Genomic DNA, 227,446 nt, shown 5'->3' with positions numbered 1-227,446 from the left:
CATCGTCGCGCGGGTGCTTGCCGGTCGCGGCGTCACCGCCGAGCAGACGGAGCGGTTTCTCGACCCGACGATCCGCGACCTGCTGCCGGACCCGGCGTCGCTGACCGACATGGACAAGGCTGCGGCCCGCATCGCCGCCGCGGTGATGGCCAGGGAAAAGGTGGCAATCTTCGGCGACTATGATGTCGATGGCGCTGCCTCGTCGGCCTTGCTGAAACGGTTCCTGGCGCATTTCTCGGTGCCGTCGGAGATTTACATCCCCGACCGTATTTTCGAGGGCTATGGTCCCAATCCGGATGCGATGCGCGAACTGGTTTCGCGTGGTGCGACGCTGATCGTCACCGTCGATTGCGGCACCAACAGCGCCGTTTCCATCGACGCCGCCAATGCAGCCGGCGCCGATGTCGTCGTGCTCGACCACCATCAGGTCGGCGGTGCCTTGCCGGCGGCAATCGCCGTCGTCAATCCCAACCGCGATGACGACCTTTCGGGGCAGGGCCATCTCTGCGCCGCCGGTGTGGTCTTCCTCGCCCTTGTGCAGACAGCCAAGATCCTGCGCGGGCGGATAGCCGATGCCACGCCGCCGGACCTGCTTTCCCTGCTCGATCTCGCCGCACTTGCCACCGTCTGTGACGTGGTGCCGCTGACCGGCGTCAACCGCGCTTTCGTGGTCAAGGGGCTGCAGATGGCGCGCCAGCAGAAGAACGAAGGGCTGGCTGCACTTGCACGGGTGTCGCGCATCGGCGAGCCGATCAGCACCTTCCATCTCGCCTATCTGATCGGCCCGCGCATCAATGCAGGCGGGCGCATCGGCGATGCCGCACTCGGCAGTCGCCTGCTTGCCACCGACGATCCGGTCGAGGCCCGCACCATTGCCGAGACGCTCGACCGGCTGAACCAGGAACGGCAGCTGATGGAGCAGGAGATGCTGGCGGCAGCCCGCGCCGAGGCCGACGCCGAGCTTGCCGGCGGCAACGGCCCTGCCATCGTCGTCACCGCCAGCAACAACTGGCACCCGGGCATTGTCGGCCTGCTCGCTTCACGGCTGAAGGACCATGCGCGCCGGCCGGCCTTCGCGATCGCCTTCAATGCCAGCGGCACAGGTACCGGCTCGGGCCGCTCCGTATCGGGCTTCGATCTCGGCCGGCTGGTGCGCGAGGCGGCCGATGCCGGGTTGATCATCAAGGGCGGCGGCCACGGCATGGCGGCCGGCATCACCGTGGAGCGGGCGAAGCTTGGCGAGCTCAGGGCGTTTTTCGAAGGGCGGGCGGCGGCCGATGTGTTCCGCCTGCAAGGCGAGGAAAGCCTGGCGATCGATGGTGCGCTTGCCGCCGAAGGCGCGACACTCGGCCTTCTCGACGCGCTGGAGAAAGCCGGTCCGTTCGGCGCCGGGCATGCGGCGCCGGTCTTCGTGCTGCCGCGTCACCGGCTGGCTGATGCGCGGCCGGTTGGCACCAACCACATCCGCGTCGAGCTGCAATCGGAAAGCGGCGGCCGCATCCAGGCAATCGCCTTTCGCGCCGTTGATACCGCACTTGGCGAATTCCTGTTCAAGAACCGGGGCAAGACGGTGCATGTCGCCGGCTCGCTGTCGGGCAACTACTGGAACGGCAACCGCACGGTGCAATTTCGCGTTGTCGATGCGGCGCGGGCGTAAGGTCACCGTGGGCGGCCTAGGATCGTATTTGCTTCCGAAATTCGCCTGGCACCATTCGCGTTGGTCTGCGCGTTTCAAGCGCCTGTTTCCGTGCCTTGGGAGACCTGCATCAGGCGAGAACGGACTGCAGCCGCGTCAGTTCGCCGATCTGCGCCATCGTTGCCTGATAGCCGAGGCTGATCGCCTCGTCGGCGCGATGGAATTCGGTCAGGCCGATATGGCTGAGCTTCGGCTGCAGCGACATGTCGGGCGGATCGCCGGCAAGCCTGGCGCGCGAGATGCGGTCCTGGATGATGTTGAAGGCCTCGACCATGACGCCGGTGATGCCGAGCCGCGTCTGATGCGACTGGTGCTCGGCATCGACCCGGCCGGGCCGCGGCGCATCGTTTTCGATGACCAGCTCGCCGGCGCTGTGCTTGATGACGGCGGCGCGTCCGAACAGGTCATAGTGAAGATTGACCGCCACCACGAGCGGCTGCTCATAGGCGCGGCAGACCGAAACCGGCACCGGGTTGACCAGCGCACCGTCGACCAAGACGCGGCCGTTGCAATTCACCGGCTCGAACACGCCGGGCAGCGCATAAGAGGCGCGCATTGCCGTAATCAATGAGCCGCTCGACAGCCAGATTTCGTGGCCGGTGCGGATTTCAGAGGTGACTGCGACGAACGGCTTGGCCAGGTCCTCGAAACGGATGCCGGCCATGTGCTCGCGCAGCCGGGCGTCGAGCTTCATGCCGCCGAACAGGCCGCTGCCGCGCAGGTTGAGATCGAGCAGGCCAAAAATGCGTCGCTTGGTCAGGCTGCGGGCGAATTCTTCAAGTTCGTTCAGTTTGCCTGAGAGATAGCAGCCGCCGACCAGCGCGCCGATCGACGTGCCGGCGATCATCGAGACTTCGATGCCTGCTTCGTCAAGCGCGCGCAGCACACCGATATGCGCCCAGCCTCTGGCGCAGCCGCCGCCCAGGGCGAGCGAAATACCGGTTTTCCTTGGTGGTTTTGTTTCGGATGCGCCGCCGGACGAGGACAGGCCATTGGCCTCCCTGACATCCGGTTTGTTACGCAATGACGCCCACTCGAGCATCATGATCTCCCTTGTCCCACGGCTAATATAAAGGCGGGCCGTATCGAAATGGTGAATCTATGTGACTTGGATCAGGCAGAAGGTTCAAGCTGACGGTTTTCGATACGTGGTTTCCGCATCGAACAGCGGCTTGCTGCCGTCGTCAACAAGCGTCCCCTTGCCGTCGACCAGCCCCACCGTCCGATAAAAGCATGAACGTCGGCCGGTGTGACAGGTTGCGTCGTGGCCCAACACTTTGACGCGCAGCCACAATGCATCCTGATCGCAATCGGTGCGCATCTCGACGACATGCTGAAAATTGCCTGACGTTTCGCCCTTTTTCCACAACGCGTTGCGCGAGCGCGACCAGTAGTGGGCGATGCCTGTCTCCAGCGTCAGCGCCAGTGCTTGCGCATTCATGTGCGCAACCATCAGCAGCATGCCGTCTTCGGCGTCGGTGACGACGACCGTGACGAGACCGCTCGCGTCGAAGCGCGGCGAAAGCACCGCGCCTTCCTCCAACGCTTTCTTGTCCGACGGAGCTTTCGGAAATTCCAGTGCCGACATCGCCGGTCCTTATCTAGCGATATTGGCTAAGGGTTTACGCCCCGCCGCCGCGCACCATCGTGACGAAACGAACCTGCTCTTCGGGCGTATCCTTGAAGACGCCGGTGAAGGTCGAGGTGAGGGTGGTTGAGCCCTGCTTGCGGATGCCGCGCATGGCCATGCACATGTGCTCGGCCTCGATCATGACGGCGACGCCGCGCGGATTGAGCACATCCTGGATGACGCCGGCGATCTGCGCCGTCAGCGCTTCCTGGGTCTGCAGGCGGTGGGCAAAGATATCGACCACGCGCGCGATCTTGGACAGCCCGACGACCTTGCCGTCCGGCAGGTAGCCGACATGCGCCTTGCCGATGATCGGCACCATGTGGTGTTCGCAATGCGAGTGGAACTGGATGTCCTTGACGATGACCAGGTCGTCATAGCCGGCGACCTCCTCGAAGGTACGACCGAGCTCTTCCGACGGGCACATGTCGTAGCCGCCGAACATTTCGCGGAAGGCCTTGGCTACCCGCTTCGGCGTGTCGACCAGCCCTTCGCGGTCCGGATTGTCGCCGGTCCAACGCAAAAGCGTGTGCACGGCGGCCTCGACTTCGGCTTCGCTCGGCCGATCGGTGACCGGCTTCTCCATATAGGCTGACTGGGGCATGAGTTTCTTGATGACGGCATCCATAAAGGCGTCTCCCGTAGTCCCTCTCGGCGGAGGAACGAGTTGAACGGACCACGACCTTTCGGTGTCGGAAACTTGCCCGGTTTCCAGCCCCGTAAGTGGCGTGAACTTCCCGGCAAGGACACTGGCTTTCGTTGTCTTGTCGATACCGGACTGCCAGCATTATATAAGGTCATGACGCGCGAAAGGAAGACACGACAGCGGCAATCGCTGTTCGCTTGGCGGCGACGGATTGGAAAATAATGATCAACGACGTCTACAATGCGAAAATTCTCGGTTTTGCCGGAAACATCGCCCGCATCGGCCGCCTCGACCATCCTGACGCGACCGCAAAGGCGCATTCCAAGCTGTGCGGCTCGACCGTCACCGTCGACCTCAAGATGGAGGACGGCGTTATCACCGACTTCGCCCACGACGTGAAGGCCTGCGCGCTCGGCCAGGCGTCATCCTCGATCATGGCGCAGCATGTCGTCGGCGCGAGTGCCGAGGAGTTGCGCGCGGTGCGCGACACCATGCTGAAGATGCTGAAGGAAAATGGCGCCCCGCCTGACGGCCGCTTCGCGGACCTGAAATATCTGGAACCGGTGCGCGACTACAAGGCGCGGCATGCCTCGACCATGCTGACCTTCGACGCCGTGGTCGACGCGATCGGCCAGATCGAGAAGAAGCGCGCCGAAGAGGCGGCGTAGACTTCGCTATCCCTCGGTCCCGCGGAGCTCGTCGACAAGCCAGTCCGCAAAAATCTCCGCCTGTCGGCTGAGGCGCTGGAAATCGGGCGCGACAAGCCAATACGCGCCATAAGGGATTTCCATCTCAAATGGACGAATCAAGAGACCGGCCCGAAGATCTGCGCCGTTCAGGATGCGGTCGCCCAAAGCGACGCCGTGCCCCAATTTCGCGGCCTGCATGGCAAGCGCTGCATCCGTATAAAGTGGTCCTCTCTGCTGGGCGAGATCTGAAAGGCCCAGAGCCTGAAACCATGTCGCCCAGCCGTCGCGATTGTAGTCATGGAGCAACGTATAGTGCCGCAGGTCGGCCGGCGATGTCAGAGGGACGCCCGACGAGAGCAATTCCTTTGCAAGGACCGGGGTGACCAGAACGTCGACCAGATGCCGCGCTTGAGTGCGCGGCCAAGACCGGGCATTCGCTCCGTATCGAATCGCGATTTCCGCTTCGTGTCCACGAAACTCTATGAGCCGAGAGTCCGCGTCGACTGAAATGTCGATCTCTGGGTGGCGCTGCTGAAACGAATTCAGTCGCTGTATCAGAAATTCGCCAGCAAAGGACGGTTCGACGCTGACCCGCAATGGGCTCTGGGCCGGCTTGCTGAGGACTTGTGATAGCCGGCGATCGATGTCGTCAAAGCTGGTGGTTAACTGAGTTAGGAGAGTTTGCCCTGTTTCCGTCAGTTCAACCCTGCGATGAAGCCGCTCGAACAGCGGCCTGCCGATCAGAACCTCTAGTTCTCGTATCTGCCGGCTGATCGCCGCCTGCGAGACGAAAAGCTCCTCGGCGGCCTTGCTGAAGCTTAGATGCCGGCCTGCTGCCTCGAAGCTCCTCAATGCCGTCAGCGGCAAGCGTCCCCGCTTCATTCGCATAACCTCAGATTATCCGAAGTGGAAATTATACTCGTTTGAAGGCGAAGGCCAGCGGCGGTCTAATCCGTGTCAAAGGAGACACGGTCATGATCCAGATCCTGAGCATCTTCGGCGATGTCATGCGGATCGTAACGTTCCAATGGCGTGACGGCAGACCGCATGCAAAGCACCTCGAAGAGCCGGTCAGTCCTGATCGGTGGGCGCCTTCGGCCGGCCGGCCGCCGTTTCGCCGTTCCCGACCCTGATGGCATGGCGAGTGGGCAGAAGGGATTGCGTTCTCCAGCCGAAGCCCACATCTATCGCGTGGGAAGCGCGATTTTATCTGGACAAACGGTTTCCGTTTGTCCGAGGAAACCGGTTCCCACTTTCGGGATCGTGCTCTGGAGCGGAGACTGCGGTGGGCCACCAGCATGGGCATATAGCCGGAGCGCCAAAGCGCGGCCGCAACTGGCCCGGCCCGTGGCGCAAGACACCCGGCCGGCTCCTGGGCACATCGCTTGTGCGCCTGTACCAGCTGACGCTGTCGGGCTTCGTCGGCAATTCCTGCCGGCACCTGCCGACCTGTTCCGAATATGCGCATGAGGCGATCGCCCGCCATGGCCTGTGGGCCGGCGGTTGGATGGGATTTTTCCGGGTGCTGCGCTGCGGGCCCTTCGGGACGCATGGCATCGACCTCGTGCCGGAGGTGCTGGCGGATCGCTACGTCTGGTTCGCACCGTGGCGGTATTGGCGGATCGGCAACAAGCGCGGCCAGCCGCAGGGCTGATCGAGCCTGACAAGCTTTCTGTTTACGATCCGGTAGGGTTAACGCGAAGCTGCACAAAGACTGCGCATTTGAGACAAAATCGAGACAAGAGACCTAGCTAAGCCGCTCGCGGACCCCCCTCTGGAGCGAGCATCAAATGCGAAATATCGACCGTCTTCCCTTCATCTTTGCCGCGATCCTGTTCCTGCTGGCGTGGCTGCTGGGATTTCCGCTGCGCGCGCAATCGGCGCCGCTTGGGGATGTGCAGTGCACGCTGATCCTCGACGCCGCGAACGGCAAGCCGCTTTACCGGGATGGTCTGTGCGATCGGAGGTTCAGCCCGGATTCGACGTTCAGGGACCTGCCGCCGATCGGCGCGCGCGAATGATATGGCCGCCGGAGTTGGTCGGCGCTCCCCTTGGTGCCCTGGCAAAACGGGTGGCGATATCCCCGCTTTCTAGATCTTCGATTTCATCGAATCCGAGACCGGAGAGTGATTTCGCCAGTTCGCCAGGGACGAAGAAGCTGATCCACGGCTCGCCGACAGACGCGACGCGCGCCGCGTAGAAAGCCAGGGCGGCCCGTCCGGCCGCGTCGCGATTCTCATACGGCTCGCTATAGTCGAACACCACCTCCGAACCCGGGGTGGTGGCGATGTAGGACAGCGTGTTGAAGATCGCGACTTTCGTCAGGTATGGCACGACCCCCAGCCAGATGAAGAAGCTCGGCTCGGTTGACTTCAAGCCAGCCGATGCCAGCTCTTCTGGCAGACGCTGCCGTTCGAAATTGACCGGCACGAATGTGGTGGTGGGCGGTTCGGCCAGGCCGGCGTCGGCGATACATTTGCGTTTCCAGGCTTGGGTTGCCGGATGATCGACCTCGAACACCAAGAGATCCGGGTAAGGGTTGCGCAGCGAAAACGTGTCGAGGCCGGCACCGAGCACGACGAGCTGGCGGATGCCACGACGCGCCGCCGCCGCCAGCCAATCCTCGGCAAGGCGGGCACGCGCCGCCACGAACAGGCGCATGCGCTGGCCGTGGGGGTCCTCTTGCGCAAGCTGTTGCTCGGCGGGAGCACCTTCACCGAGAATCGCAATTGCGTATGGGTCGCGAAACAGCGCCGCCTCGGGTGAAATCTGATGGAGAGCCCTCAAGCGCGCGACGCGCAGGGCGGTTCGACTGGGGGATGCGTCTTCCATGTCGGGGATTCCAGGCCATGCCGGCGATATTCGCAAGCCTTGACGACCGACCTGCGACATCTCTGGCGACATTTCCTGACGGCCAGGCCAATCAGCGCTCTTTACCTGTCGCGGCGCTGCCTCTAAAACCCGCCCGCCGCCGGACGCATCCGGCTTTACCCCCATGCATGTCGCCCAAAGCGTTGCTCACTCTGAACGACATGCAGTTGACCACCCGCGCTCGTTTGCGGGACTGGATAGGAGAACCACATGCTGAATTCCGTTTCCCTGACATTTCCCGATGGCTCCGTCCGCGAATACGACGCGGCGATGACCGGTGCCGGGCTTGCCGAGTCGATCTCGAAATCGCTGGCCAAGAAGGCGGTCGCCTACAGCATCGACGGCGTCGTGCGCGACCTCAGCGATCCGCTGGGCAAGTCCGGCAAGGTCGAGATCGTCACCCGCGACGACCCGCGCGCGCTGGAGCTTATCCGCCACGACACCGCACATGTGCTGGCGGAAGCCGTGCAGGAATTGTGGCCGGGGACGCAGGTGACCATCGGGCCGGTGATCGAGAACGGCTTCTATTATGATTTCGCCCGCAACGAGCCTTTCACGCCCGACGATTTCCCGGTGATCGAGAAGAAGATGCGCGAGATCATCGCGCGCAACAAGCCGTTCACCAAGGAAGTTTGGTCGCGCGACAAGGCGAAAAAAGTGTTTGCCGACAAGGGCGAGCGCTACAAGCTGGAACTGATCGACGCCATTCCCGAGGATCAGGACCTCAAGATCTATGCGCAAGGCGACTGGTTCGACCTTTGCCGTGGGCCGCACATGGCCTCGACCGGGCAGATCGGCAATGCCTTCAAGCTGATGAAGGTGGCCGGCGCCTATTGGCGCGGCGACAGCAACAACCCGATGCTGACGCGCATCTACGGCACCGCCTGGGCCGACCAGGCGCAGCTCGATGCCTACCAGACGATGCTGGAGGAGGCCGAGAAGCGCGACCACCGGAAACTCGGCCGCGAGATGGACCTGTTCCATTTCCAGGAAGAGGGGCCGGGCGTCGTCTTCTGGCACGCCAAGGGCTGGAAGATGTTCCAGAACCTGGTCAACTACATGCGCCGCCGGCTTGACGAGCAGGGCTATCAGGAGGTCAACGCGCCGCAGGTGCTCGACAAGAGCCTGTGGGAGACCTCGGGCCATTGGGGCTGGTACCGCGACGCCATGTTCAAGGTGACGGTCGCCGGTGACGATACGGACGACGACCGCGTCTTCGCACTGAAGCCGATGAACTGTCCGGGCCATGTGCAGATTTTCAAGCACGGGTTGAAGTCTTATCGCGATCTTCCCGTAAAGCTTGCAGAATTCGGCAATGTGCATCGCTACGAACCGTCGGGGGCGCTGCATGGGCTGATGCGCGTGCGCGGCTTCACGCAGGACGATGCGCATATCTTCTGCACCGAGGAGCAGCTGGCATCGGAATGTCTGCGCATCAACGATCTAATCCTGTCGACCTATGCCGATTTCGGTTTCGACGAAATCAGCGTCAAGCTGTCGACGCGGCCGGACAAGCGCGTCGGCACCGACGAGGCGTGGGACCACGCCGAGGCGATCATGGGCAGCGTGCTGGACACGATCAGGACGCGGTCGGGCAATCGCATCAAGACCTCGATCAACCCGGGCGAGGGCGCCTTCTACGGACCGAAATTCGAGTATGTGCTGAAGGATGCCATCGGCCGCGAATGGCAGTGCGGCACGACGCAGGTCGACTTCAACCTGCCGGAACGGTTTGGCGCCTTCTACATCGGCTCGGATTCGGAGAAGAAGCAGCCTGTCATGGTGCATCGCGCCATCTGCGGTTCGATGGAGCGTTTTCTCGGCATCCTGATCGAGAACTATTCCGGTCATTTCCCGCTGTGGTTCGCGCCGCTGCAGGTGGTGGTGGCGACGATCACGTCGGACGCCGACGATTATGCGACCGAGGTGGTGGCAAAGCTCAAGGCCGCCGGACTGTTGGCGGAGGCGGATCTGCGCAACGAGAAGATCAACTACAAGGTCCGCGAGCATTCGCTGGCCAAGGTTCCGGTGATCCTCGTCTGCGGCAAGCGCGAGGCGGAAGAGCAGACGGTCAACATGCGTCGGCTGGGCTCGCGCGACCAGGAATCGCTTGGCCTTGCCCAGGCAATCGCGCAATTGACCGAAGAAGCGGTCACGCCGGACCGCAGGCGCAAGCGCGCTGCCTGATCTGCATGGTCCCGACGACATGGCGGTGGAGCGATCCACCGCCATTTTCATATCCCTGTCACGCCAACCTTGTAACGAGCGCTTATGCTCAAGCTGAAATTGCGCGAACGGTCCTTTCCCGAGCTTTCCTATGCCAATCCGCGCCAGCCGGTGCTGACGCGCTGGTTCATTCATTCGATCGAGGGCCTGTCCGGCCGCGACCGTTACACCGCGCTTTATGATTTCTGGCGCCGCCAGGTGGTGCCGACCGGCGAGCGCGTGTTCAGCCGCATGCTCGACCTGATCGACGTCCGGGTGCGGACAGCGGATCAATGGCCGCCGGCGCAATTGCCGGATACACCGTTGGTGATCGTCGCCAACCATCCGTTCGGCATCGGCGACGGCATCGCCGTGCTGTCGCTGGCAGAGCAGTTGGGGCGTCCGTTCCGGGTGATGATCCACAAGGATCTGCTCAAGATCCGCGAGATGGAGCCGTATTCGCTGCCGATCGACTTTTCAGAGACCAAGGACGCGCTGAAGAACAACATGGCCGTACGCCACGAGGCGGTTCGGCTTTTGAAAGAGGGCGTCACCATCGTGGTGTTTCCGGCCGGCGGCGTCGCCACCGCGCCGAAGGGCTTTGGCCGGGCGCGCGACCTGCCGTGGAAGATGTTTCCGGCCCGTCTCGTCCAGGATGCCAAGGCGTCGGTCATTCCGTTGCATTTTTCCGGACAGAACGGCCGGCTGTTCCATCTGGTCAGCGGCCCGATGAACATGGCCGAGAGCGATGGCCGCCTGGCGAAATTCGTCGGCAAGGCGTCGCTGACGCTGCGCACGTCGCTGCTCATCCGCGAATTCGCGCGATTGTCCGGCAAGGCGATCGAGGTTCGCGTCGGCGATGTGTTGGGCTGGAGCGAACTGGAGCCACTGCGCGACCGCAAGGCATTGCTCGACCGCCTTTATCGCGGCGTCTTTGACCTGGCGCCAAACGTGGCGCGTCGCCGGCTTCCGTTCCTGCCGGCACGGAACAAGCTGGCGGCCTGAAGTCGGCAAGCCTGCGGCGGACGGTTAATCAGCACCTTCTTCAGGATCAATCGCCGCGGCCTCGGTGGCCAGAACCTCGATTTCCTGGTTCTGTCCAGCAACGACCGTAAAATCCTTCTGGTAGATGCGGTCGCGGTTCTTGGCGATGATGGTGTAGTCGCCCTCGGCGAGCACCATCGAGGCGAATGCGCCGACGGATTCCTTGATCGGATCGCCGGATTCGTTGAGCAGCGACCAGGACGTGTCGGCGATCGCCTCGCCACCGGTTTCGCGCACCAGCTTCATCGTGATCTCGGCAGCATGATGCTCGACGGTGGCTTCGGTCAGCTTGCCGGCCTCGACGCGGATGTCGGAGCGGATGACCGCGTTGACCGCGCCATAAGTCGAGACGACATGGTAGGTGCCGGCGTTGAGCCGCACGACACTGTTGGGTTCGACATCGGGAATGATCAGCGCGCGCTCGCCATTCGGCGCGGCGGTGCCTTCGTAGATCGAGAAGCGCAGGTTCTTCGGTGGAATGCGCACCCCACCGGACAGAACCGCGTCGAGCTTGAGGCCGCCGGCGTCGAGCACGAGGCTTTCGCGCTTGGCGTCCTTGCCGACGACGGTGATGCGTTTGGTGGCGCCGGCCCGGCCATAGGAGGCATGAACCAGATAACTGCCGGGTTCGAGCTGGAAGACGGCGGTGCCGCCATGCGAGGAGGCGACCATCGGCAATTTGCCGTTGACGGCCTCGGGCTTGAAGACGCGCCAGACGATGCCACGGGTGATGTCGGCGCCCTTGTCGGTCAATTGGGCGGACAGGGTAATGGCGCCGGCGCTGCCGAGCGCCAGCGACCTCTCGCTTTTCGGCGTCGCGTAGCTCGAAATTCCGGGAAGCTTGAGATTGCCAACGCCATCCGCGTTCTGTGCCATGGCGAGCGAAACCGGCGCCATGAACAGCAAGGCGACCAACCAGACCAGGAAAAGACGCAGTGTCCCCTCAAACATGCCTTGCGTTGAAGCCCATGGCGGTGGCAATTTCAAGGCTTAAGAGTCCAACTGATACGACTCTTCCGTCCGGCGCGCCCCGCGCTATTGCCCGAGCCGCCCGAATTCCCGATGGTGCGCTTCAGCTCAAAACAGAGTGTTTTAGGAGACTTGCGCCCATGGCGTCGCCGATCATCGATTTCCTGCTGACCCGAAACTCCGCACCAATCCCTGAATTGAAGGAGCCGGCGCCGAGCGATGCGGAGATCGCGACGATGATCACTGCTGCCTCGCGGGTGCCCGACCATGGCCGGCTCGAACCCTGGCGCTTCATCATCTATCGCGGCGACGCCCGCGTCGAGATCGGCAGACAATTGGCCGCGCTTGCCGAGCAACGGGAGGGGCCGTTGCCGGAAGGCCGCCGCAACCAGGAACTGGCGCGGTTCTCGCGTGCGCCGCTGGTGATCGGCGTGGTGTCGATTCCCAGGGAGAATCCAAAGATCCCGCAATGGGAGATGTTCCTGTCAGGCGGCATGGCGGCGATGAACCTGATGATATCAGCCAATGCTTTGGGCTATGGTACCAATATGATCAGCAACTGGTATTCGGATGTGCCGGAGGGTAGGGCGCTGCTGGGGCTGGCACCGCAGGAGCGCGTCATTGGCTTCGTCCATATCGGCTCCTACGCCGGCCCGGCGCCGGAGCGGCCCCGGCCCGATCCGGCGAAGCTCTATGCCGATTATTCGGGGCCATGGGCGGGCTGAAATGTTCTACGAACCTTCAAAGGGCCACGGGCTGCCGCACGATCCTTCCAAGGCGATTGTGGCGCCGCGTCCGATTGGCTGGATATCGACGCTGAACAGGGCCGGTGAGATCAATCTCGCGCCATACTCGTTCTTCAATGCCTTTTCGACGCGGCCCTTCATCGTCTGGTTTTCCTCCGAAGGCGAAAAGGACAGCGCCACCTACGCGCAGGAAACCGGCGAGTTTGTCGCCAATCTGGTCAGCCGCGATCTCGCCGAGAAAATGAACCGCACGTCGGTCGACGCGCCGCGCGGCGTCAATGAGTTCGACTATGCAGACCTTGCCATGGCGCCGTCACGCCTCGTCGCGCCACCGCGCGTGGCGGCAGCACCGGCCGCGCTCGAATGCCGGGTGACGGAAGTCTTTCGGCCAAAGGCGCTGGACGGATCGCCGACGAGCGCTGTCGTCGTCGCCGGCGAAGTGGTCGGCGTGCACATCGACGATGCCTTCCTGAAGGATGGCCTCTTCGACATCACCAAGGCCGGCAATGTCGCCCGTCTCGGCTACATGGACTATGCCAGCGTCACCGAGGTGTTTCCGATGCGTCGGCCGCGCTGGGAAAAGGACTAAACTGAAATCCCGGCCGCCTTGGCCCGCGCCAGAAGCCTTTCGGCCAGTCGCAGATGCGGGCGGTCGACCATCTTGCCGTCGATGCCGACGACGCCGGGATTTCCCGCAGCCGCGAAAGCCGCGACGATTGCCGCCGATTGCCTCAAGGCTTCGGCCGAAGGCGTGAAAGCTGCGTTGATGACGGGCACCTGATCGGGGTGGATCGCCATCTTGCCGGTGAAGCCGTCGCGTTCGGCCTCGGCGCATTCCGCTTCGAAGGCGGCCATGTCGCGAAAATTCGGGAAGACGGTGTCGATCGCCGCAACCTCCGCCGCACCCGCGGCAAGGATGGTGATGGTGCGGGCCAAGCGGAACACGTCGGTGTAGCCGCCGCGCTCGTCGCGGGCCGTGCGCGCGCCGATCGCCGCCGACAGATCCTCGGCGCCCCAGGTGAGACCGGCAAGCCGTGCGCTTGTCCCGGCATAGGTGGCTGCCGCCAGCACGCCTGCGGGGGTTTCAGTGATGATCGGAAGGATTTTGATCGCGCCGTCGGCGAGGCCACTTTCGGCCTCGTGAACCCTGAGCTTTGCCGAGAGATGCTGCACATCTAGGCCGCTGTTCGATTTTGGCAGCATGATGCCGTCGGGCCTGGCTGAAACAACAGCAGCCAGATCGTCATCCGTCATGCCGGTCGACAGATCGTTGACACGCACATAGATCACTGAGCCGGTTTGCGCCCTGCGTTCGGCGATAAAGCGCGCCGCGATTTCGCGCGCCAGCGCCTTGTTCTGCGGCGCCACGGAATCCTCAAGATCGACGATGACCACGTCGGCGCCGGCGCCAAAACCCTTTTCCAGTTTCCGCTCGGAATCACCGGGGACGAATAACAGCGAACGCATCAGGCGGCCTTCTTCAGCATCATCGCTTGCCTCGTGCATTTGGCGACGAGATCGCCGTTCTGATTGTAGGCGCGATGTTCGAATTCAACGATGCCGCGGTCGGGCTTCGACTTGGACTCACGCACCGAAATCACCGTCGTTTCGACACGGATGGTGTCGCCATGGAAGACCGGGTGCGGAAACACGGTTTCCTTCATGCCGAGATTGGCGACCGTGGTGCCGACGGTGATGTCGTTGACCGAAATACCGATCATGAGGCCGAGCGTGAACAGCGAGTTGACAAGCGGCTTGCCCCATTCGCTTTTGGCGGCAAAATCGAAGTCGATATGCAGAGGCTGTGGGTTCAGCGTCATCACCGAAAACAGCATGTTGTCGCTTTCCGTGACGGTCTTGCGCAGCGTGTGCTGGAAGACATGGCCGACGACGAACTCTTCCAAATAAAGCCCGGCCATATCCTGCTCCTCTACCGCCTGTGGGGTTGATAGGCGCTGCATTCAGGGCTCGCAAGCCAGTTAATGAACATGGTGAACCGTTCGTAAACCTTTTCTGCCTACCGTCTGCACGGGGCCAGGAGCATTCTGGCAAGGGGCGTAAGCAGGCGGTAATGGTTGTTTCGCATTTTTTGAAATGGATTTGCACCGCCAGGGTCTCGGAGCGCGCCGCCGCGGCCAATGCGCTGGCTCGAGCCTACGTCAATTCCGACCTGCCTTTCGAGGACCGCTGCGCCGCCGAGGCGGCGCTGACGCTACTGCTCGACGACGCCTCGTCGAAGGTGCGCCTGGCGATGGCCGAAGCGCTGTCGATGAGCCAGCACGCCCCGCTGCAGATCATCAGCGCGCTGGCCTCCGATCAGCCGGAAGTGGCCGGCGTGGTGCTGGCACGCTCGCCGCTACTCACCGATACCGATCTGATCAATCGCGTGGCCAGCAGTCCGAAGGTGACGCAAAAATTGATCGCCGACCGGCCGTTCGTCTCAATGGCGCTGTCGGCGGCCATCGCTGAGATCGGCGAGGCGGAAGCCTGCGCCGTGTTGCTCGCCAACAGCGGCGCCGACATCGCCTCGCTCAGCTTCCGCCGTATGGCCGAACGCCACGGCCATCTGCCCCTGGTGCGCGAGGCGCTGATATCAGATGCCCGCCTGCCTGCCGACTGCCGGCACATGCTGCTCGTCAAGCTCGGCGAGATGCTAAAAACTTCGCCCCTGGTCATGGCCTTGATGGGCGCGGCGCGAGCCGACCGCGTGACGCGCGACGCCTGTGTCAAGGCTTCGGTGACGCTGATCGAGGGCACGCGCCAGGAAGAACATGCGGCGCTGATCGAGCATCTCAGGCTGCGCGGTGATCTCACCGCGAGCTTCCTCATCCGCACCATCGCGCATGGCAAGGTCGATTTCTTCGGCTCGGCGCTGGTCGCGCTCAGTCAGCAATCCGAACAAAGGGTGAGGGCGCTGCTGGCCGGCGGGCACGATGTGGCCTTGCAGGCGCTGTTTCGCAGCGCCGGCCTCGCCGCCGTCACGCATGCCATCATCCTGCGCGCGCTGAAAATCTGGCGCGAGGTGGCCAACGGCAAACGTGTTGCCGGCGTTCAAGAAGTCAGCTGGCTGATGCTGAAGGAATTGGGCGGGCAGTCAGCGCAAAGCGATCTCGCCACACTGGTCAAGTCGATCCATCTCGATGCGCTGCGCGAGAATGCGCGGGGGCACGCGCTGGCGATCGCCGCGGCCTAGCCTTTATCCCTCGCGAAGAAATCGGGAAAATCTTCCATCGCGGCGGCAATGATGCGCAGCGATGCCGCGATCTGCAGCATCTCGCCGGTGGCGTTGCGCTGCGCTAAGCTCGTCGCATACTGCCGGGCGACGGCGACGGTCGACGTCTGCGGATCGCCGGGAGCGCGGAAGAGCAGTTCGCGCGCCAGCCCCCTCAGAAAATTGGCGATCGAAAGCGCGGTCTCGGATGGCATGGCATTGCCCTGGCTTGCGTCGCGCAGCCGCAGGATCTCCAAGCCGACGGTGACGGCGGCGACGCCTCCGCCCAGAACCGTGTCGCCCTTCCTGCCGGCATTCTGCACCAGCGGCATCAGCTGGTTGATGCGGTCATAGGCGAGGCTCTCGAAGGCTGAACGCCTCGGCACGCGCTCATGCAGGCAAAGCCGCGCCAGATCTTCGCGCATGGCGCGCACGATGCGGTTGGCCGCAAGCCATGGATCGGCGGGCAGCACGAGGATGAAGACACCGATCGCCAGCAGGATGCCGACCAGGATCGACGCCGAGCCGGCGAAGAACGGGCCAGGATTGTAGGTCATCGCCTGATGCGGACTGAGGAAGGCGAGGAAGTTGATGGCAAAGGCCGTCGCCACGCCGACATGGCGCGGATTGGCCATGGCGAGCGCAGTCGGCACCAGGATCGGCACGACAAACAGCATGAACCAGCCGAAGCCGGGCAAAGCGGGCAATGCGACCTGGCCGATGAGAAAGGCAAAGGGAAGCGCCAGCAGCGTTCCCTTGAAGAAGCCCCAGGACACTTGGACAGGGTCGGGGCGAGCGGCAAACAGGCTCGACACGACGGCAACGAGAATGACTGTGCCTGCCGCTTCCGACCATTTCGTCGTCAGCCAGAAGGCCGTGACCAGCAAGGTGGCAAGGGCAGCGCGCACGGCATTGCGCGATGCGCCGGCGTAGTCACGGTGCACCACCAGTGCGGGTTGCCTGCTGCCCCCGGCAGGGCGCGTGACAGGCGCGCGCAAGGCGTCGAGGCCGCGCAGCACCTGCTTGAGCGCCTCGGCGAAATCGGCGGCGATGGTGAGGCGGGTGATGGTGCCAACCCTGTCGTCGCCCGGATCGGCCGAGGCATCGGGCATTTGCCGGGCCTTGACCGAGATCGCGTCGAGCCGGGCCACCCAGGGGGCGGTGTCGTCCAGCGCGCCGGGTTTGGCGGCCAGTTCGCTGACCAGTGCCTGCAACTCAGAGCGCACCGGAATGAGTGCTGCGTTCTTCGGCGCAGCGTGCGAATGCAGCGCGCGTGCCGCCGACAGGGCGGAGAGCAGTTGTCCGATAGTGCGCCGGACCGGATGGGCGCGCGGCGCGAAGCTCGCCGTTTCGAGTCTGGCATAGGCGCGCATCTCGCCAAGCGTCTGGGTGTCGGCGACCAGCTTTCGGTGCAGGCCCGACAGGATCGCCGGATCGCCGCCGGAGAATGCGCCGCCGGCATAGGTGGCAAGATCGAGGATGCAGCGTTTCAACCGCGAGACGATGGCGTCGCTGGCCAGTTTGGGCAGGATCAGCCGGCTGGTCAGGCCGGCGCAGACAATGCCGAGCACGATTTCGGCACAGCGCGCGACCGCGAGGTCGACGATGAGGTGCGGCTGTCCGAAGGCAGGCAGGCCGATGATCATCGCGGTGTAACCGGCAAGGGCGGCACCATAGGCTTCGGGATTGCGTAGCAGCGACGAGACGAAGGTGCAGATGCCGATCCAGACGGCAAGCACCGTCACCAGCACCCAGGGGCTGGTGCCGAAGATCGTGGTGATGCCGATCGCCGCTATGCCGCCGGCAAGCGTGCCGAGCAGCCGGTAGAAGCCCTTCGCCAGCACCATGCCAGCGACGGGCTGGGCTACGATGAACACCGTCATCATGGCCCACTGCGGGTGGTCGAGCTCAAGGGCGTAGGCGACCAGAAGCGCGATCAGGCCGGCCGAAACGGTGCGCAGCGAGAAAATCCAGTCCGAACGCGTAGGTTGCGTCAGCCCGGCCAAACTGGTTTCGAAATAGCCTTTCAGCCGCGCCCAGGTCACATGCCGGTCTCCGCAAGTCGAGCCTGTTATGGACCGGCTGGCGGCTAGATATCCAGCACTTCCGTCTCGGCGAATTCGGCGCGTTCCTGGATGAAGCGGAAGCGGGCTTCAGGCTTGGTGCCCATCAGCGCGTCGACCGCGTCCTTGGTGGCGGCCTCGGCGTCGATGACATCGATGCGAAGCAGTGTGCGCTTCTTCGGATCCATGGTGGTTTCCTTGAGCTGCGCGGCCATCATCTCGCCCAGCCCCTTGAAGCGCCCAAGTTCGACCTTGCCGCGCCCGGTGAACTCGGTGCGCAGAAGCTCGTCCTTGTGTGCGTCGTCGCGGGCATAGGCGACCTTGCCGCCTTGCCGGATCGAGTATAGCGGCGGCACCGCCAGAAAGAGATGGCCGCCACGCACCAGCGCCGGCATCTCCTGGTAGAAGAAGGTGATCAGCAGCGAAGCGATGTGGGCGCCGTCGACGTCGGCGTCGGTCATGATGATGACGCGGTCGTAGCGCAAATCCTCGTCGCGGTATTTCGACCGCGTGCCGCAGCCGAGCGCCTGGATCAGGTCTGAAATCTGCTGGTTGCCGGCAAGCTTGTCATTGCCGGCGCTGGCGACGTTGAGGATTTTTCCGCGCAGCGGCAACACGGCCTGGCTAGCACGGTCGCGTGCCTGCTTGGCCGAGCCGCCGGCCGAGTCGCCTTCGACGATGAACAGTTCGGCGCCGGCCGCGGCATTCTGCGTGCAGTCGGCGAGCTTGCCCGGCAGCCGCAATTTGCGCACCGCACTCTTGCGTGACACCTCTTTTTCCTGGCGCCGGCGCACCCGCTCGTCGGCGCGCGCGATCACCCATTCGAGCAGCTTCGAGGCTTCCTGCGGATTGTCGGCCAGCCAATGGTCGAACGGATCGCGGATCGCGGTCTCGACAATGCGAATTGCCTCGATCGTCGCCAGCCTGTCCTTGGTCTGGCCAACGAATTCGGGCTCGCGGATGAACACCGACAGCATGCCCGCCGCCGAGATCATGACGTCTTCCGAGGTGACAATCGAGGCGCGCTTGTTGCCGACGAGATCGGCATAGGCGCGCAGGCCGCGCGTCAGCACGTTGCGGAAACCGGCCTCGTGGGTGCCGCCTTCGCCGGTCGGGATGGTGTTGCAGTAGGAATTGATGAAGCCGTCGCCGCCGAACCAGGTCACCGCCCATTCGAGCGAGCCATGGCCGCCTTGCCTGTCGCTCTTGCCGGCGAAGATTTCGCGCGTCACCTGGAACTCGTCGCCAAGCGATGCCTTGAGATAATCCTTCAAGCCGCCGGGAAAATGGAACTCGGCCTTGGCCGGCGTCTGGTCCTTTTCCTTGATCAGCGACGGGTCGCAGGTCCAGCGGATTTCGACGCCGCCGAACAGATAGGCTTTCGAGCGTGTCATGCGGTAGAGCCGCGCCGGCTCGAACGCAGCGCCCTTGCCGAAAATCTGCTCATCGGGGTGGAAGCGGATCTTTGTGCCGCGCCGGTTGTGAACCTCGCCCAGCTGTTCCAGGCCGGTTACCGGCACGCCGCGCGAAAAGTGCTGGCGATAAAGCTGGCGGCCCCGCGCGACCTCGACCTCGAGATGGTCCGACAGTGCGTTGACCACCGAGACGCCGACGCCATGCAGGCCGCCTGACGTCTCGTAGACCTTCGAGTCGAACTTGCCGCCCGAATGCAGCGTCGTCATGATCACTTCGAGCGCCGGCTTCTTGAATTTCGGATGCGGATCGACCGGGATGCCGCGGCCGTTGTCAGTGACGGCAAGATAGCCGTCGGCGGAGAGCTCGACATCGATGAAGGTGGCATGGCCGGCAACCGCCTCGTCCATCGAATTGTCGATGACCTCGGCGAACAGGTGGTGCATCGCCTTGTCGTCGGTGCCGCCGATGTACATGCCTGGCCGGCGCCGCACCGGCTCCAGCCCTTCCAGAACCTCGATGTCGGCGGCGCTATAGCCCTCGCTGCCATCCTTGGTCGCGGCGGGACGCCTGGTCGCCTGCACCAGCGGATCCGCCGGGCGCGCCGGTGTGCGGACCGGTTGCGGCTGCTTGTCCAGATTGCCGAAAAGATCGTTGTTGTCGTCCATGCCTGCCATAGAGTCCAATGCTGCGAATCACCTCGCGATACTGGCACGCTTTTCAGCGCCAAGCGACCGAGGTTCCTGTTCCGTTCGGGGAATTGCCCGTCCTAGCGCAGAACCATTCGATAACCAATCCGGCGGAAATAGGTCAAATGCCACCGCGTTGGATTCCTGATTCTTTAACAATGCCGCCTAGCATGAACCCAACAAAACAAGAAACTGCGGGCATCAGGGGTTTCGGGCGTGAGGGGCAAGGCCATATCGATGATCGGCATCGCCGCCGTTTTTGGCGCGATATCGATCTTTGCCGCGGATTTCTGGGTCAAGAGCCAGGCCAGGGCAGATAGCGAAGCGAAGACGGCGTCGATCCCCGCGCCAGTTGCACCCAAGATCGAGTTCAAGACCATCGTGGTGGCCAATGCTCCGTTGCGCTATGGCATGGAGCTCGACCGCACGAAGCTCAGCGAAATTCCCTGGCCGCAGGATTCCCTGCCGCAGGGCGCCTTCCCGACCATCGATGGGTTGCTTGGCGACGGCAATCGCGTCGTGCTGACGCCGATCGAGGTCAACGAGCCTGTGCTGCTCACCAAGCTGTCGGGGCCAAATGGCCGCGCGACGCTCTCCAACATGCTGACGCCCGGAATGCGGGCGGTGACCATCCGCACCGACGAGATTGCCGGTGTCGGCGGCTTCGTCACGCCGGGCGACCGGGTCGATGTCGTGCTGACACGCGATGCGGGCGAAATCCAGGAGGTGGCCAAGAACGCGCAAGGTGCCGCCGGTTCGACCATCACCTCCGAAATCGTCGTCTCCGATGCCAAGGTGCTGAGCGTCGGGCAGGGCGCCGACGAGCGCCAGACAACGCCGCAGATTGCCAATTCCGTGACCATCGAGGTGACCACCGAAGGCGCGAAGAAAGTGGCACTTGCCCGCACCGTCGGCTCGCTGTCGCTGTCGCTCCGCTCCGCCAGCGAAGGCGATGACGGCAAGAACGGCGTCACCACCATCTCTTCGTTTGGCGGATCGGTCGCCTCCAACGTGCAGGCCGCGGCCAGTTCGTTGTTCAATGCCGTGGCGAAAGAGCCGGAGAAACCGAAATTCAAGACGGTCATCGTGACGCGCGGGACGAAGGCAGAGGAATACCAGGTTCCTTCGCCGGACCAGCAATAGAAACCAGTGGGGACTGGGTGAGGGACGGGACAATGTTCGGGCTGATTACATATCGGGTCATGGGACGGTTGCGCGTGTTGCGCACCGTGGCTGTGGCGGCTTCACTGGCTGCCGCAGGGATGCTGGCCTTCGGCGCCTCGGCAAGGGCCGACAACGACATCGTCTATGTGTCGACGACCAAGAATGCGTCGATCAAGGTGGCCAAGGGCAAGCCGAAGACGATCATGACCAGCGCCGCCTTCTACCAGATCGTCATCGGCGATCCGGAGATCGCCAACGTCAATCCTCTGACCGACAAATCCTTCTACGTGCTCGGCAACAACCTCGGCACCACCGGCATCGCGCTGTTCGATGAGAAGAAGCAGCTTGTCGGCACCGTCGACATCGAGGTGACGCTCGACACCGACCAACTGGCCAGCACCATCCGCGCCAGCGTGCCGGACGCCAGGATCAAGGTCGGCTCGGCCAATGGCCGTGTCGTGCTGTCGGGCGAGGCCGATGACGCAGTCGCCGCCGAAAAGGCAAACAAGATCGCGACGCGTTTTTCCGGCGCCGAGGAGGTGATCAACTCGGTCAACATCTCGTCGTCGCAGCAAGTCCAGCTCAACGTCCGCTTTGTCGAGATCAACCGCCAGGCGGGTCAGGATCTCGGCGCCAAATACAGCGCCAATTTCGCCTACGGCCTCGGCGGGCGCGACGTCACGATCGATCCGGGTACCCTGCCGGGGGCCGGGACCGGCGAGATCATCGGCCGGTTGCTGTCGAACGGTGTGTCGATCGATATCGCCATCAAGGCGCTGGAAGAACGCGGCCTGGCTCGTCGGTTGGCCGAACCGAACCTGATCGCCCGTTCCGGCCAGACGGCAAGCTTTCTCGCCGGCGGCGAATTTCCGATCCCGGTCTCCGAGGACAACGGCAAGATTTCGGTCAGCTACAAGAAATACGGCGTCAGCCTGGATTTCACGCCGACGGTGCTGAAGGACGGGTTGGTCAGCCTGGACATCGCGCCGGAAGTCTCTTCGATCGACGCGTCGGCCTCCTACAATATCGGCAGCATTTCGGTGCCCGGCTTCATCGTGCGCCGCGCCAGGACGTCGGTCGACCTGAAGAATGGCCAGAGCTTCATGATTGCCGGATTGCTGCAGTCGCAAAACGACATCACCACGTCGCGCATCCCCGGTCTTGGCAAAATGCCGGTTCTCGGGGCGCTGTTTTCGTCGAAATCCTATCAGCGGCGCGAGACCGACCTGGTCATGATCGTCACGCCCTATCTGGTCAAGCCGGTCGATCCGTCGAAGAAACTCATCGTGCCGACCGACGGTACGCAGGCGGCCAGCAACGCCGACTATTTTCTCAACAACACCGACGAAGTGAAGACATCCGATACCAATCGCGCCTTGGCAATGGCCGGCGGCACAGTCGCCCAACCGGCTGCCGTTACCACGGTCGGGCATTTCCTCGACCTGCCGAAGGACTGAAACCATGCGTCTGGTCTTGATATCGAGCATCGCCTTGCTGCTGGCCGGCTTCGCCGCCGGCTGCACCAGCGACGACTATGTGCGCACCGAAGGGGTGACGCCGGCCGCTGGCAATGCGCAAGCCGCCGACACCGTCATGCAGATGGTCGATCCCTGGAAATACGGTGTCCAGAACACAAAACTTCTCGTCCCAGCCCAGCGCGGCGACGCGGTGGCCATCACTCCCGATCAGGCGGCCGGCGTGAAGGCGTCGCAATCCACGACAGGCAACTGATCCAACAGGCGGCGACCGGACAGGCAGACAGAATGGCAAACGGCATCAAGACCAGGAAGATCCTGCTCGTATCGACCGACAGGACCTTTGTGCAGGACACGCGGACCGCATTCGCCGCCTCCGAGGTCATCCAGTTGTCGACAGTGGAAAAGAATGTCACGGAGCTGCGCGGCGAGATCCAGGAGGCCGACTTCGGCGCCATCATCGTCGACATGGATGCGGCAAGGCTGGAGGAGGTCGAGTCGCTGCAGCGCATCATGCGCCGGCTGGAGGACAAGGTGCCGGTCGTCGTCGTCACCCAGGAGTTCAATGCCGCTGCGGTGCGCATCCTGGTGCAGCTCAAGGTCGCGGATTTCCTGGTCAAGCCGATCACCACCGCCGACCTGGTGCGCTCCGTGGTGCGGGCGCTGCAAGGGCCCGGGCGCGAGGAAAACACCGAGTCGCAGATCTACACCTTCATGCCAGCCGCGGGCGGCGTCGGCACCACGACGCTGGCACTGCAGACCGCCTTCCAGCTGCATCACTCGGTGACGCGCGGCGCGTCGACTTGCGTGGTCGACCTCAATTTCCAGCAGGGCGCCTGTGCCGAATATCTCGACCTCGAGCCGCGTTTCGACATCACCGAAATCGAGAACCAGCCCGAACGCCTCGACCGGCAACTGCTCGACGTGATGCTGTCGAAGCATGCCAGCGGGCTTTGCGTACTGGCGGCGCCGACGCATCCGGCGGAAATGCGCTCGTTCAAGACCGATGTCGTGGTGCGGATGCTGGACCTCGTTTCGGCCTATTTCGACAATGTCGTCATCGACATGCCGCGCACCTGGTTTCCGTGGACGGAAACGGTGCTGCTCGGTTCCAACAAACTCTACATCGTCGCCGAAATGACGGTGCCGTGCCTGCGCCACACGCAGCGCCTGATCCAGGCGGTCTACGAGACCGCCGGCAAGGAAGTGAAGCCCAACGTCATCGTCAACCGTTTCGAGCAAAAGATGTTCGACAACGGCATCAAGCAGGCGGACGTCCAGGAAATCCTCGGCGAGCATTTCGTCGGCGGCATTGCCAACAACTACCGGCTGGTGCGCGAGGCGGTCGATCGGGGCGTGCCGCTGCACGAGATCGACCCGAACGCCAATGTCGTCAACGATCTGAAGAAGATCATCCTGCCGGAGGAAGCAGTCCAACCCCGGGCGAAATCGCGCTCGCTGTTTGGCATGGGCCGGGGATTGCTGAAGAGGAAGGCCGGATGACCAGCCGCTTTTCCACCCTGCAGAACCGCGATGCGCGTCCGCAGCGCGCTGCCGAGCCGATGCCGGTCGCGCATCATGCCGTCGTCATTCCGACGAACCGAAAGGCTTTGACGGCAAAGCCGGAAGCCGCACCGGCAAAGAATGCCAACAAGGTGCTCGATGCGCGCGTGCGTATCCACCGGCTGCTGCTCGAGGAGATCAACCTTGTCGCGCTCGAGCGTTTGCCCAAGGATGAGATGCGCCGGCAAGTATTTGATTTCGTGTCGGAAAAGACCAAGCAGGAGCGGATGGCGATCAACACCGTCGAGCTTGACGCGCTGGTCGACGACATCGTCGACGAGATGGTCGGCCTCGGTCCGCTGGAGCCGTTGCTCAAGGATCCCGACATCAATGACATCCTGATCAACGGCCACCAGAACTGCTTTGTCGAAAAGAAGGGCAAGCTGCAGCCCGTCCATATTCCGTTCAAGGACGAGGCGCATCTGCTGCGCATCGTCAACAAGATCGTCGCCGCAGTCGGCCGCCGTGTCGACGAATCGCAGCCGATGGTCGACGCGCGCATGCTGGACGGCTCGCGTTTCAACGCGGCCATCCGCCCGGTTGCGGTCGACGGGCCGCTGGTGTCGATCCGCAAATTCTCCAAGAACAAGCTCGGCCTGCACAAGCTGGTCGAATTCGGCGCCATCACCCAGAACATGGCCGAAGTGCTGGCGGCGGCCGTGCATGCCCGCAAGACGACGATCATTTCAGGCGGCACTGGCACCGGCAAGACGACCATGCTCAACGCGCTGTCGGCATTCATCCCGGAAGATGAGCGGCTGATCACCATCGAGGACGCGGCGGAACTCCAGCTGCAGCAGCCGCATGTGGCGCGTATGGAGACGCGTCCCGCCAACATCGAGGGCCATGGCGAACTGAAGCAGCGCGATCTGGTCAAGAACGCGCTGCGCATGCGCCCCGATCGCGTCATCCTCGGCGAGTGCCGCGGCGAGGAAGCCTTCGATATGCTGCAGGCGATGAACACCGGTCACGAAGGATCGATGGCGACCATCCATGCCAACACGCCGCGCGACGCCATTTCGCGCCTGGAGCAGATGCTTGGCATGACCGGCATGCCGATGACGGTGCAGTCGATCCGCAGCCAGATCGCCAGCGCGCTCGACCTCATCGTGCAGCTGACGCGCCTGTCCGACGGCAAGCGCAAGGTGACCAGCGTCGCCGAGGTGACCGGCATGGAAGGCGATGTCATCCAGATGCAGGAGATCTTCCGCTTCGTGCGCACCGGCATGGACGCCGACGGCAAGATCCTCGGCCACTACGAGGCGACCGGCATCCGGCCGCGTTTTCTCGAGGATTTACGCGCCATGGGCATCGAGTTCCCCGGACGATATTTCGAACCCGGCCGGCCGCAGGAGTAGCCAGTGTTCGACGGGCTCAGCGCGATCTATGTCGTCTATGCCGCGGCAGCACTTACCGGCATCCTGATCGCCGAGGCCTGCTACCTGCTTTACGCCGGCCGCAGCGACAAGCGCACCGCCATCAACCGGCGCATGAAACTGCAGGAAAACACGATCAGCCAGGAGCAGGTGCTCGTGCAACTGCGCAAAGAGCGCGGCCTTGACGCGGGTACGTCGCTGTTCTCGCCGGAACGGTTCCGCGCCTTGCGAACCCAGTCTGGCATGGTCATGCCGCTGCCGAAATTCCTGATGACCACCTGCGGCGCGGCATTCGCCGCGGCGCTGGCCGCCATGTGGTACGGCTTGCCGCCGCTGCTCGGGCTCGTCCTGTTTGTCATGCTTGTGCCGATACTGCCGGTGATGACGCTGCGCTTCAAACGCGGCCGCCGGCTGAAGCGGTTCGGCGCGCAACTGCCGGAGGCCCTGGAACTGATCACACGCGGCCTGAAGGCCGGCCATCCGGTGCCGGTGGCGATCGCCATGGTGGCGCGCGAGATGCCCGACCCGATCGGTAGCGAATTCGGCGTCATTGCCGACGAGGTGACCTATGGATCGGACCTGGTTTCGGCCTTGAACTCACTGTTCGACCGGGTCGGCCATGAGGACCTGCCGCTGTTCGTCACCGCCGTCTCGATCCAGAGCAGTTCGGGCGGCAATCTGCGCGAGATCCTCGACGGCCTGGCGTTGACGATCCGCGAGCGTGGCAAGCTGCGCCGCAAGGTGCGCGCCATTTCGACCGAAGGCCGCATGTCGGCCTACATCCTGACGGCGATACCGGCGCTGTTGTTTGCCGCCATCATGGCGCTGATGCCAGCCTTCTACCGCAACGTCTGGGGTGAGCCGCTGACCTGGTACCTGATTGGCGGCTCGGTCGCATGGCTGATGCTGGGCAATCTGATGATGTTCAAGATGTCGAATTTCAGGTTCTGACATGCAAGCCTTCATCGAATTCCTCGCCTCGCTTGCGCCGACCTCGTTGATGCCGGTAGCCATCCTGTTGCTGGCCGTGGGCGCCGTCGCGGTGGCCTGGCCGATGGTGGCGGCGAAGGGCGACCGTAACGACGTCATGCGCCGGCTCAAGGTGGATCACGGTCCGGTGGCCGCGAAGCCCGAGCCGGTGCAGAAGAAGAATACCAGCATCGTGCGCGAGAAGGCGGTGAAGAGGGCGCAGGAATTCTATGCCAAGAGCGATCCGGAGAATGTCGCCCGGCTGCGCATGACGCTCATCCAGGCTGGCTACATGGAGCCGCGCGCCGTCGGCATGTTTTTCCTCGTCCGGTTCATCGCGATGATCGGCACGGCCATCGGTGTCTTTGTGCTCAACCAGTGGATGGCCAGTCCAGACGCGACGATGGCCAGCCGCTGGACGTTCGTCATCCTGTCGGGAGCGGCCGGCTACTTCCTGCCTGGTCTGGTGCTGAGCCAGAAGGTGCGGGAAAAGCGGCGCGAATACCGCAACGGCTTTCCCGATTTCATGGACCTGATGATCGTCTGCTCGGATGCCGGCATGAGCATGGAGGCCGGCATCGAGCGCGTTTCCAAGGAACTCGCCAAGACCTATCCCGCGCTCAGCCAGAACCTGCAGCTTGTGTCGCTGGAACTGAGGGCAGGGCGCAGCCTCGACGATGCGCTGAAGGCGCTTGCCGACCGCCTCAGCCTGGACGAGGTGCGTTCCTTCGCCACGCTGCTGCAGCAGTCGAAGGAGCTCGGCACCAGCCTGTCTGGAGCGCTGCGCGTCTTTTCCGATGAAATGCGCCACAAGCGCATGTCGCTGGCCGAGGAAAAGGCGCACGCCCTGCCGGCCAAGATGTCTGTGCCGGTGACGGTGTGCATCCTGCCGGTGGTGCTGATGATCGCCGTCATCCCGATCATCGTCAAAATGATGACGGACCGCTAAGAAGCGGCTCCACGAAAGTCGGTCCAAGTCGTGTCTTGCACACGGCCTGGTCAAGGTCCTTTGGTCTGCGCCTCGTGGTTAATGGCTGGTGTGCCCAAAGCTTAATTTTGAGCGTGTTTGGGCACCGAAGTTTAATCGCCTTTCCTGTAATGTGTTTCCTGAAGAACGACCCGGCAAATCGGGCGATGAGGCAGGGGCATGCGTCACAGTAATTTCACGGCAATGGCCGCGATGGCGGCCGTCTTAATGATGTCTGGTTGTACGACGAGTGGCGTCGACACCACCAAGACCACCGCCATCCAACCGGTGGCAAAGGACATCGACACTTCCGAACTGGCGCAAGGCAAGGCGCAATTTCGCGACGCCAATTATGGCCTCGCCGAACAGCACTTCCGCAAAGCCGTCGAGTTGAAGGCCGACAATGCGGAAGCCTGGATGGGGCTCGCCGCTTCCTATGACGAACTTGGCCGCTTCGACTTCGCCGACCGAGCCTACGACCAGCTTTTGAAAGTCGCCGGCCGCAAGCCGCAGATCGTCAACAACATGGGCTATTCGCAACTGTTGCGTGGCAATCGCAAGAAGGCCAAGGCGCTGCTGCTCGAAGCGAGGGCCGGCATGGCCGATCCGACGGTCGTCAACGCCAATCTCGCGCTCTTGAACAAGGGTTGATCTGGTCATCGCGTCTTAGAGCCGGACGATTTCAGGTCGAATCGACCTGAAATCTGAATCCGCTTCCAAATCAAAGAGATAGAGCATGATGTCGCCCGAAAACCGCTCACACTTTTCGGCACCATGCTCCAGGGTGCTGTTTCGGGACACAGGGCATGGACGCTTTGTAAACCCTATCCGCAGGTTGCGTCGGAAGACCGGCTGAAACCCGTATCCGAGGGCTGCCGCTGACCTAGAATGCAGTGCAACCGCCGACGCTCGAGAGGCCCTCGCCCAACATGTTGGACTTCAGTTCGCTCCTGCTCGCGGCCGCGCTGTCGGGCACATGCCTCTCCGTTACCATGTTTGCGATCTGGTTCACCGCGCCCAAGGCACGCTTTGTGCTGACTGTGGCGTGCGGCATCCTGGTGCTCGTTGCGCATGTGATCCTGTTCTGGCGATACACCAAGGACCCCGATCCGGTGCTCTGCCAGATCGTGCTTGCGCTGCTCAGCCTGGGGTTCCTGATCCTCTGCCTGTCGGCCATGCAGTATCTCGGAGTGCCCAGCCACAGACGTGCCGTTGCACCGACGCTGGCCGCCATGACTATTTGCGCGGCCGTGACCTCCATCGGCCTCGACGGTGTCGGCTTCATCATCACCTACGCAACGGTGACAGCGCTGCTCTCGGCGATCGGCGCCATGTTCTGGATCAACGGCAGCCATGATCGCCGGATCCTGCTGGTGGTTTCGTTTCTGAGCGGCACCTGTGCGGTGTCGTTTGCGCTCTGTGGCATGGTTCTGCTGGGCAAGGGGCAGTGGGCGCTCGCGGTCGCGCCCGACAATTGGGCCGAACGGCTGAACTCCGTCGTGGCGGTGGCCTGCATGACCGGGCTCGGCGCCTTGACGCTCTCCCTCCATCATCTCCAGGCGCAGATCGAACTGAAGGCCGAGACCATGACCGACCCGCTGACGGGGTTGATGAACCGCCGGGGATTGATGTCGCTCTATGGCGAGCGGAGTTTCGGTCCATTCATGTTCGTCGTCATGTTCGACCTCGACCACTTCAAGCGGACGAACGATGTCTACGGTCACCCGGTCGGCGACCAGGTCCTGTGCCGCTTCGCCGCGGTCATCAAGAGATATGCCCGGACCGGCGTCGACGCCTTTCGCCTGGGCGGCGAGGAATTTGCCGTCGTCATGTCGCGGATGACGGAGGAAAGGGCCTACGACCTCGCCAGCAAGATCGGCGTTGCCTTCGGCACCGAAATCGTTGCCACCCAGCTCGGCCCGTTGCGCAGCACGGTCAGCGGCGGCATCGGCTTTGGCGAGGCCGACGGCCGCAGCCTCGACGAGGTGCTGGCCGAGGCGGACATAGCGCTCTATGCCGCCAAGCGCGCCGGGCGAAATTGCGTCATCAGCCGCAAAGGAATGAGCAAGGCCGAACCGGTCAAGCCGGCCTTGCGCTCAGCGTAATTATTCGGCCGCACCCAGATAGTCCGACAGAGGCGGGCAGGAGCAGACCAGGTTACGGTCGCCTGCAACATTGTCGATACGCGACACCGGCGGCCAGTATTTTGCTGCCGTGTCGGCGTCACCCGCGGGATAGGCCGCCTCCAGGCGCGAATAGGGATGGGTCCACTGGCCGGCCAGCGCCTCTGCGGCGGTGTGCGGTGCGTTGACCAGCGGATTGTCGGCCAAAGGCCATTCGCCCTTGGCGACTTTCGCTGCCTCACCGGCGATGGCGATCATCGCCTCGCAGAAGCGGTCGAGTTCACGCTTGGGCTCGGACTCGGTCGGCTCGACCATCAGCGTGCCAGCGACCGGGAACGACATGGTCGGCGCATGGAAACCATAGTCGATCAGGCGCTTGGCGACATCGTCGACACTGATGCCGGCGCTCTCCTTGAGCACGCGCGTGTCCAGGATGCACTCGTGGGCAATGCGATCGTGCCTGCCCTTGTAGAGGAGCGGGAAGTGCGGTGCGAGCCGGGTCGCCACGTAGTTTGCCGAAACGATCGCCGTCTCGGTCGCCTGCTTCAGGCCGGAACCGCCCATCATGCGGATGTACATCCAGGTGATTGGCAGGATGGAAGCACTGCCGAAGGGTGCGGCCGACACGGCATGCGCCGAACCTTCGGTTACATGACCCGGCAGATAGGGTTTTAGGTGCGCCCTTGCACCGATCGGGCCGACGCCTGGGCCGCCGCCGCCATGCGGAATGCAGAAGGTCTTGTGCAGGTTCATGTGGCAGACATCTGCGCCGATATCGCCGGGGCGCGCGAGGCCGACCAGGGCGTTGAGGTTGGCGCCGTCGAAATAGACCTGTCCACCATGCTCATGGATGAGGGCGCAGAGATGGCGCGCGCCTTCCTCATACACGCCATGCGTCGAGGGATAGGTGAACATCAGCGCCGCGAGGTTCTTGGAATGCTCATTGGCCTTGGCCCTCATATCGTCCATGTCGATATTGCCATCCTCCAGGCAGCGCACGACGACGACGCTCATGCCGGCCATCGCCGCGCTCGCCGGATTGGTGCCATGTGCGGAAGATGGGATAAGGCAGATGGTGCGATGGCCTTCGCCGCGCGAGCGGTGATAGGCGCGGATGGCAAGCAATCCGGCATACTCGCCCTGGCTGCCGGCATTGGGCTGCAGGCTGACCGCGTCGAAACCGGTGATCTCCGACAGCCAGCCTTCCAGTTCGCCGGCCATGGCGCGGTAGCCGGCCGAATGACTGGCCGGCGCGAACGGATGCAGGTTGGCGACGCTTGGCCAACTCACCGGCATCATCTCGGCGGCGGCGTTGAGCTTCATGGTGCAGGATCCCAGCGGAATCATGGCACGGTCGAGCGCCAGATCCTTGTCGGCCAGCCGGCGCAGGAAGCGCATCATCTCGGTTTCCGACTTGTTCTCGTGGAACACAGGTTGCGTCAGAAACTCCTTGCCGCGCGGCTTTCCCGGCACCGTGCTGTCGGCCGAGGGACCAGCCTTGGCGCCGAACAATGCCGCGATCGCGTCGAGATCGGCATCGGTCGAGGTTTCGTCGAAGCTGATGCCGACATGGTCGGCATCGACGACGCGCAGCAGCCGGCCGGTCTTTTCGGCCGCAGCAGCGATCTGCGCCGCCTTGCCCTTCGTCTCCACCGTCACCGTATCGAAGCGGCTGGCGCCGATCACCGACACGCCTGCCGCCTCGAGGCCGCCTGCCAGACGGTTGGCCAACGCGTGGATGCGCCCGGCAATCGCCTGAAGCCCGGCGGGGCCGTGCCAGATGGCATAGGCGGTCGCCATGTTGGCGAGCAGCGCCTGGGCGGTGCAGATGTTGGAGGTCGCCTTGTCGCGGCGGATATGCTGTTCGCGTGTCTGCAAGGCGAGTCGGTAGCCGGGCCGGCCCTTGCTGTCGGTCGACTGGCCGACCAGGCGGCCGGGCATCAAGCGCGTCAGCCTGTCGGCGACGGCGCAATAGGCGGCGTGCGGGCCGCCAAAGCCCATCGGTACGCCAAAACGCTGCATCGGTCCGACGGCGATGTCGGCGCCGAGCTTTGCCGGTGCGTCGGTCAGCGTCAGGCCGAGCGGGTCGGCGATGAACACGACCAGCGCGCCGGTGGCGCGCGCCTTGTCGATCGCTGCCTTGTGGTCGCCATAGACGCCGAACGTGTCCGGCCAGGAGACAAGCAGGGCGGCGGTGTTGTCGTCGATCGCCTCGCCGTCGATCTCGATGCCGAGCGGTTCGGCGCGGGTGCGCACCACGTCCAACGTCTGCGGATGCGGCGTGCCGGCAAGCGCCACCTTGGTGCGCTTGTCGCGGTGATGGCGCAAGGCGATGCCAACCGCTTCGGCGACCGCCGTTGCTTCATCGAGCAGCGAGGCCGACGCCACAGGCAGGCCGGTCAATTCGGCGACCAGCGTTTGAAAATTGAACAGCATTTCGAGCCGGCCCTGACTGATCTCGGCCTGGTAGGGCGTGTAGGCCGTGTACCAGGCTGGGTTCTCGAACAGGTTGCGCTGGATGACCGGCGGTACGTGGACGCCGTGGTAGCCGGCGCCGATGAAGCTCTTTAGCACCGTATTTTTCGCCATGATCGCCGACAGTTCGGCGAGCGCCTCCGCTTCGCTGGCCGGAGCAGGCAAGGCAAGCGGCTGGTCGAGGCGGATCGATCTCGGCACGGCCTGGCTGATCAGCGTCTCGATCGAGGGAACGCCGATGACGGCGAGCATTGCTCTGGTGTCGTTGACGCCCGGGCCGATGTGGCGGGCCATGAAGGGGTAGGGTGCTGCGGTCATGTGTCGAGATCCTGATGTCAACCGATATGGGCTTTATAGGCGGCCTCATCCATGAGGCCGGCGAGTTGGCTTTCGTCGGCGAGCTTCATCTTCCACAGCCAGCCGGCGCCGGTCGCCGCCGAATTCACCAGCGACGGGTCCGACGACAGCGTCCCGTTGGCCTCGGTGATCTCGCCGTCGACGGGCGCATAGACGTCGGAGGCCGCCTTGACGGATTCGACCACCACGGCGGTATCGCCCTTGGCCAGCTTCTTTCCCGTCTCGGGCAGTTCGACGAAGACGAGGTCACCGAGCTGCTCCTGGGCGTAGTCGGTGATGCCGACGGTGGCGATGCCGCCCTCGACACGGAGCCATTCGTGATCTTCGGTGAAATAGGTTGTTGCCATCGGATTCATCCTTTGCGGTAGCGATGCGGTGTGAAGGGCAGGGAACTGATATCGACTGGGATCTTCGTGCCGCGCACATCGGCGAAAACCCGTGTGCCGGGCTTTGCCAGTGGCGTTGCGACATATCCCATGGCGACCGGATGACCGGCCGAGGGGCCGAAGCCGCCCGATGTGACATGGCCGGCAGGATTGCCGTCGGCATCAAAAAGCGCGGCGCCGGCGCGCACCGGCTGGCGGCCGTCGGGCTTCAGCCCGACCCGCTTTTGCGCGGGTCCTCGTTCGATAGCGGCGCGCAGGGCGTCGGCGCCGATGAAGGCGCCAGTAGCGCGGATTTCTTTCGGGATCGCCCACATCAATCCGGCGCTGGCCGGATCGGTCTCCGCCGTGATGTCCTGGCCGTGCAGGCAGAGCCCGGCCTCCAGCCGCAGGCTGTCGCGCGCGGCAAGGCCGATCCACAGCACGCGTTCATCGCCGAGCAATTTTGCGACGAGGTCGCGCGCATCGGCCTCCGGCAGGCCGATCTCGAAACCGTCCTCGCCGGTATAGCCTGAGCGGCTCATGAACCAGTTCTGCCGCGGTTCGACACCATGCATGAACAGCAGCGAGCCGGTCTCGATGCCGGCGCGGGAAAGCGCGGCCCAGGCTTCAGGGCCCTGGATGGCCAGGAAGACGCGGTCGAGCGGCTCGACCTTGACGTCAAAATCCGCGGCAAGCGCCCGCAAATGCTTTTCGTCGGCCACGGCGTTACCGGCGTTGGCGACCACCATGAACCTGATATCGCCCAGCCTGGTGACGATCAGGTCGTCGAGGATGCCGCCTGCCTCATTGAGGAAGAAGGACAGTTTGGACTGCGAGATTTCGAGCGCGCCGGCATCCAGGGGACAAGCGCGGTCGAGCAGCGCAACCGCCTCCGGCCCACTGACCTCGAACAGCTTCATATGCGAGATGTCGAAGAGGCCGGCATGCTCGCGGGTGTGAAGATGCTCCTTCATGACGCCGGCCGGATAGGTCAGCGGCATCGACCAGCCGGCAAAGGCGCCAAAGCGCGCACCAGCGGCCACATGGATATCTTCGAGGGGAAGGTGTCTGGTGTCGTCGCCCGTCATGTCATCTCCAGAGTCGCACGCAATCGGTCGCGAATGGCGACCAGTCCGTGCCCCTCTGTCTGAAGCCTGAGAGACTCGCGCAGCCGGAACTCTGTCAGCGACGCTTACACCTTCGGCGCGGGGGCAAGCCCCGACTTTCCAGAGTGTCTTTCCCGTCTACGGTTCTTTTGCCTGAGAGATTTCGGGCGATTTCCCCTTCGGCGACAGCTTTCGCTGTTCTCTCCCGCAAACAGGTAGGACTCGCAAGAGCCCTCGACTCGTCATCCATAGCCTGCCGACGACACATTGTCACCTGTCAGCGACGTCTAAACCGCATCGCGTCGAAACGGAGTCAGGCGAGGCGCTTTGGCTCCTTGTTTTGATGCATGTCATTTTCCCAAAATCGCTGCACACTCTTGGGCGACATGCATTGGCTGGCAAGTCTTCGCTAACCACGCCGTTTGCCGGTTTTTCAAGACACTGCTGATATGGTGGCTTCTGTAGGCTTTGGGCAGGCGCTTGCCGGCAGCGGACGGGGACGACAAATGGGCGAATTGATCATGAGCGCGCCGGTGGCGGGGCTAACCTCGAAGAGCCACATTACCAGGGAAGACGTGGCCATGTTGCGCCATGAAGTGTTCGGCGACGGCGTGGTGACGCGCGGCGAGGCCGAGGCACTGTTCGCGCTCGACGCCACCGCCAAGGACAAGTGCCAGGAATGGCCGCCGTTCTTTGTCGAGGCGGTCACCGACTACATCGTCCACCAGGAGAAGCCGTCCGGCTACATCTCACAGGACAATGCCGACTGGCTGATCCGCACGATCTCGCGCGACGGCATGGTCGACAGCCGGACCGAACTCGAATTGCTGGTCCATGTGCTGGAAGAAGCAAGATCATCGCCGAGCCAGCTTTGCGTCTATGCGCTGGAGCAGGTCGCCCACGCCGTCATCGATGGCAAGGGGCCGCTGATGCTCGGTGGTGCGCTGGTTCCCGGACTGATCGCCAAGGCGGAGGTCGAGCTGCTGCGCCGGATCCTCCACGCCCATGGCGGCGACGGCAACATCGCCATTACCCGCCCAGAGGCCGAGGTCCTGGTCAAGATCAACGAGCGTACCGCTCAAGGCCAAAACGATCCGTCCTGGAACGATCTGTTCGTCAAGGCGGTCGCCAATTTCGTCATGTGCTCGGCCGGTTATGAGGCACCGACACGCGATGTGGCGCTGCGCCATGACGCCTTCGTCGAACACGCCGATCCGGAAATCGGCGGCTTCTTCAGCCGTATGGTCTCCGGCGGCCTCGCCGGCATCATGGAGGCCTATCGCTCCCCCGATGACATCGAGGTCGAGTGGGAAGCCAAGAACAGGGCGACTGAAGCCCTGGCCCGCCGCGCCGAGACAATCGATGCCGGCGAAGCCGGCTGGCTGATCGAGCACATCGGGGTAAACAGGCCTCTTTACGAGAACGAACGCGCCTTGCTGACCCTGATCAAGCACGCCTCGCCGGAGATTCACCCGGCACTCAAGCCGCTGCTCGACAAGGTTGCCTGAACCGGGCGGCAGCGCTCGCTACGCCCCCTTGTCGCGGTGATCGGTGACATCCCGCAACGCCGTGGCGACCAGCCTTACCAGCTCCGATTGCCGGCGCACGCCGGTTCTGCCGTAGGCCGCCTTGAGATGATAGCGGACGGTGTTCATGGAAATGCCGGTACGGTCGGCATAGGCTTGCAATTCTTCGTTGGCGGCAATAGCTGCAACCAATTGCGCGGTGCCTTTCGGCAGGCCGAAAAGTGCTGCGATCGTCTGCGCATCCGACTGCGCCTTCAGCAGCGGGTCATGGATTATGAACATGACGCCGCGCGGCCGCGATCTTCGGGTGTCGACGCCTTGATCGAGGAAGAAGGGGGCGACCATGATGCCATAGGGCGGCCTGCCGGCGGCGCGGGTCGCTCGCACGACGCCACCGGCGCCGCCTGAGCGGACGTCGTTTTCGAGTTCGGCGAGCCGGTTGTTGGCAGACCGGTTCAGGGCGAAAAGTCGGCCGCCGCGGCCAATCGACAGGCCATCACCGGCGTTGGCGATCCTGCGCGCGGCAGCGTTGACGAACAGGCTGCGCCCATACTCGTCGAGCGCGACGACGCCGGCCGCCAGCCGGTCGCACATTTCGGACATGGCGCCAGCAGCCCCCTCGAGTTCAAGGAAGCTGCGGCGAAGCTGCAGGGCTCGCGCCAGGTGGGGCATGAGCGCCTCGAGCCTGGCGATATCGTCGTCGTCAAAGGGCTTGCGGTCACGCTGCCGCTGCAGGCCAACCATGGCGAAACGGCCCTTTGTCGACGCCAGCGTCCCGCCAAGGCATTCTTCCAGTCCCAAGGGCCGGAAGAACTCGTTGAAGAAAACACCAGGCTTGCGCGTCTCCTCGGCAAGCAGGCGATAGGTGGGCATGCGGTGCCGGCAGGCAGGGTCATGAACGCTCTCTGCGCGGGGTCCAGTGTTGCGAAATCGCGCTGATAGCGATCCAGCACCTCGCCTTTGAAGACACCGACCGATGCGTGCGCCGACACTTCCGGCCGCGCCGCGTCGAAGTCCAGCAATATGGCCGTGCCGATGTCGAACAGTTCACCGAGGAGATCAAGCGAGGCGTCAAAGCCTGCCCTGTCGCGCACCCCCAGATAGAGGGCGTCGAGAAACTGCGCCTCGCGCTTCTGCACCAAGGTCAAGCCCGCCCCCCGGCTTCCGGCAGCGCCGCACCCCCAAGATCGGAGCACGCAACATGCCCGAAATAGAAGTTCTGTCTAAATACCCCAGCCCATCGTCCCCGACTGCAGGCAGCTTGTCAAACAGTCAGTGAGTAAGAGGACGGGATCGGCAGCCGGATGAAAAGGACGGGCCCCCCTATCTGTTTGGGTAGGGTCCTCCATCGAAGAAACTGCTTTCTTGCCTGGCGGGGACGTCCACTGTTGGGGAGAACATCACATGACTACATTTCGTAAGGTGCTTGCTCTTGCATTTGCCGCCGGTCTTGGCTCGGCAACGCTGGCCTTCGCCGACGAGATGACGCCGGAAAAACAGGCCGATATGCGCACCAAGGTCGAAACCGCCGTGGCGCTGGCCAACATCGCCAAGGCCGACAAGGATGGCGAAGCCATGCTCGTTGCTGCAAGAATGCTGGCCGAGGCCGGGCCGGTGGCCGAACAGGGCGCCAAGATGAAGGATGGCAAGCCGACGCTCATGAACACTGGCAAGATGGCCAAGATGGCCAAGGAAATGGGCGCCGATGCCAAGAAAGCCGATGCGGTCGCCAGCATGGCCACATCAGCCGGTGAGACGGCACGCAGCGATGGCTACTGGTACTACAGCTGCGATTCCTACAACAATTGTCAGTGGATCTACGCCGGCTATTGAACGGGGCCGGGGGCTCTCTGTTTGGGCATCGGATTATCCGAAAACCGCTACGCGCATTTCGAGTCCGATGCTCTGACCAGGCGTCCTTGATCGGCCCGTTGCCCCCAACGGGCCGATCATCATTTTGCGGTGCGCGGTTCAGATTCCACCGTACCAGTCGTAGCCATTGTCTTCCCAATAGCCGCCCCTGCCACCGCCGACATTGGCGAAGCCGTCGACCAGCTCGATCTTGTAGAGATATTTCGGCATCTTGTAGCCGAGCTGACGCTCGACGCGGGCGCGCAGCGGGGCGCCGTTCTCGACCGGCAGCGGCTTGCCGTTCAGGCCATAGGCAAGGATCGTCTGCGGATGACGGGCATCGATCAGGTCGATGGTGCCGTAATATTTGATGTCGCCCGACAGGCTGCGGTCGATCGTGTCGAGGCAATGGAACATGACGTAGCGCGCCTGCGGCTTGACCACCGCCTGGTCGAGCACCAGCGACAGCGGCGTGCCGGTCCATTTGGCGATGCAGCTCCAGCCTTCGACGCAGTCATGGCGGGTGATCTGGGTGCGGCTCGGCATGTTCATCAACTGCTCGCGGCTGAGCGACAGCGGCTTCTCTACAAGGCCGGAAACCTCCAACCGCCAGTCGGCGAAATTGTTGGCGAGCAAGCCTTTGTAGACGTCGTCATCGGGAGCCGTGACGCCGTTCGGCCGCTGCGGCTGGCGGATGTCGGCCTCGGTGAACTCCGGCGCCAGCGCATCGCGTCCGGCGAGCAGGCGTTGCGCCCGGTAGGTCAGGCCATTGGCGTTTTCGAGGAAACTGCGCAGACCGCTGCCAATGCTCAGCTGGCTGTCGAAGGCGTCGCAGCCCGACAGCATGATGCCGGAGGCGCCAAGGCTAGCGCCCGTCAGGAATTTCCGGCGGCTGATCTCGAACTTCGCCATATCAAGCACTCCTCTCGGTGGAATTGTCGTCCTGTGCTGGAGGATCGGTGCGGTACCAGCCGGTGAGGATCGAGCGCAGTTCATTGATCGGGCCGGCAGCCAGGATCATCAGGATGTGGACGATGAAGAAAGCGACCAGCAGCACCATGACGGTGAAATGGATGGTGCGCGCCGTCTGCCGGCCACCGAGCAGATCGTTGAGGAACGGCAGCACCGAGTCCATGCTGGGCGACATCGCCAGGCCGGTGATGATCATCAGCGGCAGCAGCACGAACAGCACGCCGCCATAGGCCATCTTCTGCAGCGTGTTGTATTCCCGCGTGTGGTGGAATTTGAGCTTGGCGTGGTCGACGATGTCTTGCGGCAGTCGCTTGAGATCGTCGAGGCGTGGCGCGAGATCGCGGCGCAGATGGCCGTTCACGGTGCTGGCGACCAGCCAGACAATCAAGGTCGTGGTCAGTATCCAGGCAAAGAAGAAATGGATGACGCGAGCGGTCCCCAGATCATAGTAGGACGGAATGGTCGCCCAGGACGGGAAGCCGCGCGCCGTTTCCTGGCCTGCCGGACCAGACCAGCCGAGCACGCCCGTGGTGTCGAAGCGATGCCCGAAGATTTCGGTGTAGCCACGTGCACCGGCGTTGGTGTTCTCGGCGCCAATGGCGAAAATGGTGTTGTTGTAGTCGAAGCCCGACTGCTTGCCGATATAAAGCTGCGGGCGGGCGTTGAAGATCTGCAGGCCGGAAAGCAGCATGAAGAACAGCGAAATGGCCCAGATCCAGTGCGTCAGCCGCGTCCAGCGCGACTGGCGGTAGATCAGCGTTTCATCCTTCCGCGCGGCGGGGTCCGCTCCGGCGGTGGGTTGGCTTCTGGCAACCGATTCCATCTTGTCTCGTCTCCCGGCCTCGCGGCGTGACCTACACGCTCATTGTCCTCCTGATACGTCGCTAACCAAACCGATGTTTCATCCGATCACGGAATTATTACGGGCTGCCCAGGCTGACGGCGAGATTGACGGCCGCGGCGACGATGACCGTGTTGAAGAAAAATGACAGGATCGAATGGACGAGCACGACACAACGCATATGCGTTGTCGAGATGTTGGTGTCGGCAGTCTGCGCGGTCATGCCTATGACCGCCGAGAAGTAGAGGAAATCCCAACCTTCCGGCCGTTTGTCGCCCGGGAACAGCAGCCCGCCGACCGGGATTTTCTTCTTGGTCTCAGCGTCGACCGCATCGCCGTCCATCCAGTAGACATGGGCATAGTGGAGCGCTGCCATGGCATGCATGGTGAACCAGCCGAGCGGGATCGACAACAGCGCGAAGCCAAGCTCGACGGGATGGCCTCTGTCCTTCTGATTGATCAGCAGGAACAGTGAAACAATGGCAACGACGACCACGACCAGCGTCACAGCGAAGATAACCAGCACCGGCTGGTCGGTGGCACGCGCGTTCTTGCTGAGATAGCGACCGGTAAGCCTTGGCATCTGGGCGACGACCAAAATGACATAGACGGCGAAGAACACATTGGCGCCGATCGAATAAGGGAGCGGCGCGCGCAACAGCAGCGCAACCGCCAGTGCGACGGCCCCTGTGCCGGCCGCCACGACGAATTGCTTGTGCCGATGCATTGGTGAATTGATCGAGGTGTCGGTGACCATGGCCCAGCTTTCGAAAAGCGCCCGGATCAGTCCGGTGTGGCGGATTTGAGCGCGCGCCGCAAGATGCGGTCGAGTTCGCCGAGAAACCGCGAACGGTCCTGCGGCGCGAAGCTGGCATTGTAGCCTTTGCTTTCGCCGGTCTCGCGCAAATGCTGCTTGAGTTCGCGCATTGCCACCGCCATGCCGATCGTTTCGGGTGCGAACAAGCGCCCGGTGGGTCCAAGCACATGGGCGCCGAGCGCCACCGCGCGGGCGGCCAGCGGAATGTCTGATGTGATCACGATGTCGTTGGTCCGCGCATTATCGACGATCCAGTCATCGGCCGCGTCGGCGCCCTTGGACACCACGACGTTGCGGATCATCGGATCGCGCGATGGCCGCAGGCCACCATTGGAGACGTAGGTGACGACGACGCCATGGCGCTCGGCGACCTTTTCCACCTCGGCCTTGACTGGGCAGGCATCGGCGTCGACGAGGATGGCGGGTGCAGGCATTTATTGTTCCAAAAGGCATGGGGCCGGGCGATTTCGGCCGGCCCCATGGAGATAATCTGATCGGTTGTTACGCCGGCAAGGCCCCGGACTTCTTCGCAGTCCAGGTCGCCATATAATCCATCAGGCCGGGATTGAGGCAGTCATAGGGTTCCAGCCCGATTGACCTCAGCTGCGCGCGGATGCCGTCCATTCGCTTCGGGTCGACACCGGATTCGATGATCGACGAGACGAAGGCAGTGAAGCCCGGCGGCGACCAGCCGTCCTCCTCGAAGCGCTCGGGATGAATGAACGACAGGCCCTTGAACGGATGATCGCGCTCGACCGGCCCGTGCATGTGGACGCCACAGCCGGTGCAGGCATGGCGCTGGATCAGGGCGCTGGGATCGACCACCTTGAGCTTGTCGCCGTTCTCGGTGACGGTGACGTCGCCGGTGCCGGCCACGGCTACGACCGAGAACAGCGCGCCCTCCGGCTTCCAGCATTTGGTACAGCCACAAGCATGGTTGTGGGCGATCTGGCCCTTGACCTTCACCTTGACCGGCTTGCTGGTGCAGGCGCAGACCAGCGTGCCGCCGGCAAAGCTTGCACTCTCCTTGGGCAGACCATTATCGATTTTCGGATGCAGTTTTTCCGGCATTCTTTTCTCCTCCCAGTTGTGAGCCACAAAGGTCGCAGGCCGGTTGGTCGGCGGCTTGTGGTCTTCTTCAGTAAACGACGACGCTTCGGATCGACTTGCCCTCATGCATGAGGTCGAAGCCCTTGTTGATGTCCTCGAGCTTCAGCGTGTGGGTGATCATCGGATCGATTTGGATCTTGCCGTCCATGTACCAGTCGACGATCTTCGGCACGTCGGTGCGGCCGCGCGCGCCGCCAAAGGCGGTGCCCATCCAGGTGCGCCCGGTGACCAGTTGGAACGGCCGCGTGGAGATCTCCTGGCCGGCACCGGCAACGCCGATGACGACCGACTTGCCCCAGCCGCGATGCGAGGCTTCCAGCGCCTGGCGCATCACCTTGGTGTTGCCGGTGCAGTCGAAGGTGTAATCGGCGCCGCCGATCTGGTCGGCGCCGCGCTTGGTCATGTTGACGAGATGAGGCACGACATCGCCGTCGATCTCCTTCGGATTGACGAAATGCGTCATGCCGAACTTCTCGCCCCAGGCCTTCTTGTCGTTGTTCAAATCAACGCCGATGATCATGTCGGCGCCGGCGAGTTTGAGGCCCTGGATGACGTTGAGGCCGATGCCGCCAAGGCCGAAGACCACGGCAGTGGCGCCTTGCTCGACCTTGGCGGTGTTGATCACAGCACCGATGCCGGTGGTGACGCCGCAGCCGATGTAGCAGATCTTGTCGAAGGAGGCGTCGGGATTGACCTTGGCGACCGCAATCTCGGGCAGCACGGTGAAGTTGGAGAAGGTCGAGCAGCCCATATAGTGGAAGATCTTATCCTTGCCGATCGAGAAGCGCGACGAACCGTCGGGCATCAGCCCTTGCCCCTGCGTGGCGCGGATCGCCGTGCACAGGTTGGTCTTTCTGGACAGGCAGGACGGGCACTGGCGGCATTCCGGCGTATAGAGCGGGATGACGTGGTCGCCCTTCTTGACCGAGGTGACCCCGTTGCCGACATCGACCACCACCCCGGCTCCCTCATGACCGAGAATCGCCGGAAACAGGCCTTCGGGATCGGCGCCCGACAAAGTGAACTCGTCGGTGTGGCAGATGCCGGTCGCCTTGATCTCGACCAGCACCTCGCCGTCGCGCGGACCGTCGAGGTCGACCTCCATGATCTCCAGCGGCTTTCCGGCGGCGACAGCGACAGCGGCGCGCGTTTTCATCAGTCAATTCCTCCATAGGCGATTTTGGCCCAAGCTTTCAGGTTTTAATGATGCGATCAACTGGAAGCTGGTTCTAGGCTTGGGCCAGTGGGGAGAATTTTATCCCAAATCGATTGAAAGACCGCGATTGACCCGGCCGGCTTGACCGCACCGACACAGGCCATAAAAGGAACGGCCGACCCGAGGGATATTTCGCATGTTCACCAAGATCCTCATCGCCAATCGCGGCGAGATTGCCTGCCGTGTGATCAGGACGGCGCGCAAGATGGGCATCGCCACCGTCGCGGTCTATTCGGATGCCGATCGTGATGCCGTGCATGTCGAGATGGCCGATGAGGCGGTGCATATCGGGCCTTCGCCGGCCGCGCAGAGTTATCTCATACCGGAGAAGATCATCGCCGCCTGCAAGGAGACGGGAGCGCAGGCCGTGCACCCCGGTTACGGCTTCTTGTCCGAGCGGGCGGCCTTTTGCGAGCTGCTGGAAGCGGAAGGCATCATCTTCATCGGCCCGAAGCCCAAGGCGATCAAGGCGATGGGTGACAAGATCGAATCGAAAAAATTCGCCAACGCCGCCAAGGTTTCCACCGTGCCCGGCTGGCTCGGCATTATCGAGAATGCCGACCATGCCGAAAAGATCGCCGGCGAGATCGGCTATCCCGTGATGATCAAGGCCTCGGCCGGCGGTGGCGGCAAGGGCATGCGCATCGCCTGGAGCCAGTCGGAGGTGCGCGACGGCTTCGACCGGGCGCGCTCGGAAGCCAAGAGCTCCTTCGGCGACGACCGCGTCTTCATCGAGAAATTCGTGGTCGATCCGCGGCATATCGAAATCCAGGTGCTGGCCGACGCGCATGGCAACGCGCTCTATCTCGGCGAGCGCGAATGCTCGATCCAGCGCCGCAACCAGAAGGTCGCCGAAGAGGCGCCATCGCCGTTCCTCGACGCCAAGACACGCAAGGCCATGGGCGAGCAGTCGGTGGCGCTGGCCAGGGCCGTCGACTATCAGAGCGCCGGCACGGTGGAGTTCATCGTCGACAAGGACAAGAACTTCTATTTCCTTGAAATGAATACACGATTGCAGGTCGAGCATCCGGTGACGGAGCTCGTCACCGGCATCGATCTGGTCGAGCAGATGATCCGCGTCGCCGCCGGTGAGAAGCTCGCCTTGACGCAGAGCGATGTGAAGCTGAACGGCTGGGCGGTGGAAAGCCGGCTCTATGCCGAGGACCCGTACCGCAATTTCCTGCCCTCGATCGGCCGGCTGACGCGCTACCGGCCGCCGGAGGAAGGGCAATTCGGCGATATCGTCATCCGTAACGACACCGGCGTCACCGAAGGCTCCGAAATCTCGATGTTCTACGATCCGATGCTCGCCAAGCTGTGCACCTGGGCACCGACGCGCATCCAGGCCATCGATGCCATGTCGGAAGCCCTCGACAGCTTTGTCGTCGACGGCATCGAGCACAACATTCCGTTCCTCGCCGCCCTGATGCAGCATCCGCGCTGGCGCGAAGGGCTGATATCGACCGGTTTCATCGCGGAGGAATATCCCGACGGCTTTGCGCCAATCGTGCCGAACAACGATGAGAAAGCCGTGCTGGCGTCGATTGCGACCGCGGTGGAACTGCTGCGCCGCGACCGGCTCGACCGGCTCGGCGGGCGCCTGGCGCCGCATTCGGGGGCGCTGAAGCGCGACTGGGTGGTGAAGATTGGTGAAGACTATCTGTCGGCGTCCATCCTCGAAGGCATGATCTCAATTCCAACGGAAATCGATCTGTCGATCGAGGGCGGCAAGGCGCTGACCGTCGCCTCAGACTGGCGTCCGGGCGACCTGATCTGGCGCGGCACGGTCGGCACGCACAAGATCGTCGCTCAGATCAGGCCGGTTGCCAATGGCTTGCGCATCGCCTGGAAAGGCATGTCGGTGACCGCGCGGACCATGTTGCCACGCATCGCCGAACTGGAAAGGCTGATGCCGGAGAAGGTGGCGCCGGATACGTCGAAACTGCTGCTTTGCCCGATGCCCGGCCTTGTCGTGTCGATTGCCGTTGCCGAAGGGCAGGAGGTCAAGGCCGGCGAGACACTGGCCGTCGTCGAGGCGATGAAGATGGAAAACGTGCTGCGCGCCGAACGCGATCTTGTCGTGGCGAAACTCAACGCCAAGCCTGGCGACAGCCTGGCGGTCGATGCGGTGATCATGGAATTTGCCTGAGGTCTGTTGATATTCAGGTGAGGCCGGCCTGCAAATGGCGATTTCCTGCGCTTCCGGTGCTCACGTACCCAAACGTACGCTCCGCTCCGGTTCTCGGAATCCACCATTTTCGGCTCGGCCTGACCTGAATCTCAACAGACCTTAGCTGGGCAGGCCGCTGCAAGCCTGTGGTCAGCGGCGGTTTGTGCTGGACTGGTATCGCCCGGTCCCGGACAATACATCTCCACCGACTCAAGTCCTTCGGGCAGCGCGAAAAACCATGGCAGATGACAGACTTCCCCGCGATCCCCTGATGCGCGAAGCCGCGATAGCGGCTGCGCGGCCGGAGGCGCCGGCGCGGCCGTTCGTCCACCTGCGCGTGCATTCGGCCTATTCGCTGCTGGAAGGCGCCTTGCAGATCGGCAAGGTGGTGGCTCACGCGGTCAAGGACGAAGCCCCCGCGATTGCCGTGACCGACACCAACAATCTGTTCGGCGCGCTCGAATTCGCGCAGAAGGCGGTGAAGGACGGCATCCAGCCGATCATCGGCTGCCAGGTCGCGGTCGCCTTTTCAGGCGAGAACAGCGATGGCCAGCGCGACCGCAGGCGGCAAGGTCCGGATATGCGGCCGGTGGTCCTGATCGCCGCGACCGAGGCCGGCTACGCCAATCTGGTCAGGCTGGTCAGCCGCGTCTATCTTGAAACGCCGCCGGGCGAGGCGGTGCACCTGACCACCGAAATGATGGAGGGCTATTGCGACGGGCTGATCTGCCTCAGCGGCGGGCCGCGCGGACCGATCGGCATTGCGCTCAAGGAAGACCGCCGCGATCTTGCAGAGGCACGGCTTTTGACCCTCAAGATGATGTTCGGCGACCGGCTCTATGTCGAACTCGACCGGGTTTCCGGTTATGATCGCATGATCGAGAAATCCTCGATCGATCTCGCCTATACCCATGAATTGCCACTGGTCGCCACCAACGAGGCCTTCTTCTCGGCGCGCGACGACTATGACGCGCATGACGCGCTGATCGCCATCGCCGAAGGCTCGGTCGTTGCCGCCGACAATCGCCGGCGGCTGTCGCCGGACAATTTCCTGCGCAGCCAGGCCGACATGGCCAGGCTGTTCGCCGACCTGCCGGAGGCGATCGACAACACGGTCGAGATCGCGTTGCGCTGTTCCTACTATCCGAAGAACCGCAATCCGATCCTGCCGCGCTTCACGGGCGGCGATGTCGCCGACAATGACGCCGCCGTGCAGGCTGAAGCCGACGAGCTCGCCCGCCAGGCGCATGAGGGGCTCGACGCACGGCTGGCCGCGCATGGGCCGACACCAGGCTACACGGTCGAGCAATATCGCGAGCGGTTGAATTTCGAGCTTGGCATCATCACCAAGATGAAGTTCCCCGGCTACTTCCTGATCGTTGCCGACTTCATCAAATGGGCCAAGGCGCAAGGCATTCCGGTCGGGCCGGGCCGCGGGTCGGGCGCAGGCTCCCTGGTCGCCTATTCGACGACCATCACCGACATCGATCCCCTACGCTTCTCACTGCTGTTCGAGCGCTTCCTTAACCCCGACCGCGTATCGATGCCCGACTTCGACATCGACTTCTGCCAGGATCGCCGCGAGGAGGTGATCCGCTACGTCCAGCAGAAATACGGTCGCGACCAGGTCGGCCAGATCATCACCTTTGGTACGCTGCAGGCGCGCGCTGTGCTGCGCGACGTCGGCCGTGTGCTGCAGATGCCCTACGGCCAGGTCGACAAGCTGTCCAAGATGGTGCCGCAGAACCCGGCCAACCCGGTCAAGCTCGCCGACGCCATTGCCAACGAGCCGCGCTTTGCCGAAGAGGCCGAGCGGGAGCCGATCGTCCAGACGCTGCTCGACATGGCGCAGAAGCTGGAGGGCCTCTACCGCCACGCCTCTACGCACGCCGCCGGCATCGTCATCGGCGACCGCCCGCTGTCGGAACTGGTGCCGATGTACCGCGATCCGCGCTCGGATATGCCGGTCACCCAGTTCAACATGAAATATGTCGAGCAGGCCGGGCTGGTGAAGTTCGACTTCCTCGGCCTGAAGACGCTGACGGTGCTCGAAACGGCGGTCAAGCTGATCCGCCGGCGCGGCATCGAGATCGACCTGGCGACGATCCCGCTCGACGATCCCGAGACCTATGCCATGCTGTCGCGCGGCGAGGTGGTCGGCGTGTTCCAGGTGGAAAGTGCCGGCATGCGCAAGGCGCTGATCGGCATGCGGCCGGACTGCATCGAGGACATCATCGCCCTGGTCGCGCTGTACCGGCCGGGACCGATGGAGAACATACCGACCTACAACGCCAGAAAGCATGGCGAGGAGGAGATGGCGTCGATCCACCCCAAGATCGACCATCTGGTGAAGGAGACGCAAGGCGTCATCGTCTACCAGGAACAGGTGATGCAGATCGCGCAGGAGCTAGCCGGCTATTCGCTTGGCGAAGCCGACCTGCTGCGCCGCGCCATGGGCAAGAAGATCCGCGCCGAGATGGACAAACAGCGCGAGCGCTTCGTCTCGGGCGCGGTCGAACGCGGCGTTGGCAAACCGCAGGCCGACTTCATTTTCGATCTGCTTGCCAAGTTCGCCGACTATGGTTTCAACAAGTCGCATGCCGCCGCCTACGCGGTGGTCTCGTACCAGACCGCCTATCTCAAGGCGCACTATCCGGTCGAGTTCCTCGCGGCATCGATGACGCTCGATATGGGCAACACCGACAAGCTCGCCGATTTCCGCCAGGACGCGCTGCGCCTTGGCATCGAGGTATTGGCTCCGTCGGTGATATCAAGCTTCCGCGCTTTCGAGGTTGGCGAGAACCGTATCTATTATTCGCTGGCCGCGCTGAAAGGTGTCGGCGACGCGGCGGTCGAGCATATCGTTGCCCAGCGCGGCGAAAAGCCATTCAAGAATCTCGCCGATTTCTGCGAAAGGGTCGATCCCAAGATTGTCGGCAAGCGTGTCTTCGAAAGCCTCATCATGGCCGGCGCGCTCGATTGCTTCGGCCACGACCGCGCTGCGATGATGGCGGGCGTCGAGCGCATGATGGGGCTGGCATCGCTGGCACAGCAGAACGCGGTCTCCGGTCAGCACGATATCTTCGGCGCCTCGCTCGGCGCCCAGTCGCAGGCGCTCAATCTGCCGGCGACCGACCCATGGCTTGCCGCCGACCGGCTGCACCGAGAATTCCAGGTGGTCGGCTTCTATCTCTCCGCCCATCCGCTCGACGAGTACAAGGCGGCCTTGCAGAAGATGCGGGTGCAAAACTGGGCCGAGTTTTCGGCCGCCGTCAAGCGCGGGGCCGCCGCCGGACGGCTGGCCGGCACGGTCACCTCCAAGCAGGAGCGCAAGACGCGCACCGGCAACAAGATGGGCGTCGTCGCATTTTCCGATACGTCCGGCCAGTATGAGGCCGTGCTGTTTTCCGAAGGACTGGCGCAGTATCGCGACCTGCTCGAGCCCGGCCGTTCCGTCGTCATCACGGTTGCGGCCGAGGACAGGCCGGAAGGCGTCAATTTGCGTATCAACTCGGTGCAGTCGCTGGAGGACGAGGCAAGCCGCATCCAGAAAGCATTGCGCATTTTCGTACGCAATGCGGCGCCGATCGGCACGCTGGCCGGCCAGCTTTCAGTGAGGGGCGAAGGCCAGGTCAGCTTCGTTCTGATCAAGGAAGATGGCGAGGGGGAAATCGAGATCGAGCTGCCCAATCGCTACCGGATCTCGCCGCAGATCGCCTCGGCGATGCGCGCCGTGCCCGGCGTGGTCGAAGTGGAACTGGTGTGACGCACGCTCTTGCGGGCTGGCGGCAGGTGTCGCGAACGCCGCCGCGATCGTCATGAAAGCGGCGGAAGACAGCTCAACAATCGCGCAGCTGCGCGACAGGCTGCGCAAGCTTTATCACGGACGCACCCCGGCGGCTTTCCGCTTCCAGCTGGTGGCTGTCGTCATCGACCTCGCCATCATTGCTTTCTTCATCGCGACGCCGGTCCTTCAGGACAAGCCGTCATTCCTCTGGCTCGACTATGCGGTGGCCGCGCTGGTTGCTGCAGACATGGCCGCCCGCCTGCTGGCGTCGAACGACATGTTGCGGTTGATGAAGCAGCCGACATCGTGGGTCGATGCCTTCATCCTCTTGACGCTGCTGATGCCGACGGCGCTCGCCAATCTCGGCTTCCTGCGTATCCTGCGGCTGTGGTCACTGTCGCGCAGCGGGTCGCTATGGCGGCATTTCGAAATGCGCGGACTGTGGCCTTGGCGGGAGGCGAGCCAGGCGGTCATCAATCTCTTGACCTTCCTGTTCGTCATCACCGGCTTCGTCTACACCTTCTTCTTCCGCACCGGGACGGGGCTCGAAAACTATATCGATGCGCTTTATTTCACCGTCGCCACAGTGACGACGACAGGCTTCGGCGACATCGTCCTGCCGGGCATGGCCGGCAAGCTGACCGCGATCGCCACCATGATCATCGGCATTTCGCTGTTCGTGAGGTTGGCGCAGGCGCTGTTCCGTCCCCACAAGGTATTCTTTCCTTGTCCGCAGTGCGGGCTGCAGCGGCACGAGCCCGACACCGTCCACTGCAAGGCCTGCGGCCACCTCCTCAACATACCCGACGACGGCAATTGACCGGCTTGAAACCCATCCCGCCGGAGTACACAGGTTATCCGCTCAAAACTGCGGGCCACCTATCTGGCTGTAGTTGACGCCGCCGAAGCTGATCCCGGTCAGGCCGGGAGCCGCCATCTTGCGCTTGTGACCATCGCGGCAGTCGAACACGGGCCACTCCGTCTGTTTGCAAGGGATCTCGCGGCACATTCGGCTCAGGCAATCGCCCTCGGTGAGCAAGAACAGGCTGTTGCCCAGGCGCCGAACCGTGCTTCCGTCGTCGGAACGCCAAGTCCAGGGAATGCGCAGCGAGGAAATGAAATCGCCGACAAGGCTACCGGTTCCGGAATGCGCGCGCAGGCTTGTTCGATAATGTGCCATGGACGCGGAATAGTCTGCCACGACCGTCGGGCCATAGGAGGAAGCCATAGCGCCATCCGACTCGAGAAGGTGCGTTCCCGCTTCGGCTTCCGCTTTGCCGGTAGCTACCAGCGTCGACATCAGTAAAACAGCGACGATCACAAGAGGCATCGTTGCACCATCTCACGCTTGCTCTCTGTTTCCAGGAGCGTCTCATCCCGCCGCCCCAGCTGCAAGGCGGCAACGTCGGATCAGGGCACGAAATTGTCGTAGACTCAATCTCCCCCGGACTGGATCAGGGTCTGTGACGCGGCGATCTTCGCCGGTTGTGGCGCTTTTCGCTGCAGATTGAGCAGATTGCCCATCAGGATCAGCAGTGCGCCACCGGCGGTGAAGGCGTCGATCTGCTCCTGATAGAGCAGCCAGCCGATCAGAGCCGACAGCGGCACGCGCAGGAAATCCATCGGCGAAATCACGGTGGCGTCGGCATAGGCAAGCGCCCGGGCCATGCAGAAATGCGACGACATGCCAGTGAAGGCGATCAGCAGGATCCAGGGCCACAGCTCCAGCGACGGGTTGCGCCACTCATAGAGCGCCGGGACGAGGCCGAGTGCCGACTGAATGATCAGCATCCAGAAGATGATGCGCACGACTCTGTCCGTGCGCGTCAGCGACTTGACCAACACCAGCGATACCCCGAAACAGACGGCGGCACCGAGCACGACGAGATGTCCGGGATCGACCGCGCCGACGCCGGGGCGCACGATAATCACCACGCCGATCAGCCCCAGCACAATCGCCGCAAGTCTGGGCCGGGAGAGCCTTTCGCCAAGAAAAGTCACCGCCAGGATAGCCGTCCAGATCGGTGTGGTGAATTCGATCGAGATCAACACCGCCAGCGGGATCAGCGTCAGCGCGTAGAGCCAGGCCGCCTGGCCGGTATAGTGGATGACGTTGCGGGCGATATGGGCGACGGGGCGCTGCGTGCGCATGGCTGCAAAGCCGCCGCTCATCATCACCAGCGGCAGAAGGATGAAAAAGCCGATCACCGAGCGCAGTTCCAACACCTGGAAGACATTGAGCTCGGCTGTCGTGGCGCGTCCGGCGACAGACATCGCCAGGAACGAGGCGATCGACAGCGCCATCCAGAATGCGGCCTTGGGGATGGAGGGGGTGGGGACCATGCCCGCTATCTCGCAGGCCGGAGCCCTTGCCGCAATCGCTAGAGGCTGCATTCTTCTGGGCCAGTGACGATGCCTGGATGTTGCAAAACAGTCATGCTGCGGTCGGAACCCGATACCGCAACAGGCGTTGAGTCTCGATATTGCCGTGCCTTGCCTTGCAGGCCGTCCTGCCTTTCCAGATCGACAAGGAGAGCTTTGATGAGATCATACGCGCAAATAGGGCTTGCTGGCTGTCTGTTGGCCGCGGCTGGCACGGCACATGCCGACGAAGCCAAGTTTCTCCAGTCGTTCAATGGCAATTTCGCTGGCAAGGGAACTGTCCAGGTAACCACCGATGTGCCGAACGTTAATGTATCCTGCAGCTTCAAGTCGAATGCGACCTCAACCTCACTCTCGCTGGATGGCAATTGCCGCGGTCTCGTCTTGGTAACGCGGGCTATCAGCGCCAACTTGAAGGTCATAGGTGCGAAGTACAACGGCGTCTATGTCGGGTCTCGCACCGGGCCGGCACAGCTGAGTGGCAGCCGCTCCGGCAACGCGATCAATCTCGGCATTGGCTGGGCCAAGGAGGTCAATGGGGATCGAAAGGCGCGGATGACGGTCGAGAAGAAGGGCGAGAACGGCATCCAGCTGACTGTCACCGACACCGACCCGAAAACCGGCAAGAGCGTGGTGACGAGCAGGATCGATCTGCAGCGCACCTGACGGATGGGCCGCGATATTCAGGTGATGCGGCGTGAGGTACGCTCCGCTCCGGTTCTCGGAAGCCAACATTCTCGGCTCGGCCTGACGTGAATCTCAACAAACCCAACAAGCAAGGTCAGTCCTCGAGCGGCTCCGGCGGGTGGGCGTCGCGGCCCTTGCCGAAAGTATAGCCGGTTTCCACCGCCCTGCGGCCGAACTTGTCGCGCAGGGCATCGATGGCGCTTTCAGCCATGGCGCGTTTGCGTGACTGGACGTCGACCAGGTCGGGCGGGTCAGCCTTGTCGTCGTCCGAGAGGTCGCTGACGCCGATGCCGAGTAGCCGATATTTCGTGCCGTCGGTTTCCTTGCGCAGGAGTTCCACTCCGGTCTGGAAGATGCGATCGGCGAGCCGGGTCGGGTCGCCGAGCTGGCGGTTGCGCGTGCGCAGCTTGAAATCCTGGGTCTTCAGCTTCAGCACCACGGTGCGCCCGGCGATGCCGGATTTCTTCAGCCGTGCCGAGACCCTCTCCGAAAGCCCCCTCAGCACCGCGACAAGCTCATCGAGCGAAGCGATGTCCGTGTCGAAGGTGGTTTCGGCCGATACGCTCTTAGCGTCCTGGTCAGGATCGACGCGGCGGACGTCCTCGCCGCGCGAAAGGCGGTAGAGCCGGTCGCCCATCGTGCCGTAGCGGCGCATCAGGTCGCCACGATCCATCTGCTGCAACTGGCCGATGGTGCGGATGCCGTCGCGCTCCAGCGTGGCGTTGAACGCCTTGCCGACACCCCAGATCATCGTTACCGGCTGGGCTGCCAGGAAGCCGACCGCCTCAGCCTCGCCGATGACCGAGAAGCCGCGCGGCTTGCGGAAATCCGACGCTATCTTGGCGAGGAACTTGCAGTAGGACAGGCCGGCTGAAACGGTGATGCCGATCTCCTTCTCGACGGCAAGCGCGAAGCGCGCCAGCACCACTGCCGGCGGCAGGCCGTGCAGACGTTCGGTGCCGGCGAGGTCGAGAAATGCCTCGTCGATCGAGAGAGGCTCGACCAGCGGCGTCAGCGCCTGCATCATGGCGCGCACCTCGCGGCCGACGCGCACATATTTTTCCATGTTGGGGCTGATGACGACCGCCTCGGGACAGGCTTCGAGCGCTTTGAACATCGGCATTGCCGAGCGCACGCCCTGGATGCGGGCGATGTAGCAAGCGGTGGAGACGACGCCGCGCTTGCCGCCGCCGATGATCAGCGGCTTGTCCTTGAGCGCTGGATTGTCGCGCTTTTCGATCGCCGCATAGAAGGCGTCACAATCGATATGGGCCAGATGGAGCCGGTAAAGCTCGGGATGGCGCGCCAGCCGGGGGCTGCCGCAGCGTTCGCAACGGCGCGTCTGGCTGCGCTGAAACGTCAGGCAGTCGCGGCAAAAACCGTGATCGGGATTGTTGACAGGGGCCGCCATCGCTGCGAACATAAAGAGAACAGAAGCAATGGTACGACAGTGCAAGGCCTGCGACAAGGCTGGCCTGGGGAGAACGCATGAGCACGACCATAGCACCGCTGGCGCCTGAACTCTGGGCGGATTTCGAGGACCTCTTCGGCAAGCAGGGCGCCTGTTATGGTTGCTGGTGCACGCATTTCCGGCTGGCGCCGGCGATACGGCGTGAGAGCAGCCGGGAACGCAACAAGGACCACATCAAGGCGCGCATCGAAGCTGGCCCGCCGCCAGGCCTGCTGGCATTCGAAGACGGCAAGGCGGTCGGCTGGATGCAGATCGGGCCGCGCGCCGACGTGCCCGAATGGAACAATCAGGGCAGGGGGTCGGCACCAGTCGATGCCGCCGACGCCATGGATCCGGCCGTGTGGGCGATCTCCTGCTTCTTCATCCGCACCAAGGCGCGCGGCAGGGGCATCACGCATAGCCTGGTCGAAGGCGGTATCGATTTCGCGCGCAGGAATGGCGCGCGGTTGGTCGAGGCCTGCCCGATAGACCTGTCCCGGGATTCGCGTTCGATCGGCCTGTTCGTCGGCTCGTCGCGGGTCTTCGAGAAGGCTGGTTTCGAGCGGCTTGTCGAGCGCAAGGCCGGCCGGCCGCTGATGCGGCTTGTGCTATAATCAGCTTTTGCGCCTTGGCGGCGTTGTATCTCACCTTGCGGTTGTGGCGGTAATTTCATACCAGACGAACGAGGCGTTCCTTCCAAGACGCGTTGCACGGAAACGGATTCAGTCGACGCGCTTTGGGCTTTTGTTTTATGCATGTCGTTGTCCCAAACCGCTGCGCGCTTTTGGGCACTATTAGGTCAAACGGAGAATTCGCGTGAACCGTGCCCTGCCATTCGTTTTTCTTCTTGCGTTGAGCGCGCCTGCTTTCGGCCAGACCGTCGACAGCCAGGGTGCGAAGCAATTGTCCGAAGACCTGGCCCGCTATGTCGGCAAACAGGCGCTCGACAAAGGCATTCTGAAGGTGTCGCTGGAAGGCGATGCCTACAAGATCCTGTTTGATTTCAAGGCGCTTGCCGGATCACTGCCAGATCAAAAGCTGCTGAAAGTCGACGTTGCGCCCTATGCCCTGATGGTCAAGCCGCGCAGCGACGGATCCTGGGATGTCTCGATGGATTTTTCGCAGAGCGCTTCCTTCGAGTTCAACGGGCCCGAGGGTCTGCAAAGCACGCAGTTTTCGATCAAGGAGGGCAAGGGTTCCGGGGTCTACGACCCCAATCTGGCGGCCTTCACCAGCGGCGGCAGCTCGATGGCCGGTATGACGATGGCATCGAAGGATGCCAAACAGCATATGGAAGCGAGCACCGGCGCCGGCACAGCAACGATCACCGCGACCAAGTCCGCGACCGGGGGTGTCGATTTCACAACATCGCAAAAGGTGTCTGATTTCGTCGAAACGATAAATTTCGACGATCCTGAAAGCGGACTGAAATTCCCGGTCAACGTCAAATCGCCGGAGCTGTCGGTCGAGGCCAGCGGCAAGGGAGTGCGGACAAAGCCGCTGCTCGATCTCCTGGCGTTTGCCGTGGCCAATGAAGACGAGACGACGCTGAAGGCAAACCAGGCGCAACTCAAATCGCTTCTGCTCGCCGCCTTGCCGGTTTGGGAGCATGTCGAGGGAACCTACGGTTTCAGGGATTTCACGGTGGAAAGCCCGGTCGGCAATTTCGGCGCGACGCAACTCAGCACTGCGTTCGCGTCCGACGGCGTCGCCCAGAACGGCAAGATCAGGTATGCCATCAAGGCGTCGGGGCTGACCGTGCCGCAACAGCTTCTGCCGAGCTGGAGCGTTGCGCTGTTGCCCACCGATGTCGACCTGAACTTCGGCGGCGCCAATATCGATCTCGACAGCATGGCGAAGAAGGCGATCGAAGCCTTTGATCTCAATCAGAATCCGCCGCTGTCGGCTGATTTCGGCGACCAGCTCAAAGCCGACTTCATGGCCAAGACGCCGAAGGTCGTCATCGGCCACAGCACCGTGAAGAACAAGGATACGGAGATCGCCTTGGAAGGCGAAATGACCTTCCCCGACGAGAAGCCGGAGGCAAGCTTGACGGTCGACGTCACTGGCTTCGACAAGCTCGTCGAGGGCCTGCAGACGGCGGCAAAGTCGGAGCCGGAGGTGGCGCAGTACGTACCCGCAGCTCTCATGGTGAAGGGTTTTGGCAAGACGCTGCCCGATGGACGCATCGAATGGGTCGTCAACGCCAAGGCCGACGGTTCGGTGATGGTCAACGGCGTCATGGTCAAGCCGGCCGATCCGGCCGCGGATGATAGTGTCGATGACAGCGGCGACGACAGTGGGGACGACAGCGGCGGGGCGGGAGCGAAGCTGAATCCCTGAGGGCTGGCCTCTATCTCTCTGTTTTGGCCTCTCTGTTTTGGCGCAATTCCGGGCGGAAAACCGTTTCAAACTTTTTCCTGGAATTGCGTTAGAGCCCCAGCGCGTTCGCAATCTTCGGCGCGGCTTCGTGCCAGTCCTGGACGACGATGATGTCGTCCGGCACCGGCGGCAGGAATGCGCGCAGCGAATTGTCGGCCATCAGATGGAACAGGCCGGCATCGGCGACGGATGCCCGCACCGACGCCAGATTGTGCGGCTGATCGTCGACGAAAACCACCGGCCGGCCGGTCTTGCCGCGAAGCCTGGCCACTGCCGGTCCCTTGGCCATTTCAGTGGTCAGGAGCGGGTAGCTCAGCCCGAGTGCATCGAGATGGGCGCGACGCACGGCACGGTGCTTGTGCGGCATGGCCGTCAGCAGAATGATCTCGGCGCGATCGCCCAATCCCGTCAGGGCATCCGCGGCACCGTCGGTGATACTCTGCCAGTCGGCTTGGGCGTCAAAGAAATCGCCCAGAAGTGCTGTGACTTCTGGCTGTTCGATCAGGCGGCCGCTCGCCGTTTCGGCGATGTTGCCGGTCAGCCGGAACGAGGCCAGCGTCAGGCCGAAACCACGCGCCTTGAGGAAATGCGGGAAAGGGCGGATGAATTCGAGCACCACGTCGTCGACATCGAGCACCAGCAGCGGGCGGCTGTCCGCCGCCAGTTCCTCGATCTGGCGCGCTGTCTCGGGATCATCGCTCATATGGAATGCTCATGGTTGTCGTCGCCCAGCGGCAACGCCCGCAAGGCCTTGCCGACAGCTGCCGGCGGCGTGCCGGTTTCCTCGGCAAAGCGCATCAGCGTCGGCTCGTGGGCGAGAATGAACTGCAGGACGCCAGCCAGGAATCCTGGTTCGCCGGCAGCCTTGCGGATCGAATGCGCCTCGATGCCGGTGATTGCCAGAAAGCGCGGCAACAGCTCCGGATCGGAGGCGACGAAGCCCAGGGCCTTCACCGCAATCGATTCCGCTTCCTCGCGCATTGACGCTGCGTTTGCCATCACTACCTTCGGTGTGTGGAATGAGTCTCTCCCGCAGTAATGGCAAGAGATGCTTGCGGCAAGCCATTAGAGCGGCGCCCGAGGTGGAATCCAGACAGCTTTTTGCGCCACGGATTTCCGTTTCGTCAATGATATTGCCGTAGAGTGACGCAGGGTTTGGTGCGTCTTGAGATGGACGCATGACGGCCGCCTTCGAGCGGAAGGACGGCCGGGACGGGATATCGATGCCGAAGAAGGTCATGATCGTCGAGGACAATGAGCTCAATATGAAGCTCTTTCGGGACCTCATCGAAGCAAGCGGTTACGAGACCGTGCGCACCCGCAACGGCCTGGAAGCGCTCGATCTGGCGCGCAAGCACCGGCCGGATCTCATCCTGATGGATATCCAGTTGCCTGAAGTGTCGGGGCTGGAGGTAACCAAATGGCTGAAGGAGGATGACGAGCTGCACGTCATCCCGGTCATCGCGGTGACCGCCTTCGCAATGAAAGGCGACGAGGAACGCATCCGCCAGGGTGGCTGCGAAGCCTATATCTCCAAGCCGATTTCGGTGCCGCGTTTCATCGAAACCATCAAATCCTATCTGGGCGATGCATGATGCGGCCCTCCAGCCAAGCCGGAGCCTTGTGACATGACTGCACGGATCCTCGTCGTCGACGACATCCCTGCCAATGTGCGGCTGCTGGAGGTCCGGCTGCTGGCCGAGTATTTCGAGGTGTTGACCGCCACAAACGGGCCGGACGCCATCGAGACCTGCGAGAATGGCAAGGTCGATGTCGTGCTGCTCGACGTGATGATGCCCGACATGGACGGGTTCGAAGTCTGCCGGCGGCTGAAGAGCGACCCGGCGACGTCGCACATTCCGGTGGTGATGATCACCGCGCTCGACCAGGTTTCCGACCGCGTGCGCGGGCTCGAGGCCGGCGCCGACGATTTCCTGACCAAGCCGGTTAACGACCTGCAGCTGATGACGCGCGTCAAGAGCCTGGTCCGGCTGAAGTCGCTGACCGACGAGTTGCGGCTGCGCGCCTCGACGACGCGCAACATTGGTATCGAAGAACTGCTGAGCCGCAATTTCGCCTCCGAGGACACGACGCCGAAAGTGCTCTTGATCGACGAGCGCAAATCCTCGGTCGAGCGCATCCAGAAGATGCTGCGCGACCGTGCCGACCTCGACGTCACCAGCGATCCGCATGCCGGCTTCTTCCAGGCCGCCGAGACGCCTTACGAATGCGTGATGATCTCGACGGCCTTTGCGGATTTCGATCCGCTCCGGCTCTGTTCGCAGTTGCGCTCGCTCGACCGCACCCGTTTCGTCCCGATCATCCTGCTGGCGGAGGCGGGCGAGGACGAGCGCATCATTCGTGGCCTGGAGCTCGGCATCAACGACTATCTGATGCGGCCGATCGACCAGCAGGAACTGACGGCGCGGCTGCGCACCCAGGTGCGCCGTAAGCGCTACAACGACCAGCTGCGCGCCAGCGTCACCCAAACCATCGAAATGGCGGTGACCGACGGGCTGACCGGGCTGCACAACCGCCGCTATCTCGACAGCCATCTGCAGACGCTGTTCGATCGCGCCGTCGCGCGGCGGCGGCCGCTGTCGGTGATGATCACCGATCTCGACCGTTTCAAGTCGATCAACGACGCACACGGCCATGACGGCGGCGACGAGGTGTTGCGGGAATTCGCGCGACGGCTGCGCAAGAATGTCAGGGGTATCGACCTTGCCTGCCGCTTTGGCGGCGAGGAGTTCGTCGTGGTGATGCCGGACACCGAGGGTTCGGTTGCCGAAAAGGTGGCTGAACGCATTCGCGCCGAAATCGCCCAGGCGCCTTTTGCCATCGGCCCCGACGGCAAGACGACCGAAGTCACCGTCAGTGTCGGCGTGTCGTCTGTGCTGAAGGGGGTGGACACGGTGGCGGCGCTGATGAAACGTGCCGACCTCGCGCTCTACGAAGCCAAGAGCGGCGGCCGCAACCGCGTCGTCGCCAAGGCGGCGTAAACCGCAAAGGCCCGATTATCCAGTCAACCCGATAGGGTTACCCGTTTACCTTAATCCAAGCGATTCGCGAGCCTTGGTTAAGAAATGGTTGATTTTCATAAGCTCTTGCGCAAGTGTGCAGGCCAAGACGAAGCCGGCACGAGGATAGACAGCCGGCTCGATCCCTAGAAATACCCCATGATGCTCAGGTCCGCCGCATCTCCTGGGTCCGTGGGGTCGGCCGGCCGGCGCTGGCACATAGTGGCCTCCTCGTACCGCTGCCAAACGCCGACCGGCCCCCTCTCCAGACAGAACATCAAAGCTCCGTGCCGAGGCACGGATTGCTCTGCTCTTTTCGTGTGAAAAATCCGGGTCCGATTCTCTTCGATCAACAGCGAGCCAAGTGACGCGCCCTTGTCACTGCGCGAGCAGTTTCGTTCGTGGCTGGCGACCTGAAGGGAAGAGTACTCTCTCCACTTCATACATATGGCGCACAACGGGATTGCGGCAAGACCCGGCTCCTCCCGTAAAACCGTCGGCCTGAACAACGGTAAGAAACGGGAGTGACCGTAATGCCTGTAATGACCGATCATGCGGTGGTGATTGCCGGAGGCGGCCCGACAGGGTTGATGCTGGCAGCAGAACTCGCCCTGGCGAATGTCGACGTTGCCATTGTCGAGCGGCGTTCCAACCAGGAGCTTGTTGGCTTGCGTGCGGGCGGCCTGCATGCTCGCACGATCGAGGTCCTGGATCAGCGTGGGATCGCCGACCGGTTCTTGTCGCAAGGACAACGCTTTCAGGCCGTCGGCTTCCACATGATCCGGCTGGATATCAGCGACTTTCCAACGCGGCACAACTGCCTGCTCGGGCTGCGTCAAAACCACATTGAACGGATATTGGCCGGCTGGGTCGACGAGTTGAGAGTGCAGATCTACCGCGGGCAGGAGGTTGCGGTGTTCGCGCAAGACGACAGCGGGGTCATCATCGAGTTGGCCAATGGCCAACGTATGAAGACACATTATCTGGTGGGCTGTGACGGGGGGCGAAGCATCGTCCGAAAAGCAGCCGGCATCGAATTCGCGGGATGGGATCCGACGATGAGCTGGATGATCGCCGAGGTCGAGATGTCTGAGGAGCCGTCGTTGGGCTTTCGGAACACCGACTCCGGTATCCACGCTTTGGGCAAGACCGGGGAGGGTGGGACAGTCGGCGTCGTGCTGACAGAACCGCGACTGAAGACCGGGGGAGAGCCCACGCTTCGCGATCTCAGCAAGGCGCTGGTTGCCATCTATGGGACCGACTTTGGTGTCCACAGTCCGACCTGGCTCTCGCGCTTCACCGATATGACAAGGCAAGCCGCAGCCTACCGCGACGGACGCGTCCTGCTGGCGGGCGATGCCGCGCACATCCATCCCCCGATGGGCGGGCAGGGCCTCAACATCGGTGTGCAGGATGCGGTGAACCTCGGCTGGAAGTTGGCGCAGGTGGTCAAGCGGATCTCACCGGAGAGCCTCCTCGATACCTACCATGCCGAGCGCCACCCGGTCGCCGCCCGTGTCCTGCAGAACACGATGGCGCAGGTTGCGCTTCGGCGTATGGACGACCGCGGCAAGGCGATGGGCGACATCGTTGCCGACCTGCTCGGGATGGACGAACCGCGCAGACGGATGGCCGGCGAGATGTCCGGTCTGGATGTTCACTACAATCTTGGCGAGGGGCATCCTCTGCTTGGCCGGCGGATGCCCGACCTCGACCTGCTGACTGCCAGCGGCCCGCTGCGGGTCTTTGCCCTGCTGCACAATGGCCGGCCGGTCATGCTCAACTTCGGTCAGCCACGCGGCTTCGACATGACGCCGTGGGTGGATCGGGTGCAGCAGATCGACGCCACATATTCCGGACCATGGGAGCTTCCGGTCCTTGGTCCCGTCGCCGCTCCGACCGCCGTGTTGATCCGGCCCGACGGCTATGTGGCCTGGGTAGGGGATGGAACCCCTCTTGGGTTTGCCGAGGCGCTGACCGCATGGTTCGGCCCGCCTGCCGTGGCGCCACAGCCACAATGAAGTCGACGCACGTAACCTCCTGAAATGCATCGCGTCGCCGCTTGTGGCGGCGCGGTCTGCTGACAACCGATTGACAGGAGCTTTTTTCCATGCAGAAATTGGTTGGACCATTGGACCACTTGGAGAGAGCGTGGACCAGAACAGCCTGCCACCCATTCAGACGACGGCGCGCGATGACGCCGTGCTGAAGGCGTTGGTCGGGTTTGTTCGCGCCGAAGCCTTGCAGCCCGGCGAACGACTTCCGACAGAGCGTATTCTGGCCGAACGGCTGAAGGTCAGCCGCAACACGGTGCGTGAGGCGCTGACGCGCTGGGAAGGGCTCGGTCTGGTCGAGCGCCGGCAAGGCAGCGGCACCTATCTCAAGGCGGCTGTCTCACCCGACATGCTGCATATGCCGCTGACGCTGGCGGGCGGCAATGATTTCACCAGCCTGATGCAGACGCTGGAAATCCGCCGCGCGCTGGAGGCCGAGGCCGCCGCACTCTGTGCCGAGCGTGCAAGCCAGACCGACATTGCCGAGATCGCGCGCAAGCTCGACATCATGGAGCAGGCGTTTCGCACGCGCGACGGCATGTCGTCGGAAGAGGACTGGGAGTTCCATCAGGCGATCTACCGGGTCTCGGGCAATCCGCTGTTCGAGCAGATCATCGCCGCAATGCATGAGCTGTTCCACCGTTTCTGGGAGCATCCGCTCGGCGTGCGCGACTTCGGCCACGCCAGCTTTCCCTATCACCGCACCATTTACGAATGTATCGCCGCGCGCGACCCGCAGGGCGCCCGCGCCGAGGCGCTCAAGCTGATAGCCACCGTCGAGGACGATCTGAAGCGCGGCGCGGCCAAACTCAAACTTTCGAGCCAGACATGACCGAGCACCCATCCGGTTTCGACCACGATTATCTCGCCGAGGCGGCAACGCTGCTGGCGCATGACGAGCCATTCCCGGGCGGCGCGGTGGTGCCGCCGATCTACCAGACCTCGCTGTTCACCTTCGCCAACTATGCCGAGATGGCCGACACCTTCGCCGGCAAACGAAAGCAGCCGATCTATTCGCGCGGCGACAATCCGACGGTGATGGAGTTCGAGGCGCGTGTGGCCGCGCTCGAGGGCGCTGAGGCCGCGCGCGGCTTTTCCAGCGGCATGGCCGCGATCAGCGCCACCGTGCTTGCCTTTGTTGGCGCCGGCGAGCGCATCGTGGCGGTGCGCAATTGCTACGGCGATGCCTACCGGCTGTTCGAGCGGCTCTTGCCGCGGCTCAACATCAAGGTCGACTACGTCGATGGCTCCGACCCGGACGCGGTCGCGGCGGCACTTCCCGGCGCCAAGCTGCTCTACCTGGAAAGCCCGACCTCGATGATGTTCGAGCTGCAGGACATCGCGCATCTGACGCGGATGGCCAAGGAGCAGGGCATCGTCACCAGCATCGATAATTCTTGGGCGACGCCGGTGTTCCAGAAGCCGATCACGCACGGCGTCGACCTGGTGCTGCACTCGGCCTCGAAATATCTCGGTGGCCACAGCGACACCGTCGCCGGCGTCGTGGCGGGATCCGCCGCCCATATCAAGCATATCAACGAGCAGACCTATTCCTATCTCGGCGGCAAGCTGTCGCCGTTCGAGGCCTGGCTGCTGCTGCGCGGCTTGCGCACCCTGCCGCTCCGGCTGCCGCACCACATGAAGAGCGGCCTGACGCTCGCCGAGCGGCTGAAGGCACATGCCAATGTCGAGCGCGTCAACCATCCAGCCTATTCGAACCATCCCGGCAAGGCGACGCTGGCCGGCTATGCCGGGCTGTTCTCCTTCGAGGTGACGGACGATATCGACATCCCCGTCTTCGTCGACGCGCTCAACTATTTCCGCATCGGCGTCAGCTGGGGCGGGCATGAGAGCCTTGTCGTGCCTGCCAAGGCGTCGCTTGAGCAGACGCCGGGCCTGAATTCGATGGCGCGCTTCGGCGTCAGCCCCCGAACCATCCGCTTCAATGTCGGATTGGAAAGTGTCGAAGACCTGTGGGCGGACGTCGCCCAGGCCTTCGAAAAAGCCAGAAAATAACAAGCGGGTTCAAAATGGGAGTCTTGAACATGAAAAAACTGACCGTCATGCTTGCCACCGTCGCGGGGCTGGCGATTTCCGCCGGAAGTGCTGTGGCCGATTCGACCCTCAAGATGGTCGAAGTCATCACCAGCCCGCCGCGCACCGAATTCCTGAAGAAACAGATCGCCGAATTCGAAACCGCCAATCCCGGCGTCAAGGTCGAGCTGATCTCGCTGCCCTGGGGCCAGGCCTTCGAAAAATTCCTGACCATGGTGCAGGCCGGCGATACGCCCGATGTGGTCGAGATGCCGGAACGCTGGATGGGCCTCTATGCCAACAATGCCCAGCTTGAGGATCTCGGCCCCTACATGGCCAAGTGGGACGACGCCAAGACGCTCGGCGAGCGCGCCAAGCAGTTCGGCTCGACCGTCAACAACACGCAGTTCATGATCCCGTACGGCTACTATGTGAACGCGCTGTTCTGGAACAAGAAGCTGTTCAAGGAAGCCGGTCTCGATGGCCCGCCCGCAACGCTCGACGATTTCATCGCCGACTCCAAGAAGATCTCGGCACTTCCCGGCAAATACGGTTACTGCCTGCGCGGCGGCCCGGGTGCCTTCAACGGCATGCACATGTTCATGAATATCGCCGCCGGCAAGGGCGGCTATTTCAACGAGGATGGCACCTCGACCATCAACGACGAGGGCTCGGTCAAGGGTCTGCAGATGCTGGCCGACATGTACAAGAACGGGCTGGCGCCGAAGGATGCGGTGAGCTGGGGCTTCAACGAGACGGTCACCGGCTTCTATTCCGGTACCTGCGCCATGCTTAACCAGGATCCGGACGCACTGCTCGGCATCGCCGACAAGATGAGCGCGGACGACTTCGCCGTGGCGCCATTGCCGGTCGGACCGAGCGGCAAGTCCTATCCGACGCTCGGCTATGCCGGCTGGGCGATGTTCGCCAACTCGCAGCACAAGGACGACGCCTGGAAGCTGATGGCGACGCTTTTGTCCCCCAAGGACAATCTGGAATGGGCCAAGGAGGTCGGCGTCGTCCCGATCCACAACGGCGCCGACCAGGATCCCCATTTCAAGACCGAACAGTTCAAGGGCTGGTTCACGGAGCTGAGCGACACGTCCAAGTACGAAATGGTGACGCCACCGACGCATCTGGAGAACCTCGGCAATTTCGTCGACCAAGTGGCTATCAAGAATTTCCAGGAAGTGCTGCTTGGCCAGAAGACGGCCAAGGACGTCGCCGACCAATGGGCTGCCTTCCTGACCAAGGAACAGCAGGACTGGCTGGCGAAGAACAAGAAGTAGTTTTGTTCCCTTCTCCTGTTCATTGGAGAAGGTGTCACGAAGTGACGGATGAGGGGCGGCGCCAAGTTCAGCGAGCCTGCGCTGCTCCTCATCTGCCTGCCGGCATCTTTTCCCTGCAAACGGGGAGAAGGTCGCTCTCCATCAGCCCCAACGATTTCCGGAGCCGATCCACAGCCAATGACCTATGCCGTGTCCGAAATACGATCCGCCGGCAAGCCGCGTCGCAAGTGGCTATCTCACGCCGCCATCGAGCCCTGGCTCTATCTCAGCCCGGCGATCATCCTTCTGGTCGTGGTGCTTCTGGTGCCGCTGGTCATCGGCATCAGCTACTCCTTCCGAAAATTCTCGGCTTTCAAGTCGGAATATGTCGGGCTCGGACAGTATCGGGCGATGCTGTCGGACCCGGTGCTGGGGCAGGCGCTGGTCAACACGCTGTGGTGGACGGTCGCCAGCCTGTTCTTCCAGTTCTTCCTCGGTCTTGGCCTGGCGCTGCTGCTCGACAAGCCATTCCCAGGCCGCAAGGTGGTGCAGGCCCTGGTGTTCCTGCCCTGGGCGGTGCCGTCCTTCCTGTCAGGCCTGACCTGGGCATGGCTGTTCAATCCGATCATCGGCCCATTGCCGCACTGGCTGTATGCATTGGGGCTGAAGGCCGAACCGACCAATGTTCTGTCCGATCCCTCGACCGCCATGTGGGGGCCGATCGTCGCCAATATCTGGTTCGGCATTCCATTCTTCGCCATCACGCTTCTGGCGGCGCTGAAATCCATTCCATCGGAATTGCATGAGGCGGCGGCGATCGACGGCGCTTCGCCCTGGCAGCGCTTCACCAAGGTGACACTGCCGTTCCTGGCGCCGACGATTGCCATCACGGTGATGCTGCGCACCATCTGGATAGCCACCTTCGCCGACCTCATCTTCGTCATGACGGAGGGCGGACCGGCAGGCTCGACCAACACGGTGCCGGTCTACATCTATGTCAGTGCCTTCAAGTCGCTGGACAAGGGCTATGCCTCGGCGGTGGCCGTGCTGCTGCTCGTCCTGCTCATTGCCTATGCGATCGCGCTGATCGGCATCCGCCGCACACTGGTGAGGCACGTCTGATGATCGCAGGACGCTCAGCCTCGCAGCGCATCTTCGGCGGCATCGGCCTCTACGCCGCCATCGCGGCTTACGTGATCTTTGCGCTGTTCCCGATCTATTGGACGCTGAAGATCTCGGTCACGCCGGAGCGGCTTCTCTATTCCGAAGGCATCACCTTCTGGCCCTCGCAGATGACGTTGCAGAACTTCGTCACCGTGCTCGAGGCCACCGATTTCCCGCGCTATTTCCTCAACAGCGTCGTCGTCTCGGTGTCGACGGCGGCACTGGTGACGGTCATCGCCACGCTCGCCGGTTACGCCATGTCGCGCTTCACCTTTCGCGGCAAGGCGGCACTGGCCCTAATGCTGCTTTTGACCCAGACCTTCCCGCTGGTGATGGTCATTCCGCCGATCTACCGCGTGATGGGGCAGATCGGCCTGATCAACAGCCTGACCGGGCTGATCATTATCTACACCGCCTTCAACACCGCCTTCGCCACCTTCCTGATGCAATCCTTCTTCGACGGCATCCCGAAGGACCTGGAAGAGGCGGCGATGATCGACGGCTGCACGCGCGCGCAGGCGATGCGCAAGGTGATCGTGCCGCTGACGCTGCCCGGCATGGGTGCGACGCTCGGCTTCGTCTTCACCGCCGCCTGGAGCGAGCTTCTGTTCGCGCTGATGCTGATTTCCAGCGACGACCAGAAGACCTTCGCGGTCGGCCTGCTCACCTTCATCGGCAAGTTCGCCGTCGACTGGGGACAGATGATGGCGGCATCGATCCTGGCGCTGATCCCGGTCTGCATCTTCTTCGCTTTCCTGCAACGCTATCTCGTCACCGGCCTGACCGCCGGCGCCGTCAAAGGATAGATCGATGGCCTCTGTTACGCTCGATAAGGTCCGCAAGGATTATGGCACTGTCCGTGTCCTGCACGCCGTCGACCTTGAAATCGCCGATGGCGAGTTCGTCGTCCTGGTCGGTCCGTCAGGCTGCGGCAAGTCCACGCTTTTGCGCATGATCGCCGGGCTGGAGGAGGCTTCCGGCGGTGAGATCCGCATCGGCGAGCGACTGGTCAACGACGTTGCGCCGAAGGACCGCGACATCGCCATGGTGTTCCAGTCCTACGCGCTCTATCCGCATATGGACGTATCGAAGAACATGGGTTTCAGCCTGATGCTGCGCAAGGCTGACAAGCCGGCGATCGACGCAAGGGTGGATGGCGCGGCCAAGCGGCTCGGGCTCGACACTTTCCTGCAGCGCCTGCCGCGGCAATTGTCCGGCGGCCAGCGCCAGCGCGTCGCCATGGGCCGCGCCATCGTGCGCGATCCCAAGGTGTTTCTCTTCGATGAGCCATTGTCGAACCTCGACGCCAAGCTGCGCGTCCATATGCGCGCCGAGATCAAGGCGCTGCACCAGCAACTGAAGACCACTTCGGTCTACGTCACCCACGACCAGATCGAGGCGATGACCATGGCCGACAGGATCGTCGTCATGCATGACGGGCTGATCCAGCAGGTCGGCGCGCCGCTGGATCTCTATGACCGGCCGACCAACATGTTCGTCGCCGGCTTCATCGGCTCACCGGGTATGAATTTCCTGCCAGCGACGGTGCGAAAGGGGGGCACATCGGGCGCCGTGCTGGCCGACGGCCAGGCGTTGCGCCTGCCGGATGGCCTGCCGCTGAACGACGGTGACATCATCACTGTCGGTCTGCGGCCCGAGCACATCAAGCTGGCCGATGAAGGCGAATTGCAGGGCGAGGTGGGGGTGGTGGAGCCGCTCGGGCTTTCGACGCAGTTCTACGTCAAGCTGGCTGGCCAGCAACTTTGCGTCTTCGCCATGGGCCGCGCCGGCGTGAAAACCGGCGACGTGATACGGCTGTCGGCCGACCCGGCGTCGCTGCATCTGTTCGATCCCAAAAGCGGCGATCGCATTGGCTAAACCGGTGCCGGCTGCTGCATAGTGATTTGCGGAAGCAGGAGGAGGGGGAGGCCATGAAACTCGGAATTCCGGTCTATGACGGCGTGGATCTGCTCGACGTGGCCGGGCCCTTCGAGATGTCAAATGGGTCGACCCGGCGAAAGGTCTCGATTGCCAGATCCTCTCCGCCGACGGCGGCCCGGTCACGACCGTGAACGGGTTGCGGTTCGAAGCCCATGCCAGCTTTGCCGAAACGCCAAGGCTCGATGTCCTCTGGGTCCCCGGTGGTGCGCCGGAAGCGTTGGGCGCAATCATGTCAAATGCCAATTCGCCTTTTCTCGCCTACCTCCTAAAGGTGGCGGCGGATGCGCTCTGGGTTTGCTCGGTATGCGAGGGGGCATTGTTGCTCGCACGCGCCGGGCTGCTCGACGGTCACAAAGCCACGACCCATTGGGCGTTCGTCAAATGCCTGCAGAGTTTCCCCAAGATCGAGGTCGATACGACGCATGCGCGCTTCATCAAATCCGGCAATCGGCTGACCGGTGGAGGCATTTCATCAGGCCTCGACGAGGCCTTGAAGCTGATCGCGCTGCTGTTCGATGAGGCGACGGCAGAGGCGTTGCAGGTCACCACGCAGTATTTTCCACGTCCGCCGGTGGCCGGCAAAATTCCAGCCACGCCGGCCTGCCCAGTGAAATGGCGATCCAGGCGACTGCGGCATCACGGCAATTCTGAAGAAATTCCGGGAAAAGCGTAACGCCGTAACGGACTGCCGTCCGATGGTCCTGCAAACGAAAACGCCGCCCAGTGGGCGGCGTTTCGGCATTTTTTTGAGAAACCAGATTACTTGATCTTGGTTTCCTTGAACTCGACGTGCTTCTTGGCGACCGGATCGTACTTGCGGAACGACAGCTTGTCGGTCTTGGTGCGGCTGTTCTTGCTGGTCACGTAGAAGAAACCGGTGTCGGCGGTCGACAGAAGCTTGATCTTGATGTTTGCGGCTTTGGCCATGATTTCAGTCCGTTATGTTCGTGGAGTTTTGGCCGCTGGAGCACGGGGAAACACCCGGACGCGGGAAACTTGGCGCGACACATAAAGAACGTGCCTGGAAAGTCAAGCCCGGCGGAGCTCATACCACCCGCCGGAACTGGCCAGTGGCCTCAAATCATGCGCTTTCTCTCGCGGGCGCCGCAACCTTCTTCCAGTCTCCAGTGGTGTTCCACCAGCGATTCGGATTGGCGCGGTCGTCCAGCCCCTTGGAACGGCTGGCCAGGATCGGCTGGATGCGGATCACCGGCTCCTGATAGGAGTGCGCCTGGAAAATCGCCTCGGCGACGCGCGCGGCCAGCGCCTGGTCGTCGGGCAGTTCGAACGAAACCTCGACCGTGCCGGGGCGTCGCCGCAACTCGGTCTCGGCGCCGGCGGCCGCACCGTCGAGCGGCCTGTAGCGTTCGATGCCATGTGCCGACTGATAGGCGTTGCGGTCATATTTGCCCATCGCCAGCGGCGCTATCGCCACCACCGCATCCATGATGCGGTCGACATCGGCGGCCGGCGCCTGAAAGGTCACAAGCAGGAGCAATGTCATTCGCAACGAAGTGGTTTCAAAGCCGCTGTCGATCATGGGAGGATCCTCAACTTCAGATATTTCGAGGCAACCTTATAACCGGGGGCTGCTGACACGGTTCTGTCAGCAGCCTGTCGTGTCGCCTGGTGAAATGCAGGCTGGAAGCAGCGTCGCGCTACAGGAGGATCTTGCGGATCAGCCTGACGCTGACCAGGCCGATGTAGGCAGCGAAGAACAGGCCGAGCGACCAGCCAAAGCCCGACGGACCGAACGCATCCATGCCGATGCCGATCGCTTGCGGCCCGAGCACCATGCCCACGCCGTAGCAGAGCACGAATGCGGCGTTGGCTGACGCCAGTTCGTGGCCGGAAAGCTGCGAGCCGAGATGGGCAAGGCCGATCGTGTACATGGCTGCGACGACGCCGCCCCAGACGAACAGAAGAGCCGCCATCAGATGCCAGTTCTGCGCAAAGAAGGGCATGAAGACCGTGCCGGCAAGGCCGACGGTGGCGCAGGCAATCAGCAGATAGCGGCGGTCGCTGACGCGGTCGCTGATCATGCCGATCGGGATCTGCAGCAGCACATTGCCGAGGCCGATCATGGTCAGTAGGAGGGCCGCGTCGGCTTCGGAGTAGCCGATGCGGTTGCCATAGACCGGGAACAGCGCAAAGCCGCCGGTTTCGACCGCGCCGAACACCAGCACGGCGGCGGTTGCCGACGGCACCAGCCAGATGTAGCGCAGGAAATTGCTGGTTTCGCCATCGGAGGCGATGGTCGGGCTCTCGTTGCGCGCCGCCAGCACCGGAATGGCGGCCAGCGTCACCAATGCGATGATGACGCCGAATGGCCTGAAGCCCGAACTGCCGAGATGGGCGAACAGCCACGGCCCCGCGGCAAAGCCGAGCGACAGGACAGTGGCGTAGATGCCGAGGACAAGGCCACGCCGATGCGGCGGCGCCGAGGTGCTGATCCAGAACTCCGATAGGATGAACAGCACCGTCAGCGCGATGTGCAGCACGATGCGCAGTGGAAACCACATCCAGAAATCCGGCGCGAAGTGGAAGCCGACGAAGGCCAGGGCGCCGGTGGCAATCATGGCAATCATCGTCCAGGCCACGCCGAAGCGCATGGCGAGTGGCGTGGCCAGTGGGGCACCGGCGATCGAGGCCAGGCCGGCGACGGCCGTGTTGAGGCCGATCATCGACGCCGAATGGCCGCGCGTTTCGAGAATGACGCTGAGCAGCGGCATGCCGAGGCCGATGGCAATGCCGACGACGCTGATCGACGAGATCGCCGCCACCATCGGCAGCCAGTGTACGCGTTCGTCGCCCTGTGGTTGGGTATCGACCGTCATGGGGATGTCTGAATACTCGATGTTCTACAGAATTTCGCGGGTGAAGCGGTTGCGGACAAGCCGGTAGAAGGGCACGGGACCGCCGGGACGCAACTGCGGATCATGAGCGAGGCGCTTTTCCAGCTCGTTCAGGATCGTTCGGGTAATGTCGGGGATGTCGGCTTCCCTGGCCTTGGCCAGCGGCAGCCAGACCAGCTCTTCGAGTTCATTGGTCGGGCCGCCACCCGGCAGTTCGACGGCGACATCGTCGCGCCAGGCGCTGAAGAAACGTGTATCGAAGCGGCGCACCCGGTTGGGCGGCGTGATGGCGCGCGCGACGAAGCGCAGCATGTCGAGAGAGGGTTGCACGCCGTGTTCGGCAAAGCCCTGCCAATCGGGTCTGGCGGTGGCGAAAGCACCTTTGCGGCCGATGAGCAGCCCGGCTTCCTCATAGGTCTCGCGAATCGCCGACAGGGCAATGGCGCGGGCCCGCGCAACACTTGTGCGGCCCGGCCCGGCGATCAACTTTGCTTCCTGCTCCGGATGCAATGCGGCGGCGACCGCGATGCGGCTGTCGGCCGGATCGGTGCGGCCGCCGGGAAAGACGAATTTGCCTGGCATGAAGGCGTGGCCGGCATGACGACGGCCCATCAGGACCAGCACCTCGTCGCCCTCGCGGTCGAGCAGGATCAGGGTCGCCGCGTCGCGCGGACGAATTGGCTGGTCGCTGTGAGCGATCATGCTCCGCTCGATCCTGTCGACTTCCGCCTTGGTCATACCGTCCATGCGCAGGACCTAGCGGAAACTTCTGGCAAGCGAAAGTGGCCTTTCACGGTCGGTATGTTGCACCAGCGGGCGTAACCAACTTTGACCTAGACCCCAGTATGGGGGTCGATCACGTCATGCTCGCCGCCGAATCCGTGCATATAGAAGGCCCATTGCAGTCCGATGACGGCGCCCTTGACCGGCTGTAGCAGCCCCACCGCCAGTATGATGGTCAGCGGTACCCAGATGGCGATGTGTTGCCAGGTGGACAGTGTCGATGTCGCCTCGACAGCCATGAAGGCGCCAAGCACGATGTGGCCGACGATGACGATGACGAGATAGGCTGGAAGGTCGTCGGCGCGGTGGTGGTGCAATTCCTCGCCGCAGACGCTGCATTTGTCGACGGTCTTGGTGAAGGCGCAAAACAGCTTGCCTTCGCCGCAATGTGGGCAGCGGCCGAGCATGCCGCGTTTCATCGCCGTCCATAGCGGGCGGGCGGCCCGACCCGAGTGATGTTCGCCGCCGAAAACCTGTTTTTCCATGGCTGTTGCCATCATCTTCTCCTGCCGCGCGAACCCGGTCGCGATTGCGACGCGCGGGCGCGGCCCTTGGCCTTGTGAAACGACCGCTTGGAACCTGGCAAAGGCTTCGGGTCGGTCAACATCTCGAAGCGCATCGCGCCGGCCATTGGTGCCACCTCGACGAGCCGGACCTCAACGCGATCCGCGAGCTGGTAGCCTTTGCCCGAACGTTCTCCGAACAGGGAGCGGGCCGCTTCGTCGTATATATAGTAATCGCCATTCAAAGTTGACACCGGGATGAAACCATCCGCGCCATACTGCGGCAATTGGACAAATAGTCCCGATTTGGTGACGCCGGAGATGCGGGCGTCGAACCGGTCGTCGACGCGCTCGGAGAGATAGGCGGCGATCAACCGGTCGACTGTGTCGCGCTCAGCCGCCATCGCGCGCCGTTCCGTGGCTGAGATCAGCACGCCAATGTCTTCGAGCCGCGCCTCCTCGTCCTGCGTCAGCCCGCCCGGACCGAGGCCGAGTGCGGCAATAAGTCCGCGATGTACGATCAGGTCGGCGTAGCGGCGGATCGGCGAGGTGAAATGCGCGTAGCGCCGGAGGTTGAGGCCGAAATGGCCGATGTTTTTGGGCGAATATTCGGCCTGGCTCTGCGAGCGCAGCACCACCTCGTTGACCAGGCCTTCATTGTCGGCGCCGCGCACGCCCTCCAGAATGCCGTTGAACTGGCTTGGCCGCATCTGCGCGCCACGCGCCAGCGACAGCCCAAGCGTCTGCAGGAATTCGCGCAGCGATTCCTGCTTGGCCAGCGAAGGCGCGTCATGAACGCGGTAGACCAGCGCCTGCTTCCTCGCCTCAAGCGTCTCGGCCGCGGCGACATTGGCCTGGATCATGAATTCTTCGATCAGCTTGTGAGCATCGAGCCGCTCCGGCACGATGACGCGATCGACTGTGCCATCAGGCTTGAGCAGGATCTTGCGCTCGGGCAGGTCGAGCTCGAGCGGCTGGCGGCCGTCGCGGCCACGCTTCAGGATCGCATAGGCGTCCCACAGCGGCTTCAACACAGTGTCGAGGATCGGACCGGTCTTGTCGTCCGGCACGCCGTCGATCGCGGCCTGGGCCTGTTGGTAGGCAAGTTTCGCCGCCGACTTCATCATCACGCGATGGAAGGAGTGCCTGAGCTTGCGGCCGTCGGCCGAAAAAACCATGCGCACGGCCAGCGCCGGCCGGTCCTGGCCTTCGCGCAGCGAGCAGAGATCGTTGGAAATGCGCTCGGGCAGCATCGGCACGACGCGGTCGGGGAAGTAAACCGAATTGCCGCGTTTCAGCGCTTCGCGGTCGAGTGCGGTGCCATAGCGGATATAGGCAGCGACATCGGCGATCGCGACCGTGGCGACCACGCCGCCAGGGTTCTTCTCGTCGAGATCTGATGTGGCGAAGACGGCGTCGTCATGGTCCTTGGCGTCGGCCGGATCGATAGTGACCAGCGGCAGGTCGCGCCAGTCCTCGCGGTGATCCATCGTCGCCGGCTTGACCGCTTCGGACTCGGCGATGACGTCGGCTGGAAAAATATGCGGAATGTCATGCGCGTGGATGGCGATCATCGAGACCGCCTTTTCGCTGGTCAGCGAGCCCAGCACGTTGAGCACCTTGGCTCTCGGCAGCCCATAGCGGGAGGCGCGCGCGGGCTCGACCTCGACCAGGTCGCCATTCCTGGCGCCGTTCTGGAATTCCTTGTCCACGATCAGTTCGGGCTGGCGCCGCTCCACCGGTTCGATGCGGAAAGTGCCGTCCTGCAGGATACGAAAGACACCGAGAACCGCATCGCTGCGCTTCTCGAAGATCTTCATCACCCGCCCGGTATAGGCGGGGCCTGTCGCTTCGTTGGTCGGAAAGGTCTTGGCCAGCACGCGGTCGCCGATGCCTGGTGCCGGTCCATTGCCGCTGCGCGACACCCGGATCGAGACGACCGGCGGTTCTCCGGTGCCAACGGCTTCCGCCGGATGCGCCAGCAAGATGCCATCGCCGTCACGGCCAAAAATGTCGAGCACTGCGACATGGGGCAGGGCGCCGACGCGGGCGAGTTTCTTGCGCTCCTTGGTCAGGACGCCTTCGTCCTGCAGGTCGCGCAAAACGTCCTTCAGCCAGATGCGGTCGTCGCCGCGCAGCGCGAACGCCTTGGCGATGTCGCGTTTGCCGGCGCGATCGGGATTTTCGGCGATGTAGCGCAGGATTTCGTCACGCGACGGCCGATAGTCGTCCTTGACCTTGGCCCTCGTGTCGGCGGTGCGCGGATCGCCGTGGCTTCTACCGGTGATCCTGCGCGCCACGTCCTACCCTTTTTTCTTCGCGGCCGGCTTCTTGGCCGCCGTTTTTCCGGTTGCCGGCGCCTTGGCCGCTGCTGCCTTGCGGAACGGCTTCTTACCGCCGCCGCCCTTGGCTTCCTTCTCGGCAATCAGCGCCAGCGCGTCCTCAACCGTCACCGATTGGGGATCCTTGCCCTTGGGCAGGGTGGCATTGACCTTGCCGAAATTCACATAAGGCCCGTATTTGCCGTCACGCACGACGATCTTGCCGCCGCCATCGGGATGGTCGCCAAGCTCCTTCAGGGCGGCGGCTGTGCCCCCATTGCGACCGCCCTTGCCCTTCAACTGCTTCTCGGCGATCACCGACACGGCGCGGTTGAGGCCGATCGAGAACACGTCCTCGATGCTGTCGAGATTGGCGTAGGTGCCGTCATGCAGCACGAACGGACCATAGCGGCCGAGCCCGGCCGAGATCATCTTGCCGGATTCCGGGTGCTGGCCGACATCGCGCGGCAGCGACAGCAGGGCGAGCGCCTTCTCGTGGTCGATGGTTTCAGCCGTCCAGCCCTTGGGCAGGCTGGATCGCTTGGCCTCCTTGCCGTCGCCGCGCTGCAGATAGGGGCCGAAGCGGCCGCTGCGCAGCGTGATTTCCTCTGACGTATAGGGGTCCTTGCCGATGACCTTTGTGCCGTCCTCGCCATTGCCGTTCTCGCCATTGGGGTTGGCGGCATCGCCGAGCTGGCGGGTGAAGGAGCATTCGGGGTAGTTCGAGCAGCCGACAAAGGCGCCGAATTTGCCAAGCTTCAGTGACAGATTGCCGGTGCCGCATTTCGGGCAGATGCGGGGGTTCGAACCGTCTTCGCGCGTCGGAAATACCAGCGGGGCCAGTTCTTCGTTGAGCGCGTCGAGCACGTCGGTGACGCGCAATTCCTTGATGTCGGCGACGGCGCCTGAAAAATCCTTCCAGAAATCGCGCAGCACGTCCTTCCAGGCGAGCTTGCCGTCGGAGATCTCGTCGAGCTTCTCCTCAAGCGAGGCGGTGAAGTCGTATTCGACATAGCGTTCGAAGAAGCTTTCGAGAAAGGCCGACAGCAAACGGCCCTTGGCCTGCGGCACCAGCCGGCGTTTGTCGATGGTGACGTAGTCGCGGTCCTCGAGCGTCTTCAGGATCGCCGTGTAGGTCGACGGCCGGCCAATGCCGAGCTCTTCCAGCTTCTTGATCAGCGACGCTTCAGAGTAACGCGGCGGCGGCTCGGTGGTGTGCTGGGTGGCGTTGATCGTTTGGCGGGCAAGCTGCTCGCCGGCGCGGATTTCCGGCAGGCGGCGATTTTCCTCGTCTTCCGAATCGTCGTCCTTCTGGTCGGTGTAGGCAGCGATGAAGCCGTCGAAGCGAACGACCGAACCGATGGCGCGAAGCTCGGCGGTGCGGGCGCCGTTGACCGCCTCGATCTCGGCCGTGGTGCGTTCGATCTCGGCCGGCTGCATCTGGCTGGCGATGGCGCGCTTCCAGATCAACTCATAAAGCCGCATCTGGTCGGAATCGAGATATTGCCTGACTGAAGCCGGGGTGCGCATGAAATCCGTCGGGCGGATCGCTTCGTGCGCTTCCTGGGCGTTCTTGGCCTTGGTGGTATAAAGGCGCGGCTTTTCCGGAAGGTATTTGGGCCCGAATTCCTTGGCGATGGCGTCACGGGCGGCCGAGATCGCCTCCGGCGCCATCTGCACGCCGTCGGTTCGCATATAGGTGATCAGGCCGGTCGTCTCGCCGCCGATTTCCATGCCTTCATAGAGGCGCTGCGCCACCTGCATGGTGCGGCTGGCCGAGAAGCCGAGGCCCGATGAGGCGGCCTGCTGCAGCGTCGAGGTGGTGAAGGGCGGGCCGGGATTGCGCTTGGTCGGCTTGGCTTCGACCGACACCGCCTTGAAGGTCGCGCCTTCGAGCATCGACTTGATGTCGTCGGCCTGCGCCTTGTTGGAAATGTCGAGCTTTTGCAGCTTCTTGCGATCAAAGGCGGTCAGCCGCGCGTCGAAATTCTCGTTGCGCGGCGTGCCGAGGAGGGCAGCGATCTGCCAGTATTCCTCGCGGATGAAGCGCTCGATCTCGGATTCGCGGTCGCAGACCAAACGCAACGCGACAGACTGGACGCGGCCGGCGGAACGGGCGCCCGGCAATTTGCGCCACAGAACCGGCGACAGCGTGAAGCCGACGAGATAGTCGAGCGCGCGGCGAGCGAGATAGGCATCGACCAGCGGCGCATCGATCTGGCGCGGATTGGCCATCGCCTCCAGCACCGACGATTTGGTGATGGCGTTGAAGACGACCCGGCTGACCGGCTTGTCCTTCAGCGCGCGCTTCTGCTTCAGCACTTCCAGCACGTGCCAGGAAATGGCCTCGCCCTCGCGATCCGGGTCGGTGGCGAGGATCAGGCCGTCGGCATCCTTGACCGCCTTGGCGATGTCGGCGAGGCGCTTGCCCGAGGCGGTGTCGACCGCCCAGGACATGGCGAAATCCTCGTCCGGGCGCACCGAGCCATCCTTGGCCGGCAAATCGCGGACGTGGCCGAACGAGGCCAGAACCTTGTAGTTCTTGCCGAGGTATTTGTTGATTGTCTTTGCCTTGGCCGGCGATTCGACGACGACGACGTCCATGAGGTCTCATATCAGCTGTGATGCGGCAGAAGAATTCCGCTGCGCGCGACGAAATCTCGTTCTATTTGCCGCTCACATGGCCGCGCTTTTGCATCCGGTCAAGAGGAAGCGCCCAAATTGCAGGGCCGTCCGCAGCAATACACTCTTAGAGTGTATGGAGAAAATCACAGTATTCCGGGAAAAGGAGATGGCAGACGCGAGGCAGCGGAAACGACCCGATTCATTTTCCGCCGAGTCGAGGAAAGCCGGCCGGGTATCGCAGGGGTAGATGCTATGAGAGCTTGTTTGGTGCCAGCCGCCGGGTTTGGAGGGATACCCGGCAGCCAGCCGAAGTCCCGCCAGCGGCAGGACCCGGATTGAGAACTCAGTCGGCCTTGACGATGTGCCAGACGCCGGCGACGCCATCGCCGGATATGTCGCCCGCCTTCTTGTCCTTGACGAAGGTATAGACCGGCTTGCCGTCATAGGCCCACATCTTGGTGCCGTCGGTGCGGTCGACGACGCTCCATTCGTCATCCGCCTTGGCGCCGGCCTCGGCCTTCAGCGGCGGCCAGTTGGTGGCGCATTTGTCGTAGCAATTGGTCTTGCCCTTCTCATCCTTGTCATAGGTATAAAGCGTCATGCCCTTGGCGTCGGTATAGATCTTGGTGCCATTGACCTCTGCTTCCTTCCACGCCTCGGCGGCGAAAGATGCGGCGGTGCTGAGCAAAAGCGCGGCCAGCCCTGCGGTTATGGTTTTCATGGAAATCTCCCTGGCTGATATCTGGAGACGCGCGGGAAATCGCGGCCTCGCTGTATAAACGCCGGCGAGCCGTCGTTTCGTCCCCGACCTGCACATGCGGCAACGACTTGCCACAAAATGGTGATTGGTGGAGAAGCAACGTCGAGCCTATATCGGCGCCGGAACGGTCGGAGCTTTGGAATGGCATTGGACATCGGCTATGTCAGCGCGGTCGGGGCGGGAGCGATCTCGTTCCTGTCACCCTGCGTGCTGCCGCTGGTGCCGCCGTATCTCTGCTATATGGCCGGCGTGTCGGTCGACGATTTTCGCGGCAATGCGGGCGTGACGGCTCGGGAGGGCGCCCGCGGCGCGCTGCTCTATGCCTCGATCGCCTTCGTGCTCGGCTTCTCGACCGTGTTCGTCGCGCTCGGCGCCGGCGCCTCGACCATCGGCCACTGGCTGCGGGTCTGGCAGGAGCCGCTGGCGATGGCCGCCGGCGTGCTGATCATCCTGATGGGTCTGAATTTCCTCGGCATCTTGCGCATTCCGCTGTTGTCGCGCGAGGCGCGCTTCCAGTCGCAGGGCAAGCCGGCAAGTGCGGTCGCCGCCTATGTCATGGGTCTGGCCTTCGCCTTCGGCTGGACGCCGTGCATTGGCCCGGTGCTGGGGCCGATCCTGACGTTGGCCGGTGGCCGCGAGACGGTGGGCGAGGGCGCGCTGCTGCTTGCCGCCTATTCGCTCGGCCTCGGAATCCCGTTCCTGATCGCGGCGCTGTTTTCCGGCGCTTTCATGCGCTTCCTCGGCAAATTCCGCGTCCATCTCGGCCGCGTCGAGAAAGCCATTGGCGCCCTGCTGGTCGTCGCCGGGGTGTTTTTCCTCACCGGCGGCGTGCAGACCGTGTCCTACTGGCTGCTCGAGAATTTCCCGGTGCTCGGACGGCTGGGCTGATCTCCTTGCCTCAGATGCGAAAGCGCGTCGCGGACCCGCTGATTAAGAGTCAGCTGCTCTACCATCTCACCGGAATTTAACCGCATTGGTGCAGCAAGGCGCCACTGCTATCCTGTCTTGATTCCCAACCCTTTTCATATGGTTGTTCACCCATGAGCCAGAGATCCTGCCTGTCCGTCATCCTCGCCGCCGGCGAAGGCACGCGCATGAAGAGCGCGCTGCCGAAGGTGCTGCACCAGATTGCCGGGCTGCCGATGGTCGCCCATGTGGTGAAGGCGGCCGAGGCCGCGGGTGCCGGCAGCCAGGCGCTGGTGATCGGTCATGGTGCCGACGAGATGCGCAAGGCAGCGGCGAAATTCGCGCCGAAGGCCGAGACCTTCGTGCAGGAAAAGCGCCTTGGCACCGCGCATGCGGTGCTTGCCGCGCGTGAAGCGATATCAAAGGGTTACAGCGATATCCTGGTGATGTTCGGCGACACACCGTTGATCGAAGCCGACGCGCTCACCGTGGCGCGGCTGAAACTGGCGGAAGGTGCCGCCGTCGTGGTCATCGGTTTCCGCCCGCCCAATCCGACCGGCTATGGCAGGCTGATCGAAAAAGGCGGCAAGCTGATTGCCGTCCGCGAGGAGAAGGACTGCAGCGCGGAGGAAAGGAAGATCGGCTTTTGTAATGCCGGCATGATGGCGGTGGCCGGCAGCCAGGCGCTGACGCTGCTCGATGCGGTCGGCAACAAGAACGCCAAGGGCGAGTACTATCTCACCGACATCGTCGAGATTGCCACCGCGAAAGGCCTCGATGTCGTGGCCACCGAGGCCAGCTTCGAAAGCGCGCTCGGCATCAACAACCGCGTCGAACTGGCGCAGGCCGAAGGCATCTGGCAGCAACGCCGCCGCCATGAGGCGATGCTGTCGGGCGTGACGCTGATCGCGCCCGAGACCGTGTATTTCTCGCATGATACCGAAATCGGCGCCGACACGATCGTCGAGCCAAATGTCTGGTTCGGTCTGGGTGTGAAGATCGCCACCGGCGCCAAGATCCATGCCTTCAGCCATTTCGAGGGTGCTACCATCGCCTCGAATTGCGAAGTTGGGCCATTCGCTCGGCTGCGACCGGGGGCCGATCTCAGGAACAAGGCCAAGGTCGGCAATTTCTGCGAGGTCAAGCAGGCGACCATCGAGGACGGAGCCAAGGTCAATCACCTGACCTATATCGGCGATGCCCGCGTCGGCGCGGGCGCCAACATCGGTGCCGGCGCCATCACCTGCAATTACGACGGCTATTCGAAATTCTTCACCGACATCGGCGAGGGTGCCTTTATCGGATCGAACTCCTCGCTGGTGGCGCCTGTCACTATCGGTAAGCGCGGCTATATCGCCTCAGGCAGCGTCATCACCGAAAGCGTGCCGGACGATGCGCTGGCCTTCGGTCGCGCCCGCCAGAAGACCATCCCCGGCAAGGGCAAGGAATTGCGCGAGCGCTTTGCTTCGGTTGCGGCCGCGAAGAAAAAGGCTGCCGGCGCCGACCACTAGCGATTAGCCGGTCATGTCCTTGTCGAAGGCGGCAGTCACCTCGATCTTGCCGACGATGGCCTTGTTGAAATCATCGAGGTCTTCGGCTGGTATCCAGTATTCGAGATGCGCCTTGCTGCCGGCCTGCTCGACCCGGTAGCGGTCGAGAAAGCTTTTCAGCACGTCAAACCGCGTCACGAAGCCTGCTCCGCTTGCCGGCACGTTCCAGTCGCGCGCGATCTGCACGGCATAGGCTTCCGACAGGACCGGATAGAAGATCGGCTGTTCGGGCAGGCGCGGCGGAAATGCCCTCATGTCCGAAGCCTCGATGAGTTTCAGTTCTGTGGGCCCGACCGGGCGCCAGAGTGTAATGGTTGATATGGTTTCGTTCATGGTCGGAGCTTAGCCAAACATTTCCCGAACGGAAACCGAATGGCTGAAAAACCGAATGATTGCAGTAACCGGATTGCAAGAGCGGTCTGTCATGGTGCATGCGTGCAGAAGCGTTCCGTTACACGGGGCGAAATGCAATGTGACTTTCGCGGCAGGCCGGCCATCCCTAAATAGTGCTGGTTTTCCATGGGGAATTGGAGGCTGTCTGCATGTGCGGTATCGTTGGAATCGTCGGCCATTCGCAGGTTGCGCCGCTCATCGTCGACGCGCTGAAACGGCTCGAATATCGCGGCTACGACTCGGCCGGTGTCGCCACCATCGAACATGGTGAGCTTGCCCGCCGCCGCGCCGAAGGCAAGCTGATCAACCTCGAGCGCCGGCTCAAGGACGATCCGCTCGATGGCACGATCGGCATCGGCCACACGCGCTGGGCAACGCATGGCGTGCCGAACGAGACCAATGCGCATCCGCATTTTTCCGACGGCGTCGCCATCGTCCACAACGGCATCATCGAGAACTTTGCTGAATTGCGCGACGAACTGAAGCGTGACGGCTACAACTTTTCTTCGCAGACCGACACCGAGGTCGTCGCGCATCTGGTGGCGCGCGAACTGGCCAGGGGGCTGAAGCCGGTCGAGGCCGCGCACCAGGCGTTGAAGCGGCTGGAAGGCGCCTTCGCGCTTGCGATCATGTTCAAAGGCGACGAGGACCTGATCGTCGGCGCCCGCAATGGCCCGCCCTTGGCTGTCGGCCATGGCGATGGCGAGATGTTCCTCGGCTCCGACGCCATCGCGCTCGCCCCGTTCACCAATTCGATCACCTATCTCGAAGATGGCGACTGGGCGGTGGTGCGTCGTGCAGGCGTCGCGATCTTCGACATCGACGGCAACAAGGTCGACCGCAAGCGGCAGCAGTCGCTCTCGACCAGCTTCATGGTCGACAAGGGCAACCGGCGCCATTTCATGGAGAAGGAAATCCATGAACAGCCCGAAGTGATCTCGCACACGCTGGCGAATTATCTCGACTTCGTTGGTGGCGTGTCCAAGCCGCTCGACCTGCCGTTCGATTTTGCCAAGATCGACCGGCTGGCGATTTCGGCCTGCGGTACCGCGTATCTCGCCGGCCTTATCGGCAAGTACTGGTTCGAACGCTACGCGCGGCTGCCGGTCGACATCGATGTCGCCTCGGAATTCCGCTACCGCGAAATGCCGCTGTCTGCGAATGATGCCGCCTTCTTCATCTCGCAATCGGGCGAGACGGCCGACACGCTGGCCTCGCTGCGCTATTGCCGCAAGGCGGGGATGAAGATCGGCGCCGTCGTCAATGTCCGTGAATCGACCATGGCGCGCGAATCCGACGTCGTGCTGCCGACGCTCGCCGGCCCGGAGATCGGCGTTGCCTCGACCAAGGCCTTCACGTGCCAGCTTTCGGTGCTGGCATCGCTTGCTGTGCGCGCCGGCGTGGCCCGCGGCACGATCTCGCGTGAGCAGGAAAAGACCTTCGTGCGCGAGTTGTCGGAGGCGCCGCGTTACGCCAACCAGGTGCTGAAGCTCGACCACCAGATCGAAAAGATCGCGCGCGACCTCGCTCACTACAAGAACGTGCTTTATCTCGGCCGCGACACCAATTTCCCGCTGGCCATGGAAGGCGCGCTAAAACTCAAGGAAATCTCCTATATCCACGCCGAGGGCTATGCGGCGGGCGAGCTGAAGCATGGGCCGATCGCGCTGATCGACGAGAACATGCCCGTCATCGTCATCGCGCCGCACGACCGCATTTTCGAAAAGACCGTGTCCAACATGCAGGAAGTGGCGGCGCGCGGCGGCAAGATCATCCTGATCACCGACAGCAAGGGTGCGGCACTTACCAGCGTCAAGACAATGGAGACGATCGTGCTGCCGGACGTGCCGGAAATCATCTCGCCGATCATCTACGCGCTGCCGATCCAGATGCTCGCCTATTTCACCGCCGTGTTCATGGGCACCGATGTCGACCAGCCGCGCAATTTGGCGAAATCGGTGACGGTGGAGTAGGCGCCCCCTTCCAAAAACTTCGCAGTCCAAAGCGCCTTCCGGTTCACAGAAACAGCTGTGATGGTATTTGCATCACTGCTGCTCTTTTTCTTTTTTGCATGATCTTTTTCCGAAAACCGGTTCCCACTTTTCAGGATCATGCTCTAATGTTGCGCTGCAACCCGTGTCCCCGGTGACCCATGTCCGATGCGCCCAAGACCTCTGGCATGACCCGGCTGAGGAACTATTTCCTCACGGGCTTCGTCGTCTGCGCGCCGCTGGCGATCACCGCCTATATCGCCTGGTCGTTCATCGGCTGGGTCGATTCCTGGGTAAAGCCCTATATTCCGGCACGCTATAGCCCCGACAGCTACCTGCCGTTTCCGGTCCCGGGGTTTGGACTGATCGTCGCGCTGATCCTGATCACGCTGATCGGTTTCCTGACGGCCAACATTGTCGGCCGCGCCATCGTCAATTTCGGCGAGCGCCTGCTTGGCCGCATGCCGCTGGTGCGCGGCATCTATGGCTCGCTGAAGCAGATTTTCGAGACCGTGCTGTCGAACAAGGGCGACATGTTCCGCCAGGTCGGGTTGGTCGAATATCCGCGCAAGGGCGTCTGGTCGCTGGTGTTCGTCGCCAGCGAGAAGGAAACCGAGATCAACCAGAAACTCGACCAGGAAGGCGATCCGCTGATCGCCGTGTTCATGCCTTGCACGCCGAACCCGACCACCGGGTTCCTGATGTATGTGCCGAAGTCCGACATCGTGCTGCTTGACATGACGATCGAGGACGGCGCCAAGCTGATCGTCTCCGCCGGGCTGGTGGCGCCCGAAATCAAGCCGATGGTCGTCGTGAACGGCGAGCCGATCGATGTGCTTGCCAACCCATCGGTTGCCGCCTTGGCTCAGCCGGCGCGCAGGAGCCGGACGGCTTCGTCGCGGCCGAACAAGTAAAGCAACAGGCGCAACGCCTCGCCACGCTCGGATTGCAGCTCCGGGTCACGTGACAGGACCAGCCTGGCGTCGTCGCGGGCGGCCTCCAATAGATCGGCATGCGCCTCGATGCGCGCCACCTGGAAACCAGGCGTGCCGGACTGGCGGGTGCCCAACAATTCGCCTTCGCCGCGCAGCTTCAGATCTTCTTCAGCGATCAGGAACCCGTCCTCGGTCTCGCGCATCACCGACAGCCGGCGTTTTGCGGTCTCGCCGAGCGGGTCCTTGTAGAGCAGCACGCAGGATGACTTGATGTCACCGCGCCCGACGCGACCGCGCAACTGGTGCAGCTGGGCAAGGCCAAAGCGCTCGGCATGTTCGATGACCATGACGGTGGCGTCCGGCACGTCGACGCCGACCTCGATGACCGTGGTAGCGATCAGGATGCGTGTCTCGCCCTGCTTGAAGGCGCGCATCGCTTCGTCCTTGTCGGCACCCTTCATGCGGCCGTGGACGAGGCCGATGCGATCGCCGAAGAGCGGTTTCAGGGACGCAAAACGGTCCTCGGCCGACATCAGCTTGATCTCTTCGGATTCCTCGACCAGCGGACAGATCCAGTAGATCTTCTGGCCGCCGGCGACGGCGTCGACCATGCGGCCGACCAGCTCGTCGAGCCGCTCGAGCGGCAGCGTGACGGTGCGGATCGGCTGGCGGCCGGCCGGCTTCTCCGTCAGCTTCGACACGTCCATGTCGCCGAAGGCGGTCAGCACCAGCGTGCGCGGGATGGGCGTGGCCGTCATCACCAGCATGTCGGGCGCGTCGCCCTTGGCGGTGATGGCAAGCCGCTGGTGGACGCCGAAGCGATGCTGCTCGTCGATGACGGCGAAGACCAGATCGTGGAAGGTGACCGTCTCCTGGAACAGCGCGTGGGTGCCGACGACGATGTCGATCTCGCCGCTCGCCAGGCCGGCCAGTGTGTCGGTGCGCTCGCGGCCTTTCTCGCGGCCGGTGAGGATTGCGATACGGAGCCCGACCTTGGCGGCAAGCGGCGCGATCGTGGCCAGATGCTGGCGCGCCAGGATTTCGGTCGGCGCCATCAGTGCTGCCTGGCCGCCGGCCTCGACCGCACGCGCCATGGCCAGCAGCGCAACGACCGTCTTGCCGGAGCCGACATCGCCCTGCAGGAGCCGCAGCATGCGTTCGGGATCGGCGAGGTCGGCATTGATTTCGGCGAGCGCGAATTCCTGGCTCGCGGTCAGCGAGTAGGGGAGGGCAGCGCGCAGTTTCTCGACGATGCTGCCGTCGCCGACCAGAGGACGGCCGGACAGGCGGCGGATTTTTGCCCTCACCAGCGCCAGCGAAACCTGGCCTGCCAGCAACTCGTCGTATGCGAGGCGCCGCCACGCGGCACCATCGATGGAGACGTCGATCGGGTCGGCCGGATTGTGGATGCGGGCGAGCGCATCGCCAAAGGTGGGAAAGGTGTGCCGGCGCATGAAGGCGCCGTCCTGCCATTCGGCGAAAGTGGGCAAGCGCGCCAGCGCCTGGCCGATCGCTCGGCGCAGCACCTTGCCCGAGAGCCCGGCGGTGAGCGGATAGACCGGCTCGACCAGCGGCAGGTTTTCCGCTTCGCTGGCCAGGGCGATGTGGTCGGGGTGGACCATGGTCGGGCGGCCGTTGAACCATTCCATGCGACCCGAGACCACGACATGCTCGCCCTCGGGCATCGCCTTTTCGAGATAGGAGGCATGGGCATGAAAGAAGGTCAGGGCGATCTCGCCGGTATCGTCATGGGCGTAGACCCGGTAGGGCACCGACCTGTTGCCGCGCGGCGGCGGCTGGTGGCGGTCGATGCGCACCTCAAGCGTGACGATCGCGCCTTCGGCGGCGAGCGCGACGCCCGGGCGGTTGCGACGGTCGATGACGGTGTGCGGCAACACAAACAGAAGGTCGCCGGCGCGCGCGGCGCGATCGCCGAGATCGGCCGTGACGATTTTCTCGATCAGCGCGCCAACCTTCGGTCCGACACCGGCAAGCGAGGTGATCGGGACGAACAACGGATCGAGGGTGGAAGGACGCATGATGTCAGCTTATGTCGCGAGGGCCGCAGCGCAAGGCTGACAGCCTCTTCTATCCACGCTATATGCGCCGCAGCAAGTGAGGATGCGGCACAATGACCGGGACGACGAGATCAAGCGTGGGGCTGGACGCCCGCCGCCGCAAGCTTCTGTTTCGCTCCTGGCATCGCGGCATGCGCGAGATGGACCTGATCCTCGGCACCTTCGCCGACGCCGAGATCGGCGCCTTGACCGGCGAGGAAATCGACCAATATGAGAGGCTCCTCGACACTCCCGACACCGAATTCCTGCCCATGGTCACCGGCGAACGCCCGGTTCCCCGGGACATAGACTGTGCCGTCCTGCAGAAGATCCTGGCTTTCCGCCATTCCATGACATTCTGAACACAAGCAATTCCAGGAAAAGTGTGAAGCGGTTTTCCGCCCGGAGTTGCGACAAACAAGACCGTGATTTCATGACCCTCATTCCCACCATCGGCCTGCCGAAAGGCCGCGCCGGCCAGTTCATCGTCGATGGCGTCGCCGACGGCTATGAAGCCTTTGCGTTGGTGCAGGCGGCACTGGAGATCGCGCCGGACAAGCCGGTTCTGTTCGTGGCGCGCGACGGCCAGCGCCTGCCGGCGATCATCGAGGCGCTGTCCTTCGCGGCGCCCGGCCTTCCTGTGCTGGAACTGCCGGCCTGGGATTGCCTGCCCTATGACCGGGTCTCGCCCGGCTCGGACGCCGCCGCCAAGCGGCTCGATGCGTTGACCGCCATGATCGCGCTGGCGAAGAAGCCGCACCGCGCCGTCATACTGACCACCGCCAATGCGTTGCTGCAGCGCATCCCGCCGGCCGACCTGGTCGAGGCGCAAACCTTCCACGCCAGGCCCGGCAACCAGATCGACATGAATGCGCTGGTGTCGCGGCTGGAGACATCCGGGTTCGAACGCGTGCCGACCGTGCGCGGCATCGGTGAATTCGCCGTGCGCGGCGGCATTCTCGACCTGTTCGCGCCCGGCTGGACAGAAGCGCTCAGGCTCGATTTCTTCGGCGACACGCTGGAGTCGATCCGTGTGTTTGATGCCGCCACGCAGCGCACCACCGGCCAGCGCAAGTCGATGGCGTTGCAGGCGATGAGCGAAGTGGCGCTGACGCCGGAAACCATCAGCCGTTTCCGCCGCTCCTATATCGAAGCCTTCGGCGCGCCCCAGCGCGACGACGGGCTCTATGCTGCGGTCAGCGAAGGACGACGCTTCGCCGGCATGGAGCACTGGCTGCCGTTCTTCTACGAACGGCTGGAGACCGTGTTCGACTATCTGCCGGACACGCCTGTTGTGTTCGATCATCTGGCGCATGAGGCGCTGGCCGAGCGTCACACGCTGATCCTCGACCACTACGAGGCGCGCAAGAAGCAGGCCGACGGCGCGCTCAAGGATGCGGTGCCCTACAAGCCGGTGCCGCCGGACCTGCTCTACCTCTCGCCGGAAAACCTGATTGCTTCGCTCGGGCCGCGCGAAGCGATCGATTTTACGCCCTTCGACGCGCCCGATGCCGGCGCCAAGAAAGTGTTCCATGCCGGCTCGCGCCACGGCCGCAGTTTTGCTGGGGAACGCGCCGACCCCAGCATCAATGTCTTCGATATCGTCGTCAGGCATATCGCCGACGAGCGTGCTGCGCGCCGCCGTATCGTCATTGCCGGCTGGACAGAAGGCTCGCTTGACCGGCTTGGCCAGATCCTCAGCGAGCACCATCTCGGCAATCTCAAGCAGGTCGCCACGCTGGCGGAAGCGGAGCAACTCGAGCCGGGGCAGGCGGCATTGGCCGTGCTGCCGCTGGAATCCGGTTTCGAGACCGAAAGACTGGTCGTCGTCGCCGAACAGGACATTCTCGGCGACCGGCTGATCCGGCGCTCGAAGCGCAAGAAGCGCGCCTCGGACTTCATCGCCGAAGCCTCGGCGCTGTCGGCCGGCGACATCGTCGTCCATGCCGACCATGGCATCGGCCGCTTCATCGGCCTGCGCACCATCGAAGCGGTCGGCGCGCCGCATGACTGCCTGGAAATCCACTATGCCGGCGACGACCGGCTGTTCCTGCCGGTCGAAAACATCGAGCTCCTGTCACGCTACGGTTCGGATTCGGCCGAGGCGACACTGGACAAGCTCGGCGGCGGCGCCTGGCAGTCGCGCAAGGCGCGGCTGAAGAAACGCCTGCTCGACATGGCCGGGCAACTGATCCGCATCGCCGCCGAACGGCAGATGCGCGCCGCGCCCGCGCTGGTGCCGGCGGACGGTCTCTATGGCGAGTTCTCGGCCCGCTTCCCCTATGAGGAGACCGACGACCAGCAGACAGCGATCGACTCGGTTCGGGACGACCTTGCCGCCGGCAAGCCGATGGACCGGCTGATCTGCGGCGACGTCGGCTTCGGCAAGACCGAAGTGGCGTTGCGCGCCGCCTTCATCGCGGCCATGGAAGGATTCCAGGTCGCCGTCGTGGTGCCGACGACGCTGTTGTCGCGCCAGCATTTCAAGACCTTTTCGCAGCGCTTTTCCGGCCTGCCGATCCGCGTCGCCCAGGCGTCGCGGCTGGTCGGCGCCAAGGAGCTGGCCGAGACCAAGAAAGGCATCGCCGAGGGCCAGGTCGACATCGTCATCGGTACCCACGCGCTGCTCGGGTCCGCGATCTCGTTCAAGAATCTTGGCCTTTTGATCATCGACGAGGAGCAGCACTTTGGCGTCAAGCACAAGGAGCGGCTGAAGGACCTGAAGACCGATGTGCATGTGCTGACGCTGTCGGCGACACCGATTCCGCGCACGCTGCAACTGGCGCTGACCGGTGTACGCGAGCTGTCGCTGATCGCCACGCCGCCGGTCGACCGCATGGCGGTGCGCACCTTCATCTCGCCCTTCGATCCGCTGGTCATCCGCGAGACGCTGCTTCGCGAGCGCTATCGCGGCGGCCACTCCTTCTATGTCGTTCCTCGCATTAGCGACCTGGCGGAAATCCATGATTTCCTGAGAGAATCCGTGCCGGAGCTGAAAGTGGCGGTGGCGCACGGGCAGATGCCGCCGGGCGAGCTCGACGACATCATGAATGCCTTCTACGACGGCCAGTACGATGTGCTGTTGTCGACGACCATCGTCGAATCCGGTCTCGACATCCCGACCGCCAACACGCTGATCATCCATCGCGCCGACATGTTCGGCCTGTCGCAGCTCTATCAGCTGCGCGGCCGCGTCGGCCGCTCGAAGGTGCGCGCCTATGCGCTGTTCACGCTGCCGGCCAACCGCAAGCTGACCGACACGGCCGAGCGCCGGCTGAAGGTGCTGCAGTCGCTCGACACGCTGGGCGCCGGCTTCCAGCTGGCCAGCCACGACCTCGATATCAGAGGCGCCGGCAATCTTCTCGGCGAAGAGCAATCCGGCCACATCAAGGAGGTCGGCTTCGAACTCTACCAGCAGATGCTGGAGGAGGCAGTCGCCGAGGTGAAGGATTCCGGCGAGGTCCAGGATGGCGGCTGGTCGCCGCAGATCGCCGTCGGTACGGCGGTGATGATCCCGGAAGGCTATGTGCCGGACCTGCAGCTCAGGCTGGCGCTCTACCGCCGCCTCGGCGACCTCGAAAACACCGAGGAGATCGATGCCTTCGGCGCCGAGCTGATCGACCGGTTCGGCCCGCTGCCGGAAGAGGTGAAGCATCTCTTGAAGATCGTCTTCATCAAGGCGCTCTGCCGCAAGGCCAATGTCGAAAAGCTCGACGCCGGGCCGAAGGGTGTCGTCATCCATTTCCGCAAACGCGAATTCTCCAACCCGGTTGGCCTGGTTCAGTTCATTGGCGAGCAGGGGTCGCTGGCCAAGATCCGGCCCGACCACAGCGTCGTGTTCGTGCGCGACTGGCCGACGGCCGAGAAGCGGCTGGCGGGTTCGGCGGTCGTCATGACGCAGTTGGCGCGGCTGGTGGCGGCTTAGGGCGGGGACAGGGACACCGGCTGGCCGGGCGCCGCCATTCGCCAGGCGGCCAAATCCGGTCTAGAATAGGAAATCGGCTTCGTGTATGGAGCCGCGATCCCCACATGGGGTGGATCGGCGGGCGACGGCGCTCGCTTTGTTGTTTGATGCAATTCCGGACGGAAACCGTTTCACGCTTTTCCTGGAATTGCTCGGAAAGAGCTTTGGGTGCAGCGATGACGAAATGGTCGCCGAGTTCGTGGAGAACGATGCCGATCAAGCAGGTTCCAGCCTATCCGGACCTTGCCGCGCTGAAGAACACGGAAGCCCAGCTCGCCACCTTTCCGCCGCTGGTTTTTGCAGGCGAGGCGCGCAAGCTGAAGAAGCAGTTGGCGGCTGTCGCTGCCGGCGATGCATTCCTTCTCCAGGGCGGCGATTGCGCCGAGAGTTTTGCCGAACATGGCGCGGACAACATCCGCGACTTCTTCCGCGTCTTCCTGCAGATGTCGGTGGTGCTGACCTTCGCCGGCGCGCAGCCGGTGGTCAAGGTCGGCCGGGTTGCCGGCCAGTTCGCCAAGCCGCGCTCGTCCGACAACGAGACCAAGGGCGATGTGACGCTGCCGAGCTATCGCGGCGACATCATCAACGGCATCGAGTTCGACGCCAAGTCGCGCATTCCAGATCCTGCCCGCCAGGAGATGGCATATCGCCAGTCGGCGGCGACGCTCAACCTTCTGCGCGCCTTCGCGCAGGGTGGCTATGCCAGCCTGGAGAACGTGCATAGCTGGATGCTCGGCTTCGTGTCCGACAGCCCGCAAGGCGAGAAGTACGGTGAGCTCGCCAACCGCATCACCGAGACGATGGACTTCATGAAGGCCGTCGGCATCACCTCGGAAACCAACTATGCGCTGCGCGAGACCGATTTCTACACCAGCCATGAGGCGCTGCTGCTCGGCTATGAGGAGGCGCTGACCCGCGTCGATTCGACATCCGGCGACTGGTACGCCACGTCAGGCCACATGATCTGGATCGGTGATCGCACGCGCCAGCCCGACCATGCGCATGTCGAGTATTGCCGCGGCATCAAGAACCCGCTTGGCCTGAAATGCGGTCCGTCGCTGACGCCGGATGGGTTGCTGGAGTTGATCGACCTGCTCAACCCCGAAAACGAGCCAGGCCGGCTGACGCTGATCGCGCGCTTCGGCTCCGACAAGGTCGCCGACCATCTGCCGAAGCTGGTTCGCGCGGTGCAGAAGGAAGGCCGCAGCGTGGTGTGGTCGTCGGACCCGATGCATGGCAACACGATCGAGGCTGCCGGCTACAAGACGCGGCCGTTCGACCGCATCCTGAAGGAGGTGCAAACCTTCTTCGAGGTGCATCGCGCCGAAGGCACGCATCCGGGCGGCATCCATGTCGAAATGACCGGCAAGAACGTCACCGAATGCACCGGTGGCGCCCGCGCCATCACCGCCGAGGAATTGCAGGATCGCTACCACACGCACTGCGATCCACGCCTCAACGCCGACCAGGCGATCGAACTGGCCTTCCTGGTCTCGGATCTGTTGAAGAAGAGCCACCCGGTGCAGCACAAGCAGGCCGTTAACGGCTGAGCTTGATTTCGGCCTGAACGTTGACGGAAAAAGCGCTGGAGAAATCCGGCGCTTTTCTTTTTCAGCGTCCGCGTTCCCAGCGCAGGCCGGCGAGTTCGGGCCGAGGCGGAGGGGGCGCTCAGTCCTTCTTGTAGAGCAGCCAGCTCTTGCCGGCGCGGCCGGCCATCGTCGAGTGCCTGGTGACGCGGTTGCGGCCGCTGACCTTGGAGCGATACAGCGCGCGGTCGGCCTTGGTGTAGAGATCCTCCGGCCCCTCGGCTTCGGATGCCATGCAAATGCCCATCGAGACGGTGACGGTGCCGTAGTTCGTGCCAGTCTGGCTACTGGTGAACGGCGTCTGCTCGATCAGGGCGCGGATGCGCTCCGCGATCTCGTAGGTTGCGTCCTCGCTGGCGCCCTCGATGATCAGAGCGAACTCCTCGCCTCCGGTGCGAGCGACGAACATGTCACCGCGAATGCTGGTCTGGAAGATGTCGGCGATGATCTGGATGATCTTGTCGCCGACCGGATGGCCGTAGCGATCGTTGATGTCCTTGAAGCGATCGATGTCGGCAAGGATCAGGGCGTTGAACAGGATACCCCTGTTGCTGTTGTAGATCCTGGTGATTTCCTTGTCGAAGGCGCGGCGATTCCAGATGTGCGTCAACGGATCGGTGTCGGCCAGCCGCTTGTATTCCTCGAGCTTCGACTTGACGCTCTCGAGTTCGGCCGTCTTGTCGCTGAGCGTCGAGGCCACCTGCCGGCCGTGATCGATCGTCGAATTGGTGGCAATCGCCATGGCGTTGGCGATCTTCTGCAAAAGATCCTGGGACAGAAGGCTGCGGTTGCTTAGTCCACTCGATGTCTCGTCGAGGATCCTGCCGTATTTCTCGATGTGGCTGCGTTCGCTCCTCAACAGCGAAGCGACCTCCTCGAGCTCCCTGGCAATGACTTCCCTGGCATGCTCGACGATGCCGGGGCCATGGTTGTGGGCAAAAAAGGCACGGCCGATCTGGTCCAGCTCATCCTGTGTCGGCCGGTTGCTCAGCGAAACGACGGCGAGGCTGAGTTCGCGATTGGTGCCGCTCAGTGCCTCGTAGAAAATCTCGTAGTTGCGGGGAAGGCCGAGTACGCCCAACTGGCGCATTGTGGCGACGACAGTGGCCGCGATATCGGTGCTTCGTTCGGTCGGGACAGCTGCCGCCTGCATGTTCTGATCACTCTTCCCCTTGGATCCCGCCGCAGAACTTTGGGGGTTCCATTTGTCGCCAACCGGGGAAGACTACCCGATAGTCCAGAACAACTTGCGAACAGACGCGTCCCCACCTGCGACATTCGCTCGCCATGACCATAAATGCGGGAGCGCTAAAGTTTCCTTAATTCGCTGAGGTTCCACGGCTTTTCTCTCTCTTGCGCTGTAGAGGCAGCAATTTGCGCACCGGCAAACCGGGATGAACGCCAGGTTTGGTGGCTTTGAATGCATTGCGCGCTGCAGAAAGGTGAGACTGGATTTCGGCTCGCCACACCAGCAAATGTCGCATTTTCTTGCGTATGGCTGCCGCAAAACTGGAATCCTGACGACGAAGCTGATGCCAGGCACAGGTTCTTCAAGGAGGGCGAAATGAGTGACAGTCACCGCGGATCGTGTCTGTGCGGAGCGGTTCGCTTCAGAACCCGCGGAGCGCTGCGCGGCGTCGTCTATTGCCACTGCTCGCAATGCAGGAAGCAGAGCGGACACTTCTACGCCGCGACCAATGTTGCAGACGCCGACATCGTCATCGAAGGTGGCGAAAGCATCACCTGGTACGAAGCGTCTTCCTTCGCCAGGCGCGGTTTTTGCAAGGCATGCGGGTCTCTGCTGTTCTGGAAGCCGCAGGACCAGGGCTACGTTTCGGTCATGGCGGGATCGTTCGACGCGCCGACGGGCCTTGAGGGCGAATGCCATATCTTCGTCGGCGACAAGGGCGACTATTATTCGATCGACGACGGTCTGCCGCAGTTTGAAAAGTCGACGCCGTCCATACCGGTCGCTGAATGAATCTTGGACAAATCGCCTTATTCCATTGATCTGGCCAGCCATTGCATTATCCCGTGCCGGTGATTCGCAAAGGGGTTTGGCATGCAGCGGCTGATCGACGCTTTTTTCAATTCAGTGCGGGCGTTTCGCAAGCTGGCCGTCAGCGAGAAGGCTTTCCAGCAGGAGCTGATGTTGCTCGCGCTCGCTTTGCCGCTCGGCTGGTTCGTCTCGATCTCGTGGCGCGGCTATGCCTTGCTGATCGGCGCGGTGTTGCTGCTGATCATGGTCGAAGTGCTGAACACCGGCATCGAGGCCGCCTGTGACGCCTTCAGCCGCGAATTCAATGTCGATATCCAGCTAGCTAAGGACTGCGGTTCGCTGGCGGTTCTGATTTCGGTGATCATCGTCGCCGGCGTCTGGGGCATCGCCATCATCGAACGCATCACCGGGCTACCGATCTAGCATCCCGGCTCCTACATGACGGTAACCACCACCTGATCCCGACCATGATCCATTCCGAAAATCGGTATCCACTTTTCGGGATCATGGTCCGAGGAAACCGTCATGTCTGAAGTCACAAACCTTCTGCTTCTGGAGCGCAAAGGCCTGCCGGACGATTTGCGCTGGCTGGCCGAGAAATACCCGCGCGAAAACTGGCAGGGCCACGCCAACATCCACGGCGTCGCCAATATGTGGCTGCAGCGGCACGACATGTTCCGCGAACTCGGCGGCATGCTGACCAACGGCATCGGCGACTACCGCGAGGGCAGGCTGACGGCGCCCGACTTCGCGCGCTGGTTCGCGCCGCGTCTCAATCATTTTCTCGGCAATCTCGACGGTCACCACAATGTCGAGGATCATCATTATTTTCCGGTCTTCGCCAAGGCGGAGACTCGGCTGAAGCGTGGCTTCGAGATCCTCGATGCCGACCATCACACCATCCATGAGGGGCTGGAGCGCAATGCCGAGGCGGCCAACGCCTTCGTCAAGACGCTTCAGGAGAGCGAGGACAGACAGCGCTTTGCCGCCGACGCCTATGCCGACGAAAACAGCCGCCTGATCGCCATGCTGAGCAGGCATCTTGCCGACGAGGAAGACCTGATCATCCCGCTGATCCTCGATCGGGGTGATGTCGCGCTTGGTATTGACTGATGCATGTGGCCCAAAGTGCTTGGCCGCTTTGGGGCAACGACATGCATGGAAACCAAAGATCTCAGCTTTCCCTGGTCCGTTCCTTTTTCGCGACGTGGCGGGCGATCAGCCAGGCAAACACGGCCACCGTCAAACCAATGCCAAGCCCGACCAGCAACCGCTCGTGATGCATCAATGCCTGGCCGACGAAGTGTTCGGCCCCCAAACCAAAGACATAGCCAACCGTGCTGAACAGCACCGCCCAGATCACCGATGACATGGCGTTGAGGATAATGAAACGCGGCGCCGCGATGTTGGAAAGCCCGGCTGCGATGCCGCCGACAAGGCGCATGCCGTAGATGTAGCGGTTCGACAGCACGAAGATGTCGGGATGGGTGTTGAGCATGCAAAAGGCCCGGCGGAAACCAGGTCGCCTGCGCAATCTGACGACATAGGGATGGTCGGCAAAGCTTCGTCCAAGAATGAAGAAGAAGGTGTCGCCGACGAAGGCGCCAAGGGCGGCCGCCAGGACGGTATGCCACGGCACGAAGACTTGCTGGTGCGCGAAGAAGCCACCGAGGATGGCCGCACTTTCACCCTCCGCGACACAGCCGAGGAAGACGGCAAGCAGCCCGTATTGTTCGATGAGGTGATGGATCGTTTCGGTCATGAGGACGGCTGCTGCGACAGCCTTTCGTCGATCCGCTTGACGAGGTCGGCAAGCCGCACGATCTCGTCGCGCATGCCGAGGATCTGGCCGTGGCGGAGTTCGTCCAGCTTTTCATGCAGCGCCATGATCTCGATCTCGGCTTTCAAATTGACCTCGTAATCGTGGGCGGCGTCGATGCGGTCGCGTTCGGTCTGGCGGTTCTGCGCCATCATGATCACCGGCGCCTGCAAGGCGGCGATCATCGACAGCACGAGGTTGAGGAAGATGAACGGGTAGGGGTCGAAGGCGTCGCGCGACAGGAGCCAGACATTGCCGGCGGTCCACACGACCAGGAACGCGATGAAGGTCAGGATGAAGGACCACGAGCCGCCGATGCGGGCAATCGTGTCGGCGAGGCGGTCGCCAAAGGTCTGATGGAAGGCGACGGCCTTGTTGGTGTCCCGCGAAATGGTGGTGCGTTCGAGCGTCGATTGCAGCACGCGGCTTTCGAGCTGGCTGAGGCCGTCCGGCCGTCGCTTGAGCCAACGGTTCGCCAGGTCGTCGATCGTCTTGTTCATGGCCGTCTCCAAGGTCTTGGCTTGCCCAAAGCGCGTCGCGTTGAAACGGATCCAAGCGACGCACTTTAGGCCTTTGTTCTCATGCATGTCGTTGTCTCAAAACCGGGGCCACTTTTGAGCGACATGCACTAAGAGGTAGAGGCTGCCGGCCCTCACGGGAAGTGTTACATTGTCGCGAACAGCGAGGGATCGATGGTCGATTTTCAGAAAATTCGCCTGCGTGCGGCAAAACGCAAGGGCGGGGAGGCGGAGCTTTCGTCACTTTTGGGGCCGGCGCCAGACAATGCCGCCGTGGCTGACATCACCGATGACCGTATTCTGTCAACGATGGCCGAGCGCGTCTTTGCCGCCGGTTTCGTCTGGCGTGTCATCGAACAGAAATGGCCAGGCTTCGAAGAGGCCTTCCTCCGCTTCGAGCCGAAGCGGCTGTTGTTCCAGCCCGATGATTTCTGGCACGATCTGACGGCCGACCAGCGCATCGTGCGCAATCCGCAGAAGATCAGATCGGTGCGCGACAATGCTGCCTTCGTCGAGCGCGTGTCGAAGGAATATGGCGGTTTCGGCAAATTCCTTGCCGACTGGCCAGCGGACGACCAGGTCGGGCTGATGGCCTATCTCGGCAAGCATGGCAGCCGGCTCGGCGGCAACACCGGCCAGTATTTCCTGCGCTGGCTGGGCTGGGATGCCTTCGTCATTTCGGGTGATATGGCGGCTGCACTGCGCGATGCCGGCCTCGACATCGCCGAAAGCCCGGCCTCGAAGAAGGATCTCGACAAGATCCAAAACCAGATCAATCAGTGGGCGGCGGAGACGGGCCTGCCGCGCCGGCATATTTCGCGCATACTGGCGATGTCGATCGGCGACAACCATTCGCCGGAAGCGCTGCGCGAATATATGGGCGACGACTGATCGCTGGTCGCCCAGCCACGATCTGACATTTGGTCTGGACACGAATGACATATGTCATTCGGCCTGGAGTGGTCCAAACGAACGCCATTGCTCGGGCAAATTTGCCGCGCTAAGTCAGCAGCATGACCAAGAAGCTCGACACCCTGCGCATCGCCGTCGCCCAGCTCAATCCGACTGTTGGCGACATATCAGGCAATCTCGCCAAGGCGCGCGAGGCGAGGGCGGATGCTTCCCGCCAGGGCGCCGATGTCGTGCTCTATACCGAGCTTTTCCTCGCCGGCTATCCGCCGGAGGATCTGGTGCTGAAGCCGGCCTTCCTGAAGGCCTGCGAAAAAGCGGCGCAAGACTTTGCCGCCGATACCGCCGATGGCGGCCCGGGCGTCATCATCGGCACGCCGCTGAAGCGCAAGAGCGGCACGCACAATTCGATCATCTTCGCCGATGGCGGCAAGATCATCGCCGAGCGCTACAAACTCGATTTGCCGAACTACGGCGAATTCGACGAGAAGCGCGTCTTCCAAGCCGGACCCGAGATCCAGGGGCCGGTCAATTTCCGCGGCGTACGGATCGGAATTCCGATCTGCGAGGACATCTGGGGCGATGTCGGCATATGCGAGACGCTGGCCGAAAGCGGGGCCGAAATCCTGCTGGTGCCGAACGGCTCGCCCTATTATCGCGCCAAGATCGACGTCCGCCACCAGGTCGTCATCCGCCAGGTCATCGAATGCGGGCTGCCGATGATCTATGCCAACCAGCTTGGCGGCCAGGACGAGCTGATCTTCGACGGCGCGTCGTTTGCCATCGGTTCCGACAAGACGCTGGCCTTCCAGATGAGCCAGTTCGAGGAAGCGGTCGACGTCACCACCTGGAAACGTACGGATGGTGGATGGATTTGCTCAGAAGGGCCGATGTCGAAGATCCCGGATAGGGAGGAGGCCGACTACCGCGCCTGCATGCTCGGCCTGCGAGACTACGTCAACAAGAACGGTTTCAAGAACGTCGTGCTCGGCCTGTCAGGCGGTATCGATTCGGCGATCTGCGCGGCGTTGGCCGTCGATGCGCTTGGTGAGGAACGCCTTCGCGCGGTGATGATGCCCTACCGCTATACCTCGAAGGACTCGCTTAAAGACGCCGAGGATTGTGCCCGCGCGCTCGGATGCCGCTATGACATCGTGCCGATCTTCGAGCCGGTCGAGGGGTTTCTGCACACGCTGACACAGCTTTTCGAGGGCACCAAGGAAGGCATCACCGAGGAGAATTTGCAGAGCCGCGCGCGCGGCACCATCCTGATGGCTATCTCCAACAAGTTCGGCTCGATGGTCGTCACCACCGGCAACAAGAGCGAGATGTCGGTCGGCTACGCCACGCTCTACGGCGACATGAATGGCGGCTTCAATCCGATCAAGGACCTCTACAAGATGCAGGTCTACGCGCTGTCGCGCTGGCGCAACAGCCACGTGCCGCCGGGCGCACTCGGGCCGTCGGGCGAGGTCATCCCGAAGAACATCATCGACAAGGCGCCGTCGGCGGAATTGCGCGAAAACCAGACCGACCAGGATTCGCTGCCGCCCTATCCGGTGCTGGACGATATCTTGGAATGCCTGGTCGAGAACGAGATGGGGGTCGACGACATCGTCGCACGCGGCCACGACCGGGCAACGGTGACACGCATCGAGCACCTGCTCTACATCGCCGAATACAAGCGCCGGCAGGCAGCACCGGGCGTGAAGATCACCAGGAAGAATTTTGGCCGCGACCGTCGCTATCCCATCACCAACCGTTTCAGGGACCGCAGCTAGATGCCGGTCGCGGACCGAAAGCTCGCGCCGTCTCGCGGGCAAGGGTACAGCCGTGCCCGACTGTGAAATCAGCTTCGACATATCACGGATCGATTTCCGGGCGACATCCGACCTGTTGATGGCCAGCTATTATTGGGGCGCTGGACGCAACGATGAGTTCCATCGGCGAGCCTTTGCCAATTCGTTTTGTGTCGGCGCATATCTGGATGGAAAACAAGTCGGTTTCGGCCGGGCGATCACCGACCGCGTGGTGTTTGCCTATCTTGCCGACATCATCATCTGGCCGGAGCATCGCGGGCAGGGCATAGGGTTGCGACTGGTCCAGGCACTCATCGACCACACCGAACTCAGGACGGTTTCGCACTGGAGCCTTTCGACCAGCGACGCACATGGCGTCTATGAGAAACTGGGCTTCAAGGCATCGACGGATGGTCGATACATGCGCCTAGATCGCATTCCACAATGAAGAGTGCGCGACCATGGCGACATCGCCGTTGTTGCAAAATAACCTCAGTGCTTGGACCAGATAGACTTTCGGCGTGAGCCGATCTTGGCGATGCATCGGGGCGTCTTTATAAGGACCGTTCCGCGATTCATTTGCGGGAGGTCCGAATGGCAGTATTTCAAATGGTAATGCGAGGCCGCGAAGCCTAGGTCTCATCAGGCGTTCGGCGAGGGTTTTGTCCTCGCGCTGATGCCGGATCGAGCACAGGCTTATGCCGATGCCGGTCGCCGCCCGATTACGGGCGAGACGCCAAATATGCCACTCCGCATTCTGGGCAATCATTCGCCCTTGCGCGGCTTCTTCAATTTTCGACCTTACTGGGATCGGGCTCGTTTGCGCCCGAAAGACATCATGGCTCGTTTTAGAATCGATTTGCGCGCAAGCGCCTTTCGCAGCGTTCTTGGTTTCACGCTCACCCATTGGCAGCGTCAGCCGTGGCGGCTTTCGCTCATCATGGGCGGCTTCCTGCTGTCGACGCTGGCCGACGTTTTGACGCCGCTCTATTCCGGCCAGCTGGTCGACGCCGTCGCCAGCAGTGCCGGCGCCGACGCTGTTGCCTGGAATGCCGCAATGACGGCGTTTTCGATACTGATGGCTCTGGCCCTGAGTGGCGTCGTGCTGCGCAACCTTGCCTTCATGGCAATCGTCGAGCTGACGCTGAAGATGATGGCTGATATCGCCGCTGACGCCTTCCATCGCGTACAGCGCTTTTCCACCGACTGGCATGCCAACAGCTTCGCCGGCTCGACCGTGCGCAAGGTGACGCGCGGCATGTGGGCGCTCGACCTGCTCAACGACACGATCCTGATCGCGCTGCTGCCGTCCGTCGTCATGCTGGTCGGCTCGACGCTGTTGCTCGGCTGGTTCTGGCCGCTGATGGGCGTGGTCGTTGCCGCCGGCTCGGTACTGTTCATCGCGGTGACGGCGATGCTGTCGCTCGGCTATGTCGCACCGGCGGCACGGCTCGCCAACACCTGGGACACGCGCCTCGGCGGTTCGCTGGCCGACGCGGTGAGCTGTAACGCCGTGGTCAAGGGGTTTGGCGCCGAGGAGCGTGAAGAGCGCCGCCTCGCCAGGGTTGTCGCCAAATGGCGTGCGCGCACCCGGCGCACCTGGGTGCGCGGCACCATCAATGCCACCACGCAGGCGGCGCTGCTGGTGGTCATGAGAGCCGCGGTGATCGGCCTGGCGTTGATGCTGTGGTCGTGGGGGCAAGCGAGCGCCGGTGACGTCGCCTTCGTGCTGACGTCGTTTTTCGTTCTGCAGGGATATCTCAGAGATATCGGCACCCATATCCGCAACCTGCAGCGTTCGATCAACGACATGGAGGAGCTGGTCGACTTCCAGTCCGAACCGCTCGGCATCGAGGATCGGCCTGGCGCCAAGCCGATCCGGATCACTCAGGGACGTATAGGTTTCGACAACGTCACCTTTCACTACGGCAACCACCGATCGCCGCTCTATCGCGACTTTTCGGTCGATATCGCGCCGGGTGAACGTGTCGGGCTCGTCGGCCATTCGGGTTCGGGCAAGACGACCTTCGTCAAGCTGATCCAGCGGCTCTATGACGTGAATGCGGGAGAAATCCTGGTCGACGGGCAGGACATCTTGCAGGTGGCGCAAGCGTCGCTGCGCGGGCAGATCGCCATCGTCCAGCAGGAACCGATCCTGTTCCACCGGTCGCTGGCCGAGAACATTGCCTATGCCCGGCCGACGGCGACGCAGGATGAGATCGAGCACGCGGCGCGGCTGGCGAGTGCGCATGACTTCATCGCCAACCTGCCTAAGGGCTATGGCACGCTGGTCGGCGAGCGCGGCGTGAAACTGTCGGGCGGCGAGCGTCAGCGCGTGGCTATCGCGCGCGCTTTCCTTGCCGATGCGCGCATCCTGATCCTCGACGAGGCGACGTCGAGCCTCGATTCGGAATCGGAGGTGCTGATCCAGCAGGCGATGGAACGGCTGATGGTCGGCCGCACGACGCTGGTCATCGCGCACCGGCTTTCGACGGTGCGGGCCCTCGACAGGCTGCTGGTCTTCGATCGTGGCAAGATCGTCGAGGAAGGCTCGCATGACGAGCTGATCCGGCTGAAGGGCGGCATCTACCGCCGGCTGTTCGAGCGTCAGGCGCTCGAGGCCGGCCCCCCACCTCCATCGGGCGCTGTTACGGTTGCAACAGCGCGCGCTTTCGTCAGTCGCGAAGCGGTATCCAGTGCTTTTCCAGATCCCGAGTTAGAGACGTCTTGTTTACATTATTTCTACTACTGGTTGGTATACATCTTCTCCAAGCAACCCAGAGGCGGTCTATGCATATCCTGGAATCCGATTAACCTGCGCAGGATCACGCTCTGCGGCAGATAGGCTTCACGATGCATCTTGTTTCCGCAAATGCCGGTCCGGGAAAGGTGGCTGCGCTGTCGGTGCTGGAAACTCAGCACGGGTCGGTACGGCCGCTCGCGGCCGAAGATCTCGAGCACGTCGCCGCACTCTTCCTGACGAAGTTTCGCCGGCGGCGGCGTCACCTCCTCGATCGCGCGATCGCGGAGACGGCCGAATATATGAGGGAGATTTACCTTGGCTCTGCCGGCCAGCCCGGTGAGAGCAACGCTCTGGTCCAGATCACCCCGCAGGGTCGTCTGGGTGGGTTCCTCGGCGTCCTGAAAGCCCGCTACGAGCTCAACGGAACGGCATTGAATGCGGCGATCATCGGTCCGCTCATGTCCGACCCCGGCACCGATCACGGCTCGGCCGGACCGCAATTGCTGCGTGCCTTGAATCAGGGCCAATTCGATCTGCAGCTGACCGATTCGGCCAACCGGACATCCCTGCCCTTCGCGCGCCCGATGAAGTATCAGCTCCTGCCTGTGCATTGCCTGGGATGGACCTGTATTTTACGGCCGGCCGCGATGGCCGCCGCCGCGCTGCACCGCAACTGGCCTGGCCTGCCTCGCCCGGTACTCGATCCCTGCGCGCGAGCATTCGATGCTCTTGCGAAGGGAAGGTTCGGGCCCCCGGTCCCGCTTTCATCATCGCAACGGGTCCACCGCAAGTCGATCGATGCCGCGCAATTTGCCGAGCGGCTGCCGACACTCCTGTCCGAATACGCCCTTCGGCCGAGTTGGAAGGATGGCGAACTGCCACGGCTGCTCTCGCTGGCGGCCGAGAAACGGGCCGACGGCCCCCTTCATTTCGGTGGGACTTACGACGAAGCGGGCAAGATGCTCGGTTGTTATGCCTTCTACGGTCAAGCCGGCGGCATCGCGAGCGTGTTGCAAATCCAGGCTTCCGGATCCCACTGGGGCGCGACATTGGATGGCCTTATCGCGGCCGCGTGGGATATGGGCTGCGCAGGGATCACCGGGCAGACGCAGAGCAGATTCATGCCTCAACTCTTCGGCTACAAGAATGTCTTCTTCCGCTATGCCGGGGGGACGATGGTGCGCTCGCGGATCGCCGAGGTGACGGAAGCGGTCCGCTCGGGCGACATCTTTATCGGTGGGTTGATGGGCGACCGCTGGACCCGCCTCAGTTCCGATGACTTCGGCCGTTGATCGCTCTTGGATGACCCTTCGTCGACGATAGCACCCATGTCTCGGCCCGCTGTGAGTTGACCCGTGGCGGCAGGACCGAGCGGCATCATTGTCTCGACCCGCTTCGACTCCGCCGGTGGGCAGCACTCGGTCATGGCGGCGCCGCCTGAGGCGCACGCCGCCCCGGTCTTTTCATTGCGCGCGTCCTGTTCTATGTCTGCCGCACCGCGCGGGGGCGCGTCTTGTCAATCACAAAAGCATCCGGTACGCCCCGCTCATGACAGTTACCGTTCGTTTCGCCCCTTCGCCAACCGGCCGCATTCATATCGGCAATGCGCGCACCGCCCTGTTCAACTGGCTATTTGCCATGAACAACAAGGGCCGCTTTATCCAGCGTTTCGACGACACCGACATTGCCCGCTCGAAGCAGGAATTCTCCGACGCCATCCTCTATGATTTGCATTGGCTCGGCATTTTCCCGGATGCCACCGAATACCAGTCGCGGCGTTTTGAGGTCTATGACGCGGCGGTCGAGAGGCTGAAGGCGGCCGGCGTTCTCTACGCCTGCTACGAGACTCCGGAGGAACTTGACCTCAGGCGCAAGGTGCGCCGCACGCGTGGGCTGCCGCCGGTCTACGGCCGCGAAGCGCTAGCACTTTCGCCGGAGCAGATCGCCGAATACCAGGCCGATGGCCGCCGGCCGCACTGGCGCTTCCTGTTGCCCAATTTCTCTGGGGATCCGCTGCAGCCCGAGCGTACTGAAATCCACTGGAACGATCTGGTGCGTGGGGAGGAAACCGTCGACCTTGCCTCACTCTCCGACCCGGTTCTGGTGCGCGAGGACGGCACCTATCTCTATACGCTGCCTTCGGTGGTCGACGACATCGAGATGGGCGTCAGCCATGTCATCCGCGGCGACGACCACGTCACCAACACCGGCGTGCAGATCGCCCTGTTCCAGGCGCTGGCTGCCGCGCCGCCGGTGTTCGGCCACCACAACCTTTTGACCACGGCATCGGGCGAGGGGTTGTCGAAACGCACCGGCGCGCTCTCCATCGAAAGCCTGCGCCAGGACGGCATCGAGCCGATGGCCGTCGCTTCGCTCGCCGTGCTGGTCGGCACCTCGGAGAATGTCGCGGCTGTGCCAACGATGGCCGAACTCGCCGAACGCTTCGATCCGGCGGCGACATCAAAATCCGCGGCCAAGTTCGATCCTGACGAGCTCTTCGTGCTCAACCGGGCGCTGTTGCACCATATGCCGTTCTCCGAGGCGCAAGACCGGCTGATCGTGCTCGGCGTCTCGGGTGACCAGGCCGAGCCGTTCTGGCTTGCGGTGCGCGGCAATCTCGACAGGCTGGCCGATGCGACAAGCTGGTGGCGCACCTTGCGCGAGGGCCCGCAGGAGAGGCCGGAATTTTCCGACGACGACCGCGATTTCCTCGGTCAAGCGTTCGACCTGCTGCCGGAGGAACCCTGGAACGGGACAGTCTGGAAAGAGTGGACGGGCAAGATCAGGGAAGCAACCGGCCGCAAGGGCAAGGCGCTGTTCATGCCGCTCAGGCTCGCGCTTACCGGACTGCCTTCGGGGCCGGAGCTTGCAGATTTATTGCCGCTGATGGGTCGGGAAGGAACGATGGCCCGACGACCCTGACCTTGCGCTGTTCCGGTGGCAAGGCCGACACTGGCGACGTCACCGGCTTGGCGGAAAGCCGCTTGATCGCCTCGCGGTCGAGTCCGCCCTCCGCATTGGCCAGGGTTTCCGGATCGGTACCCGGATCGGGCTTGGTAGCCGGAACCGGAATGGACGGTGTCGCGTCCGTTTCGGGCTGGGACTGCTCAGGATTCGGCGGGTTGCCGGCGATGACCTGGAAATTCCGCGCGGCGTTGCAGCCGCAAGCCGGCGGCCGCGGCATGTTGGACAGCTTGTAGAGATAGGCGGTCGGCAATTCGCTGTAGGGCCGGCCGGTGACCGATGACGTCATCTCAGCCGAATCGTCATCCATGCCGCGCGAATAGAAAACCTGCATCTCGGTGCCAGGGCAGCTTGATTCGCAATTCTTCTGGTCGCGCTCGAAATCGCTCGTCGAAGCCGAATTCGACATCGGGAAGAAATAGCCGTCGCAGGTGCGCACGCATGTGGTGTGGAACTCGCCGCCGCCGCCGCTCGAAAAATCCGGTACGCCGGGCCGGTTGAGCACCCTGCTGACATCGCGCTCCTCGCCCGGATCGTCAGGCTCATCGAGCGCATCGAGCTGCTGGCTGTTGCCGCCGAAAAGCTGTTCGAACAGGTTTGCGTTGCCGTCTTCACGGTTCGCTTCCTGCAGCGGCGCTCGCTGCGGTGCAACGGTGTCGTCGCGGCAACCCTTGGCCTCGAGCGCCGCCAGGATGCGGCCGCGGTCGCGACGCGAGCCGCCGCTGGAGAGCCGGGTGCGCTTGGCCTGCAGGCTATCGAGATTGGCATTCATGCGATCGATGGTGGCGTTGAGCCCGGCGCATTCTCTGACATTGCGGCTGAACAGCGAAAAGCCGCAACCGGCGTTGCTGGATTGGCCGCGGGCCCTGGAGATCTGTTCGCGCTGCCTTTCGATTGCCGCGTCGTACTTGCGGATCAACTCCGGGCCACCACCGCCGCCGCGTGAGGCCGCGGCAAGATCGGCTTCCAACTGGCGGCAGACGCGCGAGGCGGCCCGCGGCTCGGTGACCGCGATGGCTGAAAGCACGAGCGCGCCAAGCAGCGCGGCAACATGCGTCAGCCTCCACCTTTCGCCCGTCATAGTCCGAAAACCCCGCCTGCTTGCCTGTGCGATGCTACCGGATTCGCGGTTAATCGTTCCCTCAATCTACAACCAAAGATGGTCTTAGCCCAGAGACGCGCCGTCGCGGATGTTCGGGTTCAGTCTCTGCCGTGAGATTCCGACGCTGCATGAAAAAGGCGTATTCGCCCAGAAAAAATGCCCGAATCCAGCGCGACCCGGAGGCTTGGCATGACCGCGATTACCCGTCGAACCGCGCTACAACTCGCTCTCTTGTGCCTGGCGCCGCCCGCTGCCATGGCGCAGGAGGAGCCCGATGCGCCGGACTGGCGCAGTCGATTGGTCGACGCCGCGCGTGAGCAGATCGGTGTCACCATCCTCTACGACCCAACCTATATGCGCTTAACCTATCCGGGTGGCGATGTCGCGCCGGAGCGCGGTGTGTGTACCGATGTCGTGGTCCGCGCCTATCGCCGCGCCTTCGGGCTCGACCTGCAAAGGCTGGTGCATGAGGATATGTTGGCTGATTTCGCGGCCTATCCGAAGATTTGGGGCCTGAAAGCGCCCGACCGCAACATCGACCACCGCCGGGTGCAGAACCTTGCCGTCTTTTTTGGACGACGGGGTGTTTCCTTGCCGGTCGGCCAGGATCCCGTCGACTTTCAACCGGGCGATCTCGTTACTCAGATGCTGCCCGGCAACCTGCCGCATATCGCTATCGTCTCATCAAATCGTTCAGCGGAAGTGCCGGAAAGGGCGATGGTCATCCACAATATCGGCCAGGGCGCCCACGAGGACGACACGTTGTTCGCCTTTAAGCAAACCGGACATTTCCGCTTCGCGCCGGTCTGATCAGCCCAGATTGACGACCGCCTGTGCCTTGTGAGCGGCTTCCACCACGGCAAGAGCTGTCATGTTGACGACGCCGCGCGAGGTGACCGACGGCGTCAATATATGCGCCGGCATGTCGGTGCCGAGCAGGATCGGCCCGACATGCAGCGCGTCCATCATGGTCCTGAGCGCGGACAGCGTGATGTTGGCCGAATCGAGGTTGGGGAACACCAGCAGATTGGCTTCGCCCTTCAGCCTGGAGTGAGGATAAACGCGCTGGCGCAGATGCTCGGACAAGGCTGTGTCCGCATGCATCTCGCCGTCGCACTCCAGTTCGGGCGCGATGCGCGCCAGGATCGCCGCCGCTTGCCGCATCTTGAGGGCGCTCGGCGAATCGCGCGAGCCGAAATCCGAATGTGACAGCAGCGCTGCCTTCGGCTCGATGCCGAAGCGCTGGATCTCTTCCGCCGCCAGCACAGTCATCTCGGCGATTTCCTCGGCGGTCGGGTCGACCGAGACATGCGTGTCGGTCAGGAAGATGATGCCGCGCTGCGAGATCAGCATCGAAAGCGTCGAAAGGTCGTGGTCCTTGATGCCGAGGCGGGGGCCGATGATCAGGGTGACGTTGCGCAGGTGCCGCTCGAAGCGTCCTTCGAGGCCGCAGACCATGGCATCGGCATCGCCACGCTTCAGCGCCAGTGCGGCGATCACCGTGTTGTCGGTACGCACCATGGTGCGGGCGGCTTCCGTTGTCACGCCGCGCCGGCCGGCGAGTTCGATCAAGAGGTCGACGTAGTTGCGATAGCGCGGATCGTCCTCCGGATTGATCAGTCCGAAGTCGACACCGGGCTTGATACGCAGGCCATAGCGTTTCAGGCGCACTTCGATGACGTGCGGGCGGCCGATCAGGATCGGTTCGGCGATGCCTTCCTCGAGCACCACCTGGGCGGCGCGCAGCACGCGCTCGTCCTCGCCATCGGCATAGATGACGCGCTTGGCGGTCGATGCCTTGGCGGACGAGAACACCGGCTTCATCACCAGTCCAGAGCGGAAGACGAAGCGGTTGAGCTTGTCGATATAGGCTGCGAAATCGGTGATCGGCCTTGTCGCGACGCCAGTGTCGCAGGCTGCCTTGGCGACGGCCGGGGCGATGCGCAGGATCAGGCGCGGATCGAAGGGCGAGGGGATCAGGAAGTCTGGCCCGAAGATTGGCGTCTCACCGGAATAGGCGCGGGCCGCGACATCGGACGGTTCCTCGCGGGCTAGCGCCGCAATCGCCCGCACCGCCGCCATCTTCATCTCCTCGTTGATGGCGCTGGCGCCGCAGTCGAGCGCACCGCGAAAAATGTAAGGAAAACACAGGACGTTGTTGACCTGATTGGGAAAATCCGACCTGCCGGTGCAGATCATCGCATCGGGACGGGCGGCGCGCGCCGCTTCCGGCATGATCTCCGGATTGGGGTTGGCTAGCGCCAGGATCAGCGGTTTTGGCGCCAWGTGCTGCAGCAGTTCCGGCTTCAGCACACCGGCCGCCGACAGACCGAGGAAGACGTCGGCGCCGGGGATCACGTCAGCCAGCGTGCGCGCGTCGGTGTCCTTCACATAGGGGTCTTTCCAGCGGTCCATCTCGTCGACGCGGCCCTTGTAGGCGACGCCGAAACGGTCAGTGACCCAGATGTTTTCCACCCGCGCGCCAAGCGAGACCAGCAGATTGAGGCAGGCAAGGGCGGCCGCACCGGCGCCCGACGTGACGATCTTGATGTCCGATATCGTCTTGCCGGCGAATTCCAAGCCGTTGAGCACGGCGGCGGCGACGATGATGGCTGTGCCGTGCTGGTCGTCATGGAAGACCGGAATGCCCATGCGGGCCTTCAGTTGTTCTTCCACTTCGAAGCATTCCGGTGCCTTGATGTCCTCAAGGTTGATGCCGCCGAAGGTCGGTTCCAGCGCCGAGATTGTCTCGACCATGCGCTCAATGCCCGGCGCGTCGATCTCGATGTCGAAGACGTCGATGCCGGCGAACTTCTTGAACAGGACAGCCTTGCCTTCCATCACCGGCTTGGAGGCGAGCGGGCCGATATTTCCGAGGCCGAGCACAGCCGATCCGTTGGAGACGACGCCGACCAGATTGGCGCGCGCCGTATAGTCGGCGGCGGTCGCCGGATCGTCGCGGATTTCCAGGCAAGGGGCGGCGACGCCTGGAGAATAGGCGAGCGCAAGGTCGCGCTGGTTGCCGAGCGGCTTGGTCGCCTGGATTTCGAGCTTTCCCGGCCTTGGGTGCTTGTGGAAGTAGAGGGCGGCTTCGTCGAGGTCCGAACGTGCCGTCTTCTTGGTCTCGCCTTCCATGCGGCCGCTCCCTCGAAATCTGCCTGGAGAGTCCTTTTAGCATGCGGCCAAGGTTTGTCGCGACGCTAAATGACGCGCCGACAGCTTTACCCGGCGGCGCGTCTAAAACACCATTATATCAGATGTTTATGCCGATTTCATCGCATATGAGTCTTGCTGCGTGCAGGCGCGTCGATCAAAAGGCGCTGACATAGAGGCCGCCGTCGACCGGTATGTTCTGACCGGTCAGATAACCGGCATGGACCGAGCACAGGAAGGCGCAGATCTGGCCGAATTCCTCCGGCGTGCCGAGCCGCTTGGCCGGAACATCGGCGCTGATGCGGGTCTTGCGCGCGGCGGCCGCCGCTGGATCCTCCGGTGTGCCGGCCTCATGCGGGCCACGCAGCCGGTCGGTGTCGAGTTTTCCCGGCAGCATGTTGTTGATGGTGACGTTGCGGGCGATCACTGTTCGCGCCACGCCGGCGAGGAACGAGGTCAGGCCGGCGCGCGCGCCCGACGACAGGTCGAGGCCGGGAATGGGGACGTAGACCGACAGCGAGGTGATGTTGACGATGCGGCCGAAGCCGCGCGCTGCCATGCCGTCGATGACGGCCTGCACCAGCTCGACCGGCGTCACCATGTTCTGGGTGACGCCTTCAAGGATCTTCGCCCGATCGAGTTCACGGAAATCCCGCAGTGGGGGACCGCCGTTGTTGTTGACGAGGATGTCCGGCTCGGGACACGCGGCGAGCAACGCTTTCTGCACCTCCGGCTTCGAAACGTCGCCGACGACTTCGGTCACCGTCACGCCGTAGCGCTCGCGCAACTCGGCGGCGGTCTTGGCCACCAGCTCGGCATTGCGCCCGTTGACGACGATGTCGCAACCGGCCTCGGCCAGTGCCATGGCGCAGCCACGCCCAAGCCCCTTGCTCGAAGCGCAGACGATGGCTTTCTTTCCGCGAATGCCGAGATCCATGATGATTTTCTCCTTGTGAGCCGGCGGCAAGCTAGTCCTTCGGCTGGACCAATCGCAACCGTCATACGGTTGTTGCATGAATCGGGGCATAGCCTGCGCGGAAGCAAGGGTGAAATCGCGATGTCAGGCCAAGAGCCCCGCACTTTCCGCAGCATGTTCATTTCCGACGTTCATCTCGGCTCGAAGGCGGCCAAGGCCGAATTCCTGATCGATTTCCTTAGATATCACGACGCCGACATCATCTACCTGGTCGGCGATATCGTCGATGGCTGGCGGCTGCGGCGAAGCTGGCACTGGCCGCAAAGCCACAATGACGTCGTGCAGAAATTGCTGCGCAAGGCGCGCAAGGGCGCCAACATCACCTACATCGCCGGCAATCATGACGAGTTCGCGCGCCAGTTCCAGGGCGTGCATTTCGGCGGCATCGTCGTCGCCGACCGCGCCATCCACGAGACCGCCGACGGCAAGCGGCTGCTCGTCATCCATGGCGACCAGTTCGACACCGTCGTCCACAACGCGCGCTGGCTCGCCTATCTCGGCGACCACGCCTATGACGCGGCCATGCTGGTCAACCGAGTGGTGACGCGGCTGCGCCAACTGCTTGGCCTGCCGTACTGGTCGTTCTCGTCCTGGGCCAAGGTCAACGTCAAGAAGGCGGTGAATTTCATCGGCTCGTTCCAGACCATGCTTGCGGAAGAGGCGCGCCGCTCGCATGTCGACGGCATCATCTGCGGCCATATCCATCACGCTGCCATCGAGAATTTTGGCGACGTCCAATACATCAACACCGGCGACTGGGTGGAAAGCTGCACGGCGGTGGTCGAGCATTTCGACGGCCGGATGGAAATCCTGACCTGGGCGCAGGTGCTGCCCGAGGCGCCGGACGAACCCTTTATCCCGTTGCTCCTCGAAGACCGGGTCGGGCAGGCGGCCTGACGCGGATCAATCGATTAGGCCAACCGGTTTCGCCCGGTTTTCGCCCATGTTAAGGGATCGATACACGTTGCCGTCCGGTCGAGTGCAGCGTTATTGGATCGATTCATGTCGCTGCCGCCGCTTTCGCCCGAACAACTCGTCAAGCCGCGCCATTTCGAACTGCGCATGAGCCTGATCTTCGCGACGCTGTTCGTGCCGCTCGGAACGCATGTGCCCTATTTCCCGCTGTGGCTGCAGGCCGAGGGTTTTCATCCCGAGCAGATCGCCGTCATTCTGGCTGCGCCGATGTTCCTGCGCGTGGTGACGACGCCGTTGCTGACCGCACTTGCCGACAGGGCCAGGGACCGCGCCGATATCTATGTCGCGCTGGTGGCGGCGTCGCTGCTGTTGTCGGCCGGTTACTTCCTGACGCCGAGCTACGCCATGGTGCTGGCGGTGTCGCTGGCGCTGACCATCGTCTGGACGCCACATTCGCCGATCGCCGATTCGCTGGCGCTTTCGGGTGTGCGCCGGTTTGGCTCGAACTATACGGGCATGCGCAAATGGGGCTCGATCTCCTACCTGTTCGCCAATGTCGCCGGTGGCTTCATCCTGTCGGCAACCGGCTCCGGGGCCGTTCCGGTGATCATCTTCGTTTCACTTGCCGCGGCCCTTGCTGCCGGCTTGCTGGCGCCGCGTCTCGGCCGTCCGCGACGCGCCTCGCCGCTGTCGGCGACCGACATGCAGCACGTGGCGCCAAAGCTTCTCAACCCATATTTCCTGTATTTTTCGATCGGTGTCGGCGTCATCACCGCCAGCCACGCATTCCTGTACGGCTTCGTCTCCATCTACTGGAAATCGATCGGCCTCAGCGATTCGGTTGTCGGCCTTTTGTGGGCCTGGGGCGTGGTCGCGGAAGTCTGCATGTTCATGATGTTCACCCGCTATTTCAGCTCGTTCTCGGTCGTCTCGATCATGGTGATGGCGGGGGTCGGGGCGATCGTGCGCTGGATTGCCTTTCCGCTTGTGTGGCCGCTCGGCCTCGGCGTTGCCGGATTTTTCGGCGTCCAGACACTGCATTCGGTCTCGGTGGCGCTGGTGCTGATCGGCCTGCAGAAGATGATCGGCGAAACGGTCTCCGAGGAACGGACAGGTGCTGCGCAAGGCATCGCCTACTTCTCCAACGGCTTCTTCATGGCGGTGGTGACGTTGGCGTCCGGCCCGCTTTACCACCGCTTCGGCGTCGACGGCTTTTTTGCCATGATCCCGATCGCCTTGATCGGACTGGTGCTGATCGGGCTTGCGGCGCGCTCAGCCCCACAGCGCCGTATCAGGCGGTGACACCAGAGATCCCTGGTAGACAAGGCCGGGCACACGGTCGTGGGCAAGCAGGAGCGGACCGTCAAGATCGACGAAATCGGCATCCTGGGCGAGCAATACCGCCGGCGCCATCGCCAGCGACGTGCCGACCATGCATCCGACCATAACGCCGAAACCGAGTTCGCGGGCGTGATCGCGCAGCACCAACGCCGCCGTCAGTCCGCCCGATTTGTCGAGCTTGATGTTGACGGCATCATAGAGGCCGACCAGCGCTTCGAGATTCTCAGCCTCATGCACGCTTTCATCGGCGCAGATCGGTACGGGATGCGCGATATGGCGCAGGATCTCGTCTTTGCCGGCCGGCAGCGGCTGTTCGATCAGCGCGATGCCTTGCTCGGCGGCAAAGGCGAGGTTCGCGGCGATGTTGTCGTCGGTCCAGCCCTCATTGGCGTCGAGGATGATGCGGCTTTTGGGGGCGGCCTGCCTGACGGCGCTGATCCGGGCGAGGTCGTTGTCGCCGCCAATCTTGACCTTGAGCAGCGGTCGTGCCGCATTGGCACGCGCCTGCGCCGCCATCGCCTCCGGTTCGCCCAACGACAGCGTGTAGGCCGTTTCAAGTGCCCTTAACGGTACAGCGCCAATGGCAGCAGCCACCGATGTTCCGCTGATCTTTGCCTCCAGGTCCCACAGGGCGCAGTCGATGGCGTTGCGGGCGGCTCCGGCCGGCATGGCATCGAGCAAGGCGTTCCGGCTGATCCCACCTGCGATCCGGTCCCGCATGGCCTCTATCGCGTCACTGACGCCATCCATGGTCTCGCCATAGCGCTTGTAGGGAACGCATTCGCCGCGACCAGCGTGGCCGTTCTCGCTGATCGTGCAGGTGATGACCTCGGCCTCGGTCTTGGAACCGCGTGAAATGGTGAAGGTTCCGGCGATGGGGAAACGTTCTGCCTCAACCGAAATGACACGCGCCATATTTTTCTGCTCCGGCTATGCAACAACGGGCGAGTCGGCAAATCGACAGCTTGGTTCCGTCAGGCTAAACAGGACGCCATGTTGACCATCGGCAAGCGCGACGCAAGCGGCACGACCGCGGGGGAGGCTGACCACGAACCGCGCGTGGCGATCGGCGAGGAGGACGGCGTTCTCGGCTGCGTCTTCTCGGGAATCTGGACGACACGGACCGTCGCGCTGATCGACGCCGACATGCGCAAGATCGAGAAGCGAAGTGGTTTCAAGACCTTGGCGCTCGATCTTTCCAACATCGAGAAGATGGATACCGCCGGCGCCTGGCTGATCGACCGGCTGGCCAGTGCCTTCGAGAAGAAGGGCGTCAAGATCAGCATGCAAGGCCAGAGCGAGATTGCCAACATCCTGCTCGATGCGGTGGGCGAGGCCGTCCGGCGCGAACCCGAATCCGGTCCCGCACGGCCACCCAACATCATCATTCGCGCGCTGGAGGCGGTGGGCCGGCGCGTCTACGAGATGCGCGACGACTTCCTCGCCTCGATGAACATCCTCGGCGCCACCATCCGCGGCGCGCAGATGAAGCTCGGCCGTGGCCATGCCGTCAACCCGGCGGCGATCTTCAACCAGATCGACCGCATGGGCGTCGGCGCCATTCCGGTGGTGGTGCTGATGTCGGCGATCGTCGGCGCCATCGTTGCCCAGCAGGGTGCCTATCAGCTCAGCTATTTCGGCGCCGATATCTTCGTCGTCGACCTGGTCGGCGTGCTGATCCTGCGCGAACTCGGCGTGCTGATGACGGCGATCATGATTGCCGGCCGCTCCGGCAGCGCGATCACCGCCGAGATCGGCTCGATGAAGATGCGCGAGGAGGTTGACGCGCTGAAGGTCATCGGCCTCAACCCGATCGGCGTGCTGGTCTTTCCGCGCCTCGTGGCGCTGGTCATCGCCTTGCCGTGCCTCACCATCATTGCCAATTTCGCGGCACTCGGCGGCGGCATCGTCGCGGCTTGGCTGTACTCCGATATCGCACCTGCTGCCTTCATCGACCGGCTGCGCGTCGCCATCGACCTCAGCACCATTTTCGCCGGCCTGATCAAGGCGCCGTTCATGGCCATGATCATCGGCACGATCGCCTCGGTCGAAGGCATGAAGGTCGGCGGCAGCGCGGAATCGCTCGGCCAGCACGTGACCGCCTCGGTGGTGAAGTCGATCTTCGTCGTTATCATCCTCGACGGGCTTTTCGCCATCTTCTACGCAGCGATCGAGTTCTAAGATGACGTTGCTGAGCAGAAAAAAGGTGGTCGCGATCGCGGACGAAACGGGCGAGGGCGACATCGTGCTTTCCGCGCACAACATCACCGTCTCGTTCGCCGACAAGCTCATACTAGACAAGCTGTCGCTCGATATCCGGCGCGGCGAGATCCTTGGCTTTGTCGGTGCCTCGGGCGCCGGCAAATCCGTTCTGCTGCGCACCATTCTTGGGCTGACGCGCAAACAGTCGGGCACGATCAAGCTGTTCGGCGTCGATGTCGAGAAAGCGAGCGACGTCGAGCGTCTGCGCGTCGACATGCGGCTTGGCGTGCTGTTTCAGCACGGCGCCCTTTTTTCGGCGCTGACAGTGCTGGAAAACGTCCAGGTGCCGATGCGCGAATATCTCGACCTGCCGCGAAAGCTGATGGACGAACTGGCGATGCTCAAGGTCGAGCTGGTCGGGCTGCCGCCGGACGCGGCGCAGAAATTTCCGTCCGAACTTTCCGGAGGCATGATCAAACGGGCGGCGCTGGCACGTGCGCTGGCGCTCGACCCCGACATCGTCTTCCTCGACGAGCCGACATCCGGCCTCGATCCGATCAGCGCGGCGGAGTTCGACGAACTGGTCGTCAAGCTGCGCGATACGATGGATCTGACCGTTTATATGGTGACGCACGATCTCGACACGCTTTTCACCGCTTGCGATCGCGTGGCCGTGCTCGGCAAGAAGAGAGTGCTGGTCGAAGGCACCATTGACGACATGCTGAAGAGCGAGGAGCCGTGGGTAAAATCCTATTTCCGCGGAAAACGCGCCCGGCAACTTGATCTTGCGGCGCGCGCATAGCCATAAGTGGGACAATGGAAACCAGAGCCAACTACGTTATTGTCGGCATTTTCACGCTGGCCGCGATCCTGGCGGCGTTTGCCTTCGTCTACTGGACGGCGGCGATCGGCGACAAGGGCGAGACCACGTTGCTGCGCGTGCGTATTCCGGGCTCGGCTTCCGGGCTTGGCCGCGGCAGTTTCGTGCTGTTCAACGGCGTCAAGGTCGGTGATGTCAGGCGCGTCTATATCGATGTCGACAATCCGACCGTCGCTATCGCCGACACCGAGATCGATCGCCTGACGCCGATCACCAAGTCGACGCAGGCCGATATCGGCCTCGCCGGCCTCACCGGACAGGCCAATATCGAACTAAAGGGCGCTGACCCCAAGGAAGTAAAGCTCCTCGACCAGGCCGAGAAGGAAGGCAAGGTCGCCGAGATCGTCGCCAACCCATCGGCGGTGACCAACCTGCTGCAGACGGCACAGAACATCTTCAGCCGCGCCGACAAGGTGCTTTCGGAGCTTGAAGGCTTCACCAAGGATGTGCGCGGGCCGCTAACGCAAACCGTCAAGAACGCGCAGACCTTCTCCGATGCGCTGGCCAAGAATTCGGACGGCATCGACAAGTTCCTGTCCAGCGTCAGTGCGCTCTCCGATGAGCTGAAAGGCGTTTCCGGCAAGCTCGACGGCACGCTGAAAGCAGCCGAAGGCCTGCTCAATGCCGTCGACAAGGACAAGATCAAGAGCATCGTCGCCAACGTCGATACGGCAACTGCGAATCTCAAGCAGACGTCGACGCAGCTCGACGGCGTGATCAAGAATGTCGACACCGCTGTCGGGTCCGTCAACGATTTCGCCAAGCAGACGCAAGGCACGCTGGCCAAGGTCGATGGCGTGCTCGACGGGATCGATCCGGCGCAAGTGCGCTCCGCATTGGCCAACATCCAGAAAGCCAGCGAAAACGCCAACAAGGTCGCCGCCGACATCGCTGAGGTGACCGACAAATTCGCCAACCGGGCCGACGACATCGACCAGACGATCAAGGATGCCAAACAACTGGCACAGCGGCTCAACGATGCCTCGGTGCGTGTCGACGGCATCCTCGCCAAGGTCGACACCTTGCTCGGGTCGGGGCAGGCCGACGGCGTGATGGCCGACGCCAGGGAAACACTGAAATCGTTCAAGCAGGTTGCCGACACGTTGAATGCCCGCCTGGGCGTCATCACGGACAATCTGGCACGCTTCTCCGGCCAGGGGCTTTCGAATGTCGAGGCGCTGGTGCAGGACAGCCGCCGTTCGATCAGTCGCATCGAGGAAGCCGTAACGGATCTCAGCCGCAATCCGCAGCGCATCCTTTCGGGTGGCGATGGCGAGGTCCGGCAATTCGATGGCAGGGCGCGGCGTTGACTTCGGCTTCGGCACGCCCCAAGAACATGAGCCAAGAAAGCGGGTTGATCTTACGATCCGGGGACAACGGGGATCGCGCGTGAAGTCTGTGTGGGTGAGAACGGGCGGATTGACATCGGCTGCGGCACTGCTTGCCTTGACCCTAGCAGGCTGCGCTGTGTTGGGCGGCAAGCCCGCGCCGCTCGATACGTTCGAGCTGTCGGCGCCTTCGGTCGACGCGCATGGCCACAGCCGCCGACAAATCCTGATCGCGCAGCCGTCGGCACTCAAGGCGTTGGACAGCCAAAACATCGTCATCAAGCCCTCGGATCGCTCGATCCAGTATCTCAAGGGCGCGCAATGGGCCGACCGGCTGCCGCTGATCGTGCAGGCGCGGCTGGCCGAGACGTTCCAGCGTTCGGGCAGCTTTGCCGGCGTCGGCAAGCCGGGCGAGGGCCTGGCGATCGACTACCAGGTGATTGTCGAGGTCCGGTCTTTCGAAGTCCGCGTCGACGGCGGCGAGCACGCCGAAGTTGACCTGTTCGTGCGGATATTGAACGATCGCAATGGCGAGGTGCGCGCCTCCAAGAGCTTCACCGCATCGGCGCCCGTTTCAGGCAGCGGCAATCCTGCCTATGTCAGCGCGCTCGACAGCGCGTTTGGAGATACCGCCAAGCAGATCGTGCGTTGGACGGATTCGGTCATCTGAAGGGGTCAAATAGCGATGAGCCGGTGAGCCGAAACGGTTCAGGCCGCGTATTCGACAAGCGTGTGATCTTCACCGGCGAGTTCGTCCTCGATGATTGAGGCTATCGTTTCCCAATCACCTCCAGCCAGCCCTGCGCCAATTTTCGGGTACCCGATCCTCTTGCCTGTGAATTTGGCTTTGATGGACTGCATGACTTTCCGGATTGCTTCGTAGTCTGCCCTCATGCCTGTTCCCTGCCAATGGAACTGCGTGTAGCCATTGATGACATGGAACGTGCGGCCCTCTCGCGTGATCTCAGCAACGGATAGGCTTCCCAGCTTGGCTGGGTCGCCCTTCGGTGTTGCGCAGTCTGCGGCGTAAGCCTCGGGAAAACGCTGCTTTATCGAAAGAGCAATTCCCTTGCCCATTTTGCACTGGCAGTTGCATCCGTGCACGATGACATCGAACTTTCCGTCGAGTGCAAGCTGAAGCAGATCACCACGAATTGTCTGCATTGCCACGAAATCCCGGCCTCAATCCACAGCACTAGCATCCAACCAAATCGCGAGATTGGCGGCATTCGAAACGATCTTTTCAGGATTGGCTCCAAACAGAAAGGGCAGGTCGCCCTTTCTGTTTTGCTGCACCGCCCTTAGTGCAGACGGCCGCTGGCGTGGGCCAGCATGGTGTAGACCTTGCCGGTGTCCGACGTCAGGTAGGTCTGCGCCATGATGTTGTCGCGGTCGTTGCGCGAGACATCCTTGAGCAGCTTTTCGAAATCGTCGCAGTAGCGGTCGACGGCGGTGCGGAACTCGGCCTCCGCCTGATACTTGCGACGGATCTCGTCGAACGTCTGCTGGCCCTTCAGCGTGTACAGCCGCCGCGTGAAGACGTCACGCTCGCCACGCCTGTAGCGGTTCCACAGCTCGATCGAAGCATCGTGGTCGATGGCCCGCGCGATGTCGACGGAGAGCGAGTTCAGCGATTCCACGACATGCAGCGGCGAGCGCTGGGCAGGAGCCGCGCGCGGTGCTTCCGCGGGCGTCGCCGGCCTGGCGTCCTCTTCGCGCGATGCCCCGGTCAGGAGATCGCGCACCCAGCCGCCCTGTGGTGTACGGGCGCCGGCATCTGCACGCTGGCGCGGTGCCGCCTCGGCCGGACGCTCCAGGTCGAGCGTGCCGCGCAGTGGTACGCCGCCCAACGGCGCCTGCGGTGTACGCAGCTCCGGCTGCGGTGCCGGTGGTGCACGCCGTGGTGGCTCGGCAGGGCGTGCGGCCGACGCTTGCGGTGCCGGGCGCAGGTTGCGTTGCTCGGAGGCATCGCCGCCGCCGCGACCGGACTTCGCTACGATCTCCGAAAGCTCTTTCAGGGCGTTGATCTGCTCGGAAACGGCACGGCGGATGGCCGAGGTCGATTCCTTTGCCTCTTCCGGCATCTCGATGACGCCCTTCTTGAGCTCGGCGCGGGTAAGGTCGAGCTCGCTCTTGATCGAGCCCGCGGTGCGCCGCATCTCTTCGGTCGCATCGGCGAAGCGCTTGGTCGCCGAATCGACGACGTCGGTGATGGCGTTGCGGATCTTGTCGGCCGACTCCATCGTCTTGCCCTCGGCGTTCTGCAGCGTCTGGCCGACGAGATTTTCGAACGAGCGCATGACCCTTTCGAGATCTTCCGATTTCTTGACCAGGCCGACGGCGAGATCCTCGAGCGACGACTGCCTTTCGAGCGTGTGCTCGAGGTTGCTCTGGGCCGAGCTCAGCAGGTCCGAGGCGCTGGCCAGCAGGCGGCTGTGTTCATCGAACTTGGTGGCGATCGATGCGACTTCGCGCAAGGTAGACGACGACAGTTCCGTCAGCCTTGTGGTGTTCGAATCGACCAGCCGTGCCGAGCTGGCGAAGGTTTGCGCGGCCTTCTCGGTGGTGGCGGCGAAGCTTTGCGTGCTGCCGCTCAGACGTTCGTCGACCTGGCCGAGATTGACCGCGGCCTGCTCGATCAACTGACCGAGCTGCGAGCTGGACGTGGTCATGCGGCCAATGAGATCGGCGACGCTGTCGGACAGGGACGAACGGGCGCCTTCGACCGCCGACAAGGTCTCAGCGGTGCGGTTGGCGAGCGCGTTGACAAGTGCGGCATTCTCGCTGCGCAGCTTCTCGGTGGCGCGTTCGGTGACCTCTTCCATGCTCTTTTGCAGTTCCGAACCGCCCTGGGCAAAGCGCTCGACCAGCGGCCGCGCGGTTTCGTCGAGGATCTTCGACATTTCGGCCGAACGCGCCGCGAGCATGGTGTTGAGCTCGCGGGTGTTGGCGCCGATCGTCTTGGCGGCGTCGTTGGTGCTCTGGCCGATATGTTGGCCAACCGCGGTGAAGGTCTCCGCGATTACATTGGCGCGCGAGACGAGTTGCGCCTCGGCATTCGCCACCTGTTCGTTGATCCTTTGGCCCATCGTCTCTGCCGTGTAGGCGAGGCGGTTCTCGACGCCTGAGACCTGCTCTTCGACACGGGCGGCGGCGGCCGCCGCGCTCGATGCGAGCCGCTCGTCGGCGCCGGTAAGCGCCTGCTCGATTTCGCGGGCATGCACGGCCATTTCCTGACCGGTCCGCCTTGCACGTTCGGCGACCCTCTGCTCGGTGTCGGTAAAGGCGCCGACGATGGTCTCGGCATGCTCGCCGATCGTCGACGAGCTGCTGGCGATGCGCGACACCAGGCGCTGATCGGCTTCGTCGAAGATGCGGCCGATTTCCGACGCACGGCTCGACAGCGCTTCCGAACCTTCGGCGATGCGCGAGACCAATTGCTGGTCGGCGGCATCGAAGATACGGCCGAGATCCGATGCTCGTGCGGCAAGCGCCTCGGCAGATTCCCCGATGCGCATACCGAGCCGCTGATCGGCGCCTTCGAAGTTACGCAGGATGTCGCCTGCGCGGGCGGCCAGCGACTGTGCGGTTTCAACAGCGCGGGCGACCAGCTTCTGGTCTGCCGCATCGAACGCGCCGGCAATCTCGGCTGCACGGGTGGCCATATGGTCGGCGGTGTCCTGGGCCCGGGCGGCTAGCTGATCGGCGGTTTCCTGGGCGCGGGTGGCGATCCTCTGGTCCGCCACGTCGAAGGTACCGGCTATCTCGCTTGCACGAGCGGCCAGCTGGTCAGCGGTTTCATGGGCGCGGGCCAGCAGGGAGCTGGAGGTGTCATCCGCGCGGGCAAGCAAGGCGTTCGACGTATCTTCCGCACGGGTGTGGAGGCGACGATCGGCTTCCTCGAAGGTGCGGGCGATGTCTTCGGCCCTGGCCAGCAGGGCGGCGGAGGTCTGCTCGGCGCGCTCGGCGATCTTGCGGTCGGCGTCGCTGAACGCGGCACCGGCCTGCTCATGCAGCGTGCTGGTGACTTCCAGGACCTTTTCGCGCAACGCGCCGGCTACGAAGACCGCACTCTTCTCGAGCACGGCTCGGACGTTGTCGACGCCTGTCGAGAGCGCACGCTCCATGGTGCCGGCGCGCTCCTCGATCACACCGGTCTGGCGGCTGAACGCCTGCTCGATCTTCTCGACATCGGCAGCGATCGCGGCAGAGATATCGGTGCTCCTGGCGGCGATCTGGTCGATATGGCCCGACAGCGAGCGGTCGACGTCCTGGCGGGTCTCGGCGAGCTTGCCGAGATCGTCTTCCAGCGCCCGGGCCAGCATGTTGCGGCCTTCCGACAGCTTGCCGACATGTCCGGCGATGATGTCGTCGATATCGCTGCGGCTTGCGGAAAGCTTCTGCAGGTCGGCTTCCAGCGCACGCTTGAGGATATCGCGGCCTTCGGCGAGTTTCTCGACCTGGCCGGCGACCAGTCCGTCGATGCTGGAGCGACTTTCCGCCAGCTTGGCGAGATCGTCTTCCAGCGCCTTCGACAGGGTCGAGCGCTCGCCGACAAGTCTTTCCGAATGGCTGTTCACCAGGCCGCTGACGTTTTGGAGATCAGCCTCGAGTGCCCGGGCGAACTGCGCCCGGTCATCGACCAGTTTCTGCGACTGGTCGGCAACGGTGCTCGTGATCGCATTGAGGTCGGCTTCCAGCGCGCGCCGCAGGATGTCGCGGCCTTGCGACAGCTTCTCGACTTGACCGGCAACCAGCCCGTCGATGCTAGAGCGGCTTTCGGCCAGCTTGGCAAGATCGTCTTCGAGCGCCTTGGACAGGGTCGAGCGCTCTCCGACAAGCCGTTCCGCATGGCTGCCTACCAGGCCACTGACGTTTTCGAGATCAGCCTCGAGTGCCTTCGACAGCGTCGAACGATCCTGGGCGAGCCGTTCGGAGTGGCTGTTGACAAGGCTGTTGACGCTTTCGAGATCGGCCTCGAGCGCACGGGCGAACTGTGCCCGGTCATCGACCAGTTTCTGCGACTGGTCGGCAACGGTGCTCTGGATCGCATTGAGGTCGGCTTCCAGCGCACGCCGCAGGATGTTGCGGCCTTCCGACAATTTCTCGACCTGGCCGGCGACCAGCCCGTCGATGCTGGAGCGGCTCTCCGCCAGCTTGGCGAGATCATCTTCAAGCGCCTTCGACAAGGTCGAACGATCCTGAACGAGCTTGTTCATGTGGTCGGCGATGACGCTGTTCACATTCTGCAGGTCGGCTTCCAGCACCCGCGAAAGCTGCCCGCGATCCTCGGCGAGCCTTTCCGACTGGCTGGCAATGACGCCCTTGATCGTGTTCAGATCGGATTCCAGCGCCCGCTTGAGAATGTCGCGGCCTTCGGCGAGCTTCTCGACCTGGCCGGCAACTAGGCCGTCGATGCTCGATCGGCTTTCGGCCAACTTGGAAAGGTCAGCCTCGAGCGTCTGCGACAGCAGGCTGCGATCCTCGACCAGCCGTCCCGCATGGCTGTCGATCAGGCCGCGTATGCTGGACAGATCGTTGTCGAGCGACTGGGAAAGCTGCGTGCGGTCGTCCGCCAGCTTGGCGGAATGGGCTTCGATCAGGCTCTTGATGCCGCTGATGTCGTTTTCCAGTGCCTTGGCGAGCACGGCGCGACCCTCGGCGATCTTCTCGACCTGGCCGGCGACGAGACCGTCGATGCTGGCGCGGCTGTCGGACAATTTGCCGAGATCGGCTTCCAAAGCGCGCGACAGGATGCTGCGGCCCTCGGCCAGCTTGCCGACGTGCCCAGCAACCATTTCATCAATGATTGTACGAGCTTGTACCAGTTTCCCGGAGTCTTCGTTCAAGGCAGCAGAGAGTCTGTTGCGGCCTTCTTCCAGCCTTTCAAGATGGCCGCCGAGCGACGCATCGATGGCCGCCCGCGATTCATTGACCTTGCGCAGATCCTCCTCGAGGGCGCGCGCGATCAGGCTGCGGCCTTCGGCCAGCTTCTGCACCTGGTCGGTCACCGCGGCATCGATGCCAGCGCGGCCTTCTTCGAACTTCGCCAGGTCGGCCTGCATGGCCTCGGCCATGCGCTCGCGGCTTTCCGAAAGCTTGCGGCTGTGGTTTTCGACGGCTTCCTCGATGCCGGCGCGGGCATCGGCGAGCCGCTGAATGTCGCTATCGAACGAACGTGAGACGACGTGACGCGCGGCTTCCATGCGGCCGGCGAAGTCGCTGGCGCGGGCTTCGAGCATGGAGGAGGTCGAGGTGACGATGTCGGCCATGTCGGCACCGATCTGGGTCTTGCCCTGATCGATCATCGCCGACAGCGTGTCCTTGCTCTCGGCAAAGGTGTGCGCGATTTCGCGGGCACGCTCGACCAGCGTCTCATTGATCTGGCGGGCGCGGGCCTCGAGCGCTGCGTTGAGCTTCTGCGTTCCGGTGTCCAGCGCCTCGGCGCGGGTCTGGAACTCGCTGATCAGCGCCTGGCCGCGTTCTGCGAGCGTCCGCTCGATGCCGTTGAGGCTGGCCTCGAATTCGGAATTGAGGGTGCGCGCGGCACCTCCGAGCAGAGACACCATGCCGGTGGTGCGATCGTCGAGGAGATCAGTCAACGACCGTGTCAGGCCGTCGGTGGTGTCGGTCAGTTTGGCTATGCGGGTGTCGAGAAGGCTGGCGAAGGCCTCGCCCGAGGTCGACAGCTTGTCGGTGATCGTATCGAGCCGGCCTTCCACCGAATCGAAGATCGACAACGAGCTTTCATTGATGCGGTCGATGAGCGTGTCGCCGGAATTGGTGATCGTCATCGACAGCTTGGTAGACGCATTGAGGATGCTGTCGCGGATGATGTCGGAGGCGGCGCCGATCTCGTCCTTCAGCGTCTCATGCGCGCCGGTGATCGAGGCGCGGACGCGCTCGGCATGGCTGACGACGGCTTCACGCTCGCTGCCGAGCCCGTCGACCAGCGAACGGATGCGGGATTCGTTCTCCGAATAGGAGCGCTCGATCTGGTTGACCTCGCTGTGGACCAGCGTTTCCAGTTCGACGGCGCGGGCAAGCGTGCGCTCGATGCCTTCGCCCATGGCGGCGACCTCGCGACGAACGGCCTGGCCGATCATCATGACGCGATCCTGGGCAAGGTTTTCCGGCTCGGTCAGGCGGAAGGCCACTTCGGTCATCGACTGGGCGGCAATGCGCATTTCCTGAGCGCGGCGAATCATCGCCGCGAAGGCCCAGAACAGTATGACGGGCACAATTGCCGCAACTGCCAGACCGATCAGTTCGGGACGGGCGAGAAACTGGTCGAGCGTACGGATTCTCCAGATGCTCGGTCCGAAAAGGAGGTTGGCCAGACCGCCTGCACCGGCGAACCAGGCGAGCGAGACAAAGGCAACGACCCAGTAAATGGTGTTCGAGGCACGCCTGTTGAGGCTGTGCAAGAGCGTCTTGTAGTCCTTCTGGCGATCGTCGTTGGCTGGCGCGAAACCCGCGGGCTGGGCGCCATTGCGTGTTTCGACGGGGCGCAACTCGGCGGGCTTGGGCTGGGGCGCGGGTTTCGTGGCCTCACTGCGCGCGGTCTGGCTCTGATTGACTGCTGGCGCCGGCTTATCGTTGCGTCCCTCGCGCGCCAGTTCGTCGGCGGCCTGCGATATCTGCGCTTCCAGATCTTCCATCGAAGCCGCGATGTCGAGGTCGCCGTCGCCGGCATCGCTGCTGAGGTCTAGATCAAGCGCCTTTTCCAGTTCCCTGGCCACATCGTTGTCGAGAGTTCTCGTCGTCGTTGTTTTCTTTGCCATGCCTACTACCCTGTACTAGCTGCCGCGGGCTTATTATTCTGTTTTTATCGTACCCCGCGCAGGAGGCTGAAAATGGACCCCTCGTATCGTAATGACACAGGGGGGTAAAGAAAACATGCATTCCGCGAGATACGTAAAACTTTAAATATAAGGTTAACGGAAGCGTGATTTCGGCGCCGCTTTCGCAACATTTTTCCCGGCCACTCATTAACCCGTTGTCCACTGGAATCGCCTAGTTTTTCGGGCGATCGAAGAAACGGAGTTCGAGTTCATGCGTGGCGAAAGCGGCATTGCCTTCTCAATGCCCGGGGGCGACGTATCCGGACCTAGGCGGTCACGGCCGGTCGATTTGGCACACCTTGCCCGCCAGACCATGGGCGACCGCAGCCTCGAGCAAGAGGTGCTGGCGCTGTTTGTACAACAGGCCCTGTCGGTGCGCGAGAAAATAGTCGATGCCGACATCAAGGACCGGCTTCTGCTGGCGCATGGGCTGAAGGGTTCGGCACGCGGTGTCGGTGCCTTTGCCATCGCCGATTGCGCCACCGAGATCGAGCACCGGCCGGAAGACAACCAGACGCTCGGGCGGCTTGGCGCGCTGATCGACGAAGTGCGCGATTTCATCGCCGCCATCAGTCGCTGAACCCGGTTTGCGGAAAAACGTCACCGAGCGGCGCTTTCGCGCGCAGTTGACTTGTCAGCCGGAGTGATTATCTCGGCTGAGACTCCCTTCAGGTGACAAATGACCAAGCTGACTTTCATCGCCCATGACGGCACACAATTCGACATGGACGCCGAGAACGGCTCGACGGTCATGGAGAACGCGATCCGCAACGCGGTGCCGGGGATCGAGGCGGAATGCGGCGGCGCCTGCGCCTGCGCGACCTGCCACGTCTATGTCGACGAGGCATGGACGGCGCAAGTCGGCGAGCCGGAAGCGATGGAAGAGGACATGCTGGACTTCGCCTACGACGTTCAGTCGAACTCGCGGCTGTCGTGCCAGATCAAGGTGCGCGACGCGCTTGACGGTTTGGTCGTGCGGGTGCCGGCCCGCCAGGGCTGAGACACTGATTTTTGCCGGCTGCTGCTTGGCAGCAGCGGATTGCTCATGCAGTGTCGCTCGGGTTCCGCTACAGCGCCGCGCGTCCTCTTGGACGCGCAAAGGACGCTGTAGCACTTTTATTTGGCGCATGATCCTTTCCGAAAATCGATTACGATTTTCGGGGTCATGCGCAGCGAGGCACACCGCATGACCGACATCACCAAGACAGACGTCCTCATTGTCGGGGCAGGGCCGGTCGGCCTGTTTGCCGTGTTCGAACTCGGTCTGTTCGACATGACGTGCCACCTGATCGACATCCTCGACCGGCCGGGCGGCCAATGCGCGGAACTCTATCCGGAAAAGCCGATCTACGACATTCCAGGATGGCCTTCGATCTCGGCGCAGGGACTGGTCGACAAACTGCTCGAGCAGATCGCGCCGTTCAAGCCTGACTTCACCTACAACCGCATGGTTTCCAGCCTGGAAAAGCTGGAGGACGGCAGCTTTCGCGTCACCACCGACGAGAATGAGGTATTCGAAGCCAAGGTCGTGGTGATTGCCGCCGGCGGCGGTTCCTTCCAGCCCAAGCGGCCGCCGATCCCGGGCATCGAACCCTATGAAGGCAAAAGCGTCTTCTATTCGGTACGCAGGATGGAAGATTTTCGCGGCCACGACCTTGTCATTGTCGGCGGGGGCGATTCGGCGCTCGACTGGACGCTCAACCTGCAGCCGGTGGCCAAGAGCGTGACGCTGGTGCACCGGCGGCCCGAATTCCGCGCCGCACCCGACAGCGTCAACAAGATGTATGCCATGCAGGAGATGAAGCAGCTCGATTTCCAGGTCGGGCAAGTGACCGGACTGACCGGCGCCGACGGCCATCTCTCATCGGCTGTCATCAAGGGACCGGACGGCGATGTCGAGGTGCCTTGCACGCGCATGCTGCCGTTCTTCGGCCTGACCATGAAGCTCGGGCCGATCGCGGAGTGGGGGCTCAATCTGCACGAGAACCTCATTCCGGTCGATACCGAGAAGTTCCAGACATCGGTGCCCGGCATCTTCGCGGTCGGTGACATCAACTGGTATCCTGGCAAGCTGAAGCTGATCCTGTCGGGCTTCCACGAGGTGGCGCTGATGGCGCAGGCAGCCAAGCGCATCATCAGCCCCGGTGAACGCATCGTGTTCCAGTACACGACCTCATCGACCAGCCTGCAGAAGAAGCTCGGCGTCGTCGACTGAGCCGCTGGATCGGCTCGGCTTCGCCGACCGCTTCTATTCCGCCATCACCGGCGCATGGTCGGCCTGGCCGCGAAGTGGCTTTTCCGGCATCAGGCCGAGCGTGATCAGCGCCAGCAGCAGCGTTGCCGCGGCGACAAGGAAGATCATCACGAAGGGCACCACTGAAATAGCCTGTCCGAGGGCAAGCGTGCCCTCACCGGCAAGCGGCAAGCCGTAGCCAAGCGCGACAGCGCCGAGCATGGCGACGCCGAGCGCGCTGCCCAGCGATCGCAGGAAGGTCAGAACGCCGGTTGCGACACCAAGGTGCGCGCGATCGACGGCATTCTGAACCGATACGGTGGCGACCGGGAAGGTGGTTCCGCTTCCCAGGCCGATGCAGATCGTCAAGATCTCGACAACCAGCAGCGAGGCGTGCCCGGCGACCAGAGCAAGCAGTCCGAGACATAGGATCGAGAAGAACACGCCGACCATCGCGATCCGCTTGTAATGGACGAAGCGCGGTATTGTCCGTCCGCTGAATGTGGCGCCGGCCACGGTGCCGAGCAGAAGGCCCAGCATCGCCAGACCCGACTCGCTGACCGAGAGGCCGACAATCGACTGCAGATAGACAGGCAGATAGACCGCCAGACCTATGTTGGCGGCCTGCAAGAGGAACATCGACGATGTGCCGGCGAGAACGATCGGGTTGCTCAGCACTTCAAGCGAGATGAGTGGTTCGGCCGCGCGCAGCAGCCGCAAGGCAAACGCGACCCAGAAAACCACCGAGACGGCCAGCAGCCCAACAATTTCGCGCGACAGCCATGGATATTCGCTGCCGCCCCAGTTCAGCGCCAACAGCAGCAATGCCGTGGCCACGACAAGCAGCAGCGCGCCGAGGGCGTCGATGCGATGCTGCTTTGCGGCAATAGGCAGCTTCTTAAGCGGGTTGTTGATGATCGCCATGGCCAGCAGGCCGAGCGGAATGTTGATCCAGAAAATCAGCGACCAGTGCAGATGTTCGGCGAAAGTGCCGCCGAGCAGCGGCCCGGCGATGCTGGCGACAGCCCAGGTGCCGGAGATCCAGGCAGCGTAGCGCGCCCGCTCGCGTGGCGGAACGAGGTCGCCGATCACAGTCTGCGTCAAGGTGAAAAGGCCGCCACCACCGGCGCCCTGGATCGCCCGCCCGACAACCAGCACGAACATGTTGGGCGCCATGGCGCTGACCAGCGAACCCAGGAGAAAGATCAGGATCGCCGCATAAACGGTGGGCCGGCGGCCATAGACGTCGGAAATCTTGCCGTAGAGCGGTGCCATGGCGGTCGCGGTCAAGAGGTAACCGGTGACGATCCACGGCAGGTATTGCGCATGGCCGAGCGCATGCCCGATGGTCGGCATGGCAGGCGCCACGATGGTCTGATCGAGTGCCGCCAGCAGCATTGACAGCAGCACGCCGGCGATGATGGCGTTCTTTTCGGTTTCGCTCAGTGGCACGCCGGCTTCCACCATCGTTGGCTTGTCGACAGCCTGATCCATGATCGTTCATCCGTAAGCTTGCGATTGACCGGCACTGTTCGGCCGTTCCGGTCCCTTTGACCGTTTTGATCGCATTGGCGTTTTGAAGCCCGCGCCTGGCGAGCCCTGCTATATGTCGTTCCGTAATAGGCCGATTTCGACAGGCGCCCGAAAGTTTTTCGAGGCTGGCACTACGCTTCGGCGGATTTGGCTTTCGCCGGCGCCGCGGGTTTTCGAGTCAGGCCGGCGGCAGCTGACCCCTCTCGATGCGTTCGATGCGATAGCGCAGCAGCCTCAGGATGCGGCTTTCGAAATTGACGCTTTCGACACGGTCGAACTGCAGCTGCGCCCGGTCATGCCTGGCCAGAACGGCCGCGGTGATTTCGGCGGCCTTGGCCTTGGCAGCGTCGCAATTCCTTTGCGGGTAGGTGGCTTTCAGGTCCTCTTCGAGTTCCCGGCCATGGTTCTTGGCAATCTCGACATGGCGCTCTTCATGGCGTCTGATGTCGGCGGCCAGCGTGTCCCAGAACAGCCTGACATCGGCATCGGCCTTGCGCGAGCGGCGCCATTCGGGAAGGATCACCTTCACCTTGACGGTCACAACCGCGTCGGCGATCCGGCAGGAGTTCGAAGTCTTGGCATAGCTGATGCGGGTGGTGAAGGCCATCTGGGTGGCGCCCGGGTGCCGCGTGCCCGTGCTTTTGACCTCCGGCCCGCGTTTGGAGAGTTGTGCCTCGATGTCGTCGAGGGTGCTGCCGCCAATGGCGAAATAGCTGTACGTCTTGACGAGATTGGCCGCACCAGCCGGGACGGCAGTGGCGGCAAGCAGCAGCGCACAGAGCAGGGATGGTTTCACGCCAAGCATGGATCGGTTCATCATGTTGCCTCTTCGACCACCTTGCTTTACGGCCGTTGCCAGCGCAACGGAATTGATCCGCAGCGGATCACACATCGTTGATGAGCCTCTTGGTTGATGAGCCCATGGTTGCTGAGCAAATGACGGCTAGGCGATGGCAGCTGGCACATGGACGCCATCTCGACCTTGGCGGCAAAGCCGTGGTCGTCGGCATCCTCAACGTCACCCCTGACAGCTTTTCCGACGGCGGACTGTTCGACGCCCCCGAAAAGGCGTTGGCCCAGGCACGGCGCATGATGGGGGAAGGGGCACTGGTCGTCGATGTCGGCGGGGAATCGACCCGCCCGGGCGCCGCCGCGATATCGGCGAGCGACGAACAGGCCCGCATCCTGCCGGTGATCGAAGCGCTGGCGAGTGCCGGCGGGGTGCTGATTTCGGTCGATACCTACCGCGCTGACACCGCTCGGCTCGCGGTGGCCGCCGGCGCACACATCGTCAACGATGTCTGGGGGTTGCAGCGCGAGCCCGACATTGCCCGCGTCGCCGCCGACACCGGCGCCGGCCTTGTCATCATGCATACCGGGCGGGGCCGCGAGAAGCTGCCGGACGTGATTGCCGATCAGTTGGCGTTCCTGCGAAAATCGCTGGAAATCGCCCGCCAGCATGGCATCGCCGACGACCATATCGTGCTCGATCCCGGATTCGGCTTCGCCAAGGAGACGGCGGAGGAAAATCTCGATCTGATGGCGCGCTTTTCCGAGCTCAGTGCACTTGGCTTGCCGCTGATGGCCGGTACCTCGCGCAAGCGCTTCATCGGCACCGTGACCGGCCGCGACGCGGCTGGCAGGGGTGTCGGAACGGCGGCGACCAGCGTCATCCTGCGGCTCAAGGGCGCCGATCTGTTTCGCGTCCATGATGTCGCATTCAACGTGGACGCGCTGGCGCTCGCAGATGCTATGCTGGCGCGTCAAAGCGACCAGGCGAGAAACTGAGCGATGTATGTCATCCGCATGAAGAATTGCGCGTTCTTTGCCCGGCACGGCGTGCTGGACGAGGAGGAAAGGCTCGGCCAGCGCTTCTATGTCGATGCCGCTCTCACCGTCGATCCCGGCCGGGCGCTTGTCGATGATTCCATCGAGGACACGGTCAACTACGGTATCGCTTTCACGGAGATCGAAAAGATCATCACAGGACAGCGCCGCTTTCTGATCGAATCCCTGGCACTCGAGGTCGCCCGTGCACTGGCGGCGCGTTTTCCGCAGATCAAAAAAGCCGAGATCACGGTGCGCAAGCCAAACGCTCCGGTCCCCGGTGTGATCGATTACGTCGAGGTGACCGTTGTCTGGCCCGAATAGCACGGTCTATCTCAGCCTTGGCGGCAATCTTGGCGACCCGGCGAAATCGATGGGCGCGGCGCTGCGCATGCTGGATGCCGACGCAGATACGCGCGTCACCGGCGTATCCTCGCTCTATCGCACACCGCCCTGGGGCAAGCTCGATCAGCCGGATTTTCTCAATGCGGCTGCCGAAATTTCCACCGGACTGGTGCCGCGCGCCTTGCTCGACCTCTGTCTGGATGCCGAGCGCAGACTGAAGCGGGTGCGCGAGGAGCGCTGGGGACCGCGGCTGATCGACATCGACATTCTGGTGTTCGGCGACCGCGTCATTCACGAGACCGGACTGGAAGTGCCGCATCCGCGCATGCTGGAGCGCGCCTTCGTGCTGGCGCCGCTGGCGGAGATCGCGCCGGGCCTGGTTGTCGGTGGCCGCAGCGTCGCGGACCGGCTGGTCGCGGTCGACACTTCCGGTATCGAGCGATTGCCGTCCGGCCGGGATTGGTGGCTGGTCTGATGCCCGGGCAGGGCGACAGCAGGAGCTTCTAACCGGAGAAGCCGCCGCCATCCAGGAACGCCTGCTCCTGGGGTGTGGTCTCGCGGCCAAGCATCCTGTTTCGGTGCGGAAAACGGCCAAAATTCCGGATGATATCGCGGTGCTCGAGCGCATATTTCAGGTTGAACTCGGCTTTGGCCTTGTGCAGCTCGACCGATACCTCCTGGTCGGCAAGGTTTTCCGAATGCTCGAACGGCAAATACAGGAACACGCGGACTTCAGGTTCCAGTGCCAGATCATGGCCGGCCGCGACGGCCTTTTGAGCAAAATACTTCGCCAACGGATCGGTCGCGCACATATGGCCGGTGCCGCGAAAGCAGTTCCGCGGAAACTGGTCGAGCAGGATCATCAACGCCAGCGAGCCTTCGGCATGTGCCGACCAGTCGTCGCATTCACGCCGCGCGGCGGCATAGTGGAGATCGAGAAAGCGGTTGCGGAAGTCGGCATCGAAAGCCTCGTTCTTCTCGAACCATGCATCCTCGCCGGCGTCGCGCCAGAATTTGGTGACCGACAGGGCTCTGTTGTCCAATTCCATGCAAAATTCCTTGTTCAATCCGCGGGTTCGGATTTGTGCAAAACACCGGCCGTCTCTTCATTGAGTGCCTGCCCCGTACGGCGCGGCTGGGTGAGGGGTGTGGGAATGGGCGTGCCGATATTGCCCCTCAGGAAGCGTTGTCCGGCGCGAACACCTTCGGCGAGCTGGGTTTCGAAACGGGCGGTATCGCGGCGTCGCACATCCTCGATCACCTCTGCCACGTCTTCGGGATCGACGCCGAGCGATTCCAGCGCCGAGCCGCCGAAAACCAGCGCCGATTCGAAGGTTTCGCGCAGCTGGAAGTCGACGCCGGCACGAATGAGCTGCAGGGCTGTGCCGCGGTCGAAAGCCCGGGCGAGCACAGTGAGTAGCGGAAATTCGGCCTTGATCAGCTGGGCGATGCGAACGGCCACATCCGGCTTGTCGACGCAGATCAGCACGGCGCGCGCGCGGCCAGCCCCGGCTGCATGCAGGATGTCCAGCCGCGTGCCATCGCCATAATAGACCTTGAAGCCGAAATCGGCCGCCGCCTGGATCATTTCGACATCGTTGTCGATGATCGAGACATCGATGCCGCGCAGGAGCAGCGGCTGACTGGCGATCTGACCGAACCGGCCGAAGCCGATGATCAGCACACTGCCGGTCAGGCCATCGGCTATCTCGACCCCGTCGAGCGACTGCTCGTCGCGCGGTGTGAGATACCGCAGGGCGATGATCGCCAGCGGCGTCAGCACCATCGAGATGATGACGATCGCCGTCAGCGTCGCGTTGGCCTGGTTGTCAATGATGCCGACAGCGGCGGCGGCCGAATAGAGGACAAAGGCGAATTCGCCGCCTTGCGCCATGAAGACCGCACGCTCCAACGCTTCGCGATGGCGGGTTTTCAGGACCCGGGCCACGATGTAGATGCCGAGCGCCTTCATCACCATGTAGGCGACGACATAGATGGCAATCAGCCGCCAGTTCGCGACCACCACATGCAGGTCGAGCGACATGCCGACGGCAAGGAAGAACAGGCCGAGCAGGATGCCGCGAAAGGGTTCGATGTCGGCTTCGAGCTGATGCCGGAAGGTCGATTCCGACAGCAGCACGCCGGCCAGGAATGCACCCATCGCCATCGACAGGCCGCTGAGCTGCATGGCGAGCGCCGATCCGAGGACGACAAGAAGGGCGGCAGCCGTCATCACCTCGCGGGCACGGGCATCCGCCAGGATGCGGAAGAACGGATTGAGCAGATAGCGTCCAGCCAGCACCAGTCCGACGATCGCGGCAAGGCCGATGCCTATCTCGGTGAAGCGCTCCGCCAGGCTGGTGTCGGCGCCGCCGGGCGCCAGGAATGCGATCAGGGCCAGCAGCGGCACGATGGCCAGGTCCTCGAGCAGCAGCACCGAGACGATGCGCTGGCCTTTCGGCTCGGCGATTTCGCCGCGTTCCTCCAGAAGCTGCATGACGATCGCCGTCGAGGTCAGCACGAAGCCGGCGCCGGCGACGAAGGATTGCGAGATTGGAAACCCTCCCGCAACGCCAACAGCGGTCAGCAAGACCGCGCAGACGCCGACCTGCAGTGCACCGAGGCCAAATATCTCGCGGCGCAGACCCCATAGCCGCGACGGCTGCATCTCCAGTCCGATGATGAACAGGAACATCACCACGCCGAGCTCAGCGACATGAAGGATGGCTTCCGATTCGGAAAAGACGCGCAGGCCAAACGGGCCGATCACCACACCGGCGGCCAGATAGCCGAGAATCGAGCCGAGGCCCATGCGCTTGAAGATGGGAACGGCGACAACGCCGGCTGCAAGCAGCGCCACCACCTGAACCAGATCGTTGCTCGATGCCTCTACCGCCATTCCGCCATTCCGCTCGTTTGAGGACCGATTCCGATTTCGAAGTTCTTTGACAAGCGGCGAAGATAGGGGCTTCGGTGGGTATCGAACAGCCCGAATCCGGATCACCAGCGATGTTGCGGGCGCGTTACACAAGTTGACGCTGGGAACGCGTTGCATCTTGCCACAATCGAAGGCTAAGGACGCTCGGCTTCGGCCATTGGAGGGTGAGCGACGATCAAGTCGAGCCCTTTTGAGGAGATGACTGACATGAAGAAGTTTTTGTTTGTTGCCGTCGGCCTGGCGGTGCTAGCCGGTTCGGCGTGCTCGAAGGCGCCCGAGTGCACGGCCGAGATCGCAACCAAGAAAGCGCAGGACATGGCTGCCGCGCTGCAGGAAGCGATCACCAAGGACCCGTCCAAGGCGGCTGACCTGACGGCCAAGGTGCAGGCCGTGACAACCAAATATCAGGGCACCACGACATTGGCCGACGCCTGCAAGGCGTATGACGAGGTGACGGCCGCGATCAAGGGCTAAGCACAGGATCGAAGCTGTTTGAACGAGGCGGCGACCGTTGGCCGCCGCCTTTTTGCTTTTAGTGATCTATGATTGTTCAGTTTGGCGCGATGGAGCCGACTTCGATGGAATCGACGCGCTTCAGGCTCATGCCGATCACCGGCACCAACTGGTCGTCGACGCGCACGGCAATGGTCACCGTCATCGAATTGTCGTCGGGGATGCGGGCCTGCATCACGCCGCGAAGCTGGTTGCGGTTGATGGTGAAGACGACCTTGCGGGCGTCGACGACATTGCCGCCGATGATGTCGAGGCCGGAACCGGTCGCGCCGCCCATGAAGCTACCCTTGTAGCCCTCGCGGCCCTTGCGCTCGATCGTGGCCGACATTTGCTGGGTGAACATGCCGACCCGGCAACCGCCGTCGAGTGTCATGCCGACCTTGCCGTCCGGCGTCGAGCCGGTGAAGCTGCAGTTGAATTTGGTGCCTTTGTACTTGCCGGCGACGATTTCGCCGGGTCCGATCCATTTGCCTTCGGCCGACTGGAAGAACTGCTTGTCCGGCTCCGCGGCGGAAGCCGCTCCGGCAATGCCGACGAGTGCTGTTATCACGGTTGCCAGGGGCAAGACGCTGGACAGAATTACACTTTTCATCGACGACACCCGGCAACAAAGAGGCTGTTTGGAACCGGTCTGACCATGAACAAGATTGGTTAATGCTTCGTCACTACGGGGCCGCCGTAAAGCAGTCCGGTAACAATTCCGAAGATCCAAAAGCTGCAGCCCGGTTCACTTGCCGGATGGGGCCGTTTCGGCATCCTTCCTGGTTGCAAACGATGTCAGCGCCGAGAGGAAATCGCCCAGTCCCGGACGCTTTGCGGCGCTGAAGGGCAGGGGACGCGTTGTCTCCATCGCCGCGATGCCGATGCGCGCCGTCATCATGCCATTGACGATACCCTCGCCCAGCTTGGCCGAAAGGCGCGCCGCCAGGCCGTGGCCGACGATCTGCTGGACGAAACTGTCGCCGACGGCGATCGAGCCGGTGACCGCCAGATGCGCCAGCACGCTGCGCGCAAGGCGGAAGAAGCCAAGCGTTCCCGGCCGCCCGCCATAAAGCTCCGACAGGCGGCGAATGAGGCGCCCGGCCTCGAACACGACATAGGCGACATCGACCAGCGCGCGCGGGCTGACAGCCGTCACCAGAGAGACGCGTTTGGCCGCCTCGAGAATCATCACCTTGGCCCTGGCATCGAGGGGGCCGAGAATTTCGGCTTCGGCCAGGCGCACCAGATTGCCGCCATCGATGATTTCGCCGCGCAGTTCGGCCAGCGCGCGCCGGCCGGCCGCTGTCTCGGGCTTGGCCGCGACGAAGGCCGACAGCTCGTCGACCACCGATCGTGCCGCCTTGGGATCGTCGCGCGCAATCGCATCGCCCGTTTCTGCAGCTTTACGACCTCGGCGAGGCGGGCGATGGCCAGGAACTCGCGGATCAGGATGACCATCAGCGCCAGCACGGCAATGGCCGCCATGCCGGCGGCCAGCCAGCCCAGCCACTCGGCGCGTGCAAAGAGGTCACGTATGAGCTGATCGGTCCACAGGCCGACAGCCAGCGAAACCAGCACACCAAAGGCGCCGAAGAAGATGCTGCCGAGCAGCGACCGCTTTCTGGGGGCGATCGCCGGCGGCGGTTCGGCGGCAACGATGTCAGGCTCGTCGAAGACATCGACTTCCGCCGGGATGACCATCGCGACATCGGTCTTCATCGCGCGGGGCTTCCGCTGGGAGTCAACCTGGGCCTGGACACGGCGTGCCTCAGGCGCCTCTTGTTTCGATTTGGCTTCCGGCTCGATACGAAATGCGGCCGGCTTGCGGGGCGCGGTCATGCCAGATGATCTCCAATCAGGAACTGCAAGGCACGGTCGAGCCGGATGTGCGGCAGCGACAGCGTGACACCTTCGGCGGTGCGTTCGAGTTTTGGTGGACGGAAGCGGACGAAGCGGATTGCCGGGTCCACGGAGTCCTGCTTGTGATCGGGCCCCGAAACATCGAACACCGCATCAATATTCTCCGGTAAATCACCGGGAAATATGGCAGTTTCCGTTTTGTCGTCAAAGGTTTCGCCGTTGATCTTCTCGCCGGCGATAGGTGTGCCGATGATGACGGGAAGCGTCTCTCGGCCCTGCTTGACGGTGCCTTCGCGCGTCGCGCGCACCGCCGCCATGGCGACCACATCGACATCGGCGCCGGTGAAATTCGCCCGGGCCACGGCACGGTCGGCAAGGCGCCGCACGATCGCCTGCAAGCGGTCATGGCTCTCGTGGTGCAGATGGTCGGCCTTGGTCGCGGCAACCAGGATGCGGTCGATGCGTCGCGAAAACAGGTCAGTGAGGAAGCTACCGCGGCCGGGACGGAAACAACTGAGGATCTCGGTCACCGCGCGTTCCAGGTCGGCCATGGCGCCGGGGCCGGCGTTCAGCGCCTGCATGGCATCGATCAGCACGATCTGGCGATCGAGGCGTGTGATGTGTTCGCGAAAGAACGGTTTGACGACATGCGTCTTGTAGGCCTCGTAACGCCTGTCCATCATGGCGTGCAGCGATCCCGGGCGCGGACGCCTGTCGCCGAGCCCAGCCAGGGGAGCGAAGGTGAGTGCAGGCGAGCCTTCGAGATCGCCAGGCATCAGGAAGCGGCCGGGCGGCAAGGTCGAAAGCGCCCGCTCGTCGAGCTTGCACGCCTTCAGATAGGCGGCGAAGCTTTCGGCTAGGCGGCGCGCCATCATCTCGTCGGCATCGGCGTTCGGGTCGATCTCCGCCGACAACGCCCGCCAGCCATGCGACAGGTCCTCGCGCACCGGCAAAACGGCCATCTCGAAGGCTTCGTGGGAAAAATCACCGAAGGATTTGCCGAGCAGCGGCAGGTCGAGCAGCCATTCGCCGGGATAGTCGACGATATCGACCGACAGTTTGCCGGAGGAAAACATACGGCTCCAGCCGGAGGCCGATTCATATTCGATGGTCAGCCGCAATTCGGAAATGGCGCGCGTCGAATCGGGCCAGGCGCGATCGTTTACCAGTGCGGCGATGTGATCCTCGTACTGGAAGCGCGGCACGGCGTCGTCAGGCTGCTGTTCGAGGAAGGCACGGGCGATGCGCCCGGATTTTTGGGCCTCGAACAGCGGCAGGCGTCCGCCATGGATCAGATTGTGGACGAATGCCGATATGAACACCGTCTTGCCGGCGCGGGAAAGGCCCGTGACACCCAATCGCAGCGATGGAGAGAAAAGCCCGGTGGCGCGGCCCGACAGCGTGTCGAGGGCAATCCTCGCCTCGTCGGTGAAAGTGGTCAGCGATGATGCCAAAATGTGATCTCTCGGGCTTCGGTCCGCCCGATATAGGCTGTAGATCCCGGCTTTGAAATGGCTTCAGAGATCGGCCGGCGTCAGGAACGCTTCGAGATGGCCGGTGCCCTGGGCGGCTTTTGCCAGATCGCCGTCAAAGCGGACGACCGCCAGACCGGTGGTCGGGAACCCGTGGTTGAGTGTGGCCCGCGCCGTCTCGTCGCCGTCGCCCGAAACCGCCATGGCGAGATCCTCCGTCATCGGGTTGTGGCCGATGACCAGCAACGAACCCGATCCGCCATTGTCGCGGATGAGGCGGAGGTAACCGGCGGCGTCTTCGCTGTAGAGCGTGTCGAAGAACAGGACCCGGCCGGTATCGGTCTGACCGGCCAGGCCTTCCAGCGTCTCCTTGGCGCGTTTGGCGTTGGAGCAGATAGTCAGGTCCGGAACATAGCAGCGGGACCGCATGGCGGCGCCCATCATTTCGGCATCGGCGCGGCCGGATGCGTCGAGCGGGCGGTCGAAATCGCGCATGCCGGGCAGTGCCCAGCCGGCCTTGGCATGTCGCAACAGATAAAGCGTGCCCACCCAACCTCCGCTGACGCCGAATGCCGAACTTCCTGGATTAGCCACGAGAAAGCCGCTGCGCACAATGCCCCGTGTTCTTCAAACACAGCGAATCATCGATGTGCGGTGCTGCAAACGGCGCTTGTGCTTCGGCGCGAAGATCATGCCGGTCTTCGAAAAGAATGTTGCACGGGATCCAAAGTGTCGAAGCGTAGTTTGGAATCAAAACGACCATTCGCTGCTGCAAAGGCGCCCGCCACCGAACATTAACAATTGCGTGAGACAGCGGCCGATTGCGCTTGTGCAGGCGTCGGACCGCGAATATATAGGCGCCAAAATAGGGGCAGTTTGGGTGAGTCGAATGAACGACATCGTTACCGCCGATTACATACCCTCCGAAGACGAGCCGTTCATGAACGAACGGCAGAAATCCTACTTCCGCCAAAAGCTCGTCACCTGGAAGAATGACATATTGCGCGAAGCGCGCGAAACTCTCGAAATCCTGCAACAGGAAAACGCCAACCACCCCGATCTCGCCGACCGCGCTTCTTCGGAAACCGACCGCGCTATCGAGCTCAGGGCCCGCGACCGCCAGCGCAAGCTCATCGCAAAGATCGATTCCGCCCTGCAGCGAATCGACGAAGGCACTTACGGCTATTGCGAGGAGACCGGCGAGCCGATCGCGCTGAAGCGGCTCGATGCGCGTCCGATCGCGACGTTGTCAATCGAAGCGCAGGAGCGGCACGAGCGTCGCGAAAAGGTCTATCGCGACGACTGAAGCGGCGCCGATGGGCCGTGCTCAAAGCGATCTGCAGCGATGTTGATAATCAAAATGGCCGGTTTGCCGGCCATTTTTTGTTGCCCACAACCTTGACCGGTTCATTTCCCGGCCCGCTGGGCAGATCAGGATCTGATCATCTCTTCTGGCTGGAGAGTTCGCCCAGAAGCTTGGTCATTTCGTCGTCGAGCGACTGCGGTGCCTTCGCCGCCGGTTTACTCACCGGGCTGCTTGAACGCGGCTGGTCGAGCGACACTTCGAGTTCCTTCATCAGCTTATCGTCGATGCTGTCCTGCTTCGGCGGCGGTGGCGCCTGCCTGACGGCATTGGCGTTCGCGGATCCATAGGCGGGCAGCGGTGTGACATTGGTCGGCTGGTAACTTTGCGGCTTTGGTAGCGGTGCTGGTGCCGGCACCGGTGTTGGCGCCGGTGCTGCCTGGCGTGGGCGTGCGGGCGGCGCCGCGTTCACCGGCTGCGGAGCAGGTGCCTGCCTGGCCGGCGGCGGAGGCGCGGGTTGAGGTGCACGCGGTTTCGCCGCGGGGGCAGCGGCGGCCGGGACCGGCTGCAAGCCGCCATCTCCGGTCAGCGCCGGACGGCGTGGTGCCGAAAGCCTGATGTCCCGTTCGACGACAACATCGGTTGGACCGCCGATCAGCAGCAGATGTTCGATATCATCGCGGCGTATCAGCACCAGCCGGCGATGGCTGTCGACGGCGGTGGCGTCCATGACGGCCAGCCGCGTCTTGCGGTTCCTGCCGCCGGCAACGAAGGTTCCGAACGTCAGGTTGCGCACGAGCTTGATGATGACGAGAACGATGACCAGCAGGACAAGCGCTGCAAACGTCCACAACAGTGCTGCGGCATAACCGGGGCCCGCCACGCTATCCAGCCATTGCATTGGTTTTCCCTGATTGCCCTTGGAAGGTGACGCGACACTAGACCGTTGCGGCGGGCTACCGCAATGCGTTTCGCACTTGATGAACAGCTTGAAAACTCCGAAGGCCGGAAGATATCATTTTTATCCGACATTTGCCGCCCAGGCCTTTTCCGGACTAGGAGAATATGATTCAACCCGCTAGGGGCGGGTGTCGGAACACCGGAATTCACGAGCAGGGGGCACATGGCCAAGGAAGCGCGCGGCGATTTCTATCCGGTACCGATCGTCGACCAGAATACGCGACCGGGCGCGGTCACCCGGCTCATCATTTTCATCGTCGTTCTGACCGGGGCCGCTATTGTCTTCGGCCTTTTCCGCGAGCGCCTGGGCGACCCTTTCCTGCTCGGCATGCTCGGTGTGCTGGCGATGATCGGCGTCGGCTTCCTGTTCGCCACGGCGATCGGCTTCGTGCAGATCACGCCGCGCTCGACCGGTGACGAACTGTCGAAGGCATTCGTTGATTCGATGTCGCAGGGCCTTCTCGTCACCGACACCAAGGGCCGCGTCGTCTACGCCAATCGGGCCTATGCCGACATGACCGGCGCGACGTCAGCGGCCGACCTGAAGACGGTCGAGGGGTTGCTTTCGGATGTCCCCGAAGCCTCGGTGACGATCTATCGGCTGGCGTCCGGCCTGCGCGACGGCCAGTCGGGCGACGGCGAGTTTCGTCTGGCGCAGTCCATTCGGCCCGGCGCCGAACCCGGCGCCCGCTGGTACCGGGCGCGTGCCCGCGCCTTCAGCGTTCCGGGCCAGCGGCTGCCGATGCTGGCCTGGCAGCTTGCCGACATCTCGCAGGAGCGGGCCGAGCAGGAGCGTTTCTTCCTCGACCTGCAGAAGGCGATCGATCACCTCGACCATGCGCCGGCCGGCTTCTTTTCTGCCGACCAGGACGGCCGCGTCACCTACATCAACGCCACGCTTGCCGAATGGCTGGGTATCGACCTTACCAGTTTCACGCCGGGCTCCGTCACCCTGCCGGAGATCGTGGCCGGTGACGGCATGGCGCTGGTCCGCTCGGTCAAGGCCGACCCCGGAACGACACGCAACGCGGTCATCGATCTCGACCTGACGACGATGACGGGCGAGGCGCTGCCGGTGCGCTTCATGCACCGCGTTTCGGCCAGCCGCGAAGGCCTCAACGGGCCGACGCGCACGATCGTGCTCAACCGAACGCAGGGCGAGGACGCCTCGGCCGACCTGCGTGCTTCGGAAGTGCGCTTCACCCGCTTCTTCAACTCGACACCGATGGCGATCGCCGGCGTCGACCACAGCGGGCGTATCCTGCGCACCAATGCGCCGTTCCTGTCGCTGTTTTCGTCCGTCGTCGACCGGGACGCGGTCGATCGCCGTGTGCGGCTCGACACGGTGATCCATGAGCGCGACCGGCCGGCCTTCGCCGCGGCCTTCGAGAAGGCGCAGCAGCGGCAGGCCGACATCGAGCCGATCGATACCTTGCTGCCCGGCAACGACGACCGGCACATCCGTTTCTACGTCAACGCGGTCGCCGACGGCACCGGCGGCGAGGGTGCCGAAGAGTCGGCGATCGTCTACGCCGTCGAGACGACGGAGCAAAAGGCGCTCGAAGGGCAGATGGCGCAAAGCCAGAAGATGCAGGCGGTCGGCCAGCTTGCCGGCGGCATCGCGCACGACTTCAACAATGTGCTGACCGCCATCATCATGGCGTCCGACCTTTTGTTGACCAACCACCGCCCGTCGGACCCATCCTTCCCCGACATCATGAACATCAAGCAGAATGCCAACCGGGCGGCTTCGCTGGTGCGGCAATTGCTGGCCTTCTCGCGCAAGCAGACGCTGCGGCCGGAAGTGCTCAACCTGACCGACGTGCTTGCCGATCTCAGGATGCTGCTGGCCCGCCTTGTCGGCAACGACATCAAGCTGAAGGTCGACCATGGCCGCGACCTGTGGCCGGTCAAGGTCGATATCGGGCAGTTCGAACAGGTGGTGGTCAACCTTGCGGTCAACGCCCGCGACGCTATGCCGGCAGGCGGCGATCTCACCGTGCGCACGCGCAATGTGACCGCAGACGAATGCAAGGCCTTCTCCTATCGTGAGCTCACCCCGGCCGACTATGTCGTGGTCGAGGTCGAGGATACCGGCAGCGGCATCGCGCCCGACGTGCTGAAGAAGATTTTCGAGCCCTTCTTCACCACCAAGGAAGTCGGCAAGGGCACCGGGCTTGGCCTGTCGATGGTCTACGGCATCATCAAGCAGACCGGCGGCTTCATCTTCTGCGATTCCGAGGTCGGCAAGGGCTCGACTTTCCGCATCTTCCTGCCGCGTCATATCGCCGAAGCGAAAAAGGCTGGCCAGCCCGACGATCTGCCGGCGGCACCGGCGAAAGTGGCCGATGCGGCCAAGGATCTCTCCGGCTCGGCTACGGTGCTGCTCGTCGAGGACGAGGACGCCGTGCGCATGGGCGGCATGCGGGCGCTGGTGTCGCGCGGCTATACCGTGCACGAGGCATCCTCGGGCGTCGAGGCGCTGGAGGTGTTCGAGGCGCTGGGCGGCAAGGTCGACATCGTCGTCTCCGACGTGGTGATGCCGGAAATGGATGGGCCGACGCTGCTCGGTGAATTGCGCAAGCGCCAGCCGGACATCAAATTCGTCTTCGTGTCCGGCTATGCCGAGGACGCATTCGCAAGAAACCTGCCGGCAGATGCGCATTTCGGCTTCCTGCCAAAGCCGTTTTCGCTCAAGCAACTGGCGACGATCGTCAAGGATGTGCTGGAGTCTTAGAATTTCCTGATGTTCTCCCTTGCACGACGCCGTGACAACGCCATGATTGCGGGGTGAAACGGCAGGCGGGCTTGGGGGAGCAGCGGGTGACGCCACACAACGAAGCAGACAAGGGTGCCTACGCCGACACGGTGTTGTTGCCGGGTGACCCGCAGCGCGCCGAATGGATGGCGCAAACTTTTCTGGAAGCGCCGCGCTGCATCAATCGCCGACGTGGCGCCCTTGGTTTTACCGGACGGTTTCGCGGCAGACCCATCAGCATTCAGGCGACAGGCATCGGCGTCTCGTCGTTTCTGATCTATGTGCATGAATTGCTTGACTATTATGGCGCCCGGACGTTGATCCGCACGGGCACCTGCGGCAGCCTGGCCGCCAAGGCCAAGCTGCGCAGCCTTGTCATCTCGCAATCGGCGCGGGCGGAAAGCGCTCAAAGCGGTCAGGTCTTCGGCCTCTACAAGGCTGTCGCCGGTCCGGATCCGGCGCTCCTCGCAAGTGCGCTGGCCAAGGCAGCCGAACTTGGCATCGACCATTGTGCCGGCCTGACGGTTTGCAGCGACATCTTCTATCATCCTGAAGGACGCAGCCGCTTTGCCGAGGCGCAGGCAGCCGGAGCTCTGGCCGTGGATATGGAAACCAGCGCGCTCTATCGCATCGCCGGGCATTTCGGAGCCCGGGCGCTGTCGATGTGCACGGTGGTCGACAACATCGAGACCGATGAACTGACCGACTACCGAGAGCGCCAGGAGCTGTTCACCGATATGAGCCGGCTGGCGCTCGAAATCGCGGTCGACAGCTAGGCGGCTTGCCGCTTCGGCATTGCCTGCTCATCCATGCCTGGCCGATGCCCGCGCAAATAGAGCGCGCAGGTGGTGCGCAGCATGGAGGCAAAGTTTGGAATGGCGCCATTGATCTCGATGGCTTCGTCGTAGAGCTTGGAGATGAACTTCGGCGTCGTCAGGCCCTGGTTTTCGGCGATTTCATCGAGCAACGCCCAAAATGTCGCCTCAAGCTGGATGCTGGTCGAGTGGCCGTCAATGCGAATCGACCGATTGATCTGGCGATAGCCTTCGGGGTCCTGGCCCGCAAATACCCTGCACATCCGACAAAACCTCCCATGCTTGTTGGTCTTGGGCGGGCAGGCGTACGGTCTGATACTGCTCGACCTGTCCCCATCCGCATTCTCGGGCAAAATTGCCGGAACGGCAATCGGACTTTCGTCCCTGTCCCCTAAAGCGCGTCGCCAGTTCACGGTTTTGGGCGTGGTAACCGGCTGCCACCACCTTTTCCCCACTCTGCCCATAATTGGTTCCACACAAGGGCGGAGACTGATTTGGCCAAAGCGATTCATTCCATGATCCGGGTTCTCGACGAGGCCCGATCCGTCGATTTCTACAGGAATGCCTTCGGGCTCGATGTTGCCGACAGCTGGACTTCGAGACGTTCACACTCATTTACCTCAGCAACGCCGAAACCGGGTTCGAGCTCGAACTGACCGTGAACAAGGGCAGAGACGAGCCTTACGGGCTCGGCAATGGTTACGGCCACCTCGCGGTCTCGATCGCCGACCTCGACAGCGAGCATGATCGCCTCGGCGCGCTCGGCCTCAACCCGAAGAAGATCGTCGAGTTCAACCATGACGGTTCGCCGATCGCACGTTTCTTCTTCATCGAGGATCCGGACGGCTACAAGATCGAGGTTCTGCAACGTGGAGGCCGCTTCCAATAGGAGACGGTGCAGCCGCACCGACGGGTGCGGCGCCAGCAACGGCGCTTACAAGCATGTCGCCCAAAAGTGCGCAGCGGTTTTGGGACAAAGAGATGCACAAACAAGGTCTTGAAGCACGTCAATTGTGACGCGCTTCAAGGGGGGCGCAAATAGCAAGCAGGGAGGAATATTATGGTCACGATCTATGACGGGAAGCCTGGACTTTCACGTCGTGAGCTTCTCAAACGCGGCGGCATCGGCGCGTTGCTGGTCATTTCCGGCAGCGCGGTCATCAGCCCCGAACATGCCTGGGGGCTCGAGACATCGGCGCTCAAGCCTGAAACCATGGCGACGCTGATCCAGATGGCGCGCGACATCTATCCGCACGATCAGGTTCCCGACAAATACTACGCCATCGCCGTGAAAGGCCATGACGAGCAGGCCGGCAAGGACGCCGCCTACAAGACGATGATCGAAGATGGCATCGCCGACCTCGACGAGAAGTCGGGGGATGGAGGCTACCGGGGCCTTGGCTGGGAGGAGCAGCGCGTCGCGGTGCTGAAGCAGATCGAGGCGACGCCGTTCTTCCAGGCCATCCGTGGCGGCCTCGTCGTCAGCCTCTACAACCAGAAAGAGGTCTGGCCGATCTTCGGCTACGAGGGCGAGTCCTTTTCGAAGGGCGGCTACATCGCGCGCGGTTTCAACGACATCGAGTGGCTCTGAGCCCCGTCGTTCTTGAACCCGCAAACAGAAAATCATGGGAGGAAACCATGGCAACAGCTTTTGACCTGAACAACGACGGCGTGGTCGTAATCATCGGCTCGGGTGCCGGCGGCGGTACGCTTGGCAACGAACTTGCCCAGAAGGGTGTCGACGTCGTCATCCTGGAGGCCGGCGCGCGCCACGAATATGAGGATTTTGTCAACGACGAGTGGGATTCGTTCACCCAACTCGCCTGGAAGGACAAGCGCACCACCTCCGGCGACTGGCGCGTGGCCAAGGATTTTCCGAACCTGCCGGCCTGGATCGTCAAGTCGGTCGGCGGTTCGACGACCCATTGGGCCGGAGCGTCGCTGCGTTTCCAGGAGCACGAGTTCAAGGCGCTGTCGACCTACGGCAAAGTGGAGGGCGCCAATCTGCTCGACTGGCCGATCACGCTGGCCGAGATGGAGCCTTATTATGCCAAGGCCGAAGCCAAGATGGGCGTCACCGGCACCAATGATTGGCCGAGATTGCCGGGCAACAACAATTTCAAGGTGTTGAAGGCCGGCGCCGACAAGCTTGGCTACAAGGAATGCCACACCGGCAACATGGCCATCAACTCGGTCGAGCGCGACGACCGCTTGTCCTGCCAGCAAACCGGATTTTGCTTCCAGGGCTGCAAATGGGGCGCCAAATGGTCGACGCTCTACACCGAGATCCCCAAGGGCGAAGCAACAGGTCATCTCGAAGTCAGGCCGAACGCCATGGCGATCAAGATCAACCATGACGCCTCGGGCAAAGTGACCGGCGTCGTCTACGCCGACAAGGACGGCAAGCTGCAGGAGCAGAAAGCCCGTATCGTTGCCGTCGCCGGCAACTCAATCGAAAGCCCGCGGCTGCTGCTCAATTCGTCGTCAGGCAAATTCCCCGACGGCCTTGCCAACTCATCGGGGCAGGTGGGCAAGAACTACATGCGCCACACCACGGGCTCGGTCTATGCCATCTTCGACAAACCGGTGCACATGTATCGCGGCACCACCATGGCTGGCATCATCCGCGACGAGGCGCGCCATGATCCGTCACGCGGCTTCGTCGGCGGCTACGAGTTCGAGACGCTGTCGCTCGGGCTGCCGTTCATGGCGGCCTTCCTCGATCCAGGGGCCTGGGGCCGCTCGTTCACCACGGCGCTCGACCACTACGACCACATGGCCGGGCTGTGGATCGTCGGCGAGGACATGCCGCGCGCGGAGAACCGCATCACGCTGCATGCCGACATGAAGGACGAGCACGGCATGCCGATCGCCGACGTGCATTTCGACGATCACCCGAACGACACCGCGATGCGCAACCATGCCTACAAGCAGGCCTCGGCGCTTTACGCCGCGGTCGGCGCCACGCGCACCTTCCCGACGCTGCCCTATCCGTCGACCCACAATCTCGGCACCAACCGGATGAGCGAGAAGGCGGACGATGGCGTCGTCAACAAGCATGGCCAGACGCACGACATCAAGAACCTGTTCGTGTCGGACGGCAGTCAGTTCACGACGGGCGCCGCCGAAAACCCGACCTTGACGATCGTGTCGCTGGCGATCCGCCAGGCCGATTACATCGCCGCGCAGATGTCGGCCAAGACGATCTGAGCCGGCAAGACATCGCCCCATAACCGGGGCGGTGCCAACTTCAGTGTCCTCCCGGGCAGCATGCGGAACGCGTAACGCGCGTTCCGCCTTTTTGTGGGACCGGACTGACTAGGCGCCGACCGGCTGCCCGTCCTTGCGGCGGATGGCGACCACGGACGGGCGTGGCAACTGGCCGTCCTTGAAGTCGGGCCACAGTGTCTGCAGCTTGTCGAGCGTCTCGGCGTCCTCGGCCGGGTGCTGGACCGACAGGAACAAGGTCGTGCCGTCGGGGGTGAAGCAGGGGCCGGTTGCTTCGGCGCCATGCGGGCAGGTGAACAGCAGCTTCGGCAGGCCACGCGCCGGGCCTTCGGTGTCGACGCCGTAGACGCCGTCCGGCAGGTCGAAATCATTGGCACCGTCGGTCGCCACCCAGAGCCGGCCGGCCGGATCGAAGGTGATGTTGTCGGGGCAGACGAACCAGCCATTGTCCGATGTGTCCGGGTGGAAGGTGGCGCCGACCGCGGCGTCCTTCGGGTTGCCGCACAGCACGAACAGATCCCAGGCATATTTGTCGGCGGTATGGTCGGCGTCCACGCCGCGGCCGCCTGGCGGGATCAGTTCGACGATGTGACCCCAGAGGTTTTCCGGACGCGTGTTGGCCGGATTGATCTTCGACTGGTCGCGCTTCTTGTTCTTGGTCATCACCGCATAGACGCGGCCTGTCACCGGATTGGTCTCGATGTCCTCGGGGCGGTCCATTGGCGTTGCGCCGAGCGCGTCCGCCGCCAGCCTTGTTTTCAGCAGCACTTCGGCCTGATCCGCAAAGCCGTTTTCAGCCGTAAGCTTGCCCTGACCGTGAACCAGCGGCAGCCATGTCATGGAGCCGTCGGCGTCGTAGCGCGCGACCGAAAGCACGCCATCGTCCAGCAGGTCGTTGCCGGACGCCGGTTTGGCCGGGTCGTAAGCCTTGCTCGAGACGAAGCGGTACATGTATTCGAAATAATCGTCGTCGCCCATGTAGACGACGACGCGGCCGTCCTTGTTGAGGACGACCGTCGACGCCTCATGCGACATGCGGCCAAGTGCGGTGCGCTTTACCGGCTTGGACTGGGGATCATAGGGGTCGATCTCAACCACCCAGTCGAAACGGTTGGCCTCGTTCGGCTCCTTGTCGATGTTGAAGCGGTCGTGGAAGCGGCCACGGCCATAGATGTCGTAACCGTCGAAGCCATAGCGGTCGAGAATGTCCGCGGCCGGCACCTTCTTCGGATCGCCGCCGAACAGGTCGGAAACACCTTCCTCGCAGATCAGCACGGTGCCCCACGGGGTGAAGCCGCCGCTGCAATTATAGCTGGTGCCGAGCACTTTCGTGCCTGTGGCATCGGCCGAGGTCTGCATCAAGGCGTGGCCGGCAACCGGGCCGGAGACGGTCATTTCGGTGTTGACGGTGATGCGGCGGTTGAGCGGGCTGTCCTCAACCAGCGACCACTTGCCGTCCTTCAACAGCACTTCGACGATCGAGTGACCCATGGCCGCCATGCCGAGATCGACCTGTTCCTTGGTCATCGTCTTGCCGGCGTCATCCTCGGTCATGCCGGGAAACATGACGTTGGGCGAGATGTATTCGTTGTTGACGCAGAGCAGGCCGTGGTCGGAATTGACCGTGCCTTTCGGCAGCGGCAGGAAGGCGATGTAGTCACAGTTGTAGCCAAAGCGCTTTTCCTGCTCGTCTGCGGCGACCTTGTTGCCGTCGAAATCCGGCAGACCCGCGACGAGCGGGTCGCCCCAGCGTGCCACGATCGTGGTTTCATAGCCCTCGGCGGCGGCGTGCGTCTTGTCGTAGACGCGCTTCAACTCGGGAAAGCCAAGTGTGGAAAGCGCCGCCGCGGCATGTGTTTCGCCGGCAAACAAGGAACCGACGAAGCTGCCGCCGGCGATCAAGGCACCCGATGCGAGGCTGCCCTTCAGGAGAGTGCGGCGCGAGACGCGCTCGGCTATGACGTCGCGAATGACAGGGGAGGATGAAGACGGGGAGTTGGCCATTGTGTCTGCCTCTCAAGGTGGATGGTGACGGCGCACCGCTGCCTATCCAGTTTCGGCAACATCCAGATGACATGAGACACAAGGCAGGCCCGCCGAGGCGGCTGCTATTGCCAAGGAATAACTACTGACCGCTTCCTTTGGTGCAGGTCGAGGCGGTGAAGGCGCCGTCGGGCTGCTTCATGATGATGTCGAAGGAGGGCGTGCTCTGGCCGTCCAGCGTCGCCTGGGTCAGCGACAGCGAATTGCCGCCGGCGGTATAGCCGCCGAGCGGTCCCAGCCAGGAGATCACGCCGTTTGCATCCATCTGGTAGTTGTAGCCCTGCTGGGCGGTCCCGAAGGTGACCGGGCCGCTGTAGACGTTGCCCTTGATGGTGATATCGCCGAGGTTGAGGAACATTCCAAGCAGGTACACTTCACAGTGGTAGGTGCCGTCGGGCATCTTGCCGTCGCTGAAGTCGGCTCGGGCAGCTCCGGTCCCTGCCGCAAGAAGCAATATGCCGATAAAAATGCGTGAAATGCCGGATACCATGACGTCGCTCGTTTGAGGTGCGAGCTTGCCCTATTTTTGCGCCGAGCCGCAACCTGTGTCACGTGCGATCCGCCGGCGAAGTTCAAAAACTAGGCAGTTTGCCAATTTGGGCAAAAATTAGGCAACGCCCTTGTGCGCTGCGCAAATTTCTCTCAATCAATTTTTAACGTATCCTCTTTGTTTTCATAAAGCTAATATACCAAATGCCTGATAATATTGAACTTTCGTATCTTGTTCGACATCTCCCCGGCGATTGGCATGGGGGTTGCATTGCATTGTTGCGGTGCAATCAACCAGCCTGGGAGTGTTAGGCATGAGGGGTAATTTCTCGACAATAACAAAAATGTTTTCGGCGAGCGTCGTTGCCGCCGGCCTGTTGATGTCCGTGCCCGCCAGGGCGGCCGACGACACGATCAAGGTCGGCATTCTCCATTCGCTGTCGGGGACCATGGCGATTTCGGAGACGACGCTGAAGGACGCCATGCTGATGCTTATCGACGAGCAGAACGCCAAGGGTGGCCTGCTTGGCAAGAAGCTCGAAGCCGTGGTCGTCGATCCGGCTTCCAATTGGCCGCTGTTCGCCGAAAAGGCGCGCGAGCTGATCTCCAAGGACAAGGTCGCCGCGGTGTTCGGCTGCTGGACCTCGGTGTCGCGCAAATCGGTGCTGCCCGTGTTCAGCGAGCTCGACAACATCCTGTTCTATCCCGTCCAGTATGAGGGCGAGGAAAGCGAGCGCAACGTGTTCTACACGGGTGCGGCGCCGAACCAGCAGGCCATTCCGGCCGTCGACTACCTGATGAGCGAGGACGGCGGTTCGGTGAAGCGCTGGGTGCTCGAAGGCACCGATTACGTTTATCCGCGCACCACCAACAAGATCCTCGAGGCCTATCTGAAGGCCAAGGGCGTCGCGGCGGAAGACATCATGGTCAACTACACGCCATTCGGCTTCTCCGATTGGCAGACCGAAGTTTCCGCAATCAAGAAATTCGGTTCGGCCGGCAAGAAGACCGCCGTCGTCTCGACGGTCAATGGCGACGCCAACGTGCCGTTCTACAAGGAACTCGGCAACCAGGGCATAAAGGCCGAGGACATTCCGGTCATGGCCTTCTCGGTCGGCGAGGAAGAGCTTGCCGGTCTCGACACGGCGCCGCTGGTCGGCCATCTCGCCGCCTGGAACTATTTTGAAAGCGTCGATACGCCTGAGAACAAGAAGTTCATCGCCGACTGGCACAAGTTCATCAAGAACGACAAGCGCACCACCAACGACCCGATGGAAGCCCACTACATCGGCTTCAACATGTGGGTGAAGGCGGTCGAAAAGGCCGGCACCACCGATCCGGACAAGGTCATCGACGCCATGATCGGCGTTTCGGTGCCCAACCTGACCGGCGGCTATTCGACGATGATGCCGAACCACCACATCACCAAGCCGGTGCTGATCGGCGAAATCCAGGCCGACGGCCAGTTCGAGACGGTTTCGCGTACGCCGGGCCTGGTGATGGGCGACGAATGGTCCGACTACCTGCCTGACTCCAAGTACCTCATCTCCGATTGGCGAGCGCCTCAGTCCTGCGGAAACTTCAATGTCGCCACCGGCAAATGCGGCGGCAAGGGCACAAACTGATCCTCCCGGGCTGACCAGGTCTGGACCGCAGGTCCATGACCTCAGACCGCAGCGTCCGGACGGTTTCCTCCGCCGTCCGGACGCCCAATTCAAACCTTCAAGGGTCGCCTGAAGCCGATGAACCTGTTGCGCGCGATTGGCCTGACGCTTTTGTTCCTGCTGGCGACGCTGTCGTCGTCGGGTGCTGGCGAAGCCGATCTGCGTGGCATCATCGCCAAATTCGCGACGGCCAAGGGTTTTTCCGAGACAGGCGCTGTCGTCCACGACCTTGCGGCCACAGGTGATCCGGCTGTCGAACGGCCGCTTGCGGCACTTGCCGACGGCAACCTCTATATCCGAAAGGCGGATTCGCTGGTCTTCGTCGGCAAGGAAGCCGGCGACAGCGTTGAGCTGTTCGATCCGCTGAGCGGCGAGAAGTCGGCGGATGCCGCCAAGGACGACATCACCAAGATCAAGGTCAACAACACGCTGCGACGCGTCATCCGCGATGCGCTGGGCACGCTGACGCTCGGCGCCAAGGATCCGGCCGTGCGCATTGCCGCTGCCGACACCATGTTCAAGACACCCGATGCCGCAAACATCGGGCCGCTCGACACCGCGATCGCCGGCGAGGCCGTGGCGAGCGTCAAGGCCCTGCTCGAACAGGCCCGTGCCGCCTCTTTCTTGGTTTCCGACCGGCCGGATGCCGACAAGCTCGCTGCAATCGCGCTGATCGGCGCACGGAGCGACCGCGATGCGGTTTCGCTGCTCACCTCGGTCGAGGCGAACGCCTCGGGTGCGGTCCAGGAGGCGGCGACGGCCGCAATCGCCGATATCAATTCTACGCTGGCCTTCTGGGATGCCGGCCAGAACATCTGGTACGGGATATCGCTGGGCTCGGTGCTGCTGCTGGCGGCAATCGGGCTTGCCATCACCTTCGGCGTCATGGGCGTCATCAACATGGCGCATGGCGAGATGGTCATGCTTGGCGCCTACACGACCTTCGTCGTCCAGCAGGTGATCCGCACATCCTTTCCCGGCCTGTTCGACTGGTCGCTGGTCATCGCTCTGCCGCTCGCCTTCCTCGTCGCGGCGCTTGTCGGCTTGGCCATCGAACGTGGCGTTATCCGCTTTCTCTACGGGCGGCCGCTGGAGACACTGCTGGCGACATGGGGCGTCTCGCTGATCCTGCAGCAGGCCGTGCGCAGCATTTTTGGGCCGACCAACCAGGAAGTCGGCAATCCCTCCTGGATGTCGGGTTCGTTCAATATCGGCCAGCTTGCGATCACCTGGAATCGTCTCTGGATCCTGGTTTTCGCACTCACCGTCTTTGCCGTGCTGCTCTATGTGATGAAGCGCACGCCCTGGGGCCTGCAGATGCGCGCCGTCACAGCCAACAGGCGCATGGCCGCCTCGATGGGCATCAGGACGCCATGGGTCGATGCGCTGACCTTCGCGCTCGGTTCCGGCATTGCCGGCATTGCCGGTGTCGCGCTCAGCCAGATCGACAATGTGTCGCCCAATCTCGGCCGCGGCTACATCATCGACAGCTTCATGGTCGTCGTCTTCGGCGGCGTAGGCAATCTGTGGGGCACGCTGGTCGGCGCGTTCTCGCTCGGGATCGTCAACAAGTTCCTCGAGCCCTATGCCGGCGCCGTGCTCGGCAAGATCGTCGTGCTGGTGCTGATCATCCTGTTCATCCAGAAGCGCCCGCGCGGCCTGTTCGCGCTCAAGGGCAGGGCGGTGGAAGCATGATCACCGGACGCTTCTTCGCCGCGGGGGCGGACCGCCGCATCGCCATCACGATTCTCATCCTCTTGGCGGTGGCCGTCATCGTGCCGCTGCTTAACCTCGCGGTGTCGCCGACAAGCGCCTTCTACGTGCCGTCCTATATCGTCGCGCTCACCGGCAAATATCTCTGCTATGCGCTGCTCGCCTTGGCGCTCGACCTTGTCTGGGGCTATTGCGGCATTCTCTCGCTCGGCCACGGCGCCTTCTTCGCGCTCGGCGGCTATGCAATGGGCATGTATCTGATGCGCCAGATCGGTGCGCGGGGCGTCTATGGCAATCCCATCCTGCCGGACTTCATGGTGTTCCTCAACTACAAGGAATTGCCTTGGTTCTGGACTGGTTTCGACCATTTCTGGTTCGCCGGCCTCATGGTGCTGGCGGTGCCCGGCCTGCTCGCCTTCGTCTTCGGTTGGTTCGCCTTCCGCAGCCGTGTCACAGGTGTCTACCTCTCCATCATCACCCAGGCGATGACCTATGCGCTGCTGCTCGCTTTCTTCCGCAACGACATGGGTTTCGGCGGCAACAATGGCCTGACTGATTTCAAGGATATTCTGGGCTTCAACGTGCAGGCCGATGCGACGCGTTCGGCGCTGTTCGCCGCCAGTGCGGTGACGCTCGCGCTCGCCGTCTTCGTCACCTGGGCAATCGTCGGTTCCAAATACGGCAAGCTCCTGATGGCGGTGCGCGACGCCGAGAGCCGCACGCGCTTCCTCGGCTGGCGGGCGGAGAATGTGAAGCTGTTCGCCTTCACCGTGTCGGCGGTCATGGCCGGCATCGCCGGCGCCCTCTATGTGCCGCAGGTCGGCATCATCAATCCCGGCGAGTTCGAACCGTCCAACTCGATCGAAGTGGTGATCTGGGCTGCCGTCGGCGGGCGCGGCACCATCGTCGGGCCGATCATCGGCGCGTTGCTGGTCAATGCCGGCAAATCCTGGTTCACCGGCGTGCTGCCGGAATTCTGGCTGTTTGCGCTCGGCGGCCTGTTCGTCGCCGTCACACTTCTGCTGCCCAAAGGCATCGTCGGCATGTGGGATTCCTGGCGCGGCAACGCCAAGGCGCTGCGGGCAGCATCTCTGGCCGAGGAGGCCGGCAGCGACCCCGTCGCCCCGCCGCCGCAGAAGATCGTTCGCAGCGCGGCGACAAAGCCGGGCGACTGGTCGTCGACCAGTCCCGAACCGCAGCCGGCGGAGTGAGCGATCATGAGCAAGTCGCACACGATCCTCTATCTCGACGGCGTCTCGGTGTCCTTTGACGGCTTTCGCGCGATCAACAATTTGTCGCTGGTGCTCGACAAGGGCGAGATGCGCGCCATCATCGGCCCTAACGGGGCCGGCAAGACGACGATGATGGACATCGTCACCGGCAAGACGCGGCCCGACGAAGGCGAGGTGTTTTTCGATGGCCAGATCGACCTGACCAGGCATGATGAAGCCGAGATCGCCATGATGGGCATCGGCCGCAAATTCCAGAAGCCGACGGTTTTCGAAAACCACACGATCGAGGAGAATCTGATGTTGGCGCTGAAGGGGCCGCGCTCGATCTTCCCGGCGCTGTTCCATCGCCGCTCGACCGTCGAAGCGCGGCAGATCGACGACATTCTCGGCATCATCCGGCTCGGCGACAAACGCGACCAACTGGCGGCAAATTTGAGCCATGGACAAAAGCAGTGGCTGGAGATCGGCATGCTGCTCGCTCAGGACCCGAAGCTGCTGCTGGTCGACGAGCCGGTCGCCGGCATGACCGATGCAGAGACCGAGGAAACCGCGCGGCTGCTCAAGGAGATCGCGCGCGACCATTCGGTCATCGTCGTCGAGCATGACATGCATTTCGTGCGCGAGCTGGGCGTCAAGGTCACCTGCCTGCACGAAGGCTCGGTGCTGTCCGAGGGCACGCTCGATTTCGTGTCTGCCGACGAGCGCGTCGTCGAAGTCTATCTGGGGAGATGAGCATGGTCTGGCGGGTTCAATTCCATAGCTTCGATCTGGATTTCCTGCGGTTCTGGAGAAGGCGCTGACATGCTCGAAGTTTCTGACGCCACGCTCCACTACGGCGCCGCTCAGGCGCTGCGTGGCGTGTCGCTGAAGGCAGGTGCCGGCAAGATCACCTGCGTGCTCGGCCGCAACGGCGTCGGCAAGACCAGTTTGATGAGATCGATCGTCGGCCACCATCGGCTGACGAGCGGAAGCGTTGCCTTCGAGGGGAAGGCGCTCGACCGGAGCGCGGCGTATGACCGCGCCCGGTCGGGCATCGCATTCGTACCGCAGGGCAGGGAGATCTTTCCGCTGCTCACGGTGCGGGAAAACCTGGAATCGGGCTTCGCGCCGCTGAAGCGTGCCGACCGCAACGTGCCCGCCCATGTCTTCGAGCTGTTCCCGGTGCTGAAGCAGATGCTCGGTCGCCGTGGCGGCGACCTTTCCGGTGGCCAGCAGCAGCAGCTCGCCATCGGCAGGGCGCTGGTGATGCGGCCGAAGCTGCTGGTGCTCGACGAACCGACGGAAGGGATCCAGCCGTCGATCATCAAGGATATCGGCCGCGCCATCCGCTATCTGCGCGACCAGGCGGGCATTGCCGTGCTTTTGGTCGAACAATATCTCGATTTCTGCCGCGAGCTCGCAGACGAGGTCAACATCATGGACCGCGGCCTGATCGTCCACACCGGCCCGGCGGAAGATCTCGACAGGGCGGATGTCCGCAAATTCCTGACCGTCTAAAGCGCGTCGCATCCAGACGGATTCAAACGACGCGTTTTAGATCTGTGTTTTTGTGCATGTCGTTGCCCCAAAAAACCGCTGCGCACTTTTGGGCGACATGCGCTAGAATCAGCACTGGACTTCAGGTGACGGTCCGAAGTCTTTCGCAAGTCCAATATTTCATCGATCCAGTCATCCGTGTCTCTGGCGTAGCAGCGGCTGCGTGCTAGTCTTTTCTTGGCTTTTGTGAGTCGGCCGTTTTCCGTATCAGTCTGGCTTTATCGCAGGTCGAGGGGCGCGGCGAAGGCCGGGCAAGTTCCACGCAAGCATGCATTCCTAGCTTCCCTCCTGCGATCTGATTGTCGTTCAACGCGTTTGGGCACACAGGCTAAGGGACAGCCATGGAACGTTACGTCGAGGACTACCAGAAGCGGCGGCTAACCGAGCGCGTCGACATCATGACAGCCATCAACATATTGAGGTCCCAGGGGTACGATCGTGACGAACTGATCGAGGAAATCACCAAGGTCTTCTATGTCGATCTCGATGCTTTCAACGAAATCGTCATGGCGGCATAGGGCTGCCTTCACTCACGATGGTCTTGCCGAAAAACAGGCAAGACTGTCCCGACAATACGGTCGACATATCAGGATCGCAGCTAACCCACGCGCCGAATTGGCGAGGCGGTGACGCGGTTGCGGCCGCCGCGCTTGGCGGCGTAGAGCGCGTTGTCGGCGGCGCTGAGCACCTTGTCGAAGCTGAGGCCCTCCTTGGTGCCGAAAGCAAATCCGGCACTGACCGTGCATACCAGGGACCCCGTCTCGGTCTCGATGCGACACGCGGCGAAGGCAGCCCGTATGGCCTCGGCGGTGGCCTCCACCGTTTCGGGCAAGGTCCGCTTCAGCACCAGCGCGAATTCCTCGCCGCCCATGCGCGCGGCAACGTCGGTCGGGCGAAGATTGCCGGCGAGTTCCCTGGCAAACACCCTCAGCACCTCGTCGCCCGCGGCGTGCCCGAATTCGTCGTTGATGGCCTTGAAGCCGTCGAGGTCGAACACAACCACAGCGGTGAAGGCGCCAACCGGGGCATTGCCATGCAGGTCGAACAGCGCGCGCCGGTTGAGCAGGCCCGTCAGCGGGTCGGTCAGGGCATTGTGGCGATGATGCCTAGCCAGACGCCCTTGATTGAGTGCCAATGACAGCGCGCCAATGCCGGTCATGCTGGCGATGACGATGATGAGACTCAACTCCTCGGCCCAATTGCTTGGTGCATGCCCAAGTATCAGCTTTCCGTCCCAGGCGAGAACCATGGCACAGAGAGCGAAGGACGCGGCTGTGGCCGAATAGAGTGCGGTGATGCCGATTGTCAGGGCAGGGGCTTCGTTGCGACCCTTCCAGTATTCGAACGCCGTTGCGAACAGAAGCAACGCGGCGAACAGGTTCTCGAACATGAAGCCGAGACCGTCATAGCCGAGAGCCATGGCAGGCAGCGCAACGGCCAGCGAAATGCTGCCAAACACCGTTCGCGGGATCGGCGAGCCGCCGGTTCTGAACTGGTAGGCCGCGCCCAGCATGGCTGAAAAACCAAGCAGGAGAAGGGCAAGGGTCGCAATGCCGAGCAGGCGCCCGGGCATGTCGATATAGGCGTCATAGGCAAAAATGTCGGCGACCACTAACAGCAGGCTGACCGCCCATGTCAGCAGGAATTTCTCCGAGCGGGCAGTCAACCACATGCCAAACAGTGTCAGGCCCAGACAGGTGGCGGAAAAACCAACAGCCAGCAGAAGTGAAGTGTAGTCGAGCGACATGCCCCTCGTTCCTTGCCGGCGGCGATCCCAGCTCTGCGGCTTGGCCAGGCTGGATTCATGCAGCAAGGAGGTATCGATAAGGTTACGAAGGTGCCGAAATTGCCACGATTGGACGCCTTGCAGCGCCAAAACGCATAGGAGAGGCGCTTGGCGTGAAAGTCTTATGCCGATGTTCTTAGTCGGCCACCCGCTTCAAAAGCGCCATGGCGCCGAACGGTGCGCGCACTTTGCCCTCGGTGATGAAGTAGACGAACACGTCGCGCGGTTTGACCGGCGCTTCGGTCGAGGGATCGGCGCGCGGCAGGTCGGCCGGCACCTTGCCTTCCGCCCAGGTCCTGGCGCGCTCGGCCCATTCATCCAGGCCTTTCGGCGTGTAGCAATCGGGATTGTCGTCGCTGCCGGTCTGCAGCCGGGCATAAATGAAATCGCCAGTGACGTCGGCGATCGCCGGATACTTGGCGTGGTCGGCATAGACGATCGCCGCTTTGTATTTGCGCACCAGCGCCGCGAATTCCGGCACGATGAAACTGTCGTTGCGCACCTCGATCGCGTGGCGTAGCGCAACGCCGTCCTGCTTCTCCGGGAGTAGCTTGAGGAAGGCCTCGAAATCGTCCGGATCGAACTTTTTCGTGGGCGCAAACTGCCACAGGATCGGTCCGAGCTTTTCGCCGAGCGCCGTCACGCCCGAGCCGAGGAAGCGCATCATCGATTCACCGGCCTCGCCGAGCACGCGCCGGTTGGTGACGAAGCGGTTGCCCTTGAGCGAATAGACGAAACCGTCTGGCGCTTCGCTCGCCCATTTGACGAAGGTCGGCTCCTTGAAGCTGGAATAATAGGTGCCGTTGACCTCGATGCTCGACACCTGCCGGCTGGCATATTGCAGTTGCTTGGCCTTGGAGAGCTTTTCGGGATAAAAGGACGTATCCCAGGGTTCGAACGTCCAGCCGCCCATGCCGGAGCGGATTGTTCCCGATTTGCTCATTGCCATCCTCCCGAATTCAAAAAAGTCAGCCCGTCGTGATCTTGTCGACCGGCTTCGCCATGTCGACGAGCACCCATCCTGGCCGGTATGGATTGGGCCGGCGACCCGTTTCGTGGAAACCATAGGCAAGATAGAGCGCGATGTTCCGCTCCATTTTGGCATTGGTGTAGAGCCGCAGCTCGGGCAAGCCCCACAGGCGGGTCTGGTCATCCGCGTGTTTGAGCAGGGCGATGCCAAGGCCCTTGCCCTGAAATCCTGGCGCGACGGCGACGGAGAAGATCATCGCGTAGTCGTCATGACGTTCCAAAGTGAGCAGACCGGCAAGCTCGCCGTCACGCTCCAGAAGCCAGACCTCGCCGCGTTCGATCCTCGGCGCGTAGTCCTCGGTAACAGGGATCGGCGGCGCGCCGAACAGCGCGGAATAGGGCGCGTAGGCGGCTTCCGTCAGCGAGACGACCGTTTCGAGATCACCAGGAAGCGCTCTTCGGATTGTCATTCAAATGCTCTCCAAGCGCCGACTGGTTCGCTATCACTCCGCCGCTTCGCGCTTGCCTCCGGGGCGCCGCTCCAGCAGCTCCTTGAGGAACTGGCCGGTGTAGCTGCGCTTTTCACGCACGATCGTTTCCGGCGTGCCGGACGCCACCAGTTCGCCGCCTCCGTCGCCCCCCTCGGGGCCGAGGTCGAGCACCCAGTCGGCGGTTTTTATCACCTCGAGATTGTGCTCGATGACCACCACCGTGTTGCCCTGGTCGACCAGTTCGTGCAGCACTTCCAGGAGCTTGGCGACATCGTGGAAGTGCAGGCCGGTGGTCGGCTCGTCCAGGATATAGAGCGTCTTGCCGGTCGCCTTGCGCGACAGTTCCTTGGCGAGCTTGATGCGTTGCGCTTCGCCGCCCGACAGCGTCGTCGCCTGCTGGCCGATATGGATATAGCCGAGGCCGACCTGCTTCAACGTGTCGAGCTTGTCGCGCACGCCAGGCACGGCGGCGAAGAAATCGACGCCTTCCTCGACCGTCATGTCGAGCACGTCGGCGATCGACTTGCCCTTGAACAGGACATCGAGCGTCTCGCGGTTGTAGCGCTTGCCGTGGCAGACGTCGCAGGTGACGTAGACGTCGGGCAAGAAGTGCATCTCGATCTTGATGACGCCGTCGCCCTGGCAGGCCTCGCAGCGGCCGCCCTTGACGTTGAAAGAGAAACGTCCGGGCTGGTAGCCGCGCGCCTTGGCTTCCGGCAGGCCCGCGAACCAGTCGCGGATCGGCGTGAAGGCACCGGTGTAGGTGGCGGGGTTGGAACGCGGTGTGCGCCCAATCGGCGACTGGTCGATGTCGATGACCTTGTCGAGGAATTCGAGGCCCTCGATGCGGTCGTGGTCGGCCGGATGCTCGCGTGAGCCCATGATGCGGCGCGACGCCGCCTTGAACAGCGTCTCGATCAGGAAGGTCGACTTGCCGCCGCCCGACACCCCGGTGACGGCGGTGAAGGTGCCGAGCGGGATTTCGGCGGTGACGTTCTTCAGATTGTTGCCGCGCGCGCCGACGATCTTCAGCCGCCGGTTTTTCTTCGCCTCGCGCCGTACGCCGGGCGTCGCCACTTCGAGCGCGCCCGACAGATATTTGCCGGTGATCGAATTGGGATTGGCCATCACCTGCTGCGGCGTGCCCTGGGCAATGATCTCGCCGCCATGGATGCCGGCGGCCGGACCCATGTCGACGACATAATCGGCATGCAGGATGGCGTCCTCGTCATGCTCGACGACGATCACCGTGTTGCCGATGTCGCGCAGGTGCTTCAGCGTGTCGAGCAGGCGCGCATTGTCGCGCTGGTGCAGACCGATCGACGGCTCGTCAAGCACATAGAGCACGCCGGTGAGACCGGAGCCGATCTGCGAAGCCAGGCGAATGCGCTGGCTCTCGCCGCCCGACAGCGTGCCGGAATTGCGCGACAGCGTCAGGTAATCGAGCCCGACATCGTTGAGGAAGCGCAGCCGCTCGCGGATCTCCTTCAAGACGCGCACGGCGATCTCGTTCTGCTTGTCGTTGAGCGAGGAGGGCAGGTCGGTGAACCACTTGTCGGCGTTGCGGATCGACTGTTCGGTGACTTCGCCGATATGCTTGCCGCCGATCTTCACGGCCAGTGACTCCGGCTTCAGCCGATAGCCTTTGCAGACCGGGCAAGGCGTCGCCGACATGAAGCGCTCGATCTCTTCGCGCATCCATGCGGATTCAGTTTCTTTCCAGCGGCGCTCGAGATTGGGGATGACGCCTTCAAAAGTCTTGGTGGTCTTGTAGGAGCGCAGGCCGTCATCGTACTGGAAGGTGATTTCGCGCTCGCCGGTGCCGCGCAGGATGGCTTCCTGGGCTTCCGCGCTCAAATCCCTGAACTTGTCGCCGAGCTTGAAGCCATAGGCCTTGCCCAGCGCTTCCAGCGTCTGCGCGTAATAGGGCGAGGTCGACTTCGCCCATGGGCTGACGGCGCCGTCGCGCAGTGAGACGTTCTCGTCGGGAACGACCAGATTGGGGTCGATTGCGCGCTGGCTGCCGAGACCGTCGCAAGTCGGGCAGGCCCCAAACGGATTGTTGAAGGAGAAAAGACGCGGCTCGATTTCCGGAATGGTGAAGCCGGAGACCGGACAGGCGAACTTTTCCGAAAACAGGATGCGCTCATGCGTCTCGTTCTTGGACTTGTTGACCGAATCCTCGCCGGTCTGGCTGGCGTCGAGCGGCTTGTCGGCGAATTCGGCGACCGCCAGCCCATCGGCGAGCCTCAGTGCCGTCTCGATGGAATCGGCTAGCCGGGTGGCGAGATCGCCGCGCACGACGATGCGGTCGACCACGACGTCGAGGTCATGCTTGTACTTCTTGTCCAGCGCCGGCACGTCGGCGATTTCATAGAAGACGCCGTCGACCTTGACGCGCTGAAAGCCCTTCTTCTGCAGCTCCAGCAATTCCTTGCGGTACTCGCCTTTGCGGCCTCGCACCATCGGCGCCAGGATGAACAGGCGGGTGCCTTCCTCGACCGCCAGCACACGGTCGACCATTTGGCTGACCGTCTGGCTTTCGATCGGCAGGCCGGTGGCCGGCGAATAGGGGATGCCGACGCGCGCAAAGAGAAGCCGCATGTAGTCGTAGATCTCGGTGACGGTGCCGACGGTCGAACGCGGGTTCTTCGAGGTCGTTTTCTGCTCGATCGAAATGGCTGGCGACAGACCGTCGATCTGGTCGACGTCCGGCTTCTGCATCATTTCGAGGAATTGCCGCGCATAGGCCGACAGGCTCTCGACATAGCGGCGCTGGCCTTCGGCGTAGATGGTGTCGAAGGCGAGCGACGATTTGCCGGACCCGGACAGGCCGGTCATGACGATCAGGCTGTCACGCGGCAGGTCGAGATCGACATTCTTCAAATTGTGTTCGCGCGCCCCGCGAATGGAAAGATATTTATGGTCGGCCATCGCCGGTCGCCGCCTCAGAATCTGGAATTTCCTGGAATGGCGGGTTTTCCCGGCCATCCCCTATGTAGGTTATTTTGCCGCCACGTCGAGAGACGCCACAATTCTCGACAAAAGCGTTTAACCGTCTTTCGCGTGAACGGGCAAGCGGAAAGAACAAAGGCCGAACACGCTCCTGACAAAGCTGTGCAAAAACTGACTTGTACGTAACCTCCCTGCGATCACATTTTTCGGTAACCGGCTATTGAAGGTTGACGCCACCGACTCAGGGGAGCAGTCTCCAAAAAGTCAAACGAAGCCGGCCGTCTTTCGATGGCCTCGCCGCCCAGAGGTGGTCTGCGAGACGCCGCAGGCATTCGCGATTTGTGCTTCGGGATGACAACGTCGCAACGGACAAAGGAGCGGAGCTATGACGCCACCGGATCGTCCCCTAGGGTTCCAGTTGTCACTGGAACCGCGGCAGGCATAAGTGCCAGGGTTTAGCGTTTTCGCCACCCGACAAACCGTGACCTGCCATATCCCACAAAAATCAGAGACTGCTAGTCGGATCGACGGCTGAACGCCGCGAAGCATCCGAAATCAAACGCCGGCAGTACACTCCCGGCAAAAATTGGATTTGAGATCCAAAAAAGGCCCCGTCCGTTTGCGCAAAGCACGGCGGGGCCGTTTTCATGCGCGACGCGCTATACCGGTACGCAATATCAGTGGCGCGGCAGCCCGGTGGCGCCAGCGCCGACATCAACAGCGATGCTGCCGGAAATCCTGACATCCGTGTTGCCGATCTTGAACTGGCCGTTCCCATTGCTGGGGAATGCATCGTCGGGTTCGGGCTGCGGAGCCGGCTTGGCGATGCGATAGTCGCTGGTCACGCCGGGCAGGGCGCCTTTGCGCGCCGCTGGTGAGCTGTCGTCGGCAAGTGCCGTGCCGCTCATGGAGCCGGCAAGAGCGACCACGATAACGGCGACGACGCAATACAACGTTCTGGACGAAAGAGTGTCGGTCATCGCCAAGTTATAGTGACGCGTCGACGACGCGACCAGACCGGCGTCGTCAAATCTTCGACAGCTGCAACGCGCTAGCCTCACGCAGCCTGTTTGCGCGTGTCGAAAACATGGTCGACAAGACCCCAGGCCTGAGCCTCCCGGGCCGTCATGAAGTGGTCGCGGTCCAATGTGCGCTCGACCTCTTCATAGGTGCGGCCGCAATGCTGCGCGTAGAGTTCGGCCATATGCCGCTTTGTCTGGCCGATGCGCTCGGCGTGGCGCTGGATGTCGGAGGCTTGACCCTGGAATCCGCCCAGCGGCTGATGCAGCAGGATGGTGGCGTTCGGAAGCGAGATGCGACGCCCGGCCGTGCCAGCCATCAACAGGAACGAGGCCATCGAGGCGGCAAAGCCCATGCACACCGTCGACACCGGGCAGCTGATGTATTGCATGGTGTCGTAGATGGCGAAGCCGCTGGTCACCACACCGCCAGGCGAGTTGATGTAGAGCGAAATCTCCTTGTCGGGATTGTCCGATTCCAGCGACAGCAGTTGCGCGCAGACCAGCGCCGAGATGTCGTCGTTGATCTCACCGTTGATGAAGATGATGCGCTCGCGCAGCAGCCGCGAGAAAATGTCGAAGGCGCGTTCGCCGCGGCTCGATTGCTCGATCACCATCGGAACCAGATTGGCAAGGCCGCTCATTGTTTCGTCTCCGTCCGTTTCGTTGTTCAGGCCGCACGCAGCAACAGCAAAGGCGTGTTCGCGGCGACCGGCTGCCTTGGATTGCGCGACCCCAACGAAAGCCTGCAGCCGGCGCCGGCCATGGCAACAGCAGGCATTGCCGTTCGGGCAAAACCGTCATGGACAATGCGCAGATGCGTGCCGCCGGAAACGGTGCGCGCGAGTGTGAAGGTGACAATGCTGTCCAGCGAGCTGTCGAGTGGAGCCTGCCGCGCGGCATCGCCCGGCTGTGGCCGCTCGCGCCAGGAATAGCGCAGCAGCCGTTCGGGCTCGGCGTCGAGCACTTCGCATTCGATCGCCGCGTCCGGCCCGGCGAAGGCAAAACGGCTGCCGGTCTCGGGGCTGATGTCGTTCGGCATCATCCAGGCAGCGAGCAGCTCCGGCACGGTCAGCGCCCGCCACACCTTTTCCGGCGGCTCCGGCAGGTCGCACTCAAACTCGATCGCGTCAGGCGCGGTCTCGGTGTCCGCGTGGTTTTGGTGTGTCATTGATCCCATATTCTTCATTGATCCATGTCCTTCAAAACCGCCTTCAGCCTTTCGATGCGCTCCGGCCAGAAGGTCCGGTAGCGTTCGATCCAGGAGAGCAAGGGGGCAAGCCCCTGTGGATCGGCGCGGTAATATGCGTTGCGGCCCGCGCGCCGCTCGACCACCAGGCCGGCGCCGCGCAACACCGCCAGATGCTGCGACACAGCGGGTTGCGAGACGGTCATGCCGCTGCGCAGTTCCGAGACGCTCATTTCGCCAGCGGCGAGCCGCTCAAAGACGGCGCGGCGCGTCGGGTCGGCAAGAGCCCGGAAAATCTCTGCTTCGATCATGGCAAAAAGCATAAGTCGATACTTATTGATTTGGCAAGTGCTGTTTTTACGAGTTTGTCGGAAGCCAGCGCCTCACCACCCCGGCAGGTCCATCAAACGTCGCCTCGAAGATTGGCGACGCAAGCACAGCGTGGATGTGAAGCGTTCCGGTGCCGACGTTCTTGAACCCGTGTTTCCTGTTCGCGGGAACAACGAGAGACTGGCCCGATGTCAGGACGTTGTGGTCATCGTCTATCCACATCGTGGCCCTGCCGACGATAACGGTCAGCACTTCCTCGACGGGATGCCAATGCGTTGGGGCACCGAGCGTGGGCTCGACCCATTGCTCGAATATGCAAATTTGCGATGCACCGTTGCTAGCCGACACATGCATACGCGTTTCCACACCTGCTCGCCATTGCTCGCGCGGCTGGTCCTCATGTGTGACGGAGTTCATTTGAGTGCCCCGACCCATTCCCGTTTTCATGGAAATTTCGGACTGGAACACTACATCTTGCTGACAAACATTGACAGATAGCCATCGGCATCATAGAACGAAAAGGGAACAAAAACGTTGTGGGAAAAGCCAGCCATAGCAGGCGGCGATGGTCCGCAGCCTGTAAGGTGCTGCGACAATAATTTGTTTCGGATGAGCGCGGAGAAATATCATGGCGGGTAGCGTCAACAAGGTCATTCTGGTCGGCAACCTCGGTGCGGACCCGGAAGTCCGTCGCCTGAACTCGGGCGAACCGGTCGTCAACATCCGCATTGCGACGTCGGAAAGCTGGCGCGACAAGAATTCCGGCGAGCGCAAGGAAAAGACCGAGTGGCACAATGTCGTCATCTTCAACGATCAGCTTGCCAAGGTGGCCGAGCAATATCTGAAGAAGGGCATGAAGGTCTATGTCGAGGGCCAGTTGCAGACACGCAAATGGCAGGACCAGACCGGCAACGACAAGTATACGACGGAAGTCGTGCTGCAGAAATTCCGCGGCGAGCTGCAGATGCTCGACGCACGCGGCCAGGGTGAGGGCGGTCAGGTCGGCGGCTATGCCGGTGGTGGCAGCAGCCGTGGTTCCGATTTCGGCCAGTCCAGCCCGAGCGAAAGCTTCAATCGTGGCGGCTCCGCTCCCAAGGGCGGCGGCGGTTCGTCGCGCGAACTGGACGACGAAATCCCGTTCTGAGGACAATCAGCCACCGGAGAAGCGGCAATGTCGCTGCAACCGCTGCTTGCCGCCCCTTCTCCGGTTCCCTGGCATGCCTTTGCGGCTTTCGCCGCACTGGCGATAGGGGCCACGCAGTTGGTGCTGCCGAAGGGAACGCGGCGCCATCGCATCGCGGGCTTTGTCTGGGCCGCGCTGATGCTGGTCATCGCCGTCTTGAGTTTCTGGATTCATCAGATCCGCCTCGTCGGCCCTTTCAGTCCGATCCATCTCCTGTCGATCCTCGTGCTGGTCACCGTACCGCTGGCGGTGTGGCACGCGCACAATCATCGCGTCGCCAAGCATCGCAAGTCGATGATTGCGCTGTATTTTTTTGCGCTGGTCGGGGCCGGCATCTTCACGCTGTTGCCGGGCAGGGTCATGCACAATGTCGTCTTTGGCGTCGCGCGAGCCGGACCATGATCCTATTTAATCCTTGAGGCGGATGACCCCAAGTGGAAGGAATATCAGGTGAAAGCACGCGTAAAGTGGGTCGAGGAGCGGACATTTGTCGGCGAATCCGGCAGCGGCCACAAGGTGGTGCTCGGAACCGCGCTCGGACCGGAAGGCAAGACGCCAGGACCTAGCCCGATGGAACTGGTGCTGATCGGCACCGGCGGCTGTTCGGCCTACGATGTCGTGCATATCCTCGAAAAGGGGCGCGAGGCGATCGAGGATTGCGTGGTCGAGCTCGACGCCGACCGGGCCGAGCCCAGGGTGTTCACCCGCATCCACATGCATTTCGTCGTCAAGGGCCGGTCGCTCTCCAGCGACAAGGTCAAACGGGCGATCGATCTTTCGATCGAAAAATACTGCTCAGCCTCCGCGATGCTGGCCAAGACCGCCACGATTACCCACGATTTCGAAGTCATCGATACAACGGCGAAGTAGGGCGGCTTCGGCGGCTCGTCGCGAGCTACCCCGCCATCAGCGCCTTGATGCCGTCGGCGACGAACTGCACGGCAAGTGCGGCCAGGATGACGCCGAGCAGCCGGGTCAGGATCGAACGCCCGGTCTGGCCGAGGATGCGGTCGATACGTTCCGACAGCACGAACACTAGATAGGTGATGGCAAGGCAGACGAAGATGATGCCGACCAGCGCCGCCTGCGCGGCGAACCCCTGGAATGAACTGGATAAAAGCACCGTCGCCGAAATGGCGCCGGGGCCCGCGATCAGCGGGATCGCCAGCGGGAAGGCGGCGATGTTGTGGATCATGTCCTTGGTGATGGCGACGTCGCCGATCTTCTCCTTGCGGTCCTGCCGCCGCTCGAACACCATTTCGAAAGCGATGAAGAACAGCAGGAAGCCACCGGCGACGCGGAAGGCCGGCAGCGTGATGCCGAACACCGACAGGATCGATGCGCCGGCAACCGCAAACAGCGCCATCACCAGAAAACCGATGATCGAGGCGCGGACGGAAACCTGCTGGCGCTCCTCGCGGTTCATGCCGCGTGTCACGGCCAGGAACAGCGGCGCCAGGCCAGGCGGATCGATGGTCACGAGAATTGTGACGAAGGCGTTGAACAGGCTGTCGAAGCTCGGCATCTCTGACCCCTCCCGCCGGGCCGTGCCCGCACCATGATATTGGTAGAGCAAAGCCCGGTCGGTGGGAACCGTCAGAGGGACGAAACCGAAGACTTCGACAACCCTTCGGTCGTGACGCAGTTACGGACGGAAAGCCATTGCACGCTTTTCCTGGAATTGCTTGCTTCAGTCGGCAGCGCCGCAATAGGCCTCGATGCGATAACCGTCCGGATCGACGACAAAGGCGGCGTAGTAGTTTTCGCCATAGTCGGCGCGCAGACCCGGCGCGCCATTGTCGCTGCCGCCTTCGCGCAGGGCGCCGGCATGGAAGGCGTCGACGCTGGCCCGCGTCGGTGCCGCGAAGCAGAAATGCACGCCGGATTTTTCGTCTGACGGCACAGGCCGCTCAGCGTCGTTGACCCACAGCGCGACGCCTTGGGCGCCATAGCCCAACGAGCCCGGTGACTGGCTGAGACAGGTATAGCCGAGCGGCTTCAGCGCGGCATCGTAGAAGCGCTTGGAAGCGGCGGTGTCGCGAACACCGATCGAGACATGATCGAACATGTTTTTCTCCATTGTTACAGTATTTTGTCGCGTCAGGTTGTTGCTGTTCGGCGTGCCAGGAACTCGACTTCCAGCCGCCATGTCGCGCCATTGTCGTGCGAGCGCTCGCCGAGCCAGCGGAAGGAATTCTCGGTGATCCGCGAAAAGCTCCAGCGCACCGAGGAGCCGGCGCCATCGGCGCCCACTTGCACAATCGTGTCGCCTTCGGCACGGCCGAGTTGCCGGCTGTAATACTGGTTGCGCGGGTCGCTCCAGAAGATGTGCCAGGCGTCGGCGGCGGGGTCGTAGAGACGCAATGTCGTGCCGTAGAACGTCCATTTGCCGAGCGAAGGCGAGGGGCCGGCGTCCCGCGCGGGCAGGATCCATACATCCTGGATCGCGCGGCCTTCCAGCACCCAGCCGAAATGCACTTCGCCACTCCCGGTCAGCACCGTGCCGTCCTCGTGATGGCGCGAGGCGTCAAACGTCCAGGCGCCGACAAAACGGCCATAGAGGTTCAGTTTTTCAGCAAGTCCGTCGATTGGTCCGGCACTGTGCAAGGCTTCGGCAAAGGAGGATTGGTCGTACATGGCATTGGCCTCTTCTTGTCAGCAGACCGCGAGGAGTAGGCCGTGATGGGGTTCTGGGCTTGGGAAAAATTGCTATATTTCAGTCATGACAGCGACCACGCATACTCTCGCATCCGGGTCCGGCTGGCACGTGGCGGATGTGATCTGCACGGCCAACGCCGGTGACCGGCCGTTCGAGGAGGCACATCGGGATTTCTGCGTCGCCGCGGTGACCAGCGGCACGTTCCGCTATCGTGCGCAACAAGGCACGACGATGCTGGCGCCGGGCGCGCTCCTCCTCGGCAATCCCGCCACATGCTACGAATGCGGGCATGAACATGGCAGCGGCGACCGTTGCCTCTCGTTCCATTTCGAGCCGGCCTACATGGAACGGATCGTGGCTGGCGTGCCGGGCGCGAAAAAGCTGGCCTTCGAGGCGCCGCGCCTGCCACCTTTGCCGGCCCTGGCGTCCCTGCTCGCCGAAGCGGAAACCGCTCGCGAGATGGCCGACGTCGACGCGTTCGAGGAACTCGGGCTGCGGATTGCGGGGGCCGCTGTGGCAACAGTCGCTGGCACGACGCCTGTCAGGCGCGCGCCAAGCCGCCGCGATCAGAAGCGCGTTGCCGAAGCGGTGCAGCGGATCGAACTCGATGCCGACAGGCCGGTTTCGCTTTCGGTGCTTGCCGACGAGACCGCGACCAGTCCCTATCATTTCCTGCGCATTTTCCGGCAGGTCGCGGGCATGACGCCCTACCAGTTCCTGCTCAAGACCAGGCTGCACCGCGCGGCGGTGCGGCTGCGCATGTCAGACGATGCGGTCTCGGCGATCGCCTTCGATGCAGGCTTCAACGATCTGTCGACGTTCAATCATCGGTTTCGACGCGTCATGGGCGAGACGCCCGGCCAGTATCGTGCCCGCCGGGCGAGCGGCGTTGTGCCGGCTTTGTCCGTCGCTGCGGCCTGGCGGCGTCAGTCCGATGTCGGTCCGCACCAGCCGGGCAGGTAGTCGGCGTCCTTGGCCTTGGCGAGGCTCACGGCGTCCCTCATCGCCTTGTCGAAATTCTTCGCCACCGCATCCCGGTCGATGCGCCGGCGCAAAAAGTCCGCCCACAGGAATTCGCTGAACGGGGTGGTGTCCTTGGCGAAACCACCTTGCCGGCGCAGTTCACCGGCCATGCTCCTGTAGGGGTCGTCGACGAGTTCGGCCATGGTCTTGGGAATGGCGTCGTAGCCCCGGCGCCTGCCGTTCTCATCGAATGGATGCATCCAGCCACGATTGTCGAGCACGAAGAAGAAGGCGTCCTTGTCGAGCTCCGACAGGTCGCTTATCACCGTGACCAGAACGTCCCCGATGCCTTCATCGAGCAGGGCGCGGGCGAGATGGTGGTGATCGGTCACGTAGTTGCGCTTCTTTGGCCCCAGCACGACAGGGACCATGTGGGTGCCGAGAAAAGTGCCGGTCTTCCTGGCGCTTTGCGAGCGGAGCATCTGGCGTTTCAAGGCGACTTCGCGCATACCGACGGTGATCTGCGTCGGCCGCAAATCCCTGACTGCGACGGGGGTCAATAAGGGTTCCCGCTGGGTGGTCATTTGGCTTTGTCCTGTTGTTGCAGCTGCTGGTCCGGAGCGAGCGTCCTGATGGCGGCATCGACACTGTGAAATATTCGCTGCGGGCCGATCAGGTCGGCGATGCCAAATCGTGCCAGCGCCGCCTGGGCGCGCAGCGATTCCATCCGCGCGATGGCAAAGATCGCGCCCGCTTTGCGGCAATGGGTGATGGTGTCGATCAAGGCTTGCGCGGCTGTGTAGTCGATTTCGACGATGTTGCTGGCCTCCAGCACGACCAGCTTCACGCTCTCACGCCTGGCATCGACAAGATCGACAAAGCCGCGCTTGAAGCCGTCGGCATTGACGAAGGACAGCGGCGCCTGGAATGTCGCAACCAGCACGCCGGGGAGCTGTTTGCCGGCAACTGGCTCGCTGGGTGGCCACCACACCGAAGTGCCCGGCACCTGTTCGAGTTCGATCAGCTGCGTGCGGGTTGCGGTCCAGATTCCATGCAGCAGCGACAGGCCGATGCCGATCGCCACGCCGGTCTCGATGGGCAGGACGACGATGGCTGCCATGGTGATGAGGATCAATGCGAATTCAACCGGCGCCTGCCGGTAGACATTGGCGAACACCTTCCAGCGCAGAATGTGCTGGGCGACGAACAGCAGAACACCGGCAAGGGCGGCCTGTGGAACGTTGGCGAGCAGGCCGCCACCGAAAACACCCACCGCCAGCACGATGGCCGCGGCAATGAGGCCCGAGACCTGTGAGCGGCCGCCCGACTGGGAGACGATTGCCGTGCGCGGCGGGCTGGCGTTGACCGCAAAGGCGCCGAACAGGCCCGATAGGATGCCGCCGGCGCCGACGCCGACGAAATCGCGATTGACGTCAGGAGCGTCGCCCGGTTGCGGCGCGAAGGAGCGGGAGGTGGCCGCCGTCTGCACCATGACGACGACGGCGATCAGCAATGCCAGCGGGACCAGCGCCTGCACATCGCTGGGGCTGGCTAGCGGCAGGCCGGCCCCTGGCAGGCCACTGGGCAAGGCGCCGAGCACCTCGACGCCGCGATGCTTGAGCCCGAAGACGGCAACCGCAGAGGTGGCGAGCACCATGCCGATCAACGCGCCCGGGATGCGGGCGCTGATGCGTTCGGCGCAGAATACGGTTGCGAACACGCCGAGGCCGAGTCCGAGGCTCCAGGGATTGGTGAGATGCAGGCTGCCGGCGATCTCACCGAAGCGCCGCAAGGATTCACCGTTCTCGGCGGGCAGGCCGAGTAGTCCCGGCAATTGCGAAGCGATGATATGGACGGCGATGCCGGCCAGAAAACCCGTCGTGACCGGCACCGACAAGAGGTCGGCGACCCAGCCAAGGCGAAAGAGACCGCTCAGAATCACGATCAGCCCGACCATCAAAGCCAGCACGGAAGCCAATGCCAGATAATGCGGCGACCCGGATGCGGCGAGCACGGCGAGGCCGCCGGCAAACAGAGGCGTGATGGTTGAATCCGCGCCGGCCGACAGGTGACGATTGGCACCGAACAGGGCGAACGCCACCGAACCGGCGACAAAAGCGAAGAAGCCGATCTCGGGCGCAAAACCGCCGAGGCGGGCGGTCGCCATCTGTTCGGGAATGGCGATCGCTGCCAGTGTCAGGCCAGCGACAAGATCGCGGTTGAGATCCCTGGGCGTCCAACCGCTCAGGGCTCGCAAAGGCAGCCAAGGGGTCCAATTCATCGCGCTCGTGGCTTTCGCTTGGGGAAAATGGTCCGTTGCAGGCTTTTGCCTTGGTGGCGGCGAAACCGCCTTGGCCATATCGTCGCAATCAGTGGTATCCTTTTGAAATTACCACCAAAATTGACACTGGAAAAGTGTTGCGGATGTTGGAGTTTCGGGCTTGCTTCCTATATATACAGCAAGTGATTCCTGATTAGATTGTGATCCGATTTGACCGACCAAAAGACACCGCGCGGCGCCGACGGCGGCCCCACCGGCATCGAGCCGATATCCATCGTCGAGGAGATGCAGCGCTCCTATCTCGATTACGCCATGAGCGTGATCGTCAGCCGTGCGTTGCCGGACGTGCGCGACGGCCTGAAGCCTGTGCATCGCCGTATTCTCTTCGCCTCGCATGAGAGCGGCTACCACTGGAACCGCAAATATGTGAAGTCGGCGCGCCCGGTCGCCGACGTGATGGGTAAATACCATCCGCATGGCGATGCCTCGATCTATGACGCCTTGGTGCGCATGGCGCAGGATTGGTCGCTGCGCGTGCCGCTGATCGACGGGCAGGGCAATTTCGGCTCCATTGACGGCGATCCGCCGGCGGCGATGCGCTACACCGAGTCGCGGCTGACCAAGGTCGCGCATGAGTTGCTGGAGGATATCGACAAGGACACAGTCGATTTCCAGGACACTTATGATGCGTCCGGCAGCGAGCCCAAGGTTCTGCCGGCACGGTTTCCCAATCTGCTGGTCAACGGCTCCGGCGGCATCGCGGTGGGCATGGCGACCAACATCCCGCCGCACAATCTCGGCGAAGTCTGCAACGGCGCCATCGCCATTATCGACAATCCGGCGATCGATTTGCCGGCGCTGATGGAGATCATTCCGGGGCCGGATTTCCCGACCGGCGGCATCGTGCTTGGCCGTTCCGGCATCTACAGTGCCTATTCGACCGGGCGCGGCTCCATCGTCATGCGGGGCAAGGTCAACATCGAGGCGCGTGGCAATGACCGCGAGTCGATCATCATCACCGAGGTTCCCTACCAGGTGAACAAGTCGTCGATGATCGAGAAGATGGCCGAACTGGTGCGCGACAAGCGCATCGAAGGCATTTCCGACATCCGCGACGAGAGCGATCGCCAGGGCTACCGCGTTGTCATCGAGTTGAAGCGCGACGCCGTCGCCGACGTCATCCTCAACCAGCTTTACCGCTTCACGCCCCTGCAGACCTCCTTCGGCGCCAACATGGTGGCACTGAACGGCGGCAAGCCGGAACTGCTGACGCTGACCGACATGCTGAAGGCGTTCGTCGCCTTCCGCGAGGAAGTGATCACCCGGCGGACGAAATTCCTGCTGCGCAAGGCGCGCGACCGCGCCCATGTGCTGGTCGGTCTCGCTATCGCCGTCGCCAACATCGACGAGGTCATCAAACTGATCCGCACCGCGCCGGATCCGCAGACGGCGCGCGAGCAGTTGATGGAGCGGCGCTGGCCGTCCGGCGATGTCGAGTCGCTGATCCTGTTGATCGACGATCCGCGCCATCGCATCAACGAGGACGGCACCTACAATCTGTCCGAGGAGCAGGCGCGCGCCATCCTCGAACTGCGCCTGCAGCGCCTGACCGCGCTCGGTCGCGACGAGATCGCCGACGAGTTGAACACGATCGGCGCCGAAATCATTGATTACCTGGACATTTTGTCTTCCCGCGCGCGTGTCCAGCAGATCGTCAAGGATGAGCTTGCCGCCGTGCGCGACGAGTTTGGCACGCCACGCCGCACCGAGCTCACCGACGGTGGCGCGGACATGGAAGACGAGGACCTGATCCAGCGCGAGGACATGGTCGTGACGGTGAGCCATTCGGGCTACATCAAGCGCGTGCCGCTGTCGCTCTACCGGGCGCAGCGGCGCGGCGGCAAGGGCCGCTCCGGCATGTCGACCAAGGAAGAGGATTTCGTCACAAGGCTGTTCGTTGCCAACACGCACACGCCGGTGCTGTTCTTCTCCTCGCGCGGCATCGTCTACAAGGAGAAGGTCTGGCGGCTGCCGATCGGCAACCCGCAATCGCGCGGCAAGGCGCTGATCAACATGCTGCCGCTGGAGCAGGGCGAGCGCATCACCACCATCATGCCGCTGCCCGAGGACGAGACCAGTTGGGGCGAGCTCGACGTGATGTTCGCCACCACGCGTGGCACTGTGCGGCGCAACAAGCTTTCCGACTTCGTCCAGGTCAACCGCAACGGCAAGATCGCCATGAAGCTGGAGGAGGAGGGCGACGAGATCCTCGGCGTCGAGACCTGCACGGACAATGACGATGTCCTGCTCACCGCCAGCTCCGGCCAGTGCATCCGCTTCTCGGTCGGCGACGTGCGCGTCTTCCAGAGCCGCAATTCGGTCGGCGTGCGCGGTATCGCCATGGCCGAGATGGATCGGGTGATTTCCATGGCGGTGATCGAGAATGTCGATGCGCCGCCGGCGGAGCGCGCCGCCTATCTCAAGCGGGCGGCGGCCGAACGGCGGCTTGCGGCCGGCATCGCGGCCGGCGAAGAGGACGAGATCGCGCTGACCAACGAAGAGGTCGGCGAGGAGACGGAGCTTTCCGACGAGCGCTACGAGTTCCTCAAGCAACACGAGCAGTACGTGCTGACGGTGACCGAATATGGCTACGGCAAGCGCTCGTCGTCCTATGATTTCCGGCTGACCGGACGCGGCGGCAAGGGCATTCGTGCCACCGACGTTTCGAAGGTAGCCGAGATCGGCAGGCTGGTGGCGACCTTCCCGGTCGGCAATGACGACCAGATCATGCTGGTGTCGGACGGCGGCACTGTCATCCGGGTGCCGGTCAACGGCATCCGTTTCGCCAGCCGCGCCACCAAGGGCGTGACCATCTTCAACACGGCTGAAGGCGAAAAGGTGGTTTCGGTCGAGCGGATTTCGGAACCGCAGGCGGACGAGGAAGCCGAGGACGGTATCGAGGGCGGCGCTGAGTCCAATCCGGCTGCGGATACCGGCCCGGATGTCATAGAATAGGTTCTGACATAGCAACGCCGGCCCATTGGCCGGCGTGGTGGCACATTCAGGCGAAACTTAGTAGTGGCGATATGGCTTGCGGGGGCCAAAACCTTCGAAGCGCTTGGTGTTGGCCTTGATGCGGATGCGCTGAGCCTCCTGATGCAAGCCGAATACGGTGGCGATCAGCATGGCGACGGTCATTGCGGTGGCGAGCATGTAGATCAGCATGTGTGTGTTCTCCTGCGCCTAACAACGAAGATATGGGATTTTGGTTTCATCTTATTAAGGTGCAACCTAGTGAACGCTGCGTGAAGGCTTCGTGATCAGCGTGTTCATCTGTCGTTCACGTGGCGGAAAAGGTTCACGACCGGCTCGCCAATCGGATTTGCCTTTGCGAGAGAGGCTCGTTAGAAGCACCAGCCATGACTGAACGCATCGCCCTCTATGCCGGCTCCTTCGACCCGTTGACCAACGGCCATCTCGACGTGCTGAAAGCGTCGCTGGCGGTGGCCGACGTCGTCTATGCGGCGATCGGCATCCACCCGGGCAAGCAGCCGCTGTTTTCCTTCGAGGAACGGGTGGCGCTGATCGAGAGTGCGACGAAGACTTTATTTGGCCGCGACGGTGCGCGCATCAAGGTTGTCGCCTTCGACGGGCTGGTCATCGACGCGGCCAGGAAGCAGGGCGCCTCGATCATGATCCGCGGCCTGCGCGACGGCACCGACCTCGACTACGAGATGCAGATGGCCGGCATGAACGAGACCATGGCGCCTGAACTGCAGACGGTTTTTCTGCCCGCCAGCCCGTCCGTGCGCACCATTACCGCCACACTTGTCCGCCAGATTGCCTCGATGGGAGGCGACATCCGCCCCTTCGTGCCGGCGGCGGTTGCCGGTGCGCTCACCGCCAAATTCGCGAAATAAGATCCCGGAGATAGATATGCAGCTGAAAAAGCTTGCCTCGTTCCTCATTGTGCTTGCTGGTCTTGTGGCCTCGTCTGTTTCGGCTTTCGCCGCCGACCCGGAAAACACCATGATCATCACGCTGAAGGACGGCGACGTCACCATCGCGCTTCGGCCCGATCTCGCGCCCAAGAACGTCGCGCAGATCAAGAAGCTGGTGCGCCAGGGCGCCTATGACAATGTCGCCTTCCACCGCGTCATCGACGGCTTCATGGCGCAGAGCGGCGACGTCAAGTTCGGTAACATGAAGAAGGGTTTTAGCGCCGAGGCCGTCGGCACCGGCGGTTCCGATCAACCCGACCTGCCGGCCGAATTCTCGCAGACCGAACACTACAAGCGCGGCGTGGTCGGCATGGCCCGCTCGCAGGACCCCAACTCCGCCAATTCGCAGTTCTTCATCATGTTCGCGCCGGCGCCGCCCCTCGATGGCCAATACACCATCGTCGGCACCGTCGTCAGCGGCATGGAGCTGGTGGACCACATCAAGAAGGGCGACGAAGCGGACAATGGCACGGTCACCGACCCTGACCGGATGCTCAAGGTGCGCATCGCCGCAGACAAGTAAAGTTGTCGAATAACTCTGTTTTCTGAAAAGGATATCTGACATGGCCGAGATCAAGGACCGCGAAAACGCGCTCATCATGGAGACGACCAAGGGCAACGTCGTCATCGAACTTTTCCCCGACCTGGCGCCCGGCCATGTCGCCCGTATCAAGGAACTGGCACGCGAAGGCGCCTATGACGGCGTGGTCTTCCACCGCGTCATCGACGGCTTCATGGCGCAGACCGGCGACGTCAAGTTCGGCAATTCCAGCAAGCCCTCCTTTGCTCCGTCGCGTGCCGGCATGGGCGGCTCCGACAAGCCCGACCTCAAGGCTGAATTCTCCAATGCCAACCATGGGCGCGGCACCTGTTCGATGGCCCGTTCGCAAAACCCGAACTCGGCCAATTCGCAGTTCTTCATCTGCTTCGACGATGCCGCCTTCCTCAACCGCCAGTACACGGTCTGGGGCCAGGTCATCGAAGGCATGGACAATGTCGACAAGATCAAGCGCGGCGAGCCGGTGCCGGATCCCGACAAGATCGTGTCGCTGAAGGTTGCGGCCGACATCAAGTAAGGTAAGACGACAATGATGGGCGTCGTCTGGTCGCTTCTCGGCATCCTGTCCGGCGCCTTCATTGCCATTCAGGCGCCGATCAATTCGCAGCTGGCGCGCGGCCTGGGGCTCCCAGTCGCGGCGGCTGCGTTTTCGTTCCTGTCGGGTGCGATCGCGCTCGGCGTCATCTCCGTTACGGCGGTGAAGCTGCAAGGCATCACGCTCGACTGGAAGGCGCCGGTGCCGTGGCTGTTCGTCGCCGGCGGCCTGCTCGGCGGCTTCTATGTCACCTTGTCGACGATCCTGACGCCGCGCATCGGCGCTGCCGCATTGATGGCGTTTCTGGTGGCCGGCCAGTTGCTGGCGGGCATGCTCATCGACCGCTTCGGCTTCCTCGGCGTCGCGGTGCGCGAGATTTCGCTCGGCCGCGTCGCCGGCGCGGTGCTGCTGCTGGCCGGAGCGTTGCTCGTCCGGCTCTACTGATGCGTGTCGATCTGTTTGACTTCGACCTGCCGGAGGAGCGTATCGCGCTTCGCCCGGCAGAGCCGCGCGACAGCGCCAAGATGCTGGTGGTCAAGCCCGGTGAAGGGCTCGACGACCGGGCGGTTGGCGACCTGCCGTCCCTGTTCAGGGCCGGCGATGTGCTGGTCTTCAACGACACCAAGGTCATTCCGGCGCAGCTGAAGGGTATCCGACGGCGCGGCGAGGCACAGGCGCAAGTCGAGGCCACGCTGCATATGCGCATGGCGCCGGATCGCTGGCTGGCCTTCATGCGGCCGGGCAAGCGCATCGCCGCCGGCGACCGCATCCATTTCGGCCATGACGGCAATTCCTGTTTCCTCGGCCAGCTCGACGCCACCGTGATCGAGAAAGGCGAGGCCGGAGAAGCTCTGCTTGGCTTCGACCTGTCGGGGCCCTTCCTCGACGAAGCGCTGCATGCGGTCGGCCATATTCCGCTGCCGCCCTATATCGCCTCGAAGCGCGATGATGACGAGCGCGACCGGGCCGACTACCAGACCATCTATGCCCGGGAAGAAGGCGCCGTTGCCGCACCCACGGCAGGCCTGCATTTCACGCCGGAGCTTTTTGCGGCTCTCGACGCCAAGGGTGTCGAGAGCCGCTTCGTCACCTTGCATGTCGGCGCCGGCACGTTCCTGCCGGTGAAGGCGGACGACACCGCCGACCACAAGATGCACGCCGAGACCGGTTCGGTCAGCGAGGCAACCGCCGACGCGCTCAACGCGGCCAGGGCGAGGGGCGGGCGCATCATCGCTGTCGGCACGACCTCGCTGCGCCTGCTGGAGAGTGCCGCGCGCGGGGACGGGACCCTGGTTGCGTGGTCCGGTCCGACCGACATCTTCATCACGCCCGGCTATCGCTTTCGCACCGCCGACATGCTGATGACCAATTTCCACCTGCCACGCTCGACCCTGTTCATGCTGGTATCGGCCTTCAGCGGCCTCGACACGATGCGTGCGGCCTATGCGCATGCCATCGAGAACCGCTACAGATTCTACTCCTATGGAGACGCAAGCCTGCTTTATCGAGCGGAGATGAGCGATGGACGATGATCTCGAGAGCCTGGATCGCGACGCACTGATCGCGGAAGTGAAAAAATTGCGCACCGGGATTCGACAGCATCGTGACGCAACCGGCCATGACCTGTGCTGGCATCATCCGGACCTATGGGATCTTCTGCCGGAGAAGACCGAGCCGTCGATCGCCGTGCCGCCCTGGCCAAAATTCATGCGAGGCTGCATCCAATACCGCCAGTCGCTCGACAAAGAGGCACCTAGTGCCCCGGTTCATGACAAGGAATTCAATGGCTAAGCCGTTCAGCTTCAAGGTTCTGGCGACGGACGGCAGCGCGCGGCGCGGTGTGATCGACATGCCGCGCGGCGAAATCCGCACGCCTGCCTTCATGCCGGTCGGCACCGGCGGCACGGTCAAGACCATGTATATGGACCAGGTGCGCGGCCTTGGCGCCGATATCATCCTGGGCAATACCTACCATTTGATGCTGCGGCCCGGCGCCGAGCGTGTGGCGCGGCTGGGGGGTTTGCACGAATTCGCCCGCTGGCCGCATCCGATCCTGACCGACAGCGGCGGTTTCCAAGTGATGTCGCTGTCCAAGCTGAGGAAGCTGACCGAAAAGGGCGTCACCTTCCGCTCGCACATCGACGGCGCCGCCTACGAGATGTCGCCGGAGCGCTCGATCGAGATCCAGGGTTTGCTCGATTCCGATATCCAAATGCAGCTTGACGAATGCACCGCGCTGCCGGCCGATCTCAAGGAAATCGAGCGCGCCATGGAACTGTCGCTGCGCTGGGCAGAGCGCTGCAAGACGGCGTTCGGCGACCAGCCGGGCAAGGCGATGTTCGGCATCGTGCAGGGCGGCGACGACGCGGCACTCCGGGTACGGTCGGCGCAGGCGCTGAGCGCGATGGAGCTGAAGGGCTATGCGGTCGGCGGCCTGGCTGTCGGCGAGCCGCAAGCGGTGATGCTCGATATGCTCGACATCACCTGCCCGGAACTGCCTGAAAACAAGCCGCGCTATCTGATGGGCGTCGGCACCCCTGACGATATTCTGAAATCGGTGGCGCGCGGCATCGACATGTTCGATTGCGTGATGCCGACGCGGGCCGGCCGGCACGGTCTTGCCTACACCAGGCGCGGCAAGGTCAATCTGCGCAACGCCCGCCATGCCGACGATCCGCGCCCTCTCGACGAGGAAAGCGATTGCCCGGCGGCGAGGGATTATTCGCGTGCCTATCTGCACCATCTGGTGCGCTCGCAGGAGGCGCTTGGCGCGATGCTGCTGACCTGGAATAATCTCTCGTATTACCAGAAGCATATGCAGGACATCCGTGCCGCAATCGAGGCACATGCTTTCGAAGCACGCGCGGCGGAGATTTCGGAAGGTTGGGCTCGGGGCGATATCCCTGCCATTTAGTCGTGCGTTCTCCAGCGATTGACGGATCGGCTGCCCAAGAGCAGATTTGTAATCGAGGGATTGGCTATGGCCGTGACATACGACTTTGCCGGCAAAACGGCGATCGTAACCGGTGGCTCCAGGGGCATCGGCAGAGCCGTGGCCACACAGTTGGCAGGGTCTGGCGCCGACGTCTGGGTATGGGATGCCGATCCAGTGCCGGCTGCGGGAATCCGTAGCCAGACGGTCGACGCCACCAAGGCTGGCGACATAAGGGAAGCCTTGGCTGACATCGTCGCCCGAGCGGGGCGGATCGACATCCTCGTCAACAACGCTGGCTATCTCGGTCCCTACCTCGGCTTTGAGGCCTTCGAGCCGGTTGAGTGGCAGCGAATTGTCGGTGTCAATCTCCTTGGAACGTTTGAGGTCACGCATCAGGTTCTGCCGATTATGCGCAAGGCCGGCACCGGCCGCATCGTCAACATGGGATCGCTTGCAGGCAAGGAGGGCTTGCCGAACCTTGCCGCCTACTCGGCGGCAAGCGCAGGCATTATCGCTTTCACCAAGGCATTGTCGCGGGAGGTTTGCGACACCGGCATTCGCGTGAATTGCGTAGCGCCCGGTCCGATCGATACCGACCTTATCAGGCGCCTTGGCAATGAGGTCGTCAGCGACATGATCGGCGCCAGCCCACTGAAACGGCTCGGCTCCGCCGATGAAGTCGCTGCGTTGGTGCTCTGGCTGTGTTCCGATACGAGCAGCTTCAACACTGGCGCTGTATTCGACATGTCGGGCGGCAGGGCGCGCTACTGATATCGGCCGTATCAGGTGCTGAGCGAATTCGACGCGCGCAGGCTGCATCCGGTGATCTGGAAGGTGCCGTCGGGCTGTTGCTGCAGCGTGTAGACAGCCTCGTAATCCTTGCCGTCGGGGCCGACGATCAGCACCTGCTGGACGATCGATGTCGGGCTCGTCTCCTCGACCTTGCCGAAGGAATAGGTCTGCGGCTTGCGCACCGGCGGATAGCCGTTGGTCACCATGTTCATGAAGGTGTCGACGGTCGGGAAGATCTGTTTCACGTTGGGTGCGGCGAAGCTGTAGGCGGCGACGCCGTCATCGGCGATGAACGCTTTCAGCTGGCCGTCGATGGCGGCTTGCGCCGCCTTGACCTCGGCATCGCCGGCAAACGCAGACGACGCCAGGATGAGTGGAACGAACGCGAATGCGAAAAACATGCGGCGCATGGCCGGCCTCCGTTGCCCCTCGAGAAAGCTGCCTCCCAAAACTGTTCCAAGAGGCATCTTAACATACGCTTGGCGGCGCTTCACGGTTTCATCGGTGGCGAACATTCGTATCGCCCCCGCGCGCTGCGGGAAGTCGTAGCCAGGCCCGAGCCGGCTGAGCATTCATCCGGCGCTTGAAAGCCCGCCTCCAGTCTGTCAGAAGGGCCGCTTGGACTTGGACGTTTAGGGACGAAGCCATGAGGGCGTTTTTCGTGCAGATCAAATGCGAGCTGGGCAAATCCTATGAGGTTGCCAGCGCGCTTGCCGACGCCGAGATCGCTTCGGAAATCTACTCGACTGCCGGCAATTACGATCTGCTCGCCAAATTCTACGTCGACGACGAGGAAGATGTCGGCCATTTCGTCAACGAGAAGGTGCAGGTTCTCCCCGGTGTCAAGGACACTTTCACCGTCGTCACGTTCCGCGCCTTCTAGAGCCCGTTCCATCCCCGACAGAATCGGGATGGGCTCTATCTCAGTGTTTGAACATGATCTCTGGACAAGCGGTTCGCGTTCGTTCGAGAAAATCTGGTTCCATTTTTCGGGTCATGCTTCAGCCGCTGAACGCACCTGCCCGGCCACGAGGCAAAGCCTGACCAAGGGCATATTTCAGCTGCCTTAATTTTGGGCAGCCGCCACATACTGGTCGTCAGTATCCCTCAAATCACCGATTGCGCTTGATTTTCTCCGGCGACGCCAGTGAAATGGCGTCACAGGGGAGTATGCGATTGGCAGCGTTCGATGAAATGCTTCCGGAAGTCTCCGGATTGAGAAGACCGTATTCGGCTTATGATCGCTGGCTGAAGGAGCAGGATCCGGCCAGGCTTACCGAGAAGATGCAGGACGCCGAACGCGTCTTCCGCAAGACCGGCATCACCTTCGCAGTCTACGGCGAGCAGGAAGCTTCCGAGCGGCTGATTCCGTTCGACATCGTTCCCCGCATCATCTCGGGCAATGAGTGGCGGCGCCTGACGCAAGGCATCGAGCAGCGCGTGCAAGCGCTGAACGCTTTCCTCGACGATATCTACCATCGCCAGGAGATCCTGCGAGCAGGGCGTGTTCCCAGGGAATTGATCGCCAAGAACGAGGCGTTTCTGCCGGAAATGATCGGGGTCAGGCCACCTGCCGGCGTCTACACCCATATCATCGGCGTCGATATCGTCCGCATCAGCGAGGACGAATTCTACGTGCTGGAGGACAATGCGCGCACGCCGTCGGGTGTCTCCTACATGCTGGAGAACCGCGAGACGATGATGCAGCTGTTCCCCGAGCTGTTCCAAAAGATCAAGGTGCGGCCGGTGGAAAACTATCCGCAGCTCCTGCGCCAGTCGCTGGCGGCGGTGCGGCCACAAAGCACCAAGGGCACGCCGACCATCGCGGTGCTTACGCCCGGCAGCTTCAACTCCGCCTATTTCGAACACGCCTTCCTTGCCGACCAGATGGGCGTACAGCTTGTCGAAGGGCAGGACCTGCGCGTTGTCGACGGCCATGTCGCGATGCGCACCACCGAAGGCTACAAGCAAATCGATGTGCTTTACCGCCGCGTCGACGATTCCTTCCTCGACCCGCTGACCTTCCGGCCGGACTCCGCACTTGGCATACCCGGCATCATGGATGTCTACCGTGCCGGCAACATCACCATCGCCAATGCGCCGGGCACCGGCATTGCCGACGACAAGGCGATCTACTCGTACATGCCCGAGATCGTCGAATTCTACACCGGCCGCAAGGCGATCCTCGGCAACATTCCGACCTGGCGCTGCTCGGAGCCGGACAGCCTGAAATACGTGCTCGAGCACATCGACGAACTGGTGATCAAGGAGGTCCACGGTTCCGGCGGCTACGGCATGCTGGTCGGGCCGGCGGCGACCAAGAAGGAGTGCGAGGATTTTTCCAAGAAACTCGCGGCAAAACCGTCGAACTACATCGCCCAGCCGACGCTGGCGCTCTCGACGTGTCCGATCCTGACCGACAAGGGTCTGGCGCCGCGCCACGTCGATCTCAGACCCTATGTGCTGGTTTCCGACCGCATCCAGATCGTGCCCGGAGGGCTGACGCGCGTCGCGCTGAAGGAAGGGTCGCTGGTCGTCAATTCCTCGCAAGGCGGCGGCACCAAGGATACGTGGGTGCTGGATGATTGATTTTCACTTGAAGGGTTTTTGATGCTTTTAGGCCGCACCGCCAACGGGCTCTACTGGATGAACCGCTATATCGAGCGGGCGGAAAATATGGCACGCCTTGTCGACGCCGGGCTGCGCATGGCGCTGACCCGCACCCAGAGTGCCTCGGAAGAATGGAATTCGGTGCTGCTCAGCGCCGGCTCGGACGTCGCCTTCACGCAGAAATACCAGGATTATACCGCCGCCAATGTCGCCGACTTCCTGTTGCGCGACACGTCAAACCCGTCGAGCACGATGGCGGCGATCGAGACGGCGCGCAACAATGCCCGCATGGTGCGCACCGCGCTGACGCGCGAGACGTGGGAAAGCATCAACGAAGCCTGGATGTCGCTGAAGCGGATGCTGGCAAGGCCGATCGACGAACGCGACCTGCCGAGCGTGCTTGATGCGATCAAGCGCGAGACGGCGCTGATCCGCGGCTCGTTCTACGGCACCATGCTGCGCAACGAGATCTTCGATTTCTCGCAGCTCGGCACCTATGTCGAGCGCGCCGACAACACGGCGCGCATCCTCGACGTGAAATACTATGTGCTGTTGCCGTCGATCTCCTGGGTCGGCTCGACACTCGACAACTACCAGTGGGAATCGATCCTGCGCTCGGTGTCTGCGCATCGCTCATACCGCTGGGTCTATGACGCAGACTATAAGCCGACCAACATTGCCGACTATCTAATCCTCAATGTCCGCATGCCGCGATCGCTGACCTTCTGCTACCGCTTTCTAGCCGAACATTTGAAATTCCTCGGTGACGACTACGGCGAACGCCACGCCTGCCACGCAACGGCCGACAAGACGCAGGCCATGCTGAGAGCCGGTTCGATCAAGGACATATTCGACGCCGGCCTGCATGAATTCCTGGCGAATTTCATTCGCGACAATACCAGGCTGGGCGACGAGATCGCGCAGGACTACCGGTTCAATTGAGCATGATCGCGAAAAGTGGGACAAGATCGTGCTCACAAACGGGACATAGCGCATGCGGCTGAAGATCACCCACAGGACCGAATATCGCTACGATGCACCGGTGCACTATCTGTTGCAGCGGCTGCGGCTGCTTCCGGTCAGCGGATCGACGCAGACCGTTCTGTCCTGGGCACTGGCCATCGAAGGCGCGCGCGAAGAGGTTCGTTTTGTCGACCATTTCGGCAACGACACCAGGCTGCTGAGCGTCGAGGGCGAGCGCGACTTCATCACGGTGGAAGCGGCCGGCGAAGTGGTGACGCGCGATACCGCAGGCGTCTCTGGACCACACCAGGGTTTTACGCCGCTCTGGCTGTACAGCCATGAAACGCCGTTGACCGCGATCGGCAGCGGTATTCGCGAACTCGCCGCATCGGTCGGCAAGGGCACCGACATCGAAAGGCTGCATCGTCTGATGGCAATGATAGGCGAGCGCGTCGCCTACACGCCCGGCACCACCAATGCGGCGACGCCGGCAGAGGAAGCCCTGACGTTGAAGACCGGTGTCTGCCAGGATCACACCCATATCTTTGCCGCAGCCGCGCGCGCCATGGGCTTTCCTGCACGCTATGTCAGCGGCTATCTGATGCTGGATGCTTCGGTCGAGCAGGCCGCAAGCCATGCCTGGGCCGAAGCCCATGTCTCGGGTCTCGGCTGGGTCGCCTTCGATGCCGCAAACGGCATCTCTCCAGACGAGCGCTATGTAAAAGTGGCCATCGGCCGCGACTATCGCGACGCCACGCCGGTGTCGGGAATTCGGCTGGGACAGGCGGAAGAACAGCTTGCGGTCACCGTCACGGTAGAGCAGTAATCCGCCAGGATTGCCGCAGGAGCAATTCCAGGAAAAGCGCGTAGCGTTTTCCCTGGGGAATTGCGTCAAAACAAGGAGATAGAGCGGTTCTGTGTTTCCGTGAAACGATGAATCGCTCTAGAAGAGATTCCATGACCTATTGCGTCGGCCTGAAGATCGATCGCGGGCTCGTGTTCATGTCGGACACGCGCACCAATGCCGGCATGGATTCGATTTCCACCTTCCGCAAGATGCATGTCTGGGAGCAGCTGGGCGAGCGCGTCATCGTGCTGATGTCGGCCGGTAACCTGGCGACGACTCAGGCGGTGGTCAGCCTGCTCGACGAACGCACCAAGGCAATTGCCGATCGTCACGCCACGCTGCTGGAGACGCCGTCGATGTACCAGACGGTGCGGCTGGTCGGCGATACGGTGAAGGAGGTCATTGCCAGTTCGTCACCCGCGGGCGAGAAGGCAGATTCCTACTTCAATGCCTCCTTCATCCTCGGCGGCCAGATCAAGGGCAGCGAGCCGCGCCTGTTCATGATCTATCCCGAAGGCAATTTCATCGAATCGACCGAGGACACGCCATTCTTCCAGATCGGCGAGACCAAATATGGCAAGCCGATCATCATCCGCGCCTACGAAAAGACGATGAGCCTTGCAGAGACTGTGAAGTTGCTTCTGGTGTCGTTCGATTCGACACTGAAGTCGAACCTGTCGGTCGGCTTGCCGCTCGACCTGCTCTTCCTGGAGAGGGACAGTTTCAAGGTTGGGCTGAAGAAACGGATCGGCCAGGACGACCAGTACTACCGCACGATCTCGGATGGCTGGTCGAATGCGCTGAAGGCAGCTTTTGCCAGCCTGCCCGATTTTCCGGGGTAGGCGCGCGGCGCCAGATGGCGGTTGCGCATATTTCACATGTTAAATAATATCGAATCCTGAAGAGCCGGCCGTGACGGGGCGGCGGCGAGGAATCCTGTCGGGAGGACACGATGAACAATGATGATTTCCGGCAATGGTCGCGGCGCGCCGCCGACTGGGGCGCCGACTACCGCCACACGCTGCGCGACCGCCCGGTGCGGCCGCTGGTCGAGCCGGGCGATATTTTCAGAAGCATAGAAGCTTCGCCGCCCGAAAACGCCGAACCGATGGACAGGATTTTCGCCGAATTCGAGGAGAAGATCCTGCCGGGGATGACGCATTGGCAGCATCCGCGCTTCTTCGCCTATTTCCCGGCCAATGCGGCGCCGGTCTCGGTGGTGGCGGAATATCTGGTCTCGGCGATGGCCGCGCAGTGCATGCTGTGGCAGACCTCGCCGGCGGCGACCGAGCTCGAAACGCGCACCGTCGACTGGATGCGCCAAGCGCTTGGCCTGCCCGAAGGGTTCTCAGGCGTGATCCAGGATTCGGCATCCTCGGCGACACTGGCTGCGGTGCTGACCATGCGCGAGCGCGCGCTCGACTGGCAAGGCAATAAAAAGGGACTGGCGGGGCAGGCGCGGTTGCGCATCTATTCTTCCGATCAGGTGCACACTTCGATCGACCGGGCGATCTGGGTGTCTGGTATCGGCGAGGACAATCTCGTGCGCATTCCCGTCGGCGGCCGTTTTCGCGCCATGGATACGGCAGCGCTCGAGGCGGCAATCATTTCCGACCGGGAAGCCGGCATGCTGCCGGCCGGCATCATCGCCTGCGTCGGCGGCACCAGCACGGGCGGCACCGACGACATCGCTTCGGTTGCCGAGGTGGCGCGGCGCCATGGCCTTTATCTTCATGTCGATGCGGCCTGGGCCGGGTCGGCAATGATCTGCCCGGAATACCGGCATTTCTGGAGCGGTGTCGAAGCGGCCGATTCCGTTGTCTTCAATCCCCACAAATGGCTCGGTGCGCAGTTCGATTGTTCGATCCAGTTCCTGCGCGATCCCGAAAGCCATGTGCGGACGCTGGCCATCAAGCCGGATTACCTGAAGACCCATGGCCATGACGGCATCATCAATTATTCCGAGTGGTCGGTGCCGCTCGGCCGGCGGTTCCGCGCACTGAAATTGTGGTTCCTGCTGCGCGCTCATGGGCTGGAAAGCCTGCGAACGATGATCCGCAACCATGTCGCCTGGAGCGAAGGCCTTGCCGCGCGGCTGGCAAAGGAGCCGGATTTCGAGATCGTCAGCGAACCGATGCTGTCGCTGTTTTCGTTCCGGCACAAGGCTGCCACCGGCGCCGACGCGGACGAGCACAATCTGCGGCTGGTCAATGCGATCAACGACGATGGCCGCATCTACCTGACGCAGACGAGAGTCGACGGACGAGTGGCGATCCGGTTCCAGGTCGGACAGTTCGAGGCGACTGCCGGCGATGTCGATGCCGCCTTCGTCGTCATCGCCGAAATCGCGCGCGGCATGGGCTGAAGCTGCCTTGATGAGGTTGCGTACAGCTTTGGCTTTGCGATCAGGTAAATTCTATTAGCCGGCTTATGCCTTTTCATTGCTTTCGTTTTCGACTATAGACAAGAAAAACGAAAACGGGAGGTTGCCCATGTATCTGTCGCCGCGCCATGCCGAAATCATCCAGATGGCCAAGGATCATGGTCGCGTGCTGGTCGACGATCTGGCCACCCACTTCAATGTGACGCCGCAGACCATACGCAAGGATCTCAACGACCTGTGCGATCAGCGGCTGCTTTCGCGCATCCATGGTGGTGCGTTGTTCCCGTCCGGCATCGAGAACATGGAGTATGAGGCCAGGCGCAAGATTGCCGCCGACGAGAAGGAAGCGATCGGCCGCGCCGCAGCCAGGCTGATCCCCGACAATGCCTCGCTGTTCATCAATATCGGCACGACTACGGAGTCGGTTAGCAAGGCACTACTCGATCACAATGGGCTGATGGTCATCACCAATAACATCAATGTTGCCAACAGGATGCGCATATATCCCACGATCGAGGTGGTGATCGCCGGTGGGGTTGTGCGCGGTTCCGATGGCGGCGTGGTCGGCGAAGCCGCGGTCGATTTCATCCGGCAGTTCAAGGTCGATTATGCGGTGATCGGCGCTTCGGCCATCGACCATGACGGCGCCTTGCTCGACTTCGATTTCCGTGAGGTCAAGGTGGCGCAGGCGATCATCGCCAATGCGCGTCATGTCATCCTGGTTTCCGACCAGACCAAATTCGAGCGCACCGCGCCGGTCCGCATCGGCCATCTGTCGCAAGTCAACACCTTCATCACCGACCGTTGCGACATTCCGTCGGTGCGCAAGATCTGTCAGGAGGCCGAGGTTCAACTGATCGAGACGTCGCTCGGCTAAGCGGCATCGGCATATCATCACGCGCCTGTGATATTTCGTTTGACATTCGTTCTTATTTCGAAATAATCCCGATACGGTTTCGTAAAAACCTAAAAATGCTGCAATGCGAAATCGCGGGAGGGCTTTTTGGACGCAATCCGGGACATCTTCGTCATCGGTGGCGGCATCAATGGTTGCGGCATTGCCCGCGATGCCGTCGGGCGTGGCTTTTCCGTCTTTCTCGCCGAGATGAACGACCTCGCCAGCGGGACCTCCTCAGGCTCGACCAAGTTGATCCATGGCGGCCTGCGCTACCTCGAATTCTATGAATTCCGCCTGGTGCGCGAGGCGCTGATGGAGCGCGAGGTTCTGTGGAAGAACGCGCCGCATATCATCTGGCCGATGCGCTTCGTCCTGCCCTATGCCAAGGGCCTGCGTCCGGCCTGGCTGATCAGGCTCGGTCTCTTTCTCTACGATCACATTGGCGGGCGCAAATTGCTGCCGGCGACCAGGACGCTGGACATGACCAGGGATCCGGCCGGCAAGCCTTTGAAGCCGCTGTTCAAAAGGGCCTTTGAATATTCGGATGGCTGGGTCAACGATGCGCGGCTGGTGGCGCTGAACGCGCGTGATGCCGCCGATCGCGGTGCAACCATCCGAACCCGCACGAAAGTGGTCGAAGCTCGCCGCGAAAACGGGCTGTGGACGATCAAGATCGAGAACCTGCAGACCGGCGAGACCGAGGAGATCAAGGCAAGGCTGCTGGTCAATGCCGCCGGGCCCTGGGTCGATCACGTGCTGTCCGGCGTCGTCGGACTCAACGATGTGCACAATGTCCGACTCGTGCAGGGCAGCCACATCGTCATCGCCAAGAAATTCGATGATCCGCGTGCCTATTTCTTCCAGAACAAGGATGGCCGCATTATCTTCGCCATTCCCTACGAGGAAGAGTTCACCCTGATCGGCACCACCGACCAGGATTATCCCGGCGACCCGCATGACGTGAAAATCAGCGACACCGAGATCGACTACCTCTGCGCAGCGGCAAGCGAATATTTCGCGCAACCGGTCAAGCGTCAGGACATCGTCTGGACCTATTCGGCTGTCCGTCCTCTCTACGATGACGGCGCCTCCAAGGCGCAGGAAGCGACGCGCGACTATGTGATCAAGGCCGATGGCGGCGAGAGCGCTGCGCCGATCGTCAATGCGTTCGGCGGCAAGATCACCACCTATCGCCGGCTGTCGGAATCGATGCTGGAAAAGATCGAGAGCTTCCTCGGCAAGCGCGGCAAGCCGTGGACGGCAAACGCGCCGCTGCCGGGTGGAGATTTCCCGGCCACCGGCTTCGACGCGCAAGTGACGAGGCTGAAGTCGGCCTATCCCTTCCTCGACGCACGCCTGGTCCGCAGGCTGACGCGGCTTTACGGGACGCGGGCGCAGGTTCTGCTGGGCCTGGCCAAGTCGAATGCCGATCTCGGCCGCAATTTCGGTGTCGATCTCTACGAGGCCGAGATACGCTACCTCGTTGAGAACGAATGGGCTGTCACCGCCGAGGATGTGCTATGGCGCAGGACCAAGCGCGGCCTGCACCTTAGCCGCGAGCAGGTGGCATCGCTCGATGAATTTATGCGCGGCATAAGCCGGCGGCATGTCGCAGCTGCCGAATGAAGAGGGGTTTGAGCTGATGCGGAAAGCCTGGGAGGAGGCGTCATGCTGGAACTGAGAAACGTCACCAAGACGGTCGGTGCGGCCGAGCATATCCGCGACGTGTCGCTGACGCTTCAGCATGGCTCGCTCAACGTCCTGCTTGGGCCCACGCTTTCGGGCAAGACCAGCCTGATGCGGCTGATGGCGGGCCTCGATGTGCCGACCTCCGGCTCGGTCTGGTTCGACGGCCAGAATGTCACCGGCGTGCCGGTGCAAAAGCGCAAGATCGCCATGGTCTACCAGCAATTCATCAACTATCCGGCGATGACCGTCTATGAGAACATCGCCTCGCCGCTGCGGGTGGCCGGCACCGAGCAGGCCAAGATCGACAAGGAAGTGCGCAATGCCGCGGCCCTGCTCAAGCTGACGCCCTATCTCGACCGCACGCCGCTCAGCCTGTCGGGCGGGCAGCAGCAGCGCACCGCTCTGGCGCGCGCCATCGTCAAGAATGCCAGCCTGGTGTTGCTCGACGAGCCGCTCGCCAATCTCGACTACAAATTGCGCGAGGAATTGCGCGCTGAACTGCCGAAGATCTTCGCCGCCGCCGGCACCATCTTCGTCTATGCCACGACCGAGCCACATGAAGCGCTGCTGCTCGGCGGCAATACGGCGACCCTTTCCGAAGGTCGCATCACCCAGTTTGGCCCGACCATCGAGGTGTTCCGCAAGCCGGCCGACCTGGTGACGGCAAGGACCTTCGCCGATCCGCCGCTCAACACCATCGTGCTCGCCAAGAAGGGCCCGGATTTCCTGCTCGACGGCGGCGTGAAGCTGCCGGTGCCGGCCGAGCTCTCGGGCATTGCCGATGCCAACTATACGATCGGCTTCCAGCCGCATCATCTGTCGCTCGAACGGCCCAATGCCTTGGCCGTGCCGGTGCGTGCAAAGGTCACGATCACTGAAATCACTGGGTCGGAGAGCTTCATCCATCTCGATTTCGCCGATGTGCGTTGGGTGATGCTGACCCACGGCATCCGCCATTTCGAGCCCGACGAGGTGGTCGAGGTGTTCATCGATCCGCGCCACATCATGGTTTTCGACGAGCACGGCCGCGCCGTCAGCGCGCCGAAGCTGGCGGCATAGGAGAGCGATATGGCGCGCATCGACGTCAATCATGTCAGGCATTCCTATCTGCCGAACCCGCGGACGGATGCCGATTTCGCGCTGCGGGAAGTGCATCACACCTTCGAGGATGGCGGCGCCTATGCGCTTCTCGGCCCGTCCGGTTGCGGCAAGACCACGCTGCTCAACATCATTTCAGGCCTGCTTCATCCCTCGCATGGCCAGTTGCTGTTCAACGGCAAGGACGTGACCAACCTGTCGACACAGGAGCGCAACATTGCGCAGGTGTTCCAGTTTCCAGTCATCTACGACACCATGACGGTCTACGACAATCTGGCCTTCCCGCTGCGCAATCGCGGCGTGCCGGAAGCCGATGTCGACCGCAAGGTGCGCGAGACGCTGGAGATGATCGATCTGGCATCCTGGGCAAAGAAGAAGGCGAGGGGCCTGACCGCCGACCAGAAGCAAAAGATTTCGCTTGGCCGCGGGCTGGTGCGCTCCGACGTCAACGCCATCCTGTTCGACGAGCCGCTGACCGTCATCGACCCGCACATGAAATGGGTGCTGCGCTCGCAGTTGAAGCAGCTGCACCGCCGTTTCGGCTACACCATGGTCTATGTCACCCACGACCAGACCGAGGCGCTGACCTTCGCCGACCAGGTCGTGGTGATGTATGATGGTGGCATCGTGCAGATCGGCACGCCGGCCGAACTATTCGAGCGGCCGCGCCACACTTTTGTCGGCTATTTCATTGGCTCGCCCGGCATGAACGTCATGCCGGTGGCAATCGACGGCAAGACGGCGACGCTCGGCTCGCAGCGGATCGAACTGCCGGGCGCGCCGAAGGCAGGCAGCGGCGCCATCGAGCTTGGCATTCGTCCCGAATATGTGCGGCTTGGCCGCGACGGCATGGCCGTCTCGATCAGCAAGGTCGAGGATGTCGGCCGTCACAAGGTGGTGCGCGCGAAGCTGGAAGGTCGCGACATCGCGGCTGTCATCGGCGAGGACGAGACCGTGCCCGCCGAACCGAAAGTGCGGTTCGACCCGGCCGGCATCAACATCTATGCCGATTCCTGGCGCGTCGAGATGGGGGCATAGATGGAAAAGACCTGGAACAACAAGGCCTGGTTCCTGGTGCTGCCGGTGCTGGTGCTGGTGGCGTTCTCGGCGGTCATTCCGCTGATGACGGTCGTCAACTATTCGGTGCAGGACACGTTCGGCAACAATGTCTTCTTCTGGGCCGGCACCGAATGGTTCGAGGAACTGCTGTCCTCCAGCCGCTTCTGGGAAGCGATGGTCCGCAACCTGATCTTCTCCTTCATCATCCTGGCCATCGAAGTGCCGCTCGGCATCTTCATCGCACTCAACATGCCGAAAAAGGGCTGGGGCGTACCGGTCTGCCTGGTGCTGATGGCGCTGCCGCTGCTGATCCCGTGGAACGTCGTCGGCACCATCTGGCAGGTCTTCGGCCGCAACGACATCGGCCTGCTCGGCTACTACATCAACGCGCTCGGCATCGACTACAACTATGTCCAGGATCCGTTCGACGCCTGGGTCACCATCATCATCATGGATGTCTGGCACTGGACGAGCCTGGTCGTGCTGCTCTGCTATGCCGGCTTGGTCTCCATTCCCGATGCCTTCTACCAGGCGGCCAAGATCGACGGCGCTTCGCGCTGGGCGGTGTTCCGCTACATCCAGCTGCCCAAGATGCAGCGTGTGCTTTTGATCGCCGTGCTGCTGCGTTTCATGGATAGTTTCATGATCTACACCGAACCTTTCGTCGTCACCGGCGGCGGCCCAGGCAATTCGACGACGTTCCTGTCGATCGACCTCGTCAAGACCGCGCTAGGCCAGTTCGACCTCGGTCCGGCCGCGGCGATGTCGCTGGTCTACTTCCTCATCATCCTGTTGTTGTCGTGGGTGTTCTACACCGTGATGACCAATTACGACGCGGAGCGCTGAGATGAGTGGCGCCAACGAAAGAGCGGATAGAGTGAGCGAGACGACAGCTTCGGGAGAATTGGCCAGCACGCTGTCGCAGGATGAGGTTGCCCGGCTGATGCGGCGCCGCGGCGAGGAATCGCGCTGGTGGTGGATCGTGCCGACGATCTACATCATCGTTCTGTTGCTGCCGATCTACTGGCTCATCAACATGAGCTTCAAGACCAATGCCGAGATCGTCTCCTCGCTTACCCTTTATCCGCACGCCCCGACGATCGCCAATTACGTCACCATCTTCACCGATGCATCCTGGTACTCGGGCTACATCAATTCGATCACCTATGTGGTGATGAACATGGTGATTTCGGTGACCGCGGCCTTGCCGGCGGCCTACGCCTTCTCGCGCTACCGCTTCCTCGGCGACAAGCATCTGTTCTTCTGGCTTTTGACCAACCGCATGGCGCCGCCGGCGGTTTTCGCGTTGCCGTTCTTCCAGCTCTATTCGGCCTTCGGCCTGATCGACACCCATATCGCGGTGGCGCTGGCACACTGCCTGTTCAATGTGCCTTTGGCGGTGTGGATCCTCGAAGGCTTCATGTCGGGCGTGCCGAAGGAAATCGACGAGACCGCCTATATCGACGGCTATTCGTTCCCGCGCTTCTTCGTCAAGATATTCATGCCGCTGATCGCCAGCGGCATCGGTGTGGCCTGCTTCTTCTGCTTCATGTTCTCATGGGTGGAACTGCTGATCGCCCGCACGCTGACGACCACCTATGCCAAGCCGATCGCCGCCACCATGACCCGCACGGTTTCGGCCGCCGGCATGGATTGGGGTCTGCTCGCCGCAGCCGGCGTGCTGACACTGATCCCCGGCGCGCTCGTCATCTGGTTCGTGCGCAACTATATCGCCAAGGGCTTCGCCCTGGGGAGGGTATGACGATGAACTTCGACCTCTCCTGGATGGCGTGGACGTGGCCGACGGCGGCCTTCTTCGCAACCATTCTTCTGCTGCTGTGCGGCATGGCGGTGTGGGAATACGCTTCGCCGGGTGGCAATCCGCGCGTCGGCATCCTGCGCTTCGAGACGACGCGCGGCGACCGTCTTTTCCTATCGCTGCTTGGCAGCGCCTTTATCCATCTCGCTTGGCTGGGTCTTGTCGGACCCAGCCTCTGGTGGGCTCTCGCTCTCTCCGTGGTCTACGCCATCGGCGTGTTCCGCTACGTATAGAGGGGGAAACTGTTGGAGCGACCGCGTGCCGGCGGCCGCTCCAGATCGCACTTGAAACCTGAAACAGTGGAGGAAACTTATGCGACGGCAATTTTTAACATCAACGACTGCCCTTGTCCTATTGCTCGGCGTGGGCAACGCCTACGCCGGGATGGACGAGGCAAAAGCCTTTCTGGACAAGGAGATAGGTCCGCTCTCGACGCTTTCGCGCGCCGACCAGGAAGCCGAAATGCAGTGGTTTATTGACGCAGCCAAGCCGTTCGCCGGCATGGACATCAAGGTCGTCTCCGAAACCATCGCCACGCACCAGTATGAATCGCAGGTGCTGGCGCCGGCCTTTACCGCCATCACCGGCATCAAGGTCACGCATGACGTCATCCAGGAAGGCGACGTCGTCGAGAAGATCCAGACCCAGATGCAGACCGGCCAGAACCTCTATGACGGCTGGGTCAACGATTCGGATCTGATAGGTACCCACTGGCGCTACCAGCAGGTACGCAACCTGACCGACTGGATGGCGGGCGACGGCAAGGATGTCACTAACCCGAACCTCGACCTGAAGGACTTCATCGGCACCTCGTTCACGACGGCGCCCGACAAGAAGCTCTATCAGCTCCCCGACCAGCAGTTCGCCAACCTCTACTGGTTCCGTTACGACTGGTTCAACGACGAGAAGAACAAGGCCGACTTCAAGGCCAAGTACGGCTACGACCTCGGCGTGCCGGTCAACTGGTCAGCCTATGAGGACATCGCCGAATTCTTCACCGGCCGCGAGATCGACGGCAAGAAGGTCTATGGCCACATGGACTACGGCAAGAAGGACCCGTCGCTCGGCTGGCGGTTCACCGACGCCTGGCTGTCGATGGCCGGCAACGGCGACAAGGGCATTCCGAACGGTCTGCCGGTCGACGAATGGGGCATCAAGGTCGACGAGAATTCGCGGCCTGTCGGCTCCTGCACGGCACGTGGCGGCGACACCAATGGCCCGGCCGCCGTCTACTCGATCCAGAAATATCTCGACTGGCTGAAGGCCTACGCCCCGGCGGAGGCCCAGGGCATGACCTTCTCTGAATCCGGACCGGTTCCGGCGCAGGGCGCGGTTGCCCAGCAGATCTTCTGGTACACCGCCTTCACCGCCTCGATGGTCGATGCCGGCGCCAAGGCCGTGTTGAACGACGACGGCACGCCGAAATGGCGCATGGCACCGTCGCCGCATGGCGTCTACTGGAAGGACGGCATGAAGCTCGGCTATCAGGACGTCGGTTCCTGGACGCTGATGAAGTCGACGCCGACCGACCGCGCCAAGGCCGCCTGGCTCTACGCGCAGTTCGTCACCTCGAAGACCGTGGACGTGAAGAAGAGCCATGTCGGCTTGACCTTCATCCGCGAGAGTTCCATCCACGACAAGAGCTTCACCGAGCGTGCGCCGAAACTCGGCGGCTTGATCGAGTTCTATCGCTCGCCGGCCCGCGTCCAGTGGTCGCCGACCGGCACCAACGTGCCTGACTATCCGAAGCTGGCACAGCTCTGGTGGCAGGCGATCGGCGATGCGTCGTCGGGTGCCAAGACCGCGCAGGAAGCGATGGACTCGCTCTGCGGCGAGCAGGAAAAGGTCATGAGCCGCATCGAGAAGTCGGGCGTCCAGGGCGATATCGGCCCGAAGATGGCCGAAGAGCATGACCTCGCCTACTGGAACGCCGACGCGGTCAAGAAAGGCAATCTCGCGCCTCAGCTCAAGATCGAGAACGAGAAGGAAAAGCCGATCACCATCAACTACGACGAACTGGTGAAGAGCTGGCAGAAGTAAAATTCTGTAGCTACAGTTTGCCGGGGCTTTGTGCCCCGGCAAACGCTTCGGAGCGAACGGTGATTTTCTCGCTTTCTCGGCGTGCTGCACGCTGGACTCCAGCAACCACCGGCGAGAACGGGGAGCTGCTTTTCACTGCGGACTTCGTGCTTGAACTGGCTAGACTGCACCTCTCAGAACATGGGCATGAAAGCCAAGCCACGACTGAACTCACCTCGGATCGATTGAAGCAAGTCATGCAAAATCCCGAGTTGCGGCTGGCTTATGAACTCGTTCCGGAGATCATCGCGGAATATGCGTTGAGAAAGCTCTCCGCTCCCGCGGATTTTGCGTACGTGCTGAACGATCGGCATGGACGGTCGTATAGCTTTAAGGTCACCCAGCACCCCGTTGCTCGACCGATTCACAACAATCTCGCAAGCGAGTTGCTGCCTGCGTCCGCCGTAGAAACTATCGCAAAAGCCTCCAGCTATGCCGGCGCGGTTTCCAAGGCGTTGAATGCTGGTGAGAAGCTGGCAAATCTGTCTGTCTGCGTTGCTCCGTTTGGTTTGGAACTTCATCTAGGCAGACTTGAGATCAGATAGGATTCCGAAGTTGACTAACTACATCCTCGCAATCGACCAGGGAACGACATCGACCCGGGCGATCCTGTTCGATGGTCAGATGAAGGTCGTCGGCAGCGGGCAGAAGGAATTCGCTCAGCATTATCCCGCGTCCGGCTGGGTCGAGCACGATCCCGAGGAAATCTGGGCGAGCGTCGTGACGACGGTAAAGGCTGCTTTGAAGAACGCCGGCCTCGCCGCTTCGGATGTCGCTGCCATCGGCATCACCAATCAGCGCGAGACCGTCGTCATCTGGGACAGGGCGACCGGCAAGCCGATCCACAATGCCATCGTCTGGCAGGACCGGCGCACCGTGCCGCTCTGCCAGAAGCTCAAGAAGCAGGGGCTTGAGAAGAAATTCACCAGAAAGACCGGCCTGCTGCTGGATCCCTATTTCTCAGGCACCAAGATCGCCTGGATGCTCGACAAGGTGAAAGGCGCGAGAAAACGCGCCGAGAAGGGCGAATTGCTGGCCGGCACCATCGACAGTTTCCTGATCTGGCGGCTGACCGGCGGCAAGGTCCATGCCACGGATGCGACCAACGCCTCGCGCACGCTGGTTTACAACATCGAGAAAAACGCCTGGGACGACGAGCTGCTGGCTATTCTCAACATCCCGGCAAAAATGCTTCCCGAGGTAAAAGACTGTGCCGATGACTATGGAATCACGGAGAAAAATCTCTTCGGTGCCGAGATAAGAATCCTCGGCGTTGCCGGTGACCAGCATGCCGCGGCCATTGGCCAGGCCTGCTTCGAGCCGGGGATGATGAAATCGACCTATGGCACCGGCTGTTTTGCGCTGCTCAACACCGGCAGTGATCTGGTACGTTCGAAGAACCGGCTGCTGACCACCATTGCCTACCGGCTGAACGGCAAGACGACCTACGCGCTGGAAGGCTCGATCTTCATCGCCGGGGCTGCCGTGCAATGGCTGCGCGATGGCATCAAGGTCATCGGCAAGGCAGAGCAGAGCGGCAAACTGGCGGCCGAGGCCGATCCGACGCAGAACGTCTATCTGGTGCCGGCCTTTGTCGGGTTAGGCGCACCACATTGGGATGCCGAGGCTCGCGGCGCCATTTTCGGGCTGACGCGCAATTCCGGTCCGGCGGAGTTTGCGCGCGCCGCCCTGGAATCCGTCGCCTACCAGACGCGCGACCTGCTCGATGCCATGCACAAGGACTGGAAGGGTGCGTCGGTCGAGACAGTGCTTCGCGTCGACGGCGGCATGGTGGCGTCGGACTGGACCATGCAGCGCCTGGCCGACATCCTCGATGCGCCGGTCGACCGCCCGACCATTCTGGAGACGACGGCACTCGGTGCCGCATGGCTGGCCGGCTCGAGGGCCGGCGTCTGGCCGGATGCCAGGAAGTTTGCGAAAAGCTGGGCACTCGAACGGCGCTTCCAGCCGGACATGGACACGTCGACGCGCTCCACCAAGCTGGCGGGCTGGCGCGATGCTGTGGGAAGGACACTGAGTGTGCCATAAGCAATCAGCTGGCTGACTGATGCTACTTCGATACGTCGAATGAAAAAGGCCCGCGCCATGGCACGGACCTTTCTACGCGACACTATCAGTTGCTGGTACTCACCCGTGGTCAATAGGGCGAACGGCATTCCTGGCGAGGACCGTAGTTCGGCTGGAACGTGTTGTCCGAAGCGCGGTAGCTGCGATAGCGATCATAGCACCACTGCACATGCGAATTACCTTCATAGACACGGTTGTTCTCGCTGTTGATGATCGCGCCGGTGATCAGGGCGCCGGTGGCGAAGGCAGCCAGCGGGAACCAGTTGTCGCCGTGGCGACGATAGCCCCGATGGTACTCGCGGTAGCCGCGATGACCATTCCAATAGACGCCGCCGTCGTTGTTTCGGGCAAAGTTGCGACGGTTGCCGAAATCGCGGTTGCTGAAGTTGCGGTTGAAATGTCGGTTATGACGCCACTGCGATGGGCCGTAGCGTGACTCTCCGACATTCAGTACATTTGACGACCCGTCCGATGCCTGTGGCACTAACATCTGAGCCGCATTGGCCGGCATGGCAGCCGCGGCAAACGAAACTGACAAAGTGGTCGCCAGTATACCCGATACGATCTTGTTCATTGTTCTTCTCCTTCGAAAGGGTGATTGACGTCCCTTGTGCTGGGAGAACGGGCGAGCCCGGCAATAGTTCCGCGCTAAAATATCAAGTTGCTGATTTATAATGTTTCTCTGGCTTGACGATGGCGCTACTGGTCCTTCGTTCGGCTGCTCCGGACGGCCCTTGATGCCCTGCTCGAAGCGACCAGGCAGGCAACTTGGCATTGCCGGGAAAGCTTGGCTTGCCCATGCTCTTTTTCCGGTTGACCGGTCGAGGCACTCTCCCTATGTTCCGCGCAATTTCGAGGGCAGCGTTTCGAGCCCGCGGGAGCGCGTAGCTCAGCCGGTAGAGCAACTGACTTTTAATCAGTAGGTCATGGGTTCGAATCCCATCGCGCTCACCAAACATAATGAGATAGCCTGACTGTCGGTATCATGTACCGAGCGCTGGCAACCAAATGGCAACGGCGCTGAACTGGGTATCTCTCTCGCTTGTGACAATGGGCCTGTACCGTCTCATCTGACGTGGCGAGATTCGGCGCGCTTGCATACCGCTCTGGACAGAATGCATTTCGGTAAATCTTGAGAAACAGGCTCGCTCCCACGTTGGCAAGTCGGCACAAGCCTAAGGATTTCCTGTTAAAAAGAAGCCAGAGGCTGGGAGGCGCTGTTCTCGGCGCTCGATGACTATGATCACCCTTTACGAGCTCGCTTGAGCCCTTGGTGTCAGCCACGTAGAATTTGTTCGGCCGGACGACGACACGACTTCACCCTGAAGAGCGCGCTGTACGTCACTATTCTCAGTAACGCACTTGTTGGGTAACCGGATTTTGTGAATGCCCGACAGCCTTGGCAGACAGCGCCTGAATCGCCTCTTCCTGGACCAAATCAACAAAGGCCTTTTTAGAGGTTGCCGGGAGAACGTCTAGCAGGTAGTTGAAATAGGCATAAACCTTGCGCCTCCTTCCCAACCAATATCCAGTAAATATTCCAATTGTACAAATTATACTTTGAGAGATCATTCCATCGATAATTACTGGGACTCTGTCGGATGATTTCGTGATTAACTCAGCTGTTTTTTCGTCCATGAATAATAAATTAACAGCCCCTGATATGAGCACTCCAATCACCACAGATAACAGAATCATCAAATAACTCCTTTCCTTGCACCTTACGCCGAGCCATCTTCCCAAATATATGGTTAGCGTGAACAACAGAAGGATTAGACAAAGCGCGATTATAATAACTGTTTCTTGAAATATTGTGACAGCAATTTTCGACATGTCTCCGTTTTCCGGGTTAAACAATGAAACGATCTTATCGGTGCTATTTCCATACCCCAGATCGTCTGGTTCACCTATCTCGTTCTTTATTAAGGCTGCAAGCGCATTTGCCGATAAAACCGCAGCACTTCCCGAAATTAACCCTGTTAGCCCGCTTATAAACTGTATCATCCCTACGATTATCAGCGGAGTAATTATTATAAGTATCGTCCACTTATATGAGAAACCATCTAGTTCAAATACTTTAGGATATTGTCCCCTTTCTAAATCCTGCTTGGTACTATATTTTTCAAAAAGGTCGGCCAGATGTGGCGCTCCGACCAAGGGGAGGGCTGCTATTCCTGCTGCGCCTTCGCTTGAAACGCCAATAAAGAAGTGCAATGGGATATATAATCCACAGGTTAACACAATCACACATATTAATGTTTTATAAAGAGTACTCATTGTGAACATCCTCCCCTCCACGGTATTAAAAAAATACCTTAGTTCGGTGGGTGGTAATAGTTCTCGCCGGACATAAGTGTCCGGCTTGGGATTCCCTTTCGCGCGTGTGCATGCGAGTCTGGCGTATGCGAACAGGAATATCCCTTGTGATTGATCGCTAGCGCCTGAGTGCGCTGATCCGGGATCGCAACGCACCACGGAAGCGCGTTTGTCGCACCGAGATCATTTTGTTGAGCAGCGAGGGCGTGGGGACCATCGAGATCATACGGCACGCCGGCAAATCCAAGACCTGCGTGTGGCAGTGGCGAAAGGGCGAACGCCAATAGAATGCGCATTGTCATGTCCCACCGAAGGAAGGTTGTAATATGCGCTGTAGCTAATATGACACAGGGACGCCCACGTGGAAAGCTGAATCCTGCATTATGGCGTCTGTGGCCGAGGCAGAAGGAATTTGCAGAAGTTCCTTGTCGCAGAGCACATCCGGGCCCGTGCTACTGTTCTTACCCGATCGCTCGATTCCACCGAGGCGCCCGAAGCTCGCCTGGGAGTGCGCCCTACGACCCCGATATCAACCCCATCGAGGAGGTCTTCGCAAACCTCAAGCACATCATGCGAAAGGCCGCGGAGCGAACCGTCCAAGCCACATGGCAACGCATCGGAACGCACCTCCAAAGTTTCCAATCAGCAGAGTGTGCAAAATCTCGTCAATGCTGGATATGTTTCAATCCGACTGAAGCATGCTCTAGGCGCCGGAAGGCAGAAGCTCGACTTCCGGCGACGTGTGCTCCCGCGCGCTTTCCGACATCAGTTGCTGCGCAACAGGCTGCACATTTTCCTTATAGGTGATGCACCTGTCGTAGACCTTCTTGGCCACGCGGTCTTTGCCAATGCGCTCCCATTCCGGCGTCCAGGGCGCATCCCAGTCAAACTGCTGCGAGATGAGAAGTTCTCGGTCAAAGCACTGCGGATCTCGATCCAAAATCTGGCGGGCTTCATCGGCCAATGGCGTATAGGCCTGGACCGCAGCAATCTTTCTGGCGCGAGCAGCCGAATCCAGTTGGATTTCCACTTCGACAGCCCCCGGCACGTTGGGAACCGCGGCGGAGCAAAGCTGCTTGCGCCCCGGCTTCGTGCCTTGCCGACGCCTGTTGAGGGCATTACCGAATGCAAAGGCCAGATCATGCATCGGATTGTAGCCATCGACCGCGTCCGAGACGACTTGTACATTCTGCATGTCAGACAGATCGGCGATGATTCTCGTCAACACATCGGCAAAGACGCGACTATCCCCAGCCAACAGGGCTTTATACCAGGTGGCGTCGGGAATATCGCCGAACACCGCGCCTGCGGTCGCGCCGGCAGCTTCCACCAAGTCGCGTGAATACCGGGTTCGGGAAGAATGGCGTCCGCCTGAACCGTCCGTCAAAAGGTAGATTCGCGGTTTCTTGAGCTCAAGCCAGTGATGGATCCTGAGCTCATGCCCCGGATGGGCAAGGATCAGCACATGTTGCAACTTTTCAGGCAAAAAACGGCTCCAATCCAGGTTTCGGCATACATCCGCCTTTTAGACCGCATCAAAGGCGACCAGGCATCAAAGGGTTTCCCACATGAGTTGGCCCGGCCATCTTTGTGAAACTTGTTTGGCCGATGCCTTCAAACTAAGAACGCTGCCTAGCATCTGTTATCCTCGCCGCCAATGCGGAGGTGTGAAACAGCTAAGGAGGCGGCATTTGCGGATTCTCATCACCAATCTGTTCGTGTCGTACAACAGCGGTACCGAAGCCGTTGTTGAATTGCTGGCCGATGGGCTTCGCCGCGGCGGTCATCAAACCATGTTGCTGGCTCCAACGCTTGGCGAGATGGCCGATCGAATGCGCCTGCGCGGACACCATGTGGTGGACCGAATTGCCGAGATCGTCGAAAAGCCCGACATAATTCACGCACAGCATTTGACGCCTTGCCTGACCGCGCTGGCGCGTTTTCCCGATGTACCAGCGGTGTTTTCCTGCCACAGCGCTTTCTTCGAGGTCGAAGCTCCCATGCTTCATCCGCAGATACGCCGCTGGATCGCAGTCGATGAAGCGTGCAAGGCCAAATGCCTGTCGCGCGGTGTGCCGGCGGACAGATTGGACGTCATCTACAATGCAATTGACCTTGAACGCTTCAAACAGCGTCCGCCCCTGCCATCGAAGCCTCTGAAGGGGCTTCTGCTGACCAAGAATTTCGAGCATCAGCAAGCGGTGCGCGAAGCCTGCGCCAGGAGCAATATGCAACTGGATGAGTTGGGACCCGCCACGGGCCGGTTTTCACATCAACTCGAAAAGGATCTGCTGCAATACGATATCGTGTTCGCAACCGCCCGGATGGCCATTGAAGCCGCAGCAGTGGGATGCTCGGTCGTGGTCTGCGACGCGCGTGGTTTCGCCGGTTTGCTCGACACGGCAAATATGGAGGCATGGCGGCGAATGAACCTCGGCGTCGGCCTTCTGACCAGGCCGACCACTGTCGACAACCTGATGGAGGCGTTGTCGAAATTCGACGCTGACGACGCCGCGGAGGTCTGTGCCTACTTTCGAAATGTGGCGGGTGCCGAGCATTTCATTGACGAGCATCTTCACACCTACAGTCGGGCCATTGAGACGAATGTCCAAACGACGGACGATGAGCGATCGCTTGCAACCGCATCTTGGATCGAAGAGATAGGCGTTTCGCGCGAACGCCGCAGATGGTTCAGTGTCGCCAACGAAATTGGTGGTGCCTGGCGTGATTCCTCAGAACAGGCGACGCTTCTCGATCTGCTCAGGTCGAACACAAAAACCTTGGAGAGTGGTGCCGCAGCGCTGACGGACCTTGGCGAACGGGTCAAATCCATTGGCTCCGATGCGCTCCTCAACGTGGCCCATGATAGCCAGGCCAGACTATACCGGCTTGAAGGGCAGCTATCCGGCCTTTCAAGCGCTGTCGTTGATAGCGCCGCTTCGCTCCACAACGTGGCCCATGATAGCCAAGCCCGATTGCATCGACTTGAAGGGCAGCTATCCAGCCTTTCAAGCTCTGTCGCTGATGGTTCTGCTTCCCTCAACAGCGCGACCCAGGACAGTCGGGCTGCATTGCATCGAATTGACGGAGAGCTGTCGCGCCTTTCAAATTTCGTCAATGAGAGCAAACGGCTCTACAACGGCATGATACCGCTTTTTATAAGAAAAATGTTTCGTCGGGCTCGGGGGCGAGGTTGAGGGTGTCTGGAGGCGTTCGTGGCTATTCGATTTGCACATCGCCAAGGTCCGGCAGCAATTACCTGTGCCAGCATCTCAGCAGCACCGGAATGCTCGGGCATCCGCTTGAGTATTTCAATTGGAGGGGACGCCGCTTTTTCGACGATCCAAATTTTCCCGAAGATATAGCCGGGCAGGTCGAAAAAATTCTCACCATGGGCGCAACCGCCAATCGTATCTATGGTCTGAAAATCTTTGCCCACCAGCATGATTGGATTTCAAGCGAAATAGGCTGGTTCGACGCGCTTCCGAATCTTCGGTTCATCTTCCTATCAAGGCGAGACATTCTCGGTCAGGCAATATCCTGGGCGAGGGCCCTCCAAACCGGTCAGTACCGCTCTACTCAATCGGTGAGCCAAGAAACGGTTTTCGATGCCGAGCTGATCCAGAGGCAACTCGATGCGCTGGTTCGGGAGAGGGCGCGTTGGGAGATGTTCTTTGCCCGGACCGGGATTGATCCTCTCAGGCTTGAATACGAGTCGATAGTCGCGGATCCCCTGAATGCCATCCGTCAAGTCGCGGACATGATGGATGTGACGCTCCAACGCAGCCCGGATTCGACCAGCATCGTGATCCAGCAACAGCGAGACTCAATCAGCTTCGATTGGGCCGATCGTTTCAGGCGTGAGCGGGGCAATCCAAATACGCTGGACTTTGTATAGGGCTGCCTGCATGCGGTGACGAACGTCGAACGGGTCGGGGATCGACGCTGCCCTTCAGTGACCTTCGAACACCAGAGAAACATGTCCGCCGGCATGCCGCTCGAGCCGGCCGGCGAGGTCGAGCTCCAGGAGCACCATGAACACCTGGGCCGGATGCAGGCCGGTGTGGCGGATGATCTCGTCGACCGACACCGGCGTCGGGCCAAGCGCCTCGATGACGCGGGCGCGGTCGCTTTCGCCGGGCGGCGGCGTGACCGAGAAGTCGGGCGGGTCTTGAAACGGCGGCACATCCGGCGCCCGCAAACCGGTCAGTGGCGCGATTGCCCTGGAAATGTCCGATGCCTCGGTGACCAGGGTAGCGCCGTCCTTGAGCAGGCTGTTGGTGCCGGCGGCGCGCGGATCGAGCGGTGAGCCCGGCACAGCGAAGACCAGCCGGCCCATTTCGCCGGCAAGCCTGGCACTGATCAGTGACCCAGAGCGCTGCGCTGCCTCAACCACCACCAGCCCAAGGGGGGCGCCCGCGACAAGGCGGTTGCGGCGCGGAAAATCCTGGGCGCGCGGCTGCCAGCCGAACGGCATTTCCGAAATGACGGCGCCGCGCTCGGCAATTTCCTCGCACAAGCCGGCGTTTTCGGGCGGATAGGGCAGGTCGAGCCCTCCGGCCAGCACACCGATCGTGCCGGTCGACAGACTGCCCTGATGTGCTGCCGTGTCGATGCCGCGCGCCAGTCCCGAGACGATGCCGTAGCCGTCGCGGCCAAGCTCGGCGGCCAGCATGCGCGCCATCTTGATGCCGGCCAGCGATGCGTTGCGGGCACCGACGATGGCGACCCCCGGCAGCCGGAACACGGCGGCATTGCCCTTGACCGCCAACAGTGGCGGCGGATGGTCCATGCTGCGCAACAGCGGTGGATAGTCGGGCTCTCCGATGCCGACAAAGCGCGCGCCGGCCTTTCGGGCTGTCTCCAATTCGGCCTCGGCTTCGGCGATCGACGGGATGCGGGCGATGCGGTTGGCGCCGCCCGAAATCATCAATTCCGGAAGGATTTCCAGCGCAACCTCGGCCGAACCGAAGCGGTTGATCAGGTCGCGAAAGGAGGCGGGACCGACATTCTGGGTGCGGATCAGCCGCAGCCAACTCACCCGCTGCCGGTCGCTGAGGCGCGGCCCGGCGGCGGGTTCGCTCACGTCTTGGCTCCGATCTTGCCCTCGGTGCCGGCAAGTAGGCGCGAAATGTTTTCCCTGTGTTTGATGAAGACGACGATGCTCATCACCAAGAACAGGGCGGCAATCTGCGGCGTGCTCAGGAAATAGAGGGCGATCGGCACGACAATGGCCGCCGTCAGCGCTGCCAGCGAGGAGTATCGGAACAGGAAGGCCATCACCAGCCAGACGACGGCGAAGATCAGCGCCACCTGCCAGGCAAGGCCGATGAGCACGCCGAGATAGGTCGCGACACCCTTGCCGCCCCTGAATCCCAGCCATGCCGGGAAGAGATGGCCGAGAAAGGCGCCGAGACCTGCCCAGAGCGCCAATTCAGGCGCGAAATGGCCTGATATCAACACGGCGGCGGTGCCTTTCAGCGCGTCGAGCAGCAGCGTCGCGGCGGCAAGCCCCTTGTTGCCGGTGCGCAGCACATTGGTTGCGCCGATGTTGCCCGAGCCGATCTTGCGCACATCGCCAAGGCCGGCCGCGCGGGTGAGCAGAAGTCCGAAGGGAATCGAGCCCAGGAGATAGCCGAACACCAGCGCCGGGATGAGGCTGTAAGTCATTGTTTCCCCCGCATTTCCCCAAAATGGCCGGATCAGGCGCGGTGCGCGGTGGCCAGCTCAGATTGAGAACACTGTGCGGCCCGCCACCAGCGTTTGCAAGACCTTGCCCTGCAACCGCGCGCCTTCGAAACAGGTGTTTTTCGAACGCGAACGAATGCCGCTCTCGGCGACGATCCAGGGTTCGTCCAGATCGACCAGCGCAAGATCGGCAACCGCCCCCGGCTTCAGCGTGCCGCCGGGCAGGCCGAACAGCCTTGCCGGTGCCGTCGATAGCATCTCGATCAGCCTGAGCAATGGCACGTCGCCATTGTGGTAGAGCCGCAATGCCGCGCCAAGCAGGGTTTCGAGCCCGACGGCGCCGGCCGCCGCATCGGCAAAGGGCAGGCGCTTGGTGTCGACATCCTGCGGATCGTGCGAGGAGACGATGATATCGATGGTGCCGTCCCTGACCGCCTCGATCATCGCCAGCCGGTCTTCCTCGGCGCGCAACGGCGGGGTCAGGCGGAAGAAGGTGCGGTATTCGCCGACATCGTTTTCATTGAGCGACAGATTGTGGATCGCTACGCCTGATGTCACGGTCGCGCCCTCGGCTTTCGCCCGTGTCACGGCGTTTGCCGCCATCGCCGTCGAGATCTTCGCCGCATGGTACGAACCGCGCGTCAGCCTTGCCAGCGCAAGGTCGCGCTCGAGAGGGATGGATTCGGCTTCACGCGGGATGCCGGAAAGGCCGAGCCAGCTGGCGTATAGGCCCTCGTTCATAACGCCGGACGAACCGAGGTCGGCGTCCTGCGTTTCATGCACGATGGTGGCGCCGAAGTCGCGCGCATAGGTCAGCGCGCGGCGCATCACCAGGGCGCTTGATATGGTGTGGCGGCCATCGGTGAACGCGACGGCGCCGGCTTCGCGCAGCAGGCCGAACTCGGTCATCTCGCGGCCGTCGAGGCCCTTGGTGATCGCCGCCGCCGGGAAGACGTTGACGCTTGCCGTGTCCTTGGCGGTGCGCAGCACGAATTCGACCAGCGCCACATTGTCGATTACCGGGTCGGTGTCGGGCATCATGACGATGGAGGTGACGCCGCCGGCCGCCGCGGCGACACTGGCCGAAGCGATGGTTTCGCGATGCTCGCCGCCCGGCTCGCCGATGAAGACGCGGCCGTCGATCAGGCCTGGAATGATCGCCTTGCCGCCGCAGTCGATAACGGTCGCCCCCCCCGGGGCGCCCTGGTTCAGCGCTGCCTTGCCGGCGGCGACGATCTTGCGGCCATCGACGATGACGGAGCCGACTTGGTCGACACCGCGCGATGGGTCGACAATGCGAGCGCGCTCAAAGACCGTTATGCTCATGCGCCGCGGCCCTCTTGATTGCGGCCTTCTTGATTGCGACGGGGGTCGAGCAGAGCTTCCATCACCGCCATGCGCACGGCGACGCCCATCTCGACCTGTTCCTGGATGACGCTCTGCGGGCCGTCGGCGATTTCCGAGGCGATCTCGACGCCGCGGTTCATCGGGCCGGGATGCATCACCAGCGCGTCGTCCTTGGCGGCCTTCAGCTTTTCGGCATCGAGGCCGAAATAGCGGAAATATTCGCGCACCGAAGGCACGAAGGCGCCTTCCATGCGCTCGCGCTGCAGGCGCAGCATCATCACCACGTCGGCGCCCTTGAGGCCTTCGGCCATCGAGCGGGTGACGATGACGCCCATTTTCTCGATGCCGGCAGGCAACAGGGTCGACGGTGCGACGACCCGCACCTGCGCGCCGAGCGCGTTGAGCAGCATGATGTTGGAGCGCGCCACGCGCGAGTGGAGGATGTCGCCGCAGATCGCCACGATCAGCTTCGACAGCGGACCCTTGGCGCGGCGGATGGTCAGCGCATCGAGCAGAGCCTGTGTCGGGTGTTCATGCGCGCCGTCACCGGCATTGACCACCGAGCAGCCGACTTTCTGGGCAAGAAGGGCCGCAGCGCCCGCCGACTGGTGGCGGATGATCAAGATATCGGGCCGCATGGCATTCAGCGTCATCGCCGTGTCGATGAGCGTCTCGCCCTTCTTCACCGATGAGCTCGCCACCGACATGTTCATGACATCGGCGCCGAGCCGCTTTCCGGCGAGCTCGAACGACGACTGCGTGCGCGTCGAGGCTTCATAGAAGAGGTTGATCTGGGTGCGGCCGCGCAGCGTCGAGGTTTTCTTCTCGGACTGCCGTGAAATCGCGACGGCGCGGTCCGCCCGGTCGAGCAGAAGCTCGATGTCGGCGGGGGAAAGATCGCGGATGCCCAGAAGATGGCGGTGAGGGTAGAGTGGCAGGGACGAAGCGTCGGTCATCTCAAGGCGCTGCTATAGGGTGGAGATTTTGCGGCTGCAAGCGGCAGCTTTGCATTGGAGCCGTTCTCCCCGGTATTTTCATCGCGTGCGTTGTATGGCTTGGCTATATCTAGCCGATGGCCTCGGATTCGTGGTTTTCTGACGATAGGGACCTTTCTCCCGACAAAAGGATTGGGCGTGACCGACGACGTGACGAACCAGCCGCCGCCTCTGACGGGCGGCAACGCCTGGCGGGGCGATCCGTTGCTGATCCAGCTTGCGGAGCGCTTTTCCGATCCGGTGCGCAAGGACCTCGACGGGCTCGGCCGTTTCGTGCTGACGCAGGAGGCGCAGGAACTCGCCCGCCTCGCCAATGTCGAGACGCCGAAGCTCAGGACGCATGATCGCCAGGGACGGCGCATCGATGTGGTCGAGTTCCATCCCGCTTATCATGCCCTGATGCGCCGCTCGGTGGCCAATGGGCTGCATTCCTCGGTGTGGGAAAATGGCGACGCCGAGATTGGCCGCCGCCACCAGGTCCGCGCCGCGCGGTTCTATCTGACGGCGGAGCTCGAGACCGGGCATCTGTGTCCGATCACCATGACCAATGCTTCCCTGGCGGCGTTGATGGCCAGCCCAAAACTGTTTCGCGAATGGGCGCCGCGGGTGACGACGCGCAAATACGACCAGGGCCAGAAGCCACCGGTCGAAAAGACCGGGCTGACGCTCGGCATGGGCATGACCGAGAAGCAGGGCGGCACGGATGTGCGCGCCAATGTGACAAGGGCGGAACGCGCCGGCAGCGGGTTCTATCGCCTGACAGGGCACAAATGGTTCATGTCGGCGCCGATGTCGGATGCGTTCCTCGTGCTCGCACAGGCGCCGGAGGGACTGTCCTGCTTCCTCGTGCCACGCGTTCTCGGCGACGGCTCGGGCAACGGTTTCCGCTTCCAGCGGCTGAAGGACAAGCTCGGCAACCGGTCCAATGCCTCTTCCGAGGTGGAATTCGTCAACGCCATCGGCGAGATGGTCGGCGAACCGGGTACGGGCGTGAAGACGATCATGGACATGGTGACCTTGACCCGGCTCGACTGTGCTGTCGCGTCGTCGGCGATCATGCGTGCAGGTCTTGCCGAAGCCGTTCATCATGCCCGCCATCGACAGGTGTTCGGCACCAATCTGATCGAGCAGCCGCTGATGCAGCGCGTGCTGGCCGACATGGCGCTCGATGTCGCCGCCGCAACCGCGCTGTCGTTCCGGCTGGCGCGGTCCTTCGACGAGGCGGCGAGTGATCGCGGCGAAGCGGCATTCGCCCGCGCCATGACGCCGGTCGTCAAATACTGGGTGTGCAAGATCGCGCCGCCTTTGCTCTACGAGGCGATGGAGTGCCTCGGCGGCAACGGCTATGTCGAGGAGGCGCCGCTCGCCCGCTACTATCGCGAGGCCCCGGTCAATGCGATCTGGGAAGGATCCGGCAATGTCATGGCGCTCGACGTGCTGCGCGTGCTCGGCCGCGCGCCGGGCCTGTTCGAGGATGTGCTGGCCGGTATCGACCGTGACCTTGGCGCCGGCGGGCGCGGCACGATTGGCGTGCTGAAGGCGGCGATGCAGGTCGCGGCAACCGACGACGGCTCGGCCCGGCTGCTTACCGAACAGCTGGCGCTATCGGCGGCGGCGGCGGAACTGCGCCGGCTGGGGGCAGGGCGAATCGCCGACGCGTTCGTCGAGACGCGGCTCGCCGGCCAGTGGCGCAACACCTATGGCATGCTCGATTCGCGCCATGACGCGCGCATGATCATCGACACGCTCTATCCGCCTGTGAACTAAGCCGCGAGCGTTGCGCAGAAACCGGCGCCATTGATCATTTTGAGGCGCCGGCGAGCCTCCACACGCGCGTCACTAATCGCCGTTAACCTTAACAAATGGTTTCCGTTGCGGTGACGATCGGCAAAGCCCAGTGTCGCGGCGAGAGCAAGGAATGGTTCAAATTGGCCAAATCCCTGCTTTGCGAAGCGGGAATGCCGATGCGACATGTACTGACCTCTTTTCTGGCCTTGCACTGGGCGATCGTTTTCGCCCTGCTTGCGTTCATCTGCATCGACGGAAACCGTGGTGTGGCTGCGGCGCTGGGCGTGTTGGGTGCCACCATCGAGGGCACTCGCTTCATCGACCTCGACAACGCCATCGTCGTGGCCCCGCTCGCCACCGCCTTGCTGGTCGTCGCTGTGCTGTTCTTCTGGGCCTTTGTCGAAACCCTGATCAATGACGCGACCAGCCAGGGCGTCGACAGCGTCGCCCGCATCGCTTTCATCTCCGCGTCCGGCGTGTTGTCGCTGATCGTCGTCGGCGGCGCCGCGCGAGGCATCAACGGGCTGTTCATGGTTGTGGCGGTGCAGCTGGCGGCACTTCTGGCATCTTATGTTGCCATGCTTGCCGAGCGACGGTCTGTTGCAGCGGTTGCTCAGGGCGATATCGAAATCAGCGTCGCCGCGCACGGCATGGCCGAGGCCGCGGCCCACAATTCGCTGCTTTCGCTCATATCGGGCCGGACAGGCCCGAATCCCATGGGAGGCCGCTGATGCGTTACATCTTCGCATTGTGGGCGGCCCCGATGGCGCTGTTCTGGGGCTGGTTCTACCTGTCGCTCAACGACATGAACTTCGGTTATGTCATGCTGAGCCGGCGGCTGCACGACTTCGTCTTCCAGCTCTATGGCCAGATGCTCGGTATCGATCCGGCGACCATCCCCGGCATGGTGGCAAAGGCCTGTGTCTTCGATGGGTTTCTACTGATGGCGCTGTGGGCGTTTCGCCGCCGCCGCGAAATCGCCGGCTGGATCAAGCGGCGTTGGGCGGGTCCGGTTCCGTTCGATCGGATGCGTGGAGCGACTGAAGCCGGTCCAAAACTCCCTGCAGAATAAACGCGGCTGCCGCCGAATCGATCTTGCTGGCGCGTTTGCGGCGCGAGAAATCCATCTCGATCAGCGTCCTTTCGGCCGCGACCGTCGATAGCCTTTCGTCCCAGAGCACGAAGGGCAGTTCGCTCACCTGCGCCATGTTGCGGACGAAGGCGCGCGATTTCTGCGCGCGCGGCCCTTCCGAACCGTCCATGTTGATCGGCAGTCCGATCACCACCGCGCCGGCATTCTCCTTCTGCAGCAAGGCTAACAGCACGACAGCGTCGAGCGAGAATTTCCTTCGCATGATGACCGGGCGCGGATGGGCAAAGGAGAACCTCTGGTCCGAGACGGCGACGCCGATCGTCTTGTCGCCGAGGTCAAGCCCTGCCAGCGTTTTGCCGCCGGCAAGCCGCGCCGGCAATTCCTCGATCGTGATAATGCCCAATGGCCGTCCTTCGCCCTTCACCGCCATGTGTTCTCTCAGACACACAACGGACACAGTAACCCTTTGATCTCGGGGCTATCGGCGTTCTATCCTTTGGCAAGGCAAAAATCGAGGAAAGCATTCATGAAATTGACCTGGTACGGCCACTCGGCGTTTCGCATCGAAACCGCCGACGCCAAGATCCTCATCGACCCCTATCTGATCGGCAATCCGTCCTGGACAGGTGGCTGGGAGGGGCCGGCCGAGGGCATCACGCATGTGCTGCTGACGCATGGACATAGCGACCACATCAGCGGCGCGCTGGAAGTGCTGGGCAAAAGCGGCGCCCAGTTGGTCGCCAATTTCGAAATCTGCATGTACCTGATGGGCAAGGGCGCCAGCGACAAGAAGATCAACCCGGGCAACATCGGCGGCACCGTCGATTGCGGCGGCTTCACCACCACCTTTGTCCAGGCGCTGCACTCCTCCTCGTTCCCCGGCGATGGCGGCCAGAACACCTATCTCGGCAATCCGGGCGGCCTCGTCCTGCATTTCCCGGAAGACCGGACGCTCTATCACATGGGCGACACCGACATCTTTTCCGACATGGCACTGATCAACGAGTTGCATGAGCCGAAGATTGGCATCGTGCCGATTGGCGACCGCTTCACCATGGGCGGTGCGGTGGCCGCGCTCGCCTGCCGCCGCTTCTTCAAATTCGAAACTGTGGTTCCCTGTCACTTCGGCACGTTTCCGATGATCGATCCGACCGCCGATAAGTTCGAGGCGGGCCTGGAAGGATCCGGCGTGAAGTTGGCATTGCCGAAGGTCGGCGAGACGATTACGATTTAGAAGCAGCCAAAGCGGAATGAAACCATGGCCTTGAGGCAGTCTCTTTGCGTCTCCATGTTGGTCGCGGCGTCGCCCGCGCTCGCCGCGGATGATTTCATCGAAGGCGTCTACCTCCAGTCCGAGGAGCTTTGCACACAGGCCAGAAAGGCTACACTGCAGACGCTGATCGACGCTGGCAACATCGTGCTTTCGGCGCACGGCCTGCAAGGTGTCGAATACAATTGCGAGTTCGTACAGATCAGCAAGGCGACAGCCTCGCCAAGCTGGGCGGTGACGGCCATCTGCCAGGAACCGGGTTATGTGTTTCCCGACGTCCTTTCAGTGACCCAAATGAGCTCGACGCAGATCGATCTCGTCTCGGTCCGGCCCGCCGATGACGAAAGCGAGGCGAACGGCAACAGCGGCAGCTACTATCTGTGCGAGGGCGTTGCCCTGCCATAGGCAGCATCTTGTCCGTGGCCCGACGACAGAAGAGCTAGGCCGACGCCTGGTTCTCTCGCACGATGCATGTTGCGCCGCGCGCGCGGCGCCGCTATAGCCCGAACTGGTTTTCCCCGAGGCAAAACATGTCCGTTGACGTCAAGACAGTGAAGCGCGTCGCGCGTCTCGCCCGCATTGCGGTGAGCGAAGAAGATGCCGAACGCATGACCGGCGAGTTGAACGCCATCCTCGGCTTCGTCGAGCAGTTGAACGAGGTCGACGTTTCCGGCGTCGAGCCAATGACCTCGGTGACGCCTATGGACATGAAGAAGCGCCAAGACGTCGTCACCGACGGCAACAAGGCCGCCGATATCGTAGCCAACGCACCGGCGACCGAAGAGAATTTCTTCCTCGTGCCGAAGGTCGTGGAGTAGCGCGCCGATGGCTATCGAGATCGCCGTTGAAACGCCGCTGCAGGACGACGTGCGCGGTCTGGTCAACGAGCTCAACCAAACGCTGCTCGAACTGACGCCGCCGGAGCACTGCTACCACCTGACGGTCGAGCAGATGGCCGGTGAGGATACGACCGTTTTCATCGCCCGCGACAACGGCCTGGCCATCGGTTGCGGCGCGCTGAAGCGTCATGACGGCGCCATCGGCGAGGTCAAGCGCATGTACACGCAGCCTTCGCATCGCGGACGCAAGATCGGCGCCAGCATTGTCGAGCGGGTCGAGGCGCTGGCGCGCAACGAGGGGCTGAAACGGCTGGTGCTGGAGACCGGCGATCGCCATCCAGCCGCGTGGACCGTCTACGAACGCGCCGGGTTTTCGCGCTGCGGCCCGGTGCCGGATTATCCCGATTCCGAGTGGTCGGTGTTTTACGAAAAGAGCCTTTGATGAGCGACCTGACCCAACTGACGATTTCGCAGGCCCGCGCCAAGCTGCGCGGCAAGGAAATCACCGCGACCGAGATCACCGAGGCTTATCTCGCGGCCATCGATCGCGCCAATCCGACGCTCAATGCCTATGTCGCGGTGACCGGCGACAAAGCGCGCGACATGGCGAAGGCGTCCGACGCCAAACTGGCGAAGGGCGAGGGCGGTGCGCTGGAAGGCATCCCGCTCGGCATCAAGGACCTGTTCGGCACCGAAGGCGTCCATACCCAGGCCTGCAGCCATGTGCTCGACGGGTTCAAGCCGCGCTACGAATCGACCGTTACCACCAATCTGTGGTCCGACGGCGCGGTCATGCTGGGCAAGCTCAACATGGACGAGTTCGCCATGGGCTCGTCCAACGAGACGTCCTACTATGGCCCGGTCATCAACCCGTGGCGGCGCTCGCGCCTCGACACGGTGGTGATGCCGACCACTCATCAGGGCGACGGCGGCTTCGTATCGGCTGGCGGCACCAGGACCGCGCGCAGCCTGGACAATGCACAGCTGGTGCCGGGTGGTTCTTCCGGCGGTTCGGCAACCGCGGTCTCGGCCTTCCTGTGCGCTGGCGCGACGGCGACGGATACGGGCGGCTCGATCCGCCAGCCGGCCGCCTTCACCGGGACTGTCGGCATCAAGCCGACCTATGGACGCTGCTCGCGCTGGGGCATCGTCGCCTTTGCCTCGTCGCTCGACCAGGCCGGACCGATCGCCCGCGACGTGCGCGATGCCGCGATCCTTTTGAAATCGATGGCCTCCGTCGACCCGAAGGACACGACCTCGGTCGACCGGCCGGTGCCGGACTATGAGGCGGCGATCGGCAAGCCGATCAAGGGCATGAAGGTCGGCATCCCCAAGGAGTACCGCGTCGACGGCATGCCCGAAGAGATCGAGGCGTTGTGGCAGAAGGGCATTGCCTGGCTGAAGGACGCCGGCGCCGAGATCGTCGATATTTCCCTGCCGCACACCAAATACGCGCTGCCGGCCTATTACATCGTGGCGCCCGCCGAGGCGTCATCCAACCTCGCGCGCTACGACGGCGTCCGCTACGGGCTGCGCGTGCCGGGCAAGGACATCGTCGACATGTATGAGAAGACCCGCGCCGCCGGTTTCGGCCGCGAGGTCAAGCGCCGCATCATGATCGGCACCTATGTGCTGTCGGCCGGCTATTACGACGCCTACTATCTGCAGGCGCAGAAGGTGCGCAATCTGATCAAGCGCGACTTCGAGACTGTCTTCGCCGCCGGTGTCGATGTCATCCTGACCCCGGCGACACCATCCGCCGCCTTCGGCATCGCTGATGAGGACATGGCGGCCGATCCGGTCAAGATGTATCTGAACGACATCTTCACCGTCACGGTGAACATGGCCGGCCTGCCGGGCATTGCCGTGCCGGCGGGTCTGGACGCCAAGGGCCTGCCGCTTGGCCTGCAGCTGATCGGCCGGCCGTTCGATGAGGAAACCCTGTTCCAGACCGCCGCCGTCATCGAGCAGGCGGCCGGCACATTCCAGCCGGAGAAGTGGTGGTAAGGATGTCGCTCGTCCAACGGGGTTGAGCGATGTTCTTCTATCTTTCCAAAGTCTTCTGGTTCTTCATCCAGCCGCTCAACCTGACGATCTTCCTTCTGCTGGCGGGATTGGTCGCCGCAATGATCGGCCGCCGGCGGCTTGCCGTCACCGGCAGCGTGCTGGCGTTTTTCATCCTTGCGCTGTCGGCCTGGACGTCGCTTGGTGCGATGATGCTCAACCCGCTGGAGGAGCGTTTCGCGCGCCCGCCACTGCCGGAAAAGGTCGACGGCATCGTCGTGCTCGGCGGCGGCTTCGAAGGCGCCATCAACCTTGTGCGCGGCGGCTATGAGTTGAACAGCGGCGGCGACCGGATGGTTGAGACCGCAATTCTCGCCCGGCGCTTTCCAACCGCCAAAGTGGTCGTCTCCGGCGGTACCGGCGAACTGTTCCTCGAAGGCGAGGGCGACGCAGCCACGGCGCCCCGATTGCTCACTGCGCTTGGTGTGACGGCCGATCGCCTGATCCTCGAGAACAAGTCCCGCAACACCTATGAGAATGCCGTCTTCACCAAGGAGCTGGTAACACCGAAGCCCGGCGAGACCTGGCTGCTGGTGACCTCGGCCTTCCATATGCCGCGCGCCAAGGCGCTGTTCGACAAGGCCGGTTTTGCAACCATTCCCTGGCCGGTCGACTACCGCACCACGGGGCGGGAAGGCATCGGCCTGTTCCGCGACAATCCGGCCGATTCGCTGCAGGTCACCACAATGGCCATCCGTGAATGGATCGGGCTCTTCGCCTACTGGATATCGGGCCGGATCGATCAGCCTTTTCCCGCGCCCGGCGGCTGACCGATCACCGCGTGTCTGGCTGCCGAGAAGAACTGGCGCCGCACCAGCACGGCCAGGAGCAACAGCGTCGACAGCACGAACACCGTGGGATCGACGAACCAGCCGAGATAGCCGATCGAGAAGAACACGCCGCGCAGGCCGGAATTGAAGTGCTTTCCGGCCAGCATGTTCATTTGCGTCGCACGCCAGACCGCTGTTTCGGTGACCGGGTTGCGTGACGCTTCGCCATGATGGATCGGCACGGCACCGATCAGGATCGTGCAATAGTTGAACAGCCGGTAGGCCCAGCCGAATTTGAAGAACGAAAACGCCAGGATCAGCACCAGTCCGAACACCTTTATCTGAAAGGCCGCGCGTGACGGGGCGTCGCCCAGGGGCAGGTCGCTCAGCACCTCAAGAACCCGGTCGGATGCGCCGAGCAAGGCAAAGCAACCGCCGATCGCGATCAAGGAGCTGGAGGCGAAGAAGGCGGTTCCCTGTTGCAACCCGCTCATGATGGCGGTGTCGACGATGCGGATCTCGCGTTCGGCCATGGTGCGCATCCAGGCTTGCCGCTGCGTGTTCATCGCCGTTGTCAGCGACATGCGGCTGACCAGCTTGCCGTCGGAGGCAAGCGTGTGCAGCAGCCACGCGACGAGGAAGAAAGCCAGCGCCGCGAGATCGGCTGTCGAAAGATCAAGGGAATCGCCCATAGTCCGAATTTATCACATTCAGTGCGATCGCTTCGATGCCCCGGCAAAGAGCGATCGCACCAATGTCGCTGCCGGAGCAAACAAGGTCGGCAGGCGATGCGCCGCGATTTCCAAAAGAGCGGAAACATCCTGGGAATTCCTATATGTAGTCATCGACGTGACTCCAGGAGACAACGCCGCGTGTTCCTTTCGGTTTTCGACCTGTTCAAGATCGGCATAGGACCCTCGAGTTCGCACACGATGGGTCCTATGACCGCCGCGGCGCGGTTTCTCGACGAGGTTGCGGGAACTGACTGGCCGCGTCCGGCGGGCGTCAAGGTCGACCGTCTCGCCGCTAGCCTGCACGGCTCGCTCGCCTACACAGGCATCGGCCACGGCAGCGATCGCGCCGTCGTGCTCGGCCTTGCCGGCCTGACGCCACAGACTGTCGATCCCGATCAGGCTGATAGCATTGCCAGCCGTATCACCGCGGAGAAGCGCATTTCGCCGCCCGGCCATCCCTCCTATCGTTTCGACCCGGCCACCGATCTGGTGCTGGACCGCAAGACGCCGCTCACCGGCCACGCCAACGGCATGGCGTTCTATGCTTATGATGCCGGCGACCGTCTGCTGCTCAAGCGCATCTACTATTCGATCGGCGGCGGCTTCGTGGTTTCGGAAGAAGAGCTGCAGCGGATGAAGGCCAAGGGGTCGGTGACGACCGAAGGCAAGAAGGTGCCGTATCCCTTCAAGAATGCGGTCGAGATGCTGGCGATGGCCGGCAAAAGCGGCCTTTCCATCGCCGACATGAAGCGCGTCAACGAAGAGACGCAGATGTCGCGCGAGGAGGTCGACGCCGGCCTCGACGGCATCTGGAGCGCCATGAAGGGCTGCATCGACCGTGGCCTGTCGCAGGACGGCATCATGCCGGGCGGACTGAAGGTGCGCCGGCGCGCGCGCATGCTGCATGACAAGCTGCAGGAGCAGTGGCAGCAGAACAGACCCAATCCCTTGCTCGCCAACGACTGGCTGTCGATCTACGCCATGGCGGTCAACGAGGAGAATGCCGCCGGCGGCCGCGTCGTCACCGCGCCCACCAACGGTGCTGCCGGCACGCTGCCGGCGGTGCTGCGCTACTGGCTGCATTTCCATCCCGAGGCCGATCAGCCGAGCATCCGTGACTTCCTGCTGACGGCCGCCGCCGTTGGCGGCATCATCAAGACCAATGCCTCGATCTCCGGCGCCGAGGTCGGCTGCCAGGGCGAGGTCGGGTCGGCATCCGCGATGGCCGCGGCCGGGCTGTGCGCCGTGATGGGCGGCACGCCAGAACAGGTCGAGAATGCCGCCGAGATCGCGCTCGAACACCACCTCGGCATGACCTGCGATCCGGTCGGCGGGTTGGTCCAGGTGCCTTGTATCGAGCGCAATGCGCTGGGTGCGGTTAAGGCGGTGACGGCTGCGTCGCTGGCGATCAAGGGCGATGGCATCCATTTCGTGCCGCTCGACGCGGCGATCGAGACGATGCGCCAGACCGGCCTCGACATGAACGAGAAATACAAGGAAACCAGCCTTGGCGGGCTGGCCGTCAATGTCGTGGAGTGCTGAGAGGCCGTTTGGAAATCCTACTCCGGCGGCCATCTGGCGGCGTTTTCTGCGCTTCCGGTGCTCACGGACCCAAATGTCCGCTGCGCTCCGGTTCTCGAAGCCACCACCATATGACTCGCCGGAGCGAATTTCGAAACTGCCTCTAAGTGTGGATTGGCACTGTGGAGAAGTCGATCAGGCCGTTGACGCATCCGCGCGCCGGACTAAACCTTAGGCGATGTCTCTCAATCTCATAAAACTCTGTGTCGGCTGCGACAGCGTCGAGGATCTCGAAGAGTGGATCGCCTTTCGCCTCGACGAGCGGCGGCGCGCCGGTGAGCCGGTCGAGCAGTATCACACGACGCGCATGGTGCCGACGCGCGGCGCCGAGATCACCGACGGCGGTTCGCTCTACTGGGTGATCAAGGGCAATGTGCAGTGCCGGCAGCTGATCACCGAGATCCGGCCGTTCACCGACGGTGAAGGGATAGGCCGCTGTCATCTCATTCTCGATCCGCACGTCGTGCGCACCGACTGGCAGCCGCGCCGGGCCTTTCAGGGCTGGCGCTATCTGAAACCGTCGGACGCGCCGGCCGATCTCGGCAAGGGCAAGGCCGGACTGATCGAGATGCCGCCGAAGCTCAGACGCGAGCTTGCCGATCTCGGCCTGCTGTAGGCCGTCGCCCCTCAAGGGGCTTGTCTGCTTCAATTGCGGCTGGTTTGCTGGCCCGCAAACTTGCCTCGCACTGGACTTGCAAGCGGCGCGACAACGCCACATCTTGTTTTGATGAGCGACAAAAAGCAGCCGGTGCCCGCAAGGGCCAATCCTGCCCCGGTCAAACCTCAATCCAATGCCGGCGAGATCGAATCGTTTCTTCGGCAGGCAAGGACGCTGGCTGCGTCGGCGATGGGTTCGGGCAGGCTTATCCTTTCGCTCGACGCGACGATGAGCCGCCAGCCGACCTGGGATCTGGCTTGTGAGCTGCAGGGCCAGATGTTCGATGCTGTCGGCAAGGCCGGAACCCTCAGCGTCCAACTGGTCTATTTTCGCGGCTTGGGCGAGTGCCGTTCGTCCGCTTTCGTGACCGATACCGATGCCTTGAAGCAGCTGATGACGCGAATCGAATGCCGCAGCGGCAACACCCAGATCGGCAAGGTGCTGGCGCATGCGCTGAAACAGACAGCCACGGCCAAGGTCAATGCGCTCGTCTATATCGGCGATGCGATGGAAGAGAACATCGACGATCTGGCTGAAAAGGCCGGCAGCCTCGGCCTGCATGGCGTTCCTGTCTTCGTCTTCCAGGAAGGTCATGATTCCAGCGCAGAAAGGGCGTTTAAGGAAATCGCTCGGTTGTCCAAAGGGGCTTGGTTCCGATTTGATCGGCGAGCTGCCGCGACTCTGGCAGGACTGCTTTCGGCGGTTGCGGTGTTTGCAACCGGCGGGTTGAAGGCGCTCGAAGCAAGGGGCAGGCCGGAAGACCGGCTTATGATTGAGCATCTGCGGGGTGGCGGGAACTGATGGGCGCAATCATCGCATTGGTGGCATTGCTTTTGGTGCTTTTCGGCGTGGCCTCGATCTTCCTTCGCGCCGACCCAGCGAAATTGGCCAGCGGCATGAAGACACTCGGGCCGGTCCTTCTGGGGCTGGTCGGCGTCGCTTTGGTTGCGGTCGGGCGCGAAGGCATTGGAGGCATAATTCTGTCGGCTGCAATCGCTTGGTATGGTTCCATGCGGATGAAGCAGCCGACGGCAAAGCTAGCGCCCGGAAAGCGTTCGACGGTGCGCACCGCGGCACTCGAAATGGAGCTTGATCACGATACTGGCGGCCTCGAAGGACTGGTCCTGGCTGGCCGCCACGAAGGCAAGATGCTTGGCGCGATGGGGCTGGCTGAGTTGCAGCATCTCTACCGCGAACTCTCCGGCGATCCGGAGAGCCGGCAACTGCTAGAGACGTATCTTGACGGCAGATTTCCCATCTGGCGCAAAAACGCTGAGACGAACGGTGGCGAAGGGCTGGGTGTTACGCCAGGTTCGGGCGCCATGACTAAGGAGGAGGCCTACAAGGTCCTTGGTCTTGAAGCGGGGGCCGCCGCGGCGGATGTCCGCAAGGCGCACCGCCGCCTGATGCAGCGCCTGCACCCCGATATCGGCGGCACGTCTTTCCTGGCGGCGCGGATCAATGAAGCCAAGGACGTCTTGCTCTCCAATCACAACTAGTTCTCCTTCGACGCAGAATTTTTCCGGGAGATTGCTTCCACGCCGTCCTACTGCTGGACGGCGTAGCACTCGATGTTCTTCTTCTTCAAAGCGGTGCATGCCTTCCAGGCAGCGGTCTTGGAACCAAAGCCACCGAAGCGGGCGCGGTAATAGGTGACGCCGTCCTTGGCGAAGGCGACGGTGAAGCCGGAAGCGTCGGCCAGCACCTTGGGTGCCTGCTTGGTGGTCTTGTCGAGGAAGGCCTGGGCTTCGGACTGCTTGGGCGACGAGGCAACCTGGATGGCCCAGCCCGACGGCACAGACGCGGTGTTGACCGGGTCGACAGTGGGCGTCGGCGCCGGTGTTGGTTCGGCATAGGCCGCCACGACCTGAGCCGTGGCCACCTGCGGCGCCGATACGATGACAGTCTTGACCTTTTTCGCCTTGACGACAGGGGCGGTCTCTTCGGTAGCCTCTTCGCTCTGCTCGTTCTGCGCGGTGCTGTCTTCTGCCACAGTGGCGTCCTCGGCGCCGGTCGCATCATCCTGGGTCGCGTCATCCTGCGCCACCACCGGCTTGTCGTCCGGCGTCGGCGCGTCGTGCTTGGGCAGCAACACCTTGGCAAGGGCGGTGATCGGGTTGCTGCCGCCGGCCTTGGCGACCAGATCGCCGCCACCGCGGGTTGATGCCCGCGGCATATAGGTGTTGATCAACGCAGCCATCTGGTTGTCGCGGCTGCCGCCCGACGTGCCACCCATGACGACGCCGACGATGCGGCGATCGCCGTCGGAAACCGACGAGACGAGATTGAAGCCGGAGGCACGGGTGTAGCCGGTCTTGATGCCGTCGACGCCCTTGATGCGCCCAAGCAGGCGGTTGTGACCATTGATGCGCTGACGCCCATAGAGAAAGGAACGCTGCGAGAAATAGCCGTAGTACTGGGGGAAATGCTCCCGCAGGGCGATGCCGAGCATCGCCATGTCGCGCGCGGTGGTGAATTGGCCGGGATTGGGCAGGCCGTTGGCGTTGCGAAACACGGTGCCGTTCATGCCCAGCGCACGCGCCTTGGCGGTCATCATGCGGGCGAAATTGGTTTCATTGCCACCGAGCATTTCGCCGAGCGCGGTCGCCGAGTCGTTCGCCGATTTGGTGACCATCGACAGGATCGCGGTCTCGACCGTGACCGAGCCGCCCGGCTTCACGCCAAGCTTCGTCGGCGGCTCAGCGGCGGCGTTGGCCGAAAAAACGACTTGCGAGTTCCTGCTGATCTTGCCCTTCGCCAGCGCCTCGAAGGTCAGATAGAGCGTCATCATCTTGGTCAGCGAGGCCGGATAGCGCCTGCCATCGGCATCCGCCGAATAAAGCACCTTGCCGGTCTTGGCGTCGATGACGATTGCCGCGGACCTCGCCGCCAGCGACGAGGCAACGTCGCCGCAGACGACTGTCATCGCCAGGGCGAAGATCATCATCGTTTTGAGAGGGGAGGTGGATTTGGAAACGATGCCCAACAACGCCTGACGCACTTGTATTTCCCTTGGATTCTTCGTTGCGCTGGAGGCGGCAAAGGGTCCTGCCTCACTTCCAGCCAAACTACCGGGGCAGCGTTACCAATCCGTTTATGGTAACCGCCGCGTTCACCATTTTCTTCGGGCTTGAAGCTCTCTTTATTCGATTTTTAGCCATTGACTGCGCAGGCGGCGTCGGGACGCCGGCGAAATGTTGACTTTTGTGCGGCGCACAATATATTAGCGTGCATTGCACAAGAGCGCCCCGAAGAAGGACGCTTCAACCCAAGGGAATGCGTGAAATGACCCAGACCTATGAGGACTTCAGCAAATACGGCAAAGAGTTTGCCGATACCGGATTGAAGAGCTTCGCTTCGCTCTCCAAGGGCGCCCAGGCGATCGCCACCGAAGCTGGCGAATACACCAAGAAGAGCTTCGAAGCAGGCAGCGCCGCCGTCGAGAAGATGTTTTCGGCCAAGTCGCTGGAAAAGGCGATCGAGATCCAGTCCGACTACGCCAAGCAATCGTATGAGGCGTTCGTAGCCGAGGCCACCAAGATTGGCGACCTCTATGCCGAACTCGCCAAGGAAGCCTACAAGCCGTTCGAATCGATTGTTGCCAAGGCGAAGTAATTTCGCCTGACGTGAGCAAGATCCGGCCCTTTGGGCGGAGGACAAAACCCGGTCGCGGAAGCGTGGCCGGGTTTTTTCATGTCAATTTCCGCTCCAAGGCCTCGCGCCCCTTCACGATTGCGAAAATCGGCCAAGTTTGGTCACCTAGCCATATTGTCAGCTAAACAGAAGGGCTTAAAATCGTCCATCGAACACCTACATGTCGAACTCGCATGGGGATTCGAAAGAGGCAGGAATACGTGACGATCGATTTGACTGCCACGAGACGCGTGGCGCGGATGCAAAACGGCGGCGGCGACGGCAATGAGGCCGGCCGCGGGACGGCCGTTATCACGCGCACCAAAACCAAGACCAAGAAGCCCAGCCTTTACCGGGTCCTCATCCTCAACGACGACTACACGCCCATGGAGTTCGTGGTTCACGTGCTGGAGCGTTTTTTCCAGAAGGACCGCGAAGCCGCCACACGCATCATGCTTCATGTTCACAATCATGGAGTGGGCGAGTGCGGGGTCTATACATTCGAGGTGGCCGAGACCAAAGTGTCTCAGGTCATGGATTTCGCCCGACAGAATCAGCATCCGCTGCAATGCGTGATGGAGAAGAAGTGAGGTAACATGCCGGCTTTCTCCCAAGGCCTGGAAAAGGCGCTTCACCAGGCGCTGACGCTCGCCAATGAGCGGCACCATGAATATGCAACTCTTGAACATTTGCTGCTCGCGCTCATCGACGACACCGAGGCGGCCGCCGTCATGCGCGCCTGCAATGTCGATCTCGACGAGCTGAAGCACACGGTTCTCACCTATATCGACACCGAGCTCGACAATCTGGTCACCGGCTACGACGAGGACTCCAAGCCGACCGCCGGTTTCCAGCGCGTCATCCAGCGCGCCGTGATCCATGTGCAGTCGTCGGGCCGCGAGGAAGTGTCGGGCGCCAACGTGCTCGTCGCCATCTTCGCCGAGCGCGAGAGCCATGCCGCTTATTTCCTGCAGGAACAGCAGATGACCCGCTACGACGCGGTCAACTACATCTCGCACGGCATTGCCAAGCGTCCGGGCGCGTCGGAAACGCGTTCGCCGCGCGGCGCCGATGACGAGCAGGGTGGCCAGAACGGCGCCGAGCCGCAAGAGGAAGGCGGCAAGAAGAAGCAGCAGCAGGATGCGCTGACCGCTTATTGCGTCAACCTCAACAACAAGGCCAAGGCCGGCAAGATCGACCCTCTGATCGGCCGCGAGTCCGAGATCAACCGCACCATCCAGGTGCTGTGCCGCCGCTCCAAGAACAATCCGCTCTATGTCGGTGATCCCGGCGTTGGCAAGACGGCGATCGCCGAAGGCCTCGCCAAGCGCATCGTCGAGGGCGACGTTCCCGAAGTTCTGCACAATGCCACCATCTTCGCGCTCGACATGGGCACGCTGCTCGCTGGCACGCGCTATCGCGGCGATTTCGAGGAACGGCTGAAGCAGGTCGTCAAGGAACTCGAGGACTATCCCGGTGCGGTGCTGTTCATCGACGAGATCCACACGGTGATCGGGGCAGGGGCCACGTCAGGCGGCGCTATGGACGCGTCGAACCTGTTGAAGCCGGCCCTGTCGTCGGGTGCGATCCGCTGCATCGGCTCGACCACCTACAAGGAATTCCGCCAGTTCTTCGAGAAGGACCGTGCCTTGGTGCGGCGCTTCCAGAAGATCGACGTCAACGAGCCGACCATCGAGGACGCCATCGAGATCATGAAGGGCCTCAAGCCCTATTATGAGGAGTTCCACAAGGTGAAGTTCACCAACGAGGCGATCAAGGCCTCGGTGGAGCTGTCGGCGCGCTACATCAACGACCGCAAGCTGCCGGACAAGGCGATCGACGTGATCGACGAGACCGGCGCCTCGCAGATGCTGGTGCCGGAAGCCAAGCGCAAGAAGACGATCGGCATCAAGGAGATCGAAGCGACGATCGCCACCATGGCCCGCATCCCGCCGAAGACGGTTTCGGCCGACGATGAGAAAGTGCTGCAGGGTCTCGATATCGAGCTGAAGCGCGTCGTCTATGGCCAGGATACGGCGATCACCGCGCTGACCTCGGCGATCAAGCTGGCGCGTGCCGGCCTGCGCGAACCGGAGAAGCCGATCGGCTCCTACCTGTTCTCCGGCCCTACCGGCGTCGGCAAGACCGAAGTCGCCAAGCAATTGGCTGCATCGCTCGGCGTCGAGCTGATCCGCTTCGACATGTCGGAATATATGGAACGCCACACGGTCTCGCGGCTGATCGGCGCGCCTCCCGGCTATGTCGGCTTCGACCAGGGCGGTCTGTTGACCGATGGCGTCGACCAGCATCCGCACTGCGTGCTGTTGCTGGACGAAGTCGAGAAGGCGCATCCGGACCTGTTCAACATCCTGTTGCAGGTGATGGACCACGGCAAGCTGACCGACCATAACGGCAAGCAGATCGACTTCCGCAATGTGATCCTGATCATGACCACCAATGCGGGCGCGTCGGATGCGCAGCGTGCGGCGATCGGCTTCGGTTCGACCAAGCGCGAAGGCGACGACGTCGAGGCGATCAACCGGCTGTTCACGCCGGAATTCCGCAACCGTCTCGATGCGATCATTCCGTTCGGCTCGCTGCCGGTGCCGGTGATCCACCAGGTGGTGCAGAAGTTCGTCATGCAGCTCGAGGCCCAGCTTTCCGAGCGCGGCGTCACCTTCGATCTGTCGCCCGATGCCATCGCCTGGCTCGCCGACAAGGGTTATGACGAGCGCATGGGTGCGCGGCCGCTCGGCCGTGTCATCCAGGAGCACATCAAGAAGCCGTTGGCTGACGAGGTGCTGTTCGGCAAGCTCAAGAAGGGCGGCACGGTGCGTGTCACCGTCGAGAAGAAGGAAACCGGCGAGACCGGCCTAAAGCTCGAATCGCTCGCCGACGAGGCGCCGGTGAAGCCGAAGAAGGAAGAGCCGGAAGAAACGCCGAAGGCCACGAAGGCCGTCGCGAAAAAGCCCGCGGCCAAGAAGCTGGTGGCGCAGAAGCCCGAAGCCAAGGGCAAGGACGGTGGCAAGCGCAGCCTGGTGCCGCAATTGCCCAGAAAGAACTGACCCTGACAAAAGTCGAAAAAGCCCCGGAGACGGGGCTTTTTTCATTGGAGCAATGAGGGACGCATGGCCGGGCGGATCGTCACCCTCAACGGTAAGCCGCGATCGGGAAAATCAGGCATCGTCCAGGCCGTCACAAAGCGACGTGCGGCGCGTCAGCTTCGCAGCGCCGCTCGTATCTTTTCGGCACTCTCGGCCAGCACTTCCGGCTTCTCCATCCCGCCCGTGTGCGGCTTCAGGGGAATGCCGTCAAAGCGTGGAATGACATGCACATGCAGATGATAGACGGTCTGCCCCGAGGCGGGCTCGTTGAACTGCATGACGGTGACGCCGTCGGCGCCAAACCCTTGTTTGACGGCCCGCGCCACCTTCTGGACGACCGCGAAAAGCGGTCCGAACGTTGACGGAGCGGCGTCGAGCAGGTTGCGTGACGGCGCCTTCGGCACCACCAGCGTATGGCCCGGCCCCTGTGGCATCACATCCATGAAGGCCACGATCGCTTCGTCCTCGTAGACGCGGTGCGAGGGAATTTCACCGCGCAGGATCTTTGCGAAGATGTTGTCGGTGTCATAGGCGGCCTCAGCCATGGCGAACGCTCCGGATTGTGCCTTTTCGTGTAGCGAAGCCGTCGAAAGTCGGCAAGACGATCGGGCGAAGTTGCCCCGCCGATCGGGGCAGCCCGGTCACTACTCCTCCAGATCCTTGCGGAATGGGGTGTGCGCTTCCAGATATTCGCTCATCCGCTCCACCTCGTGCCGTTCGCGCCTGAGATAGTCGGATACGGCGTTGCGGAGGCCGGGGTGGGCTATGTAGTGCGCGGAATGCATGGTCACCGGCCGGTAGCCGCGCGCCAGCTTGTGCTCTCCTTGCGCTCCTGCCTCGACAACCCTGAGCTTGCGCTCGATGGCGAAGTCAATCGCCTGATGGTAGCAGACCTCGAAATGCAGGAAGGGATGGTCCTCGATGCAGCCCCAGTTACGGCCGTAGAGTGCGTCGGAGCCGATGAAATTGATGGCGCCGGCAATGTAGCGCCCGTTGCGCTTGGCCATCACCAGCAGGATGTCGTCGGGCATGCGTTCGCCGATCAGCGAGAAGAACTGACGGCTGAGATAGGGCCGGCCCCATTTGCGGCTGCCGGTGTCCATGTAGAAGGCGAAGAAGTCGTCCCAGGCCTTTTCGGTGAGGTCCTTGCCGGTCAGCCAGTCGATCGAGATGCCGTTGGCCAGCGCCTCGCGCCTCTCCTTCTTCATCGCCTTGCGCTTGCGCGAGGCAAGGGTGGCGAGGAAGTCGTCATAGGTTGAAAAGCCTTCGTTGAAGAAATGGAACTGCTGGTCGGTGCGATGCAGGAACCCTGCCGCTTCCAGCACCTCCACGTCGCTTTCCTGGGCGAAGGTCACATGCGCTGAAGAGACGCCGAGTTTTTGCGTGACCGCCTTCAGGCCCGCCGCCAGTCCGGCTTTGACCGCGCCGACATCCTCGCCCTTGGTGACCAGCAGGCGAGGGCCGGTTACCGGTGTGAACGGCACCGCGCATTGCAGTTTTGGATAGTAGCGGCCGCCGGCGCGTTCGAAGGCATCCGACCAGCCGTGATCGAACACATATTCGCCCTGGCTGTGCGACTTGAGATAGCACGGGACCGCCCCGAGCAGCTTGCCCAGCGCGGTCTCCAATCGCAAATGATGACCTTGCCACCCTGTGCGCCGCACGGCGCAGCCTGACTCTTCGAGCGCGCTCAGAAAAGCGAATGAAACGAGCGGGTTGTAGCCATTTTCTGCGTCGCCACGCGTGGTCCCGCTGAGACTGTTCCACTCATCCGGTGTGAAAGCGCCGATGCCAGCGGCGACGCGGATCAAATAGTCCGCATTCGCTGTCTGGTCATCGCCGTCGTCGCCTTGATCCATGGGGCTTATTTAAGCTCCGTCCGGCTGGGTACAAGTCACGTTTCAGACACCGACTTCAGGCGACTTTGACCAGGTCGGGGTCGAACCCCTCGAACGTCATCTGGTCGGCATATCTATAGGTCAGGTCGACCGCAGGCTGGTCATGCACCGTCCAGGTGATGACCGGCATTTTCAGCTTTTCACGGACGAAGCTGACGAACCGGTTGGGCAGATCGCCGGCGGCATAGGAGGTGAAGTCGATCTCATGCGCCAGCATGGCGAAATGTGCCTCGATCAGCTTGACGTCCTTGCCGTAGGCGGTCAGTCCGGCCGGAATGCCCGGCGCGTGTTTCGGAAAATCGCGGATGAGCCAGTGGTCGAACGACATGATCGCCGACTTGCCCTTGTAGTGCTTGAGCATCTTGCCGACGACCGCCACGAGACCCTCGTCGCGGCCCGGGATGCCTTTCAGCTCAACGACCATCGGCACGCGGCCATCGACCAGGTCGAGCGCTTCCTGCAGGGTCGGTACATGATCCGAGGTGCCGCCGACCTTGAGCGCCGTGAGTTCCGCCGCGGTGCGTTGCCAGACGAAACCGTCTTGACCGGTCAGCCTCTGCAGATCGTCGTCGTGAATGATGACGGGAACGCCGTCCAGCGACAGGTGCACGTCGCATTCGATGGCGTAGCCGCGCTCGGCCGCGGCCGCGAAGGCGGAAAGCGTGTTTTCCCAGCGCGTCTTGTTCATGTCGTGGAACCCGCGATGGGCCACAGGCCGGGCGGTCAGCCAGGATAAGTCGGTCATGGTCGTCTCCTGGCTCACTCGACTTCGAAGATCGCTTCGATTTCGACTGCGGCATTAAGTGGCAGCGAGGCGGTGCCGACGGCGGAGCGGGCATGCTTGCCGCGCTCGCCAAGTGCCGCAACCAGGAAATCGGAGGCACCGTTGGCAACCAGATGCTGTTCGACAAAATCCGGTGTCGAGGCGACGAAGACGGTGATCTTCACCAGGCGGCGGATTTTCTCGAGGTCGCCGAGTGCGGCCTTGGCCTGCGCCAGGATGTTGATCGCGCAGTACTTTGCCGCGTCCTTGCCGGCCGCGGTGTCGACGTCGCGACCGAGCAGGCCGCTCGCTTGCAGCTTGCCGTCCTTGAGCGGCAACTGCCCGGCGGTGAACAAGAGGTTGCCGGACCTGCAATAGGGCACATAGTTGGCAGCGGGCGCGGCGGCGACAGGAAGCGTCACGCCCAGATCGCTTAGCCGCTTTTCGATTGTTTCACTCATGGTATTTCCCTATTGCTTGGGTGACGCCGCGCTGGCCGGGCCGAAATTGCTATTTTTGCCTCGCTTCCGCCACGACTTTTTTTAAGCTGGACCATCTTTCCCTGCGGCCTGCCATCAGCCGCGACGATCGGAGTACCACATGCGCGCAACGCGCCTTGCATTCCACGCCGTCCTGTTGACGGCGGTGTTCTCGATAGGCCCTGCTTTCGCCGTGCCGGCGCTGCAAGCCCACCGCGCCGTTTACGATCTCACCCTCAACAAGGCATCCGATCAATCCGGCATCACGGGCATATCCGGCCGCATGGTCTATGAGTTCAACGGCTCGGCCTGTGAAGGCTATACGGTGAAATTCCGTTTCGTCACCCAGATCGTCACCAACGAGAACACCAAGCTGACCGACCAGCAGACGACCACTTTCGAGGACGCCGAAGGCAAGACCTTTTCATTCGTGACGAAGTCCTTCGTCGACCAGAACCTCGACAAGGAGGTCAAGGGCATCGCCACGAAAGAGACCAAGGGGTTGAAGGTCGATATCGACAAGCCCGAAAAGAACAGCCTTGAACTGGCTATGACCCAATTTCCGACCCAGCATCTGGTCGAACTGATCGGCAAGGCCGAAAAGGGCGAGAATTTTTACGAAACCAACCTTTTCGACGGTTCCGAAGACGCCAACAAGGTGATGACCACCACGGTCGTCGTCGGCAAGAAGACCGATGCCGACAAGGCCGACCCGGAGGCACCGGCATTGGCGAAGCTCGCCACCGACAAATACTGGCCGGTAGACATCGCCTACTTCGACGACACCGACAAGACAGGCGAAGAGGTGCCGGAATACCGGATCAGCTTCAAGCTGCACGACAACGGCATCACCCGCGACCTCGTCATGGACTATGGCGACTTCTCGATGACCGGCAAGCTGGTCAATCTTTCGCTGTTCGACCAGTCGAAGACCTGCCCGACCAAATAGCGCTTCAGCTGGCCAGTTGATTCACCACGACACGGCGTTGTCGTGGTGAACGACTTGAACGCGCCGCAATCGCCTCCCAACTTCCTCCCCAGCGTCGAGGCGCAAAGGGGGGAGCAGCTTGAGCAGGATTGATGTCTTCGTGGCGCCGAGGCCCAACCCGGCGCTGATCAGGGCCATGACGTCAGTCAACCGGATCGTCATGCTGCGGGGGATACCCGGTTTTCGCGATATCTTGCCGTTCAACCGCCTGGCCGGGCTGCGCGGCGTCGCCAATGTCCGCCATATCGACTTTCCGCACGCCGACCTCGAGCGGCTGAAGGCCATTTGCGGGGCGGGGAAGGCGACCTTCATCACGCCCAATCATCCCGAGTTCTTCACCGACTGGATGATCGACAAGGAGATCGTGTCACTGGTCAGCCCGCTTGCCGCCTCCTGGGCGACGAATGGCGTCGTCAACGGCCTTGGCCGGCTGATGCAGAAATTCTGGCTGGCCAACAACCTGATCGCCCAGATTCCCGGCAACAGCGGGGCAGCCAAGGAACACTCCGTCGCCTGGGCATTGAAAGGTCATGGCGTGCTGCTGCATCCCGAAGGCGGCGTCGGCTGGCATGCCAACATCGTGGCGCCGTTGCTGCCGGGCGCCGTCGA

At 62.5% G+C, this 227,446-nt stretch carries 210 protein-coding genes, 1 tRNA gene, 4 pseudogenes and 1 riboswitch (2 of these 216 only partly in view); of the genes and pseudogenes, 128 read left to right on the top strand and 87 right to left on the bottom strand.

The annotated features are described in order from the left end of the window. Positions 1-1,657, top strand: partial view of a single-stranded-DNA-specific exonuclease RecJ gene (gene recJ, locus AC1DZU_RS24410; RefSeq protein ID WP_477289087.1) — the 3' portion only. Its footprint begins 128 nt before the window's first position; only the last 1,657 of its 1,785 coding nucleotides appear in the window; its start codon lies off the left edge, out of view; it ends in the stop codon at positions 1,655-1,657. 109 nt (positions 1,658-1,766) lie between these two features. Here recJ and AC1DZU_RS24405 read toward each other — a convergent pair whose 3' ends face one another. The 3 genes from AC1DZU_RS24405 to folE all read right to left on the bottom strand — a co-directional run bounded on the left by AC1DZU_RS24405 (position 1,767) and on the right by folE (position 3,954). Further along, on the bottom strand, positions 1,767-2,741 hold the full coding sequence (locus AC1DZU_RS24405) for a patatin family protein (protein ID WP_477289085.1): 975 nt from the start codon (positions 2,739-2,741) through the stop codon (positions 1,767-1,769). Between the two features lie 81 nt (positions 2,742-2,822). Next, a complete protein-coding gene (hisI, locus tag AC1DZU_RS24400; protein ID WP_477289083.1) occupies positions 2,823-3,284 on the bottom strand; it encodes a phosphoribosyl-AMP cyclohydrolase in 462 nt (153 codons plus the stop codon). 34 nt (positions 3,285-3,318) lie between these two features. Continuing rightward, positions 3,319-3,954 (bottom strand): GTP cyclohydrolase I FolE, encoded by a 636-nt coding sequence (folE, locus tag AC1DZU_RS24395; RefSeq protein ID WP_457154069.1) that lies wholly within the window; start codon positions 3,952-3,954, stop codon positions 3,319-3,321. A 239-nt stretch (positions 3,955-4,193) separates the two neighbouring features. On the opposite strand from folE, the gene AC1DZU_RS24390 reads away from it, so the two are divergent. Beyond that, the gene (locus AC1DZU_RS24390; protein ID WP_477289080.1) at positions 4,194-4,640 is read left to right on the top strand and encodes an iron-sulfur cluster assembly scaffold protein; all 447 of its coding nucleotides are present in this window, start codon (positions 4,194-4,196) and stop codon (positions 4,638-4,640) included. Positions 4,641-4,646: 6 nt separating this feature from the next. On the opposite strand, the gene AC1DZU_RS24385 is transcribed toward AC1DZU_RS24390, so the two are convergent. Continuing rightward, positions 4,647-5,543, bottom strand: a complete 897-nt coding sequence (locus tag AC1DZU_RS24385; RefSeq protein WP_477289078.1) for a LysR substrate-binding domain-containing protein — start codon at positions 5,541-5,543, stop codon at positions 4,647-4,649. A gap of 403 nt (positions 5,544-5,946) precedes the next feature. On the opposite strand from AC1DZU_RS24385, the gene yidD reads away from it, so the two are divergent. Next, a complete protein-coding gene (gene yidD, locus AC1DZU_RS24380; RefSeq protein ID WP_477289076.1) occupies positions 5,947-6,315 on the top strand; it encodes a membrane protein insertion efficiency factor YidD in 369 nt (122 codons plus the stop codon). A 136-nt stretch (positions 6,316-6,451) separates the two neighbouring features. Then, a pseudogene (locus AC1DZU_RS24375) lies at positions 6,452-6,652 on the top strand (class D beta-lactamase); the annotation flags it as partial. On the opposite strand, the gene AC1DZU_RS24370 reads toward AC1DZU_RS24375, so the two are convergent. Further along, entirely contained in the window at positions 6,648-7,493 is an 846-nt protein-coding gene (locus tag AC1DZU_RS24370) for an SAM-dependent methyltransferase (RefSeq protein ID WP_477289074.1), read from the bottom strand. The pseudogene AC1DZU_RS24375 and the gene AC1DZU_RS24370 sit on opposite strands and share 5 nt — an antisense overlap. Before the next feature lie 249 nt (positions 7,494-7,742). On the opposite strand from AC1DZU_RS24370, the gene thrS reads away from it, so the two are divergent. Further along, on the top strand, positions 7,743-9,719 hold the full coding sequence (gene thrS / locus AC1DZU_RS24365) for a threonine--tRNA ligase (RefSeq protein WP_477289072.1): 1,977 nt from the start codon (positions 7,743-7,745) through the stop codon (positions 9,717-9,719). Between the two features lie 84 nt (positions 9,720-9,803). Next, positions 9,804-10,742: a lysophospholipid acyltransferase family protein gene (locus tag AC1DZU_RS24360; RefSeq protein WP_477289070.1), complete on the top strand. Its 939-nt coding sequence runs from the start codon at positions 9,804-9,806 to the stop codon at positions 10,740-10,742. Between the two features lie 24 nt (positions 10,743-10,766). Here AC1DZU_RS24360 and AC1DZU_RS24355 read toward each other — a convergent pair whose 3' ends face one another. After that, complete coding sequence (locus AC1DZU_RS24355) at positions 10,767-11,732, bottom strand: hypothetical protein (RefSeq protein WP_477289068.1); 966 nt, start codon at positions 11,730-11,732, stop codon at positions 10,767-10,769. 158 nt (positions 11,733-11,890) lie between these two features. Between AC1DZU_RS24355 and AC1DZU_RS24350 the strand changes: the two genes are divergently transcribed. Further along, entirely contained in the window at positions 11,891-12,475 is a 585-nt protein-coding gene (locus AC1DZU_RS24350) for a nitroreductase family protein (RefSeq protein WP_477289066.1), read from the top strand. Between the two features lies 1 nt (position 12,476). Then, positions 12,477-13,085 carry a flavin reductase family protein gene (locus tag AC1DZU_RS24345; protein ID WP_477289064.1) on the top strand — a complete coding sequence of 203 codons (609 nt, stop codon included), beginning with the start codon at positions 12,477-12,479 and terminating at the stop codon, positions 13,083-13,085. Here the strand turns inward: AC1DZU_RS24345 and AC1DZU_RS24340 are convergent. Both AC1DZU_RS24340 and AC1DZU_RS24335 read right to left on the bottom strand, forming a co-directional pair. Then, positions 13,082-13,963, bottom strand: coding sequence for an HpcH/HpaI aldolase/citrate lyase family protein (locus AC1DZU_RS24340; protein WP_477289062.1), 882 nt, complete (start codon positions 13,961-13,963; stop codon positions 13,082-13,084). The two genes, AC1DZU_RS24345 and AC1DZU_RS24340, sit on opposite strands and share 4 nt — an antisense overlap. After that, entirely contained in the window at positions 13,963-14,415 is a 453-nt protein-coding gene (locus tag AC1DZU_RS24335; RefSeq protein ID WP_027045910.1) for a MaoC family dehydratase, read from the bottom strand. The genes AC1DZU_RS24340 and AC1DZU_RS24335 overlap by 1 nt, the downstream gene beginning before the upstream one ends. A gap of 152 nt (positions 14,416-14,567) precedes the next feature. Here AC1DZU_RS24335 and AC1DZU_RS24330 point away from each other — a divergent pair, with 152 nt between their 5' ends. Further along, positions 14,568-15,689, top strand: a complete 1,122-nt coding sequence (locus AC1DZU_RS24330; RefSeq protein WP_477289060.1) for a DUF2336 domain-containing protein — start codon at positions 14,568-14,570, stop codon at positions 15,687-15,689. Here AC1DZU_RS24330 and AC1DZU_RS24325 read toward each other — a convergent pair. Next, the gene (locus tag AC1DZU_RS24325) at positions 15,686-17,752 is read right to left on the bottom strand and encodes an FUSC family protein (RefSeq protein ID WP_477289058.1); all 2,067 of its coding nucleotides are present in this window, start codon (positions 17,750-17,752) and stop codon (positions 15,686-15,688) included. The genes AC1DZU_RS24330 and AC1DZU_RS24325 overlap by 4 nt on opposite strands. Positions 17,753-17,796: 44 nt before the next feature. Beyond that, entirely contained in the window at positions 17,797-19,851 is a 2,055-nt protein-coding gene (gene parE, locus AC1DZU_RS24320; protein ID WP_477289056.1) for a DNA topoisomerase IV subunit B, read from the bottom strand. 237 nt (positions 19,852-20,088) lie between these two features. Between parE and cpaB the strand changes: the two genes are divergently transcribed. The 9 genes from cpaB to AC1DZU_RS24275 all read left to right on the top strand — a co-directional run bounded on the left by cpaB (position 20,089) and on the right by AC1DZU_RS24275 (position 29,491). Beyond that, positions 20,089-21,015: a Flp pilus assembly protein CpaB gene (gene cpaB / locus AC1DZU_RS24315; RefSeq protein ID WP_245331172.1), complete on the top strand. Its 927-nt coding sequence runs from the start codon at positions 20,089-20,091 to the stop codon at positions 21,013-21,015. Between the two features lie 32 nt (positions 21,016-21,047). Then, complete coding sequence (locus tag AC1DZU_RS24310; RefSeq protein ID WP_477289053.1) at positions 21,048-22,493, top strand: type II and III secretion system protein family protein; 1,446 nt, start codon at positions 21,048-21,050, stop codon at positions 22,491-22,493. A 4-nt stretch (positions 22,494-22,497) separates the two neighbouring features. Further along, the gene (locus AC1DZU_RS24305; RefSeq protein WP_477289051.1) at positions 22,498-22,767 is read left to right on the top strand and encodes a hypothetical protein; all 270 of its coding nucleotides are present in this window, start codon (positions 22,498-22,500) and stop codon (positions 22,765-22,767) included. Between the two features lie 32 nt (positions 22,768-22,799). Then, complete coding sequence (locus tag AC1DZU_RS24300) at positions 22,800-24,014, top strand: CpaE/TadZ family protein (RefSeq protein WP_477289049.1); 1,215 nt, start codon at positions 22,800-22,802, stop codon at positions 24,012-24,014. Further along, positions 24,011-25,432 carry a TadA family conjugal transfer-associated ATPase gene (locus AC1DZU_RS24295; protein WP_095087881.1) on the top strand — a complete coding sequence of 474 codons (1,422 nt, stop codon included), beginning with the start codon at positions 24,011-24,013 and terminating at the stop codon, positions 25,430-25,432. Before AC1DZU_RS24300 ends, AC1DZU_RS24295 begins: the two co-directional genes overlap by 4 nt. Before the next feature lie 3 nt (positions 25,433-25,435). Further along, positions 25,436-26,401, top strand: coding sequence for a type II secretion system F family protein (locus tag AC1DZU_RS24290; protein ID WP_477289046.1), 966 nt, complete (start codon positions 25,436-25,438; stop codon positions 26,399-26,401). A gap of 1 nt (position 26,402) precedes the next feature. Further along, positions 26,403-27,368 carry a type II secretion system F family protein gene (locus AC1DZU_RS24285; protein ID WP_477289044.1) on the top strand — a complete coding sequence of 322 codons (966 nt, stop codon included), beginning with the start codon at positions 26,403-26,405 and terminating at the stop codon, positions 27,366-27,368. Positions 27,369-27,566: 198 nt separating this feature from the next. Next, positions 27,567-28,037, top strand: a complete 471-nt coding sequence (locus AC1DZU_RS24280; protein ID WP_477289042.1) for a tetratricopeptide repeat protein — start codon at positions 27,567-27,569, stop codon at positions 28,035-28,037. Positions 28,038-28,315: 278 nt separating this feature from the next. Then, the gene (locus tag AC1DZU_RS24275; protein ID WP_477289040.1) at positions 28,316-29,491 is read left to right on the top strand and encodes a GGDEF domain-containing protein; all 1,176 of its coding nucleotides are present in this window, start codon (positions 28,316-28,318) and stop codon (positions 29,489-29,491) included. Here AC1DZU_RS24275 and gcvP read toward each other — a convergent pair whose 3' ends face one another. The 3 genes from gcvP to gcvT are packed head-to-tail and all read right to left on the bottom strand — an operon-like array spanning position 29,492 to position 33,794. Continuing rightward, positions 29,492-32,302: an aminomethyl-transferring glycine dehydrogenase gene (gene gcvP / locus AC1DZU_RS24270; RefSeq protein ID WP_477289038.1), complete on the bottom strand. Its 2,811-nt coding sequence runs from the start codon at positions 32,300-32,302 to the stop codon at positions 29,492-29,494. Positions 32,303-32,319: 17 nt separating this feature from the next. After that, positions 32,320-32,688 carry a glycine cleavage system protein GcvH gene (gcvH, locus tag AC1DZU_RS24265; RefSeq protein ID WP_095088133.1) on the bottom strand — a complete coding sequence of 123 codons (369 nt, stop codon included), beginning with the start codon at positions 32,686-32,688 and terminating at the stop codon, positions 32,320-32,322. A 5-nt stretch (positions 32,689-32,693) separates the two neighbouring features. After that, positions 32,694-33,794, bottom strand: coding sequence for a glycine cleavage system aminomethyltransferase GcvT (gcvT, locus tag AC1DZU_RS24260; protein WP_477289036.1), 1,101 nt, complete (start codon positions 33,792-33,794; stop codon positions 32,694-32,696). Positions 33,795-33,943: 149 nt separating this feature from the next. After that, positions 33,944-34,030, bottom strand: a riboswitch (glycine riboswitch). 288 nt (positions 34,031-34,318) lie between these two features. Between gcvT and AC1DZU_RS24255 the strand changes: the two genes are divergently transcribed. After that, on the top strand, positions 34,319-35,320 hold the full coding sequence (locus AC1DZU_RS24255; RefSeq protein ID WP_477289034.1) for a hypothetical protein: 1,002 nt from the start codon (positions 34,319-34,321) through the stop codon (positions 35,318-35,320). An 18-nt stretch (positions 35,321-35,338) separates the two neighbouring features. Here the strand turns inward: AC1DZU_RS24255 and AC1DZU_RS24250 are convergent, their stop codons facing one another. Further along, entirely contained in the window at positions 35,339-36,211 is an 873-nt protein-coding gene (locus AC1DZU_RS24250) for a helix-turn-helix transcriptional regulator (RefSeq protein ID WP_477289032.1), read from the bottom strand. A gap of 531 nt (positions 36,212-36,742) precedes the next feature. Here AC1DZU_RS24250 and AC1DZU_RS24245 point away from each other — a divergent pair. Beyond that, on the top strand, positions 36,743-37,171 hold the full coding sequence (locus AC1DZU_RS24245; RefSeq protein WP_477289030.1) for a hypothetical protein: 429 nt from the start codon (positions 36,743-36,745) through the stop codon (positions 37,169-37,171). A gap of 138 nt (positions 37,172-37,309) precedes the next feature. Here AC1DZU_RS24245 and AC1DZU_RS24240 read toward each other — a convergent pair whose 3' ends face one another. The 6 genes from AC1DZU_RS24240 to AC1DZU_RS24215 form a co-directional block, all read right to left on the bottom strand. Then, positions 37,310-38,101, bottom strand: coding sequence for a molybdopterin-binding protein (locus AC1DZU_RS24240; RefSeq protein WP_095087897.1), 792 nt, complete (start codon positions 38,099-38,101; stop codon positions 37,310-37,312). Between the two features lies 1 nt (position 38,102). After that, complete coding sequence (locus tag AC1DZU_RS24235) at positions 38,103-38,984, bottom strand: cytochrome b/b6 domain-containing protein (RefSeq protein ID WP_477289027.1); 882 nt, start codon at positions 38,982-38,984, stop codon at positions 38,103-38,105. A 97-nt stretch (positions 38,985-39,081) separates the two neighbouring features. After that, entirely contained in the window at positions 39,082-39,759 is a 678-nt protein-coding gene (locus AC1DZU_RS24230; RefSeq protein WP_477289025.1) for a DUF1345 domain-containing protein, read from the bottom strand. Positions 39,760-39,785: 26 nt separating this feature from the next. Then, the gene (locus AC1DZU_RS24225) at positions 39,786-40,253 is read right to left on the bottom strand and encodes a YaiI/YqxD family protein (protein WP_477289023.1); all 468 of its coding nucleotides are present in this window, start codon (positions 40,251-40,253) and stop codon (positions 39,786-39,788) included. 67 nt (positions 40,254-40,320) lie between these two features. Beyond that, positions 40,321-40,890, bottom strand: coding sequence for an S-(hydroxymethyl)glutathione synthase (gene gfa, locus AC1DZU_RS24220; RefSeq protein WP_477289021.1), 570 nt, complete (start codon positions 40,888-40,890; stop codon positions 40,321-40,323). A gap of 67 nt (positions 40,891-40,957) precedes the next feature. Then, positions 40,958-42,085, bottom strand: coding sequence for an S-(hydroxymethyl)glutathione dehydrogenase/class III alcohol dehydrogenase (locus AC1DZU_RS24215; RefSeq protein ID WP_477289019.1), 1,128 nt, complete (start codon positions 42,083-42,085; stop codon positions 40,958-40,960). 196 nt (positions 42,086-42,281) lie between these two features. Between AC1DZU_RS24215 and AC1DZU_RS24210 the strand changes: the two genes are divergently transcribed. From AC1DZU_RS24210 to AC1DZU_RS24200, 3 genes are all read left to right on the top strand, one after another. Beyond that, on the top strand, positions 42,282-44,294 hold the full coding sequence (locus AC1DZU_RS24210; protein WP_477289017.1) for an acetyl-CoA carboxylase biotin carboxylase subunit: 2,013 nt from the start codon (positions 42,282-42,284) through the stop codon (positions 44,292-44,294). Positions 44,295-44,586: 292 nt separating this feature from the next. Continuing rightward, positions 44,587-48,081: a DNA polymerase III subunit alpha gene (gene dnaE / locus AC1DZU_RS24205; RefSeq protein ID WP_477289245.1), complete on the top strand. Its 3,495-nt coding sequence runs from the start codon at positions 44,587-44,589 to the stop codon at positions 48,079-48,081. Between the two features lie 52 nt (positions 48,082-48,133). Continuing rightward, on the top strand, positions 48,134-48,922 hold the full coding sequence (locus tag AC1DZU_RS24200) for a potassium channel family protein (RefSeq protein WP_477289015.1): 789 nt from the start codon (positions 48,134-48,136) through the stop codon (positions 48,920-48,922). Between the two features lie 42 nt (positions 48,923-48,964). Here the strand turns inward: AC1DZU_RS24200 and AC1DZU_RS24195 are convergent, their stop codons facing one another. Together AC1DZU_RS24195 and AC1DZU_RS24190 are read right to left on the bottom strand one after the other, a co-directional pair. Next, positions 48,965-49,432, bottom strand: a complete 468-nt coding sequence (locus tag AC1DZU_RS24195; protein WP_477289013.1) for a hypothetical protein — start codon at positions 49,430-49,432, stop codon at positions 48,965-48,967. Between the two features lie 104 nt (positions 49,433-49,536). Beyond that, positions 49,537-50,445 (bottom strand): DMT family transporter, encoded by a 909-nt coding sequence (locus AC1DZU_RS24190; protein WP_477289011.1) that lies wholly within the window; start codon positions 50,443-50,445, stop codon positions 49,537-49,539. 198 nt (positions 50,446-50,643) lie between these two features. Between AC1DZU_RS24190 and AC1DZU_RS24185 the strand changes: the two genes are divergently transcribed. Continuing rightward, complete coding sequence (locus AC1DZU_RS24185; protein WP_477289009.1) at positions 50,644-51,150, top strand: hypothetical protein; 507 nt, start codon at positions 50,644-50,646, stop codon at positions 51,148-51,150. Between the two features lie 115 nt (positions 51,151-51,265). Here the strand turns inward: AC1DZU_RS24185 and AC1DZU_RS24180 are convergent, their stop codons facing one another. Continuing rightward, entirely contained in the window at positions 51,266-52,594 is a 1,329-nt protein-coding gene (locus AC1DZU_RS24180) for a DNA polymerase IV (protein ID WP_477289007.1), read from the bottom strand. A 65-nt stretch (positions 52,595-52,659) separates the two neighbouring features. Here AC1DZU_RS24180 and AC1DZU_RS24175 point away from each other — a divergent pair, with 65 nt between their 5' ends. Next, on the top strand, positions 52,660-53,235 hold the full coding sequence (locus AC1DZU_RS24175) for a GNAT family N-acetyltransferase (protein WP_477289005.1): 576 nt from the start codon (positions 52,660-52,662) through the stop codon (positions 53,233-53,235). A 202-nt stretch (positions 53,236-53,437) separates the two neighbouring features. Further along, complete coding sequence (locus tag AC1DZU_RS24170; protein WP_477289003.1) at positions 53,438-54,964, top strand: hypothetical protein; 1,527 nt, start codon at positions 53,438-53,440, stop codon at positions 54,962-54,964. An 88-nt stretch (positions 54,965-55,052) separates the two neighbouring features. Here the strand turns inward: AC1DZU_RS24170 and AC1DZU_RS24165 are convergent, their stop codons facing one another. Further along, entirely contained in the window at positions 55,053-55,706 is a 654-nt protein-coding gene (locus AC1DZU_RS24165) for a hypothetical protein (protein WP_477289001.1), read from the bottom strand. After that, positions 55,703-56,002, bottom strand: coding sequence for a DUF3572 domain-containing protein (locus AC1DZU_RS24160; RefSeq protein ID WP_095087927.1), 300 nt, complete (start codon positions 56,000-56,002; stop codon positions 55,703-55,705). Before AC1DZU_RS24160 ends, AC1DZU_RS24165 begins: the two co-directional genes overlap by 4 nt. A 224-nt stretch (positions 56,003-56,226) precedes the next feature. Here AC1DZU_RS24160 and AC1DZU_RS24155 point away from each other — a divergent pair, with 224 nt between their 5' ends. From AC1DZU_RS24155 to AC1DZU_RS24110, 10 genes are all read left to right on the top strand, one after another. Further along, the gene (locus AC1DZU_RS24155) at positions 56,227-56,598 is read left to right on the top strand and encodes a response regulator (RefSeq protein ID WP_095088146.1); all 372 of its coding nucleotides are present in this window, start codon (positions 56,227-56,229) and stop codon (positions 56,596-56,598) included. A 33-nt stretch (positions 56,599-56,631) separates the two neighbouring features. Next, positions 56,632-58,005, top strand: coding sequence for a PleD family two-component system response regulator (locus AC1DZU_RS24150; protein WP_477288998.1), 1,374 nt, complete (start codon positions 56,632-56,634; stop codon positions 58,003-58,005). Positions 58,006-58,565: 560 nt separating this feature from the next. Continuing rightward, positions 58,566-60,044: an FAD-dependent monooxygenase gene (locus tag AC1DZU_RS24145; RefSeq protein ID WP_477289243.1), complete on the top strand. Its 1,479-nt coding sequence runs from the start codon at positions 58,566-58,568 to the stop codon at positions 60,042-60,044. 130 nt (positions 60,045-60,174) lie between these two features. Continuing rightward, positions 60,175-60,909, top strand: coding sequence for a FadR/GntR family transcriptional regulator (locus AC1DZU_RS24140; protein ID WP_111546382.1), 735 nt, complete (start codon positions 60,175-60,177; stop codon positions 60,907-60,909). Further along, entirely contained in the window at positions 60,906-62,093 is a 1,188-nt protein-coding gene (locus AC1DZU_RS24135) for a PLP-dependent transferase (RefSeq protein WP_477288996.1), read from the top strand. The genes AC1DZU_RS24140 and AC1DZU_RS24135 overlap by 4 nt, the downstream gene beginning before the upstream one ends. Before the next feature lie 29 nt (positions 62,094-62,122). Continuing rightward, positions 62,123-63,400: an ABC transporter substrate-binding protein gene (locus AC1DZU_RS24130; RefSeq protein ID WP_477288994.1), complete on the top strand. Its 1,278-nt coding sequence runs from the start codon at positions 62,123-62,125 to the stop codon at positions 63,398-63,400. A 177-nt stretch (positions 63,401-63,577) separates the two neighbouring features. Further along, complete coding sequence (locus tag AC1DZU_RS24125; protein ID WP_477288992.1) at positions 63,578-64,501, top strand: carbohydrate ABC transporter permease; 924 nt, start codon at positions 63,578-63,580, stop codon at positions 64,499-64,501. Next, on the top strand, positions 64,501-65,349 hold the full coding sequence (locus AC1DZU_RS24120; protein WP_477288990.1) for a carbohydrate ABC transporter permease: 849 nt from the start codon (positions 64,501-64,503) through the stop codon (positions 65,347-65,349). The genes AC1DZU_RS24125 and AC1DZU_RS24120 overlap by 1 nt, the downstream gene beginning before the upstream one ends. 4 nt (positions 65,350-65,353) lie before the next feature. Further along, positions 65,354-66,421, top strand: a complete 1,068-nt coding sequence (locus AC1DZU_RS24115; RefSeq protein WP_477288988.1) for an ABC transporter ATP-binding protein — start codon at positions 65,354-65,356, stop codon at positions 66,419-66,421. A 190-nt stretch (positions 66,422-66,611) separates the two neighbouring features. Continuing rightward, positions 66,612-67,157: a DJ-1/PfpI family protein gene (locus AC1DZU_RS24110; RefSeq protein ID WP_477288986.1), complete on the top strand. Its 546-nt coding sequence runs from the start codon at positions 66,612-66,614 to the stop codon at positions 67,155-67,157. 86 nt (positions 67,158-67,243) lie between these two features. On the opposite strand, the gene rpmG is transcribed toward AC1DZU_RS24110, so the two are convergent. The 8 genes from rpmG to AC1DZU_RS24070 all read right to left on the bottom strand — a co-directional run bounded on the left by rpmG (position 67,244) and on the right by AC1DZU_RS24070 (position 76,292). After that, entirely contained in the window at positions 67,244-67,411 is a 168-nt protein-coding gene (rpmG, locus tag AC1DZU_RS24105) for a 50S ribosomal protein L33 (RefSeq protein WP_006201775.1), read from the bottom strand. Between the two features lie 154 nt (positions 67,412-67,565). Beyond that, entirely contained in the window at positions 67,566-68,024 is a 459-nt protein-coding gene (locus tag AC1DZU_RS24100; RefSeq protein ID WP_477288984.1) for a YqfO family protein, read from the bottom strand. Positions 68,025-68,142: 118 nt separating this feature from the next. Further along, complete coding sequence (locus AC1DZU_RS24095; protein WP_184873913.1) at positions 68,143-69,321, bottom strand: MFS transporter; 1,179 nt, start codon at positions 69,319-69,321, stop codon at positions 68,143-68,145. 24 nt (positions 69,322-69,345) lie between these two features. Then, positions 69,346-70,086 carry an NUDIX hydrolase gene (locus tag AC1DZU_RS24090; protein WP_477288982.1) on the bottom strand — a complete coding sequence of 247 codons (741 nt, stop codon included), beginning with the start codon at positions 70,084-70,086 and terminating at the stop codon, positions 69,346-69,348. 86 nt (positions 70,087-70,172) lie between these two features. Then, positions 70,173-70,607, bottom strand: coding sequence for a DUF983 domain-containing protein (locus AC1DZU_RS24085; protein ID WP_477289241.1), 435 nt, complete (start codon positions 70,605-70,607; stop codon positions 70,173-70,175). A gap of 11 nt (positions 70,608-70,618) precedes the next feature. Continuing rightward, the gene (gene rnr, locus AC1DZU_RS24080; protein WP_477288980.1) at positions 70,619-72,925 is read right to left on the bottom strand and encodes a ribonuclease R; all 2,307 of its coding nucleotides are present in this window, start codon (positions 72,923-72,925) and stop codon (positions 70,619-70,621) included. 3 nt (positions 72,926-72,928) lie between these two features. Beyond that, on the bottom strand, positions 72,929-75,550 hold the full coding sequence (gene topA / locus AC1DZU_RS24075) for a type I DNA topoisomerase (RefSeq protein WP_477288978.1): 2,622 nt from the start codon (positions 75,548-75,550) through the stop codon (positions 72,929-72,931). A gap of 364 nt (positions 75,551-75,914) precedes the next feature. Next, positions 75,915-76,292, bottom strand: coding sequence for a COG4315 family predicted lipoprotein (locus AC1DZU_RS24070; RefSeq protein ID WP_477288976.1), 378 nt, complete (start codon positions 76,290-76,292; stop codon positions 75,915-75,917). A gap of 180 nt (positions 76,293-76,472) precedes the next feature. On the opposite strand from AC1DZU_RS24070, the gene AC1DZU_RS24065 reads away from it, so the two are divergent. Both AC1DZU_RS24065 and glmU read left to right on the top strand, forming a co-directional pair. Beyond that, complete coding sequence (locus AC1DZU_RS24065) at positions 76,473-77,219, top strand: cytochrome c biogenesis CcdA family protein (RefSeq protein ID WP_477288974.1); 747 nt, start codon at positions 76,473-76,475, stop codon at positions 77,217-77,219. 152 nt (positions 77,220-77,371) lie between these two features. Further along, positions 77,372-78,748 carry a bifunctional UDP-N-acetylglucosamine diphosphorylase/glucosamine-1-phosphate N-acetyltransferase GlmU gene (glmU, locus tag AC1DZU_RS24060; protein ID WP_477288972.1) on the top strand — a complete coding sequence of 459 codons (1,377 nt, stop codon included), beginning with the start codon at positions 77,372-77,374 and terminating at the stop codon, positions 78,746-78,748. Positions 78,749-78,751: 3 nt separating this feature from the next. Here the strand turns inward: glmU and AC1DZU_RS24055 are convergent, their stop codons facing one another. After that, positions 78,752-79,120, bottom strand: a complete 369-nt coding sequence (locus tag AC1DZU_RS24055; protein WP_477288970.1) for an ADP-ribosylation/crystallin J1 — start codon at positions 79,118-79,120, stop codon at positions 78,752-78,754. A 209-nt stretch (positions 79,121-79,329) separates the two neighbouring features. Here AC1DZU_RS24055 and glmS point away from each other — a divergent pair, with 209 nt between their 5' ends. Both glmS and AC1DZU_RS24045 read left to right on the top strand, forming a co-directional pair. Further along, complete coding sequence (gene glmS, locus AC1DZU_RS24050) at positions 79,330-81,153, top strand: glutamine--fructose-6-phosphate transaminase (isomerizing) (RefSeq protein WP_477288968.1); 1,824 nt, start codon at positions 79,330-79,332, stop codon at positions 81,151-81,153. A 179-nt stretch (positions 81,154-81,332) separates the two neighbouring features. Then, positions 81,333-82,085, top strand: a complete 753-nt coding sequence (locus AC1DZU_RS24045) for a DUF502 domain-containing protein (protein ID WP_477288966.1) — start codon at positions 81,333-81,335, stop codon at positions 82,083-82,085. On the opposite strand, the gene recG is transcribed toward AC1DZU_RS24045, so the two are convergent. After that, positions 82,037-84,145: an ATP-dependent DNA helicase RecG gene (gene recG / locus AC1DZU_RS24040; RefSeq protein WP_477288964.1), complete on the bottom strand. Its 2,109-nt coding sequence runs from the start codon at positions 84,143-84,145 to the stop codon at positions 82,037-82,039. The two genes, AC1DZU_RS24045 and recG, sit on opposite strands and share 49 nt — an antisense overlap. A gap of 92 nt (positions 84,146-84,237) precedes the next feature. On the opposite strand from recG, the gene AC1DZU_RS24035 reads away from it, so the two are divergent. From AC1DZU_RS24035 to AC1DZU_RS24025, 3 genes are all read left to right on the top strand, one after another. Next, on the top strand, positions 84,238-84,525 hold the full coding sequence (locus AC1DZU_RS24035) for a succinate dehydrogenase assembly factor 2 (RefSeq protein WP_477288962.1): 288 nt from the start codon (positions 84,238-84,240) through the stop codon (positions 84,523-84,525). A gap of 71 nt (positions 84,526-84,596) precedes the next feature. Beyond that, positions 84,597-88,088 (top strand): transcription-repair coupling factor, encoded by a 3,492-nt coding sequence (gene mfd / locus AC1DZU_RS24030; RefSeq protein WP_477288960.1) that lies wholly within the window; start codon positions 84,597-84,599, stop codon positions 88,086-88,088. Between the two features lie 215 nt (positions 88,089-88,303). Beyond that, positions 88,304-89,677, top strand: coding sequence for a class II 3-deoxy-7-phosphoheptulonate synthase (locus AC1DZU_RS24025; protein WP_477288958.1), 1,374 nt, complete (start codon positions 88,304-88,306; stop codon positions 89,675-89,677). A 118-nt stretch (positions 89,678-89,795) separates the two neighbouring features. On the opposite strand, the gene AC1DZU_RS24020 is transcribed toward AC1DZU_RS24025, so the two are convergent. Beyond that, positions 89,796-90,866, bottom strand: coding sequence for a GGDEF domain-containing protein (locus AC1DZU_RS24020; protein ID WP_477288956.1), 1,071 nt, complete (start codon positions 90,864-90,866; stop codon positions 89,796-89,798). Positions 90,867-91,277: 411 nt separating this feature from the next. Between AC1DZU_RS24020 and AC1DZU_RS24015 the strand changes: the two genes are divergently transcribed. From AC1DZU_RS24015 to AC1DZU_RS24005, 3 genes are all read left to right on the top strand, one after another. Continuing rightward, entirely contained in the window at positions 91,278-91,694 is a 417-nt protein-coding gene (locus AC1DZU_RS24015) for a GFA family protein (RefSeq protein ID WP_477288954.1), read from the top strand. Positions 91,695-91,775: 81 nt separating this feature from the next. Beyond that, positions 91,776-92,135 carry a diacylglycerol kinase gene (locus AC1DZU_RS24010; protein WP_095085124.1) on the top strand — a complete coding sequence of 120 codons (360 nt, stop codon included), beginning with the start codon at positions 91,776-91,778 and terminating at the stop codon, positions 92,133-92,135. A 102-nt stretch (positions 92,136-92,237) separates the two neighbouring features. Continuing rightward, a complete protein-coding gene (locus AC1DZU_RS24005) occupies positions 92,238-92,825 on the top strand; it encodes a hemerythrin domain-containing protein (protein ID WP_477288952.1) in 588 nt (195 codons plus the stop codon). Positions 92,826-92,886: 61 nt separating this feature from the next. Here AC1DZU_RS24005 and AC1DZU_RS24000 read toward each other — a convergent pair whose 3' ends face one another. Both AC1DZU_RS24000 and AC1DZU_RS23995 read right to left on the bottom strand, forming a co-directional pair. Then, a complete protein-coding gene (locus AC1DZU_RS24000; RefSeq protein ID WP_477288950.1) occupies positions 92,887-93,474 on the bottom strand; it encodes a DedA family protein in 588 nt (195 codons plus the stop codon). Next, on the bottom strand, positions 93,471-94,031 hold the full coding sequence (locus AC1DZU_RS23995; RefSeq protein ID WP_477288948.1) for a DUF1003 domain-containing protein: 561 nt from the start codon (positions 94,029-94,031) through the stop codon (positions 93,471-93,473). The genes AC1DZU_RS24000 and AC1DZU_RS23995 overlap by 4 nt, the downstream gene beginning before the upstream one ends. A 192-nt stretch (positions 94,032-94,223) precedes the next feature. On the opposite strand from AC1DZU_RS23995, the gene AC1DZU_RS23990 reads away from it, so the two are divergent. The 3 genes from AC1DZU_RS23990 (at position 94,224) to AC1DZU_RS23980 (ending at position 97,205) form a co-directional block, all read left to right on the top strand. Next, positions 94,224-94,940 (top strand): DNA-3-methyladenine glycosylase I, encoded by a 717-nt coding sequence (locus tag AC1DZU_RS23990; protein WP_477288946.1) that lies wholly within the window; start codon positions 94,224-94,226, stop codon positions 94,938-94,940. A gap of 122 nt (positions 94,941-95,062) precedes the next feature. After that, positions 95,063-96,739 carry an NAD+ synthase gene (locus AC1DZU_RS23985; RefSeq protein ID WP_477288944.1) on the top strand — a complete coding sequence of 559 codons (1,677 nt, stop codon included), beginning with the start codon at positions 95,063-95,065 and terminating at the stop codon, positions 96,737-96,739. Between the two features lie 52 nt (positions 96,740-96,791). Next, entirely contained in the window at positions 96,792-97,205 is a 414-nt protein-coding gene (locus AC1DZU_RS23980; RefSeq protein ID WP_477289239.1) for a GNAT family N-acetyltransferase, read from the top strand. Here the strand turns inward: AC1DZU_RS23980 and AC1DZU_RS23975 are convergent. Next, entirely contained in the window at positions 97,185-97,526 is a 342-nt protein-coding gene (locus AC1DZU_RS23975) for a hypothetical protein (RefSeq protein WP_477288942.1), read from the bottom strand. The two genes, AC1DZU_RS23980 and AC1DZU_RS23975, sit on opposite strands and share 21 nt — an antisense overlap. Before the next feature lie 69 nt (positions 97,527-97,595). Between AC1DZU_RS23975 and AC1DZU_RS23970 the strand changes: the two are divergent. The 3 genes and pseudogenes from AC1DZU_RS23970 to gltX all read left to right on the top strand — a co-directional run. After that, positions 97,596-99,377: pseudogene (locus AC1DZU_RS23970) on the top strand (ABC transporter ATP-binding protein); the annotation flags it as partial. Positions 99,378-99,610: 233 nt separating this feature from the next. After that, a complete protein-coding gene (locus AC1DZU_RS23965) occupies positions 99,611-100,792 on the top strand; it encodes a hypothetical protein (RefSeq protein ID WP_477288940.1) in 1,182 nt (393 codons plus the stop codon). Positions 100,793-101,048: 256 nt separating this feature from the next. Further along, positions 101,049-102,422, top strand: coding sequence for a glutamate--tRNA ligase (gltX, locus tag AC1DZU_RS23960; RefSeq protein ID WP_477288938.1), 1,374 nt, complete (start codon positions 101,049-101,051; stop codon positions 102,420-102,422). Here gltX and AC1DZU_RS23955 read toward each other — a convergent pair. Next, a complete protein-coding gene (locus tag AC1DZU_RS23955; protein ID WP_477288936.1) occupies positions 102,340-103,545 on the bottom strand; it encodes a DUF2865 domain-containing protein in 1,206 nt (401 codons plus the stop codon). The genes gltX and AC1DZU_RS23955 overlap by 83 nt on opposite strands. Positions 103,546-103,863: 318 nt before the next feature. Between AC1DZU_RS23955 and AC1DZU_RS23950 the strand changes: the two genes are divergently transcribed. Then, complete coding sequence (locus AC1DZU_RS23950) at positions 103,864-104,376, top strand: DUF1287 domain-containing protein (protein WP_477288934.1); 513 nt, start codon at positions 103,864-103,866, stop codon at positions 104,374-104,376. Here the strand turns inward: AC1DZU_RS23950 and AC1DZU_RS23945 are convergent, their stop codons facing one another. Both AC1DZU_RS23945 and AC1DZU_RS23940 read right to left on the bottom strand, forming a co-directional pair. After that, on the bottom strand, positions 104,377-106,701 hold the full coding sequence (locus AC1DZU_RS23945; protein WP_477288932.1) for an NADP-dependent malic enzyme: 2,325 nt from the start codon (positions 106,699-106,701) through the stop codon (positions 104,377-104,379). A gap of 175 nt (positions 106,702-106,876) precedes the next feature. After that, positions 106,877-107,656 carry an SDR family oxidoreductase gene (locus AC1DZU_RS23940; protein WP_184873969.1) on the bottom strand — a complete coding sequence of 260 codons (780 nt, stop codon included), beginning with the start codon at positions 107,654-107,656 and terminating at the stop codon, positions 106,877-106,879. 120 nt (positions 107,657-107,776) lie between these two features. On the opposite strand from AC1DZU_RS23940, the gene AC1DZU_RS23935 reads away from it, so the two are divergent. Continuing rightward, on the top strand, positions 107,777-108,592 hold the full coding sequence (locus tag AC1DZU_RS23935) for a UDP-2,3-diacylglucosamine diphosphatase (protein WP_095085153.1): 816 nt from the start codon (positions 107,777-107,779) through the stop codon (positions 108,590-108,592). Positions 108,593-108,697: 105 nt separating this feature from the next. Then, positions 108,698-109,912 carry an MFS transporter gene (locus AC1DZU_RS23930; protein WP_477288929.1) on the top strand — a complete coding sequence of 405 codons (1,215 nt, stop codon included), beginning with the start codon at positions 108,698-108,700 and terminating at the stop codon, positions 109,910-109,912. Here AC1DZU_RS23930 and dgcA read toward each other — a convergent pair. Then, positions 109,883-110,866, bottom strand: a complete 984-nt coding sequence (gene dgcA / locus AC1DZU_RS23925; RefSeq protein ID WP_477288927.1) for an N-acetyl-D-Glu racemase DgcA — start codon at positions 110,864-110,866, stop codon at positions 109,883-109,885. The genes AC1DZU_RS23930 and dgcA overlap by 30 nt on opposite strands. 78 nt (positions 110,867-110,944) lie before the next feature. Here dgcA and AC1DZU_RS23920 point away from each other — a divergent pair, with 78 nt between their 5' ends. From AC1DZU_RS23920 to AC1DZU_RS23905, 4 genes are all read left to right on the top strand, one after another. Next, the gene (locus AC1DZU_RS23920) at positions 110,945-112,132 is read left to right on the top strand and encodes an MlaE family ABC transporter permease (protein ID WP_477288925.1); all 1,188 of its coding nucleotides are present in this window, start codon (positions 110,945-110,947) and stop codon (positions 112,130-112,132) included. A 1-nt stretch (position 112,133) separates the two neighbouring features. Further along, the gene (locus AC1DZU_RS23915) at positions 112,134-112,955 is read left to right on the top strand and encodes an ABC transporter ATP-binding protein (RefSeq protein ID WP_477288923.1); all 822 of its coding nucleotides are present in this window, start codon (positions 112,134-112,136) and stop codon (positions 112,953-112,955) included. 14 nt (positions 112,956-112,969) lie between these two features. Beyond that, complete coding sequence (locus tag AC1DZU_RS23910; protein WP_477288921.1) at positions 112,970-114,343, top strand: MlaD family protein; 1,374 nt, start codon at positions 112,970-112,972, stop codon at positions 114,341-114,343. Between the two features lie 79 nt (positions 114,344-114,422). Next, the gene (locus AC1DZU_RS23905) at positions 114,423-115,031 is read left to right on the top strand and encodes an ABC-type transport auxiliary lipoprotein family protein (RefSeq protein WP_477288919.1); all 609 of its coding nucleotides are present in this window, start codon (positions 114,423-114,425) and stop codon (positions 115,029-115,031) included. Between the two features lie 38 nt (positions 115,032-115,069). On the opposite strand, the gene AC1DZU_RS23900 is transcribed toward AC1DZU_RS23905, so the two are convergent. Further along, entirely contained in the window at positions 115,070-115,525 is a 456-nt protein-coding gene (locus tag AC1DZU_RS23900) for a macro domain-containing protein (protein ID WP_477288917.1), read from the bottom strand. Between the two features lie 137 nt (positions 115,526-115,662). Further along, positions 115,663-122,145, bottom strand: a complete 6,483-nt coding sequence (locus AC1DZU_RS23895) for a kinesin (RefSeq protein ID WP_477288915.1) — start codon at positions 122,143-122,145, stop codon at positions 115,663-115,665. 271 nt (positions 122,146-122,416) lie between these two features. Between AC1DZU_RS23895 and AC1DZU_RS23890 the strand changes: the two genes are divergently transcribed. From AC1DZU_RS23890 to AC1DZU_RS23880, 3 genes are all read left to right on the top strand, one after another. After that, positions 122,417-122,785 (top strand): Hpt domain-containing protein, encoded by a 369-nt coding sequence (locus tag AC1DZU_RS23890; protein WP_457150771.1) that lies wholly within the window; start codon positions 122,417-122,419, stop codon positions 122,783-122,785. A gap of 99 nt (positions 122,786-122,884) precedes the next feature. Further along, on the top strand, positions 122,885-123,205 hold the full coding sequence (locus AC1DZU_RS23885) for a 2Fe-2S iron-sulfur cluster-binding protein (protein WP_477288912.1): 321 nt from the start codon (positions 122,885-122,887) through the stop codon (positions 123,203-123,205). A 186-nt stretch (positions 123,206-123,391) separates the two neighbouring features. Beyond that, positions 123,392-124,420, top strand: coding sequence for an NAD(P)/FAD-dependent oxidoreductase (locus tag AC1DZU_RS23880; protein WP_477288910.1), 1,029 nt, complete (start codon positions 123,392-123,394; stop codon positions 124,418-124,420). A gap of 33 nt (positions 124,421-124,453) precedes the next feature. Here the strand turns inward: AC1DZU_RS23880 and AC1DZU_RS23875 are convergent, their stop codons facing one another. Then, positions 124,454-125,932, bottom strand: coding sequence for an MDR family MFS transporter (locus tag AC1DZU_RS23875; RefSeq protein ID WP_477288908.1), 1,479 nt, complete (start codon positions 125,930-125,932; stop codon positions 124,454-124,456). A gap of 217 nt (positions 125,933-126,149) precedes the next feature. Continuing rightward, positions 126,150-126,788 carry a DUF922 domain-containing Zn-dependent protease gene (locus AC1DZU_RS23870; protein WP_477288906.1) on the bottom strand — a complete coding sequence of 213 codons (639 nt, stop codon included), beginning with the start codon at positions 126,786-126,788 and terminating at the stop codon, positions 126,150-126,152. Positions 126,789-126,907: 119 nt separating this feature from the next. Between AC1DZU_RS23870 and folP the strand changes: the two genes are divergently transcribed. Genes folP through folK form a run of 3 tightly spaced genes read left to right on the top strand, consistent with a single transcriptional unit; the run spans position 126,908 to position 128,618 of the window. Continuing rightward, on the top strand, positions 126,908-127,759 hold the full coding sequence (gene folP / locus AC1DZU_RS23865) for a dihydropteroate synthase (protein WP_457150774.1): 852 nt from the start codon (positions 126,908-126,910) through the stop codon (positions 127,757-127,759). Between the two features lie 3 nt (positions 127,760-127,762). Next, positions 127,763-128,122, top strand: a complete 360-nt coding sequence (gene folB, locus AC1DZU_RS23860; RefSeq protein WP_477288904.1) for a dihydroneopterin aldolase — start codon at positions 127,763-127,765, stop codon at positions 128,120-128,122. Next, positions 128,106-128,618 (top strand): 2-amino-4-hydroxy-6-hydroxymethyldihydropteridine diphosphokinase, encoded by a 513-nt coding sequence (gene folK / locus AC1DZU_RS23855; protein WP_477288902.1) that lies wholly within the window; start codon positions 128,106-128,108, stop codon positions 128,616-128,618. The genes folB and folK overlap by 17 nt, the downstream gene beginning before the upstream one ends. A 28-nt stretch (positions 128,619-128,646) precedes the next feature. Here the strand turns inward: folK and AC1DZU_RS23850 are convergent, their stop codons facing one another. After that, entirely contained in the window at positions 128,647-129,192 is a 546-nt protein-coding gene (locus AC1DZU_RS23850) for a DUF924 family protein (protein WP_477288900.1), read from the bottom strand. Between the two features lie 14 nt (positions 129,193-129,206). Beyond that, positions 129,207-131,042, bottom strand: a complete 1,836-nt coding sequence (locus AC1DZU_RS23845) for a monovalent cation:proton antiporter-2 (CPA2) family protein (RefSeq protein WP_477288898.1) — start codon at positions 131,040-131,042, stop codon at positions 129,207-129,209. A gap of 246 nt (positions 131,043-131,288) precedes the next feature. Between AC1DZU_RS23845 and AC1DZU_RS23840 the strand changes: the two genes are divergently transcribed. Next, positions 131,289-131,555: a hypothetical protein gene (locus tag AC1DZU_RS23840; protein ID WP_095085087.1), complete on the top strand. Its 267-nt coding sequence runs from the start codon at positions 131,289-131,291 to the stop codon at positions 131,553-131,555. A 76-nt stretch (positions 131,556-131,631) separates the two neighbouring features. Here AC1DZU_RS23840 and AC1DZU_RS23835 read toward each other — a convergent pair whose 3' ends face one another. The 4 genes and pseudogenes from AC1DZU_RS23835 to AC1DZU_RS23820 form a co-directional block, all read right to left on the bottom strand. Beyond that, on the bottom strand, positions 131,632-132,186 hold the full coding sequence (locus tag AC1DZU_RS23835; RefSeq protein ID WP_477288896.1) for a hypothetical protein: 555 nt from the start codon (positions 132,184-132,186) through the stop codon (positions 131,632-131,634). A 135-nt stretch (positions 132,187-132,321) separates the two neighbouring features. After that, positions 132,322-133,415 (bottom strand): annotated as a pseudogene (locus AC1DZU_RS23830) (YcjF family protein). Continuing rightward, on the bottom strand, positions 133,412-134,890 hold the full coding sequence (locus tag AC1DZU_RS23825; protein ID WP_477288894.1) for a YcjX family GTP-binding protein: 1,479 nt from the start codon (positions 134,888-134,890) through the stop codon (positions 133,412-133,414). The pseudogene AC1DZU_RS23830 and the gene AC1DZU_RS23825 overlap by 4 nt, the downstream one beginning before the upstream one ends. 63 nt (positions 134,891-134,953) lie before the next feature. Next, a complete protein-coding gene (locus AC1DZU_RS23820) occupies positions 134,954-135,457 on the bottom strand; it encodes a SixA phosphatase family protein (RefSeq protein ID WP_477288892.1) in 504 nt (167 codons plus the stop codon). Positions 135,458-135,797: 340 nt separating this feature from the next. Between AC1DZU_RS23820 and dksA the strand changes: the two genes are divergently transcribed. After that, positions 135,798-136,214 carry an RNA polymerase-binding protein DksA gene (gene dksA / locus AC1DZU_RS23815; protein ID WP_095085082.1) on the top strand — a complete coding sequence of 139 codons (417 nt, stop codon included), beginning with the start codon at positions 135,798-135,800 and terminating at the stop codon, positions 136,212-136,214. A 136-nt stretch (positions 136,215-136,350) separates the two neighbouring features. Here the strand turns inward: dksA and AC1DZU_RS23810 are convergent, their stop codons facing one another. Continuing rightward, positions 136,351-137,112 carry a hypothetical protein gene (locus AC1DZU_RS23810; RefSeq protein WP_477288890.1) on the bottom strand — a complete coding sequence of 254 codons (762 nt, stop codon included), beginning with the start codon at positions 137,110-137,112 and terminating at the stop codon, positions 136,351-136,353. Positions 137,113-137,334: 222 nt separating this feature from the next. Between AC1DZU_RS23810 and cckA the strand changes: the two genes are divergently transcribed. Together cckA and AC1DZU_RS23800 are read left to right on the top strand one after the other, a co-directional pair. Then, the gene (gene cckA, locus AC1DZU_RS23805; RefSeq protein WP_477288888.1) at positions 137,335-139,908 is read left to right on the top strand and encodes a cell cycle histidine kinase CckA; all 2,574 of its coding nucleotides are present in this window, start codon (positions 137,335-137,337) and stop codon (positions 139,906-139,908) included. A gap of 86 nt (positions 139,909-139,994) precedes the next feature. Further along, positions 139,995-140,705 (top strand): purine-nucleoside phosphorylase, encoded by a 711-nt coding sequence (locus AC1DZU_RS23800; protein ID WP_477288886.1) that lies wholly within the window; start codon positions 139,995-139,997, stop codon positions 140,703-140,705. On the opposite strand, the gene AC1DZU_RS23795 is transcribed toward AC1DZU_RS23800, so the two are convergent. Further along, positions 140,702-141,007, bottom strand: coding sequence for a ribbon-helix-helix domain-containing protein (locus AC1DZU_RS23795; protein ID WP_457150773.1), 306 nt, complete (start codon positions 141,005-141,007; stop codon positions 140,702-140,704). The genes AC1DZU_RS23800 and AC1DZU_RS23795 overlap by 4 nt on opposite strands. Positions 141,008-141,238: 231 nt before the next feature. Between AC1DZU_RS23795 and AC1DZU_RS23790 the strand changes: the two are divergent. The 3 genes and pseudogenes from AC1DZU_RS23790 (at position 141,239) to AC1DZU_RS23780 (ending at position 143,954) form a co-directional block, all read left to right on the top strand. Next, positions 141,239-141,633: pseudogene (locus AC1DZU_RS23790) on the top strand (VOC family protein). Between the two features lie 171 nt (positions 141,634-141,804). Continuing rightward, entirely contained in the window at positions 141,805-142,335 is a 531-nt protein-coding gene (locus tag AC1DZU_RS23785; protein WP_477288884.1) for a gluconate 2-dehydrogenase subunit 3 family protein, read from the top strand. Between the two features lie 47 nt (positions 142,336-142,382). Then, positions 142,383-143,954 carry a GMC family oxidoreductase gene (locus AC1DZU_RS23780; RefSeq protein ID WP_477288882.1) on the top strand — a complete coding sequence of 524 codons (1,572 nt, stop codon included), beginning with the start codon at positions 142,383-142,385 and terminating at the stop codon, positions 143,952-143,954. Between the two features lie 108 nt (positions 143,955-144,062). Here the strand turns inward: AC1DZU_RS23780 and AC1DZU_RS23775 are convergent, their stop codons facing one another. Next, positions 144,063-145,976 carry a PhoX family protein gene (locus AC1DZU_RS23775; protein ID WP_477288880.1) on the bottom strand — a complete coding sequence of 638 codons (1,914 nt, stop codon included), beginning with the start codon at positions 145,974-145,976 and terminating at the stop codon, positions 144,063-144,065. 121 nt (positions 145,977-146,097) lie between these two features. After that, the gene (locus AC1DZU_RS23770) at positions 146,098-146,505 is read right to left on the bottom strand and encodes a hypothetical protein (RefSeq protein WP_477288878.1); all 408 of its coding nucleotides are present in this window, start codon (positions 146,503-146,505) and stop codon (positions 146,098-146,100) included. 313 nt (positions 146,506-146,818) lie between these two features. Between AC1DZU_RS23770 and urtA the strand changes: the two genes are divergently transcribed. The 6 genes from urtA (at position 146,819) to AC1DZU_RS23740 (ending at position 153,167) form a co-directional block, all read left to right on the top strand. Continuing rightward, positions 146,819-148,129 (top strand): urea ABC transporter substrate-binding protein, encoded by a 1,311-nt coding sequence (gene urtA / locus AC1DZU_RS23765; RefSeq protein ID WP_477288876.1) that lies wholly within the window; start codon positions 146,819-146,821, stop codon positions 148,127-148,129. 117 nt (positions 148,130-148,246) lie between these two features. Then, positions 148,247-149,863, top strand: coding sequence for an urea ABC transporter permease subunit UrtB (gene urtB / locus AC1DZU_RS23760; protein WP_477288874.1), 1,617 nt, complete (start codon positions 148,247-148,249; stop codon positions 149,861-149,863). Further along, positions 149,860-151,092, top strand: coding sequence for an urea ABC transporter permease subunit UrtC (gene urtC, locus AC1DZU_RS23755; RefSeq protein ID WP_477288872.1), 1,233 nt, complete (start codon positions 149,860-149,862; stop codon positions 151,090-151,092). Before urtB ends, urtC begins: the two co-directional genes overlap by 4 nt. 6 nt (positions 151,093-151,098) lie before the next feature. Next, positions 151,099-151,845, top strand: a complete 747-nt coding sequence (urtD, locus tag AC1DZU_RS23750) for an urea ABC transporter ATP-binding protein UrtD (protein ID WP_477288870.1) — start codon at positions 151,099-151,101, stop codon at positions 151,843-151,845. 69 nt (positions 151,846-151,914) lie between these two features. After that, positions 151,915-152,610, top strand: a complete 696-nt coding sequence (gene urtE, locus AC1DZU_RS23745; RefSeq protein WP_477288868.1) for an urea ABC transporter ATP-binding subunit UrtE — start codon at positions 151,915-151,917, stop codon at positions 152,608-152,610. A gap of 380 nt (positions 152,611-152,990) precedes the next feature. Next, entirely contained in the window at positions 152,991-153,167 is a 177-nt protein-coding gene (locus tag AC1DZU_RS23740) for a hypothetical protein (RefSeq protein WP_184874033.1), read from the top strand. Between the two features lie 80 nt (positions 153,168-153,247). On the opposite strand, the gene AC1DZU_RS23735 is transcribed toward AC1DZU_RS23740, so the two are convergent. From AC1DZU_RS23735 to AC1DZU_RS23695, 9 genes are all read right to left on the bottom strand, one after another. Then, positions 153,248-154,396: a GGDEF domain-containing protein gene (locus AC1DZU_RS23735; RefSeq protein WP_477288866.1), complete on the bottom strand. Its 1,149-nt coding sequence runs from the start codon at positions 154,394-154,396 to the stop codon at positions 153,248-153,250. Between the two features lie 175 nt (positions 154,397-154,571). Continuing rightward, entirely contained in the window at positions 154,572-155,378 is an 807-nt protein-coding gene (locus AC1DZU_RS23730; protein WP_477288864.1) for a DUF72 domain-containing protein, read from the bottom strand. A gap of 25 nt (positions 155,379-155,403) precedes the next feature. After that, positions 155,404-155,874 carry a GNAT family N-acetyltransferase gene (locus AC1DZU_RS23725; RefSeq protein ID WP_477288862.1) on the bottom strand — a complete coding sequence of 157 codons (471 nt, stop codon included), beginning with the start codon at positions 155,872-155,874 and terminating at the stop codon, positions 155,404-155,406. A 33-nt stretch (positions 155,875-155,907) separates the two neighbouring features. Then, positions 155,908-158,829 (bottom strand): excinuclease ABC subunit UvrA, encoded by a 2,922-nt coding sequence (gene uvrA / locus AC1DZU_RS23720; protein WP_477288860.1) that lies wholly within the window; start codon positions 158,827-158,829, stop codon positions 155,908-155,910. Positions 158,830-159,527: 698 nt separating this feature from the next. Beyond that, positions 159,528-159,830 carry a hypothetical protein gene (locus AC1DZU_RS23715; RefSeq protein ID WP_477288858.1) on the bottom strand — a complete coding sequence of 101 codons (303 nt, stop codon included), beginning with the start codon at positions 159,828-159,830 and terminating at the stop codon, positions 159,528-159,530. Positions 159,831-159,907: 77 nt separating this feature from the next. Continuing rightward, positions 159,908-160,513 (bottom strand): ATP-dependent Clp protease proteolytic subunit, encoded by a 606-nt coding sequence (locus tag AC1DZU_RS23710; protein WP_095085064.1) that lies wholly within the window; start codon positions 160,511-160,513, stop codon positions 159,908-159,910. Between the two features lie 26 nt (positions 160,514-160,539). Next, positions 160,540-161,040 (bottom strand): SRPBCC family protein, encoded by a 501-nt coding sequence (locus AC1DZU_RS23705; RefSeq protein ID WP_477288855.1) that lies wholly within the window; start codon positions 161,038-161,040, stop codon positions 160,540-160,542. Between the two features lie 14 nt (positions 161,041-161,054). Next, complete coding sequence (locus AC1DZU_RS23700; RefSeq protein ID WP_184874045.1) at positions 161,055-161,369, bottom strand: ArsR/SmtB family transcription factor; 315 nt, start codon at positions 161,367-161,369, stop codon at positions 161,055-161,057. Positions 161,370-161,415: 46 nt separating this feature from the next. After that, complete coding sequence (locus AC1DZU_RS23695; RefSeq protein ID WP_477288853.1) at positions 161,416-161,805, bottom strand: cupin domain-containing protein; 390 nt, start codon at positions 161,803-161,805, stop codon at positions 161,416-161,418. A 211-nt stretch (positions 161,806-162,016) separates the two neighbouring features. Between AC1DZU_RS23695 and AC1DZU_RS23690 the strand changes: the two genes are divergently transcribed. From AC1DZU_RS23690 to AC1DZU_RS23680, 3 genes are read left to right on the top strand one after another with little or no spacing between them, the layout of a single operon-like run. After that, entirely contained in the window at positions 162,017-162,532 is a 516-nt protein-coding gene (locus AC1DZU_RS23690) for a single-stranded DNA-binding protein (RefSeq protein ID WP_477288851.1), read from the top strand. 27 nt (positions 162,533-162,559) lie between these two features. Next, positions 162,560-162,973 carry a DUF2306 domain-containing protein gene (locus tag AC1DZU_RS23685; RefSeq protein WP_477288849.1) on the top strand — a complete coding sequence of 138 codons (414 nt, stop codon included), beginning with the start codon at positions 162,560-162,562 and terminating at the stop codon, positions 162,971-162,973. Positions 162,974-163,021: 48 nt separating this feature from the next. Then, the gene (locus AC1DZU_RS23680; RefSeq protein ID WP_477288847.1) at positions 163,022-163,441 is read left to right on the top strand and encodes an OsmC family protein; all 420 of its coding nucleotides are present in this window, start codon (positions 163,022-163,024) and stop codon (positions 163,439-163,441) included. 25 nt (positions 163,442-163,466) lie between these two features. On the opposite strand, the gene AC1DZU_RS23675 is transcribed toward AC1DZU_RS23680, so the two are convergent. The 3 genes from AC1DZU_RS23675 to AC1DZU_RS23665 all read right to left on the bottom strand — a co-directional run bounded on the left by AC1DZU_RS23675 (position 163,467) and on the right by AC1DZU_RS23665 (position 165,208). After that, a complete protein-coding gene (locus tag AC1DZU_RS23675; RefSeq protein WP_023736559.1) occupies positions 163,467-164,096 on the bottom strand; it encodes a MarC family protein in 630 nt (209 codons plus the stop codon). A 165-nt stretch (positions 164,097-164,261) separates the two neighbouring features. After that, entirely contained in the window at positions 164,262-164,639 is a 378-nt protein-coding gene (locus AC1DZU_RS23670) for a VOC family protein (RefSeq protein ID WP_477288844.1), read from the bottom strand. A 32-nt stretch (positions 164,640-164,671) separates the two neighbouring features. Then, complete coding sequence (locus AC1DZU_RS23665; protein ID WP_477288843.1) at positions 164,672-165,208, bottom strand: hypothetical protein; 537 nt, start codon at positions 165,206-165,208, stop codon at positions 164,672-164,674. A gap of 85 nt (positions 165,209-165,293) precedes the next feature. Here AC1DZU_RS23665 and AC1DZU_RS23660 point away from each other — a divergent pair, with 85 nt between their 5' ends. Beyond that, on the top strand, positions 165,294-166,193 hold the full coding sequence (locus tag AC1DZU_RS23660) for a helix-turn-helix transcriptional regulator (RefSeq protein ID WP_477288841.1): 900 nt from the start codon (positions 165,294-165,296) through the stop codon (positions 166,191-166,193). On the opposite strand, the gene AC1DZU_RS23655 is transcribed toward AC1DZU_RS23660, so the two are convergent. Beyond that, positions 166,157-166,777: a ParB-like protein gene (locus AC1DZU_RS23655; protein WP_477288839.1), complete on the bottom strand. Its 621-nt coding sequence runs from the start codon at positions 166,775-166,777 to the stop codon at positions 166,157-166,159. The two genes, AC1DZU_RS23660 and AC1DZU_RS23655, sit on opposite strands and share 37 nt — an antisense overlap. Continuing rightward, complete coding sequence (locus AC1DZU_RS23650; protein ID WP_477288837.1) at positions 166,774-168,474, bottom strand: SulP family inorganic anion transporter; 1,701 nt, start codon at positions 168,472-168,474, stop codon at positions 166,774-166,776. Before AC1DZU_RS23650 ends, AC1DZU_RS23655 begins: the two co-directional genes overlap by 4 nt. A gap of 210 nt (positions 168,475-168,684) precedes the next feature. On the opposite strand from AC1DZU_RS23650, the gene gyrA reads away from it, so the two are divergent. Beyond that, complete coding sequence (gene gyrA / locus AC1DZU_RS23645; RefSeq protein ID WP_477288835.1) at positions 168,685-171,489, top strand: DNA gyrase subunit A; 2,805 nt, start codon at positions 168,685-168,687, stop codon at positions 171,487-171,489. 57 nt (positions 171,490-171,546) lie between these two features. Here the strand turns inward: gyrA and AC1DZU_RS23640 are convergent, their stop codons facing one another. Then, positions 171,547-171,699 carry a hypothetical protein gene (locus AC1DZU_RS23640; protein ID WP_095085054.1) on the bottom strand — a complete coding sequence of 51 codons (153 nt, stop codon included), beginning with the start codon at positions 171,697-171,699 and terminating at the stop codon, positions 171,547-171,549. 194 nt (positions 171,700-171,893) lie between these two features. On the opposite strand from AC1DZU_RS23640, the gene coaD reads away from it, so the two are divergent. The 8 genes from coaD to AC1DZU_RS23600 all read left to right on the top strand — a co-directional run bounded on the left by coaD (position 171,894) and on the right by AC1DZU_RS23600 (position 177,275). Further along, positions 171,894-172,394, top strand: coding sequence for a pantetheine-phosphate adenylyltransferase (coaD, locus tag AC1DZU_RS23635; protein ID WP_477288833.1), 501 nt, complete (start codon positions 171,894-171,896; stop codon positions 172,392-172,394). Between the two features lie 16 nt (positions 172,395-172,410). Beyond that, complete coding sequence (locus AC1DZU_RS23630; RefSeq protein ID WP_477288831.1) at positions 172,411-172,998, top strand: peptidylprolyl isomerase; 588 nt, start codon at positions 172,411-172,413, stop codon at positions 172,996-172,998. A 40-nt stretch (positions 172,999-173,038) separates the two neighbouring features. Further along, positions 173,039-173,551, top strand: coding sequence for a peptidylprolyl isomerase (locus AC1DZU_RS23625; RefSeq protein WP_477288829.1), 513 nt, complete (start codon positions 173,039-173,041; stop codon positions 173,549-173,551). Between the two features lie 12 nt (positions 173,552-173,563). Beyond that, a complete protein-coding gene (locus tag AC1DZU_RS23620; protein ID WP_477288827.1) occupies positions 173,564-174,013 on the top strand; it encodes a DMT family transporter in 450 nt (149 codons plus the stop codon). Then, positions 174,013-175,101: a tRNA preQ1(34) S-adenosylmethionine ribosyltransferase-isomerase QueA gene (gene queA / locus AC1DZU_RS23615; protein WP_477288825.1), complete on the top strand. Its 1,089-nt coding sequence runs from the start codon at positions 174,013-174,015 to the stop codon at positions 175,099-175,101. Before AC1DZU_RS23620 ends, queA begins: the two co-directional genes overlap by 1 nt. Then, entirely contained in the window at positions 175,091-175,360 is a 270-nt protein-coding gene (locus AC1DZU_RS23610; RefSeq protein WP_477288823.1) for a hypothetical protein, read from the top strand. The genes queA and AC1DZU_RS23610 overlap by 11 nt, the downstream gene beginning before the upstream one ends. Further along, positions 175,353-176,483 (top strand): tRNA guanosine(34) transglycosylase Tgt, encoded by a 1,131-nt coding sequence (gene tgt / locus AC1DZU_RS23605; RefSeq protein ID WP_477288821.1) that lies wholly within the window; start codon positions 175,353-175,355, stop codon positions 176,481-176,483. The genes AC1DZU_RS23610 and tgt overlap by 8 nt, the downstream gene beginning before the upstream one ends. Positions 176,484-176,549: 66 nt before the next feature. Further along, the gene (locus tag AC1DZU_RS23600) at positions 176,550-177,275 is read left to right on the top strand and encodes an SDR family NAD(P)-dependent oxidoreductase (protein ID WP_477288819.1); all 726 of its coding nucleotides are present in this window, start codon (positions 176,550-176,552) and stop codon (positions 177,273-177,275) included. A gap of 11 nt (positions 177,276-177,286) precedes the next feature. On the opposite strand, the gene AC1DZU_RS23595 is transcribed toward AC1DZU_RS23600, so the two are convergent. Continuing rightward, on the bottom strand, positions 177,287-177,706 hold the full coding sequence (locus tag AC1DZU_RS23595; protein ID WP_477288817.1) for a DUF4864 domain-containing protein: 420 nt from the start codon (positions 177,704-177,706) through the stop codon (positions 177,287-177,289). A 236-nt stretch (positions 177,707-177,942) separates the two neighbouring features. Here AC1DZU_RS23595 and AC1DZU_RS23590 point away from each other — a divergent pair, with 236 nt between their 5' ends. From AC1DZU_RS23590 to glpK, 16 genes are all read left to right on the top strand, one after another. Further along, positions 177,943-178,179 (top strand): Lrp/AsnC ligand binding domain-containing protein, encoded by a 237-nt coding sequence (locus tag AC1DZU_RS23590; protein WP_477288815.1) that lies wholly within the window; start codon positions 177,943-177,945, stop codon positions 178,177-178,179. A 293-nt stretch (positions 178,180-178,472) separates the two neighbouring features. Beyond that, on the top strand, positions 178,473-179,885 hold the full coding sequence (locus AC1DZU_RS23585) for a circularly permuted type 2 ATP-grasp protein (RefSeq protein ID WP_167392123.1): 1,413 nt from the start codon (positions 178,473-178,475) through the stop codon (positions 179,883-179,885). A gap of 21 nt (positions 179,886-179,906) precedes the next feature. Beyond that, positions 179,907-180,848, top strand: a complete 942-nt coding sequence (locus tag AC1DZU_RS23580; RefSeq protein ID WP_095085042.1) for an alpha-E domain-containing protein — start codon at positions 179,907-179,909, stop codon at positions 180,846-180,848. A gap of 52 nt (positions 180,849-180,900) precedes the next feature. Further along, complete coding sequence (locus tag AC1DZU_RS23575) at positions 180,901-181,695, top strand: transglutaminase family protein (protein ID WP_477288812.1); 795 nt, start codon at positions 180,901-180,903, stop codon at positions 181,693-181,695. Between the two features lie 131 nt (positions 181,696-181,826). Continuing rightward, positions 181,827-182,558, top strand: coding sequence for a proteasome-type protease (locus AC1DZU_RS23570; RefSeq protein WP_477288810.1), 732 nt, complete (start codon positions 181,827-181,829; stop codon positions 182,556-182,558). A 110-nt stretch (positions 182,559-182,668) separates the two neighbouring features. Next, positions 182,669-184,081 carry a pyridoxal phosphate-dependent decarboxylase family protein gene (locus AC1DZU_RS23565; RefSeq protein WP_477288808.1) on the top strand — a complete coding sequence of 471 codons (1,413 nt, stop codon included), beginning with the start codon at positions 182,669-182,671 and terminating at the stop codon, positions 184,079-184,081. A gap of 127 nt (positions 184,082-184,208) precedes the next feature. After that, positions 184,209-184,976 carry a DeoR/GlpR family DNA-binding transcription regulator gene (locus tag AC1DZU_RS23560; RefSeq protein WP_477288806.1) on the top strand — a complete coding sequence of 256 codons (768 nt, stop codon included), beginning with the start codon at positions 184,209-184,211 and terminating at the stop codon, positions 184,974-184,976. Between the two features lie 126 nt (positions 184,977-185,102). Further along, positions 185,103-186,623, top strand: coding sequence for a glycerol-3-phosphate dehydrogenase (gene glpD, locus AC1DZU_RS23555; protein WP_477288804.1), 1,521 nt, complete (start codon positions 185,103-185,105; stop codon positions 186,621-186,623). Positions 186,624-186,665: 42 nt separating this feature from the next. Further along, complete coding sequence (locus AC1DZU_RS23550) at positions 186,666-187,745, top strand: ABC transporter ATP-binding protein (RefSeq protein ID WP_095085037.1); 1,080 nt, start codon at positions 186,666-186,668, stop codon at positions 187,743-187,745. A 9-nt stretch (positions 187,746-187,754) separates the two neighbouring features. Then, the gene (locus AC1DZU_RS23545) at positions 187,755-188,822 is read left to right on the top strand and encodes an ABC transporter ATP-binding protein (RefSeq protein WP_477288801.1); all 1,068 of its coding nucleotides are present in this window, start codon (positions 187,755-187,757) and stop codon (positions 188,820-188,822) included. Then, positions 188,823-189,689 (top strand): carbohydrate ABC transporter permease, encoded by an 867-nt coding sequence (locus AC1DZU_RS23540; protein WP_184874097.1) that lies wholly within the window; start codon positions 188,823-188,825, stop codon positions 189,687-189,689. A gap of 1 nt (position 189,690) precedes the next feature. Further along, positions 189,691-190,605: a carbohydrate ABC transporter permease gene (locus tag AC1DZU_RS23535; RefSeq protein WP_184874100.1), complete on the top strand. Its 915-nt coding sequence runs from the start codon at positions 189,691-189,693 to the stop codon at positions 190,603-190,605. A 2-nt stretch (positions 190,606-190,607) separates the two neighbouring features. Beyond that, positions 190,608-190,895 (top strand): DUF2160 domain-containing protein, encoded by a 288-nt coding sequence (locus AC1DZU_RS23530; RefSeq protein WP_095085033.1) that lies wholly within the window; start codon positions 190,608-190,610, stop codon positions 190,893-190,895. A 79-nt stretch (positions 190,896-190,974) separates the two neighbouring features. Beyond that, complete coding sequence (locus AC1DZU_RS23525; protein WP_184874104.1) at positions 190,975-192,702, top strand: ABC transporter substrate-binding protein; 1,728 nt, start codon at positions 190,975-190,977, stop codon at positions 192,700-192,702. 59 nt (positions 192,703-192,761) lie between these two features. Continuing rightward, entirely contained in the window at positions 192,762-193,286 is a 525-nt protein-coding gene (locus AC1DZU_RS23520; protein ID WP_477288797.1) for a hypothetical protein, read from the top strand. 10 nt (positions 193,287-193,296) lie between these two features. Beyond that, the gene (gene glpK, locus AC1DZU_RS23515) at positions 193,297-194,790 is read left to right on the top strand and encodes a glycerol kinase GlpK (RefSeq protein ID WP_477288795.1); all 1,494 of its coding nucleotides are present in this window, start codon (positions 193,297-193,299) and stop codon (positions 194,788-194,790) included. A 109-nt stretch (positions 194,791-194,899) separates the two neighbouring features. Here glpK and AC1DZU_RS23510 read toward each other — a convergent pair whose 3' ends face one another. Then, positions 194,900-195,403 (bottom strand): BA14K family protein, encoded by a 504-nt coding sequence (locus AC1DZU_RS23510; RefSeq protein ID WP_477288793.1) that lies wholly within the window; start codon positions 195,401-195,403, stop codon positions 194,900-194,902. 304 nt (positions 195,404-195,707) lie between these two features. On the opposite strand from AC1DZU_RS23510, the gene AC1DZU_RS23505 reads away from it, so the two are divergent. Beyond that, a tRNA-Lys gene (locus AC1DZU_RS23505) sits at positions 195,708-195,783 on the top strand. Between the two features lie 396 nt (positions 195,784-196,179). Here the strand turns inward: AC1DZU_RS23505 and AC1DZU_RS23500 are convergent. Both AC1DZU_RS23500 and AC1DZU_RS23495 read right to left on the bottom strand, forming a co-directional pair. Further along, complete coding sequence (locus AC1DZU_RS23500; protein ID WP_477288791.1) at positions 196,180-197,106, bottom strand: hypothetical protein; 927 nt, start codon at positions 197,104-197,106, stop codon at positions 196,180-196,182. Between the two features lie 742 nt (positions 197,107-197,848). Beyond that, on the bottom strand, positions 197,849-198,631 hold the full coding sequence (locus AC1DZU_RS23495) for a hypothetical protein (RefSeq protein WP_477288789.1): 783 nt from the start codon (positions 198,629-198,631) through the stop codon (positions 197,849-197,851). Positions 198,632-198,836: 205 nt separating this feature from the next. Between AC1DZU_RS23495 and AC1DZU_RS23490 the strand changes: the two genes are divergently transcribed. Together AC1DZU_RS23490 and AC1DZU_RS23485 are read left to right on the top strand one after the other, a co-directional pair. Beyond that, the gene (locus AC1DZU_RS23490; RefSeq protein ID WP_477288787.1) at positions 198,837-200,342 is read left to right on the top strand and encodes a glycosyltransferase; all 1,506 of its coding nucleotides are present in this window, start codon (positions 198,837-198,839) and stop codon (positions 200,340-200,342) included. A gap of 2 nt (positions 200,343-200,344) precedes the next feature. Next, the gene (locus AC1DZU_RS23485; protein WP_477288785.1) at positions 200,345-201,043 is read left to right on the top strand and encodes a Stf0 family sulfotransferase; all 699 of its coding nucleotides are present in this window, start codon (positions 200,345-200,347) and stop codon (positions 201,041-201,043) included. Between the two features lie 54 nt (positions 201,044-201,097). Here AC1DZU_RS23485 and dprA read toward each other — a convergent pair whose 3' ends face one another. The 4 genes from dprA to AC1DZU_RS23465 are packed head-to-tail and all read right to left on the bottom strand — an operon-like array spanning position 201,098 to position 205,136. Next, positions 201,098-202,231 (bottom strand): DNA-processing protein DprA, encoded by a 1,134-nt coding sequence (dprA, locus tag AC1DZU_RS23480; RefSeq protein ID WP_477288783.1) that lies wholly within the window; start codon positions 202,229-202,231, stop codon positions 201,098-201,100. Next, entirely contained in the window at positions 202,228-202,815 is a 588-nt protein-coding gene (gene plsY / locus AC1DZU_RS23475; RefSeq protein ID WP_477288782.1) for a glycerol-3-phosphate 1-O-acyltransferase PlsY, read from the bottom strand. The genes dprA and plsY overlap by 4 nt, the downstream gene beginning before the upstream one ends. Before the next feature lie 57 nt (positions 202,816-202,872). Beyond that, positions 202,873-204,159 (bottom strand): dihydroorotase, encoded by a 1,287-nt coding sequence (locus AC1DZU_RS23470; RefSeq protein ID WP_477288781.1) that lies wholly within the window; start codon positions 204,157-204,159, stop codon positions 202,873-202,875. After that, positions 204,156-205,136 (bottom strand): aspartate carbamoyltransferase catalytic subunit, encoded by a 981-nt coding sequence (locus AC1DZU_RS23465; RefSeq protein WP_477288779.1) that lies wholly within the window; start codon positions 205,134-205,136, stop codon positions 204,156-204,158. The genes AC1DZU_RS23470 and AC1DZU_RS23465 overlap by 4 nt, the downstream gene beginning before the upstream one ends. A gap of 177 nt (positions 205,137-205,313) precedes the next feature. Between AC1DZU_RS23465 and AC1DZU_RS23460 the strand changes: the two genes are divergently transcribed. The 3 genes from AC1DZU_RS23460 to AC1DZU_RS23450 all read left to right on the top strand — a co-directional run bounded on the left by AC1DZU_RS23460 (position 205,314) and on the right by AC1DZU_RS23450 (position 208,035). Beyond that, complete coding sequence (locus AC1DZU_RS23460) at positions 205,314-206,942, top strand: DNA alkylation response protein (RefSeq protein WP_477288777.1); 1,629 nt, start codon at positions 205,314-205,316, stop codon at positions 206,940-206,942. A gap of 197 nt (positions 206,943-207,139) precedes the next feature. Further along, positions 207,140-207,694, top strand: a complete 555-nt coding sequence (locus tag AC1DZU_RS23455) for a hypothetical protein (protein ID WP_477288775.1) — start codon at positions 207,140-207,142, stop codon at positions 207,692-207,694. Beyond that, positions 207,694-208,035 (top strand): DUF6105 family protein, encoded by a 342-nt coding sequence (locus tag AC1DZU_RS23450; RefSeq protein WP_477288773.1) that lies wholly within the window; start codon positions 207,694-207,696, stop codon positions 208,033-208,035. Before AC1DZU_RS23455 ends, AC1DZU_RS23450 begins: the two co-directional genes overlap by 1 nt. On the opposite strand, the gene ruvX is transcribed toward AC1DZU_RS23450, so the two are convergent. Continuing rightward, complete coding sequence (gene ruvX, locus AC1DZU_RS23445; RefSeq protein WP_477288771.1) at positions 207,953-208,459, bottom strand: Holliday junction resolvase RuvX; 507 nt, start codon at positions 208,457-208,459, stop codon at positions 207,953-207,955. The two genes, AC1DZU_RS23450 and ruvX, sit on opposite strands and share 83 nt — an antisense overlap. A 123-nt stretch (positions 208,460-208,582) precedes the next feature. Here ruvX and AC1DZU_RS23440 point away from each other — a divergent pair, with 123 nt between their 5' ends. The 6 genes from AC1DZU_RS23440 to AC1DZU_RS23415 all read left to right on the top strand — a co-directional run bounded on the left by AC1DZU_RS23440 (position 208,583) and on the right by AC1DZU_RS23415 (position 212,999). Beyond that, complete coding sequence (locus tag AC1DZU_RS23440) at positions 208,583-209,290, top strand: metal-dependent hydrolase (RefSeq protein ID WP_477288769.1); 708 nt, start codon at positions 208,583-208,585, stop codon at positions 209,288-209,290. 24 nt (positions 209,291-209,314) lie between these two features. Then, the gene (locus tag AC1DZU_RS23435) at positions 209,315-209,731 is read left to right on the top strand and encodes a hypothetical protein (RefSeq protein WP_457150869.1); all 417 of its coding nucleotides are present in this window, start codon (positions 209,315-209,317) and stop codon (positions 209,729-209,731) included. Between the two features lie 125 nt (positions 209,732-209,856). Then, complete coding sequence (gene gatC / locus AC1DZU_RS23430; protein ID WP_095091833.1) at positions 209,857-210,144, top strand: Asp-tRNA(Asn)/Glu-tRNA(Gln) amidotransferase subunit GatC; 288 nt, start codon at positions 209,857-209,859, stop codon at positions 210,142-210,144. A gap of 7 nt (positions 210,145-210,151) precedes the next feature. Beyond that, positions 210,152-210,607 (top strand): GNAT family N-acetyltransferase, encoded by a 456-nt coding sequence (locus AC1DZU_RS23425; RefSeq protein ID WP_477288766.1) that lies wholly within the window; start codon positions 210,152-210,154, stop codon positions 210,605-210,607. Further along, positions 210,607-212,172, top strand: coding sequence for an amidase (locus AC1DZU_RS23420; RefSeq protein WP_477288764.1), 1,566 nt, complete (start codon positions 210,607-210,609; stop codon positions 212,170-212,172). The genes AC1DZU_RS23425 and AC1DZU_RS23420 overlap by 1 nt, the downstream gene beginning before the upstream one ends. A 29-nt stretch (positions 212,173-212,201) precedes the next feature. Beyond that, positions 212,202-212,999, top strand: a complete 798-nt coding sequence (locus AC1DZU_RS23415; protein WP_477288762.1) for a YdcF family protein — start codon at positions 212,202-212,204, stop codon at positions 212,997-212,999. Here AC1DZU_RS23415 and AC1DZU_RS23410 read toward each other — a convergent pair. Next, the gene (locus tag AC1DZU_RS23410) at positions 212,972-213,691 is read right to left on the bottom strand and encodes a DUF599 domain-containing protein (RefSeq protein WP_477288760.1); all 720 of its coding nucleotides are present in this window, start codon (positions 213,689-213,691) and stop codon (positions 212,972-212,974) included. The two genes, AC1DZU_RS23415 and AC1DZU_RS23410, sit on opposite strands and share 28 nt — an antisense overlap. A 180-nt stretch (positions 213,692-213,871) precedes the next feature. Between AC1DZU_RS23410 and AC1DZU_RS23405 the strand changes: the two genes are divergently transcribed. The 4 genes from AC1DZU_RS23405 to AC1DZU_RS23390 all read left to right on the top strand — a co-directional run bounded on the left by AC1DZU_RS23405 (position 213,872) and on the right by AC1DZU_RS23390 (position 217,471). Next, the gene (locus tag AC1DZU_RS23405) at positions 213,872-215,275 is read left to right on the top strand and encodes an L-serine ammonia-lyase (protein WP_477288759.1); all 1,404 of its coding nucleotides are present in this window, start codon (positions 213,872-213,874) and stop codon (positions 215,273-215,275) included. A 217-nt stretch (positions 215,276-215,492) separates the two neighbouring features. Continuing rightward, entirely contained in the window at positions 215,493-215,930 is a 438-nt protein-coding gene (locus AC1DZU_RS23400) for a DUF1489 family protein (RefSeq protein ID WP_477288757.1), read from the top strand. A 111-nt stretch (positions 215,931-216,041) separates the two neighbouring features. Then, positions 216,042-216,773 (top strand): vWA domain-containing protein, encoded by a 732-nt coding sequence (locus AC1DZU_RS23395; RefSeq protein ID WP_477289236.1) that lies wholly within the window; start codon positions 216,042-216,044, stop codon positions 216,771-216,773. Further along, positions 216,773-217,471, top strand: a complete 699-nt coding sequence (locus tag AC1DZU_RS23390) for a DnaJ domain-containing protein (protein ID WP_477288755.1) — start codon at positions 216,773-216,775, stop codon at positions 217,469-217,471. The genes AC1DZU_RS23395 and AC1DZU_RS23390 overlap by 1 nt, the downstream gene beginning before the upstream one ends. 47 nt (positions 217,472-217,518) lie before the next feature. Here the strand turns inward: AC1DZU_RS23390 and AC1DZU_RS23385 are convergent, their stop codons facing one another. After that, positions 217,519-218,973 (bottom strand): SPOR domain-containing protein, encoded by a 1,455-nt coding sequence (locus AC1DZU_RS23385; RefSeq protein WP_477288753.1) that lies wholly within the window; start codon positions 218,971-218,973, stop codon positions 217,519-217,521. 284 nt (positions 218,974-219,257) lie between these two features. On the opposite strand from AC1DZU_RS23385, the gene AC1DZU_RS23380 reads away from it, so the two are divergent. From AC1DZU_RS23380 to clpA, 3 genes are all read left to right on the top strand, one after another. Beyond that, a complete protein-coding gene (locus tag AC1DZU_RS23380) occupies positions 219,258-219,587 on the top strand; it encodes a phasin family protein (protein ID WP_184874143.1) in 330 nt (109 codons plus the stop codon). Between the two features lie 278 nt (positions 219,588-219,865). Then, complete coding sequence (clpS, locus tag AC1DZU_RS23375; protein ID WP_010909565.1) at positions 219,866-220,195, top strand: ATP-dependent Clp protease adapter ClpS; 330 nt, start codon at positions 219,866-219,868, stop codon at positions 220,193-220,195. Positions 220,196-220,201: 6 nt separating this feature from the next. Beyond that, positions 220,202-222,670 carry an ATP-dependent Clp protease ATP-binding subunit ClpA gene (gene clpA / locus AC1DZU_RS23370; protein WP_184874144.1) on the top strand — a complete coding sequence of 823 codons (2,469 nt, stop codon included), beginning with the start codon at positions 220,202-220,204 and terminating at the stop codon, positions 222,668-222,670. A gap of 152 nt (positions 222,671-222,822) precedes the next feature. Here the strand turns inward: clpA and AC1DZU_RS23365 are convergent, their stop codons facing one another. The 4 genes from AC1DZU_RS23365 to AC1DZU_RS23350 form a co-directional block, all read right to left on the bottom strand. Continuing rightward, complete coding sequence (locus tag AC1DZU_RS23365) at positions 222,823-223,254, bottom strand: HIT family protein (protein WP_477288750.1); 432 nt, start codon at positions 223,252-223,254, stop codon at positions 222,823-222,825. A 99-nt stretch (positions 223,255-223,353) separates the two neighbouring features. Further along, the gene (locus tag AC1DZU_RS23360) at positions 223,354-224,568 is read right to left on the bottom strand and encodes a GNAT family N-acetyltransferase (protein WP_477288748.1); all 1,215 of its coding nucleotides are present in this window, start codon (positions 224,566-224,568) and stop codon (positions 223,354-223,356) included. Between the two features lie 55 nt (positions 224,569-224,623). Next, the gene (locus AC1DZU_RS23355; protein ID WP_477288746.1) at positions 224,624-225,352 is read right to left on the bottom strand and encodes a glycerophosphodiester phosphodiesterase; all 729 of its coding nucleotides are present in this window, start codon (positions 225,350-225,352) and stop codon (positions 224,624-224,626) included. Between the two features lie 14 nt (positions 225,353-225,366). Then, a complete protein-coding gene (locus AC1DZU_RS23350; RefSeq protein WP_477288744.1) occupies positions 225,367-225,831 on the bottom strand; it encodes a RidA family protein in 465 nt (154 codons plus the stop codon). A 139-nt stretch (positions 225,832-225,970) separates the two neighbouring features. Between AC1DZU_RS23350 and AC1DZU_RS23345 the strand changes: the two genes are divergently transcribed. Further along, entirely contained in the window at positions 225,971-226,798 is an 828-nt protein-coding gene (locus AC1DZU_RS23345; RefSeq protein ID WP_477288742.1) for a cell envelope integrity EipB family protein, read from the top strand. 118 nt (positions 226,799-226,916) lie between these two features. Continuing rightward, on the top strand, positions 226,917-227,446 hold the 5' portion of the coding sequence (locus AC1DZU_RS23340) for a lysophospholipid acyltransferase family protein (protein ID WP_477288740.1). 769 nt of this gene lie beyond the right edge of the window; 530 of the gene's 1,299 nt are visible here — the first part of the coding sequence; its start codon is at positions 226,917-226,919; its stop codon lies off the right edge, out of view.

The sequence above is a fragment of the Mesorhizobium sp. P2_A12 genome, from assembly GCF_056405075.1.
This window is presented reverse-complemented; position numbering and strand designations above follow the sequence as displayed.

Bases quoted from the DNA above. Each gene is read 5' to 3' on its own strand.
- AC1DZU_RS24405 (WP_477289085.1), bottom strand. From the start codon at position 2,741: ATGATGCTCGAGTGGGCGTCATTGCGTAACAAACCGGATGTCAGGGAG.
- hisI (WP_477289083.1), bottom strand. From the start codon at position 3,284: ATGTCGGCACTGGAATTTCCGAAAGCTCCGTCGGACAAGAAAGCGTTG.
- folE (WP_457154069.1), bottom strand. From the start codon at position 3,954: ATGGATGCCGTCATCAAGAAACTCATGCCCCAGTCAGCCTATATGGAG.
- AC1DZU_RS24390 (WP_477289080.1), top strand. From the start codon at position 4,194: ATGATCAACGACGTCTACAATGCGAAAATTCTCGGTTTTGCCGGAAAC.
- AC1DZU_RS24385 (WP_477289078.1), bottom strand. From the start codon at position 5,543: ATGAAGCGGGGACGCTTGCCGCTGACGGCATTGAGGAGCTTCGAGGCA.
- AC1DZU_RS24370 (WP_477289074.1), bottom strand. From the start codon at position 7,493: ATGGAAGACGCATCCCCCAGTCGAACCGCCCTGCGCGTCGCGCGCTTG.
- thrS (WP_477289072.1), top strand. From the start codon at position 7,743: ATGCTGAATTCCGTTTCCCTGACATTTCCCGATGGCTCCGTCCGCGAA.
- AC1DZU_RS24360 (WP_477289070.1), top strand. From the start codon at position 9,804: ATGCTCAAGCTGAAATTGCGCGAACGGTCCTTTCCCGAGCTTTCCTAT.
- AC1DZU_RS24355 (WP_477289068.1), bottom strand. From the start codon at position 11,732: ATGTTTGAGGGGACACTGCGTCTTTTCCTGGTCTGGTTGGTCGCCTTG.
- AC1DZU_RS24350 (WP_477289066.1), top strand. From the start codon at position 11,891: ATGGCGTCGCCGATCATCGATTTCCTGCTGACCCGAAACTCCGCACCA.
- AC1DZU_RS24345 (WP_477289064.1), top strand. From the start codon at position 12,477: ATGTTCTACGAACCTTCAAAGGGCCACGGGCTGCCGCACGATCCTTCC.
- AC1DZU_RS24340 (WP_477289062.1), bottom strand. From the start codon at position 13,963: ATGCGTTCGCTGTTATTCGTCCCCGGTGATTCCGAGCGGAAACTGGAA.
- AC1DZU_RS24335 (WP_027045910.1), bottom strand. From the start codon at position 14,415: ATGGCCGGGCTTTATTTGGAAGAGTTCGTCGTCGGCCATGTCTTCCAG.
- AC1DZU_RS24330 (WP_477289060.1), top strand. From the start codon at position 14,568: ATGGTTGTTTCGCATTTTTTGAAATGGATTTGCACCGCCAGGGTCTCG.
- parE (WP_477289056.1), bottom strand. From the start codon at position 19,851: ATGGACGACAACAACGATCTTTTCGGCAATCTGGACAAGCAGCCGCAA.
- AC1DZU_RS24310 (WP_477289053.1), top strand. From the start codon at position 21,048: ATGTTCGGGCTGATTACATATCGGGTCATGGGACGGTTGCGCGTGTTG.
- AC1DZU_RS24305 (WP_477289051.1), top strand. From the start codon at position 22,498: ATGCGTCTGGTCTTGATATCGAGCATCGCCTTGCTGCTGGCCGGCTTC.
- AC1DZU_RS24300 (WP_477289049.1), top strand. From the start codon at position 22,800: ATGGCAAACGGCATCAAGACCAGGAAGATCCTGCTCGTATCGACCGAC.
- AC1DZU_RS24295 (WP_095087881.1), top strand. From the start codon at position 24,011: ATGACCAGCCGCTTTTCCACCCTGCAGAACCGCGATGCGCGTCCGCAG.
- AC1DZU_RS24285 (WP_477289044.1), top strand. From the start codon at position 26,403: ATGCAAGCCTTCATCGAATTCCTCGCCTCGCTTGCGCCGACCTCGTTG.
- AC1DZU_RS24280 (WP_477289042.1), top strand. From the start codon at position 27,567: ATGCGTCACAGTAATTTCACGGCAATGGCCGCGATGGCGGCCGTCTTA.
- AC1DZU_RS24275 (WP_477289040.1), top strand. From the start codon at position 28,316: ATGTTGGACTTCAGTTCGCTCCTGCTCGCGGCCGCGCTGTCGGGCACA.
- gcvP (WP_477289038.1), bottom strand. From the start codon at position 32,302: ATGACCGCAGCACCCTACCCCTTCATGGCCCGCCACATCGGCCCGGGC.
- gcvH (WP_095088133.1), bottom strand. From the start codon at position 32,688: ATGGCAACAACCTATTTCACCGAAGATCACGAATGGCTCCGTGTCGAG.
- gcvT (WP_477289036.1), bottom strand. From the start codon at position 33,794: ATGACGGGCGACGACACCAGACACCTTCCCCTCGAAGATATCCATGTG.
- AC1DZU_RS24255 (WP_477289034.1), top strand. From the start codon at position 34,319: ATGGGCGAATTGATCATGAGCGCGCCGGTGGCGGGGCTAACCTCGAAG.
- AC1DZU_RS24250 (WP_477289032.1), bottom strand. From the start codon at position 36,211: ATGCCCACCTATCGCCTGCTTGCCGAGGAGACGCGCAAGCCTGGTGTT.
- AC1DZU_RS24245 (WP_477289030.1), top strand. From the start codon at position 36,743: ATGACTACATTTCGTAAGGTGCTTGCTCTTGCATTTGCCGCCGGTCTT.
- AC1DZU_RS24240 (WP_095087897.1), bottom strand. From the start codon at position 38,101: ATGGCGAAGTTCGAGATCAGCCGCCGGAAATTCCTGACGGGCGCTAGC.
- AC1DZU_RS24235 (WP_477289027.1), bottom strand. From the start codon at position 38,984: ATGGAATCGGTTGCCAGAAGCCAACCCACCGCCGGAGCGGACCCCGCC.
- AC1DZU_RS24230 (WP_477289025.1), bottom strand. From the start codon at position 39,759: ATGGTCACCGACACCTCGATCAATTCACCAATGCATCGGCACAAGCAA.
- AC1DZU_RS24225 (WP_477289023.1), bottom strand. From the start codon at position 40,253: ATGCCTGCACCCGCCATCCTCGTCGACGCCGATGCCTGCCCAGTCAAG.
- gfa (WP_477289021.1), bottom strand. From the start codon at position 40,890: ATGCCGGAAAAACTGCATCCGAAAATCGATAATGGTCTGCCCAAGGAG.
- AC1DZU_RS24215 (WP_477289019.1), bottom strand. From the start codon at position 42,085: ATGAAAACGCGCGCCGCTGTCGCTGTCGCCGCCGGAAAGCCGCTGGAG.
- AC1DZU_RS24210 (WP_477289017.1), top strand. From the start codon at position 42,282: ATGTTCACCAAGATCCTCATCGCCAATCGCGGCGAGATTGCCTGCCGT.
- dnaE (WP_477289245.1), top strand. From the start codon at position 44,587: ATGCGCGAAGCCGCGATAGCGGCTGCGCGGCCGGAGGCGCCGGCGCGG.
- AC1DZU_RS24200 (WP_477289015.1), top strand. From the start codon at position 48,134: ATGAAAGCGGCGGAAGACAGCTCAACAATCGCGCAGCTGCGCGACAGG.
- AC1DZU_RS24195 (WP_477289013.1), bottom strand. From the start codon at position 49,432: ATGCCTCTTGTGATCGTCGCTGTTTTACTGATGTCGACGCTGGTAGCT.
- AC1DZU_RS24190 (WP_477289011.1), bottom strand. From the start codon at position 50,445: ATGGTCCCCACCCCCTCCATCCCCAAGGCCGCATTCTGGATGGCGCTG.
- AC1DZU_RS24185 (WP_477289009.1), top strand. From the start codon at position 50,644: ATGAGATCATACGCGCAAATAGGGCTTGCTGGCTGTCTGTTGGCCGCG.
- AC1DZU_RS24180 (WP_477289007.1), bottom strand. From the start codon at position 52,594: ATGTTCGCAGCGATGGCGGCCCCTGTCAACAATCCCGATCACGGTTTT.
- AC1DZU_RS24175 (WP_477289005.1), top strand. From the start codon at position 52,660: ATGAGCACGACCATAGCACCGCTGGCGCCTGAACTCTGGGCGGATTTC.
- AC1DZU_RS24165 (WP_477289001.1), bottom strand. From the start codon at position 55,706: ATGAGCGATGATCCCGAGACAGCGCGCCAGATCGAGGAACTGGCGGCG.
- AC1DZU_RS24160 (WP_095087927.1), bottom strand. From the start codon at position 56,002: ATGGCAAACGCAGCGTCAATGCGCGAGGAAGCGGAATCGATTGCGGTG.
- AC1DZU_RS24155 (WP_095088146.1), top strand. From the start codon at position 56,227: ATGCCGAAGAAGGTCATGATCGTCGAGGACAATGAGCTCAATATGAAG.
- AC1DZU_RS24150 (WP_477288998.1), top strand. From the start codon at position 56,632: ATGACTGCACGGATCCTCGTCGTCGACGACATCCCTGCCAATGTGCGG.
- AC1DZU_RS24145 (WP_477289243.1), top strand. From the start codon at position 58,566: ATGACCGATCATGCGGTGGTGATTGCCGGAGGCGGCCCGACAGGGTTG.
- AC1DZU_RS24135 (WP_477288996.1), top strand. From the start codon at position 60,906: ATGACCGAGCACCCATCCGGTTTCGACCACGATTATCTCGCCGAGGCG.
- AC1DZU_RS24130 (WP_477288994.1), top strand. From the start codon at position 62,123: ATGAAAAAACTGACCGTCATGCTTGCCACCGTCGCGGGGCTGGCGATT.
- AC1DZU_RS24125 (WP_477288992.1), top strand. From the start codon at position 63,578: ATGACCTATGCCGTGTCCGAAATACGATCCGCCGGCAAGCCGCGTCGC.
- AC1DZU_RS24120 (WP_477288990.1), top strand. From the start codon at position 64,501: ATGATCGCAGGACGCTCAGCCTCGCAGCGCATCTTCGGCGGCATCGGC.
- AC1DZU_RS24115 (WP_477288988.1), top strand. From the start codon at position 65,354: ATGGCCTCTGTTACGCTCGATAAGGTCCGCAAGGATTATGGCACTGTC.
- rpmG (WP_006201775.1), bottom strand. From the start codon at position 67,411: ATGGCCAAAGCCGCAAACATCAAGATCAAGCTTCTGTCGACCGCCGAC.
- AC1DZU_RS24100 (WP_477288984.1), bottom strand. From the start codon at position 68,024: ATGATCGACAGCGGCTTTGAAACCACTTCGTTGCGAATGACATTGCTC.
- AC1DZU_RS24095 (WP_184873913.1), bottom strand. From the start codon at position 69,321: ATGACGGTCGATACCCAACCACAGGGCGACGAACGCGTACACTGGCTG.
- AC1DZU_RS24090 (WP_477288982.1), bottom strand. From the start codon at position 70,086: ATGGACGGTATGACCAAGGCGGAAGTCGACAGGATCGAGCGGAGCATG.
- AC1DZU_RS24085 (WP_477289241.1), bottom strand. From the start codon at position 70,607: ATGGAAAAACAGGTTTTCGGCGGCGAACATCACTCGGGTCGGGCCGCC.
- topA (WP_477288978.1), bottom strand. From the start codon at position 75,550: ATGGACGTCGTCGTCGTCGAATCGCCGGCCAAGGCAAAGACAATCAAC.
- AC1DZU_RS24070 (WP_477288976.1), bottom strand. From the start codon at position 76,292: ATGAAAACCATAACCGCAGGGCTGGCCGCGCTTTTGCTCAGCACCGCC.
- AC1DZU_RS24065 (WP_477288974.1), top strand. From the start codon at position 76,473: ATGGCATTGGACATCGGCTATGTCAGCGCGGTCGGGGCGGGAGCGATC.
- glmU (WP_477288972.1), top strand. From the start codon at position 77,372: ATGAGCCAGAGATCCTGCCTGTCCGTCATCCTCGCCGCCGGCGAAGGC.
- AC1DZU_RS24055 (WP_477288970.1), bottom strand. From the start codon at position 79,120: ATGAACGAAACCATATCAACCATTACACTCTGGCGCCCGGTCGGGCCC.
- glmS (WP_477288968.1), top strand. From the start codon at position 79,330: ATGTGCGGTATCGTTGGAATCGTCGGCCATTCGCAGGTTGCGCCGCTC.
- AC1DZU_RS24045 (WP_477288966.1), top strand. From the start codon at position 81,333: ATGTCCGATGCGCCCAAGACCTCTGGCATGACCCGGCTGAGGAACTAT.
- recG (WP_477288964.1), bottom strand. From the start codon at position 84,145: ATGCGTCCTTCCACCCTCGATCCGTTGTTCGTCCCGATCACCTCGCTT.
- AC1DZU_RS24035 (WP_477288962.1), top strand. From the start codon at position 84,238: ATGACCGGGACGACGAGATCAAGCGTGGGGCTGGACGCCCGCCGCCGC.
- mfd (WP_477288960.1), top strand. From the start codon at position 84,597: ATGACCCTCATTCCCACCATCGGCCTGCCGAAAGGCCGCGCCGGCCAG.
- AC1DZU_RS24025 (WP_477288958.1), top strand. From the start codon at position 88,304: ATGACGAAATGGTCGCCGAGTTCGTGGAGAACGATGCCGATCAAGCAG.
- AC1DZU_RS24020 (WP_477288956.1), bottom strand. From the start codon at position 90,866: ATGCAGGCGGCAGCTGTCCCGACCGAACGAAGCACCGATATCGCGGCC.
- AC1DZU_RS24015 (WP_477288954.1), top strand. From the start codon at position 91,278: ATGAGTGACAGTCACCGCGGATCGTGTCTGTGCGGAGCGGTTCGCTTC.
- AC1DZU_RS24010 (WP_095085124.1), top strand. From the start codon at position 91,776: ATGCAGCGGCTGATCGACGCTTTTTTCAATTCAGTGCGGGCGTTTCGC.
- AC1DZU_RS24005 (WP_477288952.1), top strand. From the start codon at position 92,238: ATGTCTGAAGTCACAAACCTTCTGCTTCTGGAGCGCAAAGGCCTGCCG.
- AC1DZU_RS24000 (WP_477288950.1), bottom strand. From the start codon at position 93,474: ATGACCGAAACGATCCATCACCTCATCGAACAATACGGGCTGCTTGCC.
- AC1DZU_RS23995 (WP_477288948.1), bottom strand. From the start codon at position 94,031: ATGAACAAGACGATCGACGACCTGGCGAACCGTTGGCTCAAGCGACGG.
- AC1DZU_RS23990 (WP_477288946.1), top strand. From the start codon at position 94,224: ATGGTCGATTTTCAGAAAATTCGCCTGCGTGCGGCAAAACGCAAGGGC.
- AC1DZU_RS23985 (WP_477288944.1), top strand. From the start codon at position 95,063: ATGACCAAGAAGCTCGACACCCTGCGCATCGCCGTCGCCCAGCTCAAT.
- AC1DZU_RS23975 (WP_477288942.1), bottom strand. From the start codon at position 97,526: ATGATTGCCCAGAATGCGGAGTGGCATATTTGGCGTCTCGCCCGTAAT.
- AC1DZU_RS23965 (WP_477288940.1), top strand. From the start codon at position 99,611: ATGCATCTTGTTTCCGCAAATGCCGGTCCGGGAAAGGTGGCTGCGCTG.
- gltX (WP_477288938.1), top strand. From the start codon at position 101,049: ATGACAGTTACCGTTCGTTTCGCCCCTTCGCCAACCGGCCGCATTCAT.
- AC1DZU_RS23955 (WP_477288936.1), bottom strand. From the start codon at position 103,545: ATGACGGGCGAAAGGTGGAGGCTGACGCATGTTGCCGCGCTGCTTGGC.
- AC1DZU_RS23940 (WP_184873969.1), bottom strand. From the start codon at position 107,656: ATGGATCTCGGCATTCGCGGAAAGAAAGCCATCGTCTGCGCTTCGAGC.
- AC1DZU_RS23935 (WP_095085153.1), top strand. From the start codon at position 107,777: ATGTCAGGCCAAGAGCCCCGCACTTTCCGCAGCATGTTCATTTCCGAC.
- AC1DZU_RS23930 (WP_477288929.1), top strand. From the start codon at position 108,698: ATGTCGCTGCCGCCGCTTTCGCCCGAACAACTCGTCAAGCCGCGCCAT.
- dgcA (WP_477288927.1), bottom strand. From the start codon at position 110,866: ATGGCGCGTGTCATTTCGGTTGAGGCAGAACGTTTCCCCATCGCCGGA.
- AC1DZU_RS23920 (WP_477288925.1), top strand. From the start codon at position 110,945: ATGTTGACCATCGGCAAGCGCGACGCAAGCGGCACGACCGCGGGGGAG.
- AC1DZU_RS23915 (WP_477288923.1), top strand. From the start codon at position 112,134: ATGACGTTGCTGAGCAGAAAAAAGGTGGTCGCGATCGCGGACGAAACG.
- AC1DZU_RS23910 (WP_477288921.1), top strand. From the start codon at position 112,970: ATGGAAACCAGAGCCAACTACGTTATTGTCGGCATTTTCACGCTGGCC.
- AC1DZU_RS23900 (WP_477288917.1), bottom strand. From the start codon at position 115,525: ATGCAGACAATTCGTGGTGATCTGCTTCAGCTTGCACTCGACGGAAAG.
- AC1DZU_RS23895 (WP_477288915.1), bottom strand. From the start codon at position 122,145: ATGGCAAAGAAAACAACGACGACGAGAACTCTCGACAACGATGTGGCC.
- AC1DZU_RS23890 (WP_457150771.1), top strand. From the start codon at position 122,417: ATGCGTGGCGAAAGCGGCATTGCCTTCTCAATGCCCGGGGGCGACGTA.
- AC1DZU_RS23885 (WP_477288912.1), top strand. From the start codon at position 122,885: ATGACCAAGCTGACTTTCATCGCCCATGACGGCACACAATTCGACATG.
- AC1DZU_RS23880 (WP_477288910.1), top strand. From the start codon at position 123,392: ATGACCGACATCACCAAGACAGACGTCCTCATTGTCGGGGCAGGGCCG.
- AC1DZU_RS23875 (WP_477288908.1), bottom strand. From the start codon at position 125,932: ATGGATCAGGCTGTCGACAAGCCAACGATGGTGGAAGCCGGCGTGCCA.
- AC1DZU_RS23870 (WP_477288906.1), bottom strand. From the start codon at position 126,788: ATGAACCGATCCATGCTTGGCGTGAAACCATCCCTGCTCTGTGCGCTG.
- folP (WP_457150774.1), top strand. From the start codon at position 126,908: ATGACGGCTAGGCGATGGCAGCTGGCACATGGACGCCATCTCGACCTT.
- folB (WP_477288904.1), top strand. From the start codon at position 127,763: ATGTATGTCATCCGCATGAAGAATTGCGCGTTCTTTGCCCGGCACGGC.
- AC1DZU_RS23850 (WP_477288900.1), bottom strand. From the start codon at position 129,192: ATGGAATTGGACAACAGAGCCCTGTCGGTCACCAAATTCTGGCGCGAC.
- AC1DZU_RS23845 (WP_477288898.1), bottom strand. From the start codon at position 131,042: ATGGCGGTAGAGGCATCGAGCAACGATCTGGTTCAGGTGGTGGCGCTG.
- AC1DZU_RS23840 (WP_095085087.1), top strand. From the start codon at position 131,289: ATGAAGAAGTTTTTGTTTGTTGCCGTCGGCCTGGCGGTGCTAGCCGGT.
- AC1DZU_RS23835 (WP_477288896.1), bottom strand. From the start codon at position 132,186: ATGAAAAGTGTAATTCTGTCCAGCGTCTTGCCCCTGGCAACCGTGATA.
- dksA (WP_095085082.1), top strand. From the start codon at position 135,798: ATGAACGACATCGTTACCGCCGATTACATACCCTCCGAAGACGAGCCG.
- AC1DZU_RS23810 (WP_477288890.1), bottom strand. From the start codon at position 137,112: ATGCAATGGCTGGATAGCGTGGCGGGCCCCGGTTATGCCGCAGCACTG.
- cckA (WP_477288888.1), top strand. From the start codon at position 137,335: ATGGCCAAGGAAGCGCGCGGCGATTTCTATCCGGTACCGATCGTCGAC.
- AC1DZU_RS23795 (WP_457150773.1), bottom strand. From the start codon at position 141,007: ATGTGCAGGGTATTTGCGGGCCAGGACCCCGAAGGCTATCGCCAGATC.
- AC1DZU_RS23785 (WP_477288884.1), top strand. From the start codon at position 141,805: ATGGTCACGATCTATGACGGGAAGCCTGGACTTTCACGTCGTGAGCTT.
- AC1DZU_RS23780 (WP_477288882.1), top strand. From the start codon at position 142,383: ATGGCAACAGCTTTTGACCTGAACAACGACGGCGTGGTCGTAATCATC.
- AC1DZU_RS23775 (WP_477288880.1), bottom strand. From the start codon at position 145,976: ATGGCCAACTCCCCGTCTTCATCCTCCCCTGTCATTCGCGACGTCATA.
- AC1DZU_RS23770 (WP_477288878.1), bottom strand. From the start codon at position 146,505: ATGGTATCCGGCATTTCACGCATTTTTATCGGCATATTGCTTCTTGCG.
- urtA (WP_477288876.1), top strand. From the start codon at position 146,819: ATGAGGGGTAATTTCTCGACAATAACAAAAATGTTTTCGGCGAGCGTC.
- urtB (WP_477288874.1), top strand. From the start codon at position 148,247: ATGAACCTGTTGCGCGCGATTGGCCTGACGCTTTTGTTCCTGCTGGCG.
- urtC (WP_477288872.1), top strand. From the start codon at position 149,860: ATGATCACCGGACGCTTCTTCGCCGCGGGGGCGGACCGCCGCATCGCC.
- urtD (WP_477288870.1), top strand. From the start codon at position 151,099: ATGAGCAAGTCGCACACGATCCTCTATCTCGACGGCGTCTCGGTGTCC.
- urtE (WP_477288868.1), top strand. From the start codon at position 151,915: ATGCTCGAAGTTTCTGACGCCACGCTCCACTACGGCGCCGCTCAGGCG.
- AC1DZU_RS23740 (WP_184874033.1), top strand. From the start codon at position 152,991: ATGGAACGTTACGTCGAGGACTACCAGAAGCGGCGGCTAACCGAGCGC.
- AC1DZU_RS23735 (WP_477288866.1), bottom strand. From the start codon at position 154,396: ATGTCGCTCGACTACACTTCACTTCTGCTGGCTGTTGGTTTTTCCGCC.
- AC1DZU_RS23730 (WP_477288864.1), bottom strand. From the start codon at position 155,378: ATGAGCAAATCGGGAACAATCCGCTCCGGCATGGGCGGCTGGACGTTC.
- AC1DZU_RS23725 (WP_477288862.1), bottom strand. From the start codon at position 155,874: ATGACAATCCGAAGAGCGCTTCCTGGTGATCTCGAAACGGTCGTCTCG.
- uvrA (WP_477288860.1), bottom strand. From the start codon at position 158,829: ATGGCCGACCATAAATATCTTTCCATTCGCGGGGCGCGCGAACACAAT.
- AC1DZU_RS23715 (WP_477288858.1), bottom strand. From the start codon at position 159,830: ATGACCGACACTCTTTCGTCCAGAACGTTGTATTGCGTCGTCGCCGTT.
- AC1DZU_RS23710 (WP_095085064.1), bottom strand. From the start codon at position 160,513: ATGAGCGGCCTTGCCAATCTGGTTCCGATGGTGATCGAGCAATCGAGC.
- AC1DZU_RS23705 (WP_477288855.1), bottom strand. From the start codon at position 161,040: ATGACACACCAAAACCACGCGGACACCGAGACCGCGCCTGACGCGATC.
- AC1DZU_RS23700 (WP_184874045.1), bottom strand. From the start codon at position 161,369: ATGATCGAAGCAGAGATTTTCCGGGCTCTTGCCGACCCGACGCGCCGC.
- AC1DZU_RS23695 (WP_477288853.1), bottom strand. From the start codon at position 161,805: ATGAACTCCGTCACACATGAGGACCAGCCGCGCGAGCAATGGCGAGCA.
- AC1DZU_RS23690 (WP_477288851.1), top strand. From the start codon at position 162,017: ATGGCGGGTAGCGTCAACAAGGTCATTCTGGTCGGCAACCTCGGTGCG.
- AC1DZU_RS23685 (WP_477288849.1), top strand. From the start codon at position 162,560: ATGTCGCTGCAACCGCTGCTTGCCGCCCCTTCTCCGGTTCCCTGGCAT.
- AC1DZU_RS23675 (WP_023736559.1), bottom strand. From the start codon at position 164,096: ATGCCGAGCTTCGACAGCCTGTTCAACGCCTTCGTCACAATTCTCGTG.
- AC1DZU_RS23670 (WP_477288844.1), bottom strand. From the start codon at position 164,639: ATGTTCGATCATGTCTCGATCGGTGTTCGCGACACCGCCGCTTCCAAG.
- AC1DZU_RS23665 (WP_477288843.1), bottom strand. From the start codon at position 165,208: ATGTACGACCAATCCTCCTTTGCCGAAGCCTTGCACAGTGCCGGACCA.
- AC1DZU_RS23660 (WP_477288841.1), top strand. From the start codon at position 165,294: ATGACAGCGACCACGCATACTCTCGCATCCGGGTCCGGCTGGCACGTG.
- AC1DZU_RS23655 (WP_477288839.1), bottom strand. From the start codon at position 166,777: ATGACCACCCAGCGGGAACCCTTATTGACCCCCGTCGCAGTCAGGGAT.
- AC1DZU_RS23650 (WP_477288837.1), bottom strand. From the start codon at position 168,474: ATGAATTGGACCCCTTGGCTGCCTTTGCGAGCCCTGAGCGGTTGGACG.
- AC1DZU_RS23640 (WP_095085054.1), bottom strand. From the start codon at position 171,699: ATGCTGATCTACATGCTCGCCACCGCAATGACCGTCGCCATGCTGATC.
- coaD (WP_477288833.1), top strand. From the start codon at position 171,894: ATGACTGAACGCATCGCCCTCTATGCCGGCTCCTTCGACCCGTTGACC.
- AC1DZU_RS23630 (WP_477288831.1), top strand. From the start codon at position 172,411: ATGCAGCTGAAAAAGCTTGCCTCGTTCCTCATTGTGCTTGCTGGTCTT.
- AC1DZU_RS23625 (WP_477288829.1), top strand. From the start codon at position 173,039: ATGGCCGAGATCAAGGACCGCGAAAACGCGCTCATCATGGAGACGACC.
- AC1DZU_RS23620 (WP_477288827.1), top strand. From the start codon at position 173,564: ATGATGGGCGTCGTCTGGTCGCTTCTCGGCATCCTGTCCGGCGCCTTC.
- queA (WP_477288825.1), top strand. From the start codon at position 174,013: ATGCGTGTCGATCTGTTTGACTTCGACCTGCCGGAGGAGCGTATCGCG.
- AC1DZU_RS23610 (WP_477288823.1), top strand. From the start codon at position 175,091: ATGGACGATGATCTCGAGAGCCTGGATCGCGACGCACTGATCGCGGAA.
- tgt (WP_477288821.1), top strand. From the start codon at position 175,353: ATGGCTAAGCCGTTCAGCTTCAAGGTTCTGGCGACGGACGGCAGCGCG.
- AC1DZU_RS23600 (WP_477288819.1), top strand. From the start codon at position 176,550: ATGGCCGTGACATACGACTTTGCCGGCAAAACGGCGATCGTAACCGGT.
- AC1DZU_RS23595 (WP_477288817.1), bottom strand. From the start codon at position 177,706: ATGCGCCGCATGTTTTTCGCATTCGCGTTCGTTCCACTCATCCTGGCG.
- AC1DZU_RS23590 (WP_477288815.1), top strand. From the start codon at position 177,943: ATGAGGGCGTTTTTCGTGCAGATCAAATGCGAGCTGGGCAAATCCTAT.
- AC1DZU_RS23580 (WP_095085042.1), top strand. From the start codon at position 179,907: ATGCTTTTAGGCCGCACCGCCAACGGGCTCTACTGGATGAACCGCTAT.
- AC1DZU_RS23575 (WP_477288812.1), top strand. From the start codon at position 180,901: ATGCGGCTGAAGATCACCCACAGGACCGAATATCGCTACGATGCACCG.
- AC1DZU_RS23570 (WP_477288810.1), top strand. From the start codon at position 181,827: ATGACCTATTGCGTCGGCCTGAAGATCGATCGCGGGCTCGTGTTCATG.
- AC1DZU_RS23565 (WP_477288808.1), top strand. From the start codon at position 182,669: ATGAACAATGATGATTTCCGGCAATGGTCGCGGCGCGCCGCCGACTGG.
- AC1DZU_RS23560 (WP_477288806.1), top strand. From the start codon at position 184,209: ATGTATCTGTCGCCGCGCCATGCCGAAATCATCCAGATGGCCAAGGAT.
- AC1DZU_RS23550 (WP_095085037.1), top strand. From the start codon at position 186,666: ATGCTGGAACTGAGAAACGTCACCAAGACGGTCGGTGCGGCCGAGCAT.
- AC1DZU_RS23545 (WP_477288801.1), top strand. From the start codon at position 187,755: ATGGCGCGCATCGACGTCAATCATGTCAGGCATTCCTATCTGCCGAAC.
- AC1DZU_RS23540 (WP_184874097.1), top strand. From the start codon at position 188,823: ATGGAAAAGACCTGGAACAACAAGGCCTGGTTCCTGGTGCTGCCGGTG.
- AC1DZU_RS23535 (WP_184874100.1), top strand. From the start codon at position 189,691: ATGAGTGGCGCCAACGAAAGAGCGGATAGAGTGAGCGAGACGACAGCT.
- AC1DZU_RS23530 (WP_095085033.1), top strand. From the start codon at position 190,608: ATGAACTTCGACCTCTCCTGGATGGCGTGGACGTGGCCGACGGCGGCC.
- AC1DZU_RS23525 (WP_184874104.1), top strand. From the start codon at position 190,975: ATGCGACGGCAATTTTTAACATCAACGACTGCCCTTGTCCTATTGCTC.
- AC1DZU_RS23510 (WP_477288793.1), bottom strand. From the start codon at position 195,403: ATGAACAAGATCGTATCGGGTATACTGGCGACCACTTTGTCAGTTTCG.
- AC1DZU_RS23500 (WP_477288791.1), bottom strand. From the start codon at position 197,106: ATGAGTACTCTTTATAAAACATTAATATGTGTGATTGTGTTAACCTGT.
- plsY (WP_477288782.1), bottom strand. From the start codon at position 202,815: ATGACTTACAGCCTCATCCCGGCGCTGGTGTTCGGCTATCTCCTGGGC.
- AC1DZU_RS23470 (WP_477288781.1), bottom strand. From the start codon at position 204,159: ATGAGCATAACGGTCTTTGAGCGCGCTCGCATTGTCGACCCATCGCGC.
- AC1DZU_RS23465 (WP_477288779.1), bottom strand. From the start codon at position 205,136: ATGACCGACGCTTCGTCCCTGCCACTCTACCCTCACCGCCATCTTCTG.
- AC1DZU_RS23455 (WP_477288775.1), top strand. From the start codon at position 207,140: ATGCGACATGTACTGACCTCTTTTCTGGCCTTGCACTGGGCGATCGTT.
- AC1DZU_RS23450 (WP_477288773.1), top strand. From the start codon at position 207,694: ATGCGTTACATCTTCGCATTGTGGGCGGCCCCGATGGCGCTGTTCTGG.
- AC1DZU_RS23440 (WP_477288769.1), top strand. From the start codon at position 208,583: ATGAAATTGACCTGGTACGGCCACTCGGCGTTTCGCATCGAAACCGCC.
- AC1DZU_RS23435 (WP_457150869.1), top strand. From the start codon at position 209,315: ATGGCCTTGAGGCAGTCTCTTTGCGTCTCCATGTTGGTCGCGGCGTCG.
- gatC (WP_095091833.1), top strand. From the start codon at position 209,857: ATGTCCGTTGACGTCAAGACAGTGAAGCGCGTCGCGCGTCTCGCCCGC.
- AC1DZU_RS23425 (WP_477288766.1), top strand. From the start codon at position 210,152: ATGGCTATCGAGATCGCCGTTGAAACGCCGCTGCAGGACGACGTGCGC.
- AC1DZU_RS23420 (WP_477288764.1), top strand. From the start codon at position 210,607: ATGAGCGACCTGACCCAACTGACGATTTCGCAGGCCCGCGCCAAGCTG.
- AC1DZU_RS23415 (WP_477288762.1), top strand. From the start codon at position 212,202: ATGTTCTTCTATCTTTCCAAAGTCTTCTGGTTCTTCATCCAGCCGCTC.
- AC1DZU_RS23410 (WP_477288760.1), bottom strand. From the start codon at position 213,691: ATGGGCGATTCCCTTGATCTTTCGACAGCCGATCTCGCGGCGCTGGCT.
- AC1DZU_RS23400 (WP_477288757.1), top strand. From the start codon at position 215,493: ATGTCTCTCAATCTCATAAAACTCTGTGTCGGCTGCGACAGCGTCGAG.
- AC1DZU_RS23395 (WP_477289236.1), top strand. From the start codon at position 216,042: ATGAGCGACAAAAAGCAGCCGGTGCCCGCAAGGGCCAATCCTGCCCCG.
- AC1DZU_RS23390 (WP_477288755.1), top strand. From the start codon at position 216,773: ATGGGCGCAATCATCGCATTGGTGGCATTGCTTTTGGTGCTTTTCGGC.
- AC1DZU_RS23380 (WP_184874143.1), top strand. From the start codon at position 219,258: ATGACCCAGACCTATGAGGACTTCAGCAAATACGGCAAAGAGTTTGCC.
- clpS (WP_010909565.1), top strand. From the start codon at position 219,866: ATGCAAAACGGCGGCGGCGACGGCAATGAGGCCGGCCGCGGGACGGCC.
- clpA (WP_184874144.1), top strand. From the start codon at position 220,202: ATGCCGGCTTTCTCCCAAGGCCTGGAAAAGGCGCTTCACCAGGCGCTG.
- AC1DZU_RS23365 (WP_477288750.1), bottom strand. From the start codon at position 223,254: ATGGCTGAGGCCGCCTATGACACCGACAACATCTTCGCAAAGATCCTG.
- AC1DZU_RS23360 (WP_477288748.1), bottom strand. From the start codon at position 224,568: ATGGATCAAGGCGACGACGGCGATGACCAGACAGCGAATGCGGACTAT.
- AC1DZU_RS23355 (WP_477288746.1), bottom strand. From the start codon at position 225,352: ATGACCGACTTATCCTGGCTGACCGCCCGGCCTGTGGCCCATCGCGGG.
- AC1DZU_RS23350 (WP_477288744.1), bottom strand. From the start codon at position 225,831: ATGAGTGAAACAATCGAAAAGCGGCTAAGCGATCTGGGCGTGACGCTT.
- AC1DZU_RS23345 (WP_477288742.1), top strand. From the start codon at position 225,971: ATGCGCGCAACGCGCCTTGCATTCCACGCCGTCCTGTTGACGGCGGTG.